Source organism: Euzebya tangerina (genome assembly GCF_003074135.1).
GTDB classification, from domain to species: Bacteria; Actinomycetota; Nitriliruptoria; order Euzebyales; family Euzebyaceae; genus Euzebya; species Euzebya tangerina.
In genome coordinates this window covers 173015-403700 of record NZ_PPDK01000002.1, presented here as the reverse complement: position 1 = coordinate 403700, position 230686 = coordinate 173015, and the positions used below count along the sequence as shown (strand labels likewise).

Sequence of the window (230686 nt, the reverse complement as noted above, 5' to 3'; positions counted from 1 at the left end):
TGAGTTCGGCGCGCCCGTCCTGGGCGACTTCGGGATCGCCAGCGTGACGAGTGGCGACGTGTCGACGATGACGGCCACCGGCAAGATAACGGGCACGGTCGCCTACTCCCCGCCCGAACTCCTGGATGGTGGTCGTCCCGATGAGTTGACGGATGTCTTCGCGCTGGCCGCGACCACGTTCGCCCTCGTCGTCGGTCACGCACCGTTCGTCCGGCCGGACGACCAGTCCTTCACCCAGGTGGTCGCCCGGATGATGCGCGACGACGCACCGAGCCTTGAGCAGTTCGGCGTTCCCGGGCCGGTGGCGACAGCCGTGGCGCGGGGACTGGCCAGGTCGCCGGAGCAGCGAACGCCCTCCGTCGTCCGCCTCGGCCAGGACCTCCAGGCCGCACGTCGCACGGTTGGTGCCGGCGACGTGCCGATGGTGCTGCCCAAGGGTTCTGACCAGGGCACCGAGCAGGAGCGGACCCTGGCGCTCCCGCCGGTGGCCATCCCGCCGGTCGTGACGTCGCCGGACCAGGCGCCCCTCACGGTGACCCCGACGACCCCGACGACGCCGGTCGTCGCCAACCCACCGCCGGTCACGCCCATGACCCCCGACCCCCGCGGACAGACGACGCCGAGCGGGTCGCCGGACCCCTACCCGTCCTACGCCTACGAGTCCGGCACGCCGGCTCCGGTGAAGCGTTCGAGGGTTCCTGGGTGGGGCACGGTCGTGGTGTCGTTGCTGCTCCTGGCGGCGCTGGCCGGCGGCGGGGTGTACCTGGCCCTCGACCGGCAGGACAACTCAGAGCTCGAACAAGCCATCGCACCCGCTGGAGGACCCGCGCCCACGGGAACCCCGTCGTCCGCGGCACAGACGTCCGCCCCGGACAGCGGGCCAACCGCGACGTCCACACCCCCGTCGACACCGACGCCGCCCGATGAACCAACCTCGCCGGCACCGACGACGCCACCCGCGACCCCGAATCCGCCACCCCCGGACCCTCCGCCGCCCGCTGGTCTACCGGTGGACATCACGGCCGACCACCCCGACGCTCCGGCGTTGGCCTCCGTGCTCGGACGCTGGGGGGCCGGCATCAACGAGGGTGCGTACGCCGACGCCTTCGACCTGTACTCGCCGGCCCTGCGCGACCGCGTGACCTTCACCCGATTCGCCGACGGCAATTCGACCAGCACGATCAGCGACGCCCGGCTGCTCCAGGTCACCGAGGATGGCCCCCGACGCCGTGTGATCATCCGCTTCCAGTCGAACCAGAGCGCCGAGCTCGGCCCGGATGGCCAGACCTGCTCCCGCTGGGAGTTGCGCTGGACGCTGATCCCGGCAGCGGGCCAGGATTGGCTGGTCGACGACGTCGACGCGAGCCAGGGCTTCCCCCAGAGCTGCTGACCTGCCTCCTCCAGTCGGTCCAGCCGCGTGAGGTCACCACGACGTCGCGCCACCGGGTAAGGCCGGCCGCCGAGCTGCCGATAAGAACCCTGTCGATCGGGAAGCCTCACGGTAACAGCCCCGCCGATGGACCCTGCCGCTGAAGCGCAGCTGACGCGCCCACCGCCAGGAGACGACCAATCGTCGGCATCCTCCGCAACGAACAACAGGTGACATGACCACTACACGCCGCTACGCCGCTCTCGCCGGCCTGCTCGCCACCATCGCCTCGCTCTCGATCGGCGAGTTGGCCGCGGGCCTGGTCCGTTCCTGGTACTCCCCCGTCCAAGCCGTCGGGGACCGCTTCATCTTCTACACGCCTCAGCCGGTCAAGCAGTTCGCCATCGACGTCTTCGGTACGGCAGACAAGCTGGCGCTGATCATGGGGACGTTGATCATCACCCTGATCTTCGGCGCAGTCCTTGGCGTCCTCGGGCGCAAGCGCATCGCCATCGCCTGGTCCGGGATCGTGGCGTTCGGCGTCGTCGGCGTGGCGGCCTCCACGGTGCAGGATGGCCTGGCCTCCAGCGTGCCGAGCGTCATCACCGTCGCCGTCGGCATCCCCGTCATCACCCTGCTGCTCCGAACGGCGCCCCGAGAGAGCACGGCTGCATCCGAGACCGAGGGAACATCGGACGCCGGTAGCTCCGGCCGCCGGTCGTTCCTGGCGCTGTCCGGTGGCCTGGTTGCGGCATCTGCGGCAGCCGTCGGCACCGGCCGGGCCTTGATCAACGCGCGGCAGGGCGCGATCGACGAGAGCCGTGATGCGATCGCCAGCCAGATCGGGTCGGGGACCGGCAGTAGCGGTGCCGACACCACCACCGAGACCGCGACGCGGCCGCTCGGCGTGGTGGATGATCCCCTGCCGCCGTTGCCGGACGACGTCAGCTTCGACATCGAGGGCCTCGAGGCGTTCCAGACCGCCGACGAGGACTTCTATCGCATCGACATCGAGCTGGCGACGCCGCAGATCGACCCGGACGAGTGGAGCCTGCGCATCCACGGCATGGTCGACAACGAACTCGAGTTCGGCTACGAGGAGCTCCTGCGCCGCGACGACCTGATCGAGGCGGACATCACCATGACGTGTGTCTCCAACGAGGTGGGCGGCTCGCTGGTGTCGAGCGGTCGATGGACCGGGGTTCCGCTGACCAACCTGCTGGAGGAGGCGGGCGTCCAGGACGGCGCCGACCAGTTGGTGGGCCGTGACGACGGTGACTTCTCCACGGGCTTCCCGGTGGACACCTTGGATGACGGCCGTCCGGCCATGCTCGCGCTGCTGTTCAACGGTGAGCCGCTGTCAGCCGCCCACGGGTTCCCCGCCCGAGTGGTCGTTCCCGGCCTGTACGGGTATGTCTCGGCCACCAAGTGGATCCGTGAGATCGAGCTGACGACCTTCGAGGCCTTCGATCAGTACTGGGTGGAGCGCGGCTGGGATCGTGAGGCGCCGATCAAGCTGCAGTCCCGGATCGACGTTCCCCGGCCGGCGCAGTCGATCCAGGCGGGGGATGTGATGGTGGCGGGTGTTGCCTGGCACCAGCCGCACGGCATCGAGGCCGTCGAGATCCGCATCGACGACGGTGAGTGGGAACCCGCCGAGCTCGCCGAGGAGCTGAACGACAACACCTGGCGGCAGTGGCGCTTCCCGTGGTCGGTGTCAGAGCCCGGCAACTACCGAGTCACGGTCCGCGCGACCAGCACGACCGGAGAGGTGCAGACGGATGAACGCCAGCCGCCCTTCCCGAACGGCGCCACCGGTCTGATGACCACCGTGGTCACCGTCCGAGCCTGAGGGCGCTACGTCTCGAAGCGCACCTGCGTGACGCCGTACTCCTCTATGGGCACACCGTCGGCGGTGATGTCGAACTTCCCGTTGCCGTTGCCGTCGATCACCGTGATCGTCGCGCAGTCGGCAGCGTCGCTCTCCAGCGTGATGCGGATCTGCCCCTCAGCATCCAACTGCAGGTTCCCCACGACGGTGTCGGGGTCGATCGCCTGGCCGTTCACCGCGGTGGCCATGACGTTGCCGGTGTCGCTCTCCCCGAAGCCGTCGGCTCCGCGGTCACGGTCGTCGTCGTCGAACCGGTCGACGTCGCTCGTCAGCACGCTGCTCGACTCGCAGGGAAAGAACACCAGGTCCAGGTCGGCGGTGATGTCCTCACCGTCGAAGCGGCCGGTGACGACGACCTCCGTCGCCGTGCCGGGCGCAACGACACGTGGCTCCGTCGGCTCCATGGTGTAGACCTGATCCGGGCCTCGGCCGGGGTCCGGCGGTGAGCCGAAGGTCACGAACGAGACGCCGAAGTCCGTGGTCGGCGCGCCCTCGTCGTCGACCGGGATGGTCTCGCTGTCCTGAGCGGGAATCAGCATCACCACGGCACAGTCGTCGTCGAACGCCGAGACCTCGACGGACAACTCACCGTCCTCAGGTTCGACCCCCTGGGTGAAGGCCACGTTGTCGACGTCGGCACCGTTGATGCCGGTGATGAGACTCGACGAGGTCTGGGTCGAGCCGTAGCCCCGGACCTCACCCTCGTCGTCCAGCGCCAACGTGGTGCCCGTGGAGGAGGTGGTCACCGATGCACACGGGAGCATGATCGCGTCGAAGCTGGTCGTGGATCCCAGCTGGCTGAAGACGATGGAGTCGACGACGAGTGTCTCGGTCTGCAGCTCCGCCGGGGTGGCCACGTACTGTCCGTCCACCGGTGTGCCACCACCGATTCTGCACTGCTCCGCCGCGACCTCGGCAACGCTGAGGATGTCGTCGGCGACGGCGTTGATCCCACCGATGGCCGTCACAACCTCGATCGTCTCGCAGCCGTCGGCGAAGTACTGCTCCGCCACAGGCGGCAGGATGCGTGGTGTGGCGGAGAGCACCAGCGGCCGTCCGAAGCGGCCGGCCAGTTGTCCCGCCGTCAGCGCGTCGGGGAAGTCATCGCCCCGGGCCAACAGCACGGTCTCCTGCTGGAAGGAGAAGTTCTCCGAGGTCCACTCCGCGACGATCGCCGCCGTCTCGACACGATCGCCGCCGCCGAGCCGGACGACGCTCAACTCCCGATCCTCCAGCTCGTCCTGAACGGACTGCGCCACGGCCACCGGGCCGCCGAGGATGACCACCTGCTCAACCGGTTGGGCGTCCAGGAAGTCACGGGTGCTATCCGTGAGCGTGTCGGTCTCGGCGTACAGCACCGGGACAGGGCCGGCGACAGCCGCCGCACTGCCGGCCAGGGCGTCGGGGAAGTTCTCGCCACTGGCCAGGATCACCGTGCGCTGGCCGTCGATGACCGGAAGGTTCGACTCCGTCAGCGCCTCCGTGGCGACGGCGGCCGCGGTCTCGTACTGGTCCTCGCCGAAGATCCGGCGCACGTCGTAGTCCTCCGCCAACTCGGTCGCGACGTCCTCGTTGATCGAGATCGGTCCCCCGACGATGGTCACCGACACCACACCGAGGTCCCGCAGCGCGTCGGCCGTTGGGCCGGGGACGCGGTCGGGCTGCAGCAGCAGCATGGCGGCATCCGTGGCACCGGCCAGGGCGCTGGCGGTGAGGGCGTCGGGGGCCTCGACGGAGGTGGCCAGAACCGCCCGGGTCGTGCCGTCCGGGAACGCCGCACGCGCGATCTCGGCGGCGGTCGCGGTCCGTTCGGGCCCTTCGAGCCGGTTGGTCGTGACGTCCTCGACTGCGGCCGCCGGCGCGGTCGCGATGAGACCAGCCAGTAGCGCGAGCGCCAGACACAGCGCCAGCCGAACGGACAGTTCACGTGCGGGGAAGATCATGCGAACACCTTAATCGTCATCGAAGTCCTGGTGCATGTGCGTCTGGCGGAGGCGGGCGTCTGAGTCCAGCCAGGGGCAGTGCCGACATCCCAGCTCGCAGCAGCTCCCCTTGTCCCAGTGGTAGACGGCCGTGAAGCAGAACAGTCCGGTCGACGGATCGAGATATCCGTCCAGCCCATCCCGCACCGCGGCCCGGTGGGCCTGCAGAGTCGCGTCCTCCTGCCCGAGGGCGGCCACCCGCTGTGGATGCGGGTCGATCAGCGCGTCGGGCAGCGGCTCGCCGCGACGTCGCAGCGCCCTCGCGTGGGTGTCGGTCATGCCGCACGAGACGGTACCTGCAGCGGCCACTCACTGAGCGGACGTGTGGGCGTCACAGCCAGGCGATGATCGGCCGCGAGGACCCGGCACAGAACCGCCATCCGGTCCGTCGGGCCGCCATCCGTCGGGCCAGCATTCGTCGGGCCGCCGGCCTCCGTCCCGCCGTCTTGCCTGCCACGGATCGCCGGGCTCTCTGCGGCGAACCGTCGTAGCGCGCGACCCAGGTGGCGGTCGGCGGCCAGGTCGATCTCCGCGCTGCCGAGAACCACACCCTCGACGGTGGCGACCAGTGCGGTCGGACCAGTCGGCAGAGCCGTCGGCGACCACAGGCGGCCGGTGTCGTCCAACCACCCCGTCGCGCGCGCGAACCGGAGCGGTATCCGCCCCCAGCCGGAGTAGCGACGGCGTATCGCAGCCAGGTCGTCCAGATCGCGCACCTGCTGTGAGGCGTCCGCGGTTGCGCCACCCTCCAGGTGACAGGTGAACACCCTCCCGTCGAGCACCGCGCCGACGTGGACCCAGGCGGCCCGCCCGACCTGCTGAACCATCACGTCTTCCGCCAGCAGCACCTCGAGCCACGGTGTGGCCGGCAGGTCTCCTTCCAGCACCGGTGCCAGGTGGTGCCGGATCGCCGATGTCGTCAGTGCCCGCCCCGACGCCAAGCTGTGGTGGACCTCCCGCTGTATCTGGCCGAGCAGCCGGGGAGGTGGCGGGTGGGAACGGTAGGTAGGCATCGCCCCATGGAACCGCATGGGCCCGGAGACTGTGCCCGGCTATCCACAGGTCGGTGACGTGTGCACCTCACCTGAGGATGCGCTGCACCTCCTCAACAGCACTGGCCAGCAGGGTCAGCAGTTGACCGTCGGCCACCACGTCGGTGTTGCCGGTGACGCTGACGGCCAGTCCCGGTCGGCTCCAGACGGCTCGGCTGGCGTCGAAGCGGGTGGAGTCGAGCAGCACGACCTCGCTGTCAGGCAGTCCGTCCGCGCCGCCCTCACCGGCCAGGTTGAAGTCGGCGGCCTCGAGCTCGGCGACGACCTCCTCCAGGCTCTGGTCGGTGGGCACGGCGCCGACCACGACCGCCCCGGCGGATGCATCGGAGACGCGCAACGCGCACGTGACGCCAGGACTGGCCGAGGGGGTGGTGATCTGGGCGGAGAGCACCTGCACGGTCCCTGGCTCGACCCCCAACACCATGCCGAGACCGTCCAGCGCCTCCTGGTCCAGGATCGGGCACGTCTCCACCGCACGTCCGAGCGGTCCCTCCGCCACGCCGGCCGCCTCCTGCTCGGCGACCAGGCCTCCCAATACCTCCACCAGCGTCTCACCGAGCACCTCGGCGTCCGGCCCGCCACTCGACGGGACCGCCTCGTCGGTGCAACCGGTCAGCAGCGCGGTGAGGAGGACGACGACGATGGCCGTCCGCCCACCGCGTGGTGCAGTGCTCAGCGGTAGCGCTCGGCCAGAGCGATCACGTTGGCGGCGTACCGCAGCCCGGCCTCCGACGGCCCGCGGCGCTGGACGTTGCCCTGCCCCTCGAAGTAGGCGGCCAAGGTGCGCTCGAGGTCCCGGTCGAAGCGGTTGTACAGGTGATCGAGGTAGGCCACCCCGGCCGCGGTGTTGTCGGAGGGGTCGCCCAGGTCGATGGGCCGATCGAGCAGAACGCGGCCGACCCACTCCCCCGTCGCGGGCATGACCTGCATGATCCCTCGGGCGCCGGCGGAGGAGACGACGGAGTTGTTCCACCCGGACTCCTGCATGGCCAGCCCGAGCGGGATGGCAGGGTCCCAGCCGTGGCGGGCCGCGGCCTCGGAGATCAACTGGCGGGCGGTGCCACTGGACGGTGCATTGGACGACGACCAACTCGAGCCCGATCCGCCCGACGACGGCGCGACTGCCGCGCCATCAAGGCTGATGGTACTGCCGCTGCGGACCAGATCAGGGTCGGTGATGCCGTTGGCGGCGGCCAGGGAACGAGTGCTGACGCCGTGCTGCGCCGCGATCTGCGAGAGCGTCTCACCGGCCTGGACCGTGTGCTGGCCACCACCCGCGACGGAGCCTCCCGTCGCACCCGGGATCGTCAGCTGCTGTCCGCTCCTGATGATGTCCTGATCGTCGATCCCGTTGGCGCTGGCCAGCGCCCGGGTCGAGACCCCGTTGCGCGCGGCGATCTCGGACAGCGTGTCGCCGGACTCGACCTCGTACGCCTGCGCCGTCGACGGGACGATGAGCAGTGCCCCCAGAGCAAGGCCGACGATCAGTCCCGCGCCGCTGCCGGAGCGCCAGACGCGCGGTGGCAGGTGGGGACGAGTGCACGCAACTGCGGTCATGACCGTGGCTCCTGAATCGGCGAAAGGTCTGTTACTGAGGTGGCTGATGTGGCTAGAGTTGCTGAAGTTGGTCAAGTTACGGTAGTGGAATCTGTCGCAGCGCGCCAGCCGCCCGTTTGATACAGGCAGCAGAGCGGCCGCGGCGCGGCATCATGGAGAGCTCGCGACGCCGATCCGGCCTCGCGGGCCAGACCTTCGACGCGAAGGGCCCGGCCCCTCCCCGCGCAGACACCTCGACGCACGCCACGTGCCCCGGGCGCTCGGCCGAACCGGCCTCCGCGACCTCCTGCGCACACTCGAAGGACTCACCTGTGACAACTCCAACATTCGCCGACCTCGGCGTCGACGCCTCGATCGCACGCACGCTTCGTCGCTCCGGCATCAACACGCCCCGACCGATCCAGGCCGATACGGTCGCCGCCGGGCTCGCCGGCCGGGACGTCTGCGGACGAGCCCCGACCGGTTCCGGCAAGACCCTGGCCTTCGCGCTGCCGCTGTCGCAGATGCAGCGCGGTGACGGACACCCCGTCGGGCTGGTGCTTGCCCCGACCCGTGAGCTCGCACTGCAGATCACCGAGGTCCTGCGACCGCTGACCCACCACAACGATCTCAGGGTCCGCACCCTGATCGGCGGCACGTCGATCACCAAGGACACATCGGCCCTGGGACGCGGCATCGACATCGTCGTCGGCTGTCCCGGCCGGTCGCTCGACCTGCTGCAGCGCGGCGATCTGGACCTGTCCCACGTCTCGCTGGCCGTGCTGGACGAGGCCGACCGGATGGCTGACATGGGCTTCATCCCGGACGTGACCCGCCTACTGGACGCAACGGCATGCAGGGCCGGTCAACTGCTGCTCTTCTCTGCGACCCTGGACGACACGACGGGCGCGTTGGAGCGGCGCTATCAGCGCGACCCGGTGCGCGTCGACGTCGACCACACGCCGGTGGCCAAGGGGACCGTGACGCACACCTGGCACGTGGTGGACCGACAGCTCCGCCGGTCCACCACCGAGAAGGTGCTGGACCGCCACAACTCCGCCATCGTCTTCACCCGGACCAAGCGCGGCGCCGATCGCCTGGCGCGCCAGTTGGGCAAAGCCGGCCACAGCGCGGCAGCCATCCACGGCGACCGGTCACAGAACCAGCGGCAGCGAGCCCTGGCGCGATTCGCCACCGGTGAGGTCAAGGTGCTGGTCGCCACCGACATCGCTGCTCGGGGCATCCACGTCGATGATGTGAACGTGGTCATCCACTACGACCTGCCGGCGACGGCGGAGGACTACACCCACCGATCGGGGCGAACCGGCCGCGCCGGGGCCGACGGCACCGTCGTCGCCGTGGTGCCGAGCGACATGGAGGACGACGCAGGCTCGCTTCGCCGGTCACTGTCCATCTCCCCGACCGTCGACGGCTCGTTCTCCCCACCAGCCACGGAGAGTGGCTCCGACCAGGGTCGCCCCAAGCAGGGTCGGCCCAAGCAGGGCGGCCCAAAGCAAAGCCGTTCGAAGCAGAGTCGTCCGAAGCACCGTCACCGCAGCAAGGGCGCCCGCTCGAAGGGGCCTCGCAAGCACCAGCGCTGACGGCGTCACGCCGGTCACGGCCCGGCCCACAACCAGAAGAACCCCCGAAGACGTCGGGGGCTCTGCCGGGGGTTGGGATCTCCTCGTTCCCTCCACGGGGGAGGCGAGCAGGTCCAGAGCGGATGACCGGATTCGAACCGGCGACCTTCTCGTTGGCAACGAGATGCTCTAGCCAGCTGAGCTACATCCGCGCAGGGGACGAAGTCTGCCTCAACGCGATCTGGCGTGCAACCGGCGCACGATGGCCGGAACGGATCAGCCGGAGGAGCCGAAGCCACCCGCTCCGCGATCTGTAGCGTCCAACTCCGCCACCTCGATCAGGCGCACCTGTGCGACCTGTTGCACGACGAGTTGGGCGATCCGGTCCCCGCGGTGGATGGTGATCGGTGTCTGCGGATCGGTGTTGAGCAGGGGCACCATGACCTCGCCCCGGTATCCGGCGTCGATGGTTCCTGGCGCGTTGGTCACCGACAGGCCCTGCCTGACGGCGAGCCCCGACCGCGGGTGCACCAGGCCGACGTAGCCGACGGGGATCGCCAGTGCCACACCGGTCGGCATCAGGACACGACCCAGCGGTCGGATCACCGCGTCCTCCCGTGCTCGCAGATCCAGGCCGGCGTCGCCGGGTCGGGCGTAGGTCGGCAGTGCCAGTTCGGGGTCCAGGCGGACGACCTGGACCGGCAGATCGCCGATGGCTTCACTCATGTGGTCCGCATGCTAGTAGCCCGTCCGTCGACTGCCGTCCGCGGACTCGCGCTCCCTGGAGGCGCCTGTCGGCGACCACCGGACCGACGCTGCACAATGCCGTGGTGAGCAGACGACGGACCGAGGGGCTGCTGGCCTTGGCGAGCGTTGCCGCGCTGCTGCTGATCGCGGTGCTCCTCCAGCAGGCCTCGACGGACGACGTGGACGTGGCGACCGGGGCGCGGCCGGCCCCGACCATCCCCGACTTCGCGCTCGCACCAGCCGTCGACCCGTTGGCGACACTGCAGCCACTGCCGGCCCCGACGTTTGAGGGAACCCCGTCGAACGCACCGCCGGTCACGGTGTCGTTCGTCGGTGACGTACACGGCGAGCCGCCGATCGCTGATGCCCTCGCGACCGGTGAGAACCCCTTCGACGCCTTCGCACCCCGCCTGAGCGACACCGACATCACGATCGCCAATCTGGAGACCCCCGTGGGGTCGGCCGGATCACCGGACGACAAGCTGTTCGTCTTCCAGGCCCCGCCGGCGCTGGCGACCACGTTGGCCGAGTCCGGTGTCGACGTGGTGAGCATGGCCAACAACCACGGTCTGGACTACGGCTACGAGGGGGCACGTGAGACCGTCCTGATCGCCGAGTCAGCGGGCCTGCAGGTCGTGGGGTACGGCGAGGACGCCGCTGAGGCCTACGCGCCGCTGGTCCTCGACATCGGCGGCCGCACGGTCGCCGTCGTCGGCCTGACCCGCGTCATGCCGCGGATCGACTGGGCTGCCTCGGAGGACGGTCCCGGTCTGGCCTCGGCGTACGACCTCGACCTCGCCATCGAGGCAGTGCGGCAGGCGGCCCGTCAGGCCGAACACGTCGTGGTGACCATCCACTGGGGTCGAGAACGGCACGTGTGCCCCGACGCGAACCAGGAGATCCTCGCGCGGGCGCTCTCAGCGGCGGGTGCCGACGTCATCGCGGGACATCACGCCCACGTGCTGCAGGGCGTGGTGAGCATCGATGGCACCGTGGTGGCCTACGGGCTGGGGAACTTCGCCTTCTACGCGCGGACGCCGGCCACCCAGCAGACCGGCGTGCTGACCGTGACATTGGGCGACCCGGACGCGGAGCGGATCCCGGTGTCCTGGTCGCCGGGCCAGATTCGCGAGGGACGCCCGACTCCCGTCGAGAGCCAGGCACCGATCCCCTCGGGTGACACCGTGACCGAGACCTCCACCGGCCCGCAGTGTGGGCCGCCCCAGGCATCCTGACCGGTCCAGGGCTGGAGGTGGTCGACCGATCTGCCAGGCCGCCAACCCGGGGAAGCTGGTTCGGTAAGGTTGCCGAATGGATGATGTCGACATGGGGATCCTGCGCACGCTGCGGGATGACGGCCGGATCACGCTGACTGAGTTGGCGGACCGTGTCCACGTCTCCCGGACCAACGTGCACGGCCGGATCACCAAGCTGCATGACCGGGGGGTCATCGGGGGCTACACCGCGCGGATCAACTCAGCCAAGGTCGGCCTGCCCGTTGCGGCGCTGGTCCTGTTCGGTGTGGACCACTCACAGCTGGACACCCTGCGGGCGCAGTTGGACTCGATGAGCAGCGTGGAGCACTGGGGGCTGACGATGGGTGCCTACGACGGCTTCATCATGGCCCGCGTGGCCTCGGTGGACGAGCTGCGCCGGCTGCTGGTCGACGAGTTGCGCACGATGCCGGGGATCACCCGCACTGAGTCGGTGCTGATGATCGAGGAGACCGGCCCGCGGCAGGCCCTGCCCGACTAGATCCGGCTGCGCTGGTCTAGATCGCCTGGTCCCGGTTCAGCGGCATGATCACGGCCGGCTCGGCTCGTTCGGGTGTGATGGCGGCGACCTCGCGGCTGACCTCCTCGCTGACCGGGTCGATGCTGATGAAGAAGACGCCCTGACCACTCATCAGCAGGTCCATGGCCTGCTGCTGGTCGTCGACGGCGATGACGTTGCCGGCGGAGTCGGAGGCCAACATCAGCTCCTCGAGAGACAGTCCTCGCTGGACCACCTCGTCGAGTGCCTTGCGGATCCGCTGCAGGCTCACACCGGCATCGCGGAGCCGCTTGATCACCTTGAGGCGGACGATGTCCTCGAAGGCGTACAGCCGCTGCGAGCCGGACCCCTCGGCATCACGGACGCTGGGCACGACCAGCCCGGTTGACGTCCAGTGGTCCAGCTGCCGGTAGGAGATCCCGACGATCTTGGCCACCGCCGGCCCGCGATAGCCCGAACGGCCGTCACTGATGCCCGGAAGCGGGATGTTGCGGGTGTACCGGTTCGCTGCCATTGTCCGTCCAGAACCGCCTTCGGAGAACTACATGTGTGTGGTCAGCTGACGGTACGGGCTGTCCTGCCCCGCCGTCAAGCCTCGGCGTCGTCGGACCCGCCTACGGGGCGAAGTCCTCGGGCGTCACGGTGTCCAGGAACTCCTTGAACTTCTCGACCTCGGTCTCGGACTCGTCGGCGTCATCGATCAGGATGCTCGCCTCGTCCAGGACGTCCTCGTCGGCGAAGACGGGGACTCCGGCACGCACGGCCACGGCGATGGCGTCGGAGGGCCGGGAGGACACCACGGTCTCCCCGGTCGGGCCGGTCATGATGATCTCGGCGTAGAAGGTCCCATCCCGCAGTTCTGTCACGACCACCCGCTCCACGGTCACGGTGAGGGCACCCAGGACGTCGATGATCAGGTCGTGGGTCATGGGGCGTGCGGTCTCCACCCCCTGAAGGGCGAAGGCGATCGACGTCGCCTCCACCGCACCGATCCAGATCGGCAGGAACCGCTCCCCCGTCGTCTCCTTGAGCAGGACGATCGGCTGGTTCTGCGGTAGTTCTACCCTGACCCCGACCAATTCCAGCTCGATCATCGTGACCTCACTCTACGGGGGCGCTGCACCAACCGCAGCCCGCCGCTCGGGCAGGCGCGCGAATGCCCGGAGGGCGTCGGCAACGGCCAGCCCGACCGTGCTCGGGCCCCCGACCTGGTTCGGGCTCCCCTGCGCCGAATCGGCAAGGTCCTGGTCAGCGAGCAACGGCAGGCGTTCGGTCTCCTCACCCTCGACGAGCAGGACGATCTCGCCGAGCGGGGTGCCCGCCGCGATGGGTGGCGTCACGTCCGGTGCCAGCCGGATCAGCGTCTCGAGTGTCGCGCCGGTCCCGACGGTGCGGGTCAGGGGCTCCGCGACCGACAGCGACACGTCCCCGGCGCCGGTGCGGTACACGCCAACCGGCTGGTCGGGCGCGGCCCCGATCGGCCGTGTGTAGTCACCGAAGCCGTGGTCGAAGAGGGCAATCGTGTCGCTGACCCGATCCTCGCTGCCGAGGACCACGGCGTAGAGCGTCCGTCCCTCACGCTCGGCGCTGGCGACCAGGGTCAGCCCGGCACGGCTGGTGAACCCGGTCTTGATCCCCGTGGTCCCCTCGTACAGGGTCAGCAGCTCGTTGCGGTTCTCCAGGACACCGAAGGGAGGCACGTCGAGCGACGCCGAGCCGGCCCACGCCGCGAACGACGGATGGGTCATGGCCTCCTGACCGAGGAGCGCCAGGTCCAGCGGTGTTGCGCGGTGGGCGGGATCGTCGGAGAGACCGGAGGCGTCGACGAAGCCGGTGTCCTCGAGTCCCAGCGAGGCGGCTCGGGCGTTCATCATCGCCACGAACCCGGTCTCGCTCCCGGCGACGTGTTCGGCGATGGCGACGGCACCGTCGTTGCCGCTCTGCAGCAGATCGGCAGCCAACAGGTCGAGCAGCGGTACGACATCGCCTTCCCGAAGTCCGAGCGTGGCGACGCCGGGGAGCTGACCGGTGGCGGCGGCGGCCGTTGAGACCGTCACCTCGGGGCCGACCTGACCGGTCTCCAGTGCCTCGAGCGCCAGCATGACCGTCATGATCTTCGTGGTCGAGGCCATCGGGAGGGCGGTCCGGGGATCGACGGCGGCCAGCAGCACGCCGTCAGCCGGGTCGAAGAGTACCGCTCCGGTGGCCGTGACGGTCGGTGGGTCCGGTCGTGGCCCCGGGATCGTGGCGGCGGCCACCTGCTCCGGGGTGAGGCCGGACTGCAGGGGAGCGTCGGTCGGCAGCGGGGGTACGGCCGCTGGTGCGTTCGGATCGACGTCGGTGGGTGTCGCAGATCCCGCGGACGGCGATGGCGTGGTGGTCGCCTCGAGCGTTGCGCCCTCCTGGGCGGCAGCCATGCTTCCTGAGCCCGTGAGCACGGCCAGCACCGTGAGCGCCACCAGGGCGGCGGCCACACGTGCGACCCGGATCGGCGACCTCGTTCGGGCCGACCTCGTGTGAGCGGGTGTCACGCGCCGCGGACGTAGCGGCGCAGCTCGCGGGACAGCAGGGATCGCTTGAGGCGTGAGGTCAGCCCGGACAGCTTCTCCAGCTGCCGCCCCGCTTGGCGGCGGGCCTCGGGGTTGCGTTGTCGGAGCAGCGGTGTGGCCAACTGCTCGAACAGCGCCACCTCTCGGTCGACGAACTGGCGGTACATGCGGAGGTGGCGTGGTTCGAGGCCGAGGGCCAACAACTCACGTGCAGCGCGGCCGGTCAGGAGGTCGTCGGCATCGAAGGGGGCGGTCTCGTCGTCGGGATCACCGACGATGGCGTACTCGCGGAGCGCCCGGACCTGGGCCGAGTCGAGCCCCGTCGCCTCGCAGTACTCGCGCAGCGTCAGCTCGACGGCCGCCGTGGGGGCATCCAGCACCGCGGCGTCGGTGCCAGCAGCGGCGCTCTCGACCGCCTTCGCCATCTGCAGGGCGACCTGCGTCGGCGTCAGCTCCTCGTCGTCCTCTGCCGTCCCGGACACCAGCGCGGGCGGCGGTGCCGGGCCAGGACCGGTTGCCAGCCCCTCCCCGGCATCCAGGCGGTCCAGCTGTTCGCGGATGACCTTGAGTGGCAAGTAGTGGTCGCGCTGGGCGGTCAGGATGAACCGGAGCCGGTCGACATCGTCCTCGGAGAAGATCCGGTATCCCGACTCGGTTCGGTCCGGGTAGATCAGCCCTTCGGACTCGAGGAATCTGATCTTCGAGATCGTGATGTCCTCGAAGTCCTCCTTGAGCTGGTTCAGGACCTCACCGATCGTGAACCCCTGCGGCCCGTCGGCTGTTCCTCGCACGCTGCTCGGTGGCATCGTCGCGCTACGCCCGGTCCGGTTGTGGTGCGTCGTCGGCGGGTGCGGGGATCACGGCCTGCAGGCGGAACTTGCCGACCTGGACGTTGTCGCCGTGGGCCAGCGCCTTCTCGTCCGACCGGGAGCCGTTGATGTAGGTCCCGTTGAGCGAGCCGGCATCCACCACGGCGAAGGTCGTCTCGGTCCGACGAAACTCGGCATGGCGACGCGAGACGGTGATGTCATCGAGGAAGATGTCCGAGTCGGGGTGACGGCCGACCGTGACCACGGCCTTGTCAAGCAGGAACCGTGCCCCGACGTTCGGCCCGCGGACGCTGATCAGCAGGGCGGTGCCGGGTGAGAGCTCCTGGCGGATCGTGCCGTCGTCGACCCGGGGGCCGGAGTCGGGCGTGAGGTCCTCGACGCTGGTCGGCAGCATGCCGGTGGTGGCGTCTGCCGATGCGCCCAGGGCAGACCCGCACTGGGCGCAGAACTTCGCGCCGTCGGGGTTCTTGTTGCCACATTGGGTGCAGTACATCTGCGGTCTCACCGAGGATCCGGAGGGTCAGTCGGGGCGGCGCCCCATGCGCGGTGTCCGGGCCAGAACCCGGCTGGAGGTGCAGCGTAGCAGCGGGGTGTGATGGCGCGCGCGAAGCCTGCCCGGGCCCAGCGCCCGTGGGTTCTCGCCCTCAGCGGGCTACGCGTCCTCCACCATCGCGGTGTAGTCGGCGGCACCCATCGTCTCCGGTTCGGCGTCGTCCGAGACCTCGAGGACCACCATCCAGCCGTCCCCGTACGGATCGGAGTTGACCAGTTCGGGGCTGGACTCGAGCGCGCTGTTGCGCTCCACGATCGTGCCGGAGACCGGCGCGAAGAGGTCACTCACGCTCTTGGTGGACTCGACCTCACCGAACGGCTGGCCGGCCTCGACCTCGGTCCCGGTCGCGGGCAGGTCCACGTAGACGACATCGCCCAGCGCCTCTTGGGCGTAGTCGGTGATGCCGACCGTGATGCGGTTGCCGTCGATGCGCAGCCACTCGTGTTCAGAGGTGTAGGCGAGGTCTTCGGGGTTCACGGGGTCTCCTGCTGGTCGGGCTGGTGCTGGTCGGGCTGGTGCTGGTCGGGCTGGCGCTGGTCGGGGCCGGTCATGCCGTGGGCGATCTTGGCATACTGGGCCCCTGCAGCGTAGTAGCTGACCAGCCCAACGGCGGTGGCGGCCCACCCGACGACGCCGAACGCGGCAGCGCCACCCCAGTCCATGCCCGCCAGGAGGAAGGCCGGGACGCCGATCAGCAGGCTGGCGGTCGCGAACTTCCCGAGGCGGGTGACGGGGATCTCCGGGTTCGTGCCGAAGACGACGAGCGCGCCGCCGAGCAACAGGACATCCCGGAACAGGATGGCCGCGATGATCCACCACGACAGGAACCCGACGGCGGCCAGGGTCAGGCCCGCGGTCGCCAGGAGTGCCCGGTCGATGAGCGGGTCGATCAGCTTGCCGAGCCGCGTGACCTGGTCGAACCGTCGGGCGACGTACCCATCGACCCAGTCGGTTGCGCCGACCACGGCCAGGGTGAGAAAGGCCATGCCGTAGGCCTGCGGACCGAGCATGAGCCACACGAAGAGCGGCAGTCCGAGCAGCCGGACGAAGGTGATGCCGTTCGCGACGGTCCAGACCTTGTCGTGGACGACGACGGGCTGGTCCTCCTGCAACCCGGCATCGAACAGTCGCACCATGGCGGCCGAGTGTAGGACGCCGGGTGTCAGCCAGGGATGCCAGCTGCGGCCCGCTGGGACCGGCGGATCGTGCTGAACGTGACGAGGAAGAGCGGGAGGAACATGATCGTGATGCCGATGACGGCGACGGTGACGCCGGCCTGGATCGGGTCGGTGCCGAAGCCGCTGAGGGACCACAGACCGAAGATCAGGCTGGGAACGCCGGCCGCGATCAGGCCGGCCGTGCCCGCTGACAGGCGGGTGTGCAGGCCCGTGGCCAGTCCTGCGGCCATCGCGCCGTAGAACAGGGACAGACCGAAACCCACGAACCCGCCGATCATGATGCCGAAGACGAGCGCGACCGCGACCGATTCGGTGGGTGATGGGGTCGGCGCCCCGAGTTGACCGAACTCGTTGACCCCGGCGCCGAAGAGTGCGCCGAGACCACCGCCGACGAGGGCACCCGTGACGGCGCCGACCACGACGCCGGCGAGCACGGCGAACCCGAAGGTGATGAAGAACATGCGCGCGCCGGACCAGTGGGCGGGCTGGACGGCAGGGTAGGCGGGAGGGCCCGGATGGCCGGCGTAGCCGGGATGGTCGGCGTAGCCGGGGTGGCCCGCCGGGCCGACGGGGCCCGCGTACGGCCCGGCTGGGGAACCTTGCTGCCCCGCGGGGAAGCTTGCGTACCCCGGTGGGGAGCCCTGATACCCGGTTGGGGAACCTTGCCGTCCCGGCGGAGAGCCTTGCTGCCATGCTGGGGAGCCCTGCTGTCCCGGTGGGGAGCCTTGCTGTCCCGGTGGGGAGCCGTGTTGTCTCGGCGGGTACCCCGGCCCCGGTCCAGGGCCCTGGCTCGGCGGGTGCGGCGGGGAGTGCTCGCCCGGCGGCCCCGCCGTCGGCGGGGTCCCCGGTGTGCGGTCTGGAGTTGGCATGGGTACGCTTTCCCGTCCCCACCGGGACGTGGCCTAGTTTGGCAAGGCGCTTGTCTGGGGGACAAGAGATCGGAGGTTCAAATCCTCTCGTCCCGACCACATCGTCGCACCTGCGACCCGACTCGGCCGCCCCCATCAGCGGGCGGCCGTCCGCGTCTCTCAGCCCGTGAGTTGGGACACCAGGTGGATCACCAGGCCGGCGGCAGCGCCGACGACCGTCCCGTTGATCCGGATGAACTGCAGGTCACGGCCGAGCAGCAGCTCCAGACGGTCGCTGGTCTCCTCGCTGTCCCAGCGGGACACGGTCTCCGAGACCAGGGCGGCCAGTTCGTCCTTGAACTGCTCCGCACCCGCCCGAGCCGCCTGGACCGCCAGCTGGTTGACCCGGTCGGCCGTGGCGTCGTCGTCCACCAGCCGCTGCCCCGCGGACACGACACCGCTGGTCAGCCGGGCACGGAGCACCGACTCCGGCTGGGCCGCCTCGGCCTGTAGCCGGCCCTTGATCTCCTCCCAGACGGCAGAGACCCACTGCCTGACCTGCTCGCTCTGCAGAAGATCCTGCTTCAGCTCCTCGGCTCGCTGGATCAAGACCGGGTCGTAACGCAGCCGGGTGACGAAGTCGTCGACCGAGGCGTGGATCTGCTCCCGGACGCCGTCGCCGTCCTCCCCCGGTGTCGCGGCGCCAGCAAGGATGTTGCGCACACCGGTGAAGAGCCGCTGGAAGATCACGTCGTCGATGGGTTCGGGGAGCCACCACGGCGCGTCGGCGACGAAGCGGTCTCGCAGCGCCGGCTCTGACTCGAGCAGGAAGGTGTCCAGCACCCCCAGCAGCTCGTCCAGCAGCTCCTCATGGTGACCACCGACGGTCAGCACCTCCAGGAACCGTCCGACCGTGGGCGCGACGTCCAGGGTGTTGAGCCGCCTGCGGACCTCGGTCTCGATCAGGCTGATGGCGTCGTCGTCCCGGGCGTTGCGGGCAACCCGGCCGAGGAACTCGGCGACGTGCCCGGCCACCGTCTCCGCGGTGTCGGGCACCACGAGGACCGCACCCAGGCGCCGGGCGATGTCCGCGCGCCGCAGCTGCTCCCCCACGACCTCCGGTGCCAGGAAGTTCTCCTGGACGAACTGACCGAGGGTCTCTCCGAACTGGTCCTTGCGGGCGGCGACGACCGCGGTGTGGGGGATCGGCAACCCGAGCGGATGCCGGAACACCGCGGTGACGGCGAACCAGTCGGCCAGGCCACCCACCATGCCGGCCTCGGCGGCCGCGATGGCGTAGCCGGCCCAACCCACGTCCTCGGTGGTGATCAGCAAGATCAGCCACGCCGCCGCGACCAGCACCAGAAGCCCGGTGGCGCGTTGCTTCATCCGCGCCAGGTCGGCACGGCGCTCGGACTCCGCGGCGGCGCTGCTGCCGACCGGGGCGGTGGTGGCGGTGGTGCTCACCGCCCGGAGCCTAACGCTCCGCCGGGCACGTCGTACCGCCGTGAAGCCGGTGTCGCACCCCGGCCCTACGGTCCCGTGTGATGAGTCGAAACCGTCCTCCCCTGCAATCGGTCCCGATGTTCGCCCCATGCCCGGCGTGCACCAAGGTCATGCGGGCCCGGGTCGACTTCACGATCACGCCCGTGATCGGACGACTTCCCTGTCCATGGTGTCGACAGCACGTGACGGTGACGGCGCCAGGCTCCGGTTAGCATCACTGCCCATGACCTTTGCCCGTGTCTGGACGATTCTGCGCTGGCCGCTGGCCATCATCGGCCTGCTGGCTGTTGTCAACTACGCACTCCCCCGATTGGGTGAGGCGGCTGGTGAGATGATCGAGTTCGACGCGAGTGGCTCGATCCTCGCGCCGGAGACGGAAGACGAGCCGGAGGAAGACGAGGACGCGCTCGACATCCCGGACGCCGAGTTGGCGCCCGAGACCCTCGAGCCTCCGACCGGTCCCGTGACCGACGGGGCGGCCACACCGGTTGCCGACTTCTTCGTCAACGACATCGTGGCAGACGTCGATCAGCCCGTGCTGGTGCTCTCCGACGACCCGGCAGACTCCGCCGTCATCGCGTTCGAGATCCCGCCCGGCGCCCCGGCGTGCATGGCCTTGATGAACCTGAATCTGACGGCGGTAGAGGTGGCATCGGCGACGGAGGTCGGGGTGTATGCCTCAACCATCGACGACCCGGTCGGTGTGGTCGACAACCAGGCGATCGACGGCGACCTGCGGGCCACGCAGACCCCGATGGCAACCGCCCTGTTCGAGACCACCGGAACGGTGACGCTGGACATCACTGCGGGCTACCAGCAGTACTTCACCCAGGGATTCGCACCCGGGCGTCCGCTCGTCCTGACGCTTGCGGCCGTCTCTCCGGTCGAGACGCAGGGCGGGGTCACCATGGCCGCCTCGGAGACCGCCGACGACAGCGTCCCACGACTGCTGTGGAACGGGACACCTGGCTGCCCGGTCGACCCCGCCGCACCGGTGGACGAGTAACCAGCCCAGCCCGGCCTCACCGCTCAGGTCGGGTCGCGGTCCTCCCAGTTGGTCCGGATCGCGGTGTCCAGCCGCAACGGGGTGCCGTCGAACCCGAACCGCTCGCGCAGCCGACGCTCCAGGTAGCGCAGGTACGCGGGCTCGAGGCGCTGGTTGGTGAACAGCTTGAACCGGGGCGGCTGGGTGTCGACCTGGGTCACGTAGCGGATCTTGACCGGTCGATGATTGCGGCCGAGCGGCGGCGGCGTGGCGGCTACCGCATCGGACAGCCACTGGTTCAGACGACCGGTCGGAACGCGGAAGTTCCACGCGTCGAGGACTCGGTCGATATCGCCGAAGAGCTTGCTGACGCTCCGTCCGGTCAGCGCCGAGATGCGGCGCGTCGGGGCGAAGTCGAGGAACTGCAGCAGCCGATCCCGTTCCTTGGCGATGGCCAGCCGTCGGTCGGTGTCAACCAAGTCCCACTTGTTCTGGACCAGCACGACAGCCCGGCCGGAGTCGATGATCTCGCGAGCCAGCCGCTGCTCCTGCTCGCCGATGCTCTGGGCGCTGTCGAGGAGCAGAAGGGCAACCGAGGCCCGCTCCAGGGTCTTGCGGGTCCTGACAGTGGAGTAGAACTCCGTCGAGTCGAGCTTGGCCGTCTTCTTGCGCAGTCCGGCGGTGTCGATGAAGCGGTATGTGCGGACCTCCCCGTCGTCGCGCTGGACGTCCAGCAGCGTGTCGATCGGGTCGCGGGTGGTACCAGGGACCTCGTCGACGATCACGCGGTCCTGGCCGACCAGCCGGTTGAACAGGCTCGACTTGCCGACGTTGGGCCGACCGATCAGCGCGATCCCGGGGACCCCGTCGTCGGTCTCCGGGGGACGGTCGAACGCCCCGCTGTCGCGCAGCCGCGTCACCACCTCATCCAGCAGGTCACCCGAGCCGTGTCCGTGGAGGGCCGACATCGTGGTCGGGTCACCCAGGCCCAGCGCGTAGAGCTCGCCGAGCACCGACGCCGTCTCGACCTCGCTGAGCGTGTCCGCCTTGTTGGCGATGAGCATCACCGGGATGCCGGAGGTGCGCAGCCACTTGGCGACGGCCTCGTCCTCGGAGGTGATGCCGACGGTGGCGTCGACCACGAACAGGACCAGGTCGGCCTCGGTCGTCGCGATCTCGGCCTGGAGGCTGACCAGTTCGTCCATCGTGGTCCGGTCCGGCGCCCAGCCGGGTGTCCACCCGCCGGTGTCGATCAGGGTGAAGTCGCGGCCGATCCACTCCGCGGCGTGGGTCGAACGGTCCCGGGTCACTCCGGGCTTCTCCTGCACGATGGCGTCCCGTCGTCCGGCGATGCGGTTGACCAGGGTGGACTTCCCCACGTTTGGCCGTCCGACGATGGCGACGCGAGCGCCGCCGGTTGTCCTGGCTTGCCACCGACTCATGGTTGCGGTTCTCCTCGCGACGTCTTCCGTGGCACGACTTCAGTGGACACGACTTCGGGTGACACGACTTCAGGTGACACGACTTCAGGTGACACGACTTCAGGTGACATGGTGCACGAAGCCTGCAGGACCGCAGCCACCTGCACCATGTCACCGAAGGGCCGCGTCACGCCCAACCACATCACCGACGAGCCGTGACGAGCTCGACGACGGCGTCGACGACCTCGTCCGGTGCCATGCGGGTGGTGTCCAGGACGATCGCGTCTGCGGCCACCTCCATCTGCGCGGCGTCCGCGCTGTCCCGTCGGGCCAGGTCGTCGGCGTGGAAGTCGACGCGGTCGGCCTCACCCGCCTGGCTGGCGCGCCGCCGAGCACGCTCTTCGACGTCGGCATCCAGCCAGACCTTGACGTCTGCCGTGGGTGCCACGCGAGTGGCCGCATCGCGGCCCTCGATCACGCCGCCGTCCCGCTCGATCCCCGCCTGTTGGGCGGCGAGCAGCTGGTCTCGGACGGACTGCACGCGGGCGACCGCGCTGACGTGGGCGGTGACGGCCTCTCCGCGGATCTCGGCCTCCACGTCCTGCCCGTCGAGCAGGGTGCGCCCGCCCATGCGGTCGATCGACACCGCTCGGACGATGTCGGAGATCGCGTCAGCTGAGGCGGTCTGGGGATCCACACCCGCTCGCATGACCGCCAGAGCGGCTGCCCGGTAGTAGGCCCCCGTGTCGATGTGGGGAACACCGAGCCGGTCGGCAAGTGCCTTGGCGGCCGTGGACTTGCCGGAACCCGCGGGCCCGTCGATGGCAACAACCGGTGGGCGGCTCACCCTGGCCCAACCTCCCCGCCCAACCCCACCAGGGCGTCCCAGAATCCGGGGAACGTCTTGGCGACACAGCCCGGCTGGTTGATCGTGACGCCGGGCAGGCGTGCGGCGACGGCGGCGAAGGCCATCGCCAACCGGTGGTCGTGGTAGGTGTCCAGGGTCGCCGGCCCTCCCGTCGTGGTGCGGCCGTCGATGACCAGGCCGTCCGGGCGCTCGGAGATCGTGGTGCCGAGCTTGGCCAACTCGGTTGCCAGGGCAGCCAGACGGTCGGTCTCGTGGCCACGGACGACCTCGACACCGGTGATCTCGGTGACCCCGGGTGCCAGTGCGGCCAAGGCGGAGACGGTGGTGACCTGGTCCGGCATGGCAGCCAGATGGATCTGCCCGCCCGGCCGCAGCGTCGCGGGCGCGTTGACGGTCACCCGATCCCCGGCGTGCTCGACCATGGCGCCGAACCGCTCGAGGACCGGTCCGATCTGGGAGTCGGGCTGGACCGAGGGGGTGACACCGGGGATGGTCACGCGACCGCCGGTCGCAGCTGCCAACCCATAGAGGTGTGCTGCCGCCGAGGCGTCGTACTCGACATCAACCGTCCGCGCCTGATAGGTCACTCCGGCTCGAACCAGCCAGGACCGCTCGTCGGGCCGCTCGACCACGGCCCCCCACCGCCGCATGGTCTCGGCCGTCAGGTCGACATAGGCGGCCGGGAAGCTGCCCTCGGCGGTGATGTGGACATCGGTGGCCGCGTAGGGGGCGGCCAGGAGGACCGCGCTCACGAACTGCGAGGACCCGCTGGCATCAACGGTGACGGCGCCGCCCTGCAACCCGCCACCGATGGTGACCGGCGGGTACGACGGCGGCCCGCCCTCGATCCTCGCACCCAGGGTGTGCAGCGCCGCGGTCAGCGCACCGAGCGGTCGAGCCCGCAGCGGCCGGTCGCCCGTCAAGGTCACCGGCGATGGGGCCAGCGCGGCCACCGCGGTGCCGAAGCGGATCGTGGTGCCGGAGAGCCGGCAGTCGATCGGCTGGGCTGGGGCCGTCGGCTGCCCGCCAACCCCGATGATGTCCCAGAATGGCGCGGCGTGGCCGTCTCCCGTCGGCGCAGCAGCCTCCGGACCGTGGTCGATCGTGGCGCCAAGAGCGGTCACGAGGTCGCGCATCGCGGCAGAGTCGTCGCTGTCCAGCGGCCCACGGAGCCGCGATGTCCCCGATGCCAGGGTGGCCATCAGCAGCAGGCGATTCGTGACGCTCTTCGAGCCTGGTGCGCGCACGACCCCCTGGAGCGGCCCGGTGGGAACGACCTCCAGCCGCTCGGGGTAGGCGTGGCTCACGGACGCCGCTCGATGACCTCGTAGCCGTGCTGCTCCAAGGCCGCATGAGCGGTGCCGGCGGCCTGCAGACCGTTGACGGCCAGGCGCATCGTCCCGCCACGACCGTCCGGTGCGTGTTCGATGCCCAGATCTTCGATGTTCACGCCGAGGTCGCTGACCGTGGTGGTGATCTCCGCGATCGCGCCGGGCCGGTCGGGGATGGGGATCCGGAGCTCGACCAGTTGACCGGAGACGCTCTCCTTGCCCGGCAAGGACCGACGAGCCTCCCGCGCATCCGTCAGCAGGCTCACCAGGCGGTCCTCATCGCCCTCGAACAGCATCATGCGGAGCTGGCCGATCCGGGCGGCGTACTCGTCGAGCACCGCCACGATGGCCTCGCGGTTGTCACGACAGATGTCGAGCCACATCGCGGGGTTGCTGGCGGCCACGCGGGTGGCGTCCCGGAATCCTCCTCCAGCGAGGAGCAGCAGCCGGGCGTCCTGTCGTCGCGCCCGCTCGGCCGCCAGGCTCATCAGGGTCGTCGCGGTGAGCTGCGGCAGATGGCTGACGATGGCGACCAGCAGGTCGTGGGCCTCGGTGTCGACGACGACGACCCGGGCGCCGATGGCCTCGATCAGGGTGTTCAGGCGTTGCATCGCCGCCGCGTCGGTGCGGGGTGTGGGGGTGAGGAGGTAGGTGGCCCCGACGAACATGGTCCCCGACGCGTGGGCCGCCCCGTGCTCGTGTGACCCGGCCATGGGGTGACCGCCGACGACGTGGACGCCGTCAGGAGCAGCACGCTCCATGGCTGCCACGACCTCAGCCTTGACGCTGCCGACGTCGGTGAGGATGGTCCCGGGTCGAAGGTGATCCGCGATCTGCTCGGCCACCGAGGGGATGTGCGAGGGCGGGACTGCCAGCACGACCACGTCCGCAGCTTCGGCGGCGGCCTCGGCGGTGTCGGCGGTGTCGGTGATGGCGCCCATGGCCTTGGCCTGGGCCAGTTGCTCGGCGTCGACGTCGAAGCCGATGACGCTGCCGACCTCCTCGACCTCCGCCAGCGCCAGACCCAGGGACGCGCCGATCAGGCCGGTCCCGATGAGTGCCACCCGGACCGTGTCGTGGCTGCTCATGAGCGGGCGGACTCGCGATCCGGTCGGCCGTCCAGGCCGACGGCGGCGTAGAGCTCGCGGACTTCCTTGCCGTTGAGTGGACGGACCTTGGACGGCTTGATGTCCCCCAGATGGATGGGACCCACCCGGGTCCGGACCAGCGCCTCGAGGTTGAGCCCGACGGCCTGCATCATGCGGCGGACTTCGCGCTTGCGCCCTTCGGTCAGCACCAGTTCGAGCAGGGAGCGGGTCTGGTCCGCGACCTTGACCTTGGCGGAACGTGCCCGGGCGATGCCGTCGTCCAGCATCACCCCACTGGTCAGCTGGTTCAGCGTGTGCTTGGGGATCGGTCCGCTGACCTGGACCATGTAGGTCTTGGGCACCTCGTACCGCGGGTGGGTAACCCGGTGTGCCAACTCGCCGTCGTTGGTGAGCAGCAGCAGTCCGGAGGTGTTCTGGTCCAGTCGCCCGATGGGGAAGACGCGTGGAGTCGGCGGCACCAGGTCGAGGACGGTGGGCCGGCCCTCGGGGTCGTCGGCGGTGGTCACGCAGCCCAGCGGCTTGTTCAGCAGCAGGTAGACCAGGTCCGTGTTGACGTGGACCCGTTCGCCGTCCACTGCGATGACGTCCGTCGACGGGTCTGCCCGGTCGCCCAAGGTGATGACATCGCCGTTGACGGTGACGCGGCCCTCGGCGATCAGCCCTTCGCTGACCCGACGGCTTCCGAGGCCAGCGGCGGCCAGGACCTTCTGGACTCGCTCACGTGCCATCGGTGGCACCGTCCCGGTCCTCGGCATCCGCCTCGATGTCGCCGTCGCCGTCGGCGCCCACGTCATCGTCAGCGTGATCGTCGAACGGGTCCTCCAGCAGTGCGGTCAGCCGCTCCCCCGGCTTGGGCGTGGGTGACGAGAGAATGCGGTCGATCTCCTCGTCCTCGGGACCGTCCAGTCCGCGGTCGACCACGGCCGAATTTCCGGCGACAGCGCCGTCGTGCTCCTCCAGGCTGATCAGCTCCTTGCGAGCGGCCTTGTACCCGCCAGGCGCGGGTTCCGGCGGGGGTGGCCCGCCGGGGCTCAGGTCCGGGAGCGCAGGTAGATCGTCCAGCGAGTCGAGGCCGAGCTTCTCCAGGAACGAGCTGGTCGTGCCGTACAGCAGCGGCTGCCCCGGCGAGTCCTCACGTCCGATCTCCTCGACCAGTCCGCGGCTCACCAGCTTTCGGACCCCGGCGTCGGCGTCGACCCCGCGGATCTCGGAGATGGCCGACCGGGTCACCGGCTGCTTGTAGGCCACGATCGCGAGGGTCTCGAGGGCTGCCTGACTGAGCCGCCCGGTCCGGCCGTGCAGCACGAACTGCTCGACGTAGCGGGCGGCCCCGGGGTCGGTGTACATCCGCCAGCCACCGCCGACCCGGCGCAGCACGAACCCTCGGCCATCATCGATGTACTCCGCGGCCAGGGCCAGCAGTCCGTCCTCGACATCGCCGGGCGGGACCTCCAGCACCTGGGCGAGGGACTCGACATCGACCGGCTCATCCACGACCAGCAGGATGGCCTCGAGCGCCTTGCGGAGTTCAGGCTCCAGCCGCAACTCGGTGCTCGAGGGATCCTCATCCGACCGCGCCAGCTCGGCGCTCGCGGCCGCTGGCGCCGCGCCAGTCTCCGATCCGCTCATGACGGCTCCGTCGTCTCGACGGGGACGGCGTCGTAGGTCTCGAGCTCGAAGGAGGGGTAGGCGCCACCGAGTGCGTCGGCCGCCTCCGGTGTCCAGGTGATCCGCAGGGATCCGAAGTTGCCCTCCTGCTCGAGGTCCACGTGCTCCAGCTTGTACAGCTCCAGGCAGGCCAGGAAGTGGACCACCACCTCGGCCACGTGTCGGCAGCCGGCGGTCAACTCGTCGAAGGAGAGTGGGCCGTCGCCGCGGCTCAGCTCGTCCAGGATCATCCCGGCCGCCTCCCGGACGGTCATCCGGACCGGCTGGATGTGCGACAGGTCGATCGCGGTGTCGGGCTGCTCGGCGAACGCGCGGGCGGCGATCAGCGCCAGGCCCGTCGGATCCACGCCGAGCACGGCATCCGGGTTCAAGCCGGCGAACTGCGGTTCCATCGACACCTCGCGCGCCACGTAGCCGCCGAATGTGTCGAGGCGCTCACGCAGATGGAAGGCCGCCTCCCGGAACGTGCGGTAGTCCAGCAGCCGCGCGTACAGCAGGTCACGAGCCTCGAGCGCCAACTCGTCGAGCTCGGGATCGTCCTCCGTCGGCAGCAGACGGGCGGCCTTGAGCTCGACGAGGGTGGCCGCGACCACCAGGAACTCCGTGGTCACGCCCAGGTCGACCGTGTCCATCTGCGCGAGCACTGCCAGGTAGTCATCAGTGATCTCGGCGATCGACACCTCGTAGATGTCGACCTTGCGCCGCGCGATCAGGTGCAACAGCAGGTCGAAGGGCCCTTCGAAGGCCGAGACGGAGACGTGGTAGGTGGCCGACATGGGACCTCCTGAGTCTATCGAGAGGACTCTCAGATGACGTGGAGGACGGTCGGCGCCGGTTCGCCGTCGTCCCCGATCTCGATCAGGTCCCCGAGGCGCGCAACCACCGCCTCGGCGTCGGCGTCGGTCCGAGCGTGCACGACGGCCAGGACCTGCCCCTGCTCAACGCTGGCCCCCTCGCCGGTCTGCAGGTCGATGCCCACCGCCGGATCGACGTCGTCGGTCGACTGGACCCGTCCGGCTCCCAACTGCATCGACAGCAGTCCCACGGCGCGGGCGGGGATGCGTGCGATCGTTCCAGTCCGTGCGGCGGTCACCCGCACCTGGACGGGAGCGGACGGCAGGACCTCGCGCGGCCGCTGGCACACGGCCGGGTCGCCGCCCTGGGCCTGGATCATCAGCTGCAGGGTCTCGAGCGCCGACCCGTCGGTCCACAGGCTGACCAGTCGGTCGTGGGCCTCACGCTCGCTGATGCCCTCCGCTTGCGAGGCGGCCAGCGACGCGAGCTTCAGACACACCTCGGCGAACCGCCCCTCGGGGGGTGCGGCGAGCGTCTCCACGACCTCCGCCACCTCCAATCCGTTGCCGATGCCGACCCCGAGCGGCGTGCTCATGTCCGAGACGATCGCCCGGGTGTTCCGCCCTGCCCCGGCCCCGATGGACACGCAGAGCTCCGCCAGCTCACGGGCCGCCGCGGCAGTCTCCATGAACGCACCGTCACCCGCCTTGACGTCGAGGACGATGGTCCCCGCACCGCTGGCCAGCTTCTTCGACATCACCGACGAGGCGATCAGTGCCATGCTGGGAACGGTCCCGGTCACATCACGGAGGGCGTACAAGGCCTTGTCCGCCGGTACCAGGTCGGCGGTCTGGGCGGCCACGACGCAGCCGACCTCCTCGGCGATCTCGGTGATCCGGTCGAGGGGGAGCTGCACCTGCATGCCCGGGATCGACTCCAGCTTGTCGAGCGTCCCACCGGTGTGGCCCAGTCCCCGGCCGCTCAGCTTCACGACCTGCAGCCCGGCGGCGGCCAGCAGCGGGGCGACCACCAACGTGGTGCCGTCCCCGACCCCTCCGGTTGAGTGCTTGTCCACCGTCGGTCCTCGCAGCTGTGCCAGATCGAGCCGGTCGCCGGAGTCGAGGAGAACCTCGGTGAGGGCCTTGGCCTCCTGCACGGAGAAGCCCTGGATGACGCCGGCCATGAGCAGGGCCGCCATCTGGCCCTCCTGCACCTGCTCGCCGTCCAGGTAGCCGGAGATGAAGGCCGCATACTCCGATTGGGACAGCTCGCCGCCGTCCCGCTTCCGCTCGATCAACGCAACGGGGTTCATCCGGCCGTGTCCTGTCGTGTCGGGGTCGTGGGGCTTGCGCCGGCGACGGTGCCCGCGGCAGCGTCAGCATCGGCCATGGTGGCACGCGGATGCGCGCGGTCGTACAGCGCCCGCAGGCGTGCGTGGCTGGTGTGGGTGTAGACCTGTGTGGTGTTGACACTCGAGTGGCCCAGCAGCTCCTGGACGACGCGGATGTCAGCGCCTCCCTCGATCAGGTGGGTGGCGAAGGAGTGTCGGAGGGTGTGCGGGCTCACCGCGTCGCCGAGCCCCGCCGCATCAGCGCGGCGTTTGACGATCTTCCAGCCACCCTGCCGAGTCAGCCGGCCACCGCGGGTGTTGCAGAACAGCGTCGGGCCGCGCGGGGCCATCTCGGGTCGGCCGTCGCCCAGCCACCGCTTCACCGCCTGCGTGGCCATCCGTCCGATCGGGACCACCCGCTCTCGGGAGCCCTTCCCGAGGCAGCGGACCGTCATGTCCACCACATCGACATCATCGACGTCGAGCGAGATCAGCTCGGTGATCCGCAGTCCGGCGGAGTAGAGCAGCTCCAGCATCGCCAGGTCGCGGAGGTCCGCCGGCTCCCCACCCTCGGCCTGGGCCAGCAGGTCGTCGACCTGAGCCTGGGTGAGGGTGTCGGGCAGGGTGCGGCCGGGCCGCGGTGCACTGAGCTCCGTGGAGGTGTCGACGTCGGTGATGCCCTCCTTCACCAGGTACCGGTGCAGTCCACGGACGGCCACGAGCGTCCGGGCGATGGAGGCCTTGGCGTACGGCTTGCCGCGTGAGGTCTGCTGTGAGCGCAGCCAGGCCACGAAACCCGTCACGTCCTCGGTATCGGCACCGACGGGCGACCCGATGCCCTCCAACTCGAGGTAGGTGCCGTAGAGCCGCAGGTCACGCCGATAGGCCGCCAGGCTGTGCTCGGACAGGCCTCGCTCGGCGGCGAGGTGGTCCAGGTAGCTCTCAGCGTGCGGGGGAAGCACTGGCGGGTCTCGATTCGTGCGACACGTCGGTGTCGTCTGAGCCTAGCCCATCTAGCTTGACATAACCCCATCCAGCTGGGTCCATGCGGCCAGCAGGCCGATGACGGTCTTGGCGTCCACGATCTCACCCTCGTGCACCATCCTGACCGCCTCATCCAGGGGAATCCGGACGACGGTCATGTCGGCCTCCTCGGCCTCCAACACGAAGTCGGCCGGCCGTTCGGTGGGCTGCAGATCGGTGGCCAGGTAGACGGTTGTCGTCTCGGTGGTCCAGCCGGCTGAGTTGGTGAACGTCAGGAGCTCCTGCACGCTGTCGGCGTGGAGCGCAACCTCCTCCACCAGTTCCCGCCGCACGGCTGCGACCCGTTCCTCGTCGGCGACATCGAGCACCCCGGCTGGGATCTCGAGGAAGTGGTCGCCGAAGGCGTGCCGGTACTGCCGCAGCATGACCACGTTGTCGTCCCCGTCGATCGGGACCACACCAACCGCGGAGAGGTGCTCGGCGATCTCGCGCAGCGCCGAACTACCGTCCGGCATCCGGACCTGGTCGCGTCGGATCGTGGTCCAGCGCGACTCGAAGACGGTTTCGGATGACTCGACCGTGAACGGTTCGTTCACGACACCGTAACGGGTGGCGGGTTGACGTTCGGCAGCCGACCCTGGCGAGCCAGCATCCGGTCCAAGGCGGCGCCGACGAAGTCCCGGAACAGCGGGTGCGGCCGATTCGGTCGCGAGAGGAACTCCGGGTGCGCCTGGGTGGCGACGAACCAGGGATGGTCGGCCAACTCGATCATCTCGACCAGCCTGTCGTTGGGTGAGAGGCCCGAGAGCACCATGCCCGCGGCCTCGAGCCGCGACCGGTACTTGTTGGCGACCTCCCAGCGGTGCCGGTGTCGCTCGTAGACGAAGTTCTGGCCGTAGGCCGCCTCCGACTTCGTCCCGGGCGTCAGCTTGCAGGGATAGATCCCCAGCCGCATGGTGCCGCCCAGATCGGTGACGTCGCGCTGCTCCTCCATCAGGGCGATGACCGGGTCGGGCGTGTCCGCGTCGAACTCCGAGGAGTGGGCCTCCGGTAGGCCGAGCACATTGCGGGCGAACTCGATCACGGCCGTCTGCAGGCCCAAGCAGATGCCCAGGTAGGGGATCTGTCGCTCCCTGGCACACCGGCCGGCGTTGATCTTGCCCTCCACACCGCGGATGCCGAACCCGCCCGGAATGAGGATGCCGTCCAGGTTGGCCAACTTCTCCTCCGCAACGGAGCGGTTCACCAACTCGTCTGACTGCACCCACTGGATGTCCACGTCGACCTGATGGTGGATGCCGGCGTGGTCCAGCGACTCGACCACGGAGAGGTAGGCGTCCGGCAGAGACACGTACTTGCCGACCAGGCCGATGCGCACGATCTCCTTGGGGTTCTCGAGCCGCGAGACCATCGCGTTCCACTCGGTCATGTCCGGCTCGACCTTGGGGTCGAGCCCCAGCCGACGGACGACGAACTGGTCCAACCCCTCCTCCTGCAGGACGGCTGGGACGGCGTAGATGGAGTGGGCGTCGTGCGCGCTGACGACGCCGTCGAGGTCGATGTCGGACAGCATCGCGATCTTGCGCTTGAGTTCCAGCGGAATGGGACGGTCCGCGCGGCAGACCAGTGCGTCCGGTTGGATCCCGATCGAGCGCAGTTCGCGGACGGAGTGCTGCGCCGGTTTTGTCTTCAGCTCCTTCGTGGGTCCGATGAAGGGCACCAGCGCGCAGTGCACGTAGCAGATGTTCTCGCGGCCGACGTCGTAGCGGATCTGGCGGATCGCCTCGAGGAACGGCAGCCCCTCGATGTCACCGACGGTCCCTCCAACCTCCGAGATGACGACGTCGACCTCGTCGGCCAGCTCGAGGATCCGCTTCTTGATCTCGTTGGTGATGTGCGGGACGACCTGGACCGTCTCCCCCATGTAATCGCCCTTGCGCTCCTTCGCGATGACGGTGGAGTAGATCTGACCGGTCGAGACACTGGCCTGGCGCGGCAGTTGAACGTCGATGAAGCGCTCGTAGTGACCCAGGTCGAGGTCGGTCTCCCCGCCGTCGTGGGTGACGAACACCTCGCCGTGCTGGAACGGGTTCATCGTCCCCGGGTCGACGTTGACGTAGGGGTCCAGCTTCTGCATGGTCACCCGCAGACCGCGCGCCGTGAGCAGACGGCCCAGCGAGGCGGCGGTGATGCCCTTGCCGAGTGAGGACGACACGCCCCCGGTGACAAGGATGTGCTTCGCCATCAGTGTTCTCCTTGGACCTGGTGAACCACCTGGATGTCCACGTGCGCGATGTGTCGTGCCGGGCCGCAAGGAAAACGTGGCCTGGGCCAACGTAGCAGGCGGGATCAGCCGGTCAAATCACCCACGGCAGCTGCCCCGGGCGTGAGTACCTGAGCGCCGGTCTCAGTGACCGCCGGCTGGACCTGAAGGGTCGCGGCCGGCAGGGCCAGAGGGTTCAACTCCTGGTCGTCCAAGGTGCCCGAGCCGACGACTCCGACCGGGGTGACGCCAGACTCGACGCGGTCACCCGGCTGCAGCGATGTGCTGGCCAGGCCGCGGAGGACGACGAACAGGTCATCGCGGCCGTCCGGGCGGATGCTGATCTGCGTGAGCTGGGTTCCGTCGGCGTCGTAGGTGATGGCTGCCTCGACCGTTCCCGCCACTGGAGCGAGCAGTTGCGTCCGTGGGGCGGCCAGGATGGTTGCCAGACCGGTCGCGGGTCGGACACCGGTCACGGGCGCTCGCACCGTGTACTCGGGGCCCTGGAAGCTCTCGGGGGCGACGAAGCCTTCGGGATTGTTGTTGCGCCCGAGTTCGCCGACCGGGGTGAGGGCCAGCGCCGACGGGGTCGGTGCCTCCCCGAAGATGACGCCTCCGGCACCAACCACGGGCAACTGGAGGGCCACGTCGTCGATCGCTGCGAAGGCCGGGGCATCGACCGCCCGCGCCGCTCCCCCGCCCCCCGGGACCAGTGCGACGGAGTCGGTCGGCTGGGCGACAGCAGCGTCACCGCGAAGCGTCGCTTCGAGCTCCGGCGACAGGCTGGCTTCGGCGACCGCGACGCTGTTCATGTCCGACGTCTGCGCGCCGACGAGGAGGCCGGCGATCCACAGCACCAGGACGAGGATGCCCACCGCTGCACCGACCAGGTACGGCGTCGGCACGCCGGCCGTCACCGCTCCCCCGGATCGGCGGCGGCGAGTCGCGCGAGGCGAGTCACCTGACTGCCGTGCACCGGAGAAAGGTGCTCGGCGCGGTCGACCGGCAGTTGTTCCGAGCCGGCCGAGCGTGCTGAAGTCGGTCGAGGTACTCAAGCGTTGGAGGGGGTCTGGTAGGACGTGGAGGAGGCCGTGAACGCAGGCAGCGTCAGCCGGTCCGCCTGGCTGATGCCGCACGGTAACAGTCGTCGACACCTCAACCGGGGTGTCCGAATCGGCCTTCTGGACAGGTCAGCGAAGGCTGGCGGCCTGATCGAGCAGTTCCTGTGCGTGGGTCAGTGCCGCGTCGGACTGCCTGTCCCCCGACAACATTCGTGAGAGTTCTGCCGCGCGCTCGTGCTCGTCGAGGCTGGTGATCGCCGTGGCCGTGGTCGCCCCCCTGGTGTGCTTGCTGATGACGTGGTGGGAATCCGCGAACGCGGCGAGTTGGGCCAGGTGGGTGACACACAGGACCTGCCGACCCTCAGCCAGCCGGGCCAGCTTGCGACCCACGGCGAGCGCCGTCTCTCCGCCGATGCCGGCGTCGACCTCGTCGAAGACCATGACCGCGGTGTCGTCGGCGTCCGCCAGCGCCACCTTGACCGCCAGCGCCACGCGACTGCGCTCACCGCCACTGGCCGCGCTCCCCAGCGGGAGTGCAGGTTGCCCGCGGTTGGCGGACAGGAGGAACTCGATGCGGTCGCAGCCGTGTGGACCAGGCTGGATGTCCGAGACCTCGATCCGGGTCCTCGCGTGTTGCATGGCGAGCTCGGACAGGTGCCCGTCGATGGCCTTGGCCAGACGATTGCCGGCCTTGCGCCTGGCGGCCCGCAGCTGCCCGCCAACCGTGTGAAGGGTCTCGGCAACTGCCCTGAGTTCCGACCGCAGCTCCTCGAGGCGTTCCTCACCGCCGTCGATCAGGCTGAGTCGCTCACGGGCCTGCGAGACGTAGGCTCGGACGTCTGTGGTTGCGGGTCCGTACTTCCGCAGCAGGCGACCGATGGCGGCGCGGCGGCCGAGGGCGGTCTGCAGGGCCTCGGGATCGGACTCGAGGTCCTCGGCGTATCCGGCCAGATCGAAGCCGAGTTCCTGCACCTCCACGCTGGCCGTCTCGAGACGTTCGAGCAGGTCCTGGAGGTGCAGGTCGTGTTCGGCGACCGGCCTGAGCGCCGCGACCGCAGTGCCGAGCAGGTCCCGTGCACCGTCGTCGGCCGTGACGGCCTCAGCCGCAACCGCTGCCCCGTCGCGAAGATCCTCCACGTACTGCAGTCGCGCGATGTCAGCATCCAGTTGATCCTCTTCGCCGGCGGCCGGGTCGACCTCGTCGATCTCGCTGACCTCGACCCGCAGCCGGTCGGCCTCACGCGCGCCGTCACGAGCGGCCACCTCTGCGTCCTCGAGGCGAGTGGCGGCGGCACGCCAGGCCGCGTACGCAGCATCGTATCGCGCGCGGATTGTGGCGATGTCGGCCCCGCCGAAGCGATCGAGCAGCTCGCGCTGGACGTCGCCATCGGCCATCCGGATGGACTCGTGCTGGGAGTGCACCTCGACGACGCCACCCAGGATCTCCGCGAGGACGGACACGGGCGCCAACTGGCTGCCGACGCGGGCCCGCGACCGCCCCGTTGGGCTGCCATCCGCACCCTTGCCGCCCACCTCGCGGGTGACGATGAGGGCGTCGTCGTCATCGGCCCACTCCGCAGCCGCATCGGGCACGGGTTCGATGCGCGCCTGCAGGAGTGCGGAATCTGCGCCTGCTCGAACCTTCTCCTTGTCGGCCCGGCCACCGAGCAGCCACTGCAGGCCGGTGACGACCATCGTCTTGCCGGCACCGGTCTCACCCGTCAGGACGTTCAGGCCGGGCGACAGCGGCAGGCTGAGCCGGTCGATGAGCCCCAGCCCCGCGATTTCGAGATCCGTCAGCATCAGGGCGACATGGTAGGGGCGTGGTGTGACACGGCCTGGTAGCGCTACCCGATCGCCCGCGCCGCGTCGACGGCCCCCTGGATGATGTCTGCCGGATCTGGCCGGTCGTCTCGGGCAACACCCCGCTGCAGGTGGAGGAAGAACTCGATGTTCCCCGCCGGGCCTGGCGCCCTTGACGGCGCGGCGCCGAGCAAGCTGAGCTCGAGTGTGTCGGCGAACTCGGTGACGTGCCGCATGGCAGAGGCCCAGGTGGAGGGGTCCCGGACGACGCCGTTCTTGCCGACCAGTTCTCGGCCCGCTTCGAACTGCGGCTTGACCATGGGCAGCATGGTGACGGGGTCCGCCGAGACCGCGGAGAGTGCGGGCAGGACCTTGGTCAGGGAGATGAAGGACAGATCAGCCACGACGAAGTCGGCGATCCGACCGTCCGGGAGGGCCTGTGGCGTCAGCGTCCGCACGTTGGTTCGCTCGAGCAGCGTGACGCGGTCGTCGGTGCGGAGCTCCCAGGCGAGTTGGCCGTAGGCGACATCCACCGCGATCACGTGGTGCGCGCCCCGGCGGAGCAGGACGTCGGTGAATCCGCCGTGCGCCGCACCGGCATCCAAGGCCGTCCGTCCTGCCGGGTCCACGGCCAGGTCCTCAAGCGCGCCCAAGAGCTTCAGCGCCCCGCGCGAGGCGTACCGCGGCGTCTGGCGCGTCAGCTTGATGGACTGGTCCGCGGTGACCTGGCTCGACGGCTTGGGGACGGCGACACCCTCCACGACGACCTCGCCCGCGTGGATCATCTGCTGAGCCGCGGTGCGGGACGGTGCCAGTTTCCGGCGGGCCAACTCGGCATCCAGCCGGACCCGTCGTGCCATGTGTCGGTGGGAGTGGGTCTCAGCTGGCGGAGGGGATTCGTCGCGCCATCTCGTCCAGCTCACCGACGAGCAGGTCCAGCGAGTCGGAGAGCAACTGGACGTGCTGGTCGAGCGGCCGCTCGTCCAGCGAGTCCAACGTCTGACGGACTTGCTCGACGGCGTCCGGGCCTGATGGAGGGGGTGGTGGTGGAATCATCGCGGTCACGAGGCATCACCTGCGGGCGGGGCTGTCTTCTTCGCAGCGGTCTTCTTGGCGGTCGTGCTCTTGGTGGTGGCCTTCTTGGTGGTCGCCTTCAAGGGCGTGCCCTTCTTAGCGGTCGACTTCTTGGCGGTCGACTTCTTGGCCGGGCTGCGCTTCGTCGCCTTGGCCGCCGTCGTGTTGGCCGCCGTCTTCTTCGCCGAAGACGACTTGGTCGACTTCTTCCCCTCCAACTTCTTCGCGGTCGACTTCTTCCCGGCCGACGTTTTGGTCGGACTGGTCTTCGTCGCCTTCGCCGCCGTCGTCTTGGCCGCCGTCTTCTTCGCCGCCGTCTTCTTCGCCGACGAGGCCGTCTTGGTCGACTTCTTCGCCGTCGACGTCTTGGCGGTGGCCTTCTTCACCGACTTCTTGGCCGTCTTCTTGGCCGTCTTCTTCGCGGTCTTCTTCGCGGTCTTCTTGGCCGGTGCCTTCTTCGTGGCGGCTGGCACGGCGGCCGCGGTCTTGGGGGCCGGTGCCTCCTCTGCCTCGTCCTCATCCCCTCGAAGTCGCTCGAGAATGCCGATGCGGCTCTCCAGAGCGTCCAGAGCGCCCTTGCGAACGACGTCGACCCCGCCGAGCGCCCGTTCGACCTCGTTGCTCACCAGATCCTGGATCGACTTGCGGTTCCGCTCGACCTGGCCGAGCAGTGCCTCGACGAGGTTCTCGCTGGCGTTGGCTGCCACCTCGCCCCGGACGACCAGCGCCTTCACAACCTCCTCGGCCTTTCGACGGGGAACCTCGGTCAGGCTGGCGGCCAGGTCCAGGTACTTCCTCCAGGCAGTTTCCACAGCAGCGTCGTCCTCCGTCGGGTCGTGACAGACGGTGCCGAGGATAGCCCTGCCGAGGCAGGATCCCGGTGAAGCCCATACCCGGCTGGACGACCGCACCATGCGATACCGTTCAGCCGTGCCCGACGAACCAGACGTGGAGCAGCCAGACGTCCCCCGGGAGCCCAGCCCCAGTCCCGCTGATGTGCACGCGACAGAGCGTGCGCTGCCATCACCAGCCCGGGTGCTCGGGCTCATCGCCGTCGTGGTCGTCGCCTACGGCACGATCCTGATGATCCAGTCGCTCCGGTCCATCCTGGTGATGCTGCTGGTCTCGCTGTTCATCTCCTTTGCGATGGAGCCGGCGGTGAAGTGGCTGGTGCAACGGGGCGCCCGCCGAGGGTTCGCCACGGCAGCGGTGTTCCTGCTCAGCATCCTGCTGCTCGTCGCGTCCTTCGGATCGGTCATCCCGCTGCTGATCGACCAGGTGGGTGAGTTGCTGCGTTCCTTGCCCCGGTCGGTCAGTGACGTGAACGATCTGCTGTCACGGATCCCGCTCATCGAGCTCCAACTGGACCCGGAGGGGGATCTGAATCAGGAGCTGCTGCGGATCGGCCGGGAGTTCGGGACCGGAGACCTGGCGTCGGTGGCGACGGGCAATGTCCTGGGGGCAGCCGGCTCCGTGGTTGGCCTCGGTGCGACTGCGATCGGCATTCTCTTCCAAGGCCTCACCGTCCTGCTGGTGTCCTTCTACATGGTCGCCGACGGCCCGAGGTTCCGAGCGACGCTGGCTCGCCCCCTCCCGCCTCAGCGTCAACGCGAGCTGCTGGCGGTGTGGGAGATCGCCGTCGCCAAGACCGGCGGGTACATCTACTCGAGGCTGCTCCTCGCGATCACCGCCGCCCTGGTCACGGCCATCTTCCTGACCGTGCTCGGGGTGCCGTACCCCCTGCCCCTCGGACTGTGGGTTGGTGTGTCCGGCGCGTTCATCCCGGTCCTCGGGACCTACCTGGGCGGCATCCTCGTCCTCCTCGTCGCTGCGGGGGACCGCCCACTCAACGCCGCGTGGGTGCTGGTGTTCCTGATCGTCTATCAGCAGCTCGAGAACTACCTGATCGCACCGAGGCTGACGGCTGTGACGATGGACGTGCACCCCGCAGTTGCCTTCGTCAGCGTCATCATCGGCGCAACGCTGCTCGGTGCCGTGGGCGCGCTGCTCGCGTTGCCCGCCACTGCGATCATCCAGGCCGTGGCGTCCACCTACATCCATCGACACCAACTGATCGACGAGCTGATCGAGGCATCGGAGTCGTTGGAAGACGCGGTCGGCCCCGATCTGCCCCCGCTCCGGGTCGACTCGATCCCCACCTAACGTCCTGAGTCATCAGCTGTCGAGTCGCGACAGCCGCTCCCCCACATCCAAGAATTCGTCGTCGATGGCCGCGACGGCCTCGAAGTACTCCTGCGCAAGGCCCACGTCGCCCTTCTGCTCGGCGACATCGCCAGCCAGGTACCACGTTCGTGCGTGCTCCACGCCGGTCTCCGGATCGAGGGGCGCCCGATCCAGCAGGACCAGCGCGCCGTCATAGTCCCCGTTGCCCGCCAGCATGCCGGCCTGGACTATCACGCCCTCGACTGCCCGGTCGTTGGGCACGGCTCGCGCCCGATCCCCTTCCAGCATCTCTCGCACCAACCCGTCGACGCGGTCATCGCGGCCCAGCGCCCGCGCGCAGTCGGCCAGGAGGTGGTTCTGGTCCGCCCGACCCGAGAGCCGCCGATAGGCCTGCAGCTCACGTTGGGCATCCTCGAACCGTCCGAGGGAGTACAGGGCGACCCCGAGGCCTTCCCGAATGGCAACACTGCGACCGGCCCGGCTCGACGCCCATGTCAGCAGCTCGACCGCCCGTTCGACGTCTCCCACCGACATTGCCTCGGTCGCCACGGCAACAGCGGTCGCGACGTCCTCGATGTCCTGCTCACGCGCCGTCCGCTTGATGTCGCGATAGACGCCTGCCGCCAGGTGGGGACGCTCTCTCGGGAGCTGGGGCTTGGCCGGATCGGCCTTCGACCGGCCTCCCCTGCGGCGAGGCGGCGGTGTCTGGCCACTCAGGCTTCGCTGGATCGGCTGATCCTCCTCGCGATTCTCCATCTCCTCCTGCTCCTCAATCATGTGCACCGTTCCGAAAAGCACAACAGCCACCTTGACAAGTCAAGGCGGCTGATTGTGGTGGTCCGCGACGTCCTACTCTCCCACGCAGTTGCCCGCGCAGTACCATCGGCGCTGGAGGGCTTAACTTCCGGGTTCGGAATGGAACCGGGTGTACCCCCTCCGCAATGACCACGGAACTCTATGAAATTTGTATGCGTTCCCGTTCCAGGGATGAACCACATAGCGAGCGCGAGCATCACAATAAGTGATCGGATTATTAGTACCGGTCAGCTGCGGACATTACTGCCCTTCCACATCCGGCCTATCAACCCAGTCGTCTACTGGGATCCTTAAAGAGAAACCTCATCTTGAAGCAGGCTTCGCGCTTAGATGCTTTCAGCGCTTATCCCTTCCGAACGTAGCCAACCGGCCATGCCCTTGGCAGGACAACCGGCACACTAGAGGTTCGTCCACCCCGGTCCTCTCGTACTAGGGGCAGCTCTTCTCAAGTTTCTTACGCGCGCAGCGGATAGGGACCGAACTGTCTCACGACGTTCTAAACCCAGCTCGCGTGCCGCTTTAATGGGCGAACAGCCCAACCCTTGGGACCTGCTTCAGCCCCAGGATGCGACGAGCCGACATCGAGGTGCCAAACCTTCCCGTCGATATGGACTCTTGGGGAAGATAAGCCTGTTATCCCCGGGGTACCTTTTAGCCGTTGAGCGCCAACTCTCCCACTTGAGGTTGGCGGATCACTAGGTCCTGCTTTCGCAACTGCTTGACCTGTCAGTCTCGCAGTAAAGCTCCTTTGTGCCCTTACACTCGAAGGCCGATTACCGACCGGCCTGAAGGAACCTTTGAGCGCCTCCGTTACTATTTAGGAGGCAACCGCCCCAGTTAAACTGCCCACCAGACGCTGTCCCTGATCCGGCTAACGGATCTAGGTTAGAAGCCCAATACTACCAGGGTGGTATTCCAAGGTCGGCTCCACGAACACTAGCGTGCCCGCTTCAAAGCCTCCCACCTATCCTGCACAGATAGCACCGAACTCCAACATCAAGTTGCAGTAAAGGTCCCGGGGTCTTTCCGTCCTGCTGCGCGAAACGAGCATCTTTACTCGTATTGCAATTTCACCGAGTCTCTAGTGGAGACAGTGCTCAAGTCGTTACGCCATTCGTGCAGGTCGGAACTTACCCGACAAGGAATTTCGCTACCTTAGGACCGTTATAGTTACGGCCGCCGTTTACTGGCGCTTAGATTCAAGGCTTCGCCGAAGCTAACCTCTCCTCGTAACGTTCCAGCACCGGGCAGGCGTCAGTACATATACGTCGCCTTGCGGCTTAGCATGCACCTATGTTTTTAGTAAACAGTCGCTTGAGCCTAGTCACTGCGGCCTACTCTCGTAGGCACCCCTTATCCCGAAGTTACGGGGCCATTTTGCCGAGTTCCTTCACTAGAGTTCTCTCGATCGCCTCGGTATTCTCTACCTGTCCACCTGAGTTGGTTTAGGGTACGGGCAGCTAGTCAACCTCGCTAGATGCTTTTCTTGGCAGCATGGTATTTCGCACTTCTCCTATCCGGATCGGCGTCGTGCTTCAGCCTTGATGCAGCCCGGATTTACCTGGTCTGCAGCCTAAACACTTACCCGGGCTCTACCATCTACCCGGTTGCGATAACCTCCTGCGTCACACCATCGCTCGAACGGTTGTAGCTGGTACAGGAATATCAACCTGTTATCCATCGACTACGCCTTTCGGCCTCGCCTTAGGTCCCGACTTACCCTGGGCGGATGAACCTTCCCCAGGAACCCTTGGACATTCGGCGGAGGAGTTCCTCCCTCCTCTTTCGTTACTCATGCCTGCATTCTCACTTGTGAACGCTCCACGGTTGGTCACCCTTCCGCTTCTCAGCAAACACAACGCTCCCCTACCCATGTACAAAGTACATGCCGTAGCTTCGGTATATGGCTTAGCCCCGTTACATTGTCGGCGCAGGACTTCTTGACCAGTGAGCTATTACGCACTCTTTCAAGGGTGGCTGCTTCTAAGCCAACCTCCTGGTTGTCTGTGACGTCCCACATCCTTTACCACTTAGCCATAATTTAGGGACCTTAGCTGACGGTCTGGGTTGTTTCCCTCTCGACTACGGAGCTTATCCCCCGCAGACTCACTGCCGCGCTTGGCGTACTGGCATTCGGAGTTTGACTGATGTTGGTAAGCTTGTAGGCCCCCGCGACCAATCAGTGCTCTACCTCCAGCACGGAACACGCGACGCTGCACCTAGATGCATTTCGGGGAGAACCAGCTATCACGGTGTTTGATTGGCCTTTCACCCCTATCCACAGCTCATCCCCCCAGTTTTCAACCTAGGTGGGTTCGGTCCTCCACGCGGTCTTACCCGCGCTTCAACCTGGCCATGGATAGATCACACCGCTTCGGGTATAGGACCAGCTACTCGACGCCCTGTTCAGACTCGCTTTCGCTTCGGCTTCCCGTCGTCCGGTTAACCTTGCAACTGATCGCTAACTCGCAGGCTCATTCTTCAAAAGGCACGCTGTCACCCCACAAGGGGGCTCCAACTGCTTGTAGGCACGCGGTTTCAGGTACTATTTCACTCCCCTCCCGGGGTACTTTTCACCTTTCCCTCACGGTACTAGTTCGCTATCGGTCGCTAGAGAGTGTTTAGCCTTATGGGGTGGTCCCCACAGATTCACACAGGATTTCACGGGTCCCGCGCTACTTGGGATGGCTGACGGGCTGCATACAAATTTCACCTACGGGCCTGTTACCCTCTATGGGAGAACTTTCCTGAACTCTTCGGTTATCTGCATGCATCGACCCTGATCAACTGACAGGTTGATCGGTCAGATCCCACTACCCCCACATGGCAACGGCTGTCACCTTGACACCATGTGAGTTTGGGCTGTACCCCGTTCGCTCGCCACTACTAGGGGCATCACTATTGTTTTCTTTTCCTCCGGTTACTGAGATGTTTCACTTCACCGGGTTCCCTTCCACTGCGCTATGTGTTCACGCAGGGATGATGAGGCATGACCCCCATCAGGTTTTCCTATTCGGCCATTCGCGGATCGAAGCTTGCTTGGCAGCTCCCCGCGACTTATCGCAGCCTGCAACGGCCTTCATCGGCTTCTAGCGCCTAGGCATCCACCGGGTGCCCTTACTAACTTATTGAGACGATGCTCGCGCTCGCTATGGAGTTCTCAATGAACGGGCGTCGGCTGATCAGTCGCTTACCGGCCCTGGGAAGGAATCCCGTGTGCCGACAGTTCGACGTCGTAGCCGAGAAGAGGCTTCCGCCACCTTCAAAGCTACACAGTGTGCCCACAATCGCTGTCGCTCTGTGCTGATCGGTCATAACCGGGTCTGCACCGAAGTGCAATCGGTCCCCCCGACCTGTCACCGAGCGACGATGACGTGAGTAGTCAGTGATCCACAGAAGCTTGACGCATCTGGCGTTCCCGACCGGTGTGGCCGAGATTCGCGCTGGCGCCGTTCGCTCCTTAGAAAGGAGGTGATCCAGCCGCACCTTCCGGTACGGCTACCTTGTTACGACTTCGTCCCAATCGCCGATCCCACCTTCGGCAGCTCCCTCTCAAAGAGTTGGGCCACTGACTTCGGGTGTTACCGACTTTCATGACGTGACGGGCGGTGTGTACAAGGCCCGGGAACGTATTCACCGCGACATTGCTGATTCGCGATTACTAGCGACTCCGCCTTCATGGAGTCGAGTTGCAGACTCCAATCCGAACTGAGACCGGCTTTGTGAGATTCGCTCACCCTCACGGGATCGCAGCCCTCTGTACCGGCCATTGTAGCATGTGTGCAGCCCAAGACATAAGGGGCATGATGATTTGACGTCGTCCCCACCTTCCTCCGGTTTGACACCGGCAGTCTCCCATGAGTCCCCGACATTACTCGCTGGCAACATAGGATAAGGGTTGCGCTCGTTGCGGGACTTAACCCAACACCTCACGGCACGAGCTGACGACAACCATGCACCACCTGTATACGACGCCGAAGCACACTGTGTTTCCACAGCTTTTCCGTATATTTCAAGCCTTGGTAAGGTTCTTCGCGTTGCTTCGAATTAAGCCACATGCTCCGCCGCTTGTGCGGGCCCCCGTCAATTCCTTTGAGTTTTAGCCTTGCGGCCGTAGTCCCCAGGCGGGGTGCTTAATGCGTTAGCTGCGGCACGGAAGAAGTGGATTATCTCCCACACCTAGCACCCATCGTTTACGGCGTGGACTACCAGGGTATCTAATCCTGTTTGCTCCCCACGCTTTCGCTCCTCAGCGTCAGAACAGGCCCAGAGATCCGCCTTCGCCACCGGTGTTCCTCCTAATATCTGCGCATTTCACCGCTACACTAGGAATTCCGATCTCCCCTACCTGCCTCAAGTCTTCCAGTATCGGATGCAGTTTCAGAGTTGAGCCCTGAGATTTCACATCCGACTTAAAAGACCGCCTACGAGCTCTTTACGCCCAATAATTCCGGACAACGCTTGACCCCTACGTATTACCGCGGCTGCTGGCACGTAGTTGGCCGGGTCTTCTTCTGGAGGTACCGTCACTTTCGCTTCTTCCCTCCTGAAAGTGGTTTACAACCCGAAGGCCTTCTTCCCACACGCGGCGTCGCTGCGTCAGGCTTTCGCCCATTGCGCAAGATTCCCTACTGCTGCCTCCCGTAGGAGTCTGGGCCGTGTCTCAGTCCCAGTGTGGCTGTTCGAGCTCTCACTCCAGCTACGCGTCGTGGCCTTGGTGAGCCGTTACCTCACCAACTAGCTGATACGCCGCGAGACCATCCCGGAGCAGCGGACTTTTCCTCCGTCTGCCATGTGGTGGGCGGAGAGTATTCGGCATTAGCCACAGTTTCCCGTGGTTATTCCGATCTCCGGGGTAGGTTTCTCACGTGTTACTCACCCGTTCGCCGGTCTCCACATATCCGAAGATATGCTTCTCCCTCGACTTGCATGTATAAGGCGCGCCGCCAGCGTTCGTCCTGAGCCAGGATCAAACTCTCCATTGGAGAACTGCGAACAGTTCCGTGGAGATGATTGACCTTGGATTGTTGGATGAACACTGACAAACAAGTGTTGTCAGTTAATCCTGAATCAAGGAATCTACAACTCATCGTGGATCCATCTGGTCACAAGGACCGCATAGACCCATGACGGGTATGCATGTTATTTCATAAAGTGCACTGACTTTTGGCACACTGTGTAGTTTTCAAGGAGCGGAGTTCGCGCTGTTCCCGAGTTCCTTCAGGGGTTGCCGGTGAGGCCACCGTTCTGTTCGGCTTTCGGTACTTCGTGCTCCGGGCGCTTTCCCGGGGTGTCCCTGCCGGTGTGGCACTGAGGCCGTGCGGCGGGTGGGACTCGCACTAGCAGAGGCGTGTGCCTCGTCGTGCGGCGAAGAAAGACTGTACGCACCCTCCCCCGGCGCTGCAACCCCAAGCGTCCAGAATCTTCGGTCCGTGGACCCCACGCCACTGCAGGTGGTCGGTGTGGGATGCCCAGAGTGTAGGCCCCGCCTCGATACAGTGGCGGCCATGAGGTCGGGCGAGACGTCATCGACACGGCCGACTCGGTGGGCCGTGGGGCTGCTCGCTGCCTGCAGTCTGGTTCTCTCGGCCTGCTCCCCCTTCGTGGAGCTCCAGCCGTTGGGGTCAGAACTCGATCTGCGCCCACCGGTGGCGACGTCGGTCATGGTCGACGCCGAGGGCAACCAACTGGCGGAGCTCCACGGCGAGCAAGACCGGGACCCAGTGGCCCTGGAGCAGATCCCGCAGGTGGTCCGGGATGCCGTGATCGCTGTGGAGGACGCGCGATTCTACGAACACGTCGGCGTCGACGCGCGGGCGATCGCCAGGGCATTGGTCGTCAACACGATCGAGCGGGAGATCCTGCAGGGCGGCTCGACCATCACGCAGCAGTTGGTGAAGAACGCGATCACCGGCGATGACCAGACCGTGGATCGCAAGCTTGCCGAGGCGAGCCTGGCCATCCAGTTGGAGGCGGACCTCACCAAGGACGAAATCCTCGAGGCGTACCTGAACACCGTCTACTTCGGCAACGGCTCGTATGGGATCGGCGCGGCGGCCCGCCGGTACTTCGGGATCGACGTCAGCCAGCTGGACCTGCACCAGGCGGCGCTGCTGGCCGGCATGCTGCGGGCGCCCGCGAACTTCGACCCGTACGACCGTCCGGCCCAGGCGCGTGGCCGGCGCGACCTCGTTCTTGATCTGATGTCGGAGCAGTCGCTCATCACCGAGGCCGAGCAGGAGGCGGCCATCAGCCAGGGGTTGGGGGTCCAGCCGCTGCCACCGGACATCGACTGGGTGCACCCCTATGCCGTCGACCACGCGCTGGAGGAGCTGCAGCGCAACCCTGTCTTCCACGTGCTCGGCGCGACCGCGTCCGAGCGGGCCGAACGGCTGTTCGGCGGTGGCCTGCGCATCCAGACGACCATCCAACCGCAGGCCCAGCTGGCGGCGCAGCAGGCGATCGACGCGATCCTCATCGCCCCGGCGTCCGACCCTCGGGCGGCGCTGGTGGCGGTCGAGCCGGCGACCGGCGCGATCACCGCGCTCGTGGGCGGCGAGGACTACACCGACCCACTGGACCCCGTGGCGCGGTTCAACCTGGCCACGGACGGGCGCCGGCAGCCAGGATCCTCGTTCAAGCCGGTCGTCCTGGCGGCGGCCCTCGAGGCGGGTTGGTCCCTGGATGACGTCATCCCTTCCCCCGCGCAGGTGTCGGTGCCGCTGGCGCCCGGGCTGCCCGACTGGAACGTGGGCAACGCCGGTGGGCAGGGCTACGGGGAGCTGACCCTCCGGACCGCGACCGCACTCTCGGTGAACACCGCGTTCGCCAACCTGATCAACGACGTGGGCGCCGAGGCGGTCGTGGACATGGCCGGGCGGTTGGGCATCACCAGTGACCTCCGCCCGCTCCAGTCGATCGCGCTCGGAGCGCAGGAGGTCAGTCCGCTCGAGATGGCGACCGTCACCGCGACGATCGCAGCGGGCGGGGTCCGACGTGACCCCGGCATCATCCAGTCCATCACGGACCGGGACGGCGTGGTCATCTGGGAGCGACCCGTCGACGACGGTGAGCAGGTCATCGATCCCGAGATCGCCCAGGCCATCACCCTGGCGATGGTCGAGGTGGTGCGGTCCGGCACCGGGGTCGGCGCTGATCTGGGCCGACCGACGGCGGGCAAGACCGGGACCTCTCAGGACAACGCCGACGCGTGGTTCACCGGCTTCACGCCGGATCTCGCCACCGCGGTGTGGATCGGCTATCCGGAGGGGCGGGTGGCCATGGTGCCGCCGCGAACCCGGGTCATCGTGCAGGGAGGTGGGTGGCCGGCCGAGGTGTTCGCTCGCTTCGGCGTGCAGGCGCTCGCCGATCAGGTCGCCACGCCCTTCGCGAACGTGGACGGGGAACTCATCACGGTCACGGTGGACCTCACGCGCGACTGCCTGCCCAACCCCTTCACGCCGCGCTCGGTCATCGGTGAGCGGGGCTACGTCGTCGGCTCCGAGCCAACCGAGGTGTGCGCAGAGCCCTCCGGGCCACCGACGGTCGACGTACCGGTGGTGGAGGGGCTGTCAGCCGATCAGGCCCGGCAGGCGCTGAACGAGGCCGGCTTCACCGTGTTCGAGAAGCCGCAGTTCGACACGTCAAGGCCGCCTGGCGTGGTCATCGCGCAGTCGCCGTCGCCCGGCGCGGACCAGGTCCTGGCCGAGACCGGCTTCAACGCCACGATCACGATCTCGAGTGCTGACCGGACCGGGACGATCGTTCCGGACCTCCTCGGCCGCTCGATCGCGGTGGCCCGGGAGACGCTCGAGGAACAGGGGTTCAACGTGTCTGTCCGTCTGGAGTGCCCCGACGGCTCGATCGACTGCGTGGGCGCTGCCCAGAGCCCCGGGGTGGTGTGGCAGCAGTCGCCGGAGGCGACCCAGCGGGTGCCCGTCTTCTCCGAGGTCACCCTCTTCGCCTACCCGGGATAGGTGCCTGAGTCCGGGTGGGTGGACCTCACCTCCCCCAGCGGGGTTAACTCCACCCGCCCCGGCCAACCACGCAGCCACGTCCGGGTGGGTGGACTTCCCCTCCCCCAGCGGGGCTAACTCCACCCGCCCCCGGCCGACCTCGCGCCCACTTCGGCCGTTCGTCGGGGGCTACGTCGCCCGAGGGGCCGCCCGTGGGTGGCGCCGGTAGTCCGAGACCCAGCGGCTCCCCGCGGCCACGAAGCGCCAGGGGACGTCCGCCGCCAGCCTCACGCCGACGCGGGGCCCGACCTCCACCGCCGTTGCACCCGGAGCGGCCGCCCCGACCACGACCCGTAGCGGCGCGTCGGGTGCCAACAGATCCGCGCCACCCGCCGTGCGACCCAGCCCGAGCCCCGCTGCCAGCCGAGCTGGACCCCGCAGGAGGTCTCGCTCTGCCACCGACGTCCCGCGCCGCACCCGAACCGCCCCCTCCCCCTCGAGAAGTCGGGCCGCCCGCAGCAGCACCGCCTCTCCCTCCCCCGGCTGCCCGGTCACGATGTTGGCGCACCAGTGCATCCCGTAGACGAAGTAGGTGTACAGGTGCGCTGCCGGTCCGAACATCACCTCGTTGCGGGGTGTGGGGCCGCCGTAGGTGTGTGCTGCGGGATCCTTCTGGTCGTACGCCTCGACCTCGACGACCTCGGCCCGCACGCCACTGGGGGCCACGAGGTGCGTGCCGATCAGGTCGCGGGCCACGAGCGGCGCGTGCCGCTCGAAGAACGACCGCGGAAGAGGCTCAACCGAGTGCGTCACGCTTGGCCTGGACAAACCCACGCAGCCGCTCGACATCGCCGGTGTTCAGCACGTCCGCCGGGGTCGCCCACCCCCGCTGGGCGGTCCACACGCCGTAGCGCATCGAGTCCAGGTCTCCGATCGAGTGGGCGTCACACGAGATCGTGAGGGTGACACCGGCCTCGACCGCGCGACGGGTCATCTCGCCGGAGAGGTCCAGCCGGCGGGGGGAGGCATTGACCTCCAGCGCCGTCCCCGTCTCACGGCACGCCTCCAGGATGGCCGCCAGGTCGACCTCGAAGCCCGGCCGCTTGCCCACCTTGCGCCCCGTGAGGTGCCCGATCGCATTGACGGCCGGTGACTGGATGGCCCGCATGATCCGTTCGGTCTGGGCGGCGCTGTCACGTTCGAGGCCGGAGTGGACGCTGGCCACGGTCCAGTCGAACTCGAGCAGGAAGTCGGGGTCGTAGTCCAGCTGCCCCTCCAGCCCGATGTTCAGCTCGGAGCCGTCCAGGATGACCATGTCGGGGTAGCTGTCCTGGAGCGATCGGATGATCTCGCGGCGCTCGCGCACCTGATCGGCGGTGATGCCGTTGATGGCCAGGTCCTCGGCGTGGTCGGTGACCGCCCAGTAGACGTAGCCCCTGGCAGCTGCGGCGGCGACCATGTCCTCCAACGTCGCCTTGCCGTCGCCGGACCAGTCCGAGTGCCCGTGCAGGTCACCGGTCATGTCCGCCAGCGTCACCACGATCGGCAACGATCCGTCCAGCGCAGCGTCGACCTCGCCGGTGTCCTCTCGCATCGTCGGTGGCACATAGCCCATGTCTATGGCGTCGTAGACGACCTGCTCGGTGCGGGAGGCGATCCGCTCACCGGCGACCGGCTTGTCGTCGTCGTCCAGCTCGCGCCTGAAGATGCCGTACTCGTTCAGCAGCAGTCCCTGACGGACGGCCCGCTCCCGAATCCGCACGTTGTGGGCCTTCGACCCGGTGAAGTACTGCAGCGCTGCGCCCCAGGCGTCAGGTTCGACGACGCGCAGGTCGGCCTGGATGCCTCGGACGGTGATGACGGAGGTCTTCTTCTCCCCGGCCGCGATGACGGTCTCGACCAGGTCGAAGCCGCGGAACGCCTCGTGGATCGGGGCCGGGTCGCCCTCGGAGGCGACCAGGATGTCGATGTCCCCGATCGTGTCGCGCATCCGACGCAGGGAGCCGGCGTAGGTGACCTCCGCGATGTCCTCCCGCTCGCGGAGGCGGTCGCAGATCTCCTCGGCCAGCGAGATCGCATCGGCGGCAGGCACCCGGTCGGTGTCCTTGGCCCCCATCCGCCGGAGGGACTCCTCGAGGTTCGCGACCGTCTTCGCGCCCAGCCCAGGCAGCCCCGCGACAGACCCGTCGGCCATCGCAGTCCGCAGGGCCTCGATGGAGTCGACGCCAAGCGTGTCGTGGAGTTGGACCGCGGTCTTCGGACCGAGGCCTGGGACACGGGTGAGCTCGACGACACCGGCCGGGACCTTCTCGCGCAGCTCCTCCAGCATGGTCATGGTGCCGGTCTCCAGATACTCCACGATCTTCTTCGCCGTGGAGTCCCCGATGCCCTTGACGTCCTTCAGCTCCGCGGCGTCCACGGACCCGAGGTCGACGGGTGCGGCCCCGATGGTGTCGGCCGCGCGCTCGTAGGCCCTGACCCGGAATCGATCGGCGCCGCTGATCTTCAGCAGGGTCGCGATCTCGCCGAACCGTCGTGCCAACTCCTCGTTCACCCAAGCCATGGATCGGCACGGTACCGCTCCGCCCCACCACGCCGCTCCATCTACGCTGCGAGCATGGACATCGGGACCTGGGTCAGGGCAGGCACGTTCGTGGGCAGGGTTGGAGCGGTGGAGGATGACGGCACCCTGGTGCTGTTCGACCCCGGCGACCGCCAACTGCTGCGGGCGACCCCGGGTGCGGTCACCGCGCTGCCGACCGGCCCGGTGGAGGTCACGGTGACCACCACCGTCGACCTCCCACACGGGCTGACGGAGACCGCGGTCAAGCGGTGGGTCGCCGCACAGCTCGATCCGGTGTTGGCAGAGCGAGCGACCGAGAGCGTGACGGAGGCCGGTCTGGCCGGCTCGATCGTCCAACTCGACCTCGACGTCGCCGTCCGCGAGGCCTCTGGTTGACCGTGGCCTGACGCGGCCAGAGCCCGTCGCAGCGCCGGGTCAGCCGTGTCCGGCGGCCGCCTGGACCTCCCGGTGAGCCCGGAGGTAGCCGGGCATGAAGGACCGCTCCAACATGGGCCAGTGCTCGACCGCCACGTCGGCGTCCAGGCCCAGTCGGTGCGGCGGGATCTCCTCGAGAGGCTTGTCCACGCACTGGGCCAGCAGCCCGTGCAGCCGCATGGCGCGCTCGTCGTCGGCCATTCGGACCTGGATCAGCGTGAACTCCAGGCGGTCCTCGCTCAGCGGCAGCCACATCACGGTTCCGCCGATGCGGTCGCGGTAGATCCGGGCTTTGCCGGTGTCGGCGGCGAGCAGACCCTCACGACGGGCCAACTCATCGAGACGGGCGAGTAGTTGCAGTCGGATGGATGCCATGGCGCGGGCAGGGTAGCAGTCGAGGGTTCGGGCTCTCCAGGCGTGACGGTCACCCCCGCATTGACCGTGACACTTCCGGCGCTCTCTCACGGAGGAGGGTCACGCTCCTAGGCGCTCCCGGAGTGCCGCGATCTGGCTGCGGACGGCCTCCGGCGCCGGCCCCTGGACCGTCGTGCGACGCCGTACAGCTCCTGCCGGATCCAGCAGGTCGGCGATCGCGGAGGGATCCAACTCGGGCAGCTCAGCGGCCAGCCGGTCGGGGGCGAGCTCGGTGATGTCGATCCCCTCGGCCTCACAGGCGGCAACCACCTCCCCCACCCGTTCATGGGCGGTTCGGAAGGGCACGCCGGCCACCACCAGCGCCTCGGCGACATCGGTGGCCAGCGCGAACCCCCCGGCTGCGGAGCCGCTGATCCGCTCGTTGTCGAAGGTCAGGGTCCGCACCATCCCCGCGACGGCCGGGAGGGCCAGCTGCAGAGTGTCGACGGCGTCGAACACCGGCTCCTTGTCCTCCTGCAGGTCACGGTTGTAGGTGAGGGGGAGGCCCTTGAGCGTGACGAGGAGCGACACCAGGTCACCGATCAGGCGGCCGGTCTTCCCGCGCACCAACTCGGCCACGTCCGGGTTGCGCTTCTGCGGCATGATCGACGACCCGGTCGAGAAGGCATCGCCGACGCGAACCCAACCGAACTCCACAGTCGCCCAGACCACGACCTCCTCGCAGAGCCGGGAGAGATGCACGCCGAGCATCGCGGCAGCGGAGAGGAACTCGATTGCGAAGTCGCGGTCCGCCACGGCGTCCATCGAGTTCTCTGCTACTCCGCGGTAGCCGAGCGCGGTGGCGTAGTTGGCCGGGTCCAGGCCCAAGGTGAGACCGGCCATCGCGCCCGAGCCGAGCGGGGAGACCGAGAGCGTCCGCTGACGGCAGTCGATCAGCCTTCCGACGTCGCGGTCGAGGGCCCAGGCGTGGGCGAGCAGGTGATGGGCCAGCGTGACCGGCTGGGCTCGTTGGAGATGGGTGTACCCGGGGGCCAGGACCTCGGTCACGGCCTCGGCCTGATCAGCCAGCGCCCCGGCGACGTCCCGGACGGCCGCCACGAGCTCCACGATGTGGTCGGCGAGGTACAGGCGCAGATCGTTTGCGATCTGGTCGTTGCGGGACCGTCCTGCCCGCAGCCGTCCGCCCGCCTCCGGGGCCAACTCGATCAGCCGCCGCTCGACGGCACCGTGGATGTCCTCATCGCCGTCCTCGAAGGTGAACGACCCTTCCGTGAACTCACCCTCGATCCGCGTCAGCGCGACGGTCAGCGACTGGTGGTCCTCGGCTGTCAGCAGGTCCAGGCGACGGAGCTCGTCCGCGTGCGCCCGCGATCCGGTCAGGTCGTACCGCCACAGCCGTGCGTCGACGTGCACGGAGCGGCCCAGATCCCACGCGGCCTGGTCGGGACCGGACGCGAATCGGGCGCCCCACAGCCGCCCCTCCCCGGTCGCCGATGACTCGTGCCCACCACTCATCGCAGAACTCCCGGCGACGCTCATCGGACGTCAGCCTGCTTCTGCGACCACACCTTCGTCGGCAGCCCCCACAGCTTGACGAAGCCCTCGGACTGGGTGTGGTCGAAGGCGTCCTCGGCGTCGTAGGTCGCGAGGTCATGGTCGTACAGGGCCAGGTCGGACCGCCGACCGGCCACCGCGGCGTGTCCCTTGAACAGCTGCATCCGCACCTCCCCGGTCACGTATCGCTGCGACACGTCGATGAAGGCGTCCAGGGCCCGCTTGAGCGGCGTGTACCACAGCCCGTTGTAGATCAGCTGGGCGTACCGTCCCTCGACGGCGCGCTTCTCCTGGGCCAACTCCTGCTCGAGGGTCAGGTCCTCCAGGTCCCGGTGTGCCGCGAGCAGCGTCAGAGCGCCGGGGCACTCGTAGATCTCCCGGCTCTTGATGCCGACCAGGCGGTCCTCGATCATGTCGATCCGGCCGATGCCGTGGACGCCGGCACGTCGGTCGACCTCGGCGATCAGGTCCACCAACGCCATCGGCTCGCCGTCGACCGAGACCGGCAGACCGCGCTCGAAGGAGAGGGTCAGCTCCTCCGGCTCGTCGGGGGTGTCGGCCAGGGCAGCTGAACGCTCGAAGACCTCCTCTGGCGGGCTGGCCCAGGGGTCCTCCAGGACCCCGCACTCCGCCGTCCGGCCCCACAGGTTCTCGTCGAAGGAGTAGGGCGAGTCCTTCTTCACCGGAATGGGGATGCCCCGCTCCTGGGCCCAGCCGATCGACTCCTCGCGGGACAGACCCCACTCTCGGATCGGCGCCTCCACGGTCAGCTCCGGAGCGATGGCCATGGCGGTCACCTCGAAGCGGACCTGATCATTGCCCTTGCCGGTGCAGCCGTGGGCGATGGCGCTCGCTCCGTACTCCTCGGCGGTGGCGACGAGGTGGCGGGTGATCAGCGGCCGCGACAGGGCGCTGACCAAGGGGTACTTGCCCATGTACATGGCGTTCGCGGCGATGGCGGGCGCCACGAAGTCGCGGGCGTACTCCTCCTGGGCGTCGACCACGACGGACTCGACGGCGCCGCAGTCCAGGGCGCGTTGCCGTACCCGGTCCATCTCCCCCGGCTGGGCCTGGCCGATGTCCGCGGCGCAGGCGATGACGTCGTACCCCTTGTTCTCCTGCAGCCATCGGATCGCGACGGAGGTGTCCAGGCCGCCGGAGTAGGCGAGGACGAGGGTCTTGCTGGCACTCACGATGGTTGCTCCTCGAGGTGGGGCTGCGATGCGACGCGCGATGACGGGATGGTCGGGGTCTTCAGTCGTGCGAGGTTGGCGGCGACGTCACGGCCGGTCGCCGGCTCCCGCGAGACGACGAGGACGGTGTCGTCCCCCTGCAGCGTCGCGAGCACGTCGGGGACCCCGGCAGCGTCGATGGCACTCGCGACGGTCGAGGCTGCTGCGGGTGGGGTCCGGAGGACGGCCAGGTTGCCGCTGGAGGAGATGTCGGTCACGAACTGTCGGAGCAGCTGGGCCAGTCCGGTGCGGTCGGGCAAGACGTACGACACGACGCCGTCCGCGCCGCGCAGCTTGCCGATCCCGAGCTGCTCGAGGTCTCGGGAGACGGTGGCCTGGGTGACATCGATGCCGCGGTCGGCGAGCAGATCGACCAGTTCGGATTGCGCGGTGACCCGAAACGTGGCGACGAGCTCGGTGAGGGCCGCGTGCCGGTCGCCACGGGACACGGTTGCTCCGGTCTCGGTGTCCATGGCGCTAGCCCCGGTCCGTCAGCAAGACACACAGCAAGGCCTTCTGCGCGTGCAGCCGGTTCTCGGCCTGGGTGAAGACGACGGACGCCTGGCTCTCCAGGACCTCGGCCGTGATCTCCTCCTCGCGGTGCGCCGGCAGGCAGTGCATGACGATGGCGTCAGGGCGGGCGGCATCAACCGCAGCGGCGTTCAGCTGGAAGGGCGCGAAGACAGCGGCGCGTTCAGCGGCCTCGTCCTCCTGCCCCATGGACGCCCACACGTCGGTGTAGAGGACATCGGCGTCGGTCAGCGCCGTCCCCACCTCCGTCGTCACGCTGACACGACCGCCGGACTCGGCGGCCAGCTCCGTCGCCTCGTCCACGATCTGACCATCGGGTTCGTACCCGGGCGGAGTCGCAACGGCCACGTGCATGCCGCTCATCGCCCCCGCCTTGAGCAGGGAGTGGGCGACGTTGTTGCCATCGCCCAGATAGGCCAGCTTCAGCCCGCGGAGCTCACCCTTGTACTCGCGGATCGTCTGCAGGTCGGCCAGTGCCTGACAGGGATGGGTGAGGTCGGAGAGGGCGTTGACGACTGGGACCGAGCCGGCTTCCGCGAGCTCCTCCAGGCGGCCGTGTCCGAAGGTCCGGAGGACGACGGCGTGGACGTACCCGGACAGGACGCGCGCGATGTCGGCCACCGACTCCCTGGCGCCGATGCCGATCTCGCCCCCGCTGAGCACGATCGGTGTCCCGCCCAGCTCAGCCACGCCGACCTCGAAGCTGACGCGCGTGCGCAGGGACGGCTTCTCGAACAGCAGGGCCACCGACCGCCCGGCCAGCGGACCGGGGCCGGTGGCGCTGAGCCGTTCGGCCTTGAGCTCGTCGGCCAGGTCGAGGAGGGCGATCAGCTCGTCCGGCTGCAGGTCGTCGACGGACAGGAAGTGGCGGATCGGCGTGTCGGTGGCAAGCAGCTGGCTCACGGCGAGATCTCCGGTGCGGGTGGTGATGACGGGGACGAGGATGTCGGGCTGGACCCGAGCACCGAGGCGCTCTGCTGGGCCAGTGGACTGGTCGTGTCCTCCAGGGCGGCGCCCAGCCGGGCCAGGGCGACGTCGACCTCCTCCGGAGAGACGTTCAGGGGTGGCGCGAGGCGGATGGCGTCGGGCGCCACGGCGTTCACGATCAGGCGATGCCGGAGGGCTGCCTGGGCGACAGCTGGGCCGATGTCAGCGGAAAGCGTGAGAGCGATCAGCAGGCCTCGGCCCCGCCACCCGGTCACGAGGTGGTTCGTGGCCGCCAGAGCCTCGATCCCGGCAGTCAGTCGAGCACTCATGGCCCGAGCGTGGGCGAGGAGATCGTCGCGCTCGATCGTGGTCATGACCGCGTTGGCGGCCGCACACACCACCGGGCCGCCGCCGAACGTGGTGGCGTGGTCGCCGGGCTGGAAGGCCTTGGCCGCCTGGCCGCGGGCCACGATGGCCCCGATGGGCAGGCCGTTGGCCAGACCCTTGGCAAGGCAGACGACGTCGGGTTCGATGTCGGTGGTCTGCCAGCCGAACCACTCCCCCAGCCGACCGATACCGGTCTGCACCTCGTCGGCGACCAGCAGCGCGTCGTGAGCGTCACACGCCTCGCGGGCCGCGGCCAGCATCTCCTCCGAGAGCGGACGCACACCTCCCTCACCCTGCACCACCTCGACCCAGACGGCACACGTGGTGTCGTCCACGGCTTCTCGGAGAGCCTCGACGTCGTCCCGCGGCACATGTCGGACCCACGTCCCCAGCGGCTCGAACGGCGCGTGCTTGTCGGGGTTGCCGGTCAGCTTGAGCGCACCCATCAGCCGGCCGTGGAACCCGCCGCTGAGCGCGACGACGCCGACCTTGTTCGGGTCGCTGTGCTTGCCGTGCCTGCGGGCCAGCTTGATGGCGGCCTCGTTGGCCTCGGCGCCGGAGTTGCAGAAGAACGTCCGGCCGTCCTCCCAGCCCAGCCGCTGGCGGAGCGTGTCGGCCAGCGTCAGAGCCGGCGTCGTGCCGAAGAGGTTGGACACGTGGGTCAGCGCCGCCGCCTGCTCGGCGACCGCCTGGGTGACCGCAGGGTGTGCATGCCCGAGGCTCGTGACGGCCAGGCCGCAGAGGAAGTCGAGGTAGGTGGTGCCGTCGTCGGCGGTCAGCCAACTGCCGGTCCCGCTGGTGAAGGCCACCGGTCGGGGGCCGTAGGTCGGCAGCAGCACCTCGTCTTCGGTGAGCGTCATCGCCTCACTCGCTGGTTGGGGTGCGCGATCGTGGACGTCCTCGGTCCCAGCCGAGGAACCGCGCGATCCTGCGGTGTATCCGGGACTCACTGCGGACCTCCGTTCGCTGTGGCTGTGACCTCCGCAGTGCCCTCGACCATGGTCCCGATGCCCTCGTCGGTGAAGATCTCGAGCAGCAGTGCGTGCTCGATCCGGCCGTCCAGCAGGTGGGCCTGCGGGACGCCGCCGTGGACGGCCGTGACGATGCTCGAGATCTTCGGGATCATCCCCGTGACCAGCTCGTCGTCGGCGAGCATCTGCTCCAGCCGTGCGACGCTGACCTCGCTGAGCAGCGTCGAGTCAGGGGTCCCGAAGTTGTCGTACAGGCCGGCGACGTTGGTCAGGTAGATCAGCTTGTCGGCCCTCAGGGCCACCGCCAGGGCTCCGGCAACGGTGTCGGCGTTGACGTTCACGAGTGTCCCCTCGGTCGTCTGACACAGCGTTGCCATGACCGGGACACGGCCGCTGTCGAGCAGCTCGTCCAGGTAGGTGGGGTCGATCCGGTCGACCTCGCCGACCAGGCCGAGGCGGTCGTCGACGGTCGTGGCCGTGACCAGTCCGGAGTCGGTGCCGGACACGCCGACCGCAGCGGCACCGGCGTCGGAGATCATGCGGACCAGCATGGGGTTCACCTGGCCCAGCAGGGCCATCTGGACCGCCTGGAGGGTCGGCGCATCGGTGACGCGCTTGCCGTCGACGAAGGCGGTCTCCAGGCCCAGACGGTCGGCCAGTGCGGAGATCTGCGGGCCGCCGCCGTGGACCACGACGACCCGCACCCCGACACTGTGGAGCAGGGCCACGTCGGCGGCGAAGGAGGGGTCCTCCCCCGGTCCGGTCACGTCGGGTGCTCCGGCCGGCTGCAAGGCGTTCCCGCCGTACTTGATGACGACGGTCCGCCCCGACCACCGGGTCATCCACGGCAACGCCTCCTGCAGGATGCGAGCCTTCTGCTGGGCCGCCTTGGCGCGGTCGGTCATCACGATCGTCACGCCGCGTCCTCGCCCGAGACCAGATTCATGTCGTGTACTCCGCGTTGATCGTGATGTACCCGTGGGTCAAGTCGCAGGTGAGGAAGCTCGACCCTGCGGTGCCCACGCCGAGGTCGATGGTGACCCGGACGTGGTCGGCCGCCATGACGGCCTCCGCCCGAGCTCGCTCGACATCCGTGGCCATCCCGTCGCGACAGACGCAGACCGCATCGCGACCCGGACCGCCAGGTGTGGCGTACCAGGCCGGGTCGGCACCCGTGCCGGCCTCCAGGTCGATCCTGATGCGCGTCGAGTCGATCGCCACGGGTGCGGCACCCACGGCCGCGATGATCCTCCCCCAATTCGGGTCCGCGCCCGCCAGCGCCGTCTTCACCAGGCTGTCGGTACCGACCTGCCGTGCGACGGCGAGCGCGTCGGTCTCGGTCGTGCCACCGGTGACCGCGATCTCGGCGGTCCGGGTCGCGCCCTCGCCGTCAGCCACCATCTGCCGGGCGAGATCGCCGAGGACGGCGGTGACGCCCGCCTGGACTCCGGCGGTGTCGACCGGCGTGGCGGCCGTTCCGGAGGCCAGCAGGATGATCGTGTCGTTGGTGGACATCACGCCGTCGACGGAGATGCGGTTGAAGGTGCTGTCGGTCGCGTCGGCCAGCAAGCCCTGGGCCTGCTCGGCGCTGAGCGGCGCATCGGTGGTGACCACGCAGAGCATCGTGGCCATGCCCGGAGCGATCATGCCCGAGCCCTTGGCCATGGCTCCGACCGTCACGCTGCCGCCCTCGCTGTCGGTGACGTGGACGGCAGCCTCCTTGGTGACCAGGTCGGTGGTCATGATCGCCTCGGCGGCGTCGAGACCTCCCTCGGGGCTGGCGGCGGCGACGACCCGGGGGATCGCGTCCAGGTAGGGCGTGGCCGGAACAGGCACGCCGATGACGCCGGTGGAGCAGACCAGGACCTGCTCGGCGGCACACCCGATCTGGGTTGCCGTCAGCTCGGCGGCCTGCCGGGCGAGATCCAGTCCGGGCTGCCCGCAGCAGACGTTCGCGGAGCCGGCGTTCAGCAGGACGGCCTGGGCCACTCCACCGGAGGAGACCAGGTTGTCGGCGGTCACCACGACCGGGGCGGCCTTGACCTGGTTGGTCGTCAGGACCGCGGCGGCGGTGCACGGCTGGTCGGCGATGACGACCGCGACGTCGGGCTTGCCGGACGCCTTGAGCCCGGCGGTGACGCCGGCGGCACGGAAGCCCCAGGGCGCGGTCACGCCGTCAGCCAGGGTGTTCAGGGCGACGGGCGTCACATGGCGCTCGGCGGGCTCGGTCAGGTTCCCCACCGGGTCGGTCAGGTTCCCCGCCGGGTCGCGGTCGCTCACGGGTACACCGCCATCGTCGGCAGCCCGTCGGTCTCGGGCAGCCCCAGCGCGACGTTGGCCGCCTGCACGGCCTGGCCTGCCGCCCCCTTCGTCAGGTTGTCGATCGCCGCAGAGACGGTGACCCGTCCCGTCCGCTCGTCGGTGACGACCCCGATGTGGCAGGTGTTGGCGCCGAGGACGTGGGTGGACTGGGGCCACCGGCCCTCCGGCAGCACCCGGACGAACGGCTCGGTGGCGTAGGCCTCCTCGAAGGCGGCACGGACCGATCCAGCCGACCCGATGAGGGACGCCGTCGACGTGACCACCATCCCCCGCACCTGCGGAACCAGGTGGGGCGTGAAGGTGACTCGTGCGTCGTGGCCGGTCAGGCCCGCCCAGTGCAACTCGATCTCAGGCGTGTGGCGGTGGGTCGGCGCCCCGTAGGCGCCGGTGTTGCCGGAGGCGTGGGAGACGTGCAGGTCTTCCCGCAGGCCGCGGCCGGCGCCGCTGGACCCGGACATCCCGACGATGGTGACGGTGTCCGGCTCGACCAGTCCGGCCAGCGGGGCCAACCCGAGCAAGGTCGCGGTCGGATAGCACCCCGGTCCGGCGATCAGCCCCGCTCCGACCAGCTCATCGCGCCGGAGCTCCGGCAGCCCGTACGTGGCAGGAGTCAACTGCGGAGCCGTGTGGTCGAGGCCGTACCACTGCTCGAAGACGGCAGCCGGCAGCCGGAAGGCGCCGGACAGGTCGACCACGACCGCGCCGCCCTCGCGCAGAGGTGCGGCCAGCTCCAGCGACACCGCGTGTGGCGTGGCGAGGAACACCAGTTGGCAGTCGGCCAGCGCCTCCGGGGTCGAGGGGGCGAGCTCACCCTCCAGACCCAGCGACGGGAAGACCTCCTGCAGGTCCTGACCGGCCGTGGAGCCCGCCGCGACGGTCTGGACCTTCAGCGTCGGATGGGTGCTCAGCAGCCGGAGCAGCTCCGCTCCGCCGTAGCCCGATCCTCCGACGATTCCGACGTTCATGGCGGACAGAGTGCCCGCTGATGTATGAGTATGCAACTTCTATGCACCAGCGCGGACGACGGACCGGCTGCCCGGGCCGCAGCCGTCCCACCACACGCGTTCTGCCCGGCTGACCCTCTACAGTCCCAAGGACCATGACGACGCGGGTCGAGATCGTGCAGTCCGCCCTCACACAGGGGTTGGCGCGGGCCACCGCCGAGGCTGATCTGCTGGAACCCGACCAGCCCGTCACAGGGTCCCTGACGGCCCAGCGGGCGCGTGACCTCCTGGCCGACATGCTCACGTCCCGGTCCCTCGACGTCGCGGCACGGCGGCTGAAGGCGGAGGGCCACTCCTACTACACCATCTCCTCGGCCGGCCACGAGATCAACGCCGTGCTCGGAGCGCTGACCAGGACCACGGACCCGGCATTCCTGCACTACCGCTCCGGCGGGTTCGTGGTCGCGCGCAGTCGACTGGCACCGGACGTCGACGCCGTCGCCGACACGGTCCGGTCATTCATCGGGGCCAAGGACGATCCCATCGCGCAGGGTCGACACAAGGTCTGGGGCTCGGCACCGCTGTGGATCCCCCCACAGACCTCGACGATCGCCTCGCACCTGCCGAAGTCGGTGGGGACCGCCGTGGCGATCGAGCGGGCACGCCGCCTCGGTCTGACGGACGGATCGACGCTTCCGGTGCCCGAGGACTCGATCGTCGTGTGCTCCTTCGGCGACGCGTCGGCCAATCACGCCTCGGCCCTGGCAGGCATCAACGCCGCCCGGTACGCCCAGCGCCGCGGCGCCCACGCGCCGGTGCTGTTCGTGTGCGAGGACAATGGTCTGGGGATCAGCGTCGACACGCCGAAGCGGTGGATCGCCGGGACCTTCGGGGAACTCCCCCACCTCCGCTATGTGCACGCGACTGGTCCAGTCGACCAGGTCTGGACGCAGGTCGAGGAGGCGGTCGAGTGGTGTCGGGAGACGCGTGCACCGGTCTTCCTGCACCTCGACACGGTGCGGCTGTGGGGTCACGCGGGCTCCGATGTGGAGCGGATGTACCGCACGCAGTCCGCCATCGAGGCCGATGAAGCACGGGACCCGATCCTCGCAGCGGGCCGCCGCCTGATCGCGGTTGGTGCGATCATGGCCGACGAGGCAACACTCCTGGCGGTGGAGGTGGACGAGCACGTCCAGCGCACCGCCGACCGGCTGGTGGGCAGCCCGGGCCTGCAGAACGCCCACGAGGTGATGGCTCCGCTCGCCCCCTTCTCACGGGCTCGCGCGGCACACGGGGCCACGACGGCGCTCTCGCCGTCCGAGCGCATCGAGGTGTGGGACGGGGACCTGCCTGAGGACGCCACCGCTCCGGCCCGCCGCACCATGGGGGCCCTGATCAACGCGACCCTGCACGACGAGCTGGCCCGACGGCCGAACGCACTCGTGTTCGGGGAGGACGTCGCGCGGAAGGGTGGGGTCTACCACGTCACGGCAGGACTCCTCGACCGCTTCGGCCACGACCGCGTCTTCGACACCCTGCTGGACGAGACCACCATCCTCGGTGTGGCCCAGGGCGCCGGGATCATGGGGTTCCTACCGATCCCGGAGATCCAGTACCTGGCCTACCTGCACAACGCCCTGGACCAGATCCGGGGTGAGGCCGCCTCGCTGTCGTTCTTCTCCAGCGGCCAGTTCACCAACCCCATGGTCATCCGGATCGCCGGGCTCGCCTACCAGAAGGGGTTCGGTGGTCACTTCCACAACGACAACGCCATCGGGGCACTGCGTGACATCCCCGGGCTCGCGATCGCCTGCCCGTCACGAGGGGACGACGCGGCCCGGATGCTGCGCGGAGCCATCTCGATGGCGGACACCGACGGGCGGGTCGTGGCGTTCCTCGAACCCATCGCGCTGTACCACGCGAAGGATCTCCACGAGGACGGCGACGAGCTGTGGCTGTGCGACTACCCACCACCGGGCAGCAAGCCGCTGCTGCCGGGCGAGGTCGGGGTCTACGCCACCGGGGGTGAGCGGCCGACGATGACCATCGCGACGTACGGCAACGGCGTCCGGATGGCGCTCCAGGCCGCCCAGTGGCTGGCCGCCGTGGACGTGCGGGCCGAGGTGGTGGACCTGCGTTGGCTGAACCCACTGCCGCTTGATGCCCTGGCCACGCGCGTCGACGCCAGTGGACGGCTGCTGGTCGTGGACGAGTGCCGGGCGACGGGTGGCGGCATCGCCGATGCGGTGATCAGTGGGCTGGCGGAGCGGACCGTGATCGCGCCCATGCGCTCGGTCCGGGCCGCCGACTCCTTCGTCCCGCTCGGCCCGGCGGCCGAGACCGTGCTGGTCGACACCGGCAAGATCATCAACGCGGCGATGGCACTTGGCGAGTCGCCGAGCGGCGCTGATCGTGGTCCGTTCATGGACCTCGACTGACCATCCCCGCTAGCCTGTCGCGCCCATGGTGCGCTTCAGCGACGGACCGACGACCGAGGTCTCGCGGGTCATTGCCGCCGAGCCGGCCGACATCTGGCCGCTCGTGACCGATGTGCTGCTCCCCGTCCAGGGCAGTCCCGAACTGCAACACGTGGAGTGGGAGGACCCGCACACGCGCATCGCTCCGGAGGCCGTGTTCATCGGCCACAACGCCCGCGGTGACGCCCGCTGGCAGACCCGCTGCGTCGTCACGCACTGCGACCCCGAGGGTGCCTACAGCTACACGGCCTGGGCGGGTGATGAGGCTGTGGCCACCTGGACGTTCGAGCTCGAGCCCACCGACCGCGGTACTCGGGTCACCCAACGGGTGCTGCTGGGACCGGGCCGATCGGGCCTGACCTGGGCCATCAAGCAGCGCCCCGACGACGAGGAGGCCATCATCGACCGTCGCCTGGCACAGCTGGCGACGTCGATGGAGCACAACCTCGACGCCATCGAGGCGCGGGCGACGAGCTAGCGTCCTGCGCCCTCGACAGCGCGGTCATCCAGCGCGCCGGTGTCCTTGAAGGCGTCGATGAGCGGGGCGAGTTCAGCGACCCGTTCGGCGTCGATGACCGGCATCGTCACGATGGCGTGGGTCACGCCGGCCCCGGCGAAGGCGGCAAAGCGGTCGATCTGCGCCTCGATCGGCGCAGCGTGGAACTGCTCGATCGTCCGCTGGACCGAACGCCGTGCCGGTGTCAGCTCGGCCAGGCGCCCCTCCAACGTCGGCTGGTCCGGTGCCGTCAGCACGGTGGCCAGGTTGGTCACCTCGATCTGGTCGGGGTCGCGATCGACGTCCCGGCAGTGCTGGTGGAGCGTTCCGACCAGACTCGCCACACGATCGGGGTCGCCGAACAGGTTGCAGGCGTCGGCGCGTTCCGCGACCAGCCGCAGGGTCGTCCGCTCCCCCGAGCCGCCGATCAGGATCGGCACCCGTTCCTGCAGTGGTCGGGGGTAGCAGATGGCTTCCTCCACCCGGAGGGTCCGCCCCTCGAACGAGGGCGAGCCCGGGCCCCACATGAGCGGCAGCAGCTCGCAGGCGTCCCGCAGCAGCTCGTAGCGCTCGGTCACTGCGGGGAGCGGCGTCCCGAGCACGTGGTGGTCGTCGGCGAACCAGCCCGTGCCCAGCCCGCAGGTCACGCGACCGTGACTCAGCACGTCCAGGGTCGCGATGATCTTGGCCAGGTGCGGCAGCCGGCGGAAGGTCACGGCGGTCACCAGGACCCCGAGTCGGAGCGTGCTGGTTGCGGCGGCCAGGTAGGCCAGGGTGGTGTAGCTCTCCAGCATGTCCTCCCAGCGCCGCCCGACCTGCGGGATCTGCAGCATGTGGTCCATCACCCAGAGTGAGGAGAAGCCCGTCTCCTCCGCCGCCCGCGCCACGGCCGCCAGTCGCTCGGCGTGGCCAGCCGGGTCGCCCTCGAAGCGCCCGATCTGCAGCCCGAAGCGCAGGCTCGCTTCCGTGTCGCCTGGGCGGATCGGCCTCGCAGCGACCTCCGTGGCGATGGCCGGCACCACCTGTGCTGCGCCACTCCTCGCGGTCGGCCGGGCGTCGGCCCTCTCGCGGGTGTCCGCGGTGCCGGCGTCAGCCTCCCGGGCGAGTGGCCCGTCGCCGGGTACCTCGATCACCCGCTCGAACCCCTCGGCCAGCAGCACCCCCTCGGTGATGGCATCGGCAGTGGTGATCTGCCCGGTCAACACGGCCGCGGGCAGGCGCACGCCTCGCTCCTTGTTGCGTGCGCGAACCGTCTTGCCCGGAGTCCTGACCAGGACGGCGACCGGCGTCATCCCCGCCTCGTCGGCCCGCTCGATCAGCCGACCTCGGGCTGTCGCGTCAAGACCCAGGGTGTCGACCACGGTCAGCAGTCCACGGCCGGTGCGGGCGCCCACGATGCGGCCGAGCAGCTCGAAGGCGTCGTCGGAGGCAGCCAGGTCGTAGCGGCTCTCCCCGACCACCGCCCGCAGGTCGTCCGACGCCACGATCTGCTCGGGCGCGAAGCTGGTCCGGGCCCAGGTGGACTTGCCACTGGAGGACGGCCCGATCAGCACCACGAGCGACCTCGTCGGGATCTGCGGCGCGCCTGTTCTCATCACCCGGCACCCTAGCCATCGGCTAGGTTCCAACCATGGGAACAGTTGTCGGAGTTGACCTCGGCGGCACCAACGTGCTGGCCGCGGCCGTGTCGAGCGACGGCGAGGCGACCGATCACATCAAGGAGACCACACCGACCGGTGGGCCCGACGAGGTGATCGAGCTGCTGGTCGAGATGGTCACCTCGATCGACGACTCACCCGCCGCAGTCGGTGTCGGCTTCCCGGGTCCAGTCTCGCAGGGCGTCGTGATCGAGGCGCCGAACCTGGCGGGCTGGACGGAGCCCGTGAAGCTGGCCAAGCGCATGGCCAAGCGGCTGAAGGCACCGGTCACGCTGGGCAACGACGCCAACGTCGGCACGCTCGGCGAGGCGCGACATGGAGCCGGCGCTGGTGCCGTCAACGCGCTCGGGTGTTGGATGGGGACCGGAATCGGTGGTGGGCTGATCATCGATGGTCGGCTGTTCGAGGGTCAGAGCGGCACCGCCGGCGAGTTGGGCCATGTTCCGGTGGAGATGACCAGTCCCCGCCGGTGCGGCTGTGGCCGTTGGGGCTGTGTCGAGGCCTACGCCGGACGGGCCTCCATGCGGGCCATGGTCGACCGTCTGATCGCCGAGGGCGGCTCGTCCGAGATGGTCGAGATCATGGAGGACAAAGGGAAAACTCGCTTTACCTCCAGCGTGTGGAAGAAGGCGCTCAAGAACGGGGACGAGGTGGCGACCGCGATCATGGACGAGGCGGTCATCGCGCTCGGGATCGCACTCGCGGGGATGATCAACACCCTCGACCTGGACACGCTGATCTTCGGTGGTGGACTGGCCGAGAAGCTGGGGCAGGACCACGTCGACCGGATCGAGGAGGTCACCCTCCCCCGTCTGATGGCGCCGGACGTGAAGCGCCGCTGGGTGGTCGCGAGCCTGGGTGATGACTCGGGCGTCGTGGGGGCTGCCGAGCTGGCCCGAGCTGCTGAGCAGGCGGTCTAGCCGTCCTCAGGCGGTGGGATCAAACGGTGGCAGCCCCATGCGTGCTCGCACCTGCGGCCGGCGCAGCGGCGGCACCGTGCCGGGCGGCTGCCGTCGGGGAGGGAGGCCAGCCAGCAGCTCGCCGGTGATGGCGGCGATGTCCGCAACCGCCTGCTCGTAGGCCGGGGTCACCGCCGCGTTCGGCGTGCGGATACCCGTCACCTTCCGCACATACTGCCGCGCTGCCGCGGCCACCTCCTCGGGTGTCGCGGCCGGCTCGAGACCTCGGAGTTCGGTGATGTTCCTGCACATGGACCGGACTGTACGGCCGCAACAGAGCGAAGACCAACGGTCGAGAACCAGCGGTAAAGTCACACTCCGTAGTTGTCGACACCGTTCGGGTGAGCGTCCCGAGTGAGCATGACCGTGCCGATGTTGCGCGCCATCGTTTGGGACGGCACCCGCAGTCGACCGAGGTCTCGCGCATCGCCAGCGCCCTGACCGGCGCCCTCAGCCAAGTGGTGGTCTTCCAGGCCGGTCGGGGCTTCGTCGTGGGCGCCTCCGATCCTGAGGGCGTCCTGCGTCCCCGGCACCTGGTCGAAGCCGAACTGGACGTCCGCCAGGGCAAGGCCCTCGTCGTGCGCACCGGCGGCATCCTGGCCGTCGCCATCCTCGATGCGGAGCGCATCCCCGCAGCCGTTCTCACCGTCCACTCCGAGGCCGGGGCGATCGACGATGACGTCTGGCTGGGACTTGGCCGGCAGCTCTCGGCTGTTCTGGTCGACCGGACCGTCCCCGATGCCAAGCACCAGGCACTGCTGAACGGCCTGCGCGACATCATCCTGCTGCTGGACGGTGACATGCAGATCAAGTGGGTCAGCGACTCCGTCACCTCGCTCCTGGGCCGAACGCCGCGGGAGGTGGTCGGCAAGTCTGCCGTCGAGTACGTGCACCCCGACGATCTCGGGGTCGCCCTCGACGCCATCAGCCGGGTCCTCAAGGGCCTGGACCTGCAGCGCGTCACCATCCGCCTGCTGGACTACACCGATCAGTGGATCCCGGTCGAGATCACCGGCACGGATCAGTCCGGCGATCCGGCGTTGCAGGGCATGGTCATGTCGCTGCGCTACGCCGACTACGAGAGCGAGGCTGGGGCCCGGGCAGATCGACTGGAACGGCGGTCACTGGCCATCCTGTCCGGCCTCCGAGACGGTCTGGTCGCCACCGACCAGTTCGGTGCGGTGACCCTGGTCAACGACATGGCACGCGCCATGTTCGACATCGACGCCGACGTCCCGCCGGGGGACCTCACCCTCACCGACTTCCCGGTGCTCGCTGCCGACGGGCGGTTGGAGGACCTCCGGGCCATCGGCAGCCGCAAACCCGGTCGCATCCGACGTCGCAGTGGCCAGGTCCGCCACGTCGTGACCAGCGTCCAACCCATCCGAGGACCGGGCGAGACCATCGACGGGCGGGTCGTGGCGTTCCACGATGTGACCTCCGAACGTCGAGCTCGAGCAGAGCTGCGGCACCAGGCCATGCACGACCAGCTCACGGGCCTGGCCAATCGACGCCGACTGCTGACGCGGCTGGACGAGTTGGAGCAGACCGAACCCCGTGTCAGCGTCGCAGCCTGCTTCATCGACGTGGACGGGTTCAAGCTGATCAACGACACCCACGGACACCGCGTCGGCGACGAGCTCATCACGGTGGCGGCCCGGCGACTGGCCGCCGAGCTCCGCTCCGCAGACCTGCTCGTCCGCCAGGGCGGCGATGAGTTCGTCGCCCTGCTCGTCGATGTCGAGGAGAGCCAGGCCGCCGTCATCGCCGAGCGAGCTCGCCAGGCGCTGGCCGAGCCCTACCGGCTTGGCGCAGAGCGCTTCGACCTCACCGCCTCCATCGGGGTGGCCACCGCACGCGGCCAGGACTGGGACGGTGAGCTGCTGCTCCAGCAGGCCGACATGGCGCTGTACGCCGCAAAGGAACGCGGACGGAACCGGGTTGCGCCGTACAACAGCAGTCTGGCCGATGCCGTCACCGCGGAGCAGGGCCAGCGCCGCACGCTCAAGAACGCGCTGGACGGCCACGACCTCGAGATGCACTTCCAGCCGGTGGTCGACATGGCCACGAATCGGACCGTGGGATTCGAGGCCTTGGCGAGGATCCGGCGGACCGGCGCGCTCGTCCAGCCCCACGAGTTCATGGCGGCGATCGTCAACACCGGGCTCATGTGGGACCTGGATCGCCGCGGGTTCGCACTGTCGTGTGCTGCCCTGAGGGAGATGACCGAGGCCGCAGGCGTGGCTCCGGGGATGGCCTGCAACTTCTCCTCGGTCTCGCTCGGCCACCCCGAATTCCTGGAGACCGTCCAGTCGATCACGACCGAGCACAGCATCGATCCGCGCCAGGTCTGCGTGGAGATAACCGAGTCCGCCGCGTTCGACGTCGGTGGCGCCTCCGTCGCCGTGCTCGATGCCCTCCGGGACCGCGGATTCCACATCGCACTGGACGACTTCGGGACCGGGTACTCCTCACTCGGACACCTGCGGGACCTCCCGATCTCGACCGTGAAGGTCGACCGGAGCTTCATCGAGCGCCTGGACACCGATCCGGGGGAGCGCGCCATCGTCGAGGCCGTCGTCAGCCTGGCCAAGACCCTGCGCCTCGGCGTCGTCGCGGAAGGGGTCGACACCGCCTCCCAGCTGGCCGAAGTGGCGGCGCTTGGCTTCGACCGCGTTCAGGGATGGCTGTTCGCTCCGGCGCTCGACCTCCCCTCCGCCATCGACCACTGGGTCGAGGAGGGACGGGCACAAGGCACCACCGCGGGGTTGGCGGCTGCCGGCACCTGCGGCTGATGTAGCGCTAGCGACGGAGTTGGCCGCCCAGCTCCTCGATTGCCGTGGCGATCCGCTCGATGGCGGCCGCCTCATCGGTGTCGGTCAGCTGGGTTCCCCGGTCCTCGAGCACCAGACTGAAGGCCAGGGACTTCTTGCCCTCGCCCAGCTGCTCCCCCTGGAAGACGTCGAACAGCTCGATGCTCGCCAAGCCCTCACCCGCTGCATCTGCCACCGCGGCGGCGACACGGTCGTGGGGCACGGACTCGTCGACGAGCGCCGCCACATCGAAGTGGAGGCCCGGAAGCGGCGAGGGGACCGTGGCCTCGGAGGTCCTGATCCCGTCTGACGTGATGACGTCCAACTGCAGCTCTGCGGCCACGGTGCGCGCTGGCACCTCGTAGGCCGCGCACACACGTGGGTGCAGCTCGCCGACCACCCCGACCCGGGTGTCACCGAACCAGACGGTGGCCGCCCGACCGGGATGGAACGGCATCTCCGTGGTGCGTTCGACCCGCAGATCAGCCGCTCCGATCGTGCGCCGCACCAACTCCACGGCACCCATCACGTCGGCGAAGTCGACCGGCCGCGCCGCCGCGTCATGCCGGCGTCGCTCGAACGCGCCACACGCGATCAGCCCGAGATGGTCTGGCTCGGCGGGCAACTGGACGTCGTCGACGCCCGCATCGAGCGAAGGATGCTCCGCACTCGGCGGGACGAAGACGTGACCGGTCTCGAACAGCGCCACATCGCTGTTCTGACGATTGACGTTGCGCCGGACGGTGGCCAGCAGACCCGGCAACAGCGTGGTGCGGAGGACGGACTCCTCCTTCGACAGCGGGTTGACCAGCTTGATGGTCTGCCGCCGCGGGTCGTCCTCGGCCAATCCCAGATCGCTCAGGTCGTCGTCGGCGATGAACGGGTACTGCAGCACCTCCGTCCAGCCGGCCCCGGCCAGACCCCGACGGATGGCCAGCGCGGCGAGGTCGGCGTCGCTGCGACGACCTGACTGCCCGGTGGAGGGCACCGTGGGCTCGATCCGGTCGTACCCGTAGAGGCGGGCGATCTCCTCGCTCAGATCCTCCTCGATCAGCAGGTCGGGACGGTACGGCGGCGGCTTGACGGTGCGCACCTCACCGTCACCGGAGACCGTGCAGCCGATCGTGGTCAGCAGCGCGCTCTGCTCGTCCGCGTCGATGTCGATGCCGAGGAGGGACCGCACGCGGCTGGTCCGCAGCTCGATCCTCGGTCGGTGATCCGGTATGGGGTGGAGGTCGTGGCCGCCGGTGACCGTGCCGCCGGCCCACAGCGTGATGAGCTCGCTGACCCGCGACGCCCCGACGGGCAGCCACTGGGCGGATACGGTCCGCTCGAACCGCTGGCGGGCTTCGGTGTGCAGACGGTGCCGACGACCGGTTCGCAGCACCTCCACGGGGTTCCACGCCGCCACCTCGACGTACAGATCCGTGGTCTCGGGGTTGATCTCGGCGACCTCCCCGCCCATGACACCGGCCAGGCCGATCGCACCGCTCTCGTCGGCGATGACGACGTCCTCGGGATCCAGCTGCCGGTCGGTGCCATCGAGTGTCCGGAGCACCTCGCCCCGGAGGGCCCGCCGGACCGTGATGTCGCCGGTCAGCAGCGCGCGGTCGTAGGCATGGACGGGGTAGCCGGTCTCGAGCATGGCGTAGTTCGTCGCGTCCACGACGTTGGAGATGGGTCGCATCCCGACCAGGTTCAGCCGCTTCTGGATCAGCGGTGGCGCCGGAGCCACGCTGATCCCCGCGATGCTGCGGCCATCCCAGCGCCGACACCGCGTCGCGTCCTCGATGGTCACGCCAACGCCCGGGTCGCCCCCGGGGTTGCCGGCCAGCTCCGGTATGGTCAGCTCGGCGCCGGTGAGCGCTGCCAGGTCTCGGGCCAGACCCCAGATCGAGGCGCCGTAGCCCCGGTCGGGCGTGAGGTCGATGTCGATGACGGCCTCATCCAGGTCCAGCCAGGTGGCGACGTCGGCGCCGATGGGGGCATCGGGACCGAGCAGCCAGATTCCAGAGTGATCATCTCCCACCCCGAGCTCGCGAGGGCTGGCGAGCATGCCATTGCTGGTGACCCCCATGAGCTTCTTCGCGCCGATCTCGATGCCACCGGGCAGCGTCGAACCGGGAAGAGCCGCCGGGACCCGGTCGCCGACGCTGAAGTTGCTGGCGCCGCAGACGATCTCCCAGCTGTGCTGACCATCGGTGGCGTGGACCAGTGACAGCTTGTCGGACTTCGGGACGGGTTCGATCGCCTCGACCTCGACGACCGTGAGGCCCTTGGCGCCGGCGGTCGGCCGGTCGACCGAGTCGACCTCCAGGCCACCGATCGTCAGCACGTCAGCCAATTCCTCGGGGGTCAGCGCCAACTCGACGTACTCGTACAGCCAGGAAACAGGTACACGCATGGTTCGACCTACAGGTTCGGCCCGGGCGGGCCCTAGAAGGAGGAGAGGAGGCGGACGTCGTTGTCCGCGAAGAGTCGGAGGTCGGGGATGCCGTAGCGGACCATGGCGGTCCGCTCGATCCCGACCCCGAACGCGAACCCCTGAACCTCCTCAGGGTCGTAGCCACCCGCGCGGAGCACGTTGGGGTGCACCATCCCCGAGCCGAGCAACTCCATCCAGCCGCCCTTCCCGCTGGCGTCGACGACCCAGGCGTCGAGCTCGGCAGAGGGCTCCGTGAAGGGGAAGTAGTGCGGCCTGAACCGGGTCTTCACCTCGTCGCCGAGCATGGCCTTGGCGAACGCGTCGAGAGTCCCGTACAGGTTCGACAGCGACAGGTCGGTGTCGACGGCCAGACCCTCGATCTGGTGGAAGACCGGGAGGTGGGTGGCGTCCGGCGTGTCCTGCCGGTACACGCGCCCGGGTATCGCCACGTACACCGGTGGCTCACGGTCGAGCATGGTCCGCACCTGCATGGGCGAGGTCTGCGTGCGCAGCAGCAGGCCGGTCGTCCCGTCCTCACGGACCGCGGCCTGGTCGGGGTCGATCGGCTCACCGTCGTGCAGGCCCGAAACGTAGATGGTGTCCTGCAGGGTCCGCGCAGGATGATCCATGACGGTGTTGAGGGCGTCGAAGTTGAACCAGTCCGACTCAACCTCGGGGCCGGTGACCACCTCGTACCCCAGCCCCACGAACACGTCGAGGATGTCCTCGAGGGTCTGCCGCAGGGGGTGCAGCGAACCGCGCTTGGGCAGCCGCGGCGGGAGGGACACGTCGATCTGCTCCGACGCCAGGATCCGCTCGTCACGGGCCAACTCGAGGGTGTCGCGCCGCGCGGCCTCCGCCTGGGCGAAGGCGCCGCTGACCCGGCCATAGGCCTGGCCGACGGTCTTGCGCTCGTCCGGCTCCAGCCCACCCAGCTGGCGCTTGACCTGTGCGATCAGACCCTTCTTGCCGAGGTAGGCGCTCTGGACCTCGTCGAGTGCCTCCAAGCTCTCGGCCGCCTCGACGGCCGCGATCGCCTGTGCCTCGAGCTCCGCGAGTTCCTCCGTCAGCGCAAAGGCCCTGCTGTCCCGGCCGTCCTGGGCGGGTGGGGCGCTTGCTGGGTTCGGAGTCACGGGGAGTCAGCTTTCGCGGTGGGTGGTGCTGGTGTTGGTGGTGGTGCTGGTCTTGGTGGTGGACGCGCGGAGGGCGTGGAAGTCGATGCCCGACAGCTCCAGGCCTCCCTGGGGGAGGGTGAAGCGGAACACCGATCCCTCATCCTCGCCGTCCTCTGCCCAGATTTCACCGCCGTGTGCCTCGACCAGGCCCTTGGTGATGTACAAACCCAGGCCGGTCCCCTGCCGCTTCTCGCCAGGCCGGCGGAAGAACTTGGTGAAGATGGCGGTCCGGAACTCCGGCTCGATGCCGGGGCCGCGGTCGGCGACGGTGACCTGCACCGTGTCCTGTCCGGTGGTCACATCGATCAGGATCTCGTCGTCGGTGTACTTGACGGCGTTCTCGACCAGGTTGGTGAGGACCTGGTCCAGCCGGTCCGGATCGGCGTACAGCTCGGGCGGGTTGTCGTGGGACACCGTGATCGTGCGGCCCTGTCCGGCGCCGGCCTGGATGCCGTTGACCACCCGGGGCACCAGGACGTCGAGTCGCACCATCTGTCGCCGCAGAGCCAGCCGCCCGGCATCGATGCGCGAGACAGCCAACAGCTCCCCCAGCAGGCGGGTGACCCGATCGGCGTCCTCGTTGACCGTGGCGAGCATCTGCCGTCGCTGGTCGTCGCTGAAGCGGTCCCACTTCGACAGCAGGGTCTTGGTGAAGCCCTTGACGCTGGTCAGCGGGGCCCGGAGCTCGTGGGAGACCGTTGACACGAGGTCTGAGCGGGCCACGTCCCGGCGTCGACGCGCGTCGGCCCGGCGCAGCACCATGAGCAGGCCGCCGGGCACCGCATCGCCGCGGAGGCGGCTGGCGGTGACCGCCACCACGTGGGTGGTCCGGTCACGGCGCAGCACGAGTTCCTGCTCGGCCATCCGGCGGATCAGCGTGGGATCGGTCCCGAGCGGATCCGTGTCCCACCAGTCCAGGTCGTCGGCCGTGCGCAGGTCGATCACCTCCCGTGCGGGCTGCCCGAGGAGATCAGTGGTCCGGAGCAGCCGCCACAACATGGGGTTGGCCCAGACGAGCACACCATCGGCGTCGACCACGGCCGCTGCATCAGGTAGCTCATCCAGCCCGGAGAACGAGCCGGCGATGATCGGCTGGGCGGAGGGCGAGGGGGCGGTGGGCACGTCCAGACTCCGGGAGGGTGGTCCAGTCAAGATGGAACGTCGAGCGGAATCGCAGGATGGGACACTAGCGGTGGCTGCGAGCGCCGTGGACGGCGTAGGCCATGACGGCGGCGGCGGCGGCCAGGTTGAGGCTCTCGGCGTGCCCCGTGTGGCCGGGTCGACGTGGCCGGGCGATCGGCAGGTGGACCGAGACCGTACACCGCGAGAGCACCGTGCTGGAGATGCCAGCGGCCTCACCACCGAAGACCAGCGCGGTCGGTCGGCTCAGATCCTGGGTTCCCAATGCGACGGAGGCGTGCACGTCGGCGGCGAGCAGCTGCAGGCCGGCTTCGGAGACGTCGTTCAGCTGCTCGGCCTCGATCCCGGTGAGCACCGGGAGGTGGAACAGCGATCCGGTGGAGGCTCGGACGGCCTTGGGGTTGAACGGATCGACCGCGCCGCGGAGGAACACCACCCCGTCGGCGCCAGCGGCATCGGCGCTGCGGATGATCGCGCCGGCGTTGCCAGGGTCGCTGACGCCGTCCAGCACGACCACGAAGGTGGCGTGGGACAGCAGATCGTCGAGGTCGGGGGCGGGGACCGGCGCGACCCCGACCAGGCCCTGGGGTGTCACGGTGTCGGCCAGAACCCGGAGAACCTCCGGCGTGACCACACGAAGGTGGACGCCACCGTCGACAGCCGCCTGCACCATCGGGGTGTGGGTGTCGACGGCTTCAGGTGTGGCGAACAACTCGGTGAGGCGGTCAAGACCCTCGCCGACGGCCTGCGGGCCCTCGACGAGGAAGGCGCCCGCGTCACGCCGACCCTTCCGACTGGCCAGCCGCGCGGCGGCGGCCACCTTGGGGTTCGCCGTTGAGGTGATCGCGGGCTCGTGGCTGATGTGTCGGCTCCCACGAGCCGGTAGCTCGAGGCTCCTGCTCATCGCGGATCCGCTACAGCGCCGCCTTCGCGGTGGCGACGAGGGCCGAGAAGGCCTTGGGGTCGTGCACGGCGAGATCGGCCAGCACCTTGCGGTCCAGCTCGACCTCGGCCTGCTTCAGCCCGTGCATGAAGCGGCTGTAGGACAGACCGTCCTGGCGGGCCGCTGCATTGATGCGGGTGATCCAGAGCCGGCGGAAGTCGCGCTTCTTCGCCCGACGGTCGCGGGTTGCGTACCGGTCGGCGTGCAGAACGGACTCGTTGGCGATGCGGTACCGGCGGCTCCGGGCGCCGCGGAAGCCCTTGGCGCGAGCCAGGACCGTCCGCCGCTGCTTCCGGGCGTGTACACCGCGCTTGACGCGTGCCATGTGGGGTCTCCTCTTCTTCTTCTACATCGTCGATGCGGCGTCGGCCGGCTACTGGCCGAGCATCCGCTTGATGTTCCGGGCTTCCTTGGCCGAGCTCAGCGCCTCGTCGCGACGCAGGCGCAGCTTGCGACGCTGGGGCTTGTGCTCAGCCAGGTGGTTGCGGTTCTGCCGACGGTGCATGACCTTGCCGGTTCGGGTCACGCGGAAGCGGTCCTTGCTGCCGGAGTGGGTCTTCTGCTTGGGCATGGTGTGGCTCCTGGGAAGCGCTGCTGATGGGAACGCCGTGGTGGGACGCGGCGGGTGGTCCGGATGGCGGCTGTTGGTGCCGTCAGACAACAGTGGCCGCTGCGGGAGGCAGCGGCCAGTCACACGTCAACGGGGCCAGAGTGCTGGCCGAGGTCGGGGCGGTGATGGACCTGATCGGGTCAGCCCGGCAGGTGGGGATGCTGCTCCCACTTCATGTGGACGCCACAGCGTACGTGGAGTTCTGGGCGCCCGCTACGCGCCGGCTAGCCGTCCCGCCCGGGGATCCAGAGCTTGTCGGTCTGCTTCTTCTCCGCGGCCGGTGGGCTGGACGGCTGCTGCAGCGGCGACGCCGGTGGGGTGGTGGACGAATCGGTGGTGCGGTCAGCGGATGCCGCGGCCGACGACGGGTCAGCCGAGCCGTCGTCCCCCTCGGATGAGGCCCCCTCCTTCGCCATCTGCTGCTCGACCTGGACCTGGGCCATCTGCAACTGGGCGACGGCGGTCTGCAGCTGGCCTTCGGCCTCACCCAGCTTGCCGGCGCCGATCTGCACAAGGGCACCCATCGAGTCGATCAGGATCCGGGCGTCTGGCCGGCCCAACTTGGCCTCGGCACCGGTGGCCAACATGCCGATGGCCTGGACGAGCAGCTCGTGCAGCGGTGCCTCACGCAGCTGGGCGTAGTACGCCTCGATCTCTTCCTGGGTGGGCTGTGCGGTTGGGTCGCTCATGGCGGTCGAGTCTAGAGGCCGACGGCGGAGGTGTAGGCCTCGACCAGCGCCGGGCCGATCAGGATGCCGACGAACGCACCCACGGACAGGAACGGTCCGAACGGCACCTTGTCCTTGCGGGATCGGTCGGTGAGCGCCAGTAGCGCCACGGAGACCAGCGAGCCCACGAGGAAGGCCCCGAAGATGCCGATGAGCACACTGCCAAGGCTGACATAGCCCAGACCCAGCCCCAGGAAGGCGGCGTACTTGACGTCCCCGAAGCCCATCCCTCCGGGCTTGATGAGCGCCAGGATCAGCAGGAAGACGAAGGCGCCGGCACCCCCCGCGACGGCGGTCAGCGCCCGACCGGGCTCACCGTTGAGGACGGCGGCGCTGACGAGCAGCACCGCCAGGGCCGGGGTCAGCGTGTAGGTGATCGCATTGGGGATGCGTCGGGTCTCGACGTCGATCACGGAGACGATGAGCAGAACCCAGACGAACAGCAGCATGCCGGGCAGGACCCAGAAGTCCGGCGGGTCGGCGCTGGCGAAGACGTAGCCCGTGAGGGCGAACAGCGCCGCGGAGGCCAGCTCGACGATCGGGTACCGGACGCTGATCGGCTCGCCGCAGTTCCGGCACCGTCCACGCAGCACCAGCCAGGACAGGACCGGTATGTTGTCGCGGGGGGTGATCGAGTTGCCACATCCCGGGCAGGCCGAGGGTGGGCTGACGACGCTCTGTCCCTCCGGCACCCGATGGATGACCACGTTGCCGAAGGACCCGAAGAGCAGCCCGAACACGCCACAGATCACCGCGGTCAGGACAGCCATGGTCGCCAATGATGCCCGGTCTCCGCCGGACGATGGGGCATCGGCGCGATAGAACTACCGTGAACATGCTCTCCCCTGCGCTGGACGCCACGATCCGAGATCGCTCGCGGGAGTTCGAGCAAGCCCGCCGGTTGCCGGACGACATCGCAGCCGCGCTGACCAGCGAGGGGGCGTTCGCGAGTTGGATCCCGCAGGTCTACGGCGGGGAGCAGGTCAGCGCCCAAGCCGGTCTGGACCACATCACGGCGGTCGCGGAGGCCGACGGGGCCGTGGGCTGGTGTGTGATGATCGCCCTGACGACGTCGCTGACGGCGTACTTCCTGCCGGATCGATACGGCAAGGAGATCTTCCACGCACGGGCGGTCACCGGCGGGTTCGCGGCGCCGGCGGGCACGGCCGTGGTGGTGGAGGGGGGTCTGCGGGTCAGCGGCCGGTGGGCCTGGGGGTCGGGCACCAGTCACTGCACGACCATCGGTGGGCGAGTGCGCCTGGTCGACCAGACCGGTGCGACCGCGCCCAGGTCGGACGGGCTCGTGGCTCCGTTCGTCTTCTTCGACCGCGAGGACGTCGAGCTTCTGGACACCTGGCACACGGCCGGCCTGGCCGGCACCGGGTCCACGGACTACCGGGTGGAGCGAGCCTTCGTCCCGGAGGGTCGTTGGGTGCAGCTCGGGACCGCCGCACCGGTGATCCAGGCGCCGCTGGCGCAGTTCCCGCTGTTCGGACTGCTGGCCCTCGGCGTGGCAGCCGTGAGCATCGGGATAACCCGTCGTGCGCTGACCGAGACGACGGCGTTGGCCGCCGACAAGCGGCCGCAGGGCTCGGGACGGACGTTGGCGGAGCGTGCCGAGACCCAGGCCACCGTGTCCCGCGCCGAGGCGACGGTTCGATCGGCAGCCGCGTTCATGGCCGACGTGACGGGGCAGGCGTGGGAGACCGCTGCCGCCGGCGATCCGCTGTCCCTCGAGCACCGCCGCGGACTTCGGCTGGCGGCCACGGATGCCACCGCCCGATGTGCCGCGGCGGTCCGGGACCTGCATCTGGTGGCTGGCGGCGTCGACGTGTACCTGACCTCCCCCATCCAGCGCTGCTTCCGCGACATCCACGTTGCCACACAACACGCAATGACGTCGGCTCGGACCTACGAGCTGGTGGGGCGGCTTGCCCTGGGGTTGGACACCGACACGAGGCAACTGTGAGGCGAGCCCGGTCCTCCTCGGCGGAGGACCTGATCAGGGGCGGGGTGGCACTGGGCGCCAGCGCGGTCGGAGCCCTGGCCCTGCGAGCCGGCGTCCGGCACCTGCATCAGGCGGCACTGCCCAGCCGCCCGCTCCCCCGACCGACGGGTGCGCATCGGGTCGGAACCCGGACGGTGGTCCTGGACGATCGACGTCGCCTGCCGGTGCAGATCTGGTATCCGGCGGAGGAGGCCGACGGCGGTCAACGACATGCGGCCGCCGCACCGCTGTTCCCCGCAGGGCGGGGGGCGGCCAAGGCCATCGCGCTCTCCTACCCGGTCCCAGCGCCGCTGCTCGGACGGCTGGCGGCGCAGCGAGGGCACGCGGTCGCGGATCTGGACTACCGGGTCGATGTCCGCGGCGTGGTCGTGCTCAGCCACGGCTGGATGGGCTTCCGGGCCATCCACGCGGACCTGGCCGAGCAGTTGGCCAGCGAGGGCTGGGTGGTCCTCGCCGCCGACCACGTCGGTGGGGCGTTGGTGTCGCAGTACCCCGGCGGTGCGGTGGTCGGGTTGGAGCCCGACCTGATGCCCTCCGCCGAGGATCCGGGCTACGGACCGGGCGTGCGGTACCTGGTGCAGCGGTTCGCTGAGGACATCACCTCCGTGATCGGGGCGATGTCGGTCGGTGCCATCGACGAGTGCGTGCCGGTCGTCGAGCAGGTCTGGGTGGTGGGGCAGTCCACGGGTGGTGGCGCCGCGATCCTGGCCGCCACGCGCGGATCGAGCATCGCCGGTGTGATCGGCCTGGACCCGTGGGTGGAGCCGGTGCCTGCGGCCGCCCGCACCGATCTGGCCGTCCCCCTCATCGCCCTCCGCAGCGGTGCGTGGATCGGCAATCGCAACGATGGCCTGCTGGAGCGCATGATGGCCGATGGCGCAGACGTCCGACTGCGCGCCATCCCCGAGGCCGGGCACACCGACCTGACCGGCCTGGGGTATCTGTTCCCGGCACTGCGGGCGACCCCGCTGCTGCGGTGCGGCCCCGAGGTGTGCCATGACAACGCACTGCTGGCCTTCGCGGACCTCGTCGGAACGCGCACCGGACACCGACGTGAGGAGACCGGCCCATGAACCGAACCCGAGACCGAGGCCTGCTGAAGCGGGTCGTGGCTGCCTTCAGCCCGTACCGCGGGCCCATCGCCATCGTCGTCGGGCTGATCCTGGTCACGGCGGCCATCGGTGTGGTGAACCCCCTGCTCGTCCGGGTGGTCTTCGACGACGCCCTCTTCGTCGATGGTGGGCCGGACTTCACGCTGCTGTGGCAGCTGGGGGCGATCATGACGGTACTGCCGTTGGTCGGAGCCGGCCTCTCGGTGTACCAGACCTACGTCACCAACACCGTCGGGCAGCGGGTGATGCAGGACCTCCGCAACAGCCTCTACGCCCACCTGCAGGGCATGCCGTTGCGGTTCTTCACCGCCACCCGGACCGGTGAGATCCAGTCCCGCCTGGCCAACGACGTCGGCGGAGTCCAGTCGGTGGTGACCGACACCGCCTCGACGCTGCTGTCCAACGCCGTCACCCTGCTCTCGGTGGTGGTGGCCATGACGGTGCTGTCGATCCCCCTGACCCTGCTCAGCCTCGGGATGCTCCCGATCTTCGTGTGGCTCTCACGCCGCGTCGGCACCGCCCGTCGCAAGGTCAGCAAGTCCACGCAGAAGGAACTGGCTGACCTCTCCGCGCGGTCGGAGGAGACGCTCTCCGTCAGCGGCATCCTGCTCTCCAAGACCTTCGGGCAGAGCGAGACGGAGATCGAGCGCTACCGGGCCTCCTCCGAACGGTTGGCGGAGCTGCAGGTGCAGCAGCAGATGATCGGCCGCTCCTTCTTCGCGCTGATCCAGGCGTTCTTCGCGATCACACCCGTGCTGGTGTACGTCGCGGCCGGGTACCTGCTCGAGGGTGACGGGACGTTCGCCGGCCGGGGATTGACCGAGGGGACGGTCGTTGCCTTCACCACGCTGCAGGCCCGGCTGTTCTTCCCGATCGCGCGCACGCTCGAGGTCTCCGTCCAGGTCCAGTCGTCCCTGGCGCTGTTCGAGCGGATCTTCGAGTACCTCGACCTCGAGCAGGACATCGTGGATGCTGATGACGCGAGCGTTCTCGATGACGTCGAGGGGAGGCTGACCTTCGACGACGTGTGGTTCCGCTACGACGGCGACACGGCGGCCGATGACGAGGACGACGGGTGGGCCTTGCGGTCGGTGGTGGCCGAGATCCAGCCGGGCCAGCTGGCGGCGCTGGTCGGGCCGTCGGGAGCCGGGAAGACCACGCTGACGTATCTGCTGCCCCGGCTGTACGACGCCACGCGGGGTGCCGTCATGATCGACGACCACGACGTCAAGGGCATCCGGCTGGACTCGCTGGCCCGCCAGATCGGCATGGTGACCCAGGAGACCCACCTGTTCCACGCCACCATCCGCGAGAACCTGGTGTACGGGCGTCCCCAGGCCACGCAGGCCGAGATCGAGGACGCCTGCCGCTCGGCGTCGATCCTCGGTCGGATCAACGAGCTGCCGGACGGCTTCGAGACGATGGTGGGCGAGCGCGGCTACCGCATGAGCGGCGGGGAGAAGCAGCGGCTGGCCATCGCCCGGGTGGTGATCGCCGACCCGCGGATCCTGGTGCTGGACGAGGCGACGAGTGCCTTGGACACCGTGAGCGAGCGGCTCGTGCAGGAGGCGCTGGAGCGGCTGATGGTGGGCCGGACGACGGTGGCGGTGGCGCACCGGCTGTCCACGATCCTGGCCGCGGACGTGATCTTCGTCGTCGACCGCGGCCGCATCATCGAGCGCGGGACCCACCAGGAGTTGCTGGCCCGTCAGGGCGCCTACGCGGTCCTGTACGCCGAGCAGTTCGGGTCCGGGACCATCGAGGCCCGCTGTGCTGATGGGGTCCGCCTGGCGTCGGGCGACGTGGAGCCCGTGGGCGGGTAGCCCCGATAGCCTTCCTGGCATGCAGCAGCTGGAGAGCCTGACCGCCGGGATGCCCCTCATCGTCGGTGGGGACCGGGTCACCACCGTCCCGCGAGAGGTGGCCGCGGCCTTCGAGCCGGGAGACGCCCTGCTGGTCACGCCCGAGGACGGCCAGGTGCTTCACGTTCCGGCCGCCGAACGGACGGCCGCCCGCACCGCCGTCGACGCCGCCGTGACCGCGTTCGACGCCATGGGCGGCGTCACCGATGACCAGATCTCGCGCTTCTTCGCGGCCTTCGCCGATGCCCTGGCCGACGACGCCACCTTCGCCCCGATCGCCGAGGCCAACGCTGCTGACGTCGAGGCGGCGGGGGCCAAGGGTCGCTCCACGACCCGCCTGGTGCTGGACGAGGCGATGCGGGAGGGGATGATCGAGGGGCTGCGGGGCTGGCAGGCCATGGACAGCGGACGAGGCGACGTCATCGCCACCGTCCCGCACGACGGCTGGCGAGTCGAGCAGGTCCGTGACCGCCTGGGTGTCGTCGCCTTCGTGTTCGAGGGCCGACCGAACGTGTTCGCCGATGCCTGTGGCGTCCTGCGCAGCGGCAACACCGTGGTCTTCCGGATCGGCTCGGACGCCCTCGGCACCGCCCGCGCCATCGTCCAGCACGCCCTGGCCCCGGCGCTGGCCCACGCCGAGCTCCCGCCCGGAGCCGCCTCTCTCGTGGACTCCCCGGGCCGTGCGGCGGGCTACGCGCTGTTCAGCGATACCCGGCTGTCGTTGGCCGTCGCCCGCGGCTCTGGCCGGGCCACCAGGACGCTGGGGGCCGTGGCTCGCCTGGCCGGCATCCCAGCCTCTCTGCACGGCACGGGTGGGGCCTGGATCGTGGCAGGGCCGAGCGCCGACGCGGACGACTTCGGCCAGGCCGTCACCCGGTCGCTCGACCGGAAGGTGTGCAACACCCTGAACACCTGCGTGATCACCGCGGATCGGGCCGACGAGCTGGTCCCGGTGTTCCTCGACGCCATCACCGCTGCCGGCGAGGCCCGCGGCGTTGCGACGAAGCTCCACGTCGAGGTCGACTCGACGGGTCACATCCCGCAGGAGTGGTTCGACCGCTCCGTCCCCATCGCCCGCGCCGGGGGTGAGGTCGTCGAACCCCAGGCCCAGCCCATCGCCTCGACGGATCTCGGGGTGGAGTGGGAGTGGGAGGACTCGCCCGAGATCACCCTCGTCGTGGTTCCGGAAACCGCTGAGGCCATCCGCCTCTTCAATGCCCAGAGCCCCCAGTTCGTGGCCAGCCTGCTGGCAACCGATCCCAGCGAGCACGAGCGGTTCTTCAACCAGATCAACGCCCCCTTCGTCGGCAACGGCCTGACTCGCTGGGTGGACGGCCAGTACGCCCTCTCCACGCCGGAGCTCGGCCTGTCCAACTGGGAGCACGGCCGCCTCTTCGGGCGTGGCGGCATCCTGTCCGGGAACTCGGTCTTCACGGTCCGCACCCGCGCCATCCAGGACCGGCCCGACATCGCGCGCTGACGCGCACGGCTCAGGCCTCGGCGCGGGCGTAGTCCCGGATCACCTCATCGATGATCAGCCGGAGCAGCTTCTCGCTGAACCCGGGATCAAGATCGGCCTCCTCCGCCATGCGCCGCAGCTTGGCGATCTGCACCCGCTCGCGGGCAGGGTCGGCCTTCGGGAGCCCAACCTCCCGCTTGTGCGCACCGACCCTCCGGGTGACCTCGAACCGGTCGGCCATCAACTGGATGAGGGTTTCGTCCAGCACGTCAATGCGCGCGCGCAACTCCGCGAGGATCGGGTCGGGCTGGGATCGGTCGCTCACTGGGCACGATCATGGCACCCCGACGTGATGCCGTCCGCGAAACCGCCAGGACCCGCCCACCGGACAACAGCGGGATGGCGGCCACATCCGAACGCACGACGCCGCCGGCTGCAGCAACCAGACCGGCCACCTCCCGCTCGCTGCGACCGCCCGCTGCCGGCTTGCGACCGACCAGCCGACGAAGCTGCCGCCGCCAGCCCGGCGTCGGCCGGGTGTAGCTGACCAGAACACCCCTCCGACTGACGCGGAGAGCCTCACGCACCGCCGCCACGAGGAGGACGTCGGAGGTGCGATGGACCAGGCGCATCATCACCGCCACGTCCACGGATGCCCCGGGAAGCGGCAACCGCTCCGCATCGGCGATGACCCGCAGACCGCTGGCGTCGCGCGCGAGCATGGCCGCCGACCGGTCGACGCTGATCCGGCGGGCACCAGCCAGCCCTGCCAGAGACGCGAACCGGCCGGTGCCGCCCGCAACGTCCACCCACGACTCCACGAGCGAGGCACCGTGCTGCCGCTCACGCCCCCACCATCGCCGACCTGGGTGCCCGCGGGATGCCCGATCCGTCGCCGGAGCCCCGACGGAACACAACACGGCCAGCGCACGGCGCAGCGCCCGTCTCTCACCGGCCGTGATGGCCCGTCCGATGGGCCCTCGAGCTTCATGGTCGTACTTCGCGGCCCGATCGGTGTGGCCGTACCGTCGACGGGTTTGCTCATCCAGATCTGCGGGGGCTCGGCCCAGACGACCCTCCGCGATGCCCCGATCAAGACGTCGGGCGTACAGCCAGCCGATGGTGTGGACGCCGACGAACCGGACCAGCGCCTGCGCTGGTGTTACGCCGACCCACTCACGACGACGTGCGGTGACGAGGTCTCGGCAGGCCCGTCGGATGTCGGCGAGGCCCGCGACCCGCTCAGCAGCCCCGCGGGGCCGCGTGGCCTGCCAGGTCCGGGCGGCCGCAGGCCAGTCAGGACCGGCAATGAAGGCACGGAGCGGACGGCCCCAGTTGGATAGCAGCAGCGTGGCGATCAGGCGCGCTCGGCAGTCGGCCACGTCGAACAGCGCTGCGGCGCTCGGCGCTCTGTCTGGATCCACGACGGTGATGCTGTCCGGGAGGTCGGCCCCTGGCGATGTGCTCTCGTCGATCAACAGTCCGGTGGCTGCCAGGGCCGGAGAGGGATGGCCGGGCCCCACCATCGCCAGCTGGGTCAGGACCCAGATCGCGACGGCGCCTGGGTCCTCCGGCTCTCGGAGCGGCCGCCACTCGCGCACCTCGATCGCCTCACGTCCGGCCGCACCGACGGGGCCCGGCGCACGAAGCCCGCCGGCCTGCACCTCGGCGTAGGCCTGCTGCTGCCGCTGGCTCGCGGCCGGATCGGGCCGACCACGCCGGTCGAGGGATTGCTTGCAGAACACCTCCTGGTCGCCCAGGCGCCCCACGGCCACGTTCGACCAGGTCCGCTGCTTGACGCTGATGATGTCGACGCGCCGTCCGTCGTCCAGGGTCAGGACCGCTCCCGGGCGCAGGACGGTGTCCCGGCCCGAGGTGCCGAGCAACAGACCACCGACGAGCACACCCTCTGCCAACAGGTCCAGCACCCGCGCTGCCAGGGCCACCGCGGTGGCAGCACCCAGGCCCAGCGGGCCGGTCAGCACCACGGCCATGCCGACATCGCGGATCCCCAGACCGGCTGGCGCGATGGGGGCCAGCCGGCCGGCCACGTTGCCGACCGCGAAGGCGCCGAGCGCTGCCCCGACGGTCGCTGCTGCGCCGGCATCAGCCGCCCCACCGGCTCGGCCCATCGCAAGGACCAGCACCACGAACCCTGCCGCCCTGACCAGGACCGCGCCCAGGTAGCGCAGCAGCTGGGCCCGCAGGAGCGGCGCGGCCGGCAACCGCGCCGATCGGCCGACCACCCGACCGACGATCCGATCCAGGCCCGACCCGACCACGTCGGGGCGCACGATCAGGACCAGAGCCAACGCCGCTGGCGCCACCCCGAGGAGCGGCACCCAGCCGGGGATGGCCCGGCCGGCCAGCGGGCCCAGCCAGGCAGGTGTGGTGACCGCCGTCAGCAGGGTCAGGACGCAAACCGACAGCAGCAGGTCGAGGACGCCGAGGCCGACGCCTGCTCTGACCGTGAGCCCCTCCCGGGTGGCCAGCGCGCCGCGAGCGGCGATGTGCCCGCCGGGCATCAAATAGCGCAAGGGCTGTGCGAGCCCGAAGATGCGCCAACTCGTGGTCCGGGTGGCGCGCGTGCCGGCCAGGCTCAGCTGGTACCAGTTCTCCGCCAGAACCAGGTTGGCGACGGCTGACGATCCAACGACCACGACCAGCACGACCGGCGACAGCCTGCCCAGGGCCGGTGCCACATCGGCCCGCTGGCTCCACCCAACCGCGGCGAGCACGCTGAGGCCGGCAAGCCCGAGGACGGTCCACCACGATGCTCGCGCCGGCAGGGTGACGGCGGGCCACCGAGCGGTTCTCATGAGGCCAGAACGCGCCAGACGGACCATTGGTTCACCCCCGATGTGGTTCGTGGGTCGGCCGGCGTCTCAGAGCCGGCGTCTCAGAGGTCGCGCAGCAGTGTGGTGGTCTCCAGGGCCGCGATCGCCGCCTCCCAGCCCTTGTTGCCGAGCTTCCCGCCCGACCGGTCGGTCGCCTGCTCCCAGGTCTCGGTGGTCAGCACCCCGAACGACATCGGAATGCCGGTCTCGAGCGCGACACGGCCGACGGCGGCGGACTCCCCGGCCACGTAGTCGAAGTGGGCTGTCTGACCCCGCACGACCAGGCCCAGGGCCACCACGGCGTCGATCTCGCCGGCTTCCGCGAGTCGCTTGGCGACCAGGGGGATCTCCCACGCCCCCGGCACCCAGTAGACGTCGATGTTCTCCTCGGCCACCCCGTGCTTGGTGAGGCAACTCGTGGCGCCGTCCACCAGTCGGGTCACCACGGTGTCGTTGAAGCGGCTTGCGATGACGGCGAATCGCAACCCGGTGCCGTCCAGACTTCCCTCATGCACTCGCATCGCTGGCGTCCTCTCCGGCTACGGCTTCCAGTCCGGTCAGAGCGTGCCCCATCCGGTCACGCTTGGTCCGCAGGTAGCGCAGGTTCTCACGGGTTGGGGCCACCTCGATCGGCACGCGCTCGACGATCTCGAGGTCATAACCCTCCAGGCCAGCACGCTTCGCCGGGTTGTTGGTGAGGAGTCGGAGGGTGGACAGGCCGAGGTCGACGAGGATCTGCGCGCCGGTCCCGTAGTCACGCGAGTCGGCCGGGAAGCCCAGCTTGAGGTTGGCGTCGATCGTGTCGTGGCCAGCGTCCTGCAGCTGGTAGGCCTCCAGCTTGTGCATGATGCCGATGCCACGGCCCTCGTGGCCGCGGATGTAGACGATGACCCCCTCCCCCTCCGCGGCGATCTGTCGCATGGCCTCTCGCAGCTGCGGACCGCAGTCGCAGCGCAGCGAGCCGAAGATGTCGCCGGTCAAGCACTCGGAGTGCATCCGGACTAGCACGTTGGGCTTGTTCTCGGGGTTCCCGTAGACCAGCGCGACCTGGTCGAAGGCGTCCATGTCGGAGCTGTACCCGATGGCCCGGAACGTGCCGAACTCCGTTGGGATGTCGGCCTCGGCCTGGCGGTGCACCAGTCGCTCTGAGCGGCGGCGCCAGGCGATCAGTTCAGCGATCGAGATCAGCTTCAGGTCATGTTCGGTGGCGAACTCGATCAGCTCGGGCAGACGAGCCATGTCCGTCTTGTCCTCGTTGACGATCTCGCACAGCACACCGGCCGGCTGCAAGCCAGCCAGACGGGCCAGGTCGATCGCCGCTTCGGTGTGTCCGGCGCGCTTGAGCACCCCGCCCTCGCGGGCTTGGAGCGGCACGATGTGGCCGGGACGGCGCAGGTCGACCGGACGCGTCGCGGGGTCGATCATCGCCTGGATGGTCTTCGCCCGATCGCCGGCGGAGATGCCGGTGGTGGTCCCGTGGCTCGCGTCGACCGTCACCAGGTACGCGGTGCGCAGCGGGTCGGTGTTGTTGTCGACCATGGGCGGCAGGTCGAGCTCCTCGGCCCGCTCCTCGGTGATCGGCACGCAGATGTAGCCCGAGGTGTGGTGGAGGAAGAAGGCGATCGTCTCGGGCGTGGCGGCCTCGGCCGCCATGATCAGATCGCCCTCGTTCTCGCGATCCTCGTCATCGACCACAACAACGATCTCACCTCGCCCGATGGCGGCGATGGCCTCCGGGATCGGCGTGAAACCTGGCTTGCTCATGCGATTGCCTTCTCCTCGGTGAGGCCACGGGTGGCGAGCTGACGCTCGACGTACTTGGCGATGATGTCGACCTCGAGATTGACCCGGTCGCCCACTCGTCGGGCGCCGTGGGTCGTCACCGCCATCGTGTGCGGGATCAGACCGACGGAGAACGTGGCCTCGTCGGCCGCCGTGACCGTCAGCGAGGTTCCGTCGATGGTGATCGATCCCTTCTCGACGACGTAGGGGACCAGCTCCGCGGGAAGCGTGTAGGTGACCGTGGTCCACTCCGGGAACTCGGTGATGTCGAGGATCTCCGAGACACCATCCACGTGGCCCTGGACCATGTGTCCGCCCAGCCGGTCGCCAGCCACCATGGCACGTTCCAAATTGACCGACGATCCCTCCTCGATGTCGCCAAGGGACGTCCGGGCCAACGTCTCCCCCATCATGTCGCAGGCGAAGCCGCCGTCCGGCAGCAGCTCGGTCACTGTGAGGCAGACGCCGTTGACGGCGATCGAGTCGCCGATCGCGGCGTCATCGGTGACGATCTCGCAGCCGATGGTCAGGACGGCACTGCCGCTGCCTGCGGTCTTGTTGACCTCGAGGGCGCGGACCACGCCCACCTCTTCGATCAAACCGGTGAACACGAGAGCTTCCTCATCGTCGGGGGTACGCCGTGAGCACGACGTCGGTGCCCCAAACGGTACTCGCCGCCACAATCATCCGAGGCGCCTGATCGAGGGTGAAACGACCCGGGACAGCCGGCAGGCCCTCACCCAGGATCACACCGCCCAGGTGGACCTCGTAGCGATCCACCAGGCCGGCCGTGATGAAGGCCGAGACGATCGTCGGGCCGCCCTCCACCAGGACGCTGCCGATGCCGAGCGCCCAGAGTTCTTGCAGCACGTCCTCCGGTCGTGTTGCGTCGCTGACCAGCGGCGCCGCTCCGTCATCGGCCTGCATCCGGAGCCGAGCCTCCTTCACCCGACCACGTCGGTCCAGCACGACCCGCAGCGGCTGGGGTCCATCCCAGGTCCGCCCCCCGCCGATGTCCCGGACGGTGAGGGAGGGGTCGTCGGCCAGGGCCGTCTCGCTGCCGACGAGGATGGCGTCCACCTCGGCTCGCAGCCGGTGACCCGCTGCCCGGGCCTGCGGTCCGGTGATCCACTTGGATCTGCCGGCGTGGTCCGCGACGTACCCGTCGAGACTGCTGGCGGTCTTGGCGATGACGAAGGGACGAGCGGTGCGCACGGTGTGGAGGAAGATCTCGTGCTGGCGTGTGGCCCGCTCGACGGCCACGTCCTGATCGACGGCCACACCGGCGTCGACCAACGTGGCGACCCCACCTGCCGCAACCGGGTTGGGGTCTGTCAGCGCGATCACCACCCGTGCGACACCGGCCGCCAGCAGCGCGTCGGTGCAGGGAGGCGTCCGGCCGATGTGGGCACACGGTTCCAGCGTGACGTAGACCGCGGCGCCGCGAGCCGCGGCGCCGGCCTGCTCGAGAGCCACGATCTCGGCGTGCGGCCCCGGCGGCGGCTGCGTCCACCCCTCGCCGACGATCTGCTCCCCCTGCGCGATCACGCAGCCGACGAATGGGTTGGGACTGGTCCGTCCGCGACCACGCTCGCCCAGGTCGAAGGCGCGATCCATCATCGCTCTGTCCAGCGCCGCGTCGCCCGCGGTTCGCTGCTCGCTCACGCGACGGCTCCCGGCTCGGCCGGTCGGCGGAGGACGGCCAGGTACATGCCGTCCCCCTGTTCGGTGTCCGGGGCCAGTTGCCTGCCGTACTCGGTCAGGCTGCCCGACGCATCAGGGTTGGGTGCGGTCTGTCCCGCCCGCTCCAGCACCGCGGTGCCGTCCTCCACGACGGCGGCGACGACCTGATCGGTCTCCGCCACGGTCCAGGTGCACACCGAGTAGACGATCCTGCCGCCCGGCTTGGTCAGGAGCACGGCCGCCCGCAGCAGCCGTTCCTGAACGGCCCGCAGCGCGGTCACGTCAGCCGGGTCCTTGCGCCAGCGCAGCTCAGGACGGCGGCGCACGACACCGAGTCCGGAGCAGGGCGCGTCGACCAACACCAGGTCCGCGCTGGCCTCCGGGAGTCCCGACGCCGCTCCATCGGCGAGGCGGGTCGTGATCGACAGGCCCAGACGAGCCGCCAGCTCCGCGGTTCGGCGCAGCCGACCGGCGTGTCGGTCGACGGCGGTCACGGCGAGCCCGGCCTGGGCCAGATGGGTGGTCTTCCCACCAGGCGCGGCACACAGGTCAACCGCCGTCGCGCCTGCTGGGATCTCGCGGGCCGCGGTCGCACCCACCACCTGCGAGGACTGGTCCTGGACGATGGCCAGCCCCTCGCTGATCACGGCGAGCCGTCCCGGCGGTACCCGCTCCCCCAGGACAACAGCCGTGTCGGTCAGGCTGCCCGCCGATGCGGCGACACCGTCCGCGGCCAGACGGGCCACCACCTCCTCGCGAGGCGCGACGGCACGCAGGATCAGGGGGGCCGTCTCGTTGCCCGCGGCCAGGACGTCGGTCGCGCGGTCGACGCCGAAGCGCTCCCTCGCGAGCTCGACCACCCACGGAGGGTGGGCGGTTGCCAGCGCCACGCCTTCGACGCTGGTCGGGTCGGGCCAGGGCAGGGTGTCGCCCCTGCGGACGACGTTGCGCAGGACACCGTTGACGAACCCCGTGGCCCGGTCGCCCACGGCGTGCCGCGCGACCTCCACCCACGTGTTGACCCCCGCATGCGCCGGCGCCGCCCCGAAGCGCAGCTCCCAGGTGCCCAACCGCAGGATGTGGAGCAGCTCCTGCTGCACCGCGTCCAGCCCGCGGGTGACCAGATGGGCCAGCATCCAGTCCAGCGTGCCCTCCCACCGCAGGGTCGAGAACACCAGGTTGGCCACGTACGCACGGTCCCGGTCGTCCAGGCCGCTGCCGGAGAGCACCCGATCCACGACCGGGGAGGCCCAGGCCTGCTGATCATCGATCTGGAGGAGCGCCGCCAACGCCGCCTGCCTGGTCGCGACCCCGTCGTCCTGCGTCATGTCCCCAGGCGCTCCGGGCGGTAGCCGTTGTTGAAGTCCGCCCCGGTCATCCGGGGCTTGCCTGCTGGCTGCACCTCGAGCAGCCGCACCAGACCCGACCCGCACGCCACCACCGGCTCGCCGGCCTCCTCCCCGACGACGGTTCCCGGTGCGACGGTCGCCTCGCCGAAGACCGGACGGACCCGATGGACCTTCAGCCGTCGCCCGTCCACGGTCGTGTGGGCGCCGGGCATGGGGTTGAAGGCTCGCACGGCCCGGTCGACCTGGACAGCTGCCTGCCCCCAGTCGATCCGAGCGTCCTCCGGCGCGATCTTCGAGGCATAGGTCGCCTGCTCGTGATCCTGTGGGACCGGCTCGAGGGAGCCGTCGACCAGGCCTCGCACGGCGTCGACGAGCGTCTCCGCACCGGCCTCGGCGAGCCGGGTGGTCAGCTCACCACTGGTCTCATCGGCTGCGATCCGGGTCTCGTGGGTCGACAGCACATCGCCGGTGTCCATGCCGGCGTCCAACCGGAAGCACGTCACACCGGTCACCGTGTCACCGGCCAGGATGCTCGCCGGAACGGGTGCGGCGCCCCGCCATGCCGGCAGCAGGGAGAAGTGGAGGTTGACGAAGCCGGCTCCGCCGCGGTCGAGCACCGCCTGGGGCAGGATCGAACCGTAGGCCACGACAGCGCAGGCATCGACGTCCCACACCTCCAGCGAATCGCGCAGGTCACCGGGCCGGTCCGGCTGCCGGACATCGAGCCCCAACTCCACAGCCGCCTGCTTGACCGGTGGTGCGGTCAGCTTGTGGCCGCGGCCCGACGGACGATCGGGGTTGGTCACGACCGCGACGACATCCATGTCGGCCGCGGCCACGAAGGCCCGCAGCGAGGGAACCGCCGGGGCCGGTGTGCCGAAGAAGACGACCCTGATCACACCACAGGATCCTCGGGCGCCACCGGTGGAGGGTTCTCGAGTTCGCCACGACGGATCCGCTTCATCGCGTCCTTCCGGTCGTGCCGCTCCAGGTGCTCGATGAACAGGATCCCGTTCAGGTGGTCGATCTCGTGGGCGATGATGCGGGCCAACAGCCCCTCCCCCTCCATCGAGATGTCCTCGCCGTGCACGTCCTGCGCATCGATGTGGACCTCGAGCGGTCGTTTGGTCGGGTAGAACAGGCCCGGGAACGACAGACAGCCCTCGTCCCCCTCCTGGATGACGTCGCTCTCGAACGTGATCGTCGGGTTGACGACGGCTCCGAAGTCCTCACCCGCCTCCCAGGTGAACAGGCGCTTGAGGATGCCGACCTGATTGGCGGCAAGGCCGGCACCGTTCTGACCGCGCATCGTCTCCAGCATGTCCTCGGCCAACGTGCGCAGACGCTCGTCGAAGCTGGTGACCTCACCGGCGCGCTGGCGCAGGACGGGGTCACCGAACAGTCGGATGGGGAGTCGGGCCACAGGTGCTCTTTCGGGTCGGGCGTCGGGTCGGGTCGGGCCTCGTCGGTCCCGGGTCGGCTCAGCTGCTCACCTGGACCGGGTCGACGTCGACCCTGATCCGGATGTCCTGCTGTGCCCACCGGGCTCGTAGGGGGTGGAGCGCCTTCAGCGTGGCACGCAGGTCGGCCGTCTTCAGCAAGGCCACTCCGGCCGGGTCGGGCCCCAGCACGGTACCCGGCACGACACCTCTGATCTCGGCTGCCTGCTGATCCGGCAGGGACACCAGGCGAATGAGCGAGCCGGCCGGAGGAAAGCCGAGGACCGCCCGACGGGGCGTCTCACCGTCCCAGAACCCGTCGCCGTCCTGGCGGACGACCGCCTGGATCGCTGGATGGTCGGGCTCCGCCGTCTGGATCCAGATGGCCCCAGCCAGCCGACTGGCGTCCAGCCACAGCCGGGCGGCGTCCTCTGCAGCCTCGACATCCGGACGGCCGATCAGCACATCAGGGTCGGCGATGACCAACAGGTCGGCCGGGTGGGGGTGCCCCCGCTCGTCGGTCAGCCAGCGCGGCCGGGCAACCACCGAACCGCGGGTCATGACGGCGATGGCCGGGGTGGACGTGGGTCCTGGCTGGTCGAAGCCCTCCATGTGGACCACCTCGGCCTGGGGATGGGTCTTCGCCAACTCGGCTGCCAGCCGCTTGGCACCTGCTCGCAGCGGAAAGGTCTCGCTCGCCCCGCAGTCGAGGCACCGCCGGGGTGGCCCGTCCCAGCCGCAACTCCCACATCCCCAGGCCGGCGGAGCAGCGTCACCGGCCCGCTCCGCGACGCCGGCGCCGCAGGTGGGACACTCGTGGCGGCTGCGGCATCGCACGCAGGCCAGTGAGGTACCGCTTCCCTTGGCTGCCGCCAGCACGATCACCCGACCAGCGTCAGCGACCACCCGGTCGATCTGGCGCGCCACTGGAGCGGTGATTCGTGAGCGGCGGGCAGTGGGTGGCAACTCACGGCGGTTGACGGCACGAACGGACGGGGCCGCCGCCCGCTCCGTCGTCCGGTCCGCCCGGATCAGCCTCAGGTGCCCACCGACGTGGTGTCGCCGGGCCTGGGCGGACAGCACCGATGAGGTCAGCACGGCAACCGCCCCACCGAGGCGCGCCCGCCCCAGCACGGCCTCACGGACGTGGTGACGCGGATTCCGCCGCTCCTTGTACGCCGGGTTGGCTTCATCAACCACCACCAGCAGCCCCGGATCTCGCAGCGGCAGGAGTGCGACGCTCCGCTCCCCCACCACAACCGAGATCTCACCCCGCCGCAAGCGGAGGAAGGCACGGTAGCGCTCTGCGTCGCCGTGCTCGCCACGGAGATCGACGCCAGCATCTCCAGCAGCGGCCACGACGTCGTCTGCGTCCCCGGGTGCCTCCGAGGGAACGACCACGACGGCCTGCCGACCGCCACGCACGCACCGGGTGACCAGGTCCGCGAGGGCCGGCCCCTCGCCGGTGATGGGCGACATCGGGGTTCGCAGATGGTGGGCGCTCCCATCCGGAGCGGTCACCGCACGGGCCAGGTCGGTTCCGCCGAGCCGCACCCAGTCGACCTCGGCGGCCGGTGCGACCTCCGGTGCAGCACCGATCTCCCCCCATCCGGCGGCTTCGGTCTCCACACGGACGACCCGGGTTGGCAGGGCGTGACGGATCACCCCGGACAGGGTCCCCGCGTAGCGATCGGCGATCCAGCGCCACACCTCGACGTCGGTGTCGTCGAACCAGACGGTGGGCCCCTCGACCCGGTCGATCGGCTTGATCCGGTCCGGGTCGGTGGCGGGTTCGTCGTGCAGGCCGATGACCCAGGCGGTCCGGGGTCGGCCGTTGAATGACACCCTGACGCGGGTTCCCACGTCGACTCGACCACCCTCGGACTCGGGGATCAGGTAGTCGAAGGGCCGGTCCAGGTGGGCCGGCCCGACATCGACGATCACGCGGGCGTAGCGACCCGCCTCATCGGTGTCCGCTGGGGTCAGCAGAAGATCCTCGTGTCCTGTCCCAGGACTAGGTCCCTGAGGCAGCGGCCAGCGCGTCCGCGCGGTCGGTGGACTCCCAGGGGAACTCCTCGCGACCGAAGTGACCGTAGGCGGCCGTGGGGGCGAATATCGGCTGGCGCAGACCCAGATCGCGGATGATCGCCGCCGGGCGCAGGTCGAAGACCTCACGGACACCGGTCAGGATCTTCTCGGGGTCCTGCTGCTCCGTTCCGAACGTCTCGAGCATGAGCGACACGGGGTGGGCCACGCCGATCGCGTAGGCCACCTGCAACTCCGCCCGCTCGGCCAGGCCCGCCGCCACGATGTTCTTCGCGACCCAGCGCGTCGCGTACGCGGCAGACCGATCGACCTTCGTCGAGTCCTTGCCGCTGAACGCGCCGCCACCGTGTCGGGCCATGCCGCCGTAGGTGTCCACGATGATCTTTCGGCCGGTCAGCCCCGCATCGGCCTGGGGGCCGCCGAGCTCGAATTTGCCTGACGGGTTGATCAGGATGTTCTCGCTGTCGAACGCAAGGTCGGCCGGCATGACCGGCAGGATCACCTTCTCCAGCAGTTCCGGCACCATCTCCGTGGCCAGGTCGACTCCCGGGTCGTGCTGCGTCGAGATGAGCACCCGGTCGATCGACACCGGCCGGTTGTCCTCGTAGGACACCGTCACCTGCGTCTTGCCATCGGGGCGCAGATAGCTGACCTCGCCGCTGTGGCGGACGGCCGCCAACTGACGGGCCATGCGGTGCGCCAGATCGATCGGCAGCGGCATCAACGAGTCGGTCTCGACCGTGGCGTAGCCGAACATCATCCCCTGGTCACCGGCACCGAGGGCGTTCATCTCGTCGTCGGTGGGGCCATCACCACGGCTCTCGAGCGCCTGATCGACGCCGCCGGCGATGTCGGGGGACTGCTCGTCGATGGCGACGACCACCCCGCAGGTGCGACCGTCGAAGCCCGCCTCGGCGGAGTCGTAGCCGATCTTCGAGACGGTCTCCCGGACGATCGTGTCGATGTTGACGAAGGCGCCGGTCCGGATCTCGCCGGCCACCACGACCAGGCCGGTGTTCACGAGGGTCTCACAGGCGACGCGCGCGTGCCAGGGATCCGGGTCGGCGTCGAGGACAGCGTCGAGGACGGCGTCGGAGATCTGATCAGCGACCTTGTCGGGGTGCCCTTCGGTCACCGACTCGGACGTGAATTGCCAGTGTCGTGTCATCTTCGTGAGTACCTGTTCTGGTTGTGCTCGGACGGGACGATCACCGTCTCGGCGTGGTGTTCCGGGCTCCCGATGCTCCCCTGGAAGCGTGTCCGCGACGTCAAACGGACCGATGGTGGCTCACGAGCGTAGCCGCGCGGCCGCCAGGTCCAACAGGACTCTGGCCACCTCCCGCTTGCCCGTCAGGGCAACCTCGTGGCGAAAGCCCTCCCGACCCAGGATCACGACGCGGTTCGTATCGGTGCCGAAGCCGGCGTCGGTGGCGCTCACATCGTTGATCGCGATCAGGTCGAGGTTCTTGCGGGCTAGCTTGTCGCGACCGTGGGCTTCGACGTCCTCGGTCTCCGCCGCGAACCCGACCAGGACGGCGTCGAGGTCGTCCCGGGTACCCAACTCGGCCAGGATGTCGGGGTTGGCGACCAACCGGACCACGGTCCCGCCCTCGCCAGCACCGAACGTGCCCTTTTTCAACTTCTGGTCGGCCACCTGGGCCGGTCTGAAGTCCGACACCGCGGCCGCCTTGACGATCACGTCGGCATCCGGCGCCGCGGAGGTGACGGCGGCGTGCATGTCGAGGGCCGACTCGACCGGTGTCAGCGTCACGCCGGCGGGGGCGTCGAGTGCGGTCGGCGCACTGACCAGCTCCACCTCCGCGCCCAACTCGGCGGCGACCGCGGCGACCGCGTATCCCATCTTGCCGGTTGAGCGATTGGACAGGTATCGGACCGGGTCCAGGCGCTCGCGGGTGCCCCCGGCGGTCACCAGGACCCGGCGACCGCTCAGCGGGTGTGGCTCGGCGATCGTGGGACGTCCCACGGCCCGGTGGACGGCGTCGAGGAGGACGTCCTCGTCCTCCAGACGTCCCGGGCCCTCGTCACCGCCGGCAAGGGCGCCGACCCCAGGCCCGGTGATGATGGTCCCCCGGCCTCGAAGGACGTCCACCGCGGCTTGGGTCGCCGGGTGAAGCCACATCTCGGTGTGCATGGCCGGCGCGACGATCGTGGGGACGGTCAGGCAGGTGAAGGTCGAGCTGACCAGGTCGTCGGCGATGCCCGCCGCGAACTTGGCGATCACGTTGGTGGTGGCCGGCGCGATGATGGCGACATCGGCCTGGCGCGCAACCTCGACGTGGACGATCCGGTGGACGTCGGTGAAGGTGTCGGCGTAGACCGGCCGGCCGGTGATGGCCGCGAACTGGTCAGGCTGGACGAACCTGGTCGCGCCGGCGGTCATGACGACCTGGACCTCGGCGCCCGCCTTGAGCAGCCCGCGGGCCAACGCGACGGCCTTGTAGCAGGCCACACCCCCGGAGACCCCGAGCAGGACGCGGACACCGGCCAGGGTCATGCGGTCTCCCAGCGGCGGATGGCCGGCAGGCGGGGCTCAGAGCTCGGTTGGCTCGCCGTCCTCGAGGATGGCGTCCTCGCCCTGGGGCAGCTCGGCGACCTCGGCCTCGGCGGCCTCAGCCTCCAACTGGGCGCGGATCTCCTCGCCACGCTGGACCACGATCTTGTCCTGCGCGATCTCTTCCATGGCGATCGACAGCGGCTTGTTGGAGTCGACCTGCTCGACCAGGGGCCGCACGTACTGTCCCATCCCGTCGCCCAGGGAGTGGTAGTAGTTGTTGATCTCCCGTGCACGCATCGCGGCGAAGTGCACCAGCGTGTACTTGGAGTCGACGCGGTCAAGAAGATCGTCAATCGTGGCCATAGCCGTCGAGTATACGAGCCAGTTCCGAGACTGCTTCGTCCAGCCGGTCGTTGGTCACCACGTGATCGAACCACGTGGCGGCGGCCATCTCCTGTCGACCGATGGACAGTCGGGCGGCAACGCTCGCGTCGTCCTCCGAACCGCGGCCGACCAGTCGCTGTTCGAGCACCTCCCACGAGGGTGGTGCCAGGAACACCAGCGTCGCGCCGAGATCCCCGACAGCGGTCTCCCGCTGCTTGATCTGCTCGGCTCCTTGGACGTCGATCTCGAGCACGACGGTTGCGCCCTCATCCACGGGTCCGGAGACCGAGGTCCAGGGGGTGCCGTAGCGGTTGCCGTTGAAGTCAGCCCACTCGACGAACTGGTCCTGATCGATCATCTGCTGGAACGCTTCGGGAGAGACGAAGTGGTAGTGGACTCCGTCCTGCTCGCCCGGTCGTGGGGGCCTGGTCGTGGCGGACACGCTGACCCGAACGTCGGGTCGCCGGCGTCGCAGCTCGGCGACCACCGTCCCTTTGCCGACCCCGCCGGGACCGCTGACGACCAGAACCCGACCCGGTGCCGGGGAGGCCGTCACCCCTGCAGATTGCGGGGGTCGAAGGCCTCCAGCAATCGGGCGCGCTGACGGTCTCCCAGGCCCCGCAGCCGACGCGACTCGGAGATGTCGAGGCGCTCCATCGTCCGACGTGCGGTCTTCTTCCCGATTCGAGGCATCGACTCGAGGACCGCGGACACCCGGGTCTTGCCGATGATCTCGTCCTCGTCGGCCTTCTTGATGACCTGCGCCAGCGTGAGTTCGCCATCCCGAAGTTGCTGCTTCACCGCCGCCCGGACCTTGCGTGCCTCGGCGGCCTTCTTCAGTGCCGCCCGACGGGCGTCGTCGCTCAACTCGGGTACTGACATATCCGTGCCTTTAGGCTGATCGAGGGTGCGTGGGCAGGCGGGAAGGGCCCGCATCCTAACCGCCGAGGTGTGGTGTTGGTCAAGGCCCAAGCGCTCGCGGATCCGGCCCGGAATCACGGGGCCTCGCAGGTCAGCGGCGCAGCGACGCGGTGATCGAGCGGGCGGCTGCCACGGGATCGGCCGCCTGCGTGATCGGCCGTCCCACGACGATGTGCGATGCCCCGCGTGCCATGGCGGCAGCCGGGGTGGCGGTGCGGGCCTGGTCGTCCGCAGCGGCGCCAGCCGGTCGGATGCCCGGGACCACGATCAGCGGCTCGGGGCCCACGGCAGCGCGAACGGCTTCGATCTCGCCAGCGGAGCAGACGATGCCTGCGGCCCCGGCCTCGACCGCGAGCGCCGCGAGCTGCGGGACCTGACGCTCAGCCGGCTGCTGTCCCACCGCCTGGATGTCGTCGGCGGCCAGGCTGGTCAGGACGGTGACGGCCAGGACGTCGACGTCGGGCGCTGACTGGGCGGCCGCCCGGACCATTGCGGCACCACCGCTGGCGTGAACCGTCACCATGGATGCCCCGAGACCGGCTGCGACACGGGCCGCGCCGGCAACCGTGTTCGGGATGTCGTGCAGCTTGAGGTCGGCGAACACGGGGGCGAGCTTGGCGACCTCGGTGATCAGTGAGGGGCCGTGTGCGACGAAGGCCTGCAATCCGACCTTGAGCAGTCCGGCTTCGGAGGCGAGCGCCTCGGCCCATCGGAGCACCTCCTCCCGGTCGTCGCTGTCCAGTGCCGGGATGAGTGGGTTGGTCACGAGCGTGGAGCGTACCGGCCTACTCGGCCCCGCCACCTGAGGCCCCGCCACCTGAGGTCTCGCCACCTGAGGTCTCGCCACCGGTGGGCTCGCCGTCCTGGGGGATCGTGGCGCTGATCATCGCCCCGCCGTCGATCCCGTCATCGATCCGCAGGGATCCGCCGTAGGAGTGGACCACGGCCTGGCAGATCGCGAGCCCGACTCCAGTCCCGTCGTAGGCGTCGCGTGAGTGCAGGCGGGTGAACGCCTCGAACACCTCGGCGCGGTGCTCCGGCTCGATCCCGATCCCGTTGTCGGCCACCGCCAGTCGCCAGGACCTGTCGTCGTGTGTAGCTGACACCCTGACGAGCAGTGGGCGATCCGGTCGGCGGAACTTGACGGCATTGCTGATCAGGTTCTGCACGAGCGGCCGGATCTGACGGGGGTCGGCGACAACACCAGCCACCTCGCCGACCTCGACGCGGCCGTCGATCTCGTCGAGCTCGGTCTGCAGCACCTCGAGCACCCGCTCGACCTCACCGGCGACGTCGACGACTTCCTCCCGCTTCACGTGCCTGACGGCTGCGAGCTCCAGCAGGTCGGTGATCAGCTCCTGCATCCGCGAGACGCCGCGCTTGATGTGGACCAGCGAGGTCTCCTCCGTCTCGGAGAGCTCGGTCGGGCCCAGGCGGTCCCGCAGGCTGGTCTCCAGGATGCCGAGGAACCCGCCGATCATGCGCAGTGGCTCCTTAAGATCGTGGGAGGCGACGTGGGCGAACCGGGTCAGGTCGGCGTTGGACTGCGTGAGGTTGGCGTTGCTCCGCTCGAGCCTGGTGTTGGCGTCAGCCAGCTCGGCCTCCGATGCGCGAAGCCCTGCGGTGGCCTCCTCAGCCATCGCGGTCGCCAGCTGCTCACGACGGCGGAGGCTGTGCAACAGCAGCGCCAGGGCGGCAGTGAGCAGGACGCCGGCGATCACTGAACCGACGGCCAGCGCGATCGGGGTGTCGAAGCCCTGGACGGCATCAACGCGGATGGCCCACTCACGGCCGAACACCTCCCGAACCAGCGTGGTCGTGTGGTCCGGGGTGCGGTCGTCGGCCAGGGTGGTCCCGACCAGGCCGCCACCGGCCGGGCCGCCACCAGCGGTGTCGGTGACGGTGACTGCCAGGTCCTGCTCGTTCTCGAAGGTCCCGACCAGCAGATCCGTGCCGCGGAAGATGATGGAGGTGAACGCGTCCGGGAGGCCCGCTTGCTCATCCCGCCAGACCGGCGCGTAGACGACGAGGCCTGCCTGGTCAGCGCTCTCCTGGACCAGGGTGATGGGCTCGGTCATGCTCGGCTCGCCCGTCCGGACAGCCCGGTCGGCTGCCTCCAGCGCGTCCGGGTTGGCCCGGATGTCGAACCCGATGGCCTCGGCGTTGGTCTCCCGCGGCTCGATGTAGCGGATCACCCAGCGGGTGTCCCCGATCGGCTCCTCGGGCCGGACGGCGAAGTTGTCCTGACCCAGCGTCCGGGTTGCGGCTTCGAAGGCCTCGACCCCGGACGGCTCCACGACGCTGACCACCGAGACGCCGCCGGCGGCCGGGAATCGCTCACCGACGCGCAACTGCGCCACGAAGGTGGAGAACTCGGCGGCGGACACCTCCTCGGACGCCAGAACGAGCCCGCGCACAGCCTCGGCCACGGCAACGCCCCGTTGGACCTCATCGATCAGCTGATCGACGGCCACCTCGGCGCTCAGGGTGAACTCGTCCTGTACCGCCGTCCGTGCCGCCTGCAGCAGCACAGAGGCCAGGGCCGCCGTGAGGACCAACCCGAGCACGACGGTGATCAGCTCCGACCTGGCCCACCTGACCGGGGACTGGTCGGTCGAACGGGCGGCCCCGTCAGGTGTCAGCAGAGACAACGCGGGTCAACCAGTAGACCACGGACTCCTGCAACAACTCCTCCAGACGAGTGAAGTCGAAGCCCTTGAGCAAGTAGGCATTGGCGTGGTTGGAGTAGGCCGCGACCACATCGTCGTCGGCATCCGACGAGGTCAACATGACCACGGGGATCCGCCGCAGGTCCGGGTCGTTCTTGAGCTCTTGGAGCACCGCGTGCCCGTCCACCCGGGGCAGATTGATATCCAGGAAGATCAGCCGCGGCCGCGGCGCGTCGGCGTACTCGCCACGTTGGTGGACGAAGTCGAGCGCTTCCCGGCCATCGCTGGCGACGTGCAGTCGACTGGCCACCGACGCCGACTTGAGTGCGCTGGTGACGACGAGGACGTCGCCCGGGTTGTCCTCGACCAGAAGCACGTTCGGCTGCGCGGCGTGGGTCACGTCGCCTACTGTACGTGTTGAGAGGCTTACAGCTTCAGACCTCCGGTCAACGCTCGGACGTGCTGGATGCCGCGCTCGGCGAGCCACTCGGGGAGTTGTTGGACGATCTCCAGCGTGGCCAGGGGGTTGGAGAACGTCGCGGTACCGATCCCGACGGCGCTGGCTCCGGCCAGCATGAACTCGACCACGTCCTCGACTGTCCGCGCGCCGCCCATGCCGATGATCGGCAGATCTGGCAGGACGGAGTGGATCTGGTGGACTGCGCGGATCGCGATCGGCTTGATGGCGGGCCCGGAGAGGCCCCCAGCTCCCGCTGCGAGCTTGGGTCGTCGGGTCTCGACGTCGATGGCCATGCCGAGCACGGTGTTGATCACGCTGACGCCGGCGGCACCCGCCTCCGCCGCCGCGTGGGCGACCCCCACGATGTCGGTGACGTCCGGGGAGAGCTTGGCGAGCACCGGCACCGTGGCCACGCGCATGATGCTCGAGAGGACCTCGTGCGTGGCACCCGGGTCGGTGGCCACGATCGTTGGCTCGCGGGCGTCGATCGGGGCGGAGATGTTGGCCTCGATGGCCACGATCCCGTCGAGACCCCGCAGCTTCTCCGCCAGCACGCGATACTCGTGGGTGGACTCACCCGTGATCGAGGCGATGATCGCCACGCCGTTGCGCACCAGCCAGGGGTAGTCCACTCGGAGCCAGTGCTCCAGGCCCGGGTTCTGCTGGCCGATCGCGTTCAGCATGCCGCTGGCGGTCTCTGCCATGCGCGGTGTCGGCAGTCCGGCTCGGGGCTCCATCGTGATCGACTTGACCGCCACGGCGCCCAGCTGGTTGACGTCGAAGAACTGGTTGATCTCCTGGCCCGAGGCGAACGTGCCGCTGGCGCTGACGATCGGGTTGGCGAGGACCAGATCGCCGATCTGCACCCGCAGGTCGACGTTCTGGGCCCGGATGGCTCCCGTGCGGGTCACGGCAGCGCATCGGGGTCGGGGGCGGCCCACTCCGGATGTTCGGGGACATCCATGACGGGCAGGGCGCCGATGGCGTCCCAGCGCACCTTGGCGCCGTTGAACACCGGCCCCTCGACGCAGCCCCGCAGGTTGTACAGCTGGCCCTTCCGCTCGACGGGCAGGACACAGGTCTGGCAGACCCCGGTGCCGCAGGCCATGGCCTCCTCCGTCGCCACCCGCACGGGGACGTTGTGGGAGGTGGCCAGCAGGCTGACCTCGCGCAGGACGTGCATCGGACCGCTGGCGTAGACCAGCCCGGTCCGTCCGCTCTCCAGCATGCGGACCATGACGTCGGTGACCTTGCCCTCCTCCCCCAGTGACCCGTCCTCGGTCGTGAAGACCGTCGTCGCCGACAGTCGCTTGGCCTCGATGGCGTTGAAGATGTCATCGGCGGTCTTCGCACCGATGATCATGTCGGCCCGGAGGCCCTTGGTCTGCAGGACGCCTGCCAGGTAGAGCAGCGTGGCGGTGCCGTAGCCCGCCCCGACGAGCAGCGAGGTGACGTGCTGCTGCGGGATCGGGAAGGGGGTGCCGAGTGGACCCACGAGGTCGACCAGGTCGTGCTTCGCCCGCGTGGTCAGCCACCGGGTCCCCTCGCCCTGTTCGGTGAAGATGATCTCGACCGTGCCGGCCCAGGGGCCGTGTCGGGACACCTGGTAGATGGAGAACGGGCGGCGCAGCACCGTGTGCTTGCCCTCCACGCCGATGGAGACGAACTGCCCGGGCTTGGCTCGATCGGCCATCTCGGGGCTGACGAAGGTCAGGGAGTGGTACCGCCCGATCTTGCGGTACTGCAGCACTTCGCACTGCTCGCGCAGCGGGCCGTGATCGCGACCTTGGAAGGCAGGACCCTGTCCCCGTGCGGTCCGGGTGGCACCGGTCCGGGTGATGAAGCTGCTCATGTGACTGCGACAGCCTAACGCGGTTTCGGACCAGCCCTCCGGCGGCGGAGGAGGCGGTGCACAGCTACATCATCCCGACGTACCGTTCAGGTAATGGCCAGTCAAAGATGTACTCACCCCGGGGATCCCACACGACCAGTCGCTCCTCCAGCAACTCGCTGTAGTGCCCCAACATCGTCGCAAGGTCTGGCCAACGTGGGTTCTCCCACGTCTCCTGCCCGTCATATCGCTGGAGGCGGACCGTGCCGTCCGGCGCCACCGCGACGGTCACAAGGCCCTGGGACAAGATCATGACACTGCCGACCGGATGGCGGGAGAGGAACGTCTCATTGACCGAGTCATTGGCCATGAAGTCGGCCGAGTAGCACTCCAATCCGAGTAAGTCGGCCGTGGTGCCGTTGTGCCACTCGAACCACCTCGCGGCATCAGGGTGGTACGGACCGACGATGCGCAGACGGTCACGTACATCATCCGGCGGCAGCGGCGGCTTCAGCCCCTGCAACACCAACGGATGATGCGCACGCAGCGCCCGTGTGAGCCGACCGATGGCCTCATCGAGATCAGACACGCTCAGAGGCTCCTAGGAGGGTTATCACAGACCGACACGCCTCCGGTCGGCGAGCCGCCGAAGCATCCCGTCCGCAGATCGGTCGTGGTGACGGTGCTCGGCAGGGGAACGACCAGGAACGGCTGGTCTTGCTGGATACCGCACGCAGTGTAGAAGCTGTTCAGATTGCTGCCTTCCCTGCGGTTCTCCACCCTATCGATGAGTTGGATGTTGGGATACAGCCCAGTGCTGTTACTACCCACGGCACCTCCCTCAGCTGTTGATGCGTGCGGAAACTCGTCACACTCAAGACCCGCTGGGGTTGCTGTCCCGGCTGGAATACAGGGCGTTTCACTGACAACGCACGGGGGCGGAATGCTTGCGGCGGCCGTTTGCCACATCTGCCACCACGCAGCCCGGTGCCCGGGCTGCCGATACCACTCTCGTGGACCCCGTGGAAACTCGCGGTGAAGCCGCTCACTTTTTCGCGCGACGATCCCACCCATCAAGTCGACTCACGCAGATCGCCAGGTGAGAGAAGTCGCTCGCCAACGCACGATCAAGCCGTCGCAGAACGCTTCACGTCGTCGCCGTACAGGAACGACAGCAGGACGAACCGCTCCCCGGCCGTGACGGGGAGCACCTCGTGCAGGAGGGAGCCGGAGAAGACGAGGGCGCCGCCGGCCGGGGGACGGTAGCGCTGGTCGCCGTACTCGGGGAAGCGCACCTCGCCACCCTCGTAGGCGTCGTTCAGGTTGAGGCTGAGCGCGAACCGCCGGTGGAGCGTGGCGGGGCTCAGGTTGTCGCGGTGGGCGCTGAAGAAGCCATCGGAGTCGGCGTGGTAGTTGCCGACCTTGAACCCCTCGAAGCGGGTGGCGCGGTAGGCGAAGGCACGCCGCACTTCCGGCATGACGGCCTTGCCGACGATCTGGGCGATGACGTTGGTGGTGCCCTGGTCCTGGATGATCAGGTCGCGTCGGCGCTTGCGCTTGGCGTTGATGACGTCGGCGCGGGTCTCCTCTTCCGTCATCTCGACGCCGGTCTCGGCGGCGCCGCCCGTTGACCACAGGTCGATGAGCCACCGGCAGCGGGCCGACGTCAGGACGTTGGGGATCAGGAGCACGGGAGCCTGCGCGGCCACGATCTGGCGGTCGGCGGTCGAGACTTTGGAGATGAGGCTGGCGACGGCCGCACGGAGGCCGGTGTCGGCGAACGTCTCCGCCGGCTGGATCGGGTCGTCGGGCACCTGCTCGGGCCGAAGTGCCCCCAGACACCGCAGAGCCGGGTCGAGCACGATCACGTCGCCTGGCTGCGCACCGTACTGGCCGGCGACCTTGCCGCCCGCGTCGACCAGGTCCAGAGTCGGCGCAGGTTCGATCGGGTCGTCATCGCCGGGACGGTCCGACAGCCGGTGGATCGACAACCGCTCGCGGCCGAAGAGCAGGATGAGCGGTTCGCCCCCTGCGGCCCCGTAGAACCGTGTCGGTCGCCCCTGGCCGACGACCGGCAGGACGAAGTCAGGGGCCCGCAGTCCGGATTCGAGCAGCGGGGCTGGCCCGGGGTGCGGCTCAGACATCAGCGACCTCCTGGTGAGAAGCGATCTTGTGGCCGATCCGAGTGTGTCAGGCCAGGTTGGTGTGGTGCTCCTGCAAGGGTGCGACGCCGCCGCCGTCCGCCTGCAGCGCCTCGATCCCCTGGATGGCGGCGAGGATGCCCGGCAGGGTCGTCACGCACGGCACGCCGTGGGAGACCGCCGCCGTGCGGATCTCGTAGCCGTCCGCGCGGGCGCCGATGCCGGTCGGCGTGTTGAGGATCAGGTCGACGCGACCGTCGTTGATCAGGTCGACGACGGACTCGCCGCCGTCGGAGTACTTGCCGATCACGGTGGTGCGGACGCCAGCACGGCTCAGCGTCTCGGCGGTCCCGACCGTCGCGATCACCTCGAACCCGAGTTCTGCCAGCCGCTTGATCGGGAAGATCATGGCCCGCTTGTCCCTGGTCGCGAGTGAGCAGAACACGGTGCCCTTGGCGGGCAGCACCATGGACCCCGTCCCCGCCTGGGACTTCGCGAAGGCGATGCCGAAGTTGTGGTCGATGCCCATGACCTCTCCCGTCGAGCGCATCTCGGGGCCGAGTCGCGTGTCGACGCCGGGGAACCGATTGAACGGCAACACGGCCTCCTTCACGGCGTTGTACGGCAGCGGGGTGCCCTCGACCGCGTCAGGCCCGAGGTCCATGTCCGCCAACATCTCGCCGGCCATGACCCGGGCCGCCACCTTGGCCAGTGGGACGCTGGTGACCTTGGAGATGAACGGGACGGTCCGGCTGGCCCTCGGGTTCGCCTCGATGACCACGATCTCGGAGTCGCGGACGGCGAACTGGATGTTGATCAGTCCCCGGGTGCCGAGGGCGGCGGCGATATCCCGCGTGTGGTCGCGCAACTGGCGTTGCTGAGCCATGCCGAGGGTGAAGGGCGGCACCACGCAGGCGGAGTCGCCGGAGTGGATCCCTGCCTCCTCGATGTGCTCCATGATCCCGCCGACGAAGACATCGGTGCCGTCGTAGACCGCGTCGACGTCGACCTCGACGGCGTTCTCGAAGAACCGGTCGACCAGGACGTCACCCTCGCCGGCGTTGGCGTCCAACCACTCGCGCATCTGATCGGCGGTGTAGACGATCTCCATGGCCCGGCCGCCGAGGACGTAGGAGGGGCGGACCAGGACCGGGAACCCGATCTGGTCGGCGATCGACAGCGCGTCGTCCACGCTGCGGGCGATGTCGCCGGGGGGTTGGGCGATCCCGAGCTGGTCCAGGATGGCGTTGAAGCGGCCCCGGTCCTCGGCCAGGTCGATCGCGGCCGGCTTGGTGCCCATGATCGGGACACCGGCCGCCTCCAGCTCGTGGGCAAGCTTGAGCGGCGTCTGGCCGCCGAACTGCACGAGCGCTCCGGCGATCCCCGGAAATTGGTCACGATCGGGGGCTGACCCACGCATATGGGGGTCAGGCCCCGATCGTGTCGAATTCGGGGTGGAGGAGACCGGCCCCGAGTAGGCCACCACGCCCTCCACGTGGGCGACCTCCAGAACGTCCTCCAGCGTCAGCGGCTCGAAGTACAGCCGGTCGGCGGTGTCATAGTCCGTCGAGACGGTCTCCGGGTTGCAGTTGACCATCACCGCCTCGTAGCCCACGTCCTGCATGCTGAAGACCGCGTGGACGCAGGCGTAGTCGAACTCGATGCCCTGCCCGATCCGGTTCGGCCCCGACCCGAGGATCATCGCCCGCTTCCGGTCCGTCGGGACGACCTCGTTCTCCTCCTCGTAGGTGGAGTAGTAGTACGGCGTCGTGGCCGCGAACTCCGCCGCACAGGTGTCGACCGTCTTGTAGACGGGCCGCAGCCCGATGGTGTGCCGCCGCTGGCGCACCTCCGCCTCCGTCGTGCCCGTAACCTGGGCGATAAGGGCGTCGGAGAACCCCATCCGCTTGGCCGCCCGCAGCATGGCGGAGGGGACGTTGGCCAGCAGCTCGCACCCGCGCAGCGCTCGGCGCAGCTCCACGATCTGCAGCATCTGATCCACGAACCACGGGTCGTACCCACTCAGCCGAGCCACCTCGCCCGGCGCCCAGCCCCGCGTCAGCGCGGCGTCGACGTCGTGGATCCGGTGGGCGGTGGGCCGGGCCACGGCGCGAGCCAGCTCGTCGTGGTCCAACGTGCTGACTCGACCGCCGGCCTCTCCCCCACGGCCGGTCAGCCCGATCGTGCCGTTCTCGAGGCTCCGCAGTGCCTTGTTCAGCGACTCCTTGAAGGTGCGCCCGATGGCCATGACCTCCCCGACGGACTTCATCTGGGTGCCCAGTTCGACGTCGGCCCCCGGGAACTTCTCGAAGGCCCACCGGGGGATCTTGGTGACCACGTAGTCGATGGACGGCTCGAAGGCGGCCAGCGTCGACCCGGTGATGTCGTTCGGGATCTCGTCCAGGGTGTAGCCCACCGCGAGCAACGCCGCGATCTTGGCGATCGGGAAGCCGGTGGCCTTCGACGCGAGGGCGGACGAACGACTGACCCGCGGGTTCATCTCGATGACGACCATGCGGCCGTCCTCGGGATTGACCGCGAACTGGACGTTGGACCCGCCGGTGGCCACGCCGACCTTGCGGAGCACGGCGAACGCGGCCTCGCGCATGACCTGGTACTCAGCGTCGGACAGGGTCTGGGAGGGCGCGACGGTGATCGAGTCGCCCGTGTGCACCCCCATCGGGTCGAGGTTCTCGATGGTGCAGATGACGACGCAGTTGTCCTTGCTGTCGCGCATCACCTCGAGCTCGTACTCCTTCCAGCCGAGCAGCGACTCGTCGATCTGGACCTCCCCGATCGGGCTTGCCTCCAGCCCCTCGGCGACCATCCGCTTGAACTGCTCGGGGTCCCGGGCGACCCCGGATCCCGCTCCACCCAGTGTGTAGGAGGCACGGACCAGCACCGGGAAGCCGAACTCCTCGGCCAGGGCACGGGCCTGCTCCATGGCCGCCGGGATCTGGGTGAGATCGTGGTCGCGGCCGATCGAGACCCGCCCGGCTCGGGCCTGCTCCAGCCCGATCTCGGTCATCGCCTGGTTGAAGGCCCGGCGGTCCTCGGCGAGGTCGATGGATTCGAGGCCCGCCCCGACCAGCTCGATGTCGTAGCGCTCGAGCGTGCCCTGCTTGGCCAGGTCCACCGCTGCGTTCAGGCCGGTCTGGCCGCCCAGCGTCGGGAGGACCACGAGCTTCTCGTCGGGGCGCTCGCGCCGCTCCTTGGCGATGACCTTCTCCACGAACCCGGGCGTGAGCGGCTCGATGTAGGTGGCGTCGGCGAACTCCGGGTCGGTCATGATCGTCGCCGGGTTGGAGTTGACCAGGACCACGCGATACCCCTCGGCGCGCAGGACCTTGCACGCTTGGGCGCCGGAGTAGTCGAACTCGCAGGCCTGGCCGATGACGATCGGGCCCGACCCGAGGATCAGGATGCTGTCGATGTCGTCGCGTCTGGGCATGGGTCTAGTTCCCTGCGGCTGTCGAGGACGGGCGGTTGGGTGAGCGATCGGCCATCAGTTGGGTGAACTGGCCGAACAGGTAGCGGGCGTCGTGGGGCCCCGGCGCCGCCTCGGGGTGGTACTGGACGCTGAAGGCCGGCAGGTCGGTCAGCGCGATGCCCTCGTTGGTCCAGTCGCTGAGGTTGACGTGGGTCTGGACCACCCGGCCCATCGGCCCGTCGGTCGGCAGGCTGTCGGCGTCGACGCTGAAGCCGTGGTTCTGCGAGGTGATCTCGATGGACTGGGCGGCGCGGACGAAGGCCTCCAGCCCGGTCAACGTCGGGTCGCTGGCCAGCAGGGTCTTCGCGTCGTTGCGGACCGGGTGGTTGGCGCCCCGGTGGCCGAACTTGAGCTTGTAGGTCTGTGCGCCAGCGGCCTTGGCCAGCAGCTGGTGGCCCAGGCAGATCCCGAACACCGGGGTCTCCGTCGGCAGGATCTCTGCGATGGCGGCGATGCCGGCGCGGACCGCAGCCGGGTCGCCGGGTCCGTTGGAGAGGAAGACACCATCAGGCTCGTGGGCCAGCACGTCCTGCGCCGACGTGGTCGCGGGAACCACCGTGACGTGACAGCCGGCCGCGTTCAGCAGCCGGGTGATGTTGCGCTTCAGCCCGAAGTCGTAGGCGACGACGCGGAATCGCTGCTCACCGACGGCAGGAGAGTCGTAGGGCTCCGGCGTCGACACCTCCGAGGCCAGCTCCGCACCTTCCATCGAGTCGGCCGCCGCGGCCCGGCGCTGCAACTCGTCGGTGTCGCCGATCTCGGTGGAGATCACACCGCGCATCGCCCCGGCCTGGCGGATGTGGCGGACCAGCCGGCGCGTGTCGATCTCGGCGATCCCGACCACGCCGGCGCTGGCCAACCGTTCGTCGAGCGAGATCTCAGCCCGGTGGCTCGAGTACACCCGCGAGGCCTCGCGGGCGATGAACCCGGCCACCTGCACGCGACCCGACTCGTCATCGGCCGGCGTGACGCCGTAGTTGCCCATGTGCGGGTACGTCATCGTGACGATCTGCCGGTGGTAGGAGGGGTCGGTCAGGACCTCCTGGTAGCCGGTCATCGCCGTGTTGAACACGACCTCCCCGGTGGTGGTCCCGACCGCGCCGAAGCTCTCGCCACGGAAGGTGGTCCCGTCCTCCAGGACCAGCGTTGCTGCTGTTGTTGTCATCGAGGGCTCCAGGTGGTCTGTAGGAGAAGATCTTTGCAGCAGCCGTGGTCAGCCGCGCGCCGCTGGCAAGGCGCGCGATGCCGCCGCATGGCGGGTCATTCAAGCGAGCGCAACGCAGTCCAGCGGTGATGCGGGGACCGCGGATGCCAAAGAGATTCGAACGACAGGCCACTAGACCACTCGGCCGTCGTTCATGGTGAAGCGGCCCCGCAGGACCGTGTGGATCACGTGTCCGCGGACCGACCGTCCGTCGAATGCGGAGTTCCTGCTCCGAGTCTCCATCGACGTCGCGTCCACCGCCCAGGTCCGGGAGGGGTCGAAGAGCACCAGGTTGGCCGGGCGACCGGCGGCGATGGCCTGACCGTGCTCGGTGATGTCGCGCGCCTTGGCCGGTCCCACGGAGAGCAGCTGGAGCAGTTCCAGGAGCGACAACGTCCCCGCTCCGCGATCGTCCGGCTCGGCCTCGGCGTCGACCAGCTCCGTCAGGCACACCGCAAGGGTCGTCTCCAAGCCGGTCGAGCCGGCCGGTGCGGTGTCCCACTCGGTGTCCTTGTCATCGGCCGGCAGCGGGGCGTGGTCCGATGCGATGGCGTCGATCGTGCCGTCCTGCAGACCGTCCCGGAGCGCGGCGATGTCATCCGGGGTCCGCAGCGGCGGCCGGACCTTGAAGCGGGTCTCGTAGTCCTCGAGGACGGACTCGTCCAGCACGAGGTGGTGGGGGGTGACGTCGGCGGTCACCCGGGCCCCGCGGGCCTTGGCTTCGGCGATCAGGCCGACTCCGCGGCGGGTCGTGACGTGGGGCACGTGGATCCGGGCTCCCACCCGTTCGGCCAGCAGGAGGTCCCGGGCGATCATGATCTCCTCGGCCTCCCGGGGAGCGCCCTGCAAGCCCAGGCGGGTCGAGAGCGGCCCCTCGTTCATCTGGGCACCACGGGTGAGGGCGGAGTCCTCGGCGTGGTTGATGACGATGGCGTCCCAGGTCTTGGCGTAGATCATGGCGCGGCGCAGCACCTGCGCCGAGAGGATCGGGTGGTCGGCGTCGTAGAAGGCCCGGACCCCCGCCGCGTGCATGGCGCCCATCTCGGCGAGCTCTGCGCCATCAAGGTTGCGGGTGATCGCCCCGACCGGGACCACCTCGCAGTGACCGGCCTCCCGGGCCAGGCGCAGGACCTGCTCGACGATGCCCGCGTGGTCCATGACGGGGTCGGTCGTCGGCAGGGCACAGACGGCGGTGTACCCCCCGGCAGCGGCGGCCCGAGTACCCGTCTCGATGGTCTCGGCGTCCTCACGGCCCGGCTCACGCAGGTGGGTCGAGAGGTCGACTAGGCCCGGCCCGCAGACCAGTCCGTCGCACTCGATCCGCAGCCCCGCGGACTCCTCACCGACCGAGCGGATCGTCTGCCCCTCGATGACCACGTTGGCCAGACGGCTGGTGCCGCTGGCCGGGTCGACGACCCGGCAGCCGGCCAGCGTGAAGGTGCGCTTGTCGCTCACCGCTGCTCCCCGCTTCGCTGTTCCCCGCCGAGCATCAGGTACAGGCACGACATCCGGACGGCGACACCGTTGGTGACCTGGTCGACGATGACAGCCTGGTCCGCGTCGGCGACGTCCGCGGAGATCTCGACACCACGGTTCATCGGCCCGGGGTGCATCACGATGCCGTGCTCCGGCAGACGACGCAGCCGTTCGATGTCCATCCCCCAGATCCTTGCGTACTCCCGCGCCGAGGGGAAGAACTGCTCGGCCATCCGCTCGTTCTGGACCCGCAGGAGGTAGCAGACGTCGAGCGCGTCGAGGACGCTGTCGAGATCGTGGCTCACCTGCACCGGCCATGACTCCACGCCGGGGGGCAGCAGGGTCGGCGGCCCGACCAGGGTGACCTCACAGCCCATCGTCGCCAGCCCCTGCACCAGGCTGCGCGCCACCCGCGAGTGCACCACGTCTCCGCAGATCGCGACCCGCAGCCCCTCCAGGTGTCCCAGCCGCTCCCGGATGGTGAAGAGGTCCAGCAACCCCTGTGTGGGATGCTGGTGGCGACCGTCGCCTGCGTTCAGCACCTTCGCGTCCACCCACTCGGTCAGCCGGCGGGGGGCACCTGCGGCGGAGTGACGGATGACGATGGCGTCCACACCCATGGCCTGCAGCGTGAGCGCGGTGTCCTTGAGCGACTCCCCCTTGGAGACCGAGGATCCCTTCGCGCTGAAGTTGATCACGTCGGCCGAGAGGCGCTTCTCCGCCACCTCGAAGGAGATCCGCGTGCGGGTCGAGTCCTCGTAGAAGAGGTTGCAGACGGTCCGTCCGCGCAGGACCGGCACCTTCTTGATGGGCCGGACGGCGAGGTCCTTGAACTCCTCCGCGGTGTCGAGGATCCGTGTGATCTGCTCGGCGCTCAGATCCTCCATGCTCAGCAGGTCCCGGATCACGGCGACTCCTCCCCCGCGGCGCCCTCGACGCCCCTGCTCACCACAACCTCGTTCAGCCCGTCGACCTCGGCCAGTCGCACCGTGACGTCATCGCCACGTGCCGTCGGCAGGTTCTTGCCGACGAAGTCCGGACGGAGCGGCAGTTCCCGGTGTCCTCGGTCGACCAACGTCACCAGCCGGATGGCAGCTGGGCGACCCTGGTCCATCACCGCGTCCATGGCGGCACGGATGGTCCGACCTGTGAAGAGCACATCATCGACCAAGATCACCGTCCGCCCATCCACCGCACCGGGGAAGCGGGTCCGGCCCAGCGGGAGCGGCCCCGTCCGGGCGTAGTCGTCGCGGTACAGGGTCACGTCCAGGACACCCTGTGGGACGGTCGAGCCCTCGATCTCGGCGATCCGGGCTGCCAGGCGCTCAGCCAGGGGCACCCCTCTGGTCTGGATGCCCATCAGCATCAGCGAGGCGGACGGATCCGCTGCGGCGGCCTCGCGTTCGACGATCTCGTGGGCCAGTCGGGTGACCGCGCGGCCGATGTCCACCTCGGACATCACTCTGCTCATGGGTGTGTGGCTCCTTCCCGGACTCACGGATCCGGCTTAAAGGGGCGTTCGGGTTCGGCGGCACACTAGCAGTCACGCAGCTGGGTCGGGGCAGTCGAACGGACAGCTGAGACGCGGCGATCCGAGCGGCTGCTGGCAGGCTGTCCAGGATGGATCGTCTTGTGTCCACTCGGCGGCTGCGTCCATGGCGCGCCGCTGTCGCCGTCGCCATCGCGGTCGGCCTGCTGGCTGCGCTCGCACCGCTGGCGCAGCCGTCCGCCCAGGGCGTGGTCGTGACGTCGCCGATGCCGCAACCTGACAGCGTCGTCGAGGCTGGCGCCGTCCGCGTCTCCGCCGACGTCGCGGGCACTGATCAGGCGCGACTGGTGGTCAACGGGCAGACGGTGGACGGGGACGTCGAGGCCGGGATCACGGTGACCTTGGAGGCCGGAGTCCACACCTTCGAGGTCACCGTCGGCGGTGACCAGGTCCGTGCCTGGCCGGTCTACGCCGCAGACATCACAGCGGTCCAACTGCCTGATGATCCCCTGGCAGTCGCGTTGGCGGCGTCGGGCGACGTCACCCGCAACCGGCCGGTGGTGCTGGTCAATCCAGACCGGCCCGAGTTGGCGCTCTCGGGTGCAACCGTCGCCCGTGGCCTGGCAGCCGCACTGCTGCCGGTCATCGACGGTGAGGTCGGCGAGGACCTGCTGGATGCCATCGGGCAGATGCGCGATGCCGGGGACGAGATCATCCTGCTCGGCGGGTTCGATGCGCTCTCCAGGGACGTGGTGGCGGCCCTCGAGGAGACGGGCTACACCGTCCGGCGCGTGGGCACCGGGTCGGCGGCCGCCGTTGCCGCTGATGCCGCAGCCGCGTTCGGAACCCAACGCGTGTTCGTCCGTGGTGGTGCCGCCCGCCCACGTCCGCTGCTGGTCGCACCAGCCGCGCCGTTGCCGGCAGCGCTGGAGGCGGCCGCGTACGCCGCGGCCAACGACACCGCCCTGCTGGTGGTGGAGGACGGCGAGGTCGAGCCCGAGACGACGGCGTTGCTGGAGTCGGGCCCACCGGTGCTGCTGGCCTCGAGCCTCTCCCCGGACGTGTCGGCCCAACTGCGCGACCGTCTGGGTGCGGACCGCGTTGCCGAGGTCGACACGCGTCGCGTGGACCGGGACGGTCTGTGGACCGTGGACGCGGAGACGGATCCGGGTCTTGCGCTGCTCGCCACCCGCTCCTCGGCCGTTGACGTGGGGCTGGTGCTGGATGCCGGTCAGGCCAGCCGGGTGGTCGCGATCGAACGTCCCACCGAAGTCGTCGCCGCCGGGTCCGGCTTCACCGCACGGGCGGCCCGTGCTGCCGCGATCGACGGCACCCGGGGTCCCGTGCTGGAGGTGTCGGTGGACGACACCAGCCGGATCGTGGTCGACAGCGACCGGCCCCTGGAACGGGCGGCCATCTCGGTCTCCCTCGACGGGATCGAGTGGCCTGGTGAGGTCCAACTGGACGAGCAGCAGTTGATCTGGGTGCCCGGCGCTCGACCGGCCGTCACCGGGTCGGATGGCTCGGCCGTGCTGCTGGCCACCGGGGTGGCCGAAGCTGACGACCATCTCCGTCACTTCTCGGTCGAGGAAGAGATCGATCTGATCACTGCCGGCGTGACCTCTGCCGAGGGGTTCCAGGTCGCGGGTGGCACCGGTCCGGTGGTCGGAACCGGCGGTGGACTGGTCCGCTACACCGTCGAGATCGAACCCGCCACCGGCCTCGACCTCGGCGCTGTGGCCGCAGAGGCCGAGTCGATCCTGTCCGAGCCGAACCGTGGCTGGACGGCACGCGGAGGCTGGACGTTCCAGCGAGTCGGTGACCCGGCGCAGGCCAACATCCGCGTGGTGGTCGCCCGGCCGTCGACCGTGGACGGGTTCTGCGGTCGCGTCGGCCTGAACACCGGCGGCAGGCTGTCCTGTTGGGATGGCCGGCGCGCGATGCTGAACCTCGACCGGTGGAACACCGGGGTGGCACCGTTCCACACGGACCTGACGGTCTACCGGCAGTACCTGGTCAACCACGAGTTCGGTCACGGCCTCGGCTTCGGCCACGTCACCTGCCCGCAGGCAGGGACGCTCGCCCCGGTAATGTCGCAGCAGTCCAAGGGGCTGCAGGGCTGCGTGGCCAACGGCTGGCCCTACCCCAACGGTCGCTAGGGTTCCGCCAGCCGTATCGGTCCGGCCGTCGTAGCGGTCCCATCGAAATCGGCACCGGGTGCGCCACACTCCCCCGGTGTCACCAGAGCGCCGACAGCGGTGGTCAGGGCTTGTGCCCTGGCTGCTGCCCTTGTGCGCGCTGCTGGTGGCCGTCACAGCCCTTCCGCCGCCAGCCGGTCCGGTGGAGGACCTGGCCTTCGCCCAGGGACCGCAGGTCCTGGACCCGCAGCCGGCCCCGGGTTCCCTGGTCTCGGCCGGCCCTGTCGTGCTGGCTGCTCGCGTCATCGATGCCGGCGAGGACGAGGTCACGTTCCTGCTCGACGACGAACCGGTGGACGGTCCCGTCGCTGACCCGGACGGCGACCTGACGGACCTGGCGGGGATCGAGGTCACGCTGCCCGCCGGGTCGCATCGCATCGGGGTCCGTGTCGGCGAGGCCGGCGTCCTGCGGCAGTGGGAGGTGGTGGCCAGCGGCCTGCAGATCGACACGATCAGCGACGACGCCGAGGCGCTGCTCGACCGCTTCGACACCGCCCCGGCCGACGGCCCATCCGTGGTGGTCAACACCGACGACCCGGAGGCCCTGGCTGCTCTGCCGGTCCTGCTCCGCCGGACCGGTGGGCAGCTGGTGCCCATGGCCGGCACGCGGCTGTCGCTGTCGAACTGGGCGGCGCTGCGCCGGACGGGCGCGCCGGTGCTGCTGGTTGGTGACGAGTCGCTCATCGGGGCCGACATCGGCCAGCAGATCACCGAGGTCGGCCTGACCTTCCGGCGACTGGCCGGCGGCTCGGGGCCGGAGGTGGCCCTGGCCGTCCAGGAGTACCTGGGCAGCTTGGACGCCCCGGCGGCTCCGGGCCTGCTGGTCGGCCCCGCCCGTCCGCTGGCCGAGGCACTGAGCGCGGCCGTGGCCGCCGCGGATCTCGGCACCGATCTGCTGCTGATCGACCGCGCCCTCTCGTTGACCGCCCGCGAGCGCCTGGACGCGACGGAGACGGCGCTGCTGGCCGATGGGCTGTCCGAGGGTCAGCAGCAGCTGATCCGGCAGGCGCTGCCCGCCGACACCGACGTCAGTCCACGTCAGGTCCAGCCGGCTCCGGCGCAGGAGGCGCTGGTCGTCTCCGACGTCACCGACCGGCCTCGCGCGGTCCTCATGGCGGCACTCTCGACACCGGACCGTCCGGTGCTGCTGGGCTCACGGGCAGCGGCCACCTGGGTCGGCTCCGCCCGACCGGACCGCGTGACCGTGATCGCGCCGCTCGACCCGGGCGGGCCCATCGACCTGCGGTCGTCAGGGCTGCCGGCGTTCGCCACCGCCACTGCGGTCGACGGTGCCGCCCGAGCCGTCGTCATCCCGCGCCCCCTGGTCGTCCCCCCGCTGCTGCCGTCGGCCCCGGCCGTCGAGCAGGGCGAGCCGACGATCGACAGCCGCCAGGTCGACGAGCTCCGCGATCAGCTGCGCCGGGTGGTCGTCGACGGCGCCGACCCACCGGAGGTGCAGGCCCTCTTGGACGCCACGGCCGAGGCCCCGAGCATCACGGTGTCCAGTCCGGCGAGCATCTCCGATGCGAGCATCCACGTGCAGGTCCTGGCCTATGAGTGGCCCGGCACCGTCACCGTGGAGGACGGCGTCGCCACCTGGACTGCCGGTGACCGACCGGCCCTGCCCGTGGCACTCGAGCGCGCCAACAACCGGACCCCGACGGCAATCCGAATCACCACCGAGGTGACTGCCGCCGGGCGCGTGGCCCATCGCACCTTCGACAGCGTCGTGGGGCTGGACCCGCTGGACGGGGTGTCCGACGAGGGGTGGATCGTCGCCGGCGGCACCGACAACCGGGTGGGGCTGACCGGCCGGCTCTACACCTACTCCGTCGAGGTGGAGCCCGAGACCGGTCTGGACATCGACGAGGTGGAGGCCGAGGTCTCCGCGATCCTGTCCGATGAGCGCAGTTGGACCGCGGACGGTGCGGTCTCCTTCCGCCGGGTCGGACCGGACCAGCGGGCGCGGATTCGCGTCGTGGTGGCCCGCCCCGCCACGGTTGACGACTTCTGCGGGCGGGTTGGCCTCTCGACGGGGGGTCGCGTGTCGTGCTGGGACGGGTACCGGGCGATGCTCAACCTGGACCGCTGGAACCTCGGTGTCCCGCCGTTCCACGCCGACCTGACGGTGTACCGGCAGTACCTGGTGAATCACGAGGTCGGCCATGGCCTGGGACACGGCCACGAGTTCTGCACCCAGCCCGGGGCGTTGGCACCGGTGATGATGCAGCAGACGGGTGGGATCGGGGCCTGCCAGGCCAACGGCTGGCCGTTCCCATCGGCTGGCTGAACACCCCAGGATTCGACACGATCGGGGGATGCCCCACGCAGGTGTGGGTCAGGCCCCGATCGTGCACACGTGGGTCAGGGCGCGATCCGGTCGCTCAGGGTGTCGAGGACGGCCGGGTCCTCGATGGTCGAGGGAGTGGTGTACGGCTCCCCCTCCGCGATCGCCTTGGCCGTCCTCCGCAGCACCTTGCCCGACCGGGTCTTCGGCAGCCCACCAACGACCACCGCCTGCTTGAACGCCGCCACCGGGCCGATCTCGTCCCGGACGCGCTGGACCAGCTCCGCCTGGATCTGCTCCTCGCTGATCTCCACCCCGGCCTTGAGGACCACCAACCCCATCGGCACCTCCCCCTTCATCGGGTCGGCGACCCCGATGACGGCGCACTCGGCGACGTCAGGATGCCCGGCCAGCACCTCCTCCATCGCCCCGGTGGAGAGACGGTGCCCGGCGACGTTGATGATGTCGTCGATCCGACTCATGATCGAGAGGTAGCCGTCGGCGTCGATCATGCCGGCGTCGCCCGTCAGGTAGTAGCCGGGGTAGCGGGACATGTAGGAGGAGACGTACCGCTCCTCGTCGTTCCACAGCGTCGGGAAGGCGCCTGGGGGCAACGGCAGCTTGACCACGACACTGCCGATCTCGCCAGGCTCTGCGTGCTCACCGGCCTGATCGAGGATCTGCACGTCCCACCCGGGCATCGGCACCGTGGCCGACCCTGGCTTGACCGGCAACTGCTCGATGCCCATCGGGTTGGCGGAGATCGGATATCCCGTCTCGGTCTGCCACCAGTGGTCGATGACGGGCACGCCGAGGATCTCACCTGACCACTCCAGGGTGTCGGGGTCGCACCGCTCGCCGGCCAGGAACAGCGTCCGGAATGGCCCGAGGTCCCTGCCCTGCAACGCAACCGCATCGGCATCGACCCGCTTGATCGCCCGGAACGCCGTGGGTGCGGTGAACAGCACGGCCACGCCGTGGTCGGCGATCACGCGCCAGAAGGCGCCGGCGTCGGGTGTCCCGACCGGCTTGCCCTCGAACATGACGCTGGTGCAGCCGTGGATCAGCGGTCCGTAGCAGATGTAGGAGTGCCCGACCACCCAGCCGACGTCCGAGGCCGCCCAGTACACCTCGCCGGGTTGCACGCCGTAGACGTTCGCCATGGACCAGGCCAGCGCCACCGCATGGCCACCGTTGTCGCGCACCACCCCCTTCGGAGTTCCCGTCGTCCCCGACGTGTAGAGGATGTACAGCGGATCGGTCGCGGCAACCGTCACGCACTCGACGGGCTCGGCGGCCGCGACCTCGTCGTAGTCGACGTCGCGCTCCCCCATCGCCGCGGTGGCCTGCGGTCGTTGCTTGACGACGACGACCGCGGGTCGGTCTGCTTCCTCCACCATCTCGATGGCGGTGTCGACGAGGGGCTTGTAGGCAACGATCCGGCTGGGCTCGAGGCCACACGAGGCGGCGATGATGGCAGAGGGCTTGGCATCGGCGATCCGGGTGGCGAGCTCCTTCGCGGCGAACCCGCCGAAGACCACGGAGTGGATCGCCCCGAGTCTCGCGCAGGCGAGCATGGCGATGACCGCCTCCGGGATCATCGGCATGTAGATGATGACCCGGTCGCCTTGCTGGACACCCCGCTCGCGCAGACCGCCGGCCAGCCGGCTGACCCGGTCCAGCAGGTCGGCGTAGGTCAGGGTGGTGACCTCACCGGTGTAGGCGCTGTCGTGCACGATGGCCGGCTGGTCTGCCCGCCCATCCCGCACATGCCGATCCACGGCGTTGAAGCAGGTGTTCAGGCGGCCGTCGGGGAACCAGCGGTAGAACGGCGGACGGCTGTCATCGAGTGCGGTCTGCGGAGCGGTGTCCCAGTCGATCGCCGTGGCCTGCTCGAGCCAGAAGCCCGCCGGGTCGGCGGCGGCGTGGTCGTAGACTGCGCGGTAGGTGTCGGCCATGGCCGGATGCTAACCGGCGGTCGGAACGGGATGTGGGCCTCAGCTCAACCAAGCCCACTCGCTCAGCACCTGGACCGCAAGCTGGTCCGCGAAGACGTCGGCGTCGGCCTGGGGCACGGCCAACGCCACGACCACGCGGCGGCCGTCGCGATCGGCGATGACGGTCTGGACGACGAACGGCTCGCCGTCGGCATCCAACGTGGTGTAGGTCCACGCCGGATGGCCGGCGAGCGGGACGGCCGTGGCGGCCTGGAGCAAGCTCCGCCCGTCCCCGTAACCCGGCAGCCGCTCGGCCAGGCTGTCCTCCGACACGATCTCCTCCAGCGGCTGATCGACCGGGCGCACATCGAGGACCACGCTCCAGCGAACCGGCGCCGACTCGGTCGGTGAGAACACCAGCGGCAGAAGCGTGTCGCGGCCCTCGTCCCGGGCCACACCGTCAGGCAGGCCGAACCTGAAGGCGTCGCCTCGGTCATCGGCGTAGGTCACGGCCATCCGAACCGTCTGCTCGTTGGTGGCGATCCTGACCTGCTCTGCGCTTCGGGTCGAGGCTCCCACGGCCGCGAGCAGGGCAGCAACAACCGCAACCCCGGCGATGCCGAGGAGGATCAGTCGTCCACGGTTGCTGGTCAGCGGGCGCTGCGACATGCCTCAATCATGGCTCGCTCCGCGCACGTGGCCCACGACCCGCCGACCGGGGCCCACGACGGAATGGGCCGGCCCAGGCCGCAATTGGGCCTCGTGGCCGCGCAGATTGGGCCCCCAGACCTACGCACGGCCATGCCCAACCGGTGACGCTGGGACGGTGACCAGTCGCCTGCTGCTGCTCCGTCGGGAGGACGGCCAGACCACCATGGAGTGGCTTGGCGTGGGGGCGGTGATCGTTGCCGTCCTGACCCTGCTTGCGACGAGCGGCGGTGACCTCGCGACGTTCCTGACCAGCACGGTCCAGGAGCAGGTGTGCGACGTCACCGGTGGCGGCTGCTCGGTGGGCGAGGATGGCATCGTTCTGGACGCCGACGGGAACCCGGTGTCGGGGGACGACGGTGGGGGCCGCGGCATCCTCGGAACCATCGCGGACGGGGCCCGCACGGTGGGCGGTGGTCTCCTCAGCGGGGGCGGCGCCTTCATCAACGGGTTGGTGCTCGGTGATTACGGCGGCGGCGAGGACAGCATCATCCTCGAGGGGATCCGCATCACGGGTCAGACCGTGTCGAGCATCATCGTGGTCGGCGACATCAGGGACGGTGTCCGGGCCGTTCAGACCGGTGACGAGGTGTCGCTCGGGCTGATCCTGGTCGGGTTGATCCCGGTCTACGGGGATGGCGCACGAGCTGCTGGGTTGATCGGGGAGTCCGCCGTCGACGCCACACGAGCGGTGGACGATGTCGCTGACATCGCAGCCGATGCCGGTCGGTCCGGCGATGACGTGATCCGAGTCGCTGACGACGTCGCCGACGCCTGCTCCTTTCCCGGGTCGACGCCCGTCAGGATGGCCGACGGGACCGCGTTGCCGATCGCCCGGATCGCCATCGGTGACCTGGTGTGGTCCGAGGATCCGCTCACCGGCCAGGCCGGCCCCCGACGGGTCACCCACGTGTTCCGCCACCTGGATGACGCGGTGGCGCTCGACATCGAGGGGCACGAACTGGTGACGACTCCCGACCATCCCTTCTGGGATGCCGTCGATCGTCGCTGGACCCCGGCGGCTGACCTCGGCGGCGACGCGCGCCTGCTGGGCGCGCTGGGCGAGTGGGTGCCGACAGCCGGCGTCACCGGACCAGCCGGTCGGATGCCGATGTACAACCTCGAAGTCGCTGACCTCCACACCTACCGGGTCGTCGCCGGTCCGACTGATGTGCTGGTTCACAACGACTGCCTGCTGGCGCTCAGGAACTGGCAGAGTCGCCGCTTCACCCTGGGCAGTGAGACCTTCCTGCTGGGCAAGTCCGACATGGACCACATCCTGAAGCGGCACCATCCGGAGTACTGGGATGGGTCGACGCGGCCCACGCAGACCTTCTTCGACCCGGCCATGTCCATCCAGGACGTCGAGAACGCCATCGCCGAGGTCGTGCGGCAGAACCGGGACGAGCTGATCGAGATCGGGGATGGCTTCGGCCAGGTCCGTGGGGTCGTCGACGGCGTCGAGTACGTGCTCGGGGTGGGCAACGGTCACATCGGCCAGTTCTATCCTCCCTAGGGCATGTCTCCGGTCACCATCTCCGTGCTCCTCCTCCGCGACGACGACAGCACCGTTCCGTTGGAGCAGTCGGTGCCTCCGGCCGGGACGTGGAGCCACGTCCGCGGTGTCGTCGAGCTGCTCATCGACGGGCAGCCGGTGATGGATCGCGCCTGGTGGGACGATCTGGACTGGCTGTGGCCGTTCTTCGTCACCGCGGTCGACAAGCTGCTCACCACCGGCGAGGGTGAGATCCTGTACCCGTCACAGCCGATCCAGCTGCGCCTGGGGAGGATCGGCGGGGACCGCGTGCTGGTGAGCACGGTCGCCGGAGAGGACACGCGACGAGCAACCTGCCGACGGGAGGACCTGGTTGCGGAGGTGCAGCGGGCCGGCGAGGTGTACTGGTCCTGGGTCATGGAGCACTACGGGCCGCTCAAGCCGGGCGAGCAGCGGCTGCTCGAGACACTCCGATCGTGGTCGGACTGAGCTGACTCTGTCTGCGCTGACTTGGCCTACTCGTTCGGCCTACTCGTTCCGTCTACTGGTGCAGCAGTGACCGGCCGAGGGCCAGCTCAGCGTCGCGGGCCGAACGCAGCCAGGCGTCATCCCCCATGGCGCGACGGAGGGCCAGATGGGGGTCGGCTTCCCAGGTGATGCCGATCCCACCGTGCACCTGCATGCCCCGCTCCGCGGCGAAGATGGCGGCGTTGCCGGCCTTGCCGACCGCCCCGTCGACGGCTGCGGCCGCGTCGGCCTCACCACTGCCGACGGCCCAGCAGGCGTACAGCACCAGTGACCAGGCCAGCTCGACCTGGGTCCAGGCCTCGGCCAGCTGATGGGCGACGGCCTGGAAGATCGCGATCGGCTTGCCGAACTGCTGCCGGTCCATCGCGTACGCGGCGGCGCGCTCCACGGCGCCGAGACCGGTGCCGACCTGCGAGGCGGCCAGGATGGCCTGTGCGCGTCGTCGGGCCTCACCCGCACCCTGCTCGGCTTGTGCGATGACCGGCCCCAGCTCGATCTCGGCGACCGGCCGGCTCGGGTCCATGGCCCGCCGAGGGGTGATCTGCCCGACGGCGTGCAGCGACACGTCGTCATCGTCGAGGAGCACGGCCACCTCCGCCGGGGTCCCGCCGAACAGGGCGTCCCTGACGAACGTGGGGTCCTCATCCACCACGACCCAGCGGGCATCCGCGCGCATCCCGTCCGTGATGTCCAGTCCAGCGGCTGCAGCGGCGTGCAGGGCCATCTGGTGGGTCAGCCACGGCGTGGGGCAGACGGTCCGGCCGAGCTCACGAGCCACCAGGGCCAGGTCGACCAGCGATCCGCCGGCGCCGCCGGCGGCCTCCTCGACCCCGAGGCCGGTGAACCCCTCGTACAGCGATCTGGTCGGCTGCGCGGGGAGGTCGCCGCCGTCCAGCAGCGTGCGTGCGGCGACCAACCCGTCCGCCGCCAGTCCCCTAGCGGCATCGGCGATGGCGAGTTGTTCTTCAGTGAGTACTGCGTCCATCGGGTACTCCTATCGCGACTTGGGAAGGCCAAGAACCCGCTCGGCGATGATCGATCGCTGCACCTCGTCGGTGCCTCCTTCGACGGAGTTGCCGCGGGCCCGGAGGAACCCTGAGATCCAGCCGGCATCGCGCCGCCCGTCCTCGGTGACCCCGGCGTCTCCGCCGCTGCGGACCGCCAGCCGGGTGACGGCCTGCATCGTCTGTGCCCAGGCCAGCTTCACCGCGGACCCATCCCCGCCGGGCGTCTCGCCCTGCATCAGCGCAGACATCTGCCTCGTCGTGGTCAGCGACAGGGACCGGACGTCAGCGGCCAGGCGACCGACCTCCCGCGCGATATCGGGCTCGTCGGCCAGTCCCGCGTCGATCACGCGCGACGTCAGCTCCTCCAGGGCCGCCTCGGCTTCTGCGGAGAGGACGAACGCCAAGGACCCTCGTTCGAAGCCGAGCGTCGTCAGGGCGACCTTCCAACCCCCGCCCTGCTGCCCCAGCAGTCGGTCCTGCGGGACGTGAACGTCGGAGAGGAACATCTCGTTGAAGTCGGCGTCGCCGTTGATCATGACCAGTGGCCGGATGTCGATCTGGTCGGTGTCGGCCAGGAGGTAGCTGATCCCCTCATGTTTGGACCCGGTCTCGGCCTGTGGGGTGGTCCGGGCCAGCAGCATGCAGCGGTTGGCGGCGTGGGCGAACGAGGTCCAGACCTTCTGGCCGTTGACCACCCAGCCGTCACCGGTCTCCTCGGCGCGGGTCGACAGCCCGGCCAGGTCACTGCCGGCACCGGGCTCGCTGAAGCCCTGACACCAGATGTCGTCGCCGTTCAGGATGCGCGGCAGGTAGAAGGCCTTCTGCTCCTCGGTGCCGTGGACCAGGATCGTCGGGCCAGCCAGGATCACCCCGAGGCCATTGATGCCGAAGGGTGCGTGCCGCCGGGCCGACTCGGCATTCAGGATCGCCTCATAGGCGATGGGCATGCCCTTCCCGCCGTACTGCTCCGGCCAGGTCAGGCCGAGGTAGCCGCCGTCGGCCAGCTGCTCCTGCCACCACCGGGCGTTATCGGTCTTGGCATCGTGATCGGCGGGATGTTCGTGGGGGATGTGAGCCAGTCGGTCTTCGATCCAGCCCGCCACCTCCTTGCGGAAGCTGGCCTCCTCGGCCGTGTCGCGAAAGTCCACTGGTGCCTCATCTCGTCGGGGATGGCCGCCATGACGGCCCGGTGACTCGAGTCAGTTTAGTGGCCCGTCAGCGCGCATCCCAAGCCAGCAACACAAACACCCGGGGCCTCTTGGCGGCTCCGGGTGTGTGGTGTGGGCCAGCAGGTGTGGCCCGGGTCACTGACTCTAGCGCGGTTGGTCAGGCGACGTCGGCTGCTCCGACGCCCGCCATGTCGCGGCGCAGGCTCTCCAGCGCGCGGCCCTCGATCTTTCGGACCGACTCGCGGGAGATGTCGAGCTCCTTGCCCAGCGCATCCAGCGTGAGCGGGTCGCGACCGTCGAGGCCGAAGCGACGGGTCAGCACGTAGGCCGACCGGTCGTCCAGGTGGCTGACCGCACTGCGCAGCTCGCCACGGACCTCGTTGTCGGCAACCTCGTCGGTGAACGAGTCCGGCTCGGTGGCCACGAAGTCACCCAACTCGCTCGAGTCGGAGTCATCGCCCACCTGCCGGTCCAGCGACGCCACGGAGCGCATGTGCTCCAGCGCATCCTCGACCTTCGCGGGCGTCAGACGCGTGGCCTCGGCCAGCTCCTCGATCGTGGGCTCCTCGCCGTTCTCGGCCTCGAGACGCGACCGGGCAGCGCGGATCTTCACGACCGCGTCGTGCATGGCCACGGGCAGGCGAATCGTCCGCTCGTTGGCGGCGATGCCACGCTGGATGGCCTGACGGATCCACCACGTTGCGTAGGTGGAGAACTTGAAGCCCTTGCGCCACTCGAACTTCTCGACGGCGCGGATGAGGCCCAGGTTTCCTTCTTGGATGAGCTCGTCCAGCCCCAGCTTGGTGCGGTTGGAGAACTTGGCAGCGATGTTGACCACCAACCGGAGGTTGGCGGAGACGAAGTGGTTGAACGCGTCCTGTCCCTCGCGAACCTGACGCTCGAGCCGACGCTTGTCGTTCTTCTTGAAGTCGCCGGACTCGAGGATCTCAGCTGCCTCGTTGCCGGCCTCGATGGCCTTGGCAAGGCGAACTTCGTCCTGCGCCGTGAGGAGGTTCACGGTGCCGAGTTCGTTGAAGTAGAGGTCCAGGAGGTCCTCAGGAACGGTTCTGCTCAAGGGGGGATCAGACTCCCTAGGTCGAAATGCAGGTCGTAGTGCGATGAATCCTGGGGGTGCTAGGATTCGTACGTGCGTGTACAACGCATGATCGGATGTAATGCTTCCCGGTTTACGGGTTTCAACACTCCCTTTAGGCCAAGTCGGGGCTGTCCACAGCTGGGGCGGACGACGGCGAAGCCGACGGCTAGGAAGCGGAGCTGGCTAGTGTGCCCCAAGTGCTTGCCAAAAGCAAGCACGAGGGTCAGGCCGGTAGCTGACCACGCGACACAGGCGCGCCGCGGCGTGAACTCCGGCTACCCGCCCCACTCCTCCAGGATGGTGTCCCGTCGTGCCTGCGCCGCCGCGACACGAGGATCACCGGGGTGTGCGGCGGCGATGAAGCACTCGACGCTGTCGAGGTCATGTCGCGCCGCCGGACGCTGGACCCAGCGCCACAGCTGCTCCACTCCCCCCGAACGGCACGCGCGACGGATCGCCTGGTCGATCTCCCGACGCTTGACCTCGATGGCGGGCACCTCGGAGTCGGCCAGCAGTGGGTGGTGGTACAGCCGAATGGCTTCGTCGACGTCGCCGCGCCGCAGAGCCCCCTCGATCCCGGCCAGGTCGGACCTGACGTCGGGTGCCAGCCGGTACGGGAGGTTGGAGACCAGCGACCCGGTCAGCGCCCGGATGCGGGACATCAGGGCCCGGGTCGAGACCCGCTTGCCCTGGTCGCCGTAGAGGAGCAGGGTCAACTCATCCCCACTGAGCCCACCCGGGTACAACGCCAACAGCGTCAGAGCCTCGGCGTGGCGCAGGCTGAGCTGGACCGGCGGGCCCGACGTCAGGTGCACCTGCGGTTGATGCCGGGTCATCACCTCCAGGTACGCGCCCGCCACCTGGGGGGCCGGCAGAGCCGCCAGCTCACGTTCGACCAGCGCAGCCGCGACCTGGACCAGCGCCAGGCTGTGCGGGTGGGCCGTCCGCTGGGGCCCGCTGAGATCGATGACCCCGAGCAGCTCGCCGTTGTGGGGTGAGTGGACCGGCGCGGCTGAGCACCACCACGGATGCTGCTCGGACAGGAAGTGTTCGGCGGAGAAGATCTGCACCGCTGCCTCGGTCGCCAGCGCCGTGCCGATGGCGTTGGTTCCGACGCTCTCCTCCGTCCACAACATCCCCGGCCGGAACTGGATCTCCTCTGAGGCGTCCAGGACCGATCCGTGCCCCTCGGTCCACAGCAGGTAGCCGTCGGCATCGGAGACCACGAGGATGTGCTCGGCATCCTCGGCGATGCTGCCCAGGCACCGTCGCAGCACGGGCAGCGCGCGGTGCAGTGGTGAGGCCGCTCGGGCAGCCGCCAAGGCCTCGGGCGTCAGACGTCGCTCCGGACTAAGGTCGTGCGGGTTGAGTCCCGACGCGGCCATTCGGCGCCACGACTCGGCGACGGCCGGCCGGACCCGCGGCGGCTCGTCTCCGGTCGACGCCAGACCACCAGGTGCCCCGGCGAAGACCCGCTCCCACTCGCGCCGCAAGGTGAGCGCGTGGGACTTCAGGTCCGTTGAGGCGTCGACGGCCAGGTTGGTGGTGGACATGAGGCGGCTCCTCCTCCGGCTCAAGCCTCGCCCGGAACGTCGGGGGAATCAAGGCCTGTGTAACGCCGACGCAACCCCCCGGTGCCTAGCGTCTGATGGGAGCCGACGAGCCGCACGAAGGAGCCAGGATGAGCGACACCCTTGCAGCAGAAGAGCTGGGCGAGGCCGAGCGCGACCCGACCGGCTTCCTCCAGGCCTGGTTGGATCGGCTGGACGCACATCTGACCGCCGGGGAGTATCGCGCCGCGTCCGAGTTGTTCGGCCCCGACACGTACTGGCGCGACATGGTGAGCTTCACCTGGAACATCGTGACGATGGAGGGGAAACAGCAGATCGTGGAGATGTTGGAGGCGTGTGCCGCCGACGTCGAGCCGTCCAACTGGCAGGTGGAGGGTGAGGCGACGCACACCGACGGGATCACCGAGGCGTTCATCACCTTCGAGACCAAGGTGGGCCGCGGCTGGGGGTATGTCCGGCTCAACGGGGAGACCTGCTGGACCCTGCTGACCACGCTGCAAGCGCTGACGGGCCACGAGGAGAAGACCGGTCGCGACCGCGAGAAGGGCGTCGAGCACGGCACGGTTGCGGGGCGTGAGACCTGGAAGGAGGGACTCGAGCGCGAGCGGGAGGAGCTCGGCTACGAGCGTGACCCCTATGCCGTGATCATCGGAGGTGGCCAGGGTGGGATCGCCCTCGGGGCACGTCTCCGTCGTCTCGGCGTGCCGACGATCATCCTGGAGAAGAACGACCGGCCCGGTGATTCGTGGCGCAAGCGCTACAAGTCACTCCACCTGCACGACCCGGTCTGGTACGACCACCTGCCCTACCTGCCCTTCCCGGACGACTGGCCGGTGTTCGCTGCCAAGGACAAGATCGGGGACTGGCTCGAGTCCTACACCAGGATCATGGAGCTGAACTACTGGACCAACTCGCTGGTGACCAGCGCCAGCTTCGACGAGGCTGCCGGGACCTGGACGGTGGAGGTCGAGCGCGATGGCGAGCCGGTCACGATCACCACGACACATCTGATCTTCGCCACCGGGATGTCCGCCGTGCCGAACATCCCGAACTTCGACGGGGCGGATCGGTTCCAGGGCGAGCAGCAGCACAGCTCGAAGCACCCGGGTCCGGAGCGCTACGAGGGCAAGAGAGTCGCGGTGGTCGGCTCGAACAACTCGGCGCACGACATCGCCGCAGCCTTGTGGGAGCACGGCGCCGACGTGACGATGATCCAGCGCTCGACCACCCACATCGCCCGGTCGGAGACGCTGATGGAGTTGGCGCTCGGCGACCTGTACTCCGAACGAGCGGTCGAGGCCGGCGTCACCACCGACCGGGCCGACATGCTGTTCGCCTCCATTCCCTACCGCATCCTGCCGGAGCTGCAGGTGCCGATCTATGAGGAGATGGCCAAGCGCGACGCCGACTTCTACAGGCGGTTGGAGGACGCCGGCTTCATGCTGGACTTCGGCGAGGACGGCTCGGGCCTGTTCGTGAAGTACCTGCGGCGCGGGTCCGGCTACTACATCGACGTCGGGGCGTCGGAGCTGATCGCCGACGGTCGCGTGAAGCTGGCAACCGGGCAGGTCGACCACCTGACCGAGACCGCCGTGGTGCTCGAGGACGGCACCGAGATCGAGGCCGACCTCGTGGTGTACGCCACCGGCTACTCCTCCATGAACGGCTGGGTGGGCCAGATCGTGTCCCAGGAGATGGCTGATCGGGTCGGCAAGGTCTGGGGCATGGGCTCGGACACCAGGAAGGATCCGGGGCCGTGGGAGGGTGAGCTCCGCAACATGTGGAAGCCCACCCAGCAGCCGCAGCTGTGGTTCCACGGTGGCAACCTGCATCAGTCCCGGCACTACTCGTTGTTCCTGTCCCTGCAGATCAAGGCACGGATGGAGGGGATCGACACCCCCGTGTACCGCTTGGCGGAGGTGCACCACACCTCCTGAAGCCCGCGCTCCCGGCCAGCCAGAGACCGCTCCGCCCACGGCAGCGCTGCCGCGAGCAGCACGCCGGGTGGCCCAGCCCAGCGTGATCCACACTGCGGGCATGACCACATCCCTCGGCGTCGACACGGCGCTCAACCATCAGTTGGCCGACCAGCGGATCCTGTGGTTGGACGACGAGTTGGACCAGCAGCGGGGCAATCGGATCTGCGCCCAGCTGCTGTTGCTCTCGGCCACCGACCACCAGGCCGACATCACCCTGTGGATCAACTCTCCGGGCGGGTCGGTCCCGGCCATGTTGGCCATCCGCGACGTGATGCGGCTGATCCCCAACGACGTGGCCACCCTGGCCATGGGCATGGCCGCGAGCGCCGGGCAGTTCCTGCTGTCCGCCGGTACCCCGGGCAAGCGGTTCGCGCTGCCCCACGCCTGGATCCTGCTGCACCAGGGCTCGGCCGGGATCGGTGGCGTCGCCCAGGATGTGGCGATTCAGGCCGAACACCTGCGCCACACCCGCGACGTCGTGGTCGACCTGATCGCCGCCGACACCGGACAGCCAGCGGAGCAGGTGGAGGCTGACTCGCGACGTGACCGCTGGTTCACGGCCGAGGAGGCGGTGGCGTACGGCTTCGTCGACCGCGTGTTGGCCGATTCGGAGGACGTCCGAGCCGCCTCGGTCACGGCGCGGCCGGTGGGGTTGGTGCGGCGATGACCACGATGTCCATGAGCACCTACACGATCCCCAACGTCACCCAGCGCACCCCGACGGGTGAGCGGTCCATGGACCTGTACAGCCGGCTGCTGGCCGAGCGGATCGTCTACCTGTCCACCCCGATCGACCACGGCGTCGCGAACAGCCTGATCGGTCAGCTGATCCACCTCGAGTCCGAGCACGCGACGCGGCCGATCGACTTCTACATCAGCTCACCTGGTGGGTCGATCGGGGCAACCCTCGGCGTGTACGACGCGATGACCTACATCGCCCCGCCGGTCCACACGGTCTGCGTCGGTGAGGCCGGGGCCACGGCAGCCCTGCTGCTGGCGGCCGGACAGCCGGGTGCCCGCCGGATGATGCCGAACGCCCGGGTGACGCTGCACCAGCCGGGCACCCAGGGCCGGCGTGCGGCCATCCCGGACCTGATCGTCGAGGCGGAGGAGTTGGCGCGCGTCCGGTCGGTGCTGGAGGAGATCCTCGCGCAGCACACCGGCCGGGACGTCGCTCAGGTGCGCGAGGACACCGAGCGTGACCTGGTGCTGGGGGCAGAGGAGGCGGTGGAGTACGGCCTGGTCGACGCGGTACTGCAGTCGCGGAAGCGCAGCGTGGACGACGCGAACACGTGAGCCAGACGAGCGGTGGCTCGACGCCGCCCGGACGGCGAAACCCCGCTTACGCCGCCTGACACCGTGGCTCGTCCCACCACCGGTTCGGCAACGCCACCTCAGGACCGGCGGGGAGCGGACTGACCATCCCGTCCTGGTCGGCCCGGTCGACGTCCGGCACCGGGACCAGGTGCCGTCGGTGGTCCTGTAGTTCCAGACCTCGCCGTCGCCCGATCTCGACGAGGAGGTCGTCGAGCGTCATCCCGAGGGCATCAGCGACGGCGGAGAGGATCTCGGAGGAGGGATCCTTCACGCCCCGCTCGATCTCGGAGAGGTACTGGGGCGACACGCCAGCGCGGCGGGCGATGTCGATCAGACGGTCGCCGGCCTGCTGCCGTCGCTGTCGCAGGACCTGGCCGGCCAACTCGCGGAGGAGCGGCGGCTTCTCATGCGACTCCTGGGCGTCGTCGTCGGCACGGTCCGGGGCGGGGGGCACAGCAGCCAGGTCGCTCATGACGCTGACGCTAGCCGGTGACGGGTCGGGCTGTCGACAACGCTGCTGTGAGCAGAAGCAGCGGTCAGCTGCCCGTGCCGGTGAGCGTGGCCCGGAGGCCGGCGGCGCGGCTCCGGACGCTCTCCTCGACGCACTCCGGCCGTGCCTCTGCCCCGGACAGCGCGAACACGAGGTCGGCGCTGACCCCTGGGTCATCCTCCTCGAGCGCCACGTAGGTCGTCCCCCGCTCGATGGCGGTCTCGACGACCTCCACGACCTCGTCACAGTCCATGTCGTCGGAGATGGAGCGGATCTCCTCCTCCCCCGACCCACAACCAGCGAGCAGCAGGACAGCCAGGATCACGCAGACCAGACGTCGCACGAACTCCTCAGACGATCGGCGGCGGGTCGGGGAAGCCGGACAGGTCCTGCGGCAGCCCGTACCAGGTCGAGTGGTGGCGGCGAAGGCCGATGTGATCGTAGAACGGATCGACGTCAGGGGCGGCGGATACGACCAAGAGGGTTCCCTCGCAGGCGTCCCGGGTCGCCTCGACCATGTCCCGCGCGATCCCCTGATCCTGGTACGCCTCCACGACCGCGAGGTCGCAGAGGAACGTCACGAACCCACCGTCGCTGATCGAGCGGGCGACCCCGACCAACGTGCCGTCCTCGGTCCGGGCCTCGACCACCGGAGAGCTGGCGGCCAACACCACACCGACACGGTTCGTGTCGGCGTAGGGGCGGCGGTCGGCCAGACCTGACCCCTCCATCACGGTGAGGTACTCCCCCACGTCCAGCCCATCAGCGACTCTCACCGCGACGTCGGCCATGTCAGTGCGCTCCTCCCAGGTCGTCTAGTAGGTGTTGCCTGCCACGTACTCCTTCAGCGACTCGGCTTCCAACTCGAGGGCACCGATCCGGTTCTTCACGACGTCACCGATGCTGACGATCCCCACGAGCATCCCGCCCTTGATGACGGGGACGTGCCGGATGCGGTGATTGGTCATGGTCTGCATCAGGCTCTCGACCGAGGCGTCCGGTCCGGTGGTGTGGACGTCCTTGGTCATCGTCTCGGCCACGGACACCGAGGCGGTCGCGACGCCCTCGTCCCGCGCGAATCGCCGGACGATGTCACGCTCACTCAGGATCCCGTCAACCGAGTCGCCGTCCCGACTGACCACCACGGCACCGATGTTGTGTTCGGCGAGCAGGGCTGCGGCCTTGCCCAAGGTGGCAGCCGGCGTGATGGTCACGACGCCGTCCCCCTTGGTGTTCATGATCGACTGGACGGTCTGTGCCATGAGCTCCTCCTCGTCGGGGTTGGTCTGCCCCGATCAAACCACTCCACGGCCCGTTTGTCGCCCCACAGACGCCAAAACGGCCAACGAGGCCCGTCCGTAGGGGCGGGCCTCGTTGTCGAGCCTGATGATCGCTTCCCCACAACCACCGGACCCGGTGGAGTCAGTATGCCGTGTCGATGGCGCGCTGACCCGCTCGATCAGAAATCAATCCCGTTCGTGCAGGCCAGAGGGGCTACAACGCGCCGAGGGCGGCGTCGTAGTCGGGCTCCTGCCCGACCTCGGGGACCAGTTCGGTGTAGGCGACGTTGCCGTCGGGGTTGATGACGACCACCGCACGCGCAGCCAGACCGGCGAAGCCGCCATCGGTCATCTGCACCCCGTAGTCGGTCAGGAACTCGGGGTTGCGGAAGGCGGAACCCATCTGCACACCCTCGATGCCCTCGGCACCGCAGAAGCGGGCCTGGGCGAACGGGAGGTCGGCCGACGCACAGACAACGGTGGTGTTCTCCAGGTCTGCGGCCCGCTCGTTGAAGGTGCGGACGCTCTGGGCGCACACCCCGGTGTCGACGCTGGGAAAGATGTTCAGCAGGACGTTCTGGCCGGCCAGGTCATCGAGGGTGAGTGGGGTCATGTCGCTCTTGGTGAGCGTGAATCCAGGGGCGGGTTGCCCCTGCGCCGGAAGGTCGCCGTTGGTGTGGACGGGGTTGCCCCCGAGGGTGATGTCTGCCATGTGAGGGGTCAGCTCCAGAGTCGGATGGGTTGTGCCGCCGGCAGACTAGTCGTCGGACGTCGGCTGGTCCGGGGTCATCATGTCGCGTGGGTCCAGGCCCTGCTCCAGGCACCATGCCTCGTAGCGGCTGGGCGCGATCTCGGAGGGCTTGATCTCGCTGCGGCCGCCCCAGAAGACGTTGGTGTAGCTCACCGGGATGCCGACGGACTCCAGGTGGTCATCGATGGCCGCCTTGTGCGCCAGCACGAGGTCCTTGTTGGTGCCGTGGCTCACCCCCATGATGTTGACGTCAGCGAACTCCGGGCCGCCCTCGCGCCAGTACGCGTGGGTCATGCAGTGGAACCGGCCGACCTCCTTCCCAGCGCGAATCTCCTCCCCCGCCGGGACCCGCCAGTGGAACAGCGCGTTGTAGCGCGTCACCTGCTGGCCGTCGCTGTGCTTCTTGACGTGCTCGAGGAAGGTGGAGAACCGGCCGATGACACGCTGCTCGTTCAGCCCGGCCGCGATGGCGGCGAAGTCCTCGATCGTCTCCCCGGCCTCAGCGGCTCGCGGCACCCAGATGTCGGGCCGCAACTCCTCGGGCTCGAACTCCCGCTTCAGCGCGATGAGAACCCGCCACTGCCGCTCGTCCAGGTCGACGATCTTGGTGTCCAGCACCCGGCCCGGCTCCGGGGTCTTGTCCCCCGGCTCGACGTCCCGCCGACGCACGTGCCCGACCCCGAGGGCGAACAGCCGCTTGGCGGGCAGCAGCCGATAGGCCGTGGCGCCGGTCAGGGTCATCAGGTACCGGCAGTGGGCATCCATGTCGTAGGGCCGCGGCACCTTCAGGGTCGTCCACAGCTTGTACTCGCTCCCCCGCGTCTCCCGGTCCGTGCTGCGCAGCACCACGTGCCCGCTGAACGGATCCTCGGCGAACATCGTCTCGAAGGCACCCTTCAGCTTCTCCGACGGGACCTTCCACGCCACCAGTGCCCCCGGCGCAAGGCTCGTGGCCAGCAGCGTCTGGCGGACCCGGCGGATGGTGCCGGCCCGCAGCATGGCACCGATCCGCTCGATCACCGTGTCGAGCTCGACACCGCTCTCCGCGGCGATCCGCTCCAGGGGGTACCGGTCGAACCCGTGGATGAGATCCTCGGAGAACCGCAGGATCTGCGCATTGACGGGGTCGTCGAAGGATGTCGGAATGGTTCCGGTCGGCATGGCGCCCACAGTAGGTGGGGTCAGAGCAGCCGATCGGTCAGCGTGTTGCCGAAGGTGCGGTCGGGGTCCAGCCGGTCCCGCAGTGCCCGCATCGGCTCGATCGCCGGGTATCGGTCCGCCACGGTCGCCAGATCCAGGTGGCTGAGCTTGCCCCAGTGCGGGCGCGGCTCGAAGGGCTCCAGGGCCCGCTCGACCACACTGGTGGCGTGGGTGACGGCAGGGTCGTCGTCGTTCCACGTGAAGTGCAGGCACAGGGTCTCACGGCCGTACATCGGGCTCAGCCACAACTCGTCGGCGGCCGCGACCCGGACCTCGGAGATGATCAGAGCGTCTCGCAGCTGTGGGCCGACGTGCCGCAGCGCACGCGCCGCCGCCGGCCCAGCCGCCAGATCGATCATGTACTCGGACTGGCGCTCCGCACCACTGGCTGGGTTGTGAGCGGCGCGGAAGTGCGGCAGCCGCTGATGCCACGGCCCGGGTGTCCCCCGTTGGGCCGTCACGTGTGGCGGGGCGACCGCCCCGACCGCATCCAGGTCGGTGGTGGCCGCGGTGCCGCCCATGTCGAGCAGCAGGTCCAGGCCGCGGCCGGGCAGCGCGTCTTTATCGTCGAGGCGCCCGACGTCCTCCCCCGGCACCTCGTCCTTGACCCAGACCTGCTCCACCACGTCCTGCCGCCAGGTGGTGAACAGGCTGACGCTGTCCCCGCAGCACATGACGTCCTCGAGGCGTTCCGTCAGTGCTTCCAGTGGCACGTCCTGGACCACCCGTTGGGCCACACGGTAGGTCGGGCGGACGTCCAAGGTCAGTGCGGTCACAACGCCCAGGCACCCCAGCGCCACGACGACGCCGGCACCATCGGTGTCGGTCCGATCGACCTCGACGACATCGCCGCTGCCCAGGACCAGTTCCACCGCGGCGACCTGCGTTGCCAGGTTTCCGCGCCGGAGCCCAGACCCGTGTGTTGCGGTGGCGACGGCACCGGCGACCGAGATGTGCAGCACGGACGCCAGGTTCTCCAGGGCCAAGCCGGCTCCGTGCAGCGCCCCGGCCACGTCGGCGTAGGTCCAGCCGGCCGGGACCCGTGCACGCCGACGGGTGCTGTCGACCTCGACGGCGCCACCCATCCGATCCAGACGCACCAGCACGCCGGCGGTGTCGGCGGCGCGACTGAACGAGTGCATCTGGCCAGCCGCACGAACGCGTCGAGCATCCGACACCAGCCGCCGGAGGGCCGCCATCGACTCGGGCTGCTCAACGGCGACGGCGGAGAACTGGTGGTTGCCGGCCCAGTTCGGAATCATCTGCCGCATCCTGCCGCACCCGCTCGCGACAAGTTCGGACGACCTGCATCCAGATAGGCAGTTCTTAGCGAAACGCACGGTGAAGAGCCAACACCGATACTGGAGGAACCCGTGTCAGTCCCACGACTGTTCGCAGCCATTCTGGTGGCCGTACTCACCGCCGCCCTCGCCATCCCAGCCATCGCCCAGGAGGACGAGACCTCGCAGGTGAGCGTCGTCCACGGCATCCCCGACGCGACCGTCGACGTCTACGTCAACGGCGACCTGACGCTCGAGGACTTCGAGCCGGGGACCGTCACCGACGAGCTGACCCTGCCCGCCGACGACTACGACCTCGCCGTCTTCGCGGCAGGCGCGGACCCCGAGAGCGATGATCCGGTCGTATCGGCTGACGATGTGGCCGTCCCCGGTGGCATCAACGCCTCGATCGTCGCCAACCTGGACGCCGACGGCGCGCCCGCCCTCAACGTGTTCGTCAACGACATGAGCACCATTGACCACCTGCAGGCCCGTGTCGCCGTCCGCCACGTCGCGGCCGCCCCGGCCGTGGACGTCTTCGTCGACGGCGCCGCAACGTTCGAGGACCTGACCAACCCGAACGAGGCCACCGCCGAGGTTCCCGAGGGTACCTACGAGATCGCCGTCGCCGTCGCCGACAGCCCGGTGTCCGAGGCCGTCATCGGACCGGTGGACCTGGACTTCCCCGGGGACACGCTGAGCGTCGTCTACGCGATCGGCTCGGCGGCTGACGGCACGCTGGACGCGCTGGTGCAGACCGTTGCGCTTGGTACCGATGGCCCGACGGACCCCCCGACGGGGGCTCGCGAGACGAGCCGACTGGCCGGTGACAGCCGGATCGACACCGCCATCGCCATCAGCCAACGCCAGTTCGCCGACGGCTCCGACGTGGTGTACCTGGCCCGTCAGGACGCCTTCGCCGATGCCCTCGCCGGTGGCGTGCTGACCGACGGCCCGATCCTGCTGGTTCCCAACTGCGGCCAGCTCCCCGCCCAGGTCGGCGAGGAGATCAACCGGCTGGAGGCTGGTGACGTCATCGCGCTGGGTGGCACCCTTGCGATCTGTGACTCGATCCTCGAGCAAGCAGCCGAGGCCTAGGAGCCGGTCGGGAGCCAACCCCATGGCCCTCGTCAGCCTGCCGTCCGCCCCCCGCAGTCCCGCTGCGGGGGGTGGGCCAGTCGTGAACGTCGCCGCCCTTGCGGGTGCGAGCGACCAGACCGTGCAACTGGCCTTCGCGGGCAGCGACGCCGATGCGGCGCTCCGAGAGGCCTACAGCCGGTGGGCACCACTGGTGTACACCCTGGCGATCCGCAGTCTCGGCAACGCCGAGGATGCTGCCGATGTGGTGCAGACGACGTTCGTCTCGGCGTGGCGATCCCGTGGCTCCTACGACCCGTCACGGCCTTTGGTGTCGTGGCTGACCACCATCGCGAAGCGCCGGATCGTTGACCTGCACCGCACTCGCAGCCGGCACCCGGTTCCGAGCGACGCCGTGACCGACGGACGAGAGGACGTGGTCCGGACCGCCACGTCCACGGGTGCCGCCGGGGTGATCGACCAACCCAGTGACCGTCGCGGGTCCGAACACGACATGGAGCTGCTGGCCGACCGGCTGCTGCTGGCCGACGCACTCGACGCGCTCCCCGACCCTCGGCGAGAGATCGTGATGATGTCCTTCCTCGATGACCTGACCCACGCCGAGATCGCCGAGCGGACGGGCCTGCCGCTGGGCACGGTCAAGTCCCATGCACGGCGCGGTCTCGCGTGGCTGCGTGAGCGTCTGGAGTCGTCATGACCGAACACACTGGTCGCACGGTGGACGACCGGATCCGCCGAGCCCTCGACGCTCTGGATGATGAGGACGTGCAGTTGCAGACCCCACCCGCCGGGCTCTGGGATGCCATCGAAGCGGACATCGTGGCGGACACGGCTGCCGGCGAGGGCGCGGCGGGCGCGGCATCGTCGGCGCCCGCCCCGGAGTCGATGCGCGTGGTATCACCCTCTCGCCGCCGAAAGACCGCCACCGCGGTTCTTGGCGTTGCTGCTGCGGCGGTCGTGCTGGGCGTTGCACTGGTCTCCAGCGGCACACTCCCAGGACAGGCTCCGCTCACCCAGGTGGCCGGGGCCACGGACAAGCCGTCCGCAGCCGAACCCGTAGCTGTTGCCCAGCTGGCTCCATTGGAGTCGGGTGTCGAAGGGACGACCGCCGAGCTGCTCGACGCCTCCACCATGGTGCTGCAGCCGGACCTCGTCATGCAGGCGGGCAGCTACTACGAGGTGTGGCTGCTGGACGAGGCGGCGCAGTCGTTGGTCTCGCTCGGTCCCCTCCGCGAGGATGGCCGCTACACGATCCCCGACGGTGTGACGATCGACGAGTTCCCGGTGGTGGACGTCTCGATCGAGCTCCCGGACGGCAATCCGGCCCACTCCGGACGCAGCGTGCTGCGGGGGACGCTGACCTGACCCGTCTGGCCCTCACCCGTCCCGCCCTCACCCCCCGACCCTGGCGCCACCTACCATGATCGGGTGAAACCCGACGACCGACCCGACACTCTCGAGACCGCCGCTGCGGTGTTGTCCTTCGACGAGTTGGGTCTCAATCCCACGATCCTGGGCGTGCTGGACGACCTCGGCTACGAGGAGCCCACGCCGATCCAGCAGGCCGCCATCCCGCTGGCCCTGACGGGTTCCGACGTGCTCGGGCAGGCGGCAACCGGGACCGGCAAGACCGCGGCGTTCGCGCTGCCGCTGGTGCACCGGCTGACGACCGTCCAGGAGCGCTCTGACGCTCCGAGCAGCCTGGTCCTGGTGCCCACGCGAGAGCTGGCCATGCAGGTCTCCGAGGCCATCCACACCTACGGGCAGGCGGCCGACACCCGAGTCCTGCCGGTCTATGGCGGCCAGCCGATCGGCCGCCAGCTCCGTCGCCTGGCCCGAGGTGTCGACGTCGTCGTCGCCACGCCCGGGCGGGCCATCGACCACCTCTCCCGCGGGTCCTTGAGGTTGGACGAGCTGCAGACGGTGGTGCTCGACGAGGCGGACGAGATGCTGGACATGGGCTTTGCGGAGGAGCTCGAGGCCATCCTGTCGGGCGTGCCGGAGTCAGTTCAGACGATGCTGTTCAGCGCCACGATGCCGGCGCGGATCACCACCCTCGCCGGGGCGCATCTGACCGATCCCGTCCGGGTCACCATCGAGCAGGACGGCCCCACCGCCGGCAACACCCCGCAGATCCGCGAGGTGGTCTACGTCGTGAGCAGGCATCACAAGCTCCAGGCCCTGGCGAGAGTCCTCGACGTCGAAGAGCCCGAGGCGGCCATCGTGTTCTGCCGCACCCGCAAGGACGTCGACGAGCTGACCCACACCATGAACGGCCGCGGCTACCGAGCCGAGGCGCTGCACGGCGGGATGACCCAGGAGCAACGGGACCGGGTGATGGGCCACCTCCGGAGTGGAGCCACCGAGTTGTTGATCGCCACGGATGTCGCAGCCCGCGGTCTGGACATCGACGCCTTGACCCATGTCATCAACCACTCCGTGCCGTCGGCTCCGGAGTCCTACGTCCACCGCATCGGCCGGGTCGGTCGCGCTGGCCGGGAGGGGGTCGCCGTCACGCTGGTCGCCCCCCGCGAACATCGCGCTCTGCGCACCATCGAGCGGCACACCGGGCGCACGATGCAGATCGAGCCGGTGCCGACCGTCGCCGACCTCCGGGCCAAGCGGCTGGAGATGATCCGGGCGTCGCTACGCGAGGCGATGCTCATCGGTGAGGACCTCGACTCCTTCCGCCCCGTCGTCGAGTCACTGGGTGAGGAGTTCGACACCGTGCAGATGGCCCTGGCGGCCATCAAGCTGCTGCACGACGAGACCGCCGGCGAGGGCGACGATCGAGAGGTGCCCACCGCCACGCTCGACCGGGCCCGCGGAGCAGCGACGAAGGGACCCTCCAAGCAATCGGGCAGAACGCCGCGGAAGCCCAACTCGCGGCTCTATGGCACAGCTGATGGCGGCCCTGGAGGCGACACGACGAGCATCTGGATCAGCCTCGGCCGGGACTCGGGCGTCCGCCCGAAGGACCTGGTGGGGGCCATCGCCGGCGAGACCAGCTTGCAGGGCCGCGACGTCGGGTCGATCCAGATCAACGCCCGCTTCTCCCTCGTGGAGGTGCCGACGCGAGCGGCCCAGGAGGTCATCACCGCCCTCAACCGCACTCGCCTGCGGGGAAACCGCGGCAAGGCTCGCCTGGACCGGGTCGGCTGACCCATGGGTGTGGTCGTGCTGCTGCGGCATGGGCAGGCATCCTTCGGGTCCGAGGACTACGACGACCTCTCGCCGCTGGGGCGGGAGCAGTCGGCCATGGCCGGAGCGGCGCTGCTGTCTCGCCAGCTCCGTGATCCCGTGGTGACCAGTGGCACCCTGCGTCGACAGGTGGACACGGCAGCCATCGCCGCCGACGCGCTGGGCCGGCGGGTCGATGGGCCACCTGATCCGCGCTGGAATGAGTACACCAACGTCGGGACGGCATGGCAGGACGGCAACCACGCTGGTGATGCCCCCACGGACGTCGCCGCCTTCCAGGCACTGCTCGACGCGGAGTTGACCCGATGGGTCGCCGCGGACGAACCTGACGGGTGGCGTGCCTTCCAGGACGGCGCCGTGGCGGCACTCCGGGACCTGGCCGAACAGCTCGGTCGTGGACGGGATGCGGTCGTGGCCACCTCCGGCGGTGTGATCGCCGCGGTGCTCGGCCATCTGCTCGGGCTGGGACCGGACGGGGTCGTCGCCCTCAACCGGGTCACGGTCAACGCCTCGCTCACCACGATCGTCCTGGGGTCCCGGGGCATCAGCCTGCTGTCGTTCAACGACCACGCCCACTTCACCGGAGCGGCGGCCGCCAAGCGGACGTACCGGTGATGCGATGCAGCGGAGGTCCAGCCGACAGTGGCCGCAGGTACCTCCCCCTGTTGTGCCCCTGGAAAGAGCGATGAGGTACCTGCGGCCACCGATGTCGTTGTGACGAGGATGGTACGAATTCGCCGAACGTGTCACATAGGCCCAGGGGCCCAAATGTGAGGCCAGTGGGGGGCCCAAATCGCTTGGGCCCCCACCCAACCGCATGGATCCGTGGCACGCGGGGAATGCAACACACATGACCAGTACTGCCGCATCCTCCCCACCGTCGTCCAACCACGGCAACCCCGACAGCATGAGCCAGGCGACGCTCGAGGCCGCCCTCGATGCGCTGCCGATCGGGCTGAGCCCGGCGCAGTCAGCCGCTGCCGCTGCGCGCGTGACCGGTGTGGCGATCCGGCAGCCCAAGGCCGTCGTGGAGCACACCGCGCGGCTGTGGTGGAAGCAGGTCAAGACCGTCGTCGGGATGTCCGAGACGGCCCCGGACCGCGGCGACCGGCGGTTCACCGACGAGTGGTTCTCCGACAACCCGGTCTACAAGCGGCTGGCCCAGTCCTACTTGAACTGGAATCGACAGGTCTACGCGCTGCTGGATGACCTTGAACTGGACGAGAAGTCCCGTGAGCGGGCCCGCTTCGTGCTGGGTCTCATCACCGAGACGGTGGCCCCGACCAACACGCTGCTCGGCAATCCGGCAGCACTGAAGAAGTTCGTCAAGACCCGAGGGGCGAGCCTCCGGCACGGATTGCGCCACATGGCCTACGACGTCCGCAACAACGGCGGCATGCCCTCGATGGTCGACACCCGCCCGTTCGCGCTGGGTGACACGGTCGCCGCGACCACCGGCGGCGTCGTGTTCCGCAATGACGTCCTGGAGTTGATCCAGTACACGCCGCAGACCGAGACCGTGCGCGAACGGCCCGTGGTCTTCGTCCCGCCGCAGATCAACAAGTACTACATCCTGGACCTGGCGCCGGAGCGGAGCCTGGTCGAGCACGCCGTCAGGGCCGGCCAGCAGGTGTTCATGGTCTCGTGGCGCAATCCCGACCGGGAGATGCGCGACTGGGACATGGACACCTACCTCTCGGCGCTGCTCGAGGCCTTCGCCGCCGTGACCGACATCACCGGGTCGGAGGATCTCAACATGGTCGGGGTCTGTGCCGGAGGCATCACCGCCGCGGCGTTGCTCGGACACCTTGCGGCCATCGACACGCCGCTGATCAAGTCGGCGACCTTCCTGGTGACCGTGCTGGACTGGTCGGTCGTCTCCACGGTCGGGACCTTCATCTCCCGGCCGGTGGTGGCGGCGGCGATCCAGAAGTCGCAGCGCGACGGCGTGCTGTCCGGGCAGGACCTGGCACGACTGTTCGCGTGGATGCGTCCCAATGACCTGGTGTGGAACTACTGGGTCAACAACTACCTGCTGGGCAACAACCCCTCCGCCTTCGATGTGCTGTCGTGGAACGTCGACTCGACCAATCTGCCGGCCGGCTTGCACGCCGACTTCATGCACATGGCGGCGGACAACGCGATGACCATCCCGGGCGCGGTGGAGGCGCTGGGAACGCCAGTCGATCTGGGCGACGTCAAGGTCGACAACTACGTCGTCGGCGCGATCAACGACCACATCACGCCGTGGCAGGGCTGCTACCAGACCACGCAGCTGCTGGGCGGCCGCTCGACCTTCGTGCTGTCCAACGCCGGTCACATCGTCGCGATGGTCAATCCGCCGGGGTCGAAGAAGTCCTCGTTCCACGTGAACACCAAGATCAAGGACCAGACCCCCGAGCAGTGGAAGGCCGGGGCGACCGTGCAGGACGGCACCTGGTGGGACCACTGGATCACGTGGCTCGAGACCCGCTCGGGTGAGGACGTTGCCGCACCGAGTGAGCTGGGCAACGATGGGCACCCGATGATCCTCCCTGCACCCGGCACCTACGTACGCGCATGACGGGTGGCGACTCACCCATCGACGTCGGTGCGGAGGGCCAGCAGACGCTGCGACCCGCCGGTGGGACACTCCTGGAGGACCGACCTGCGCTGCTCAAGCGGTCAGGCGTGCTGAACGTCGGACGGCAGCGGGTGCGCATGTCGTTGGTCAACGAGGGCGCCGGTCGGCCGCTGCTGCTCATCAACGGGATCGGCGCCACGGGGGACCTCTTCGACGACTTCCGGGTGCACATCACCGACCGGGAGACGATCGCGTTCGATGTCCCCGGGGTCGGTGGGTCGCCAGCCCCGACCTGGCCGTGGCGGATTCGCTGGTACGCCAGAGTCGTGGCGGAGATGATCAACGAGCTGGGCCACAGCTCGGTGGACGTGCTTGGTCTGTCGTGGGGCGGTGCGCTGGCGCAGGAGCTGGCACGCCGGCACCCCGATCGGGTCCGGCGGCTGGTGCTGGTGGCCACGACGCCGGGAGTGATCTCGCTGCCGGGCCGGCCGTCGGCGCTCGCCGTTCTCATGACGCCATGGCGCTACTACTCCCCCGCCTACCTGCAGGCGGTGGCCCCGACGTTGTACGGGGGCCAGGTGCGGGACCACCCCGAGATGATGAACCGGCACAGCCAGGTCAGGTCGACCCGACCACCGAGCGTGAGCGGGTACGTGTGTCAGCTGAGTGCACTGCGCCGTTGGACGTCACTGCCGTGGCTGCGCACCCTCCCCATGCGGACGTTGGTGTTGGCCGGGGACGACGACCCGATCATCCCCCTCCGCAACGCCAAGATGATGGCGAGCCGGATCCCGCAGGCGCGGCTGTACGTGGTCAAGGGTGGGGGGCACCTCTTCCTGTTCACGCAGGCCGCGGCCATGGCGGACCGGGTCACCGACTTCCTGGACGCCTGAGGCGGCATCGGTCACGGTCAGCGCGTCGTGGAGCCGGAGCGGTGGTGCTGCATCAGGTACATCGTGAGCGCCAGGACGGCGGGGTGGTCGGACAGCAGCGTGGCAGAGGTATCCAGGTGGACGTGCCGGCTGCGCACCTCGGTGGTCAGCAGCGGATTCGCCGCCGGACCGATGGTCCACTTCAGGTTGAGCGTGGGCTCTCGGCGGAGCGCCCACGTCGTCGCTCCGGTCGAGCCGTGGGCGTCCTCGCCGGAGCCAACCTCGACCTCGCCGTGCCAGCTCAGCGTGCTGACGTGGAGGGCAGCAACGGGCGGCCCGGACTGACCACCTGGCGGGGAACCTGACCTCCGGGCGGGGAACCTCACCTCCCCGCGGGGAACCTCACCCTCGTCTGACCCGGTCGGATCGGGGTCCTGGGCGCGGCGAGCCGTCAGGGAACGCCGGATGGTGCCGGTCCCCTCGACCACCAGCGTGACGCCGCCGATGGTCGCGCGGGCTGTGGAGATGTCCGGCAGATACGACCAGTAGCGGCCCAGCCGTTCGCCCGAGGTGGAAACCAGCTCATGGTCGGTCGGACCTGTCCGACGCCACACCGCGCGGTGCCGCTCGTCGGGCATCGCTAGTTCGAGGTGGCGCGGTGGTGGGTCTGAACCAGGGCCAGGCCCAAGACGAGCAGGACCGGGGCCCGCATCGGCACGTCGGGCAGGAAGAAGATCTCCGTCGACCGGCCCTTGCGCTGCGCGCTGACGATCTGTGTTGGGCCTGCGTTGAACGTGAAGCGGGAGGTCAGGCCCAGCTTGCGGCGGACGTCCAGTCGCCCAAAGCCGGGTCCGATCACCGTTCCCGTCCACAGGGTGCTGCCGACGTCGAGCCGGGCCAGGTCGTAGCCCTCCGTGGTCGTCGCGGTGATCGTGCGCGAGGTGCCGACCCCACGTTGGCTGATCAGGAACGGCTGTCCCTGAACCTCCGCCTTGCCGTCTCGCAGGGTCTTGCCGGTCCGCTGGAAGGTGCCGTGCTGCTGACCGGAGGGGTCGAGGAGGACGTGCCGGCCCATGATCTGGGCCTTCCACATCGCCTGGATGGGAACCGACTGCTGCATGGCAGCGTGTTCTACCGCATCAGGCGTCCGGGCTGTGGTCCGGGGGCCACACCAGGGGGAACAGCGGGTGGTCCATGGGCGCCCCGTCGGGCAAATCTTGCTCCAGACCCGGGAAGGGAGGTGAGGTCGTCCAGCGCCGCGGCGCGTGGGTGACGTCATCACCCAAGAAGCGCAGGCTGAGGGTGCGCCGCGGGTGGGTCATGGTGTTCCCGGCCGCGCCGTGGACGGTCAGCATGTGGAAGGCGACCGCATCGCCGGGCTCCAGGGCCCATCCGAGAATCGGGTCGGTCTCGCGATCGACGGTCGGCACGGGCGCCAGCGAGCCTTCGGGGAACCACTTGGCCTGCTTGTCGTAGAACGTGGTCGGCAGGTACCAGGTGCCGTCGTGTGAGCCCGCGAGGAACTCGAGGGTGGTTTCGCGATCGACCGGGTCGATGGGGATCCACACGCTGACGTTCTGCCTCCCGTCGACGTTGTAGAAGGGCTGGTCCTGGTGGAAGGGGGTGGGCTGGCTGGCTCCGGGCTCCTTGTTCAGGACGTGGTCGTGGTACAGCCGTGCGGTGTCGGATCGCATCAGCGCGGCGACGTCGCGGGCGAGGCCACAGGTTCGGACGGTCTCGAGCAGCTCGGGGAACCGCTGCCAGTTGCAGAAGTCCTCGACGAACGCCGGCTTGCCCGGCTCGCTGGCCGTGATGGCGCGGGGGCTGGGTTCGATCAGCATGGTCTCGGTCACCTGGGTGATGACGGCCAGTGCGGCGTCGTCGAACACGCGGCGGAGGACCACCGCGCCGTCGGACTGGTACTGGTCGATCTGCTCCTGCGACACGGTCATGGCCCCAGGGTGCACGAAACCAGCTCCCGCACGCTCGGGAACCTCACCGCACCGTGGGGAACCTCACCGCACCGTGGGGAACCTCACCGCACGGTGGGGAACCTCACCCCGCGCTGGGGAACCCTGCATCGAGGACAGCTACGGTCGCGGCGTGGACCGCGAGATCAGCCAGACCATCGAGCGCCTGACCGGCAGTCGTGTCGCGTCGGCGAACCCCCTGTCAGGAGGCGATGTCGCCGCCGCCTACCGCGTCGACCTTGCCGACGGCAGCCGCGTCTTCGCCAAGACCAAGGCGGGGGCCGACCCCTCATTCTTCGCCACCGAGGCTGCGGGTCTGCGCTGGCTGGGTGAGCCGTCGGTCATCCCGGTCCCGCAGGTGATCGGGGTCGGCGACGACGTCCCGCTCCTCGCCCTCGAGTGGATCGAGCCCGGGTCCCCGACCCCCACGACCGAGGCCGACTTCGGCCGGGCCCTGGCGGCGCTGCACCAGGCGGGGCCGTCCTCATTCGGACGGGCGGACAACGCCACGACGGGGTCTCTCGAGCTGCCCAACACCCAACACGCCACCTGGGCGCAGGCACTGGCCGACAACCGACTCCGCCCGCTGGCGCGGATCGGACTGGAGCGGGGAGCCTATGGCCAGGACGAGGCCGACGACCTCGAGCGGGTCGCCGACCGCTTGCCGGACCTCGTGCCGGAGGAGCCGCCAGCCCGGCTGCACGGCGACCTATGGGCCGGCAACCGCATGATCGGAGCCGGCGGCCGGAGTTGGCTGATCGACCCGGCTGCCCACGGCGGCCATCGGGAGTTCGACCTGGCGATGATGGACCTGTTCGGCGGCTTCGGGCCCGCGTGCTACGCCGCCTACGACGATGCGTTCCCGCTGGCCGACGGCTGGCGCGACCGGATCCCGCTGCACCAATTGGCCCCCCTGGCGGTCCACGCGATCAAGTTCGGCGGTGGGTATCGGCCAGCGCTGCGGCGGGCGCTCGAGGCGACACTGACGACAGGATGACGTGACCGACATGGACCTGACGCACCACGCGAAGACCTTCGACCGCGCGGCCGCCACCTACGACCGGGTGGACGTCGAGTTCTTCGCGACGTTCGGACGGATGCTGGTCGATGCGGTCGCACTGCGGCCAGGTGAGAGGGTGCTGGACATCGGTACCGGTCGAGGTGCAGTGCTCGACCCGGCGTCATCGGCAGTCGGCCCGACCGGTCTCGCCGTGGGTGTTGACCTGGCGCCGACGATGGTGGCGCTGACCGCCGCTGACCTCGCGGATCGGGAGCAGGTGCTCGTCCGGCAGGAAGACGCCACCTCGCTGCCGACCTCGCTCGGCACGTTCGACGCGGTGCTGTCCAGCCTGGTGTTGTTCTTCAGCGACGACCCGGCCGGGACGCTGCAGCACTGGGCGAGCTTCGTCCGCCCCGGCGGCCGCCTGGGGCTGGTGACCTTCGTAGAGGACCCGGATGACTCGATCTTCGAGGAGCTGCTGACCCCGTTCCTGCCCGACGACGCTCAGCAGGAGCCAGCGGTCGACCGTTCGTCGTTCGACCTGGTCCGTGACGCCGGGTGGCTCGACGGCGCCGTCCGGGACGCTGGTCTGACCGTCATCAGCGCGACCGAGCACCGACATCTCACCCGCTTCGCCGACATCGAGCAGTGGTGGGAGTGGGTGTGGTCCCACGGCATGCGCGCCGCGCTCGAGCTCGTGCCGGCCCGCGATCACGATGCACTCCGGGAGGCGGCCGGCCGGGTGCTGCAGGACCGGCGACTGCCGGATGGCGACCTCGGGCTGGGCGTTCGGATCCGGATCACCGTGGCCAACCGGGCGAGCTGAGCCAGCACGCCGCGTGGCCGGCTCAGCGGCCGAACAGCCGCGACCACCACGACGCTGGCTGGCCCTGCCCAGCACAGGTGCAGCGGTCAGGGGGATTGACCCGGCTCATGACCTCGTCCACGTGCTGGCCACAGCCGGTCCACGTCGTCTTGCCGCACTCACGACATCTGGCTGGCTGACACATCACGGGAACCCATCACTCGACCAAGGCCAGCATGACACGTCATCCTTCGGACCAATCGATCTGGTCGAACAGCTGCCACAGGCGCCGCTGCCGGGCAGGACTGTCGCTCGCGACCCAGTGGATGCGCCCACGGAGATGCGCCTCGAACGCGGGGTGACCCTCGCGATTCGCGGCGACTGGTCCGTTGATGCTCGCGTCGTGCAGCACTGCCCGAAGACGGTCGTAGTCCCGACGCGGCGCGTTGTCGACGGCGTTGACCACCCGGCCAGCCAGGCGCTGCTGTCGGCCGGCCGTGGCTGCCCGCGTCTTTGCCCGGTTCACGTCGAAGCCCTCCGCGCGCGCGATCTCCTCGACCGTCACGACCAGTCGCCGCCGTGCTCGACGGCTCAGCCCGCCAGCGCTCGAGAAGGCCAGGTCGTCGGCGTACCTCGTGTAGCGCAAGTCCATAGCCGTGGCCAACCCGGACAATCGACGGTCGAGGGAGAACGCGGCGAGGTTGGCGAGTGCCGGCGACGTCGGCGCGCCCTGCGGGAGGTGAGGGAACCGGAGGGCACGGGGCGCATCCGGATGCCCTCGGAGGATGTCAGCGGGGACCGCATTGGTCATCAGTCCCGTGAGGGTGTGCGCTACCGAGTCGGCATACCCCGCCACCCTGAAGATGCCGAACACCCGCCCCGCCGCCACAGATGTGAAGAAGTTGCGGAGGTCCAGCGAGACCACCACCCGTCGCCCGACATGCGGGCCCACGTAGGTGTGGACGGAGCGTCCCGGCACGAAGCCGTGCGTGGCCGGGTGAACTGGGATGTTGTGGAGCACCCTGCGCAGGACCCAGCGCTGCACCCGACGCAAGGTCTGCTTCGGCGCCTCGACCAGCCGCTGCCCGCTGCCCGACTTGGCCACCCACCGGTAGCGGTAGTGCCGCAGACGCTCGTCGGTCACCGACTGCTCCAGCGATGCGACGTCGGCGAACCAGGACAGCTGGGTCGGGAGGAGGCCGAGCGCAGCAGCCACGTCACCCACCGTGTCCAGGTGGACAACGGGCCACCGCGGCTCGCTCATCGCAGAACTCACGAGCGCGGTCCCCGTGTGCGGTCCCGCGATCGGGTGGTCCAGGAGCGGCAGGATGGCCGGGGCGGCGTGCTCGGCGACCAGCACTCGCATCGCACGGAGTTCGGACCGCGGTGGTGCCACGAAGGTGTCGGCTACGAGGTCTGCGGCTCGGTGCAACCACACGTAGGGTTCGGTCCCTCCGAAGTCGATCTCCCTCCGCACGGTGAGCAGTCCGAGGTCGTGGTGCGCCCGGGCGGCCATTGCGGTCGGTTCCCAGGAGCCGTCGAGGAATGCGGCCACGATGATGCGCACGGCACGCTGGAATGCCGTCCGCCTCCCTGCTCCCCCCGGGGTCACCTACGGCACCGGGGCTCCGGGCCGATCGGGCGACGCGGCGACGTGTCCCGACCAGCTTCGTGGTGTGTGCAGACTCGCACGCAACGCGTGCAGCACCTGCATGCGATGGAGCGTCAGATGACGCGTGTGTCCTCGGGGGTTCCCCGAAGGTGGTGACCAGACCCGCGAGGGGCCGGCAACCGATCTCGGTCCGCGTCGCCGCATCCCCACAGACCCTACTCGTGGATGGCCCGCCGTAGGCGACGTCGGATCGCCGGCACCGTCGCCGAAACCCGCGAGGCCATCACATGCCGGCGGCGTGGCGACCAGGTCCGGGTGCCGTCCGTGACCGAGCGGACACGCCCGACCAGCCACGTCGTCGGCACCGGCTGGTCGGGCCGGAAGGACGCGTCCCCCTGGAAGACGTGAAGGCCATCGCGGCACCGCACGTAGCGATGCACCACCAACTTGCCCTCCGCCGTGCAGTAGGCCCAGACCTCCCCCCGTCGTGGCGCCCGATCGACCGCCTCGAGCAGCACGCGCACACCCGCCTGCCAGCGACGCCCCATCGACGCGCCGTCGGTCGCAATCCACGTCGCCTCCCGGTCGAGCCGGTGCCGGAAGAGACGAGCTCTCACGTCGGGTGCCACCATGTGCCTGGACCGTACCCGCCGCCGCTGGGTCCGCGGGACGACCTGCCCACTCGCTGGACCAACGACCTGAGCCAGCTCAGCTCATTAGCATGCCTGCAGTGACACACGCGGCGTGGACGGTGGACCTGGCGGACCTGCCGGTCAGGATCAGCGCCGCTGATGCGGATCTCCATCGCTGCGCGTCGTGGCACTTCGGTGCCCTGCCACGCTCCTCGGCAGAACGCGTCCTGCAAGTCGAACTCGTCCGTCGACCACCGGCTGTGCCCGGTCGACCACCCGACCACGTGGACGGTCCTGTTCAGCTCTGGCGTGACACCGGGCGGCTTCACCTGGCCCACGTCAGCGGCGGTCGGGCAACCGCAGATGATCACGTCGTCCTCGTCGGGGGGAACCCGCCCGACGACCAGCTCTGGAAGATGGTCCGGCAGTTGCTGTTCAGCTCACTGTCCTGGGTCCTGGGGCGCCGCGATCGACTGGCTCTGCATGCCGCCATGGCATCTCGCGCGGACCAGACCGTGCTGCTGCTCGGGCCGACGGGAACCGGGAAGTCCACCATCGCCGTGGCCCTGTGCGCAGCCGGGTGGTCCCTCCACGCAGACGACCTGATCATCGTCGAGCGGCCGGACAGCGGACCGGCCACCGCCGTCGGGATGCCCAAGCGGATGGCCATCGCCTCGGACCTGGCCAGCATGGCTGGCGACACCCTTCCGGTGACGGGGCCGCTGCCCGGGGATCATCGTGGTCGGCTGATGGTCGCGGGCGACGTCTTCGCCACCGGGCGGCGAGCGGTCACCGGTCTGATCGTCGCCGCCCACGATGAGGGCGACGGCCGCATGGAGCCCCTCCCGCACCACCATCGCCTGTCCGTCCTGACCTCGTCATATCTGGACGCCCACGACCCGGACTCGCTCCGTCGCGGGTTGCCACACCTCGCGGGCCTGGCCAGGCTGCCCGGCTGGCGTCTGGGACTGGCAGCCGATCCGGCCCGGCGCCTGACGAGGGCCAGCGCCGCCATCGAGTCGGCCCTTGAGAGCCGCGCGGGCCAGCAGGCGGGTCAGTAGGTGCCGAGGATGCCGTAGCGCTTGGCGCTGCGGACCGCCGCCGCGAAGAGGCCGATGGCGAGCGGAACGGTGATGATCGCGAAGCCGAGCAGGATCAGCACCTCGTCAGCCGCCGCTCCGACTCCGCCGTCGGTGAGCACGGCGTCACGCAGGCCTCGGACGCCGTAGAAGGCCGGTGTGGCCCGCCCGATCAGCTGCATCCAGCCCGGGAAGAGCTCGAGCGGAATCACCGCACCGCTGAGCAGCAGCGTCAGCTGGTAGAACCCACGCGAGATGGGATCACCTCGCTTCGACAGCAGCGTCACGGCGCCCGCGACGACGCCGACCGCGACAAAGTTTAGGATCATGAGGACCAGGACGGGGAGAGCGCCGACGACCGCGCCCGGCGAGAGACCGGTGCCGACCAGTCCGACCCCGATGCCGATCAGCCCGACGACCTGGATCGTCGTCAGGCCGAGCGGCACGATGAACCCACCGGCCAGGAGCGTGGGCAGCCGCGTCGGTCCGGCCAGCAGCACCTCCAGCGTGCCGGCGGTCTGCTCTTGAGCGATCCGCTGGGTGAACGCGCTGACGCCGAGGGCCGCGTAGGAGGTCAGCGCCAACCCCACCACGACGTAGTCGAAGTAGGTGCCGTCGTACTCGGCAAGCGGCCCGCCGGTGCCGACCAGCCGGGCGATGTAGAACGCGAGGAACGCCCCGATGAACGGCGAGACGAGGAGCGAGGCGAGACGGAAGCGATAGCTGAGCTCGGTCTCGGTGTCGCGCCGTGCGATGGCCAGCAGTCTGCTGCCCAATCCACTGCGTCGGCCACGCGCTGTCACGGGTCCAGCTCCGCTCCGAGCAGCCGGGTCAGGACCTCGGTCGGCGGTGAGCCATCCGCCGCCAGGTCAGCCACGGCCGCAGCGAGGAGCGCCGCTCCCTGGTCGAGCACGACCACCCGATCACAGACCGCCTCGACCTCGGTCAGCCGATGGGTCGAGAGGACCACGGCGCGGCCCGACTCGCGGAGGTGTCGAACCCGACGCAGCAGATCGCTGCTGGCGGCTGGGTCAAGGGACCGCGTCGGCTCGTCCAGGATGACGAGTTCCGGGTCGGCGATGAGCGTCCGGGCCAGTCCCAGCCGTACTCGCATGCCGGAGGAGTACCCGAAGACCCGTCGGTCCCGATCAGCCAGGCCGAACTCCTCCATGAGCAGCTCTGACCGGCGCCGGGCCTCGGCAGCGCTCAGCCCGGCCATGACCCCGAAGAACCGGAGGTTCTGGCGGCCCGTGAGGCGCCAGTAGAGGGCACGATCGTCCGCCAGCAGCAGTCCGGTGATGCGTCGCACGTCCGCCGGGTCGGTCGCAACGTCACGGCCATCCACGGTCACCCGACCGGACGTCGGCGTCAGCAATCCGGCACACATTCGCAACAGGGTCGATTTGCCGGCGCCGTTGGGCCCGACGAGACCGAGGATCTCGCCACGCCCGACGGAGAAGGTGATGTCCCGAACGGCCTGGATGGGCTCGGACGACGCCGTCCGGACCAGGAGGCCCGCCAGTCCGGTGGGTGGCTCGTAGGTCTTGGAGACGCCGTCAGCCGTCAGCATCAGCAGGAACAATCAGACCAGCTGACCGCATCTGCGCGAGGAAGCTGTCGACGTCGCTCTCCAGGGTGGTGACGGGCACGTCAGGGAATTGACGGCGCAGCACCTCCACCAACTGGGCGGCGGTGTGCGGGGTGACCAGCTGGGCGAACAGCAGTGCTCCGACCGGGTTGAGCGTCGACATCGTGGTGGCCTCGGCGTCCAGCACGACCGTCCGATCCCCGGACGGTTCCGCGGTCACGCCGGGAGCACGCACCACGGCCACGTTCTCTCCTCCTCCGCCGCGACGCGACGACCATCTCTGCTGCGGGTGACGAGCTGGACAGCCGCCCTGAGCCCGCCTCCTCGTACTCTACAGGGATGCAGCGGCAGGAGGAGCAGCCGTCGTCTCGCGAGGGTCGGGACCTGCTCGTGCTGTTGCTCCGGACTGCGACGCCAGGTGGGGTGATCAGGCGGGCCTGGTCGAACGCCGCACCGGCCGCACGTGAGCACGCGATCGCCACGGCGACGGAGCACCGGGTGCTGGGTGTTCTCGGCGCGCGGGCGACCGCCGCCGAGTTAAAGCTGCCGCCGGATCTGGCGACAACGATCGAGCGGGTGCGACGCCACAGCGTCGGTCGGCACCTGCTGGCTCGCCGAACGGTGTCGGTCCTCCGGCAGGTCCTGCCGGTGCGACACGCCGTGTTCAAGGGCCCCATCCTGTCCGAGCTGCACCACCGCGATGCCGGGTCCCGGGTGTACAGCGATCTGGATGTGCTGGTCGACCGACACTCGTTCGGCCGAGCGGTCGAGTGCCTGACCGATGCCGGGTTCGCGCCACTCGCCACCAATTGGGACGGGTTCCGCGAGTACGGCGTCGCCGAGGTTCCCTTCGGCCACCGCGGCGGGCTGCTCGACGTGGACCTGCACTTCCACACCGTCGGGCTGGCGCGCGATCGCACGAGCCTGCGGATCGACAGCGGGCGTCTGTTGGATCGGTCCATGGAGACCACCGTGGGCGAGGATCCGGTCCGGACCTTCGACCCGATCGACACCTTGCTGCACCTCTGCGTCAATGCCGGCTTGGAGGGGGCGCGGGGTCTTCGAGCCCTGCTCGACATCGATGCGGTGATGCAGGGCTCCGCCCCCGATGTGGCAGCAGTGGTGAGACGGGCCGAGGCGACCGGGGTGGCGACGCTGGCGGCCTCCGTCCTGCAGCGCTGCGCGATGGTGCTCGGGACCGAGGGTGCGGCCATGCTGGCGGACCACCTGCCGACGCCGCCGGGGTGGCTGGCGGCGAACCAACTGGCCGACGGTGCCCGACGACGTGGTGCCCGACGAGGTCTTCTCCCCGGGTGGCTGCTGGCCGCTGGCCGGCCACAGCTGACCCAGACAGCGCGAGCGCTGCTGCGGACCGCCCGGGCGGAGTTGGTCCGCCTCCGAGGACGCCCCGGCCTGACCCAGCCGGGCGGTGCGCTGGACTGGAAGACCGGGGATGCCTCGGCAGCATCGGTGGCCGCCTATCTGACCTGGGTTGCCGGCCCGCGTGGGATGGCGGTCGAGGAGGTGGCCACGAGCGGGGCATGCCACGACCTGCTGGGCCATCTGCAGCCCCGGGCCACGCCCTTGCTGTCCGCGGCTGCAAACCCGATGACAGCGAGAGCGCGGATCCGCCGCCGGCTGGTCCGGGACGACGACGGAGCCGTCCTGGCGGTGGTCGTCACCCAGCGGGTCGCCGTCGGCGTGATGCCGGCCTTCGTCGTCCTGATCGACCCACGAGCAGCGGAGCAGCTCGGCGGGCTGCTGGACCGCGGCGGTGCGACCACGATCGCGGGGTTCGAGCAGGATCTCGAGCCGCTCCGCGACGTCGGCCGCCGCTGGCTCCATGAAGACCGTTCGAAGGCGGCAGCGCTACCCGCCGGGTTCTCCTGGGAGGCGCCGTCCGTGCCGACCCGGGTCGCGACCGTCTCAGACGTCGATGCCCTCATGGCGCTGCGGCGCAAGAGCACCCCCGGCCGCCTTCCCTCGAGCCGGCGGCTCCAACCGGTGATGACGGCAATCGTGGAGGATCGTGCGCTGATCTTGGACGACGAGCACGGCGGCCCGATCGGGTACATCGCCCGACAGGGACACACCGCTGAGTGGGACCTGTGGGGTCACCTGGAGATCCTGCCGTCCCACCGCGGCCAGGGTCACTCGTGGCGGCTGCTGGCCGCGGCGGCCCAGACCACGCGGGATCGCGGTGTTGGCGGCATGGTACTCGTAGCCTCCACCAACCCCATGCCGCTCCCGGACGACACCCCGCTGTCCGAGTCGTGGATCGTCGCGACACCGACCCCGCCTCGCCGGTTCAAGGGTGAACCTCGTCTTCGACGGCTGCTGCAGCGCACCCGAGAGGCAGGACCCCGGGTGCCGCACTATCGCACGTCAGGACCGGACGACCACCTGATCACGACCCGGAGGACCCAGCGGTCACTCCGGGAGACGGCCGACTAGCAGGCGTCGACTAGGAGTGATGGCCCCCGCCGCCGTTGCCGCACCAGTCAGGGAACACCTTGCAGAGGTCGAGCAGGCCGACCACGTCCTCGGTGTGCTCGATCATCGGTGCTTCGTACGTCACGTGGTGCTCCCCTGGGGTTCAAGTGGTTTGACTGCTTCCAGCCAGCATCGGGCTTTCGTGCACCGGATTCAAGCGTCCACGATGTCCAGTTGACGATCTGTTGACGGTCCTCCAGCTGGCACGACGGTCACAACCACCGAGCATGACCGACGCCCCGCCAGGATGGCGGGGCGTCGAGTGAGGTCCGGGCTTGCGGGCGGCTTCCCCTCCGCACGCACGCCCGGAGATCGGGCACTGATTCGGGGCTAACTGCAGCCGCTGGTCGTCCCGCAGCCGGGGCAGACGTGGCACGAGCCGGCACGCTGCATCTTCTCGCCACAAGCCAGGCACAGCGGCGCGTCGCCGTAGATGTCGTTGATCTGGTGGGCCTCGTCATCGACCGGCAGGACGGTCTGACCGGTGGCGTCCGCAACCGCCTCGGCCGTGGGCTCGGGCGCGGGTGCACCGTAGGACCCAGCGTCCAGTTCGGCTGTCCGCTCCTCCGTGGTGTAGATCCCCATCTCCTGCCGCTGGTCGGCGGGCAGGTACTCGATGGCGAGCTTGCGGAAGATGTAGTCGGTCAGCGACGTCGCGAACCGGATGTCCGGGTCATCGGTCATGCCAGCCGGCTCGTACCGCGTGTTGATGAACTTGGACACGTAGGCCTCGAGCGGCACGCCGTACTGCAGACCGAGGCTCACGCTGATCGCCAGCGCATCCATGATCCCGGACAACGTCGAGCCCTGCTTGCCCAGCTTGACGAAGATCTCGCCGAGCCCGTCACCGGGGTACTCACCCGCGGTGACGTACCCGTCGGCATCGGCCACCTGGAAGCTGATCGTCTGGGACGGACGCTGCTTGGGCAGACGCCGCCGGACGATCCCCGCCTCCGCCGTGGTCGCCGCGGGTGCGGCTGCCTCAGCGGTGTCGTCCGCCTCACGGTCGGACTTCTTGTCGATCGACAGGGGCTGGGCGACCTTGCAGTTGTCGCGGTAGATGGCGATGGCCTTCAGGCCCAGACGCCAGCCCTCGATGTACATCTCCTCGACGTCGGCCACCGTTGCGCTCTCGGGCAGGTTGACGGTCTTGGAGATCGCACCCGACAGGAACGGCTGCGCTGCGGCCATCATCTTGATGTGCCCCATCGCGGCGATGGACCGCTCACCCATGGCGCAGTCGAACACGCTGACATGCTCGGGCCGCAGAGCCGGCGCACCCTCGACCGTGGCGTGGTCATCGATGTAGGCCACGATCGCCTCGACCTGCTCGGGCTGGTAGCCCAGGTTGGCCAGCGCGTGCGGGACGGTCTGGTTGACGATCTTCATCGTCCCACCGCCGACCAACTTCTTCATCTTGACCAGACCGAGGTCCGGCTCGATGCCGGTGGTGTCGCAGTCCATCATCAGACCGATGGTTCCGGTGGGTGCGAGCACCGTCGCCTGGCTGTTGCGGACCCCGAAGTCCTCGGCGATCGCAACCGCGTCGTCCCACGAGCCCTGCGCAGCCTGCAGGATGTTGGCCGGTGCTTTGACCGGGTCGATCGTGCCGACTGCGGCACGGTGCTTGCGCAGCACCCGCTTCATGCCGTCGGCGTCGTCGTGGTAGCCCTCGAACGGCCCGGTGACCTTGGCGATCTCCGCGGAGGTCCGGTACGCGTGCCCGGTCATCAGCGCCGTGATCGCACCAGCCCAGGCGCGACCCTCGTCGGAGTCGTAGGCCAGACCGAGGCTCATCAGCAGCCCGCCGAGGTTGGCGTACCCCATGCCGAGCTGGCGGTACTTAATGGCGTTGGCGCCGATGTTCTCCGTCGGGTAGGAGGAGTTGCCGACGATGATCTCCTGGGCGGTGAACACGACCTCGACAGCGCGCTGGAACGCTTCGACGTCGAACACGCCGCCGCTCTCGAACTTGCGCAGGTTCAGCGACGCGAGGTTGCAGGCGGAGTTGTCCAGGTGCATGTACTCACTGCACGGGTTCGAGCCGTTGATCCGGCCGGCGTTCGGCGTGGTGTGCCAGTCGTTGATCGTGGTGTCGTACTGGATGCCCGGGTCGGCACAGGCCCACGCGGCCTCGGAGATCTGGTTCATCAGGTCGCGCGCCCGGAGGGTCTTGACGTCCGATCCGTCGGTGACGGCCTTGAGCGTGAACTCGGCATCGTCGACGACCGCCTGCATGAACTCGTCGTTCACCCGAACGGAGTTGTTGGCGTTCTGGTACTGCACGCTGGCGGCATCACGGCCATCCAGGGACATGTCGAACCCAGCAGCCTGCAGTGCGCGGGACTTGTCCTCCTCACGCTGCTTGCACCAGATGAACTCCTCGATGTCGGGGTGATCGACGTTGAGGATCACCATCTTGGCGGCACGACGGGTCTTCCCACCGGACTTGATCGTCCCGGCCGAGGCGTCCGCCCCGCGCATGAACGACACCGGCCCGCTGGCCTCCCCACCACCGCGGAGCGTCTCCGCGGAGGAGCGGATGCCCGACAGGTTCACCCCGGAGCCCGAGCCGCCCTTGAAGATCGTCCCCTCCTCCACGTACCAGTTGAGGATCGAGCTCATCTTGTCCTCGACCGAGAGGATGAAGCAGGCGGAGCACTGGGGCTTGTCCTCGACGCCGCAGTTGAACCACACCGGTGAGTTGAACGCAGCCTTCTGGTTGACCAGCAGGTGCTTCAGCTCGACGTTGAACACCTCGGCGGACTGGTCGTCGGCGAAGTAGCCGTCCTTCAGACCCCAGCGGGTGATCGTGTTGGCGACCCGGTCGAGCATCTGCTTGACCGACGACTCGCGCTCCGGGGTGCCCAGCGGTCCACGGAAGTACTTCTGGCTGACGATGTTGGTGGCGATCATCGACCACTGCGTCGGGAACTCGACCCCACGCTGCTCGAACGCGACATCGCCGGTCTTCCAGTCGCTGATGACCGCGTCACGCAGCTCCCACTGGACCTCGTCGTAGGGGTGGACGCCCTCGGCGGTGAAGTAGCGGTCGAACTTCAGACCAGCCTTCTCCCCGTCGATGACCGTGCGGAGTGCCTGTCCTGTCTCTCCTCGTGCGATGACCATGTGGTGCGATTCCTCCAGCGACTTCGTGACCGTTGTGTACAACGCGTTCCGACCGCGTGTGCTTCCGTGATGGACTCCCCCGGCGCGACGTTCTGGCTGTGGGAGTTACGTGTCTGTAATTACGCGGCTTGAGTACCTTGCGCGAAGTTGTCCGCCACGTCAAGGGGGCAACCCCAACATCAAGGGCGTGCACCAGAGCCAAACCACAAGATGTAGTGGTCAACCCCAGCGTAGACGTGCACACTTCCCGCACCATCCGCAGTGACGTCCTGTGCGGCAAGTTGTGGAGTGGACACGCCAGACGTGACGATGGGCACAACATGTTGTGCCCGGCGTGAATCCACACTGTGGACAACCTGTGGACAGGTGTGGATCTGCCGGCTGTGTTGTGGACAGGCCCGTGGACGACATCGCCCGGACGAGAGGAAAAAGAAAAAGGATGCGATGCCCCTACTGCGCGGCCGACCGCGACAAGGTCGTCGACTCGCGACCGGCCGATGACGGCCGCAGCATCCGTCGGCGACGCGAGTGCACGGCGTGCCAGCAGCGCTTCTCCACCTATGAGCGAGTCGATCACGCGCCACTGGCGGTGAGGAAGCGCTCGGGCTCCATCCAGCCCTTCGACCCTGACCGGCTGCACAGCGGCATGAGCAAGGCGACGGCCAACCTGGACATCGAGCCCGAGGACGTCCGGTACGCCGCCGCCCGTGTGGAGGCCCACCTGCGGGCCATGGGGAGCACCGAGATCGGCACCGACGTCATCGGCGGACACGTCCTGGAGGCGCTGCGTTCCCTGCATCCCGTCGCCTACATGCGGTTCGCCAGCGTCCACAAGGTCTTCACCTCAGCCGACGACTTCGCGCGCGAACTGCGGCGCATGGACGAGGAGACCAACGCCGAGTGAGCTGCGTCACAGGTCCTGTGGCAGCACCAGGAGGGAGCCGGGAACCAACTGCCCGGCGCGCACGCCGTTGAGCTCCGCCACGACCGCGGCGTACTCCATCGTGGCCATTCCCGGTGGTGCGTGTGTCGTGGCCAGGTCCCACAGCGTGTGCGTCGGCTGGACGACGACGTGGATGGGCGCCGGCGGAACGGCGTCGGCCTGCGAGGGTTGCGCACCCAGGCCCATCATGACGATGGCCGCGATCAGGCCGGCAATCACCAGTCCGGCAATCCGGTCCCAGCGGACGCGGTATCGGACTCGGGCGGCAGCGGCGGTCGAGACAGCGGGGGAAGGAACGCTGATGGCTGACATGACTCATCTCCTGATGCGCTCGGTTTGGGGCCGTATGCTTGACTTCTAGACCGAACACGTGTTCTCTTGATAGCCACGGTAAGCGAACATCTGTTCGATGTCAACACCTGGTATCGAGGTCACACCGGTCACCCTCCAGACGGTAGGGAGGGGGTGTGACATCCCGATTGGAGAGCCCCATGGCCAAGCCCCTCAGCCTGCGGCAGCAGCGCATCCTGTACATGATCCAGTCCACCGTCGCCGAGCGCGGCTACCCGCCCAGCGTCCGGGAGATCGGCGACGCCGTCGGGCTCCGCTCCCCCTCCAGCGTCCACTCCCAGATGAAGACGCTGGAGGACCTCGGCTACATCCGCCGAGACCCCTCCCGGCCGCGTGCCATCGAAGTCCTGGCCGAGTTCGACGAGGACGCCCCTGACACCTCGCCCACGCGCACGGTCCCCGTCGTCGGTGAGATCGCGGCCGGTGGGCCGATCCTGGCCGACCAGCAGATCGATGAGCACCTGGTCCTGCCCGAGTCCTTCGTCGGCAGCGGGACGATCTTCGCCCTCACCGTCCGTGGTGAGTCGATGATCGACGCTGGGGTCATGCCCGGCGACACGGTGGTCGTCCGGCAGCAGCCGACGGTCGAGCAGGGTGAGATGTGCGCCGCCCTGATCGAGGACGAGGCGACGGTGAAGTTCTTCCGGCGGACGAAGGCGGGCGAGGTGTGGCTGGACCCGGCGAACGAGAGCTACGACCCGATCCCGGTCCCGCCCGACGCGCAGGGGGCGATCATGGGCAAGGTGGTGGCGGTCCTGCGCAAGCTCTAGTGGGCGGGCCTACGCCTCCTCGTCAGCCCACGGGTCGACGTCGGCGAAGCGCAGCAGGTCCTGGGCGTTGCGGCGCGTGATCGAGACCGAGACCCAGGTCCCCTCCTGCCGGTCCTCCCGCTTCAGGACCTCGCCACCCTCGTACGCCCCCGCAACGACGTCGGCGCTGGCGTAGGGCACCAGCCCCTCGACGATGCGGCGGCGAGGCGGCACCCGGTCGGCGACCAGGTCGATCAACTCGTCCACACCCTCACCGGTCGCTGCCGACACCACGATCACGCCGCCCGGCATTGCGCGGCTCTCCACGGCCGAGGCGAGGTCGTGCAGGTCGTCCGGGTCGGCCAGGTCGGCCTTGTTCAGCACGATCAGCCGCAGCAGCTCACCGGCCCCGATCTCGGCCAGGACGTCATCGACCGCCATCACGTGCGCCTGCGCCTCCGGGTGGGCGGCGTCGACGACGTGGAGGAGCAGGTCGGCCTGGAGGGTGTCCTCGAGCGTGGACTTGAACGACTCGACCAGCGCAGTCGGCAGCTTGCGCACGAAGCCAACCGTGTCGGTCAGGACCACCTGCCGGGAGTCCGGGAGCTCCAGCTGCCGAGCCGTCGTGTCCAAGGTGGCGAACAGCTGGTCAGCGACCAGCACGCCCGCGTCGGTCATGGCGTTCATCAGCGTGGACTTGCCGGCGTTGGTGTAGCCGACGAGCGCAACCGTCGGCACCTGGTTCTGACGCCGCCACTTCGACTTGGTCTGGCGCACCTTGGCGAAGTCCTTCAGGTCGCGCCGCAGCTTCGTGATCCGGCGGTTCAGCTTGCGACGGTCGACCTCGAGCTGGCTCTCCCCCGGACCACGGCTGCCGATGCCGCCGGCCTGACGGGACAAAGCCGCACCCCAGCCGCGGAGGCGCGGCAGCAGGTAGGTGAGCTGGGCCAACTCCACCTGGGCGGTGCCCTCGGAGGAGGACGCGTGCTGGGCGAAGATGTCCAGGATAACGATGGTCCGGTCGAGGACCTTGACGCCGAGCTTCTCCTCCAGGTTGCGTTGCTGCGCGGGTGAGAGGTCGTCGTCGAAGACAGCCGCGTCGGCGTCCAGGGCCTGCACCAGATCCTTGAGCTCACTGACCTTCCCGCGCCCGATGAAGGTGGCGACGTCAGGGGCATGACGCCGCTGGACGATTCGTCCGACCGTGGCGCCACCGGCTGTCTCGAGCAGCTGCTCCATCTCGTCCATGGAGGCCTCGACCTCGTGGCTGGAGGTGCCGGGCAGCGCCAAGGCGACGAGCACCGCGTTGTCGACCGGTCGGAAGATGTCGACGCCCTCCTGCGGGGCGCCCTCCTCGATGCGCTCGGCCTCACTGCGGCGGCGTTGGGCGCGCGTGAGCACCAACGAGGCATCCTCATCGAGGTCGCTCGCTCCGTCCGGTCCGTGGTGCTCGTTCACGACGTCGACATGGCCGACGCACGCTCCGGATGGTTGGCTGCGCCCGCCCGGCCACCCTCGCCGCGGGTGACCTGGTCGAGCCACTGCCCGTCCACCGTGCCACTCCCGACCTCGACGGCGGGACCGGTGACGTAGAGGGTGGCAGCGGTCCACTCGACGGTCAGCACGCCGCCGCGGAGATGCACGTCGACCGTGCGGTCGGAGAGGCCGGTCAGCGCAGCGGCAACCCCCATGGCCGAGGCGCCGGTCCCGCTCGCCAGCGTCTCACCGACGCCACGTTCGACGATACGGCCGCAGATCCCACCACCCGCGCGTGGGGCGATGAACTCGACGTTCACACCCTCAGGAAACGCCGGGTGGGCCTGCAGCCCGGGACCGACTGCCTCCACGGGAGCGTCGTCGACATCGTCGGTGACGACGACGGCGTGGGGGTTGCCCATCGAGAGGGTGGTGACCGTGACGGGACCGGTGTCGAGGGTGATGATCCGACGCAGGTCCTCGATCACGGGCGGGCCCATGTCAACCCGGCAGGTGTGGACGAGGCCATCCGGCCCGAGGGTGCACTCGACCTGCTTGACGCCGGCACGGGTGTCGATCCGGACCATGTCGGTCCGGGTGCCCTTGCTGCGGTCGGCGTCCCGATCCGACTGGGCCTGATGGACCCGTCGGTCGGCGACGTACTTGGCGACGGTGCGAACCCCATTTCCGCACATCTCCGCCAGAGAGCCATCGGCGTTGCGGTAGTCCATGAACACCTCGGCGTCCACGCCCTCGCGGGGAGCGCCGAGGCGGATCACCCCATCGCCCCCGAGCCCGAACCGCCGATCGCACAGCGCGGCGGTCAGTGCGGCATCTAGCGTGACCTGATCCTGGAGATCGGGGATGAGGACGAAGTCGTTTCCGGCGCCGTGCACCTTGACGAACGGCAGGCCTGCTGTGGGGAGGGTCACGGTGGAGGAGTCCTATCGCTTGAGCGCCGTGATCACGTTGTGGGGCCTCTCGGAGGGGTCGAGCCACTGTACTCGTGGGTCTGCTGCGAACCATCGTCGCTGCCGGCGTGCGAACTGGCGGGTGCGGATGGCGATGCGCTCGGCCACCGGGGCAAGGGGCAGCTGCTCATCGGTGGCCAACCACGCCATGAGCTCGGCGTAGCCGATGGCCTGGGCAGCCGTGCTCGAGAGGTCGCGACCGATCAGGCTGCGACACTCCTCGACCCAACCCCGGTCCAGCATTCGCTGTGTGCGGGCGGCGATGCGGTCGCGCAACTGGTCCGGGCCGACTGCAGTGCCGAGGACGGTCAGGTCGCGATAGATCGAGGTGTGATCGTCCCACGCCGTCCGGTATGAGGAGAAGGGCCGACCGGTCAACTCGATGACCTCGAGCGCCCGGATGATGCGCCGACTGTTGGAGGGGTCCATCCGGTCTGCGGCAGCCGGGTCGATGGCCTGCAGTCGGGCATGCCCGCCGAGGACGTCGGCCTCCACCTCGACCTGAATTCGCGCTCGCGTGTCGGGATCGGTGGGCGGGAACTCCAGAGGGTCGACGACAGCACGGAAGTACAGCCCCGAGCCGCCGACGAGCAGGACCGGCCGTTCCTGCTCGCGGAGGTCGGCGATGACGGCACGCGCCCGCTGCTGGAACCACTGGACGGTGCACTCCTCCTCCACCCCGAGCAGATCGATCATGTGGTGGTCGACCGCAGCCTGCTCCTCGCGCGTGGGTTTGGCGGTGCCGACGTCCATCCCCCGGTAGACCGTGAAGGCATCGATCGCGACGATGGCTGCCCCGGTGGCCCGGGCAGCCTGCATCGCGAGTTGCGACTTGCCGGAGCCGGTGGGCCCGATGAGTGCGGTCAGAACCATGGCGGGGAGCGCGGCGGGACCGTCAGCGTCCGACGGCGACCACGTAGCCGACACCCAGCGGGGCCCCGCTCCAGCGCACGACGGTGCCCATCGAGGCCGTGCCGGTTGGGGTGCAGAGCGTCGCTCCCAGGACGCGCAGCGCGCCGACTGCGCGGGCGTGGCTCGCGGCTGCTTGCTCGGGATCCAGGGTGAGGAGCCGCTCAGGACGGCCCCCGTCGAGCGCGGCCACCACGTGCTCGTCCAGTGTGGTGTCGGCGCCGGGCCGAGGCGGCTTGGGACCGTGACCGGCGGAGAGATCGCCGGCGACCATGACCGACAGCTGACCGGCCGTCCGGAGGCTGCCGATGACCCGACCCAGCCGCGCTGCGACCGGCCAGGGGACGTCGCTGGCGACGCTGAGGAGCACGGTCACCGCGTCGGGAGCGGCTGTCGCCGCGTGGGCGGCCAGGACCTGGGCATCGACCCAACCGACATCGTTCACCTCGGCTGACTGGCTGGTCAGCTCACCGGGGCCCAACTCACTGCGTACGGCGGTCGTCAGATCCCGGATGACCCCGTCATCGGGAACTCCGCCCTGCTGCGTGCCCCGTCCTGGTGAGGTGTCCCCGGTTCGGGTGACCCTGGTGATGAGGCCGTACGCGCGGCGAAGCCGGCCCTCCTCCTCATCGAGGCCAGCCGGCATCCTGAGTCGGGTTCCTGACCCGGCCGGTCCCCCGGCCACGACCAGGACGTGCGTCTGGCCGGCCAACTCAGCCACCGCCCGCGCGATCTGCCCCCGGAGTGTCTCGATCTCGGGGTGCGTGCGTCCGGGGTGGCCGGGGAGGGCCAATGGCGTTGACGGCACCACGACGACCGGGCCGATCATGGCGTCTTGTGCGCGGCTCAGCCCGCGACGGGCTGGACAACCGGGGTGGGCACGGCCGGGCCGGCCGGCTGGTCGGTGACCCGTCCCAGCAGGTAGTGATCCGCCGCCCGTGTGATCTCCACCGCGTGCATCGTTGCCGGCACGGTCACCGAGGTCGCGTCGACGTGGACCAGGCGGTTCTGGCGGGTCCGACCGCTGATGCGCGACGGGTCGGTCTTGGACGGCCCCTCGAAGAGCACCTCCTGGACGGTGCCCGCCTGCCGCTGGTGCGACTGCGCGCTCAGGCGGTTGGTCACCGTCGAGAGGCGCATGAACCGCTCATCCATGGTCGTGGTGTCGATGTGCCCGTCCAGGTCGACGGCGCTGGTTCCCGGACGCTTGGAGTACTTGAACGTGAAGGCCGAGTCGAACGCCGCCTGCTCCGTGACGGTCAGGGTGCCCTCGAAGTCGTCCTCGGTCTCCCCCGGGAAGCCGACGATGATGTCGGTGGAGATGGCCAGGCCGGGGATGGTCTCGCGGGCCTCGACGACGAGGTCGAGGAAGCGGCGTGACCGATAGCTGCGCTGCATCAGCTTGAGGATCCGGTCGCTCCCGGACTGCAGCGGCAGGTGGAGCTGCTCGCAGACGTTGGGGATGTCACGCATCGCCTCGAAGACGTCGGTCGTGAAGTCCTTCGGGTGGGGCGAGGTGAAGCGCACGCGCTGGAGCCCGTCGATCTCCCCCAGCAGGTGCAGCAACTCGGCGAACAGCGTGCGGTTGCGGCGCTGGCCCTCAACGCTGGGCACCAGCCCGTCGCGGACCAGGTCGCGGCCGTAGCTGTTGACGTTCTGGCCGAGGAGGGTGACCTCAATGACGCCGTCGGCCACGAGCGCACGGACCTCGGCCACGATGTCGCCCATCTTGCGGGACTTCTCAGGACCGCGAAGGGCGGGGACGATGCAGAAGGCGCAGGTGTTGTCACAGCCGATGGAGATGGAGACCCAGGCGTGATGGGGGACGTCCCGTCGCGCCGGCAGGGCGGAGGGGAACATCTCGGTGTGCTCGAGGATCTCGATCACCGGGAGGGACGCCGAGTCGGCCTGCGCCAGCAGTTGCGGCAGACGACCCATGTTGTGCGTGCCGTAGACGACGTCGACGTAAGGGGCCTTGGCGGCCAGGACGTCCTGGTCCTTCTGGGCCAAGCAGCCCCCGACGACGATGGTCTTGGACGGGTCGGCCAGCTTCAGCGGCTTCAGTTGGCTGAGCTGGCCGTACAGCTTGTTATCGGCGTTCTCGCGGATGGCGCAGGTGTTGAACAGCACCAGCCCGGCCGAGTCGGCATCGGCGGCCTTGCGGTACCCCATCATCTCGAGGACCCCGGCGGCCCGCTCGGAGTCGTGTTCGTTCATCTGGCACCCGAAGGTCTTGATGAAGTAGGTGCGCTGGGACATGGACTAGACGGTAGGTGGCCTCAGGCGTTGCCGCTCCGACGGGCGGGGGTGAGGGAGGCGTCTGGGACACCCTCCTCGTTCTCGCGGAGATCGATCCGCTCCATGCTGCCGCCGCGACCGGCGGCGAAGAACAACGCAGCCAGCCCGCCGAAGACGCCGGCGCTCATCCGGTCGTAGACCGCGACGCCGGCAAACCCGAGCAGGAGCGCGGCGTAGCCGACGTAGGCGCGCCACGAGGAACGGCGGATGAACATGGCGGCAGCCAGCGCCAGCGCAGGCAGTCCGATGAGCATCCAGACCTGGAAGACAGTCACGTTCGGGAGTCCTTCTCGAGCGGGTGAGGCGTTGTCGCAGGATACGCCCTGCACAGCCGGGGCCCAACACCAGTGGGTGGACTGCCCACCTCTGAGGAGCGAGAAGTGCACCCACCACGACCGAGCAGCGCCACGACCACACCCCTGACCGCTTGGCCCCACCCCGGGCCGCGACGCTCTGGGCCGGTTGGAGCGCTTCAGTCCCAGTCGCGGTCCATGGCGGTCACCCGCCGGGCGACCTGGTGAGCGATGTCGCTGGCGAAACCCCGTCTCACCAGGTAGCCCACCAGCCGGTTCGCCACCTTGGCCGGCTCGAGGGTGGCCGGCATGCCCTGCGCCCGCTTCCGGGCGAGCTCGGTGGCCTGCGCGGTCTCATCCACCTCGTCGAGCAGCGCGAGGGCCTGGTCGATCACCGCGTCGTCGAGCTTGCGCTTGCGCAGCTCTCGCTCGAGGCGGCGACGACCGTACCCGCGGTTCACCCCCCGATCGTTCACCCAGGCCTGCGCGAATGCGTGGTCGTCCAGGACCTTCATGGCAATAGCCCGCCGGACGACCGCATCGGCGACCTCGGCGGGGTGGTCACGCCCGATGAGCTTGTCCCGAGCCTCTGCGGTGGTCAGCGGCCGACGGGATGCTGATCGGATGAGGAAGGACAGCGCCTTCGAGCCGCCCTCAGGCAGATCGGACTGCTGCTCCTCGCCCTCTTGGCCCTCCCGGGCCTGCTCCGCGGTCCCGGCCCCCGCGACCAGCGCGCGGAGCTCGTCCAAGTCGACGTCGCCCATCGGCATCCAGCGGCGCCGGCCGACCTACTCCTCGTCCTGCGCGGCGAGCGCGTCGTCGCCGGTGACATCCGTCTGGACCATGCCGAGCAGCTCGGTGGTCTTCTTGTAGATCTCGTCGGCGACGTCGGCGTGCTCGCGGAGGAAGCTGCGGGCGTTCTCCCGTCCCTGCCCCAGCTGCTCGCCGTCGTAGGTGTACCAGGCACCGGCCTTCCGGATCAGCCCGTGCTCGACGCCCATGTCCAGCAGCGACCCCTCCTTGGAGATGCCCTCCCCGAACATGATGTCGAACTCGGCCTTGCGGAAGGGCGGAGCGAGCTTGTTCTTCACGACCTTCACGCGCACGCGGTTGCCGACGAACTCCTGCCCGTCCTTGAGCGATTCGATCCGGCGGATGTCCATCCGCACGGAGGAGTAGAACTTCAGCGCCCGACCACCCGGGGTGGTCTCAGGTGAACCGAACATAACCCCGATCTTCTCGCGCAGCTGGTTGATGAAGATGCAGCAGGTGCGGGACTTGCTGAGGTGCCCCGCCAGCTTCCGGAGCGCCTGGCTCATCAGACGAGCCTGAAGACCGACGTGGGTGTCGCCCATCTCCCCCTCGATCTCGGCACGGGGCGTGAGCGCAGCAACCGAGTCGACGACCAACAGGTCGATGGCGCCCGACCGCACGAGGGTGTCGGTGATCTCGAGCGCCTGCTCACCGGTGTCCGGCTGGGAGACCAACAGGGCATCCACGTCCACGCCGAGCGCCGCCGCGTAGACCGGGTCCAAGGCGTGCTCGGCGTCCACGAAGGCGGCGATGCCACCCTGCTTCTGTGCCTCGGCGATGGCGTGGAGCGCGACGGTCGTCTTCCCCGAGCTCTCCGGACCGTATATCTCGCACACGCGGCCGCGCGGGAAGCCGCCGATCCCCAGGGCCACGTCCAGGCCGATCGCGCCGGTGGGGATGGTGGCGACCTTCTGGGTCACGCCCTCTCCCATGCGCATGATCGCGCCCTTGCCGAACTGCTTCTCGATGGCCCCGAGTGCGACGTCGAGCGCCTTCTCACGATCTGATGCTGCCATTGCCGGTGTCTCCTGGTGTGTGGCTGGTGTGTGGGTCTGGTCTAGCCGGATGAACGCGTGTGAGGGACAGTACGAGCGGGGTGTGACATCAGGCCCTCGGCGGAGCGTCCGCCTGTGGACGAGCGTCGGTCGTCAACAGCCTATCGAACAATTGTTCGAATGGCGAGCAACCGATGTCGTACCGTCGATGGGTTCACCAGGTCCGACCGGGGAGGGTGTGCCCGTTCAGCAGGTCGACCGTGAAGTTGGTGTTGGTGGCCAGCGCCGCCTCGGCGTCACGACGCAGCGCGTGTGCCACGCGCAGGCACTCGGTGTGGGCCGTGCTGCCACGAAGTCCTGTGGGGATTCGCTCCGTGAGCGGCAAGACCTCCCGCACCACCTTCCAGGCCAGTGTCCGGAGACCTCGGACGTGGGACCACCGCTCCCGATCGCTGAGCTGCTCGCTGCGCATCGCGTTCGAGGTGTCCTGCATCGCGGCCTGGAGTGCGCGCCGGCACCAGCGGAGCTGCTCCTCCAGCGCGCTGAGCTGCCCATCGGAGCCAACCGGCAACCGCTCCGGTCGAGACGGTGCGGTGAGGGTTCCCAGTGCCATCAATGATCGCCTTCCAGAAGTGTAGTCACATCACTGTAGTTCGTCGTGGCACATGACGATACTGGTCCCCTGTGACATCTCCTCGACCTCCGGGCGTCAGCCGGTGCGTCAGCCGGCGGTCAACCGCCGCACGAATCGGTGCAGCGCGTTCAGTGCAACCGCCACCCCGAACTCCTGGACATCGGTGCGCCCCCGACCCGGGACGGTGATCGCCTTGGCCCGGGCGAGGCCATCCGGCCCGGCCGTCCCGATCCAGATGGTCCCAACCGGCTGGCCGCCCTGCGGGTCAGGACCGGCGACACCGACGATCGACAACCCGAGGTCGGCACCGAGACGATCGGCCGCGGCCGCGGCGAGGGACCGAGCGGTCCACTCCGACACCGGCCCCTCCCGCTCCACGCGCGCACCGTCCAGCCCGGCCAGGGACACCTTCGTCGCCGTGGCGTAGGTGATCAGCCCGCCCCGGAACCAATTCGAGGCACCGGGGACGGTGACCAGACGGGTCCCAACTCCCCCGCCGGTCATCGACTCGGCCACGGCGACCGTCATCTCGGCCGCGACCAGCCGTCGACCGATGTCGAACTCCACGCCCTCGTCGTCGAAGCCGATGGCGGCCTCCCCGAGCAGGCCAGCCGCCCGATCCGCCAGCGGGACCACCATGGCCGAGGCTGCCTCACGGGTCCCGGCCGTGGCCGTGAGCTTGACCCGGGTCTCCCCCCGCGAGGCCAGGAAGGCCAGCGTCACCTGGCCGTCCCGCTCGATCTCCTCCGCCAGGTCGGCCAGCGTGGCGGCGACCGTCGCCTCTCCGATGCCGCTGGTCCGCACGATGCGGGTGACGGTGACGGCCGCGTCGGCCCGCCTGACCAGGTCCGGGATGACGTCCTGATCCATCATCTCCTTCATCTCACGAGGCACGCCGGGCATGCAGAAGACCACCGCCTCCCCGACCTCCATCCCCACACCGGGCGCGGTGCCGACACGGGTCAGCCACCAGGCACCCTCCGGCAGCTCAGCCTGCTGCAGGTTGTTGGCGGTCATCTCGTAGCCACGCGAGGCGAAGTAGGCGGCGATCTCGTCGGCCATCGCCTCATCGAGGTGCGACGACACACCCCCGACCTGGGCCAGGGCCACCTTCGTCAGGTCGTCCTGGGTCGGGCCCAGCCCGCCGGTGGTCAGCACCACGTCCGCTGACGCAACCGCCGAACTGATCACCTCGCGCATGTCGTCGATCCCGTCGCTGACCGAGGTGTGCCGGACGACCTCGATCCCGATCTCGGCGAGCCGTCGGGAGATCCAGGCGGAGTTGGTGTCGGTGTTGTCGCCGAGCAGCAACTCGTTGCCGATGGCGATGATGTGGGCTCTCACAGGGGACGGCTTTCGGCTGGTTGATCGGCAGGGTGGTCGGCTGGACGTGGCGTCACGCCGTGGCGGAGGGCAGGTTGGCCTGCAGCCGACGGACGCGGCGGAAGTACTCGGCGCCGCTGACGATGGTCGCCAGCACGGCGATGGCGAGCGAGGTCTGCCGGGCGATCGCAGGCACGTCGGGATACAGGTACAGCGTCACGGCGACGACCTGCGTGACCGTCTTGACCTTCCCCCAGATCGAGGCGGCCACCACCACGCCGTGATTGCGGAGGAGCTGCGTGCGCTGGACCGTCACCGCCACCTCGCGCAGGACGATGACCACGACCGCCCACCAGGGCAGCTCGCGGAAGAAGGCCAGGATCGCCAGTGACCCGATGATGAGCAGCTTGTCGGCCAGAGGGTCGGCCAGCTTCCCCCAGTCGGTGACGCCGACGAGCCGGCGGGCCAGCCAGCCGTCGATCGAGTCGGTGAGGGCGGCGAAGACGAAGATCCCGAAGGCCCACCAGCGGGCCGACGATGTCGTGCCGGGATCGTCGGCAGCGCTGACGAAGAGCAGGTAGCCGATGACGGGGACCAGCAGCACCCGCAGGAACGTGAACGCGTTCGCGAGGTTGAAGGGTGAGGGTTGGTCCGCCACGACGCCGTAGTGTGCCCGCCAGTCCGGCCGCGCGGCGGCCCGATGCCTGACGCCACTGAATACCCGTCGCTCTGACGGGGGGAACCTTCGGCAATCCGGGTGGCCCCGTGCACCGAACCCAGTGGTGCACCCGCGCGACCAGCGCGCTGCCTGCCGGGAGTCGACAGGAACGGAGCTCGCCCCTCGTGGTCACGTCCAAACACGCCTGGACCCTGCATGCCATCCACGGGCCGGCAGCCTCGAGAGCTGAGGAAACCGCCGACGCTGCACGCGCGGATCAATCGGCACCGGATCCACCGGCTCGGCCGCGCCCGGCCGGAAAACCGGTCATGTCCTCCTCCAAGGACCTGCGGCAGGCTGTGGCAGCCCACGGCGCAGAGCTGTACCGGCTGGCGTATCGTCAGCTGAGCGATGTGGGAGTGGCCGAGGAGGTGGTGCAGGAGACCTTCCTCCGCGCCTGGAGGGCCAGAGACCGCTTCGACCCGAACCTCGCCTCGCTGCGGACCTGGCTCTTCTCCATCGCTCGCAACGTCATCATCGACACCCTCCGCCGACGCTCCGTGCGCGACCAGATCGTGGACCTGACCGACCGGGCCGAATCCATCGAGGACCACGCCGATTCGGTGCTCCGGTCCTTCCAGGTCGAGGAGGCCCTGGCTCGACTGTCTCCCGCCCACCGGGAGGCACTGGTCGAGGTCTACTACCGGGACCGACCCGCGAAGGCAGTTGCCGACGAACTCAGCCTGCCGGTCGGTACGGTTCGTAGTCGGGTCTTCTACGGGCTGCGCGCCCTGCGCCTCGCGCTCGAGGAGATGGGGTGGCGGGAGTGAACGACGTGCCACCCCCCTCGGAGGAGCCGCCGTTCCTGTCCCAGGACGTCCGCGAGGTGGTCGATCTGCTCGGCCTGTACGCCTTGGGCAAGCTCGACCCTGCCGATGAAGCCCGCGTCCGACTTGCCGTCGAGAACTCCGAACTCGTCGAGATCCTGCTCCGCCAGACCGAAGAGGCTGCCGCCGCGCTTCCGCTCGCCGATCCCGCGATGATCGGCCAGGAGCCGCCTCAACCCCCGGCTGGTGCGGAGGAGCGGGTGATGGCGACCATCCGCCGATACGAGCGCCGCCAAGGCTGGCGGAGGCTTGCGGCGACCGCCGCTGCAGCCGCGGCGATCGTGGTGGTGTTCGGCGCTGGCCGGCTGAGCGCACCCGCTCCGGCCGAGCCGCCCCTGGAAGCCATCTCCTTCACGGTCATCGAGGACATCGAGGTGGTCGAGGCGGATCTGATCAACCACACCTGGGGGACCGAGCTCGTGATGACCGTCACCGACGTCGCCCCCGGTGGCGTGTACCAGGTCGCGTTCCTCGACCAGGACGGGCAGCCGGTCGAGGCCGGCTCGTTCCTCGGCGCCGAGGAGCCGGTGATCTGCCGGATGAACGCCGCCATCCTCCGCGAGGCCGTCACGGGCCTGGTGGTTCAGGGTCCCGACGGCGCGACCGTGCTCCGCAGCGAGCTGAGCTGAGCGAACCCCGGGAGGGCTCGCACCAGGGCGACCACGCACGACGGCCCACCGGTTGCCGGTGGGCCGTCGGCTTGCGTCGGTCGCTCAGTCAGCGGCCGGCGCTACGGGGAGCTGGTCGGGAAGCTCTCCCGCACTCCGTCCTGCACCGCTTCAGACAGCGCATCGACCCCACCGAAGATGGTGACCGTCCCGATGCTCGGCGTCGCCTCGAAGTAGGCGGCGACCGACGCGCTGAGCGCCTCGCTGCCCGACAGGAGCAGCGGGCCACCCTGGGCCGAGACGACAACGCCGCCGGCAAGGGCGTCCGGGAAGGCACCCTCCGTGGCGATGCCCGCGACGGGTGGCGCCTCGAAGAACGTCGTGGCGACCTCGACTGCGGTGTCCACCCGGTTCGCTCCCTGGACCGGAGTGGCACCCGGGACGGCCGCCACGGCCGGACCACCGATCGCGAACAGCGTGTCGTTGCTCGTGTCGGTGTCGCTGTCCGAGCCGGGGTCGATCGTGGCGAGGTACGCCTCGGTCTCGGGCGGCAGCACGTCGCCCGAGGTCAGCAGCACCGCACCGTCGTTCGCGGCTGCGGCGGCACCTGAGGACACCGCGTCGGCGAACCCCTCACCGTCGGCCAGCAGGTTGAGGTCAGGCTCGTCCAGGCCGTCGGAGGCGATGATGACCGCGGTGTCGAACCGGTTGAGTCCGCCGTAGCGCACCACGTCGGTGCCCAGGGCCGTGACGTCGGCCTCCACCTGCTCGCTCAGCGCGTCGGTGCCGCCGAGCAGGTAGACGGTGCCGTCGGAGTCCAACACCCGCTGGATCTCGGTCTCGGTCGCCGAGTCCAGGCTGTCCTGACCGGACAGGAGCAGCGGGCCGTTCTCCTGGACCGCCAGCGGCGTCCCGGCGAGGGCGTCCGCGAACACGTCGGCCCTCGTGAGCACGACCGCACTGGCCTCGCCGTCGTCGAAGCTGGCCTGCGAGGCTGCGATCGCGGTCGCGATCCGATCCTCGCCCTGGACCCGGTCCACGACGATGGCCTGATCGAAGCAGCTGCCGTCGTCATCGGCATTGCCGCCGAGATCGGTCTCGACCAGCTCGTTGCAGGTGAGGCCGGTCGCCGGCGCCTGCGAGGTCAGGACGGTGTCGGTGGCCGTGTCGTTGCCACCGGCGTCGAACAGCGCGTTGCCGTCGCCGTCCGTGGCGTCGTTGGCCGAGGCGCGCACGCCGTCGAGGGTCAACTGGCCGCCCTCCTCGATGTAGAGGGCGCCACCGGCCGCACCGGTGTTGCCGGTGAGTGTGGTGCCGGTCACGACCATGGTCCCGCTGGTCCAGAACCCGCCGCCCTCGACGGCCGTGTTGCCGTCGGCGCTCCCACCGGTGACCGTGACGGTGCCGCCGCCGTCGTGGATGGCGCCGCCGTTGCCCGGCGCGGCCGCTTCGGCCACATCGTTGCCGGAGAAGTCGGTGTCGGAGATGTCCATCACCGAGCCGGCGTTCTCGATGGCCCCACCGGCACGGGCGGCGACGTTGGCGTCGAAGCTCGAGTCCTCGATGCTCATGACGGAGTCGCCCTCCTGGCCCTCATTGTTGAGGTTGAGGACGGCACCACCGGAGCCGGCTGCACCGGTCGCCAGATTGGCGTCGAAGGTCGAGTTCACGACGGTCATCGTGCCGGCGCCCTGGTTGAAGAGTGCGCCACCGCCGTTGTCCGCCTCGTCACCCGTTCCGACGTTGCCGGTGAAGATGACCGCGTCCACGGCGAAGGTTCCCGCGGCGTTCCAGAACGCACCGCCCTCGATCGCCGTGTTGTCATCGGCGCTGCCGCCGAAGACCGAGACGGTGCCTCCGCCGCTGTGGATGGCGCCCCCGTTGCCCGGGTTCGCGCCCACGGCGACGTCGTTGCTGTCGAAGGTGGAGTTCGAGACGTCGAGGATCGAACCGGCCGCCACCTCGATCGCGCCACCAGCGCGGTTTGCGCTGTTGCCGTCGAATGTGGAGCCCTCGACGGTCACCGTCGAGCCGTCGTCGACGACGATGATGGCGCCACCGGAGGCCGCGCCCTCGGTCGCGGTGTTGCCCGTGAAGTTGGAGCCCTCCACGGCCACCGTGCCGGCGCCCTGGTTGAAGATCGCGCCGCCGCCCATGTCGGCCGCGGTCCCGGCGGTGGTGTTGCCGTCGAAGGTGACCGCCTCCACCACGAAATCGCCCGTGCTGTTCCAGAAGGCGCCCCCCTCGGTCGCGGTGTTGCCCGCTGCGGTGCCGCCGGTCACGCTGACCGTGCCGTTGCCGCTGTGGATCGCACCGCCGTTGCCGGGGTTCGCTCCCGCAGCGACATCGTTCGCGGTGAAGTCGGAGTCGATGATCGTGGCGCTGGTGCCAGCAGCGACCTCGATCGCACCACCCGCGCGGTTGGCTGCGTTGTCGTCGAAGCTCGAGTCGGTGACCGTGATCGACGTTCCGTCGTCGACCAGGATGATCGCGCCACCGGAGGCGGCGCCGTTGGTTGCGGTGTTCGAGTCGAAGCTCGAGTCAGTCACCGAGATCGTGCCGCCGGCCTGGTTGAAGATCGCACCGCCGCCCATGTCAGCCTCGGTCCCGGTTGTGGTGTTCTGCGTGAACGTCACGCCATCGACGTCCATCGTGCCGGCTGCCAGCCAGAGGCCAGCGCCCTCCACGGCGGTGTTGTCCTGCACGGTGCCGCCCGTGATCGTGGTGGACCCACCGGCTGCGTGGACGGCCCCGCCGTTGCCGGCCGCCGGGACGCCGGTCGCGACGTTGTCGCTGAAGTCCGTGTCGGTCACGGTGACCGTGCCGCCGGTGTTCTCGATGCCGCCACCGGCCAGCGGCGCGGTGTTCCCGATGAGGGTCGAGGCGGAGATGTCCAGTGTGGAGTCGGCGTCCGCTCGGATGGCACCGCCGCGATCGTCAGGTGCAACACCTGCCGCGCCACCGGTGATGGTGAGGTCGGTGATGACCGCATCGCCGGCGATCAGGTCGACGGCACGGTCGCCGATGACCGTCGCGTCGATGGTCGAGCCGTTGCCCGTCAGGGTGATCTCGCTGGTGATGTCGAGGTCGCCGGTCCCAGCGATCTCCTCGCCGCTGCCGATGATCGTGAGCGCGTAGGTCTCATCCTCGCCCAGCGTGACCGTGTCTGCGCCAGGCAGGGCGTTGGCTTCCTGGATGGCCGCGCGCAGCGAACAGTTGTCCATGGCGTCGGCGCAGTCACCGTCGCCTGGACTGGCGTCCACCGTGTCCAGTGCGGTGTCGACGTCGAAGGTGGCGGCGGCGGCGGGGGTGGCGAGCCACACCAGCGCCATCAGGGCGACGCCGAGCGTGGTGATCACCAGCCCGGGCCTGTGGATCGGCAGTGTTCGGGACATGCGGAGAGCTCCTGTGGTTGGCTGCGACACCCGGCCGAGCTCGGTCGGGTCGTACAGGGGTGTACGCAGCAGCCCCCCGCGACGTTCAATCGCCGACCGAGGTCCTGGGGACCGCTGGTCAGGCCGGGCGAGCCAGGAGGTCCACCCCGTCCGTGCTGGTCACCACGACCGGCGCGAGACGTCCGACGGGGGTGCCAAGACCCTCGACCCGGATCTCGCCGTCGGTCTCCGGCGCCTCCCGGTAGCTGCGTCCGATCGCCGTCTCGGCCTCGTGGTCCTCCACCAGCACCTCGAGGCGCCGCCCGACGAACGCCTCGGCCTTCTCGAGCGCCACCGCCTCGATGATCTGGGTGATCTCCTCGGCCCGTGCCCGCGCCTCGTCATGGGGCACCTGGTCCGGCATGGTCGCCGCCGGGGTGCCGTCCTCCGCGGAGTAGGTGAAGACCCCCGACCAGTCGAGGCCCGCGGCGTCGACGAACGACGCCAGGGTGTCGACGTCCTCGTCGGTCTCGCCCGGGAAGCCGGTGATGAACGAGGAGCGGAAGACTGCGCCCGGATCGCGCTGCCGGATGCCCTCGATCAGCCTCAGGAACCGCTCGGGACTCCCCGACCGGGCCATCCGGTCGAGCACCGGAGCCGAGGCGTGCTGGAGCGACAGGTCGTAGTAGGGCACGACCGTGTCGCTGGCCGCCATGGACTCGAGCAGCAGTGGCGTGATCTCGGCGGGCTGGAGGTACATGAGCCGAACCATCTCGAGGCCCTCGACGCGGTCGAACATCTCGATCAGGTCAGCCTGACCGCGCCGGCCGCCCGGCAGATCCTTGTGGTAGGAGGTGGTGTTCTCGCTGACGCACACCAGCTCGCGCACGCCCTGCTCCACCAGCCAGCGGACCTCCGCCTCGAGCTCGGTCACCGTCCGCGAGCCGAACCGACCACGGAACGACGGGATCGAGCAGAACGTGCAGACCCGGTCGCAGCCACCCGCGATCTTGAGGTACGCCCAGGGGCCCTTCGGCACGGTTCGGAGCGGGAACGAGGCGGTGGGTGGTGCGTCGGGGCCGGATGGTCCGGTGCCGAACAGCGGCAATCCACGCCTGCTGGCTGGAGCCTCATCGGACGCAACGGCGTCCCCGTTCGGGTCGCGGACCCCGAGGGCCGACCCGACGATCTGGGGCAACTCGCGATACCGGTCGAACCCAACGACGGCGGCGGCTTCGGGGACGGCGTCGGCCAACTCCTGCCCGTACCGCTCGGCCATGCAGCCCACCACGACGACGGGCTTGGTGGTGTCGGTTGCACCGAGCACCACGTCCACGGACTCCTCGCGGGCGGGTGCGATGAAGGTGCAGGTGTTGACGACCAGCAGGTCGGCGTCGTCGGGCTCGGTGACCATGTCGTACCCGTCGGCCGTCAGCAGGCCACCGACGTTGTCGCTGTCGACGTCGTTGCGCCCACAGCCGAGGGTGATGATCGCGACCTTGCCCTTGCCGTCACTGGGCCGGATCTGCCCCGCGTCCACCTGACTCACGCTGCCCTGCTCATGCGGTGAGGCTCACGACGAGACCGCCTCGGCCGAGCACTCCGTGGCCCCGATCACACAGGTGATCTGCACCGGGGCACCGAGGAACTGCGCCGGAGCCGGCAGCATCAGCCCGTTGACCAGCACCTCGACCGACCCGTAGTCCCCGACCACGAAGGACACCCGGTCGCCGCTCGGTGCGAGCTCCACCGACTCGGCCGCCGCCAACTCCCGATCCACCACCGGCTGACCTTGCAGGACGTTCACGCGGACGGGTGTGGTGGCATCGATCTGCACCGCCAGGGTCTCGAAGACCACGGCGTCGGGCGCCGGCGCCGGCGCGGCGGAGGGCTCGGAGGGCACCGTGGCCGCGTCGCCGGCCGCCGCGTCCTCGGTCTCCGCGACCTCCTGGGTCGCTGCCGGGACCGGGCCGGGCGCGTCCTCGTCGAGCTCGGCGGCGTCATCGCCACCGCCACGGAAGAGCAGGAACAGCACGGCCATCACCAACACGATGGCGACGCCGGCCACCGCCGGCTGGTTCAGCAGCTGGGCGATGCCGGGCGGTCGGGCGGGCAGCACCTCGTCGATCGTGGCCCCCGGGATCGCGGTGACCTCGGCGGGCTTCTCGTGATTGTCCCGGAACTCCTGGACCAGCGCCTCGGCGTCGAGCCCCAGGTACTTGCCGTACAGCCGGATGAACCCGCGCGCGTAGACATCGCCGCCCAGGACGTCGAAGTCCTCGGTCTCGAGGGCCGCCAGGTAGGACTCCCGCACCCGTGTCTCGGCAGCAGCATCGGCCAGCGTGCGTCCTTGCCGCCGCCGCTCGCTGCTGAGGGTCTCGCCTATCCCGGCCATGTCGTGCCCGAGGGTAGCGGCGACCGAGGACAGCCCGACCCCACCACCCTGGTCAGACGACGGACGCGCGCGTCCCGGCGTCACAGGTCCTGGCCCGAGGGACGCGCTCAGAAGACCGACAGCCCGGTCCGGTCGATCAGGGCCTCCAGTGCTGCTCGTCCCTGAACCGAGTTCCCGGTCTGGTCCAGGCGAGGCGACCACGCGCAGGCCGAGAGGTGATGCGGGACGATTCCCACGACGCCCCCTCCGACGCCCGACTTGCAGGGGATGCCGACGCGGAAGGCGAACTCGCCGGCGGCGTCGTAGGTACCACAGGTCAACATCAGCGCATTGACCCGGCGGGCCTTCTCGGCGGAGAGCACCCGGGCGCCCGACCGCGGATCGACGCCGTCGTTGGCCAGGTAGCCCAGCGACCGGGCCAGCTGGGCCGGCGTCATGGCGATGGAGCACTGGGCGAAGTAGATGTCGAGCACGGCTTGCGGGTCGCCGTGGATGTTGCCGAAGCCCGTCATCAGGTTGGCCAGCGACCGGTTGCGGAAGCCGGTCTCCGCTTCGGACAGGGCGACCTCCCCGTCGACGGTCACCGGCTCGCCGCAGAGCTCGGACACCAACTGCACGAGTTCGGAGAGTGGATCGTCGAGGCACGTCCGCAGGATGTCGGCCAGCACGATCGCGCCGGCGTTGATGAAGGGATTGCGAGGTTTGCCGTTCTCGTACTCGAGTTGGACCAGCGAGTTGAACGGGTCGCCGGAGGGTTCACGCCCCATCCGCTCCCAGATGTCACCGGCGAACCGCTGCATCGCCAGCGTCAGGGTGAACACCTTGCTGATCGACTGGATGCTGAAGGTGGTGTCGGCATCCCCGACCGCGGCCGGCGGCCCGTCCAGCGGTGCGACGGCCAGGGCGAAGTGGGCCGGGTCGACCCGGGCGAGCGCCGGGATGTAGGTCGCGACGGCGCCCTGGTCAGCCAGTCCGGCCACATCCTGGGCGACCTGCTCGACCACGACATCCAGGTCGGCTCCGGTCGGGCCACGTGAAGCGGTCACATTCGTCCCCATTCAAGCACCAGTTGGATCGTGCAGCGGGCCGGAGCATACGGTGGGCGCGCAACTGCAGCCCGACGACCCAACGAGGCGATGACGTGTCCCGACCCGGCCCCCTGAACGGCCTGCGTGTGATCGAGATCCAGGGGATCGGTCCCGGACCCTTCGCGGCGATGGTCCTGGCGGACCTGGGCGCCGAGGTCATCCGCGTCGACCGGACATCGGCCGGCGGGCTGAGCATCGGCGAGGGACCGCAGGGCCACGACGTGATGAGCCGCAGCCGTCAATCGGTGGCCATCAACCTGAAGGACCCGAAGGGCGTCGAGGTGCTGCTGGCCCTGGTCCGGACCGCCGACGTGCTGATCGAGGGCTTCAGGCCGGGGGTGGCCGAGCGCCTCGGCATCGGACCCGACCCGTGCGCGGCGGTCAACCCGGGACTGGTCTACGGGCGCATGACCGGGTGGGGGCAGACCGGCCCGTGGGCGACGATGGCCGGCCACGACCTGGACTACATCGCGTTGGCCGGCGCGTTGCAGCCCATGGGTGAGGAGGGCAAGCCGCCCCCCGTGCCTCTCAACCTGATCGGCGACTTCGGTGGGGGTGGCATGCTGCTGGTCGTCGGCGTGCTGGCCGCGCTCGTCGAGCGGCAGGGCAGCGGTCAGGGCCAGGTGGTCGACGCCGCCATGGTCGACGGGTCAGCGCTGCTGATGAACATGTTCCACGGCATGCGGTCGATGGGGTCGTGGGACGAGACACGTCGTGCCGCGAACCTGCTGGATGGTGGCGCGCCCTTCTACCGCAACTACGTCTGCGCTGATGGCGGCTACGTCGCCGTGGGCGCGCTGGAGCCGCAGTTCTACGCCGAACTGCTCTCGTTGCTGGATCTGGACCCCGCGGAGTGGCCGCAGTTCGACCGGACGCGGTGGCCTGATCTTGCGCGTGCGCTGGCCGAGCGGTTCGCCGCTGCGCCCCGACGCCACTGGGAGGAGGTCTTCGAGGGAACCGACGCCTGCGTCGCCCCAGCTCTGACCATGGCGGAGGCTGCCACCCACCCGCACCTGGCCGATCGCGAGACGTTCATCGAGGTCGACGGCGTGTCCCAGGCTGCCCCCGCACCTCGGTTCTCCCGAACCCCCTCCGGCCGTCCGTCGGCCCCTCCCGGTCGGGGTGCTGACACCGAAGCGGTTCTCGCCCGGATAGGATTCGACCTCGATGAGATACGGGCCTTGGCTCGTGCTGGGGCGATCGCAACGGAGGCGAACTGAGCGGGTGAGTGATGACATAGGTGCCTCCTCGACCGAGACCGGGGTCGAGGACCTGGCTGCGATCCGCAGCCGTGTGATCAACGTCGTGGGGCACGAGCTGCGCACGCCCGTCACCGTCATCCACGGGTTGGCGGAGCAACTCGCCCGCGCCACGGAGCTGGACGCCGTGACCGAGGAGATCGCTCCGGCTCTGCTCCGCAACACGCGGCGGTTGACTCGGCTGCTCGACGATCTGCTGGTCGCCTCCGGGATCAGCACGGCCGTGCCGACGGAGGATCCGGCACCGGTTGATCTTGCGGCGTTGATCGCCGAGCGCTGGTCAGGCATGTCGGACCGGTCACTCGCGCTCGGTGGGGACGTCCAGACGATGAACCTGCTGCCACAGTCGGTGGTGCTGGCCCTCGACGCCGTCCTGCACAATGCCGCGCAGTACGGTACCGACACGGCCGTGCAGGTGGCCAGCACCGACCGGGGTGCGCGGGTCACGATTGCCTCGACCGGCGGGAGGATCACCGATGACGAGTTGCGACTTGCCACGCAGCCCTTCTTCCGCGGCGAGTACGCGGTGACGACCCGTCCCGGGCTTGGTCTGGGACTGGCGGTGGCCGATCAGGTGCTGCGGCACATCGGTGGTCGGCTCGAACTCTCGCGTGACGGACAGGACACCCTGGTCACGGACGTGTGGGTGGTCGGCACCTGATGAGCGAGCCCATCCGCGTGGTCATCGCCGATGACGAACCCGACATGCGTCTGCTGCTGCGGATGCAGTTGGGGGGTCGGCCGGACTTCACCGTCGTGGGCGAGGCGGCCGACGGCGACGAGGCGGTAACCGAAGCCGTCGAAGGCGCCGCCGACGTGGTCGTCATGGACCTGTTGATGCCCGGGACCAGCGGGTTCGAGGGCATCGCCATGCTGACGGGTGACCATCCGGACATCGCGGTCGTCGCCTACACCGCCGTCGCCGGTGAGTACGTGCGCGAGGAGATGTCGCGTCTCGGCATCGATCTGGTCCTGAAGAGCGGCGACATCGAGCCGTTGGCCCAGGCGCTGCTCGGTGCGGTCGGTACGTCGGATCGGGCACTGCCCGTCGACTGAGGTCGGGCGCCCCCCGTGGCCAAGGGCGTGCCACCTGACCGGGCCGCCATCCCGTGCCAGCATGGCCTCATGCTTCGCGTCTCGCTGGCAGGCCGCCGCCCCGACCGTGGTCGGCGTGTCCTGCTGCGTCTGGGCGGTCTGGCGGCGTTGACCCTGGCGGTGATGCTGGCGCTGGCGCCCCCGGCGCTGGCGCACGCCTCGCTGGAGGGCGGGTCGGTCACCGATGGGCAGGTCCTCGACGTGGCCCCGGAGGAGCTGTTCCTCGAGTTCAACGAGCCGGTGGAGGCAACCACCTCCGGTCTGCGGGTCTTCGCAACTGGCGGGGAGCGCGTCGATCAGGGCGGGACGTTCCAGACGGCGGACGCCCCGGATCTCGTTCGTGTCGAGCTGGATCGTGATCTGGCGAACGGCACCTACGCCGTCACCTACCGCGTGACGTCGGCCGACGGCCACCCGATCGACGGCGCCATGATCTTCAGCGTCGGTCAGGAGGCCAGCGGGGCCGAGGATCTGCTCGAGCAGGTCTTCGGTGGCGACAGCGAACAGGCCTATGCCATCGCCGCCATGATCACCCGGTGGGTCGGGTACGTCGCGGTGCTGGTCGTGGCCGGGGTCCTGGCGGCGGCCTGGTGGCTCTCCGGGACTGCCCGCGACGCGCTGGTCGCCCTGACCTCGTGGCTCAGGCGCGGGGCGATCGCCGTGGTCGTCACCGCGGTGCTGACGGTGGTGTGGCAGACCATCCTGGTCGGCGGGGATGGCTTGGGATCCCTGGCCGACACCGCCTCGCTGTCAGCCACGCTGACCAGCTTCGTCGGCTGGTCGGCGGCCGCCCGGGCCGTCGGCGGGGCGCTGGTGTGGATGGCCTTGCGTCGCTGGACCGATGAGGGCGCCGTCGGCGTCAGTGGCCTGGCTGCCGTCGGAGCAGGTGTTGCCCTCGGCTCGTTCCTGTTCGAGGGGCACACGCTGACCACCGAACCGGCCGCCGTGGTGTGGTCGGCCGCAGCGATCCACCTGGCCACGACCGCCCTGTGGACCGGCGGACTGGTGCTGCTCTTCGTGGTGCTCCGCATCCGTCGTCGTGCGGACGACCCCGTCGGTGCCGGCCGGACCATCGCGCGGTTCTCTGCCCTGTTCACCGTCTCCGTCGTCGCCGTGCTCGGCGCGGGGGCGGCGCTGTCCTGGGTCGAGGTCCGCGCGGCCCGGGCGTTGTTCTCCACCTCCTACGGACTGGTGCTGGTCGCCAAGGTCGCGTTGGTCGGAGTCCTGGTTGCCATCGGGGCATACAACAACCGGCGGCTGGTGCCCGTACTGACCGCCAGACGGGCCCGGCAACGGGCCGGCAAGCAGCCGGTCATCGCGGGTGGATCGGACGAGGTGGCCGACAAGGCGACCGAGCGGGACCGGGCGTGGGCACACCTCGGCATGACCGTCTTCACCGAGCTCGGGGCCATCGTCGCGGTGCTGGCCCTGACCGGCGCGCTGGTGGCGCTCCAACCCGCAGCGGAAGCTGCCGGTGTCACCGGGGCCTACTCCGAGACGGTCGAGTTCGACGGCATCGGTCAGATGACGTTCACCGTCGACCCCAACGTGGCCGGGCAGAACGAGATCCACATCTACCTGCTGGGTGAGACCGGTCGGCCGGTCGACGTGGCCGAGTCGGTGACCCTGTTGCTCTCCCATCCCGAGCTGGACATCGGGCCGATCGAGCGGGAGCCGACGATCGCCGGCCCCGGCCACTACCTCCTGGCCGGACCGGAACTCAACCAGCCGGGGGTGTGGGAGATCACGACGGAGGTGGCGCTCACACGGTTCGACATCGTCTCCGAGACCATCTCGGTCACGGTCAACGAGTAGGACCGCCGTCCCGGCCACTCGCCCGGGCCGCGGCCAGCACGTCGTCGATCGGCGTCGTCATCGGGTCCGGCAAGTTCTGGACGTAGTCGTAGCCAAACCGGCCCTTGATGCACAGGTGGCCGCTGGTGACCTCGTGGTCCTGGGGTGAGGTGACCTTGACGATCCGGTTGTCCTGCACGTGCAGTTCGAGGTTGCAGCCCACCCCGCAGAACGAGCAGACCGTCCGCGTCACCTCCTGCACGTCCTCGTCCCACAGCCCTTCCTCACGCAACTGATGTTCGGAGGAGAACATGATCGCTCCGGTGGGGCAGACGGCGATGCAGTTGCCGCAGAACACACAGGCGGAGTCGCCGAGTGCCACGTCGTACTCCGTCGACACGCCGGCCTCGAAGCCCCGACCGGCAACCGTGATGGCGAAGGTGTTCTGTGCCTGCTCGCCGCACGCGTCGACGCACTTGTAGCAGGTGATGCAGCGGCTGTAGTCCCGCATGTACAGCGCGTTGTCGATCTTCGCCGGCTGCTCGACGGTCCGGGCCGCCTCGCCGTAGCGGTCGGGGTCGGCCTCATAGCGCTGCGTCCAGTCGATGATCTCCGACGAGGCGTAGGACATGTCCACCGACGACCCGAGCAGCTCCAGGACCATGCGCCGGCTGTGGCGGACGCGCTCGGAGTTGGTCTGGACGACCATGCCGTCCTCGACCTTCCTGGCACACGACGGCACCAAGGTCCGGGATCCCTCCACCTCGACGACACAGACCCGGCAGGCGGCAGCCGGCTCGAGCACGTCGGAGTAGCACAACGTCGGTGTGTCGATCTGCTGGCGGTGGCAGGCGTCGAGCAGCGTCGTCCCGGCAGGCACGTCGACCTGCTGGCCGTCGATGGTGAGGCTGACCGGAGGCGGCTCAGGCGGTGCGGGCGGACGTCGGGGGATGACCGGATGCGTGCTCACGCCGGGACCTCGCTCTTGCCCAGCAGTCCGAGATCGAGCGCCGAGCGGATCGCGGTGCCAGCGGTGTGGCCCAGTCCGCAGATCGATGCGTCCTTCATCACCAGGTCCAACTCCTCGATCAGTCGTCGTTCGCGCGTCCCGGCCCCGTTCGCCCGTGGGCCGGCGGCGAGGAAGCGACCGAGCGCCTCCTCGACCCGAACCGTTCCCACGCGACAGGGGACGCACTGACCGCATGACTCGTCGCGGAAGAACCGGGCTATCCGGGTGGTGGCATCACCCAGGTCGGCGCTCGGCCCGAAGACCATGACCACACCGGATCCCAGGCCCAGCCCGGCCGACCTGGCGTCCTCGAACGTCAGCGGCAGGTCCAGGTCCCCCGGCCCGACGAAGGCCCCGGCGGCCCCGCCCAGGAGAACGGCGCTGACCTGGGCCGGCTCCCCACCCGCCAGGCTGATCAGATCGCGCAGGATCATGCCCGACTCCACCTCGTACACCCCGGGTGTGTCGACGGCACCGGAGAGGCAGAACAGCCGCGTGCCGGTCGAGTCGTCGGTGCCGATCCGGGCGAACGCGGCGCCGCCCTCCTCCAGAATCGGCAGGACGTTCACCAACGTCTCGACGTTGTTGACCACGGTCGGGCGACCGAACAAGCCCACATCGGTGGGGAACGGTGGCTTGCTGCGCGGCTCGCCCCGATATCCCTCGATGGAGTTCATCAGGGCCGTCTCCTCGCCACAGATGTAGGCACCCTGGCCGCGGCGGAGGTCGATGTCGAAGCTGAACCCCTCGCCCAGCACGTCCTCGCCCAGCATGCCGGCGGTGCGGGCCGCCTGCATGGCGCCGCGGAGCCGGGCGGTGGCGATGGGGTACTCGCCACGGATGTAGATGTACCCCTGCTCGGCACCGACGGCGAAGCCGGCGATGGTCATGGCCTCGATCAGCGCGAAGGGGTCCCCCTCCATGATCGTGCGGTCCTTGAACGTGCCGGGTTCGGACTCGTCGGCGTTGCAGATCAGGTAGCGCGGCCCCTCGGCGTGCGCGGCGACAGCGGACCACTTCACGTGTGCCGGGAAGGCGGCGCCACCGCGGCCGCGCAGGCCGGATGCCTTGACCTCCTCGATCACCCGATCAGGGCCGAGTTCGACGGCGCGGCGGAGGGCGGCGTACCCACCGGCGTCGCGGTAGGCATCCAGGTCGGTCGGGTCGACCACCCCGACGCGGCGGAGGAGGCGCATGCCCTCGACCTGTGGCGGGAGGACGTCGGGCGCACCGCCCGGCGAGGAGCCGGTCAGCACGGCCACCGCCTCGTCAGTTCCGGTCTCCACCAGGACCGCGTCGTCGGTGCCGGCCAGCTGGGCGTAGCAGGCGGGTGCCCGGTCGCACTGGCCGATGCAGGGTGAGCGGTGCCAGGTCGCTGACTCTCCGTCGGACGTCTGCACCACGGCACCCTCCGGCCCGAAGTGCTCCTCGACCCCCGCGATCAGCTCGGTGCCGCCGAAGCCGCGACAGCCGACGTCATCGCAGACGTGCAGAACCCGGGGCGGCTGCTCGGTGACGCTGAGGAGCTCGTAGAAGGTGGCCACGCCGTAGGCCTCTGCCGGAGGTACCCCGAGCTGCCGACAGATGTGCATCAGCGCACCCTCGCTGATCCACCCGATGGCGGACTGCACGGCGTCGAACGCCGGCAGCAGCTCGTCCCGCCGCTCCCTGCTTCGCCCGGTCCGGGCAACGCGGAGATCCTGCTCGGAGCGCTGCTCGGCACCGGTCCAGACGGAGTCGGGCGCACCCAGCAGTCCGTCGATCACGGCGCGCTCTGCGGCGGTGGGCTCGGCGTCGGAGAAGGTCAGATCCATCGGACGCCCTCCGTTGGGCAGAGGCTGGTCACCCGGCGTGCTCCACCCGGACCGCCGTGGCCTTGAACTCGGCCGTGCCGCTCTGAGGGTCCCACGCCTCGATCGTCAGCTGGTTGACATCGGTCGAGTCGGGATAGTGCATGGCCATGAAGACCAGGCCCTCGCGAAGGCCTGGCGCGACGTTGACCATCGCCTCGATCGAGCCACGCCGGCTGGTGACGGTGGCCAGGTCGCCGGTCGCAAGACCCAGACGCTCGGCGTCCTCCGGTGAGAGGTCGACCATCGCCCCGGTCCGCCCGGACTCGCGAAGCGGAGAGGCGTAGCCGGCGGTCTGCACCCCGGTGTTGTAGCTGTCCAGATGCCGCCCGGTCGTCATGCGCAGCGGGAACTCGCTCGTCAGCTCATCGACCGGCGGCGCGAACTCGACGGGGGTGAACGGCGCCCGCGCACCTTGGATCGGGTCCTCCCACAGCCGGGCGTGGAGGAACAGCTCGCCGGGATGGTCCTCGTCGTAGCAGGGCCACTGCAGGCCACCCTCGGCCTCCAGTCGGCGGTAGCTCATGCCGGCGTGCATCGGCGAGAGGCTGCGCAGCTCGTCCCACACCTCCTCGGCACTCGGCCGGCCCCAGTCGTGACCGAAGGCCCGGGCGAGGTCGGCGATGATGTCGCGGTCGGCCCGCGCCTCCCCCGGTGGTTCGAGAGCCTTGCGGGTCAGCTGGACCCGCCGTTCGCTGGAGGTGACCGTGCCGCTGGACTCGCACCAGTCGGCCGCCGCGGGGAGCACGACGTCGGCCATCTCAGCCGTCTTGGTCAGCATGATGTCCTGGACCAGCAGGAAGTCGACGGCGTCGAGGAGCTCCCGGGTGTGGCCGGCGTCGGCCTCGGCCTGCGCGGGGTTCTCGCCGATGACGTACAGGCCCTTGATCGCTCCGGATTCGATGTCCTCGAACATCTGACTGAGGTGCCGGCCGGGCGTGGCGGGGATCTCCGTCCCCCACTCGGCCTCGAACTTGCCGCGTCGCTCGTCGTCGGCGAGGTCGGCGAAGCCGGGCAGCTTGTTGGGCAAGGCACCCATGTCGCCGCCGCCCTGCACGTTGTTCTGCCCGCGGACGGGAACCAGGCCGGAGCCGTACCGGCCGACGTGGCCGGTCAGGAGCGCCAGGTTGATCAGCGCGAAGACGTTGTCGGTGGCGTTGTGGTGCTCGGTGATGCCGAGGGTCCAGCACAGCTGCGCACGCCCCGCGGTGGCGTAGTCGTGGGCCAGGGCCTGGATGGTCCCGGCGGGCACGCCCGTGATCCGGCTGGCGTGCTCCAAGGTGTAGGGCTTGACCGATGCCGCGTAGGCCTCGTAGCCGCTGGTGGCCCGACCGATGAACTCGGGGTCGGCAAGACCGGCCTGGATGATCTCACGGCCGACGGCGTTGGCGAGCGCGATGTCGGTGCCGACGTCCAGGCCCAGCCAGACCTCGGCCCACTGGGCGGACTCGCTGCGACGGGGGTCGACGCAGTACAGCTTGGCCCCGTTGTGGACACCCTTGAGGACGTGGTGGAAGAAGATCGGGTGCGCGTTCCGGGCGTTTGAGCCCCACAGGATGATGAGGTCGGCGTGCTCCGCCTCCTCATAGGAACTGGTGCCGCCTCCGGCACCGAACGCTGTCGCCAGACCGACGACGCTAGGCGCGTGTCAAGTTCGGTTGCAGCTGTCGATGTTGTTCGACCCGAGCACGACCCGGGCGAACTTCTGGGCCATGAAGTTGGTCTCGTTGGTGGCCTTCGAGCACGAGAACATGCCGAGCGCCCGACCACCGTGGGTGTCTCGGATCGCCCCGAGCCCGGTGGCCGCTGTGGCGAGCGCGTCCTCCCATGAGGCCGGTTCGAGGACGCCATCCCGGCGGATCAGTGGCGTGGTCAGGCGGGTCTTGTTGCGCATCGTGGACACCTCGGCGGTGAGTTCGTGAGGGACCCGTTCGGGTCCCGGTTCCAGTCTACGGGATTATGCCGCCTAGCGGACCGCCGTCCCGTAGCACAGCACCTCGGTGCCGAGCGCGGCGACCGTCGAGGTCTCGAAGCGGACGTTGATGACCGTCCGGGCGCCGATGCGGTCGGCCTGCTCGACCATCCGCTGCCGGGCCTCACGGCGGCCCCGGTCCATGACCGTGCGGAAGCTGGTCACCTCACCTCCGACGAGGTTGCGCAGCTGTGCAGCGAACTGCTTGAAGTAGTCGCTGGCGATCACGACCTCACCCATCACCATCGTGCCGGCGGAGGCGTCGAGGCCGAGAGGCAAGGACCGCAAGTCGGTGACGAGCACGTGGGCCATGGCCTGTTCTCGTTGGGCGAGCTCGGCCAGGTGACGCCTCTCGCGCCAGCTGCCGACGAGGAAGCCGATCCCGACGAGGAGCGCGAGGATCAGGATCGAGAGGACGAACTCCATCAGGCGGAGGCGTTCCAGCCCTGGGGGTGGGCTTGCTGCGGTGTGCTCCCGAACTGCCCCTGCGCGTCGGCCTGCTGCGGGGCGCCCCCGGTCGGTTGCACCGTCACCGCGGTCCCGTAGGCGTACAGCTCGGCGGCCCCGCCGGCGACCTGTGAGGTGGTGAAGCGCACGTTGACGATGGCATTGGCCCCCAGCTGCTGGGCCTGCGCGACCATGCGGCTGACGGCTTCGTCCCGAGCTTCGGTCATCAGCTCGGTGTAGGCCGTGAGCTCACCACCCACGAGGTTCTTCAGCCCGGCGCCGATGTCCCGGCCGATGTTCTTCGCGCGGATCGTGTTCCCCTGGACCAACCCACGGAGTGCCACGATCTGCTGACCAGGAATGGTCTCGGTGTTCACCAGGATCATGCGGGCAGGATACTGGAGCCTAGGCTGCACCCAGATCAGCTGGAACCACGATGCGATCGGAACCACGATGAAGCCCTGTGTCTCGGTGTTGTTCGAGGGATACATCCGACCGGGCAGGGGCGGGAACCACGTGGGAGGGACCGTGTCGTTGATCGTCTCTGGCGACCACGTCGTCGTCGTCGATCCCGGCCTGTGCCCGGGGCCGGATTCGATCCTCGGCCCACTCGCGGACGCCGGCTACGCCCCCGCTGACGTCACCGATGTCGTCCTCAGCCACCATCACCCCGACCACACCCGCTGGATGGGCCTGTTCGGACACGCCACGGTCCACGACCACTGGGCGACCTACGCCGGGGACCTGTGGACCGCTCGTCCCGCCGAGGGTGCCGAGGTCTGTCCCGGTGTCACGCTGCTCCACACCCCTGGCCACACGATGGAGGACATCTCGACCGTCGTGGACACCGAGGAGGGGGTCGTCGTGTTCTCCCACCTGTGGTGGACAGCCGAGTCGGAGTCGGATCCGCGAGCCGTCGACCTCGATCTGCTCCACGAGCACCGAGCCCGGGTGGTGGACATCGCCGACCGCATCGTCCCCGGCCACGGGCCGGCCTTCGCGGTGACCGCGGAGGTGCCGCGCTGATGGGACGCTTCGATGCCGTGATCGCCCACGGTCGAGACGATCTCGACCTGACCGATCCAGCTGTCCAGCCTGCCGTCCGGGGGTTGGCCGAGGAGCTGCTGACGCTGGTCGAGGACGAGGATCCGACCGCGGCGACCGATCTCCTCCGGACGCTGGGCCGCTCCACCGAGGTGCCGATCGACGTGCGGATCGCCACCAAGCTGGCCGAGTCCCGACGTCGGCTGCGTGCGGTGGGCGAGATCGAGGTCGCGGTCCAGTTCGCCATGTGGGGTGAACACCGCCGCTTGCGACCGCGCGACCAGGGCAACCCCCTGGGTGAGGACGCCCTGGGCGTGAAGCTGGATCAGCTGGACTGGCTGCTCGACGGCTCGACCGTGCGGTGGCGGTTGGTCGCGATCGACGACGGCTGTCCCGACGGCAGCGCCGACGTGGCTGAGGAGATGGCTGCCGGCCACCGCATGGGCGACCGTGTGCAGGTCCTGCGGCTGGCCGACGTGGTGCCGGCCACGGACGGCCCGCTTTCGGGTCTGGCCGACGTCGACGACTCGCGCAAGGGCGGGGCGATGGTGTACGGCGCCTCGGTCGCCGTGGACGGTGGAGCCGACGCCGTGGTCCTGACCGACGCCGACGTGTCGGTGGACCTGGGACAGCTGGGTCTGCTGCTGGGACCGTTCGCCGACGGCGCCGGTGTGGTCATCGGCGACCGCAAGCAGCCCGACTCGGTGCTGCGCAAGGCCGAGGCCCGCTGGGGGCCGGGCATCGTCGTCCTGCGCCACATGCAGCGGATGGTCGGGCGGGCGCTGTTCTCCCGGGGCATCGCCGACACCCAGGCGGCGTTCAAGCTCTACGGCGCCGCCGCGCTGAGCGAGGTGCTGGCAGCACCGTCGACCTTCGGGTTCTCGTTCGACTCCGACTGGCTGTACGCCGCCATCGGTGGCGGACACGAGGTCGCGACGACCCCCTTCGCCTTCGTCGACTCCTTCGAGGAGTCTGCCTCGATCACCCAGGGGCCGATGACCACCTGGGAGAGCCTGCTCGTCGGCCTGACCCAGTCGGCACGGGCCCGCGGGGCCGACCACGACGCCGGGATGGCCGCGCTGGTGGACGAGTTCGGCCGTGCGGCGGTGCTCGAGCAGGTGATCACGCGCGTGCCGGAGGCGCTGGCGGACGTCGAGCCGACCAATCTCGGCGACCCGGCCGTGATGTCGCCGGCTGAGCTGGGTGCGTGGCTGCGCGCTGTGACCTCGTAGGGTCGGTGTCCACCACGACCGACGACGCCCTGACCGAAGGAGCCGTGCCATGCCAGTGACGATGACCAAGGACGAGTTGGCGGCAGCCAGCGACGTCGACCTCGGCACCTCGGAGTGGATCCGAGTCGACCAGGCCATGATCGAGCTGTTCGCCGACGCAACCCGGGATCACCAGTGGATCCACGTCGACCACGACAAGGCAGCCCAGGGTCCCTTCGGCCAGACGATCGCCCATGGCTTCCTGACCGTCTCGCTGCTCCCCGAGATGCTCGGCCAGATGCTCTCGGTCGAGGGCAGCGTGATGGGCGTGAACTACGGGATGGACCGGCTGCGCCTGACCTCCCCGGTTCCATCCGGTGCCCGGATCAGAGCCCGCGGGACGATCCTGTCGACGGAGCCGAAGGGTGAGGGGATCCTGGTCAGGACGGAGATGACCGTCGAGATCGAGGGACAGGAGAAGCCCGCGATGATCGGGGTGTTCCTGACGTTGCGCTACTAGGCGGCCGGTCCGTCCGCCGCGCCGGAGGCCGTGCGGCGGACCGCAGCCAGTTGCAGGGGGACAGCCTGAAGACCCGCGAAGGCCAGGACGAACACGACCAGGGCGACTCGTGAGAGCGCCAACTGGCGCCCCAGGTCCGCGGTCGCCTGATCGACCAGGCTCGTTCCCTGCTGGATGGTCTCGTCGTAGGTGCCGAGCAGCTCGCCGGTCTGGGTGAGGGTTGCGTCGAACGAGGCCAGCTCGGCGGCCAGGCGCCCGACCCCGTCACCGACGTCCGTCAGCGACCCCGCGGTCTGTTCGATCAGGTCGGCCTGCTCCTCCAGGCGTTCGGGGAGACCGTCGATCGACGCCTCCAGCTCCCCCAGACCGGCGGCGAAGGACTGCTCGGGATCGTAGCTGAGCCCGATCGGGAGATCGCTGAGGGCGCCGAGGGTGGTGTCGACCGTGCCGGCCACCTCGACCAGGCCCGGTAGCGAGTCCTCCACGGCTCGGATGGAGGAGGCCACATCGGTCCGGACGACCTCCCCGAGGTCGGTCATCAGGCGTTCTCCGTCATCGAAGGCGCCATCAAGATCGGCTGCGGTCGCCTCCAGCGTCACCAGCGAGGCCGCAAGCGCGGCCACGGTGTCCTGCGCCACACCAGCGGAGGCATCGAGGGACTCCAGGGTGTCGCTGGTCAGCTCCAACGACGCCTGCAGGGCGTCGCCGGTCCGGGAGAGCAGCAGCCAACCGGCCACGCCGCCGAGCAGCGCAGCGACCAGGCCCAGCACCGCAACAGCCCGGAAGAGCGTGGCGACAGCAGCATGTGGGAGTGGAAAGACGGCCATGGGTTACTGCGCACCCTAACCGGATATGACCACGGCGATGCCGAGCCAGCAGTCCGCCGACGGCGCACCCGCGGTCACCGTCGAAGCCAGCGGGGTCTCTCGATCCTTCGGGGACGTTGCCGTCATCCACGACCTCGACCTCTCCGTCGCACCGGGAACGATCCACGGTCTGATCGGCCCGAGCGGCAGCGGGAAGACGACCACCGTCCGGATGCTGACCGGATACCTGCAGCCTGACGCCGGCACCGTGCGGATCTTCGGCAGCGACGTCGACGCCCACGACACCGCAACCCGGCAGCGCATCGGCTACATGCCGCAACTCGGTGTGCTGTACCCCGAGCTGTCGGTCCGAGAGAACCTGCTCTTCGTCGCCTCCCTGTACGGCGTCCGGAACGCCTCGACGCGGATCGAGGAGGTGCTGCGCCACCTCGACCTGGCCGGCACCGAGTCGCAGGCGCTCGGCTCCACGTCCGGCGGCATGCAGCGGCGCGTCGCCCTGGCGGGTGCGCTCCTGCACGAGCCGGACCTGCTCTTCCTGGACGAGCCGACCAGCGGCCTGGATCCCCGTCTGCGCCGGCAGGTGTGGTCGCACTTCCAGGCCCTGCGTGATGACGGGCGCACACTCGTCGTCACCACCCAGATCGTTTCTGAGGCAACGATGTGCGACACGGTCGGACTGATCGTCGAGGGTCGCCTGGTGGCCGTCGGGACACCTGCCGAGTTGCGTCGGCGCGCCGAGGGCGGAGACGTCGTGGACGTCCAGACGTCCAGCCGCATCCCACCACAGGCCATCGGCGCGCTCCAGCAGAACGACGTGGTGCGAAAGGTGTCGCGCAATGGCGAGAATGCGCTCCGGCTGGTCGTCGCCGACGCCGAGATCGACTTGCCGGCCCTCGATTCGGTGATGGCCGACGCCGGACTGGACCGGCCGCTGGCCGAGCGGTACGTCCGTCCCTTCGAGGATGTCTTCGTCACGCTGCTGGAGCAGGACGATGCGTGACCTGCTCCAGCGCCTCTACGGCGTCGTTCGCAAGGAAATCGTCCAACTCCTCCGCCAGCCGGGGCTGCTGACGATCCTGGTCATCGGACCCCTGGCGATCCTGCTGCTCTTCGGTGCCGGCGTCCGGCCCGTGGACCCGGCCGTCAGCGTGGCCTTCGTGGTGCCCGAGGACAACCCTGACCTGCAGGGCCTGGTCGAGGAGTTCGCCGAGGCGCAGGAGGGTCGACTGCTGGTGCACGACATCGGCAGCAACGAGGCAGCCGCCGAGTCGGCGCTTCGACGGGACGAGGTGCAGGTGATCATCTCCGTTCCGGACGTACGCCTCGATGACCTCACCTCCAGCGAGGAACAGCCCGTGCTGCGGGTTCGGCACAGCTTCCTCGATCCACTGGAGGCGCAGGCCATCAGCCTGCTGACCGACGGCGCCGTGTCCGACATCAACGACCGGATCGTCGAGGCGGCGATCGCCGAGGTGCAGGGTGTCGCCGAAGCGCTGCTGGAGGAGTCAGCACAGCAGGAGGAGGCGGCCGCTGCCGCTGCGGAGGGAGGACTCGACGAGCGCGAGCAGGCGCAGGTCGAGGCCGGGATCGAGGAGGCCCAGGAGTTGTTCGATCGCGACCCCGCCCTGCTCGCGGCCCCGCTGGACGGCGAGGCCGAGGCCGCCGGCGGGGCGATCACGACGTCGGAGTTCTACGCCCCTGCGGTAGTGGCGCTGATCCTGCAGCACCTGACGATCACCTTCGTCGCCCTCTCGATCAGCCGTGAGCGAAGCCAGGGCACGGTCGAGTTGCTCGCCGTCTCGCCCCTCCGTCCCGCCGAGCGGTTGGCTGGCAAGGTCCTGGCCTACCTCCTCATCGGACTCGTGCTCGGTGCGGTTCTGCTGGCCGCCGTGGTGTTGGTGTTGGGAGCGCCGATGCGCTCCGGTGTGCTCCCGGTGGCGGGTGTCCTCGGCCTGGCCCTGGTGGCGAGCATCGGCGTCGGCTTCGTGCTCTCGGCGATCAGCCGAACCACGACGCAGGTCGTCCAGGGCGCCATGCTGATCCTGCTGCTCAGCGTGTTCTTCGGCGGACTGCTGCTCTCACCCGAGCGGCTCTTCGCCTGGGCTCGACCGGTGGGCTGGCTGCTGCCCATGTACCACGCGATCCCCGGGCTCCGTGACTCGATGCTGCGTGGTGTGCCGATCGCAACCACGCCGTTGCTCGCCCTGGCGGCCATCGCCGTGGTCACGTTGGCCGGCGGTGGGATCTGGAGCGCGAGGCGCCGCGAGCCGACGGGGTAGGCGGGCTCAGCGGCTGCCCTGCAGCCGGATCGTCAGCGCGATGAGTCGGGGCGGCCCGTCACCGCCAGGCCCACACCCAACCCGATCATGGCAAGACCGCTGGCGCCGCCCAGCCGGGCGAGACGGCGGGGTGAGCGCAGCAGCCACGCTCGTGCCGAGCCGCCAGCCAGCGCCCAGACGCCGTCACAGACCAGGGCGATGACAGCGAAGAGGCCACCCAACACCGCCATCTGCGTGCCCGCCGGCCCGATGCCGGGGTCCACGTACTGCGGGAGGATCGCCGCGAAGAACACCAGTGCCTTCGGGTTCGACACGCCGACGATGAAGCCCTCTGCCAAGAGTGAACGTCGAGTTCTCCCCATCTCCGTCACGTCCACGACGCGGGCGGCCTCGTGACGGTTCCTGATCGCCTGGATCCCCAACCACCCGAGGTAGGCGGCACCGATCAGCTTCATCGCCGTGAACAGTGTCGCCGAGCGCTCGAGCATCGGGCCGAGCCCCGCGGCGACGAGGAGGATGAGGACCGAGACGCCGATCGTGTTGCCGACGACCGAGAGCAGGCCGGAGCGGCGGCCGAGAGCGACTGATCGGCTGAGGACGAAGATGACCGAGGGGCCCGGGACGATGATCAGGAGCAAGCTGAGCAAGCCGAAGCTCGCCAGAGACGAGAGTGGTGGCATCGGCGCCATGCTAGTCGTGGTTCTGCTCCGAGCGTGGCCCAGGTGACAGCTTCAGCTGTCCGGGACCGCTCCTCGATCGACTACTCCATCGATGAGAGCAGCCCGGCTGCGCTGGGCTCGTTGGTCAGATAGGTCACCTCGTCGAGCGTGGCGCCACCGACGATGCGACTGGTGATCGTGGCTATCGTCTCGGCGCGGAGCCAGCCGCCTCGACCTTCCGGTCGGTCCCGTGTGAGGACGGGCGTCATCGCCACCAGGGTGGTGACGCGAGGCGGTCCGTCTTGCTGTGCGAGTACCCGGCCCAGCATGAGCTGGGCGGCGGCGGAGATCGAGACGGCTCCAGATCCAGGCACCGGGTCCACCCCGCCACCGCCGTTGATGAGGGTGTAGGTGGCGTCTGCTGTGTTCTCGAGCAGCGGCAGGAACGTGTTCGCGGTGTGGAAGTGGGCGCCGAGTCCCATGGCCAGGACACGATCCCACTCCTCCGGGTCCAGATGACCGATGTCCGGTCCGGACCACCACGAGCCGAGTGAGGCGATGACGTCGGTCGGGCTGAGCCCTTGGCTGGTGATCGACTCGCGAACGGCCCCTGCGCTGGCTGGGTCGCTCAGGTCCCCCTCCATGACGTGGGCGTTGGATGGGAGCAGCTCCCGGGCCTTCTCCGGCCGACGGCTGGGGACCACGACCGTCGCGCCGTCGTCGAGCAGCTGGCGGACGATGGGCTCACCCACCTGACCGGTTCCGCCGGCCACGAGCACGGTTCTGGTGTCAAGATCACTCATGCCTCAGGTTTTCCCGACTGCGGACCGACGCACTCCCGGCGGGTGCGATCGCCACCAGCAGCTGGATGATGCCGGCGGTGACGACGACGATGGTCATGATGGCTCCGGGAACGTGTTCGTCGGGCTGCGGAAAGAGCCAGGCGTAGGTGAGCAGGCCAACCGACAAGGCCAGTTCCAGACCGGCGTGCGTGCGCAGTGCCGTTCGTGCCCGGCCGCGGGCCAGACTGCTGGCGCGGAGAAGGATCGTGGCCGTCAGGAGGACCAGCCAGACGTGGACGGTCCGCGGGAAGGCGTAGGCACCGAACTGGACGATGAAGCTGACCGTCCACAGGATCAGCACCAGACCGACCGGGACCGAGCAGACGTAGGCGATGGCTCGCAGGGCCGCTCCGAGGCGTCGGGATCTCATGGGTCTGGAGTGTGGGGCCGCTCCGTCGACGTCAGTCTGGTGTTCGGTGCGGGTTGGCGGCGCTCTTCCCGGAGGTTCGGTGCACGTCGTCGTCTCTGGCGGCTCCTTGGAGTCGCCTGACGACGTGCGGCGTCCTAGTCTGGGCATCGATCGGACCAGGGGATCACATGGCGACCAGTCGGCACAGGCTTCTCGTGGCGAGGCTGCTGGTGGCGGTGGTGGTCCTGGGCTCGGCGTGCGGCGGCAGTCGGTTGATGCGAGGGGACTGTCTCACCGCGTGGAACGAGTCGTCGGGACCGACACAGATTGCGGGCCTTCTTGGCGGCCCGACCGAACGGGCATGGCTGTCCTACAGCAATAAGTACGAGAACAACATGCGGGTGTCCTCCTGCACCTTGTTCGCGATCGGCCCCGACGGTGCCGCCAGCGGATACCTGACTGAGCACGACGTCGCTGTCGAGGCTGCTGCATCGCCGCCGACCGATGGCGCCCGAGCTCCCGGCCGAGCCGTGTTCGTAACTGGTGCGGGTCACGTCGTGGAGCCTGAGGACTGACCACATCCTGCTCGATCACACGATGGTCAGCGGCCGACCTTGAGCTCGGCGACCAACTCCCGCGCCTTGCGCCTGCGGGTCTCCGGCCGCTTGGCCCGCGTGACGCCGTACGCCAGGGTCCGCCGTCGTCCCGGGGTGAGTGACTCCCAGGCGTGCTCGGCGACCGGGTCGGCGGCCAGCGCCTCTTCCAGCTCGGGTGCGAGCTCGACGTAGTCGGGGTCGGGGTCGGTCTGGAGTGTGAGCTCGATGGTGTCGCCGACGTCCAGACCCAGCTCGGCCAGCCATCCCTCGCCGAACTTGAGACGGCGGGAGCCATCCGGGTGGTCCCACACCACACGGCTGAAGGTGCGGCCGACCAGCTCGCCGACCAGCCGGTCACCCTCCACCGCGGCGAAGGTCTCGGGCAGCACGATGAAGTGCTTCATGTAGCCGTCGCGCTCATGGGTGTCGAACTCGATGGTGACCGGGAAGGTGACGCTGTCGCGCATCCCCTCGTACGATGCCACATGGCGCCGGGCGCTTCGGCACCATGGGACCCATCAGAGCGACCGGCGTGGTGCTGCTGCACGGCTCGAGTGGTGTGCCCCACCACGGCCGCGCAGCGCTCCTGCGACGACACGGGCTCCTCGTGCGGGCGCCACGGTGGTTCGGCGGACCGGGACAGCCGTCCATCCCCCGTCGTGTTCGATTGGAGAGCGTCGTCGCCGAGGTGAAGATCCTGCTCCGCTCCTGCGATCGGGTTGTGCTCATCGGCACGTCGTTCGGGGCGGAACTCGCGTTGCTGACGGCTGCTGTCGAGCCGCGGGTGGCCGGCGCTGCCCTTCGCGGAAGCCATCCGTGCGCGGCGGGGGGATCTCCCGACCACGGTCATCGGGCACCCGGACGCCGGTCACCGCGCCGTTCTGCCGGGAGAGGCCAAGCCGGCCGGCGGCCAGCGGATGGCCCGCGGCGGGACGCCCGAGGCTGATGCGGAACTCGGAGCCGTCGCGTGGCCGCACATCCTCAGAGTGCTGCGTCCAGATCGTTCCGAGTAGCTCCCGCGTGTGACCCGGAGGCGCGGATCTGCTGCGGACTGAGCCTGACCCCGACCGTCAGGTGACGCGGAACGAGGACGCTGGTGACGTCGACCGGAAGACGGGCGTCGGTCGTGAGCACGCCGACAGGCCCGTCAGCGCGAGGTTGGCTGACGGGCAGAACCGTCGGTCAGGGCCGCTCGGATGCACCATCTGAGCGATCGCGTGAGCGGACTCAGAATGGCAACTGATCGGCCATCTTGGGGTTCGGTTCTCGATGGGTGGCAACTGACCCGGTTGCAGGACTACCGCGCGCCTGTCCAGAATCCCGAGGAGCAGCGGCGCGGGTGGGCGGTGGCGGCCGGAGTCGCGGCTGGCTGGTGAACTGCCAGCGTCCGTGCCGGACCGTCAGGACTCCGTCCGTGAGGGTGAGTCGCCAGTTGTGCTGATGGACTGTGCGATGGTGCGGTCGGCAGAGAGCTACCAGGTTGCCCGGTGTGGTCGGGCCGCCGTCGGCGCGGTGGACGACGTGGTGCAGATCGCTGTGGGCGGAAGGCGCGCCACAGCCCGGGAAGCGACACCCCTGATCGCGGGCGATGACCGCCCGGCGAAGGGACGTCGTGATGGGATTGTGCGCGTCCCCGATGGCGAGCAGCTGTGGCCCGTCGGTAAGCATTGGCACGTGGTCGGCATCGCAGGTCAGCATCCGGACAGCGGCCGAAGAGAGCGGTCGTCGACCTCCGGCCAGGTTCCACAGGAGGCGCGATGCGGCCCGCGTACAACCTGGGTCGTTCTCTGATTGGGTGATCGTGGTCAGGTCGGTGACGACCGTCACCGAGGGTCGTGCCGGACCGCCATCAGCGCCTGCCAGGTAGGCGGCGGAGATGCGGCGGAGCCCCTCCATGCGCTGTGCGCCTCGCGCGGTGTGCCGGAGCCACGCGGCAGGGATCGGCTTGCCATCGACGTCGACCGGCTGCTCGTCATCGGCTACGGGTCGGTCGGCGGCAGCGTCCAGTGCGGCAGTGAGCGTGGCGATCTGGTCGTCATCGCCGTGACCGTGGAAGTCGGTCCCGCCGGTGAGGCGCGGCTGGAAGTGGATGTAGGACCGGTCCGCCGTGGCCTGTTCGCGCTCGGCAGTGCGGCGGTCGTCGAGTCGGCAAGCCATGTCCTCGGCGAGCTCACAGATGCGGTCCGGCTCCGCCCGGTCATTCTGGTCGATGGCGCCTGACAGTTGGTGGTCGAGGGTGGCTCGGTCGGCGATGCAGAGGCGTCGGGCGGGGCCGACGATGCGACGCAGCTGGGACCAGGAGATGCGCCCGTCGTCGAACGCGGCCCACGTCAATGGCATCGCCTGGAGCGTCTCGATGCAGCGGCGGAGGTAGGCGACGTCCCAGCCGGTCTGGTGGGCCGCCAGCCCGACCAGCCGGGCGGCGGGCAGCCCTGCCGTCGGTGGGGCGTCAGCCAGTGCCCGCAGGACGGTGGCCATGCTGCGGTCGACCTGGACCAGGGCATCGATGGCGGTGCGGCAAGGGTCCGGCGCCTGCGCCCTCCCCTTACTCCCACCACCGATGGTGGTGTCGGTGCCCACAGCCGTGACCTTCATACCTGCAGTCTAGGGAGGGGGTGTGACATGAGGGCCCCTTGAAATGCCACCATGTCTAGCTTTTTCGAAGACGTGTTTGGTGACTGGTTTCCACCAGGCGCCCCTCGTCGCGAGCCCGCCCGGTCAGGCCACCAGGTCGTGGAGAGCTACCGGGATCTGCCGCGGCCGCTGGACCACCCGGTCGGCCCCGAGGGCCATCAATTCCTCCGGCGATCCGCTCCCCCACGTCACACCGATGGTTCGGGTCCCGCACGAGTGGCCCGCCTCGATGTCGTACCGGGTGTCCCCGATCATGACGGTGTCCGCCCGGTCGCCGTCGGCCCGGCCGACGAGGTGCAGGGCGCGCTCGAGCCCGACCTGCTTCGGCTCGGTCAGCGCCGACAACTCGGGGCCGACCACCTCCTCGAACTCGTCCAACAGCTCGACGTGCTCGAGGAGCGGGACCGCCACAACCCGAGGCTTGGAGGTGACGACGACCAGCCGGATGCCGGCACTCCGCAGCGACTGCAGTGCGGCCGGGATGCCCTCGACGACCGTCGTCCACTGCCGCGCCAGCCCACCGTAGACGGCCCGATAGCCCTGGACGGCCTCCTCGGCCCGACCTGGGCTCTCACCCTGTTGACTCAGGAGTTCACGGTAGGTCGCTAACAGCGGGGGGCCGACGTACTGCACCAACGAGTCAACCGGCTGGGGGGCGAGCCCGACGGACTCCAGACCTGCGTTGATGGCGAACGGGATCGCACGGGAGGAGTCGACCAGGCAGCCGTCGAGGTCCAAGAAGGCGGCGTGCACGGTCGAACGGTAGCGCGCCATCAGTCAGGGTCGGCTCCCCTGGTGAGCGATCTCATATCAAGGGCATGGGAGACTGACACGTCCCTGCGAGCGATTCTCCTCCACATGGTCCACGAGCACGCGCGGCACGACGGCCACGCCGACCTGCTGCGCGAGGCCATCGACGGCTGCGTCGGCAGCTCGCAAGCGAGAGACGGCCGGCGCGGCAGCCTCAGGCTCGACGACGCAAGAGCTGGCGAAGCTCCTTCAACCGAGCTCGGGCGTAGCTGGGTTCGACGAGCCACCCGTTCGCAACCTCCCAGGCCAGCATGACACGCAACGCCCGGGTCAGTTCCTCGCCCTCCAGCAACGGGTCTTGTACCCCTGCACGGTCGAGGAGCGGCACGTCCACACGGCTCTCATCCCAGTCGAGGAGCACGACCGACCCATCGGGCTGGAGGCGAGTGTTCGACGGGCTGGGGTCCCCGTGGATCACAGACGTCGGCAGGCCGTCGGCCTCTCCGAACACGGCCTCCACCAGCGATGCAACGTCAGGTGGCATCCGGTCGAGGTCGGCGTCGACGCTCCGTCTCGCCCACGTCAGCTCCCGAACCGTCACGCAGCCCGGCCGTTGCGGGTGGTCTGCCCATTCGCTGTGGAGCGCCCGGAGCCCGGCCGCGACTGCACCTCGCTCATCGGCTGTCCTCGGTTGATGACCCTCGACCCACTCGGTCACAACGACCTGACCGACTCGGCGAGCACCGTCGGCGGTCGGCACGATCTGCGGTGGCCGGAAGACGGCCATGTCCAGGCGGGCCTGGAGGTCCAACTCCCAGTCCAGCGACGCCGCCGACCGTCGAGCGTGGCGGACAGCTACACGGTTGCCGTCGATCCGCCCGCGCCACACCTGGCTCCGGGTGCCGCCGTCGACCTGGCGTTCGAGGACCAGGTCTGGCCACGACTCGAGGATCTCTGACCTCAGCCGACCGCACCCTCGGTCCACAGCCGGTCGACCTCCTCCGCAACCGCCTCGACGTCCCCCGGTTCGCCCGCCAGTGGAATCACCACGGCCGGCCCAACCCGCACCCCGCCGGCGGGCAACGTCGCCGGAGGCACCTCGACGATCGACACCTCCACCCGCTCGGTCCCCCGGCACGCCTCCACGATGCCGACCGCGGCAAAGCCCGACCGGGTGGCCGCGAGCGGTCCCGTGCAGGCCATCCACTCCTCCGGCAGGGGCACCGCCACGCCGAACGCCGACCCCGCCTCGACGCCGGTCGTCCGCAGCAGGCTGACCCGCTGCGCTGGGGCCAACTCGGCGAACTGCGCCGCGTAGAAGCCGAACGGCTGGGCCACCAGCCGGCTGGGCCGGCCATCGAGGACCACCGAACCATCGACCCGCTCACCGGTGGCCTGGCCAGCGAAGGCCTGACCGCTGGCCAGTGGCACCTCGACGTACTCCGGCAGGTCGGGCGCGCCGGGGACGAGGCCACCATCAGGGGCATCGAACTGCCGCAGGACGCGGACCAACGCGCCCTCCGCACCCTGAGCCTCCCACGCCACCACCCCCTCCCCCAGCCCCAGCGTGATGTGGCAGGCGACCAACGGCAGGTCACGACGCACCAACGGCAACGACGTGGCGACATCGTCCAAGGCCACGTCCTCGATCTCGTCCGCCGTCCCGAGCACGTCCAGCGCCCACGGGCCCAGGTCCGACACCTCACAGCGAGGCAGTTGGTTCAGCTCGGCGAGGAAGGTGTTCGGCCCCTGCTCGACCCGTTCCGACGGCTGGGGTCCGGGGGACGGCGACTCGCTGGGCGCTGCCTCGGTCTCCGAGGGCTGGCCCAGCATCGAGTCCGGCGATCGACTGTCCTCGACGTAGGTGTAGGAGCCGAACGCCGCCAACCCGATGAGGACGACCCCGGTGACGACCCGGATCGCCCCCTGCCGGGTCCGGTCCCTCAGACGCTGGTTGACTGCTGCTCCTCCAACTGCTCCACGGTCATCAGCACCGTTCGGGCCTTCGGTCCCTCAGAGGGGCCGACGATCCCCATCTCCTCCAGCTCGTCCATCAGGCGGCCGGCACGCGCGAACCCGACCTTGAGCTTGCGCTGCAGCATCGAGGTCGACCCGAGCCCGGAGCGGACCACCAGTTCCATGGCCGCCTTGGTCAGGTCCTCGTCGGTGGCGTCGTCCCCGGTGACGTCGGCCATCACGGCCTCCTGACCGGTCTTCACGACGTTCTCGGCGTACGTCACCTCGGCCTGGGCCTTGCAGTGCTCGACGACCTTCTCGATCTCGGTCTCGTCGACGTAGCAGCCCTGCAGCCGGTGTGGCTTGGAGGCGTTGGCCGGCATGTAGAGCATGTCGCCCATGCCGATCAGCTTCTCGGCGCCATGCTGGTCCAGGATCGTCTTGGAGTCGTGCCCGGTGGCCATCGACAGCGCGATGCGGGAGGGGACGTTGGCCTTGATCAGCCCGGTGACGACGTTCACGGACGGCCGCTGGGTGGCGATGATGAGGTGGATGCCGACGGCGCGGGCCATCTGGGCGATGCGGACGATCGCTCCCTCGATGTCACGCGGCGCGACCATCATCAGGTCGGAGAGCTCATCGATCACGCAGAGGATGTAGGGCATCAGCTCCTCGGCTGGCCCCTCGTCCTCGCCCAGCCGGTCGGCCACGACCTCCTCGGCATCTTGCTCGAGGACCGGGATGTCCCGCAGCTCGTCGCTGGCGACGGCCTCGTTGAACCGGTCGATGTTGCGGAAGCCGTACTTGGCCAGCAGGTCATAGCGGCGTTCCATCTCCGCGACCACCCAGTCGAGGGCGTCCTTGGCCCGCTTGGGGTCGGTCACGACCCGGGTGAGCAGGTGGGGGATGTCCTCGTAGGTCGTCATCTCAACCCGCTTGGGGTCGATCAGGATCATCCGGACTTGGTCCGGGGTGTTGCGCATGATGATGGAGGTGACGATGCCGTTCATGACCACGGACTTCCCCGACCCGGTGGCGCCGGCGATCAGGAGGTGGGGCATCTTGGCGAGGTTGATCGTCAACGGGCGCCCGGAGATGTCCAGCCCGATACCGGCCGTCAGGGGGTGGGTCTGCGCGGCGGCCTCAGGCGAGCGGAGGATGTCGCCCAAGGTGATGTGGTCGCGCTCCACGTTCGGGACCTCGATGCCGATGGCGACCTTGCCGGGGATCGGGGCCACGATGCGGATCTCAGGTGTGGCCAGCGCGTAGGAGATGTCCTTCTCGAGCTTGGTGATCGCGTTGACCTTCACGCCAGTGCCGAGCTCGAGCTCGAAGCGCGTGACTGTCGGGCCGCGGCGGACCGCGACAACCCGGGCGTCGACGCCGAACTCGGCGAGCATCGTCTCGAGCGCCTGGGTCATCCGCTCCATGTTCACGGTGTTGCCACCGGCTGCCTTGCCGGTGCGGAGCAGGTCGAGCGAGGGCAGTTGGTAGTCGGCGTGGTCGGGGTTGAGGACCAGCTGGCGTGCCTGGCCGGAGGCCGGCGAGCGGTAGCTGCCGATCATCTCGGGGCCGTCAGCCTCCTCGCCACCGTCGAGCTCGGCTCGCTCGGCGGCATCGGCGGCCGCCCGGTCCCCCGCGTCGGTGGAGGGCGCGTTCTCGCCGACCACATCGTCCGAGGGCGGCGTCGCCTCCTCGAGCACCACCGTCTCTGAGCGGGCCGGGTCGACCAGCGTATCGCCCGCGGTGTCGGAGGAGTCGGCGCCGAAGTCCTCGACGAAGTCCTGGGCGGGCGGCTCGTCGACGTCATCCAACACCGGCTCGTCGGCCCCACCGAACCAGCGGTCGAAGGGGCCCGCGGTGGTCTGCCCGGGATGGCCGACGAAGAAGCTCTTGACCGCGTGCGCCGCGACGGGGACCGGGGTGTTGGTGAGGATGAGCAGCCCGATGGTGAGCAGCCCCATCAGGATCACGAACGCCCCGGGCACAGCGGCCACCGTGCTGAGGGGGACACTCAGCAGCATCCCGACGACCCCACCCGCGGCGTGCATCGCCTCCCGGGTGGAGTCCCCGTCGGGGGCGCCGGCGGCCAGGTGCCACAGCCCGATCACGCTGACGAGGAAGACAGCCGAGCCGGCCACAAGACGTGGATTGCCGGGCCGGGCATCGCGGAGCAGGAGCACTGCCCCAGCAGCGACGACCAGTGGCACAGCCAGGCCGAAGACACCGAAGGTGCCGCGGAACACATTGGTGAGCAGCTCACCGACCGGACCGGCCGCTTCGATCCACAGGCCGAGTCCGGACAGGATGGCCACGACCATCAGCCCGACACCCCACATCTCGCGGATCCGCTCGGCCGGCATCGGCTCGGGCGGCGGCTTCGTGCTGGCGCGCGTGGCGGTGGACCGCTTGGATGCCGACCCGGCGCGCGAGGCAGGCTTCTTGTTGGTCTTCTGCTTGGTCTTGGAGGAGGCCACGCGGCTCACACCTCCATCAGGACGGGCACGACGACGGGCTTGCGGCCCAACTGCTCACGCCAGAACCGGCTGAGGGACTCATAGACCTTCCGGCGAACCACGTCCTCCGAGCTGGAGCCCAGGCCTCGCACGTCCTCGCCGAGCGCCTTGGCGGCCTGCTCCAGCAGATGCGCGTCATTGGCCTCATAGATCAGGCCCTGCTGCATGATCTGAGGCTCGCCGTCCAGCCGGTACTTCGAGTCGAGCTTCAGCACGGCGATGCACACCCCCTCCGAGGAGAGCCGTGACCGGTCGCGGAGCACGGCGTTGCCGACATCGCCCACGCCGAGCCCGTCGACGAACACCCGGCCGCTGGTGAAGGATTCCCCGCGCTCCAGCCGGCCACCCTTGAGGATCACCCGGTCCCCGTCGCTGCAGACGATCACCTGGTCGGGCGCCGTTCCGGTGGCCACAGCCAGCTGGGCGTGCGCCACCAGGTGGCGGTACTCCCCGTGGACCGGGACCACGGCCTTGGGACGGATGATGTTGTGGAAGAACTTCAGCTCCTCCGCAGCGGCATGGCCGGAGACGTGGACGCCCTCCTCACGACGGTGGACCACTCGGGCGCCCTGCCGCACCAACCCGTTGATCGCCTTGGAGATCGCGTCCTCGTTGCCCGGGATCTGGGAGGAGGCCATCACCACCGTGTCCCCCTCCACCAGCGTGACGTGTCGATGCTGCCCGGCGGCCATCAGGGACAGCGCGGCGTACGGCTCGCCCTGTGATCCGGTGCAGATGATCAGGACCCGCCGCGGGTCGTACTCGGCCGTCTCGTGGATCTCGATGATGTCATCGTCGTCGTAGCGCAGGTAGCCGAGGTCCCGTGCGATCGGCATGTTGCGCACCATCGAGCGGCCGACGAAGCAGACCTTGCGGCCGAGCGTCGTGGCAGCGTCGATGGCTTGCTGGACCCGGTGCACGTGGCTGGCGAACGTCGTCATGACGATGCGGCCCTCGGCCTGTTCGAACTGATGCCGTAGCGTCGTGCCGACCGTTCGTTCGCTCTTGACGTGACCAGGGACGTCGGCGTTCGTCGAGTCGCACAGCAGCAAGTCGACACCGTTGTCGCCGAGTTGCGCCAGGTGAGGCAGGTCGGTCACCCGGCCATCGATGGGCGTCTGGTCCAGGCGGAAGTCACCGGAGTGCAGGATGGTCCCGTGCGGCGTGTGGACCGCAACCGCCATGCAGTCGGGGATCGAGTGGGTGACCTGGACGAACTCGAGCTCGAAGTCGCCGACGGTGACCCGCTCGCCGGGCTCCACCTCGACCAGGTTCACGTCGGTGTCGGGGTGTTCGGTCAGCTTGGCCTCGAGCAGCCCGAGGGTCAGCTTGGCGGAGTAGACGGTGATGCCGGGGAAGTCGCGCAGGAAGAAGGGCAGTGCGCCGATGTGGTCCTCGTGCCCGTGGGTGAGCACGACGGCCTGGATGTCGGGGGCGCGCTCCCGGAGGTCGTACCAGTCCGGCAGGATCAGGTCGATGCCGTGGTGCTCGGCGTCAGGAAACGTGACGCCGACGTCGACGATGACAGCCTTGCCGTCGGTCTCGATGGCGGCCATGTTGGCGCCGATCTGCCCGAGTCCTCCGTAGAAGGAGATGGTCGCGGCGTCGGATTGGATGGTCATGAGTCCTCGATGGTGGGGTGCAGTCCGACGGCCGTCATGGCGTCGGCGACTTGGGCGGCGGTGTCATCGCCGATGGGGATGAGTGGGAGGCGCAGCGGCCCGCCAGGTAGACCGAGCCAGCCCAGCGCGGCCTTGAGCGGCGCCGGACTGGGTTCGATGAACAGGGCGTCGAACACGGGGAGCAGGCGGTGGTGGAGCGATCGTGCGGCCGCCGGGTCGGTGGGGAAGAGGCGGATCATCTCGGCGAGATCGTCGCCGACCAGGTGTGCGGCAACACTGACCAGTCCCGATCCGCCGACCGCCAGCAGCGGCAGGCAGTTCTTGTCGTCCCCCGAGAGGATCTGGAAGCCCTCCGGAGCCCGGGAGGCGAGCCACGAGGCCTTGGCCATGTCGCCGACCGCATCCTTCACCGCGAGGATGTTGTCGACCTCGGTCGCCAGGTCGAGCAGCGTCTGTGGTGTGACCTCCACCGCCGTACGGGACGGGATGTTGTAGAGCATCACCGGCTTGTCCGTGGCCCCGGCTGCCGCGGCGAAGTGGGCGTGCAGCCCGCCCTGGTTTGGTCGGTTGTAGTACGGCGCGACCAGCATGATGCCGTCCACACCGGTGTCGCTGACCCGCTCGGTCATGGCCACCGTGGCGGCCGTGTCGTTCTTGCCGGTGCCCGCGAGGACCATGGCCCGGGAGCCCACGGCCTCGACGACCGCACGACACAGGTCGAGCGTCTCGGAGGTGGACAGCGTCGGTGACTCGCCGGTCGTCCCCGCCACGACCAGACCGCCGCTTCCGTGATCCACGAGGTGTGCTGCCAGGGCTTGCGCACCGGGCAGGTCAAGACCGCCGCTGGCGTCGAAGGGTGTCGCCATGGCCGTCATGAGGGCAGGGAAGGTCATCAGGTGTTACTCCTGAGTAGGGATTGTACTGGCGTGGGCAGTGTGCCCATAGGGATTGATGTGGCCAGAGAGGCTCGTGAGGCTCGACGCCCCGCGCTCACGGCTCAACAGGGGTTACGGCTCCCTCCGGCTGCCGCTCCCCGTCCGCCCCACGGTCCGGATGAGGCCCGTCCGAGCTGGGGGCATCCCGCGGTGCCAAGCGGAAGCCCACCAGGATGATCGAGCCGCCCTCTCCCCTCGCGGTGTACGTCATCTCCGCCCCCATCGCGTCGACCAGTTCGCGGACCAGGGGCAGGCCAACCCGCCGCGTGCCCGCCCGGACCGCTCGCACGTCGCTGGACTCGAAAAGCTTGCGCGCCACCTTGGGCGGGATCCCGGGACCGTCGTCGGTCACGATCAGGACCCCTTGGCCACCCGTCTGGCGGCCCTCGATCCACACCCGGGTGCCCGGCGGGGTGTGATCGACGACGTTCTCCAGCAGGTTGTAGGCCACGCGACGGGCCATCCTCCGGTCCCCGGACACGCGGATGGGTGGGACATCGACCTCGACGACGTACGCCGCCAGACGCGGGCCGAGGTCGGCCAGGCAGTCCTCGATGACGCGGGAGAGCAAGACCGGCTCGGGCTTGGCATCCCGCGCCTCGTCGAGCTGCCCCACGTCGATCAGCTGCTCGACCTCCCCCTCCAGCTCCGCGGAGCGCATCCGCAGCTGCGAGGCCAACTGTCGTCGGGTCTCGTCGTTCAGCGGGCCGTCATCGTCCAGCTGGGCCGCCACCTCCTCGACCGCCTTCAGCGGCTCACGAACGTCGACCGAGGCCTGGCGGACGAACGAGCGACGACGGCGGGTGCGCTGCCGGACTGCCTCGGCCTCCACGTCGGCGGCTGCGATGTGCAGGTGCAGTCGGCTGGCATAGGTGCCGCTGAGGTAGCCGACGCTGATCAGCACCGACGTCATGATCAGCAGCACCACCAGGCGGTCGCCCATGTCCGGCCGGAAGAGGATGGTCGGCTCGAGTCCCATCTCCTCACTCAGCAGCTGCAGCCAGGCGAGGGCGACGGCCAGGGCCGTCGAGGCCCCGGCGGCGAAGGGCCCCAGGATGATCCCGGCGGAGACGATCGGGATGACGTACAGCGCCGCCGTGCCCGAGCCGGTCCCGCCGACGAAGGCGCTCGCGCCGCCGAGGACGATGGTGTCGGCGAGGAGCGAGAGCGCCACGGCGCTGCGCGGGAACTGCCGTGAGCGGATGAAGTACATCAGGGTGACGACGACCAGGACCGGGACGCCGATCACGAGTGGCCAGGCGTCCTGCCCGTAGATCCGCGCGAGGATGATGACCGCGATGATGTAGGCGGCGCTCCCGACTGCGCGGACGATGCCGAACCGCCGCAACAGCGGCTCGTCGGGCAGGTAGACGCGCCGCGCGTCGCTGGTGGTGCTCACAGCGTGGATGCTACGCGCCGAGGTCGGCCAGGTTGAACACGCCGGTCGTCCGGATCGTCTGGGTGTCGCGGTAGTTGATCGAGCCCGCCCGCGTCGGCGCCTGCTGGACGTTGGCTGCGGTGGCCCACAGGACCGTCTTGAGTTGGAACGGCCGGAGGTCGGTGTGCTTGGACTTGATCCGCGCAGCGATGCCGGCGATGTGGGGCGCGGCGTAGGAGTTGCCGGTCCCGCTTATCCGCTCGCCGCCCCGCCACGCGACGTCCACGTTGACGCCGTGGGCCAGGAACTCCGTGGGCGGCTCGGGGTTGTAGTGGAAGCGCTCGGGGTTGTCGGACAGGTTCGAGGCCACGCTGGTGACGCTGGCGATGAGGGAGGGCCACGACGGACGGTTCACGTTGCTGGCCGCCGTCACGATGAGCGAGCCCGAGAAGTACGCGCGGTCGCACACCTCGTAGAAGGGAAGGGCCCAGTCCTCCCGAGTTGTGCCGAGGGAGAGGTTGATGATGTCGAACCCCTGCTCGACGCACCAGGCCAGGCCACGCAGGAATACCGCCGCCTTCCCCGACAGACCCGAGCCGAGCACCTTCACGCTGGTGATTCGCGCAGCCGGAGCCAAGGAGTGGATGATCCCCGCGCAGGCCGTGCCGTGACCGAAGTCGTCGCGGTGCGGGCCGTGGCTGAGGGTGACGTCACCGTCCTGGTCGAGGCGCAGGGCGACGCCGCGTTCGACGTCGATGCACTCACCGAGGTCAGGATGATCGGCGTCGATGCCGGAGTCGACGACAGCCACCCGGACCCCCTCGCCCGTGGCGCCGCCCCAGGCCCACTCCGGCGTCAGGTCTCCCAGCTTCGGCACCGACGCCAGCGCCACGGCGCGAGACTCCTTGGCCCAGGCGGGGATCGTCTCGGGTCCGCTCACCTGACCAGGGCCTCCAGGATGGCGGCGACCGTGGCGTAGCGGGCCGGGTCGGTGGAGGCGAGACGACGGAGTTCCGCGGCGAGCTCGGCCGGCTCGGGCACGTCTCGGGTGCCGCCCAGTCGCTCGTCGGTGAGCGCAGCGGCAGCGATCGCGGCGTGGCTGGTGGCCCGCTCGGTGTCGTCGACGCTGAAGGCGCCACTGCGGGCGTCGAGCAGCTCGATCACGCCGAGCGTTCGGGCGGTGCCCTGGATGGCCACGGCCAAGACCGACGTGGGATTGTGTCCGATCAGCGAGGCGGTGCCCTCACCCAGACGTGGATCGGCGGAGTCGGCGGACAGGACCAGCGACTGGCCCGACGCGGCGACGTACCCGGCCACCCCCTCCCCCGCGGAGATGGGCTCGCCCAGGATGTCGGCTGGGACGGCGCCAGCCGTGGCCACGACGCGCATCAGGCGGTCCTCGGTCGAGAGCAGCAGGCCAGACGTGGCTCCGGTTGCCTCGGTCGCGGCGGTCAGGATGGCGGACAGGATCGGGTCAGCGGTCGGGCGACTCATGGTGAGCGACAGTCTGACAGGTGCCTCTCGGTTTGACGTTTGACCGGTCAGGGCGTGCGGTTCAGGGCGTGCGCCGGTCGAAGTGGCGCTCGAGGGAGTGCCAGACGCTCGGGTAGTCGTCCTGCAGCGCCGGGATCGAGCCGGCGTAGGCGGTCGGGATCAGCGGGTAGCGGGTCTCGAACATGAACGACATCGTGTCCGCCAGCTTCTGCGGCTCGAGGTCGGAGGTCGTGGCCTTGATCCACGCGTCGTGGTCCGGGCCGTGGGGGAAGTAGCTGTTGTGCAAGCTCATGCCGCCGGGCTCGAAGCCCTCCTCCTTGGCGTCGTACACCCCGTACAGGATGCCCATGAACTCGCTCATGATGTTCTTGTGGTACCAGGGCGGACGGAAGGTGTGCTCGCCGACCAGCCAGCGGTCCCCGAAGATGACGACGTCGATGTTGGCGATGCCCTCATCCGGTGAGGGGGAGGTCAGGACGGTGAAGATCGACGGGTCGGGGTGGTCGAAGCTGATCGACCCCATCGTGGTGAACAGCCGCAGATCGTAGACCCAGGGGACGTGGTTGCCATGCCACGCCACGACGTCGAGTGGCGAGTGGTCGGTCTCGACCACGAACAGCTTTCCGTCGAACTTGACGAACAGCTGCCCCGACCGGTCGTGGTCCTCAAAGGCAGCGACCGGCGAGCGGAAGTCTCGCGGGTTGGCCAGACCGTTGGCGCCGATCGGGCCGCGCTCGGGGAGCTCCAGCAGGCGCCCGTAGTTCTCACAGACGTAGCCGCGCGCGGTCTCCTCCAGCAGGTCGACGGCGAAGACCATCCCCCGGGGAACCAGGAGGATCTCGCCGGGCCGGGCGTGAAGCACGCCACACTCGGTGCGAACCCGCAGGCCACCATCCTGGGGCACGATCAGCAGCTCACCGTCGGCGTTGTAGACGTAGGAGTCCGTCATCGACCGCGTCGCCATGTAGATGTGTGCGGCCATCCCGGTCTGGGTGTGGGCGTCACCGTTCGTGGCGATGGTGTGGAGCCCGGTGAGGAAGGTCGTGGGGTGATCGGGGAACGGGGGCGGGTTCCACCGGAGCTGCCCGATGGGCGGGTCCTGCTCGCGGCAGGGTGCGCTGCGGATCTGGTCCTGGTCCGCCGGCTCGAACCGCCATGCGTGGCGGACGGAAGGCCGGATCCGGTACATCCACGTGCGTCGGTTGCGGTCGTTCGGGACGGTGAAGGCGGTGCCGGACAGCTGCTCGGTGTACAGGCCGAGCGGGGGCTTCTGCGGGTTGTTCTGCCCTCGCGGGAGCGCACCGGGGACGGCCTCTGAGGAGAACTCGTTGCCGAAGCCCGTCTGGTACTCGGGCTCCTGAGGCGACTCAGCTGATGGCGTGTCGGCGTTGTCCACAGGGTGAGCAAGATACCTCTCGCGGGGGGCGGAAGTCTTGGCACCGTGCTGGCATGACCACAGATCTCCAGACAGACCAGCCCCCGATCGGAACCGAGTGCACGCGGGAGGAGGTGTTGGCGATCGCCGGCTCACGGACTCGGCGTGCTGCGGTGTTGCGTGCAGCTGGCGGTGGACCGATCGTCGGTCTGGCACTGACGCTGGCGCGCAATCCACGAGCGCCGCAGGTGATGGTCGTCGGTTCGGGTGAGCGACCGGCACGGGAGGCGCGGGAGATCGTGGAGGCGGCCGCGCCGATCCCGGTGTGGGTCCGGGCGGGGTCGTCTGGGACGTGGCGGTACTGCGGGCCGTTCGTGCCAACTCGCTTCGACACCACGGCACGCGGCCGGGCGTCGGCTGCGGCCGTCTCGGACGAGGCGGTGGGTGTGGTGCGACTCACGCCTGCGGAGGCCTGACCGCTCATGACAGCGGGGAGGGCTGCGCGCTCGGCGGGGAGGGCTGGTACCAGCCTCACTGCGCGGCGCGTTTGGCGTCCAGTGCTTGCTCGGCGGCCAGCCGCTCCAGCTCCCCCGTCGAGTGGTCGACGTAGGACATCGCAGCCGCGATCTCGGGGTGGACCGCCCGGATCAACTGGTGCATGCGCTGGCACACCCGCCGATACGCAGGATGGCCCTGCGGCGTGGTGCGCAACTCGAGCATCTGCATCGCCGCTCGGGCGTTCAGTTGCATCGTGTAGCGCATCCGCCAGCCGAACCCGACGGCGTACTGGGCGACGTGGGGGCCGTGGGCCTCCGCCAGCACCTCGTGGAGTTCGGCTTGGCGTCTCATGATCGCGTCGTACTGCGTCGTGAGTCCGGCGTCGGCCACCTCCGGCGGCATCTCATATCCGTGCGCGGGCGTGAGCAACTGCCACTCGATCGTGAGCATCCGGTGTCGCTGCAGGTCCCGGAAGCCGCCGTAGTCCGACAGGATCTCGAAGCGGTACCAGGGCCGCTCGAAGGCCCTGCCGGGCCGGTGGCGACGGTTGGTCCGCTTCCCCACGTACTCGGAGAGGATCTGCTGCTGCTGCTCGGCGGTCATGTCGTCGACGGCCGTGCGGACCTGGGCCTCCGGCGCGGCGGTGTGTGGTGCGAGGATGCCGGTGACGAGGTCGATCATGGCGTCCGGCGGGCCGAAGGCGGTCAGTGTGACCTCCTCGTCAGCCCCCTGCTCGTCCGGTCGCCCATGAGGCGGGTGGAGATCCAGAGCCGACGCAGCCTCAGCAGCGCTGTGCCGCGCAGCGCGCAGGTACTGCGTCCATGCCACCCCGCGGTCCGGCAGGTCGACCCGCTTGAGGAAGCTCGGGATGACCGTGCGGAGCTCGGTCAACATCGCCTGCGCCGCATCCCGAACCTCGGCCAGCTCGTGACCGGCCATGCGCAGCAGCATGTTCTCGTACGCCTGCCCCGAGGCGAAGATGCCGACGTTGGATGTCGTCGCCGCAGGCAGGAGACCACGGATCGAGTCCAGGGCCTTGGCTCGGATGGTGTTGCGGTAGGCGACGTCGGAGGTCCGAGCGTCTTGGGGATAAGTCGCCCGGGCCCAGGCCTGCATGGGCTCGATCAGCTCGGCGTAGGCGCCGAACATCCGATCGAGGTCGGCGATGTAGCGGTCGGCGTGGGGCCCGGCCATGACCTCGGCTGGTCGGTGGTAGCGGTAGCGCCCGCCCGGCTTGTCGTCGTACGGGATGTAGCGCGTGGACTGCTCCAGGTAGGCCGCCAGTCGCCCCCACTCGAGTTGCTTGGTCAGCAGGTTGGAGGCCTGCTCGACGGCGAGGTGCGCGCCGCCCAGCTGGGCCACCGAGTCGTCCCCGTACTGCAGGAAAACCCGGTCGTACAGGGCGGCGGCCTTCGAGCCCTCGTCCGCCACGGTCAACGACCCGTCGGCGTCGGTGGCGCCCCCTCCCAGGGTGTCGGCGAACTCGTCCAGCAGCAGGCGGCGAAGCGACTTCGGCGAGCGGGAGTACCGGGCGTACATCGCGCCCTTGACCACCTCCGGCAGGTTGGCCAGCGCGAACACGTTCCCGTCCAGGTTGGACACGTGGGGCGCCAGCAACGCCTGCTCCTCAGGGGTCAGGGAGTGCTCGGGGTGCATGGGGCCGGATGGTATCGACGGCGAGGATGTCGGCGAGGTGCCCGGAGCCGGATTGCCTCCGAACTCGGCGCTGGCGAGATCGGCTGGAGGCAGAACGGCTCATCCAGGGCGTGGAAGGCGGAGGACGATCAGGATCGCCGGTCTAGTCGAACAGGATGTGCTCGAGACCAACCGTCAGGCCGGGACGGGTCCCAACCGCCTTGACCGCAAGAAGAACGCCCGGCATGAACGAGGACCGATCCAGGGAGTCGTGCGTCAGCGTCAGGGTCTCGCCCGTCCCGCCGAACATGACCTGCTGGTGGGCGACCAGCCCGGGGAGCCGGACCGAGTGCACGGGGATCTTTTTCTCCAGGAGCCCCCGTGCCGGGTTGTCGTCCGGACCGACGGGCGCTGGCGTCCCGCCCGCCGCAGCCGTCCCCGGGGGAGCTGACCGCTGCGCCTCTGCAATCAGCTTGGCGGTCCGCAGCGCCGTGCCGGATGGCGCGTCGGCCTTCCGGTCGTGGTGCAGCTCGATGATCTCGACGTTCGGCAGGTGCACGGCCGCCTCCTCGGCGAAGCGCATCAAGAGGACCGCACCGACTGCGAAGTTGGGGGCCACCAGGGCGTTGGCAGGCCCCGTGGCCTGGTCGATCTCCGCCAGGTCCTCGTCGGTCAGCCCGGTCGTCCCGACCACGGCGTGCACACCCGCTCGGAGCAACCACAGCACGTTGGCCTTCACGCTGTCCGGGTGGGTGAAGTCGACGCAGACGTCGGCGCCGGCATCCAGCAGCTTCTCCCGGCTGTCGTCAGCGTCGAGTGCGGCGACCAGCTCGACGTCCGGATCACCGTCGATGGCGGCACAGGTCGTCTGCCCCATCCGGCCGAGGGCTCCGAGAACGGCGACGCGCAACATGGGCAACACCCTACGGGTTCGCCGAGCCCCTCTTCACCTGCCGTCCCCGGACGACCGCAGCGTCACGCCCGAAGGTTCTCCGTCGGGAGCGGAATACGTGTTGCGGTTGGGGCCAGCGAGGGTGCCGGAGTCACACCACGTCGGAGAGGTCGCCCGCCTCGAGCGGGCCGACCACGGCCAACGCCTTCGGGCCACCGAGCAGGATCTCTGCCACCTCGGCGACGTCGTCCGCCGAGACGGTGTCGATCGCCTCCATGATCTCGTCAAGGCTCAGCAACGGCGTCCCCGTCGTCAGCGCCCGTCCGATGCGGGTCATGCGGCTCGAGGTGTCCTCCAGGGCCATGATGGTCGCCCCCGTCAGGTAGCCCTTGGACCGCCGACGCTCGTCCTCGCTCAGGTTGTCGCGGACCACCGCAGACAACTCCTCACGGACGACGTCGACCACCTCTCCGGCACGCTTCGGTGCGGTGCCCACGTACACGCCGAACGTCCCGACGTCGGCGTAGGTGGCCGGGTAGGAGTACACGCTGTACGCCATGCCGCGCTTCTCGCGGACTTCCTGGAAGAGCCGACTGGCCATGCCACCGCCGAGCGCCTGGTTCAGCACGGTCTGGGCCCACCGCAGCCGATGGCCACGAGGCAGTCCCATCCCACCCAGGACCAGGTGGGCCTGCTCGGTCGGCCGCGGCCGCACGCGCAGCGCAGACGCCGGTCGGGTGATCTCCTCCCCTGCCACACCCTCCGCCTGGCTTCCAGGCTCGTAGGCACCCATCGCCTCGGTGACCAACGCGACCAACTCGTCGTGATCGACGTTGCCGGCGCAGGCGACCGTGATCACGTCGGTGGTGTAGCGGGATTGCCACCAACCAGCCACCTGATCGCGGGTCATCGCGGTCATGGACTCGTTGGTCCCCAGCACCTCGCGCCCCAAGGGGTGATCGCCGAAGACGGCGTGCGCGAACTCGGAGTGCACCAGGTCACTGGGGTCGTCCAGGTGCATGCGGATCTCCTCGAGGACCACGTCTCGCTCGTTCTCCACCTCCTCCGGCAGCACCAGCGAGGCGGTCAACATGTCACCCAGGACGTCCACAGCTGCTGGCAGATCTCGGTCAAGACAGCGGGCGTAGTAGGCGGTGTACTCCTTGGAGGTGAAGGCGTTCATGTCGCCGCCGACCTGGTCGAGGACCTGGGCGATCTCCAGCGGCGTCCGTGACCGGGTGCCCTTGAACAGCAGGTGCTCGAGGAAGTGGGTGGCGCCCTCCAGTGGCGATACCTCGTCCCGCGACCCGACCCCGATCCAGAATCCGACGCTGACGCTCCGAACCCCCGGAAGGTGCTCGCTGGCCACGCGGATGCCGTTTGGCAGCGTGGTCAGACGGATGCCGTCGGGTAGCGGCATCGCGCTGGACTCGAGAGACGTGCTCACGGGGCTCCTGGACGGAGACGGTTCAATCGACATCGTTCGTTCACACCCTCACCCGCGGCTCGGCGGTCTGAGAACAGTCCAGGCGGTGAGGCATCGATGCCCCACCGCCTGGTCGTGACTGATGTTCGCTAGCCGCGACGGCGACGGCGAGTACGCCCCTCGCCACCGTCGGAGTCGCCTCCGCGGGAACGCGAGCGGCTGCGGCCGCCGCGACCCTCACGGGAGCGGGATCGACGAGCGCCGGATCCGCCCTCGGAGGCTTCGGGGCTCGACGCCGGCGTTGGTGCCGGCTCAGCAGGGGTCTCCTCGACTTCGACCTCGACCTCGACCTCCGGCTCGTCGTCGGTGTCGTCGGCGGCCGCACCACCACGGTCCTCGTCGGCCGGGGGATCGATCAGCACGAGGGAGAACTTGTTGCCGTTCTTCACCTCGTTGACCTCGACCCACAGCTTCTCGCCCACGGACACGGCCTCGTCCGCGTGCGCCAGCCGCTTGTTGCCCCCCAGCTTGGAGATGTGGAGCAGGCCGTCCGAGCCCGGGCTCAAGGAGACGAAGGCACCGAAGTCGACGGTCTTGACGACCGTGCCGTAGTACCGCTCGCCCTCTTGTGGCACGACCGGGTTGGCGATCTGCCGGACGCGCTGGAGTGCCATGTCGGCTGCCGCCCCGGTCATGGCGTAGATCCGGACGACTCCGCGACCGGCCTCGTCCTCCACGTCGATCTGGGCACCAGTCTCCTCGGTGATCTCGCGGATGATCTTCCCCTTCGGGCCGATCACCTCGCCGATCTTGTCGCCGGGGATGTACTCGACGTGGGCCCGCGGCGCGTGCTCGTTCATCTCGGCACGCGGCTCTGCGATGCAGGCGGTGATGACGTCCAGGATCTCCAAGCGGGCGTCCTTGGCCTGCGTCAGCGCGTCAGCGAGGACTTGGGCCGGGATGCCGGACAGCTTGGTGTCGAGCTGCAGGGCGGTCACGAACTCGCCGGTTCCGGCGACCTTGAAGTCCATGTCGCCGAAGGCGTCCTCGGCTCCCTGGATGTCGGTCAGGGTGGTGTACTTGCCGTCCTCGGAGATGAGGCCCATCGCGATGCCGGCCACGGGGGCGGCGATCGGCACACCGGCGTCCATCAGGGACAGGGTGGAGGCGCAGACCGAGGCCATCGACGTCGAGCCGTTGGAGGAGACGACCTCACTGACCAGCCGGAGGGCGTAGGCGAACTCGTCGGCACCCGGGACGACGGGCAGCAGCGCCCGCTCGGCCAGGGCGCCGTGGCCGATCTCGCGGCGCTTGGGGCCGCGCATGAAGCCGGTCTCGCCGACGCTGAACGGCGGGAAGTTGTAGTGGTGGATGTACCGCTTCTCGGTACTCGGGTCGATGGTGTCCAGCCGCTGGGCGTCGCGGAGCATCCCGAGCGTCAGGACGTTCAGGACCTGGGTCTCACCACGGGTGAAGATCCCGGAGCCGTGGGCGCGGGGCAGCACCCCGACCTCGGCGGACAGCGCCCGGATGTCACGGGGCCCACGGCCATCGATGCGGACGTTGTCATTGACGACCCGCCGACGGATCAGGCTCTTCTCGAGCGAGCGGAAGGCGTTCTTGGACTGCTTCTCGAGCTCCTCGTCACTGACGTCGACGTCGCCGGCGTTGGCGAAGACGTAGTCGATGGCCGCGTCACGGATCTCGCTCATGGCATCGCTGCGGCCGGCCTTGTCCAGACGATCGTCGACCAGGACCTTGCCCATGTCCTTGGCCGCGGACTTCTCCACGGCGTCGTAGACCCGGCTGTCGTAGGGCGCGAAGGTCGGGTACTCGCGAACCGCGCGGTCGCCCGCCTTGTCGGCCAACTCGTTCTGCAGGTCGCAGAGCTGCTTCAGGTAGCCCTTCGCCTCCTCCAGCGCGGCCCCGAGGACCTCCTCGGTCGGCTTGACGGCACCCATCTCGATCTTGGTGACGGCGTTCTCAGTGGCCTCAGCCTCGACCATGAGGATGTCGACCTCGCCGGAGGTCGGGTTCAGGCGGCCGGCGACGACGAGGTCGAAGACGCCCTCGGACTCCATCCACTCGAAGGTCGGGAACACCGTCCAGTTGCCCTTGATGTCCATCCCCATGCGGACACCGGCGACGGGGCCGTCGAAGGGGATGCCGGCCAGGACGGTGGCCGCCGAGGCACCGTTGATGGCGAGGACGTCCGGCGGGTTGGACTGGTCGGCGGACAGGGTGGTGATGAGGACCTGCACCTCGTTGCGCAGGCCGTCGGCGAAGGTCGGTCGCAGTGGTCGGTCGACCAGACGACAGGTGAGGATGGCGTTCTCCGAGGGGCGACCCTCACGCTTGAAGAACGACCCGGGGATGCGCCCGGCGGCGTACATCTTCTCCTCGAAGTCGACGGTCAGCGGGAAGAAGTCCAGATGGTCCTTCGGCCGGCCGCTCGCGGTGGAGGTGACCAACAGGATGGTCTCCCCCAGGTGACAGACGACGGAGCCGCCTGCCTGCCCGGCCAACTTGCCGGACTCCATGGTGATGTCGACGCCGCCGATCTTGGCGGACGCCTCGAATGTTCCGAGCTTGGTCATGAGCTCGCGTTCCTTTCATCCGCACGGTTGTGCGGTGGTTGTGGGACGCGATCGATGCGCAGGTGCTTGAGTGAACCCCGTGGGTCCCGGTTCCCAGTGACCACGCTCCACCGCCTCCAGACTGGGCTGGCCGACGTTGGCTCGTCACCACTGACAACCGGACGTGCGCCCGATCGCTGTTGTTTCTAGCTAGGTGTATGCAGTTGTTTCAAAGAACGAACGCCGAACCTCGGGGAGGTCCGGCGTCGGGGATGGTCTAGCGGCGAAGGCCCAGGCGACCGATCAGGTCACGGTAGCGCTCGATGTCCTTGCGCTGGAGGTATCCCAGCAGGTTGCGGCGTTGACCGACCAGCATCAGCAATCCGCGACGGGAGTGGTGATCCTTGGCGTGGGTCTTCAGGTGTTCGGTGAGGTGGTTGATGCGTGCGGTGAGCAGCGCGACCTGGACCTCGGGTGAGCCGGTGTCGCCCTCATGTGTGGCGTACTCGGCGAGAATGGCTTCTTTGTTCGGAATCGGCGCCTTGGCCATGTATCTGCGTGCTCCTCGTCTGGTCGTCTCCCATCGGGCGGGTCGCACATCCTGCGACCGGGGTACCTGGTCGGCGCCGGAGCGGCATCCGTCCTGGTCCTCCTGGGCTCACCCGCATGGGCACGATGTCATTCGGCCGCGACCTGCGACCGACCTCGGAGTATGCCGCGCCCCCCGACCGATGACAACCGGCCGGGGGACGGGGGATGAGCGCTGGTGGGTGTCGGCTACTGTCGCACGGCGGGGCCGCCGGTGACTGCGTACCCCTCCGGCGGGGTCAGTTCGGCGACCGTGCCGTCCCCGGTGTTGAGGACCCTGATGGCCTCGTCACCGACCCGCCAGCCGATCAGGGTACCGGAGCCGTCGGACTCGATGCGCTGCCCTGCGGCAGCGTCGCCGGCGTCGTCCACGAGCACCTCTAATTCGCCGGACCCGGCGTCGACAGCCACGAGCGCGACCGCGTCAGCGACGTCGGCCAGCACGACCACGGTCTCGCCGTCGGGCAGCCAGTACGGCGGAGAGTTCACGTCGAGCCCTTCCACCTCGACGGTGTCGCCCTCGGGGTAGGTTGCGATGCGCAGGACGCCGGTGTTAGCGATCTCGTCAGTCAGGGCGATCGCGCCATCGCCGTTCGGGTTGAGGGCGGCCCCGATGATGGCCGCGCCACTGCGGCGCTGGATCTGGGCGTCGAAGGCGCCGGCCTGTCGGGCGTCGACGCGGAGACCGCCGTCGGAGGTCTCGGCGAGGAGGCCCTCGTTGACGTTCGCGTTCGCCGCGTGCGGCTCGTAGGCCTGGAACGACACCGGGCTCGCGCCCCGGAAGCCGGAGCCGAAGCCGCTCCTGACCCCGCCGGCGGTTCGGAACACACCGCCGGCCCCGAGGGACGGGATGAAGACCGCCGACTGGGCGCCGTCACCGCCGAAGGCGTCGAGGAAGGTCTCCCGTCCCCCCGCGTCGCTGTCGTCGCCGGGATCGGCGCCGAGGGTGCCGTCGGCCTGCACGTCGAAGGCGTATCGCACGGTGCGCTCGCCGGTCGGCAGGAGGCCGTACAACCGGGTGCTGTCGCCGGTCCAGTCGAGGAGGGGGCAGCCGTCGGGTCGGCAGGTCGCCCGCAGCCCGGAGTCCGAACCGTCGAAGGCGGCACCCCAGACAAGAGACGAGTCGCCGTCGCTGACGGCGAAGGTGAAGGTCCCCGCCGGCGTCGGGAGTGCCACGGCAGGTGCGAAGCCGAGCTCCACGCGGGCGGCGTCACACACGACCGCGGCAACCGCGCAGGTGATGGCCTCCGGCCCCTCCTCCAGGTACCCCTCGGTGGCCGGCGGGAGCGAGTCGATGTTGCCCAGCACGATCGGGGTGCCCAGGACGAAGGCGCGGGCAGCCGCGGCAAATCCCGCCGCCCACGCGTCGTCGGAGAACCCATCCACCACGATCACCTCGTCGGTGGCGGCAGCGGTGTCGAAGCCGAGCTCTGCTGCGATCGCGATCGCTGTCGCAGCGCGGTCCGGACCCTCAAGTCTCCGGACCGCGATGCTCAGGTCGGCGACCTGCTGCTCGACCTCGGCCGATACCGCCGCCGTCCCACCCACGATCACGACCTCGGTGATTCCCGAGGACGTGAGGTAGTCACGAGTGGACCCGGTCAGCACCTCGGTCTGGGTGAGCAGGACCGGCCAGCCCCGAATCGCAGCCAGGGCACCAGCACCCAGGGTGTCGGCGAACGCCGACGTCGGGTTGCCCTCCACACCACCCGACCGCGCAAGTACCGCGGTGGTGGCGTCGGGCTGGAGGGTCGAGGCCGTGGACACCGCAGTCTCTGTCCGCGACACACCGGAGACGCGGCTGACGGTGAGGCCGAGATCGGAGAGCTCGTCGGCCACCGCCTCGGACACCGCCACCTCACCACCGAAGATCACCGCCGCCGAAGCCCCGAGCCGTTCGATCTCGTCGCGCACCTCGGCGGGGATGGGCCCGTCAGTGGGAACCAGCAGCAGCGGCCCGTCGCTCTGTGCCAGGCCGGACGACAGCGAGTCTGCGAAGACATCCGAGCGGCCGATCAGAACGGTGTCGACCGAGCCCTCGGCGAAGGTCGCTCGGGACAACTCGACGGCGACATCGATGTTGGGAGTCGCGGACTCGCCCAAGCCGACGGCGGCCGTGTCCTCTCCGAACGGCGAGTCCTCCTGCCCGACTGCTGTGGTGCCCGGCAAAGCCAGCACAGCAATCAGACAGCTCACGAGCAAAACGCGTACGCGCACCATGACTGCTCCTCAATCTCTCGTGGAAATGACTGCTTCCTGCTGAGATCGGACCGTACAGGGCGCCTCTAACCAACCACTAACAGCCCGCGGGTGATGGATCGGGAGATTCTGCGAAGGTTGGCGGCCGGGCTGCCGATACTCCAGGTACCGCCATGCATTCCGCCCGTCACGCCGCCCTCGGATCACTTCTCGTGGTCAGCCTCGCGCTGACCGCGTGCAGCGCCGACACCGGTGGCGTGGGCGAGCCGATGGCCCAACAGGTCACCGGTTCGGTCGATGCGGGCGCAGCGGCACGTGGCGCCGCGCTCGACCGGTACCCGACAGGTCCAGCCGCTGCCGTGCAGGAGTTGGTGATCCCGGACCTGGTCGGCATGTCAGCGCAGCGCGCTGCCCGTGCGGCCGCCGAGGCCGGCTTCGAGGTCAGGGTCATCCCCTTCGATCCGGAGTCGCCGATCACGGGCCAGTCCCCCGCCTACGGCCAGCCGGCCCCGCTCGATGGGGTGATCGAGATCCGCCAGGGTCTCCCGCCGACCGAGGAGCCCGATGCCGCGGCACAGGCCACAGTTGCCTCCGCCGACAGCGTGTCCAATCAGTCCGGGACCCCGGACCAGGGGGACACGATCTCCGAGGGGGCCGGCGCTACCTCGTCGGATGACACCTCGGGTGCGCAAGCGGTCGTCGAGGCACCCGCCGCCTCGTCGGTGCAGACCACCTCCGCGGTCTCCCCGGCCTACGTGCTGCCACCCCACACCGAGGGACGACTGCGGACCAATCCCCGATTTCTCCCGGCCCTGCCGCTGGGAACCCAGCTGACCGGGCAGGCGAGTTGGTACGGGCCGGGCTTCCACGGCAACACCACGGCCTGTGGAGGGGTGTACGACCAGAACGGCCCGACGATCGCAGCTCGGGAGCTGCGGTGCGGGACCATCGTGCGGATCACCGGCCCCTCCGGCGCAACGGTTGAGGCGACGGTGACCGACTGGGGCCCGGCTGAGTGGACCGGTCGGCGCTTCGACCTCTCCGCCGCCGTGTTCAACGCGATCGCGCCGCTCGGGGCGGGGGTCATCCCGGTCACGGTCGTGACCGCGAACGTTCCCGGCTGATCTCAGACCGGGTCAGGTTCCCCACCACGAGGCCAGGTTCCCCACGACGAGGCCAGGTTCCCCACGACGAGGCCAGGTTCCCCACCACGAGGCCAGGTTCCCCACCACGAGGCCAGGTTCCCCGCCACGAGGTTAGGTTCCCCACCACGAGACCAGGTTCCCCACCACGAGACCAGGTTCCCCACGACGAGACCAGGTTCCCCGCGACGAGGCCAGGTTCCCCACGACGAGGCCAGGTTCCCCACCAAGAACTCAGGCCAGCAGCTCCCGAGCCCGCGCCACGTCCAGCGTCATCTGTGCGACGAGGTCGTCCACGGCGTCGAACTTCACCTGGCCCCGCAGCCGGTGGGTGAAGGCGAGGGCCGCGTCCACGCCGTACAACTCCCCTGACCAGTCCAGCAAGTTGGCCTCGATCCGCACCGCGGTGATCCCCGCGAAGGTCGGGTTCGTCCCCACCGAGATCGCACACGGATGCCAGGTCCGATGGTCCGGCCCCGACTCCGGCAGCCGGAACCGTCCGGCGTACACCCCGTCCGCCGGCACCGCCGCCCGCTCATCGACGTGCAGGTTCGCGGTCGGGAAGCCGAGGAGCCGGCCGCGCTGATCGCCCCGCGCAATGATGCCCTCCATCACGTACGGGCGGCCGAGCCAGCGAGCGGCCTGCTCGACGTCACCCCGCTCGAGGGCCGCGCGGATCTGGGTCGAGGAGACGATGGTGTCGTCGAGCTCGAGCAGCGTGACCCCCTCGGAGGTGAAGTCCAGGAGCGGTCCGATGTCGGCCAGCGTCGTCACGTCACCGGCCGCCCGATGGCCGAAGCGGAAGTTCGCGCCGACGACCACATGTCGGGCCTGCAGGGGCCCGCCGAGCACGTGGGTGATGAAGTCCCCCGGCTCCCGGTGCCGGAGCTCGTCGTCGAACGGCAGGGCGACGACCAGGTCCACCTCGAGAGCCGCCAGAGCTCGCAACCGCTGATCCAACGTCATCAACAGAGGCGGCCGGGCGCCCGGGTTGACCACCTCGAGGGGGTGGCGATCGAAGGTCACCACAACGCAGCGGATGCCCTGCTGGTCAGCCGCCCGCACGGCCCGGGTGATGAGCGACTGGTGCCCGCGGTGCACCCCGTCGAAGAAGCCGATGACGACCACGGACTCGGCCGGCTTCACCGCATCCAGCCCGACCGCGATCTCAGCCACCGGTTCTGCTCCGAACCCTCATCAGTTGAACACCACGTCGGGCTTCGCCTGTCTCCCGTCATCGGTCATCACCGCGATGAGCTCGCCACCACGGGTCAGCACCGACACCGTTCCGGGGGTGCCGCTGGAGGGCAGCCGCCGACCGTTGCGGACCAGGGCGGCATCCTCGTCCGACACCAGCCTTGAGGGGTAGTCGGCCATCGCCTCCGCCGGCGACATGACAGCCTCGGCGAATCGTTCCTCGTCGGCCAGCGCCTGCAGGACCTCCAGCGACCGTCCTTCCTCCACGGAGAACCGACCCGAACCCAGTCGCCGCAGACCCGTCAGGTGCGCTCCGACCTCGAGGGCCTCTCCGACGTCCGCGGCAAGCGTGCGGACATAGGTCCCGGCCGAGCAGGTCACGAGGAACGACGCGGTTGCCTCCGGCCCCGGTGCGAAGTCGGCCAGGACGATGTCGTGGATGGTGACCGGTCGGGGCTCGCGCTCGACCTCCTCACCCCGACGTGCCTTCACGTGGAGCCGCTCCCCGTCGACCCGGACGGCGGACACCATCGGCGGGATCTGCTCGATGTCACCGACGAAGGACTTCAGCACCTCACAGAGCTCGGCCTCGGTGACCGCAGAGGCGTCGGTGCGGCTGGTCTCCTCGCCCTCGTTGTCGAGCGTGGTCGTGGTCCGGCCCAGCCGCATCCTCGCGTCATAGGTCTTCTGCGAGGCCTGCAGGTAGGGAACCAGTCGGGTCGCTCTGCCGATGCAGACGACGAGCACGCCGGTCGCGTCCGGGTCCAGGGTGCCGGCGTGTCCGACCTTCGGGCCCTTCCGACGCCCCCGGCGGCCGGGCTTCGACCCGACGATCCGTCTGATCGCGGCCACGACATCGTGTGAGGTCATCCCGACCTCCTTGTCGATGACGACGACCCCCTCGACATCCGCTCCGACAGGCGCGTGGTCGACGTCAGCCCGAGTGGCCGTCCGGTCGGCGCTCATCATCCGGCCACCTCCAGTTGCTCCTCGGGGAGCAGCGACCGGACGGCCGCCACCACCTCGGAGGCCGTGCCCCGGCCGGTGAAGCCAGCCGCACGGCGGTGGCCGCCCCCACCCATGGCGCGGGCGATCTGGGCGACGTCGGTCCCTCCACGTGAGCGGAGGGAGCTGCGCCACACCAGGGGCTGTGTCTCGCGCAGGAAACACGTGACGTCGATGTCGCCGACGCTGCGGAGCAGGTCGATCAGGCCGTCGGGCTCATCGGAAGACGTCCTGGTCTGCGCCAGGTCGTCCAGGGTCACGTAGCTGGACACCATCGTGTCGGTGACCGTGGCCCGCCGGGTGACCCGGGACACGAGGGTCAGGTACCCCCGGGAGGCGGAGGCGTACACCGCCTCGCCCACGGCGGCGTGGTCCGCGCCGGCCTCGAGCAGTCCGGCGGCAACCCGGTGGTCGGCGGGGCCGGTCGAGGAGAAGCCGAACCGACCGGTGTCGGTCAGCAGTGCCAGGTAGATCGCGTTCGCGAGTGGTGGGGTGAGGGGGACATCGAGGTGCCTGAGGACCTCGAGCACCAGCACCCCGGTACACGATGCATGTTCGTCGACCACGCGGATGTCACCGAAGGGTTCGCCGACCGCGTGGTGGTCGATGACGACGACGTCGGTTGCCTGAGCGGCCAGGTGGGACAACGTCCCCAACCGGCTGGCGGCTGCCGTGTCGCAGGAGACGAGCACCTCGGGCGGCTCCGTGATCATCCCCGCGGCGACCAGGCCGTCGGTCGGCAGCACGGCCGCGAGGGCGTCACTCAGCGGTGCGGGTTCCTGCCCCTCGTGACGTGCGCCCCAGGTGGCGACAGCCGGCACACCGATGGTGCGGAGCCCCTCGGTCAGTGCCAGCACCGACCCGAGCGCATCCCCGTCGGGGTTGATGTGCCCGACCACGGTGACGCTGCCGGCACGCCGAAGTCGCTGGGCAGCCCGTCGGGCTGCGGCGTCCACTGCCGTCGATCGTGCGTTGGAGTTGGGCGACATCGAGGCGGATCAGGTGCTGCTGTCCGGTGTCAGGGTGTCGCCCTCGTCGGCGTCGGCGTCCAGGCCCGCCAAGATCTGTTCGACCCTGCGGCCGCGCTCGGCGACGTCGTCCAGCTCGAAGGAGAGTTCCGGGATGTGTCGCACGGTCAGTGCGCGGCCGAGGTCCCGTCGCAGCAGTCCGGTCGCGGACGCCAGACCGGCGGCGGTCGACCTGCGCTGCTCCTCGGTGTCGGGCAGGACGGTGTAGTAGATCGTGGCTCGCTCGTTGTCCCCGGACATCCGCACGTCGGTCACGGTCACGAACCCGACTCGCGGGTCCTTGAGGGTGGGGATCTGCGAACTGATGATCTCCTTGACCCGCTCGCCGAGTCGTCGACCTCGTTCGGGCGCACTCATGCGGCACCTCCGGTGACGGTGATGTCGTCCTCGACATCGACGTCCAACTCCACGGTGAAGTCGCTGAGGAGCCCGGCGTCGACGCCCACACGGGGGTCACGGGTGCCGCCACGGGCCATGCTGAACCCGGTCTCCTCGGTGGCCACCACCTCGATGTGCAGATCGAGCACCTCGACCTCGACCGTTCGGGCGACGATGCGTTCGACGTCGGAGACCACGGACCGACCGGTGGTCTCGTCCGAGCAGGCGATCGCCACCCCCAGCGTGGTGCGCTGCCAGAGGTCCTGGTGGTCGACTTCGGCCACGCTCACGTGAAGATCCTGGCGGAGGCGCGACTGCAGTCGTCGGATGACACCACGCTTGTCCTTGAGGCTGCGCGAGGCAGGGATGTGAAGGTCGAGTTCGACGAGGACGGCAAGCACAGCCCAAGCGTAGTTGACCACCGTGCGATCCTCACTTGGCGGGCCGGCGCCACCTGCCCGTGCCGGCGGACCCCTCGATCTGCGTGATGACTCGTCAACGTGATGACGTCCGTCCGCCGGCTACTCCTTGAGGGGGAGCCCGTCCTCGGCCGTGATGGGATGGCCCGGGCCGGCGTCGAGGAGTTCCGCAACGTGCGTATCGGGTTCGAGACCGGTTCCCGACTCGAGCGCACCTGCTGCCAGCTTCTGGGTTGCGGCAGGCGTCGTGACCAGCAGGAACACACCGGCGAGGATCAGCTTCGCGGCCCCTCCCCCGCCGATCACCAGGGCGCTGCCGAACAGGACCGGCACGGTCCCGAGCGTGGTGATCGAGCCGGCGACGTGCATGCGGGCATAGGTGTCGGCGAAGCGGTGCAGCCCGATGGAACCGATCAGGCTGACGACCACCCCGAGGCCGACGAGTGTCCAGCCGATGGCATCGATGATCATGACCGGGGTCCTCGACTCTCGAGCCAGATCGCCGCGGTCACGGTGCCCAGGACGCCGAGGAGGGCGACGATGAGGGGGATGTCCTCGAAGTTGGCGTTGCCGGTTGCGGCGGCGTTGATCGCGATGAGGGAGATGAGCCCCCAGAGGGTCACATCGAGCCCGACGACACGATCGGCCAGCCGTCCGGGCCGGAGGACCCGGATGACCGCGAGGACGATGCTGAGGGCAACCACGCCGTAGGCCACGGCCACCATCACTCCGCACCCTCCACCATGGTCGGGTCCGCCACGCGGACGGCCGCGACAGCTGCGCCTTCCAGGCGATGCACCGCGTCTCGCACCGCCTGCGCCGTCGGCATGGACAGCGCGTGGACCGTGAGCAGTGCAGAGCCGTCGTCGCGTCGATCGATGCCCATGGTCATCGTGCCAGGTGTGAGGGTCACCATCAGTCCCACCAGCACGTCAACACCCGGCTTCGCGCGACGCAACTCCACCTCGAGGATGCCCTTCGGGTGGATCGTGCCGATGCCGAGCACCTTGCCGATGACCGAGATGTTCGACAGCAGGACCTCCCAGGTGAGGCGGCCCACCGTCCGAATGGTTCCGCTGGCGCTGATCTGGTACGTCCGACGTCGAAACGGCGACTGCAACACCAGGGCGACGAGCACGCCGGAGATGACGATGCCCGGCGTGATGCGGTCCCACAGCGCGATGTAGAACAGCGCCACGAGCGCGGTGCGCGTCCAACTGCCGATCACGACGGGAGCACCTCACCGATGTAGACACCCGGGTCGAGGAGGTCGGTCGCGGCCTGCTGGCTGTAGGTCAGCAGCGGACCAGCGACCAGCGCCACCACGATGGAGGCGGCGGCCAACCCCGCAACGGCGACGGTCCCTCGTCCGGTGTCCTCAGACACCGCGGGGGCTGGGTCCGGCACGTCACCCCAGAACGCACCCGACCAGATCTTGGCCATCGAGAGCACCGTCAGGAGGGACGTGACGAGGCTGACACCCAGGAGCACCCAGGCTCCTGCCTCGATGCTCGCCGCGACCAGCGCCAACTTCGCCACGAAGCCGGAGAACGGTGGGATGCCGGCCAGGGACAACGCCGGGAGGGCGAACAGGATCGCCAGCACGGGGGCGGTCGCGCGCATCCCGCCGATCTCGGACAGCTTCCCGGAGCCGCCGTCACGCTCGATCATCCCAGCCACCATGAACAGCGTGGTCTTCACCAGGATGTGATGCAGCAGGTAGAAGACCGCGCCGGCCAGCGCAGCCTCCGTCAGCACCGCGAGACCGAAGAGCATGTACCCCACCTGTGAGGTGATGTGGAAGCTGAGGATCCGTCGGACCTCCGTCTGGCCGTAGGCCGCCAGAACGCCGCCGAGCATCGTGGCGCCGGCGATGAAGGCCAGCACCCACGCCTGGGAGTCGCCGGTCAGGCCGAACAGGGTGTGGGTCCGGAACAGCGCGTAGACGCCGAGCTTGGTCAGCAGCCCGGCGAACACCGAGGCGATGGCCGGGTGGGCCTCCCGGTAGGGTCCGGGCAGCCAGCCGAACAGCGGGAAGGCCGCCGCCTTCGTCGCGAAGGTCACGAGCAGCAGCAGACCGATGCCGGTCCGCAGCGGCTCGCCGAGCGTCGGCCACACGGTGGCGATGGCGGCCATGTTGAGCGAGCCGGTCACGGCGTACACCGCTGCGATCGCGATCAGGAACAGTGCGCTCACCAGCACGTTGGTGACGATGTAGAGCAACCCGCTGCGCCCAGCCGGAAGTGGACCGGCGGCCGTCAGCAGCGTGTAGCTGGCCATGAGCGCAACTTCGAACCCGACGAAGAGCGTGAAGAGGTCGCCGCTGGCGAAGGCCAAGGTCAGGCCGCCGCCGAGCGCGACGTGCGCGGCGTGGAAGTTCGGCCAGTTCGACTCCATCCGGTCGGTGCGGATGCCGAACACGTGTGTTGCGAGGACCACCGTTGCGCTGACCAGCATGACCCCGGCGGCCAGGCGGTCAGCCACCAGCGTGATGCCCACCGGAGCCGGCCAGCCGCCGATCTCGGCGATCACCGTGCCGGTCGTGGCCACGTGCCAGAAGAGGATCCCCGCCAGGACGAACGCCGACGCGCTGAACGTGACGCCGGCTATCTGGCGCGCGGACGCACGCCGGGCGACCAACAGGCACAGGCCCAACCCAGCCAACGGAGAGGCGACGGCGAATCCGAGGACGGCCGCAGCTGCGCTGTCGGTCATCGGCGCGCGACCACGGCGAGGAGCAGCACGGTCACACCGAACGAGATGACGATGGCCGTGAGGGAGAGCGCCTGCGGCACGGGGTCGGCGACGGCGGCCGCGGCCTCGTCGGTCACCAGGGGCTCGCGTCCCGACGGTCGTGACCCGACCAGCATCATGATTGCGGAGTGTCCCAGCAACACGGTGCCGAGCACGATCCGCTTGGGGTCGGCGTCGAGGACCAGCCAGATCCCGATGCCGAAGACGACGGCGATGGTGAGGACGACCAGCAGACTCATCGCAGCGCCGCCCGGATCCGGTCCATCACCGCATCGGCCAGGCCGACCACGACCATCGCGACCCCGATGTCGAACAGCAGGATGCTCGACAGCTTGAACGAGCCGATCGGGCCGAGATCGAAGGTGTGCTTCAGTGCCTCCAGCAGCGCCTTTCCGACGACGAGCGGCGCGATCCCCATGACGGCGGCCAGCAGCAACCCCCCGCCGATGAGCGCCTCGGGCTTGGTCATCCGGGTCTGGTACTCCGGGTCGGCGACGGCCAGCAGTGCGATGGCACCGGCGATGAGCAGCCCCGCGATGAAGCCGCCCCCCGGCTCGTCGTGTCCGACCATCAGCAGGTGGATGGCGAAGGCCACAACCAGCGGGAGGATCGGCCCGAAGGAGATCCACAGCCCGGTGTTCGGTCCGGTCTGCCAGGTCTTCCTCATGATTCCTCCGATGGGTCGACGTCGCGACGGCGACCACCGAGTCGAGCAGCGTACAGCTGCTGGTCCGATCGGCTCACGGCCTGGACGATGTCGGGGCCGGCGACGGCGAACAGCCGGATGACGCCGATCGTGGCAATGGTCAACACGGCCACCTCCGCCATCGTGTCGAGGGCCCGGATGTCGGTCAGGATGACGTTGACGATGTTGCGGCCCTCGCCTTCGGGGAGGGCACGGGCGACGATCTCGTCCTGGAGCGTGGTGACACGCCCGACGCTGGTGGTTGCGATCGCCACGGCACCGACGAAGACCGCCGAGCCGATCGCCACCACCGCCCGGACCACGGTCGGCAGGGTCGACCGCGGCGCCCCGTCGACATCGGTCGAGAGGCGGCTGAGAACCAGCAGGAATGCCAGGACGATGATCATCTCGACCAACATCTGCGTGAGCGCGAGGTCCGGCGCCCCACGCGCGAGGAACCACCCCGACAGGCTGAAGCCGACGACCCCGAGGGACAGCACTGCCGCAAACCGCATCCGGATCACCGCGGTGCCGACGGCGCCGATCATCACACCGGCCAGGGCAAACGACTCGACCCAGCCGGTGGTGGTTGGGACGTCGGCCGTGGCGGTGGTCTGGATCAGGAAGGGCACGGTCAGCCCGACAGCCACGGCCATCGTGATCGTGAGGATCCGGGCGAGCCGCTCGATTCCGCTCCGGGTGATCGCCGTCGAGCCGAGCGTGGCCGGCAGGTCGATCAGCCGGTCATAGGGATGTGGCCCCTCACGGAGGTCACCGGTCCAGGCTGGACCGATGCGGTCGAGCACCACACCGCCGGCGATGGCGACCAGCGACAGCAGCAGCGGCAATCCAAGGCCCGGAACGAGCTTGAGGCCCTCCTCCGACACGCCGGCGACGGCCTCCCCGCCGAGCCGTGAGAGGTCATCGAACAGCGGCGCAGCAAGCCCGAGCGCGAGGGCGGTGAACGCAAGCGTTGCCGGCGCCCACAGGAGCGCACCCGACATCGAGGCAATCGTCGGGGTCTCTGCGCTGCCGTCAGATCGGTACAACGTGACGGTGACCCGTGTGGCGTAGGCCATGGTGAGAACCGACCCGAGCACCAGGACCGTGGTCAGGATCGGGTGGCCATCGACGCCGGCGACCAGCCCGCCCTCCTTGGCGACGAAGCCGGCGGTGGGCGGGACGCCAGCCAGGGAGAACAGGCCGATGCCGACACAGGCGGCCACGATCGGCTTGGTCCGGCCGACGCCGACCAGGAACGACATGTCCCGGGTGCCGGAGACCTTCTCGATGCTGCCGGTCATCAGGAACAGCGATGCCTTGGCCGCCGCGTGGGCGATGATCAGGGCGGTCCCCGCAAGCGCAGCCTTGGGGCTGCCGATCTGGAACACCACGATGATCAGACCCAGCTGGCTGATCGTGGAGTAGGCCAGCAGCCGCTTGAGATCGGTCGAGCGAAGCGCGACCCAGCCGCCGTAGAGCACGCTGGCCGTGGCCAGGGTGCTGACCGGGATCTGCCACACCGCCTCGTCGGCGTAGACCGGAGCGAACCGGGCGACGAGGTACACGCCGGCCTTGACCATCGTTGCGGAGTGCAGGTAGGCACTGACCGGCGCGGGTGCCGCCATGGCGCCAGGCAGCCACGAGTGGAACGGGAACTGCGCGGACTTCGTGGCGATCCCGAGGATCACCAGCACGATGCCGGCCTGGGCCAGCCCGTCGTCGGGGGCAGTCGTCAGGATCTCGGACAGCCGCAGGCTGCCCGCGGACTGGGCGAGCATCAGCAGGCCGGTCAGCAGGCCGAGCCCGCCGGCTCCGGTGATGGCGAAGGCGCGCCGGGCGGCCGTTCGCGCGTCGGCGGCCGTGTCCTTGACGGCGATGAGGAGGAACGACAGGACCGACGTGGCCTCCCAGAAGACGAAGAGCGTCACCACGTCGTCGGCCAGGACCAGTCCTGCCATGGCCACGGCGAATGCGCTCAGCAGCCGGAGCAGCCGACCTCGGGTCTGCCCGGAGGCGTAGGCGGCCGCGTGGAGCAGCACCGCGATGCCCACCCCGACGATGAGGGCCAGCATGATGGCTGCCAGCCCGTCAAGCCGTCCGGCGATGGACACGTCGAGGCCTGGCAGCCACTCCCACGACCACTCCAGCGGGTCGGCGTTCACGGCAGTCCTGACGGCAGACGTCGCAGGCACGGGGAAGGCATGAGGGAACTATGCCACGCGTTCCTGGTCACCCCCGCCGAGCGCTGCCGCGACTGGCCGTGGCCTCACTCGTCCCTACGCGGTGCCTCGGAGGCCCACGGTGGCGGTGACCCGAACCGATCCTGGACGTTCGGGCTTGCCGATGAAGTAGCCCTGGATGTGATCGGTTCCGAACTCGATGGCCCGCGCCATGGTCGTGGAGTCCTCGACCCCCTCGACCGTGACCGACAGCCCCAGTGCGTGGGCCAACTCGATGCTGGTTCGGACGATGACCTCATCGCTCTCACTGCGGGTGAGGTTGGCCAGGAAGGCCTGATCGATCTTGAGCGAGTGGATCGGCATCTTCTGGATGTACAGCAGCGAGCTGTACCCGGTGCCGTAGTCGTCCAGCGAGAGGTGGACGCCGATGTCCCGAAGCGCGTGCAGCGTCGGCAGAACGCGGTCGGGTCTGGCGATGACCGCGGTCTCGGTGATCTCGAGGGTCAGCAGTGCCGGCGGGCAGTCGTGCCTGCGAAGGGACTCACCGACCCAGACGGGCAGCCGGTTCTCGGAGATGTCGTGCCCGGACACGTTCACGTGGACGCCGATGTCAAGACCCTCGGAGCGCCACTCGACCACCTGTGCCACCGCCTGGTCGAGCACCAGCCGCATGAGCTGGGCAGTCAGGCCGAGCGACTCGCAGAGGCCCACGAACTCGACCGGTGAGACGTGACCGAACTTGACGTCGTCCCAGCGGGCCAGGGCCTCGACGGCCGTGACACGACCCGCCTCGACACCGTAGATCGGTTGGTAGACCAGGGAGATGTCGCCGACGCGCAGGGCCCGACGAAGACGAGTCGAGAGCTCTGAGCGCCGCAGGGACACCTGACTGTGACCATCGCGCCACACCATCACGGAGCCACCATCGCCGTCTGCCTGCCCTCGAGCCTCCTCAGCCCGCCGCAGCAGGGTCTCGACGACGTCGCCGCTGGTGATCGGCGCCTCCTCGTCATCGACGGCGACGCCGATGCGTGGGGCCAGGCGGACGTCGAGCCGATCCAGTGAAACCGGCTCCAGCAGGGTGTCTCGCAGCCGCTCGGCCAGGGCGGTCACGATGTCGGTGTTGCACGGCACGTGGAGGGAGATCGCCATGTCGTAGACGCCGACGCGCGTGACGACGTCTCCTGTCCTGAGGGTGCGACGCGCCCGTTCGACGGCGACCTGGAGCAGCCGATCTGCCTCGTCGGGTGTAAGCGACACCCCTCGATCGTGGAGCGGGTGGACGCTCATCCTGATCATGGCGGCAGGGGCTGCGGACGGTGGCCCGCCGGGGACTGCACGGGTGGCCGCCAGCACCATCGCGGCGGGGCTCGCCACGGCACCCGACCACGCGGTCGGGCCGTCGGCTCGTGCTGCTGCATCCCGTCGGCGCAGATCCAACGCGACCCCGACGCCTGCGACCCCCAGCACCAGCGTCGCCACTCCCGCGATCCGGTCGCCTCCGGAAGAGCCGGCGATGGCGTCGACCCCGACCACGGCGACGAGCGCCGAGATGAGCATCAGCGCGCGCAGGTGCAGCAGAGGAGACGTCACCGAGAAGGGATCGGCGTGACCACGGGCCGACCTGAGGGAATGTCTGCAACGCCCTAGGACCTGTCGCTGCGGAACGGAACGTCGGACCGCAGCGTCCGGCGTGAGCCCGGAG

Annotated in this window: 211 protein-coding genes, 2 tRNA genes, 3 rRNA genes and 1 pseudogene (1 of these 217 only partly in view); 54 read left to right on the top strand and 163 right to left on the bottom strand. The window is 69.3% G+C overall.

Annotated features, from left to right (window positions below):
* Positions 1–1390 carry the 3' portion of a serine/threonine-protein kinase gene (locus C1746_RS17635; RefSeq protein ID WP_116716068.1) on the top strand. 434 nt of this gene lie to the left of the window's left edge, so only the last 1390 of its 1824 coding nucleotides appear in the window; the start codon falls outside the window, past its left edge; it ends in the stop codon at positions 1388–1390.
* A 214-nt stretch (positions 1391–1604) separates the two neighbouring features.
* A complete protein-coding gene (locus tag C1746_RS17630; RefSeq protein WP_116716067.1) occupies positions 1605–3221 on the top strand; it encodes a molybdopterin-dependent oxidoreductase in 1617 nt (538 codons plus the stop codon).
* Between the two features lie 5 nt (positions 3222–3226).
* On the opposite strand, the gene C1746_RS17625 is transcribed toward C1746_RS17630, so the two are convergent.
* From C1746_RS17625 to C1746_RS17605, 5 genes are all read right to left on the bottom strand, one after another.
* Entirely contained in the window at positions 3227–5203 is a 1977-nt protein-coding gene (locus tag C1746_RS17625; protein WP_116716066.1) for a cell wall-binding repeat-containing protein, read from the bottom strand.
* 9 nt (positions 5204–5212) lie between these two features.
* Positions 5213–5521, bottom strand: coding sequence for a C1orf53 family protein (locus C1746_RS17620; protein ID WP_116716065.1), 309 nt, complete (start codon positions 5519–5521; stop codon positions 5213–5215).
* A complete protein-coding gene (locus C1746_RS17615; RefSeq protein WP_162867898.1) occupies positions 5518–6255 on the bottom strand; it encodes a hypothetical protein in 738 nt (245 codons plus the stop codon). The genes C1746_RS17620 and C1746_RS17615 overlap by 4 nt, the downstream gene beginning before the upstream one ends.
* A 67-nt stretch (positions 6256–6322) precedes the next feature.
* Complete coding sequence (locus C1746_RS17610) at positions 6323–6856, bottom strand: hypothetical protein (RefSeq protein WP_116716063.1); 534 nt, start codon at positions 6854–6856, stop codon at positions 6323–6325.
* 110 nt (positions 6857–6966) lie between these two features.
* Positions 6967–7851 (bottom strand): lytic transglycosylase, encoded by an 885-nt coding sequence (locus tag C1746_RS17605; RefSeq protein WP_116716062.1) that lies wholly within the window; start codon positions 7849–7851, stop codon positions 6967–6969.
* A gap of 311 nt (positions 7852–8162) precedes the next feature.
* Here C1746_RS17605 and C1746_RS17600 point away from each other — a divergent pair, with 311 nt between their 5' ends.
* Positions 8163–9431: a DEAD/DEAH box helicase gene (locus C1746_RS17600; protein WP_162867897.1), complete on the top strand. Its 1269-nt coding sequence runs from the start codon at positions 8163–8165 to the stop codon at positions 9429–9431.
* A 117-nt stretch (positions 9432–9548) separates the two neighbouring features.
* Here C1746_RS17600 and C1746_RS17595 read toward each other — a convergent pair.
* Together C1746_RS17595 and dut are read right to left on the bottom strand one after the other, a co-directional pair.
* Positions 9549–9622 (bottom strand) — tRNA-Gly (locus tag C1746_RS17595).
* A gap of 64 nt (positions 9623–9686) precedes the next feature.
* Complete coding sequence (dut, locus tag C1746_RS17590) at positions 9687–10136, bottom strand: dUTP diphosphatase (RefSeq protein ID WP_116716222.1); 450 nt, start codon at positions 10134–10136, stop codon at positions 9687–9689.
* A gap of 104 nt (positions 10137–10240) precedes the next feature.
* Between dut and C1746_RS17585 the strand changes: the two genes are divergently transcribed.
* A complete protein-coding gene (locus C1746_RS17585) occupies positions 10241–11392 on the top strand; it encodes a CapA family protein (protein ID WP_162867896.1) in 1152 nt (383 codons plus the stop codon).
* A 76-nt stretch (positions 11393–11468) separates the two neighbouring features.
* The gene (locus tag C1746_RS17580) at positions 11469–11912 is read left to right on the top strand and encodes an Lrp/AsnC family transcriptional regulator (RefSeq protein WP_116716059.1); all 444 of its coding nucleotides are present in this window, start codon (positions 11469–11471) and stop codon (positions 11910–11912) included.
* Positions 11913–11928: 16 nt separating this feature from the next.
* On the opposite strand, the gene C1746_RS17575 is transcribed toward C1746_RS17580, so the two are convergent.
* The 8 genes from C1746_RS17575 to C1746_RS22180 form a co-directional block, all read right to left on the bottom strand.
* Positions 11929–12444 (bottom strand): MerR family transcriptional regulator, encoded by a 516-nt coding sequence (locus C1746_RS17575; protein WP_116716058.1) that lies wholly within the window; start codon positions 12442–12444, stop codon positions 11929–11931.
* A 100-nt stretch (positions 12445–12544) separates the two neighbouring features.
* Positions 12545–13024 (bottom strand): bifunctional nuclease family protein, encoded by a 480-nt coding sequence (locus tag C1746_RS17570; protein ID WP_116716057.1) that lies wholly within the window; start codon positions 13022–13024, stop codon positions 12545–12547.
* 12 nt (positions 13025–13036) lie between these two features.
* Positions 13037–14404: a D-alanyl-D-alanine carboxypeptidase family protein gene (locus C1746_RS17565; protein ID WP_116716056.1), complete on the bottom strand. Its 1368-nt coding sequence runs from the start codon at positions 14402–14404 to the stop codon at positions 13037–13039.
* A 53-nt stretch (positions 14405–14457) separates the two neighbouring features.
* Positions 14458–15285: a transcriptional regulator FtsR gene (ftsR, locus tag C1746_RS23025; protein WP_116716055.1), complete on the bottom strand. Its 828-nt coding sequence runs from the start codon at positions 15283–15285 to the stop codon at positions 14458–14460.
* A gap of 7 nt (positions 15286–15292) precedes the next feature.
* Entirely contained in the window at positions 15293–15814 is a 522-nt protein-coding gene (locus tag C1746_RS23020; RefSeq protein WP_205711967.1) for an FHA domain-containing protein, read from the bottom strand.
* A gap of 147 nt (positions 15815–15961) precedes the next feature.
* Entirely contained in the window at positions 15962–16339 is a 378-nt protein-coding gene (gene gcvH, locus C1746_RS17550; protein ID WP_116716053.1) for a glycine cleavage system protein GcvH, read from the bottom strand.
* Positions 16336–16998: a CDP-alcohol phosphatidyltransferase family protein gene (locus C1746_RS22185; RefSeq protein ID WP_162867895.1), complete on the bottom strand. Its 663-nt coding sequence runs from the start codon at positions 16996–16998 to the stop codon at positions 16336–16338. Before C1746_RS22185 ends, gcvH begins: the two co-directional genes overlap by 4 nt.
* A 26-nt stretch (positions 16999–17024) precedes the next feature.
* Entirely contained in the window at positions 17025–17501 is a 477-nt protein-coding gene (locus C1746_RS22180) for a hypothetical protein (protein ID WP_162867894.1), read from the bottom strand.
* Positions 17502–17931: 430 nt separating this feature from the next.
* Between C1746_RS22180 and C1746_RS17540 the strand changes: the two genes are divergently transcribed.
* A tRNA-Pro gene (locus tag C1746_RS17540) sits at positions 17932–18008 on the top strand.
* Between the two features lie 60 nt (positions 18009–18068).
* Here C1746_RS17540 and C1746_RS17535 read toward each other — a convergent pair.
* Entirely contained in the window at positions 18069–19355 is a 1287-nt protein-coding gene (locus C1746_RS17535) for a DUF445 domain-containing protein (protein WP_162867893.1), read from the bottom strand.
* A 262-nt stretch (positions 19356–19617) separates the two neighbouring features.
* On the opposite strand from C1746_RS17535, the gene C1746_RS17530 reads away from it, so the two are divergent.
* Entirely contained in the window at positions 19618–20400 is a 783-nt protein-coding gene (locus C1746_RS17530) for a hypothetical protein (protein ID WP_116716050.1), read from the top strand.
* 23 nt (positions 20401–20423) lie between these two features.
* Here the strand turns inward: C1746_RS17530 and der are convergent, their stop codons facing one another.
* The 16 genes from der to C1746_RS22175 form a co-directional block, all read right to left on the bottom strand.
* On the bottom strand, positions 20424–21821 hold the full coding sequence (gene der, locus C1746_RS17525) for a ribosome biogenesis GTPase Der (RefSeq protein ID WP_116716049.1): 1398 nt from the start codon (positions 21819–21821) through the stop codon (positions 20424–20426).
* A 181-nt stretch (positions 21822–22002) separates the two neighbouring features.
* On the bottom strand, positions 22003–22647 hold the full coding sequence (gene cmk / locus C1746_RS17520; RefSeq protein ID WP_116716048.1) for a (d)CMP kinase: 645 nt from the start codon (positions 22645–22647) through the stop codon (positions 22003–22005).
* Entirely contained in the window at positions 22644–23975 is a 1332-nt protein-coding gene (gene aroA, locus C1746_RS17515) for a 3-phosphoshikimate 1-carboxyvinyltransferase (RefSeq protein ID WP_116716047.1), read from the bottom strand. The genes cmk and aroA overlap by 4 nt, the downstream gene beginning before the upstream one ends.
* Complete coding sequence (locus C1746_RS17510; RefSeq protein ID WP_116716046.1) at positions 23972–25087, bottom strand: prephenate dehydrogenase; 1116 nt, start codon at positions 25085–25087, stop codon at positions 23972–23974. Before C1746_RS17510 ends, aroA begins: the two co-directional genes overlap by 4 nt.
* Positions 25084–25836: a pseudouridine synthase gene (locus C1746_RS17505; RefSeq protein WP_205711966.1), complete on the bottom strand. Its 753-nt coding sequence runs from the start codon at positions 25834–25836 to the stop codon at positions 25084–25086. The genes C1746_RS17510 and C1746_RS17505 overlap by 4 nt, the downstream gene beginning before the upstream one ends.
* The gene (scpB, locus tag C1746_RS17500) at positions 25826–26737 is read right to left on the bottom strand and encodes an SMC-Scp complex subunit ScpB (RefSeq protein ID WP_116716044.1); all 912 of its coding nucleotides are present in this window, start codon (positions 26735–26737) and stop codon (positions 25826–25828) included. The genes C1746_RS17505 and scpB overlap by 11 nt, the downstream gene beginning before the upstream one ends.
* Positions 26734–27552 carry a segregation and condensation protein A gene (locus tag C1746_RS17495; RefSeq protein WP_116716043.1) on the bottom strand — a complete coding sequence of 273 codons (819 nt, stop codon included), beginning with the start codon at positions 27550–27552 and terminating at the stop codon, positions 26734–26736. The genes scpB and C1746_RS17495 overlap by 4 nt, the downstream gene beginning before the upstream one ends.
* 29 nt (positions 27553–27581) lie before the next feature.
* Complete coding sequence (locus tag C1746_RS17490) at positions 27582–28883, bottom strand: thymidine phosphorylase (protein ID WP_116716042.1); 1302 nt, start codon at positions 28881–28883, stop codon at positions 27582–27584.
* Entirely contained in the window at positions 28880–29863 is a 984-nt protein-coding gene (gene xerD, locus C1746_RS17485; RefSeq protein ID WP_116716041.1) for a site-specific tyrosine recombinase XerD, read from the bottom strand. Before xerD ends, C1746_RS17490 begins: the two co-directional genes overlap by 4 nt.
* Before the next feature lie 51 nt (positions 29864–29914).
* Complete coding sequence (locus tag C1746_RS17480; protein WP_116716040.1) at positions 29915–30481, bottom strand: NUDIX domain-containing protein; 567 nt, start codon at positions 30479–30481, stop codon at positions 29915–29917.
* The gene (locus C1746_RS17475) at positions 30478–32130 is read right to left on the bottom strand and encodes a CTP synthase (protein WP_116716039.1); all 1653 of its coding nucleotides are present in this window, start codon (positions 32128–32130) and stop codon (positions 30478–30480) included. The genes C1746_RS17480 and C1746_RS17475 overlap by 4 nt, the downstream gene beginning before the upstream one ends.
* Positions 32131–32234: 104 nt before the next feature.
* A complete protein-coding gene (locus C1746_RS17470) occupies positions 32235–33065 on the bottom strand; it encodes a hypothetical protein (RefSeq protein ID WP_116716038.1) in 831 nt (276 codons plus the stop codon).
* Positions 33066–33338: 273 nt separating this feature from the next.
* Complete coding sequence (gene recN / locus C1746_RS17465) at positions 33339–35012, bottom strand: DNA repair protein RecN (RefSeq protein WP_116716037.1); 1674 nt, start codon at positions 35010–35012, stop codon at positions 33339–33341.
* A 44-nt stretch (positions 35013–35056) separates the two neighbouring features.
* Positions 35057–35872 (bottom strand): TlyA family RNA methyltransferase, encoded by an 816-nt coding sequence (locus C1746_RS17460; RefSeq protein WP_116716036.1) that lies wholly within the window; start codon positions 35870–35872, stop codon positions 35057–35059.
* A 19-nt stretch (positions 35873–35891) separates the two neighbouring features.
* Positions 35892–36077 (bottom strand): hypothetical protein, encoded by a 186-nt coding sequence (locus tag C1746_RS17455; RefSeq protein WP_116716035.1) that lies wholly within the window; start codon positions 36075–36077, stop codon positions 35892–35894.
* Positions 36074–36898, bottom strand: coding sequence for a phasin family protein (locus tag C1746_RS22175; RefSeq protein ID WP_162867892.1), 825 nt, complete (start codon positions 36896–36898; stop codon positions 36074–36076). The genes C1746_RS17455 and C1746_RS22175 overlap by 4 nt, the downstream gene beginning before the upstream one ends.
* Before the next feature lie 118 nt (positions 36899–37016).
* Between C1746_RS22175 and C1746_RS17445 the strand changes: the two genes are divergently transcribed.
* Entirely contained in the window at positions 37017–38249 is a 1233-nt protein-coding gene (locus tag C1746_RS17445) for an AI-2E family transporter (protein ID WP_162867891.1), read from the top strand.
* 12 nt (positions 38250–38261) lie between these two features.
* Here C1746_RS17445 and C1746_RS17440 read toward each other — a convergent pair whose 3' ends face one another.
* From C1746_RS17440 to C1746_RS17425, 4 genes are all read right to left on the bottom strand, one after another.
* Positions 38262–39077, bottom strand: coding sequence for a tetratricopeptide repeat protein (locus C1746_RS17440; RefSeq protein ID WP_162867890.1), 816 nt, complete (start codon positions 39075–39077; stop codon positions 38262–38264).
* 29 nt (positions 39078–39106) lie between these two features.
* Positions 39107–39223 (bottom strand): 5S ribosomal RNA (gene rrf / locus C1746_RS17435).
* 60 nt (positions 39224–39283) lie between these two features.
* Positions 39284–42217 (bottom strand): 23S ribosomal RNA (locus C1746_RS17430).
* 333 nt (positions 42218–42550) lie between these two features.
* A 16S ribosomal RNA gene (locus tag C1746_RS17425) occupies positions 42551–44071 on the bottom strand.
* The 16S, 23S and 5S rRNA genes sit together here, the layout of an rRNA operon.
* Positions 44072–44593: 522 nt before the next feature.
* Here C1746_RS17425 and C1746_RS17420 point away from each other — a divergent pair.
* Complete coding sequence (locus tag C1746_RS17420) at positions 44594–47062, top strand: transglycosylase domain-containing protein (RefSeq protein WP_116716032.1); 2469 nt, start codon at positions 44594–44596, stop codon at positions 47060–47062.
* 168 nt (positions 47063–47230) lie between these two features.
* Here the strand turns inward: C1746_RS17420 and C1746_RS17415 are convergent, their stop codons facing one another.
* Both C1746_RS17415 and polX read right to left on the bottom strand, forming a co-directional pair.
* On the bottom strand, positions 47231–47854 hold the full coding sequence (locus C1746_RS17415; RefSeq protein WP_205711965.1) for a DNA-3-methyladenine glycosylase: 624 nt from the start codon (positions 47852–47854) through the stop codon (positions 47231–47233).
* Positions 47838–49604, bottom strand: coding sequence for a DNA polymerase/3'-5' exonuclease PolX (gene polX / locus C1746_RS17410; protein ID WP_116716031.1), 1767 nt, complete (start codon positions 49602–49604; stop codon positions 47838–47840). Before polX ends, C1746_RS17415 begins: the two co-directional genes overlap by 17 nt.
* 54 nt (positions 49605–49658) lie before the next feature.
* On the opposite strand from polX, the gene C1746_RS17405 reads away from it, so the two are divergent.
* On the top strand, positions 49659–50000 hold the full coding sequence (locus tag C1746_RS17405; RefSeq protein ID WP_116716030.1) for a hypothetical protein: 342 nt from the start codon (positions 49659–49661) through the stop codon (positions 49998–50000).
* A gap of 39 nt (positions 50001–50039) precedes the next feature.
* On the opposite strand, the gene C1746_RS17400 is transcribed toward C1746_RS17405, so the two are convergent.
* The 9 genes from C1746_RS17400 to argC all read right to left on the bottom strand — a co-directional run bounded on the left by C1746_RS17400 (position 50040) and on the right by argC (position 59303).
* Entirely contained in the window at positions 50040–50414 is a 375-nt protein-coding gene (locus C1746_RS17400) for a hypothetical protein (RefSeq protein ID WP_116716029.1), read from the bottom strand.
* 99 nt (positions 50415–50513) lie between these two features.
* Positions 50514–51929 (bottom strand): argininosuccinate lyase, encoded by a 1416-nt coding sequence (argH, locus tag C1746_RS17395; RefSeq protein WP_116716028.1) that lies wholly within the window; start codon positions 51927–51929, stop codon positions 50514–50516.
* Between the two features lie 20 nt (positions 51930–51949).
* Positions 51950–53161 (bottom strand): argininosuccinate synthase, encoded by a 1212-nt coding sequence (locus C1746_RS17390; RefSeq protein ID WP_116716027.1) that lies wholly within the window; start codon positions 53159–53161, stop codon positions 51950–51952.
* Positions 53158–53673, bottom strand: coding sequence for an arginine repressor (locus C1746_RS17385; RefSeq protein ID WP_116716026.1), 516 nt, complete (start codon positions 53671–53673; stop codon positions 53158–53160). The genes C1746_RS17390 and C1746_RS17385 overlap by 4 nt, the downstream gene beginning before the upstream one ends.
* Positions 53674–53677: 4 nt before the next feature.
* A complete protein-coding gene (gene argF / locus C1746_RS17380; protein WP_240599042.1) occupies positions 53678–54634 on the bottom strand; it encodes an ornithine carbamoyltransferase in 957 nt (318 codons plus the stop codon).
* Positions 54631–55905, bottom strand: coding sequence for an acetylornithine transaminase (locus tag C1746_RS17375; RefSeq protein ID WP_116716025.1), 1275 nt, complete (start codon positions 55903–55905; stop codon positions 54631–54633). The genes argF and C1746_RS17375 overlap by 4 nt, the downstream gene beginning before the upstream one ends.
* Before the next feature lie 86 nt (positions 55906–55991).
* Positions 55992–56933, bottom strand: a complete 942-nt coding sequence (argB, locus tag C1746_RS17370) for an acetylglutamate kinase (RefSeq protein WP_205711964.1) — start codon at positions 56931–56933, stop codon at positions 55992–55994.
* Between the two features lie 25 nt (positions 56934–56958).
* Positions 56959–58296, bottom strand: coding sequence for a bifunctional glutamate N-acetyltransferase/amino-acid acetyltransferase ArgJ (argJ, locus tag C1746_RS17365; protein WP_205711963.1), 1338 nt, complete (start codon positions 58294–58296; stop codon positions 56959–56961).
* Entirely contained in the window at positions 58293–59303 is a 1011-nt protein-coding gene (gene argC / locus C1746_RS17360) for an N-acetyl-gamma-glutamyl-phosphate reductase (RefSeq protein WP_116716024.1), read from the bottom strand. Before argC ends, argJ begins: the two co-directional genes overlap by 4 nt.
* A 134-nt stretch (positions 59304–59437) precedes the next feature.
* Here argC and C1746_RS17355 point away from each other — a divergent pair, with 134 nt between their 5' ends.
* On the top strand, positions 59438–61720 hold the full coding sequence (locus tag C1746_RS17355; RefSeq protein WP_116716023.1) for a thiamine pyrophosphate-dependent enzyme: 2283 nt from the start codon (positions 59438–59440) through the stop codon (positions 61718–61720).
* Between the two features lie 25 nt (positions 61721–61745).
* Entirely contained in the window at positions 61746–62237 is a 492-nt protein-coding gene (locus C1746_RS17350; RefSeq protein ID WP_116716022.1) for an SRPBCC family protein, read from the top strand.
* Here the strand turns inward: C1746_RS17350 and C1746_RS17345 are convergent.
* Positions 62234–63850 carry a TIGR03560 family F420-dependent LLM class oxidoreductase gene (locus tag C1746_RS17345; RefSeq protein ID WP_116716021.1) on the bottom strand — a complete coding sequence of 539 codons (1617 nt, stop codon included), beginning with the start codon at positions 63848–63850 and terminating at the stop codon, positions 62234–62236. The two genes, C1746_RS17350 and C1746_RS17345, sit on opposite strands and share 4 nt — an antisense overlap.
* Before the next feature lie 35 nt (positions 63851–63885).
* On the opposite strand from C1746_RS17345, the gene C1746_RS17340 reads away from it, so the two are divergent.
* Complete coding sequence (locus C1746_RS17340; RefSeq protein WP_116716020.1) at positions 63886–64833, top strand: ROK family protein; 948 nt, start codon at positions 63886–63888, stop codon at positions 64831–64833.
* A 6-nt stretch (positions 64834–64839) separates the two neighbouring features.
* Here the strand turns inward: C1746_RS17340 and C1746_RS17335 are convergent, their stop codons facing one another.
* Positions 64840–65124 (bottom strand): DUF2277 domain-containing protein, encoded by a 285-nt coding sequence (locus tag C1746_RS17335; RefSeq protein WP_116716019.1) that lies wholly within the window; start codon positions 65122–65124, stop codon positions 64840–64842.
* Between the two features lie 89 nt (positions 65125–65213).
* Between C1746_RS17335 and C1746_RS17330 the strand changes: the two genes are divergently transcribed.
* Complete coding sequence (locus tag C1746_RS17330; protein WP_116716018.1) at positions 65214–67667, top strand: putative bifunctional diguanylate cyclase/phosphodiesterase; 2454 nt, start codon at positions 65214–65216, stop codon at positions 67665–67667.
* 7 nt (positions 67668–67674) lie between these two features.
* Here the strand turns inward: C1746_RS17330 and pheT are convergent, their stop codons facing one another.
* The 8 genes from pheT to C1746_RS17290 all read right to left on the bottom strand — a co-directional run bounded on the left by pheT (position 67675) and on the right by C1746_RS17290 (position 75476).
* Positions 67675–70089, bottom strand: a complete 2415-nt coding sequence (gene pheT, locus C1746_RS17325) for a phenylalanine--tRNA ligase subunit beta (RefSeq protein WP_116716017.1) — start codon at positions 70087–70089, stop codon at positions 67675–67677.
* Between the two features lie 32 nt (positions 70090–70121).
* Positions 70122–71243, bottom strand: coding sequence for a phenylalanine--tRNA ligase subunit alpha (gene pheS / locus C1746_RS17320; RefSeq protein ID WP_240599040.1), 1122 nt, complete (start codon positions 71241–71243; stop codon positions 70122–70124).
* A 6-nt stretch (positions 71244–71249) separates the two neighbouring features.
* Complete coding sequence (locus C1746_RS17315) at positions 71250–72407, bottom strand: sensor histidine kinase (RefSeq protein WP_116716016.1); 1158 nt, start codon at positions 72405–72407, stop codon at positions 71250–71252.
* Positions 72408–72471: 64 nt separating this feature from the next.
* Positions 72472–73329, bottom strand: coding sequence for a TrmH family RNA methyltransferase (locus C1746_RS17310; RefSeq protein WP_116716015.1), 858 nt, complete (start codon positions 73327–73329; stop codon positions 72472–72474).
* Positions 73330–73339: 10 nt separating this feature from the next.
* A complete protein-coding gene (gene rplT / locus C1746_RS17305; protein ID WP_116716014.1) occupies positions 73340–73693 on the bottom strand; it encodes a 50S ribosomal protein L20 in 354 nt (117 codons plus the stop codon).
* A gap of 48 nt (positions 73694–73741) precedes the next feature.
* Complete coding sequence (gene rpmI, locus C1746_RS17300) at positions 73742–73939, bottom strand: 50S ribosomal protein L35 (RefSeq protein ID WP_116716013.1); 198 nt, start codon at positions 73937–73939, stop codon at positions 73742–73744.
* Between the two features lie 263 nt (positions 73940–74202).
* Positions 74203–74667, bottom strand: coding sequence for a hypothetical protein (locus tag C1746_RS17295; RefSeq protein WP_116716012.1), 465 nt, complete (start codon positions 74665–74667; stop codon positions 74203–74205).
* 11 nt (positions 74668–74678) lie between these two features.
* Entirely contained in the window at positions 74679–75476 is a 798-nt protein-coding gene (locus tag C1746_RS17290; protein ID WP_116716216.1) for a prepilin peptidase, read from the bottom strand.
* A gap of 65 nt (positions 75477–75541) precedes the next feature.
* Here C1746_RS17290 and C1746_RS17285 point away from each other — a divergent pair, with 65 nt between their 5' ends.
* The 4 genes from C1746_RS17285 to C1746_RS17270 are packed head-to-tail and all read left to right on the top strand — an operon-like array spanning position 75542 to position 81168.
* Positions 75542–76675 carry an acyl-CoA dehydrogenase family protein gene (locus C1746_RS17285; RefSeq protein WP_162867889.1) on the top strand — a complete coding sequence of 378 codons (1134 nt, stop codon included), beginning with the start codon at positions 75542–75544 and terminating at the stop codon, positions 76673–76675.
* The gene (locus tag C1746_RS17280) at positions 76672–77787 is read left to right on the top strand and encodes an alpha/beta hydrolase (RefSeq protein ID WP_162867888.1); all 1116 of its coding nucleotides are present in this window, start codon (positions 76672–76674) and stop codon (positions 77785–77787) included. The genes C1746_RS17285 and C1746_RS17280 overlap by 4 nt, the downstream gene beginning before the upstream one ends.
* Positions 77784–79649, top strand: coding sequence for an ABC transporter ATP-binding protein (locus tag C1746_RS17275; protein ID WP_116716009.1), 1866 nt, complete (start codon positions 77784–77786; stop codon positions 79647–79649). Before C1746_RS17280 ends, C1746_RS17275 begins: the two co-directional genes overlap by 4 nt.
* A 19-nt stretch (positions 79650–79668) precedes the next feature.
* The gene (locus tag C1746_RS17270) at positions 79669–81168 is read left to right on the top strand and encodes an aldehyde dehydrogenase family protein (protein ID WP_116716008.1); all 1500 of its coding nucleotides are present in this window, start codon (positions 79669–79671) and stop codon (positions 81166–81168) included.
* A 10-nt stretch (positions 81169–81178) separates the two neighbouring features.
* Here C1746_RS17270 and C1746_RS17265 read toward each other — a convergent pair whose 3' ends face one another.
* The 28 genes from C1746_RS17265 to pyrR form a co-directional block, all read right to left on the bottom strand.
* On the bottom strand, positions 81179–81472 hold the full coding sequence (locus C1746_RS17265; protein WP_205711962.1) for a chorismate mutase: 294 nt from the start codon (positions 81470–81472) through the stop codon (positions 81179–81181).
* On the bottom strand, positions 81417–83966 hold the full coding sequence (locus C1746_RS17260) for a class I SAM-dependent methyltransferase (RefSeq protein ID WP_116716007.1): 2550 nt from the start codon (positions 83964–83966) through the stop codon (positions 81417–81419). The genes C1746_RS17265 and C1746_RS17260 overlap by 56 nt, the downstream gene beginning before the upstream one ends.
* 80 nt (positions 83967–84046) lie before the next feature.
* Complete coding sequence (gene ribH, locus C1746_RS17255; RefSeq protein ID WP_116716006.1) at positions 84047–84505, bottom strand: 6,7-dimethyl-8-ribityllumazine synthase; 459 nt, start codon at positions 84503–84505, stop codon at positions 84047–84049.
* A complete protein-coding gene (locus C1746_RS17250) occupies positions 84492–85748 on the bottom strand; it encodes a bifunctional 3,4-dihydroxy-2-butanone-4-phosphate synthase/GTP cyclohydrolase II (protein ID WP_116716005.1) in 1257 nt (418 codons plus the stop codon). The genes ribH and C1746_RS17250 overlap by 14 nt, the downstream gene beginning before the upstream one ends.
* Positions 85745–86377, bottom strand: coding sequence for a riboflavin synthase (locus tag C1746_RS17245; protein ID WP_116716004.1), 633 nt, complete (start codon positions 86375–86377; stop codon positions 85745–85747). Before C1746_RS17245 ends, C1746_RS17250 begins: the two co-directional genes overlap by 4 nt.
* Positions 86378–86387: 10 nt before the next feature.
* A complete protein-coding gene (ribD, locus tag C1746_RS17240) occupies positions 86388–87431 on the bottom strand; it encodes a bifunctional diaminohydroxyphosphoribosylaminopyrimidine deaminase/5-amino-6-(5-phosphoribosylamino)uracil reductase RibD (protein ID WP_205711961.1) in 1044 nt (347 codons plus the stop codon).
* Positions 87428–88777, bottom strand: a complete 1350-nt coding sequence (gene rsmB / locus C1746_RS17235; RefSeq protein ID WP_116716003.1) for a 16S rRNA (cytosine(967)-C(5))-methyltransferase RsmB — start codon at positions 88775–88777, stop codon at positions 87428–87430. The genes ribD and rsmB overlap by 4 nt, the downstream gene beginning before the upstream one ends.
* The gene (gene fmt / locus C1746_RS17230; protein ID WP_116716002.1) at positions 88774–89697 is read right to left on the bottom strand and encodes a methionyl-tRNA formyltransferase; all 924 of its coding nucleotides are present in this window, start codon (positions 89695–89697) and stop codon (positions 88774–88776) included. Before fmt ends, rsmB begins: the two co-directional genes overlap by 4 nt.
* Positions 89694–90221, bottom strand: a complete 528-nt coding sequence (gene def / locus C1746_RS17225) for a peptide deformylase (protein ID WP_116716001.1) — start codon at positions 90219–90221, stop codon at positions 89694–89696. The genes fmt and def overlap by 4 nt, the downstream gene beginning before the upstream one ends.
* Positions 90222–90279: 58 nt before the next feature.
* Positions 90280–92181, bottom strand: a complete 1902-nt coding sequence (locus C1746_RS17220; RefSeq protein WP_116716000.1) for a primosomal protein N' family DNA-binding protein — start codon at positions 92179–92181, stop codon at positions 90280–90282.
* Positions 92182–92251: 70 nt separating this feature from the next.
* On the bottom strand, positions 92252–93451 hold the full coding sequence (gene metK / locus C1746_RS17215; protein ID WP_116715999.1) for a methionine adenosyltransferase: 1200 nt from the start codon (positions 93449–93451) through the stop codon (positions 92252–92254).
* Positions 93452–93571: 120 nt separating this feature from the next.
* Positions 93572–94798, bottom strand: coding sequence for a bifunctional phosphopantothenoylcysteine decarboxylase/phosphopantothenate--cysteine ligase CoaBC (coaBC, locus tag C1746_RS17210; RefSeq protein WP_116715998.1), 1227 nt, complete (start codon positions 94796–94798; stop codon positions 93572–93574).
* A gap of 36 nt (positions 94799–94834) precedes the next feature.
* Positions 94835–95161: a DNA-directed RNA polymerase subunit omega gene (gene rpoZ, locus C1746_RS17205; RefSeq protein WP_116715997.1), complete on the bottom strand. Its 327-nt coding sequence runs from the start codon at positions 95159–95161 to the stop codon at positions 94835–94837.
* Positions 95148–95738 (bottom strand): guanylate kinase, encoded by a 591-nt coding sequence (gene gmk, locus C1746_RS17200; protein ID WP_116715996.1) that lies wholly within the window; start codon positions 95736–95738, stop codon positions 95148–95150. Before gmk ends, rpoZ begins: the two co-directional genes overlap by 14 nt.
* Positions 95735–96064, bottom strand: coding sequence for an integration host factor, actinobacterial type (gene mihF, locus C1746_RS17195; RefSeq protein ID WP_116715995.1), 330 nt, complete (start codon positions 96062–96064; stop codon positions 95735–95737). Before mihF ends, gmk begins: the two co-directional genes overlap by 4 nt.
* Positions 96065–96194: 130 nt before the next feature.
* Positions 96195–96869: an orotidine-5'-phosphate decarboxylase gene (pyrF, locus tag C1746_RS17190; protein WP_116715994.1), complete on the bottom strand. Its 675-nt coding sequence runs from the start codon at positions 96867–96869 to the stop codon at positions 96195–96197.
* A gap of 19 nt (positions 96870–96888) precedes the next feature.
* Positions 96889–98754, bottom strand: a complete 1866-nt coding sequence (locus C1746_RS17185) for a CHASE domain-containing protein (RefSeq protein WP_116715993.1) — start codon at positions 98752–98754, stop codon at positions 96889–96891.
* Positions 98735–99172, bottom strand: coding sequence for a response regulator (locus tag C1746_RS17180; protein WP_116715992.1), 438 nt, complete (start codon positions 99170–99172; stop codon positions 98735–98737). The genes C1746_RS17185 and C1746_RS17180 overlap by 20 nt, the downstream gene beginning before the upstream one ends.
* A gap of 26 nt (positions 99173–99198) precedes the next feature.
* Positions 99199–100143, bottom strand: coding sequence for a dihydroorotate dehydrogenase (locus C1746_RS17175; RefSeq protein WP_205711960.1), 945 nt, complete (start codon positions 100141–100143; stop codon positions 99199–99201).
* A complete protein-coding gene (locus C1746_RS17170; RefSeq protein ID WP_116715991.1) occupies positions 100140–101084 on the bottom strand; it encodes a dihydroorotate dehydrogenase electron transfer subunit in 945 nt (314 codons plus the stop codon). The genes C1746_RS17175 and C1746_RS17170 overlap by 4 nt, the downstream gene beginning before the upstream one ends.
* A 64-nt stretch (positions 101085–101148) precedes the next feature.
* Complete coding sequence (locus C1746_RS17165; protein ID WP_116715990.1) at positions 101149–101652, bottom strand: hypothetical protein; 504 nt, start codon at positions 101650–101652, stop codon at positions 101149–101151.
* Positions 101653–101654: 2 nt separating this feature from the next.
* Positions 101655–102032: a NucA/NucB deoxyribonuclease domain-containing protein gene (locus C1746_RS23235; protein WP_162867887.1), complete on the bottom strand. Its 378-nt coding sequence runs from the start codon at positions 102030–102032 to the stop codon at positions 101655–101657.
* Positions 102033–102190: 158 nt separating this feature from the next.
* Positions 102191–103207 carry a 2OG-Fe(II) oxygenase family protein gene (locus C1746_RS17155; RefSeq protein WP_116715988.1) on the bottom strand — a complete coding sequence of 339 codons (1017 nt, stop codon included), beginning with the start codon at positions 103205–103207 and terminating at the stop codon, positions 102191–102193.
* A gap of 46 nt (positions 103208–103253) precedes the next feature.
* Complete coding sequence (gene carB, locus C1746_RS17150; RefSeq protein WP_116715987.1) at positions 103254–106655, bottom strand: carbamoyl-phosphate synthase large subunit; 3402 nt, start codon at positions 106653–106655, stop codon at positions 103254–103256.
* 4 nt (positions 106656–106659) lie between these two features.
* Positions 106660–107859, bottom strand: coding sequence for a glutamine-hydrolyzing carbamoyl-phosphate synthase small subunit (carA, locus tag C1746_RS17145; RefSeq protein ID WP_116715986.1), 1200 nt, complete (start codon positions 107857–107859; stop codon positions 106660–106662).
* A gap of 171 nt (positions 107860–108030) precedes the next feature.
* Positions 108031–109329, bottom strand: coding sequence for a dihydroorotase (locus C1746_RS17140; RefSeq protein WP_116716212.1), 1299 nt, complete (start codon positions 109327–109329; stop codon positions 108031–108033).
* A gap of 20 nt (positions 109330–109349) precedes the next feature.
* Positions 109350–110279, bottom strand: a complete 930-nt coding sequence (locus C1746_RS17135; protein ID WP_116716211.1) for an aspartate carbamoyltransferase catalytic subunit — start codon at positions 110277–110279, stop codon at positions 109350–109352.
* Positions 110279–110845: a bifunctional pyr operon transcriptional regulator/uracil phosphoribosyltransferase PyrR gene (pyrR, locus tag C1746_RS17130; protein ID WP_116715985.1), complete on the bottom strand. Its 567-nt coding sequence runs from the start codon at positions 110843–110845 to the stop codon at positions 110279–110281. Before pyrR ends, C1746_RS17135 begins: the two co-directional genes overlap by 1 nt.
* Positions 110846–110994: 149 nt before the next feature.
* On the opposite strand from pyrR, the gene C1746_RS17125 reads away from it, so the two are divergent.
* Together C1746_RS17125 and C1746_RS17120 are read left to right on the top strand one after the other, a co-directional pair.
* Entirely contained in the window at positions 110995–113022 is a 2028-nt protein-coding gene (locus C1746_RS17125) for a DUF3152 domain-containing protein (RefSeq protein WP_116715984.1), read from the top strand.
* A gap of 76 nt (positions 113023–113098) precedes the next feature.
* On the top strand, positions 113099–115351 hold the full coding sequence (locus C1746_RS17120) for a DUF3152 domain-containing protein (protein ID WP_162867886.1): 2253 nt from the start codon (positions 113099–113101) through the stop codon (positions 115349–115351).
* Between the two features lie 74 nt (positions 115352–115425).
* Here the strand turns inward: C1746_RS17120 and C1746_RS17115 are convergent, their stop codons facing one another.
* The gene (locus tag C1746_RS17115) at positions 115426–117306 is read right to left on the bottom strand and encodes a propionyl-CoA synthetase (protein ID WP_116715982.1); all 1881 of its coding nucleotides are present in this window, start codon (positions 117304–117306) and stop codon (positions 115426–115428) included.
* 39 nt (positions 117307–117345) lie between these two features.
* Positions 117346–117954, bottom strand: a complete 609-nt coding sequence (locus C1746_RS17110; protein ID WP_162867885.1) for a hypothetical protein — start codon at positions 117952–117954, stop codon at positions 117346–117348.
* A 157-nt stretch (positions 117955–118111) separates the two neighbouring features.
* On the opposite strand from C1746_RS17110, the gene C1746_RS17105 reads away from it, so the two are divergent.
* Both C1746_RS17105 and C1746_RS17100 read left to right on the top strand, forming a co-directional pair.
* Entirely contained in the window at positions 118112–119509 is a 1398-nt protein-coding gene (locus tag C1746_RS17105; RefSeq protein ID WP_162867884.1) for a polymorphic toxin-type HINT domain-containing protein, read from the top strand.
* A 3-nt stretch (positions 119510–119512) separates the two neighbouring features.
* A complete protein-coding gene (locus tag C1746_RS17100) occupies positions 119513–119977 on the top strand; it encodes a hypothetical protein (RefSeq protein ID WP_116715979.1) in 465 nt (154 codons plus the stop codon).
* A 52-nt stretch (positions 119978–120029) separates the two neighbouring features.
* Here C1746_RS17100 and C1746_RS17095 read toward each other — a convergent pair whose 3' ends face one another.
* The 4 genes from C1746_RS17095 to C1746_RS17080 form a co-directional block, all read right to left on the bottom strand.
* Entirely contained in the window at positions 120030–121001 is a 972-nt protein-coding gene (locus C1746_RS17095; RefSeq protein WP_116715978.1) for an acyl-CoA dehydrogenase family protein, read from the bottom strand.
* Positions 121002–121010: 9 nt separating this feature from the next.
* Complete coding sequence (locus tag C1746_RS17090; protein WP_116715977.1) at positions 121011–122171, bottom strand: acyl-CoA dehydrogenase family protein; 1161 nt, start codon at positions 122169–122171, stop codon at positions 121011–121013.
* A 178-nt stretch (positions 122172–122349) separates the two neighbouring features.
* A complete protein-coding gene (locus C1746_RS17085; protein ID WP_162867883.1) occupies positions 122350–123267 on the bottom strand; it encodes a sigma-70 family RNA polymerase sigma factor in 918 nt (305 codons plus the stop codon).
* A gap of 296 nt (positions 123268–123563) precedes the next feature.
* Positions 123564–124841: a GAF domain-containing protein gene (locus C1746_RS17080; protein ID WP_116715975.1), complete on the bottom strand. Its 1278-nt coding sequence runs from the start codon at positions 124839–124841 to the stop codon at positions 123564–123566.
* Positions 124842–124969: 128 nt separating this feature from the next.
* Between C1746_RS17080 and C1746_RS17075 the strand changes: the two genes are divergently transcribed.
* The 3 genes from C1746_RS17075 (at position 124970) to C1746_RS17065 (ending at position 128134) form a co-directional block, all read left to right on the top strand.
* Positions 124970–126796 carry a flavin-containing monooxygenase gene (locus C1746_RS17075; RefSeq protein WP_116715974.1) on the top strand — a complete coding sequence of 609 codons (1827 nt, stop codon included), beginning with the start codon at positions 124970–124972 and terminating at the stop codon, positions 126794–126796.
* Between the two features lie 100 nt (positions 126797–126896).
* A complete protein-coding gene (locus tag C1746_RS17070) occupies positions 126897–127505 on the top strand; it encodes a ClpP family protease (RefSeq protein WP_116715973.1) in 609 nt (202 codons plus the stop codon).
* Positions 127502–128134, top strand: coding sequence for a ClpP family protease (locus C1746_RS17065; RefSeq protein ID WP_205711959.1), 633 nt, complete (start codon positions 127502–127504; stop codon positions 128132–128134). The genes C1746_RS17070 and C1746_RS17065 overlap by 4 nt, the downstream gene beginning before the upstream one ends.
* A gap of 46 nt (positions 128135–128180) precedes the next feature.
* Here C1746_RS17065 and C1746_RS17060 read toward each other — a convergent pair whose 3' ends face one another.
* The 7 genes from C1746_RS17060 to C1746_RS17030 form a co-directional block, all read right to left on the bottom strand.
* Positions 128181–128627, bottom strand: a complete 447-nt coding sequence (locus tag C1746_RS17060) for a helix-turn-helix domain-containing protein (RefSeq protein WP_116715972.1) — start codon at positions 128625–128627, stop codon at positions 128181–128183.
* 64 nt (positions 128628–128691) lie between these two features.
* Positions 128692–128988 (bottom strand): hypothetical protein, encoded by a 297-nt coding sequence (locus C1746_RS17055; RefSeq protein WP_116715971.1) that lies wholly within the window; start codon positions 128986–128988, stop codon positions 128692–128694.
* 7 nt (positions 128989–128995) lie between these two features.
* Complete coding sequence (locus tag C1746_RS17050; RefSeq protein ID WP_116715970.1) at positions 128996–129436, bottom strand: GNAT family N-acetyltransferase; 441 nt, start codon at positions 129434–129436, stop codon at positions 128996–128998.
* 24 nt (positions 129437–129460) lie between these two features.
* Positions 129461–129907: a CBS domain-containing protein gene (locus C1746_RS17045; RefSeq protein ID WP_205711958.1), complete on the bottom strand. Its 447-nt coding sequence runs from the start codon at positions 129905–129907 to the stop codon at positions 129461–129463.
* 232 nt (positions 129908–130139) lie between these two features.
* On the bottom strand, positions 130140–130637 hold the full coding sequence (gene tpx, locus C1746_RS17040; protein WP_116715969.1) for a thiol peroxidase: 498 nt from the start codon (positions 130635–130637) through the stop codon (positions 130140–130142).
* Between the two features lie 45 nt (positions 130638–130682).
* Positions 130683–131837: an Lrp/AsnC family transcriptional regulator gene (locus C1746_RS17035; protein ID WP_116715968.1), complete on the bottom strand. Its 1155-nt coding sequence runs from the start codon at positions 131835–131837 to the stop codon at positions 130683–130685.
* A 20-nt stretch (positions 131838–131857) separates the two neighbouring features.
* Positions 131858–133138, bottom strand: a complete 1281-nt coding sequence (locus C1746_RS17030) for an FAD-binding protein (RefSeq protein WP_205711957.1) — start codon at positions 133136–133138, stop codon at positions 131858–131860.
* Between the two features lie 111 nt (positions 133139–133249).
* Between C1746_RS17030 and C1746_RS17025 the strand changes: the two genes are divergently transcribed.
* The 7 genes from C1746_RS17025 (at position 133250) to C1746_RS16995 (ending at position 140911) form a co-directional block, all read left to right on the top strand.
* On the top strand, positions 133250–134254 hold the full coding sequence (locus C1746_RS17025) for a DUF4397 domain-containing protein (RefSeq protein ID WP_116715966.1): 1005 nt from the start codon (positions 133250–133252) through the stop codon (positions 134252–134254).
* A gap of 22 nt (positions 134255–134276) precedes the next feature.
* Entirely contained in the window at positions 134277–134951 is a 675-nt protein-coding gene (locus tag C1746_RS17020; RefSeq protein WP_116715965.1) for an RNA polymerase sigma factor, read from the top strand.
* The gene (locus C1746_RS17015) at positions 134948–135619 is read left to right on the top strand and encodes an anti-sigma factor (RefSeq protein WP_116715964.1); all 672 of its coding nucleotides are present in this window, start codon (positions 134948–134950) and stop codon (positions 135617–135619) included. The genes C1746_RS17020 and C1746_RS17015 overlap by 4 nt, the downstream gene beginning before the upstream one ends.
* 63 nt (positions 135620–135682) lie before the next feature.
* Positions 135683–137416 (top strand): DEAD/DEAH box helicase, encoded by a 1734-nt coding sequence (locus C1746_RS17010; RefSeq protein ID WP_116715963.1) that lies wholly within the window; start codon positions 135683–135685, stop codon positions 137414–137416.
* 3 nt (positions 137417–137419) lie between these two features.
* Positions 137420–138070, top strand: a complete 651-nt coding sequence (locus C1746_RS17005; RefSeq protein WP_116715962.1) for a histidine phosphatase family protein — start codon at positions 137420–137422, stop codon at positions 138068–138070.
* 235 nt (positions 138071–138305) lie between these two features.
* On the top strand, positions 138306–140018 hold the full coding sequence (locus tag C1746_RS17000; protein ID WP_162867882.1) for an alpha/beta fold hydrolase: 1713 nt from the start codon (positions 138306–138308) through the stop codon (positions 140016–140018).
* Positions 140015–140911 carry an alpha/beta fold hydrolase gene (locus C1746_RS16995; protein ID WP_116715960.1) on the top strand — a complete coding sequence of 299 codons (897 nt, stop codon included), beginning with the start codon at positions 140015–140017 and terminating at the stop codon, positions 140909–140911. The genes C1746_RS17000 and C1746_RS16995 overlap by 4 nt, the downstream gene beginning before the upstream one ends.
* A 17-nt stretch (positions 140912–140928) precedes the next feature.
* Here the strand turns inward: C1746_RS16995 and C1746_RS16990 are convergent, their stop codons facing one another.
* Genes C1746_RS16990 through C1746_RS16980 form a run of 3 tightly spaced genes read right to left on the bottom strand, consistent with a single transcriptional unit; the run spans position 140929 to position 142842 of the window.
* Positions 140929–141528: a hypothetical protein gene (locus tag C1746_RS16990; protein ID WP_116715959.1), complete on the bottom strand. Its 600-nt coding sequence runs from the start codon at positions 141526–141528 to the stop codon at positions 140929–140931.
* 2 nt (positions 141529–141530) lie between these two features.
* A complete protein-coding gene (locus C1746_RS16985; RefSeq protein WP_116715958.1) occupies positions 141531–142010 on the bottom strand; it encodes a hypothetical protein in 480 nt (159 codons plus the stop codon).
* A 19-nt stretch (positions 142011–142029) separates the two neighbouring features.
* Positions 142030–142842 (bottom strand): phytanoyl-CoA dioxygenase family protein, encoded by an 813-nt coding sequence (locus C1746_RS16980; protein ID WP_116715957.1) that lies wholly within the window; start codon positions 142840–142842, stop codon positions 142030–142032.
* 151 nt (positions 142843–142993) lie between these two features.
* Between C1746_RS16980 and C1746_RS16975 the strand changes: the two genes are divergently transcribed.
* Entirely contained in the window at positions 142994–143857 is an 864-nt protein-coding gene (locus tag C1746_RS16975) for a fructosamine kinase family protein (RefSeq protein ID WP_205711956.1), read from the top strand.
* Positions 143858–143867: 10 nt separating this feature from the next.
* Entirely contained in the window at positions 143868–144686 is an 819-nt protein-coding gene (locus C1746_RS16970; RefSeq protein WP_240599051.1) for a class I SAM-dependent methyltransferase, read from the top strand.
* Between the two features lie 223 nt (positions 144687–144909).
* Here C1746_RS16970 and C1746_RS16965 read toward each other — a convergent pair whose 3' ends face one another.
* A complete protein-coding gene (locus tag C1746_RS16965) occupies positions 144910–146232 on the bottom strand; it encodes a reverse transcriptase family protein (protein ID WP_116715954.1) in 1323 nt (440 codons plus the stop codon).
* 260 nt (positions 146233–146492) lie between these two features.
* A complete protein-coding gene (locus C1746_RS16960; RefSeq protein WP_116715953.1) occupies positions 146493–146909 on the bottom strand; it encodes a S24/S26 family peptidase in 417 nt (138 codons plus the stop codon).
* A gap of 98 nt (positions 146910–147007) precedes the next feature.
* Here C1746_RS16960 and C1746_RS16955 point away from each other — a divergent pair, with 98 nt between their 5' ends.
* Positions 147008–147970, top strand: coding sequence for a hypothetical protein (locus tag C1746_RS16955; RefSeq protein ID WP_116715952.1), 963 nt, complete (start codon positions 147008–147010; stop codon positions 147968–147970).
* Here the strand turns inward: C1746_RS16955 and C1746_RS16950 are convergent.
* Genes C1746_RS16950 through C1746_RS16940 form a run of 3 tightly spaced genes read right to left on the bottom strand, consistent with a single transcriptional unit; the run spans position 147964 to position 149814 of the window.
* The gene (locus C1746_RS16950) at positions 147964–148791 is read right to left on the bottom strand and encodes an ABC transporter permease (RefSeq protein ID WP_116715951.1); all 828 of its coding nucleotides are present in this window, start codon (positions 148789–148791) and stop codon (positions 147964–147966) included. The two genes, C1746_RS16955 and C1746_RS16950, sit on opposite strands and share 7 nt — an antisense overlap.
* Entirely contained in the window at positions 148788–149558 is a 771-nt protein-coding gene (locus C1746_RS16945; protein ID WP_116715950.1) for an ABC transporter ATP-binding protein, read from the bottom strand. The genes C1746_RS16950 and C1746_RS16945 overlap by 4 nt, the downstream gene beginning before the upstream one ends.
* Positions 149545–149814: a PqqD family protein gene (locus tag C1746_RS16940; protein WP_162867880.1), complete on the bottom strand. Its 270-nt coding sequence runs from the start codon at positions 149812–149814 to the stop codon at positions 149545–149547. Before C1746_RS16940 ends, C1746_RS16945 begins: the two co-directional genes overlap by 14 nt.
* 101 nt (positions 149815–149915) lie before the next feature.
* On the opposite strand from C1746_RS16940, the gene C1746_RS16935 reads away from it, so the two are divergent.
* Positions 149916–152030, top strand: coding sequence for a nucleotidyltransferase family protein (locus C1746_RS16935; protein WP_116715948.1), 2115 nt, complete (start codon positions 149916–149918; stop codon positions 152028–152030).
* A gap of 369 nt (positions 152031–152399) precedes the next feature.
* On the opposite strand, the gene C1746_RS16930 is transcribed toward C1746_RS16935, so the two are convergent.
* Positions 152400–155198: a vitamin B12-dependent ribonucleotide reductase gene (locus C1746_RS16930; RefSeq protein WP_116715947.1), complete on the bottom strand. Its 2799-nt coding sequence runs from the start codon at positions 155196–155198 to the stop codon at positions 152400–152402.
* A gap of 439 nt (positions 155199–155637) precedes the next feature.
* Between C1746_RS16930 and nrdR the strand changes: the two genes are divergently transcribed.
* Positions 155638–156102: a transcriptional regulator NrdR gene (gene nrdR, locus C1746_RS16925; protein WP_116715946.1), complete on the top strand. Its 465-nt coding sequence runs from the start codon at positions 155638–155640 to the stop codon at positions 156100–156102.
* A gap of 6 nt (positions 156103–156108) precedes the next feature.
* On the opposite strand, the gene C1746_RS16920 is transcribed toward nrdR, so the two are convergent.
* A complete protein-coding gene (locus C1746_RS16920; protein ID WP_116715945.1) occupies positions 156109–156453 on the bottom strand; it encodes a hypothetical protein in 345 nt (114 codons plus the stop codon).
* A gap of 179 nt (positions 156454–156632) precedes the next feature.
* Here C1746_RS16920 and lexA point away from each other — a divergent pair, with 179 nt between their 5' ends.
* Positions 156633–157262 (top strand): transcriptional repressor LexA, encoded by a 630-nt coding sequence (gene lexA, locus C1746_RS16915; protein WP_116715944.1) that lies wholly within the window; start codon positions 156633–156635, stop codon positions 157260–157262.
* A 9-nt stretch (positions 157263–157271) separates the two neighbouring features.
* Here lexA and hflX read toward each other — a convergent pair whose 3' ends face one another.
* From hflX to pgsA, 11 genes are all read right to left on the bottom strand, one after another.
* Positions 157272–158699, bottom strand: a complete 1428-nt coding sequence (hflX, locus tag C1746_RS16910) for a GTPase HflX (protein WP_162867879.1) — start codon at positions 158697–158699, stop codon at positions 157272–157274.
* Positions 158696–159649, bottom strand: a complete 954-nt coding sequence (gene dapF, locus C1746_RS16905; RefSeq protein WP_116715942.1) for a diaminopimelate epimerase — start codon at positions 159647–159649, stop codon at positions 158696–158698. Before dapF ends, hflX begins: the two co-directional genes overlap by 4 nt.
* Positions 159650–159661: 12 nt before the next feature.
* A complete protein-coding gene (gene miaA, locus C1746_RS16900) occupies positions 159662–160561 on the bottom strand; it encodes a tRNA (adenosine(37)-N6)-dimethylallyltransferase MiaA (RefSeq protein ID WP_116715941.1) in 900 nt (299 codons plus the stop codon).
* 22 nt (positions 160562–160583) lie between these two features.
* On the bottom strand, positions 160584–161426 hold the full coding sequence (locus C1746_RS16895) for a class III extradiol ring-cleavage dioxygenase family protein (RefSeq protein ID WP_116715940.1): 843 nt from the start codon (positions 161424–161426) through the stop codon (positions 160584–160586).
* Between the two features lie 17 nt (positions 161427–161443).
* Positions 161444–162856, bottom strand: coding sequence for a tRNA (N6-isopentenyl adenosine(37)-C2)-methylthiotransferase MiaB (gene miaB, locus C1746_RS16890; protein WP_116715939.1), 1413 nt, complete (start codon positions 162854–162856; stop codon positions 161444–161446).
* Positions 162857–162876: 20 nt separating this feature from the next.
* On the bottom strand, positions 162877–163170 hold the full coding sequence (locus C1746_RS16885) for a hypothetical protein (protein WP_116715938.1): 294 nt from the start codon (positions 163168–163170) through the stop codon (positions 162877–162879).
* Between the two features lie 197 nt (positions 163171–163367).
* Entirely contained in the window at positions 163368–163952 is a 585-nt protein-coding gene (locus C1746_RS16880; RefSeq protein WP_116715937.1) for a regulatory protein RecX, read from the bottom strand.
* Positions 163953–163976: 24 nt separating this feature from the next.
* Positions 163977–165017 (bottom strand): recombinase RecA, encoded by a 1041-nt coding sequence (gene recA, locus C1746_RS16875; RefSeq protein WP_116715936.1) that lies wholly within the window; start codon positions 165015–165017, stop codon positions 163977–163979.
* Positions 165018–165210: 193 nt separating this feature from the next.
* Entirely contained in the window at positions 165211–165609 is a 399-nt protein-coding gene (locus C1746_RS16870; protein WP_116715935.1) for a hypothetical protein, read from the bottom strand.
* Between the two features lie 108 nt (positions 165610–165717).
* Complete coding sequence (locus C1746_RS16865; protein ID WP_162867878.1) at positions 165718–166974, bottom strand: CinA family nicotinamide mononucleotide deamidase-related protein; 1257 nt, start codon at positions 166972–166974, stop codon at positions 165718–165720.
* 52 nt (positions 166975–167026) lie between these two features.
* Positions 167027–167611, bottom strand: coding sequence for a CDP-diacylglycerol--glycerol-3-phosphate 3-phosphatidyltransferase (pgsA, locus tag C1746_RS16860; protein ID WP_116715933.1), 585 nt, complete (start codon positions 167609–167611; stop codon positions 167027–167029).
* A gap of 329 nt (positions 167612–167940) precedes the next feature.
* Between pgsA and C1746_RS16855 the strand changes: the two genes are divergently transcribed.
* Complete coding sequence (locus C1746_RS16855) at positions 167941–168441, top strand: sigma-70 family RNA polymerase sigma factor (protein ID WP_116715932.1); 501 nt, start codon at positions 167941–167943, stop codon at positions 168439–168441.
* Positions 168442–168446: 5 nt separating this feature from the next.
* Positions 168447–169127, top strand: a complete 681-nt coding sequence (locus tag C1746_RS16850; RefSeq protein ID WP_162867877.1) for a hypothetical protein — start codon at positions 168447–168449, stop codon at positions 169125–169127.
* A 101-nt stretch (positions 169128–169228) separates the two neighbouring features.
* On the opposite strand, the gene C1746_RS16845 is transcribed toward C1746_RS16850, so the two are convergent.
* From C1746_RS16845 to C1746_RS16830, 4 genes are all read right to left on the bottom strand, one after another.
* Positions 169229–172501: a cell wall-binding repeat-containing protein gene (locus tag C1746_RS16845; protein ID WP_116715930.1), complete on the bottom strand. Its 3273-nt coding sequence runs from the start codon at positions 172499–172501 to the stop codon at positions 169229–169231.
* Positions 172502–172619: 118 nt separating this feature from the next.
* A complete protein-coding gene (gene rimO, locus C1746_RS16840; RefSeq protein WP_205711955.1) occupies positions 172620–174029 on the bottom strand; it encodes a 30S ribosomal protein S12 methylthiotransferase RimO in 1410 nt (469 codons plus the stop codon).
* A gap of 24 nt (positions 174030–174053) precedes the next feature.
* The gene (locus tag C1746_RS16835) at positions 174054–174875 is read right to left on the bottom strand and encodes a helix-turn-helix domain-containing protein (RefSeq protein ID WP_116715929.1); all 822 of its coding nucleotides are present in this window, start codon (positions 174873–174875) and stop codon (positions 174054–174056) included.
* A gap of 107 nt (positions 174876–174982) precedes the next feature.
* Positions 174983–175933: a glutaminase gene (locus C1746_RS16830; RefSeq protein ID WP_116715928.1), complete on the bottom strand. Its 951-nt coding sequence runs from the start codon at positions 175931–175933 to the stop codon at positions 174983–174985.
* A gap of 83 nt (positions 175934–176016) precedes the next feature.
* On the opposite strand from C1746_RS16830, the gene C1746_RS16825 reads away from it, so the two are divergent.
* From C1746_RS16825 to C1746_RS16810, 4 genes are all read left to right on the top strand, one after another.
* A complete protein-coding gene (locus C1746_RS16825) occupies positions 176017–177183 on the top strand; it encodes a CaiB/BaiF CoA transferase family protein (RefSeq protein ID WP_116715927.1) in 1167 nt (388 codons plus the stop codon).
* 4 nt (positions 177184–177187) lie between these two features.
* Positions 177188–177883 (top strand): sensor histidine kinase, encoded by a 696-nt coding sequence (locus C1746_RS16820; RefSeq protein WP_162867876.1) that lies wholly within the window; start codon positions 177188–177190, stop codon positions 177881–177883.
* Complete coding sequence (locus C1746_RS16815; RefSeq protein ID WP_116716207.1) at positions 177883–178278, top strand: response regulator; 396 nt, start codon at positions 177883–177885, stop codon at positions 178276–178278. The genes C1746_RS16820 and C1746_RS16815 overlap by 1 nt, the downstream gene beginning before the upstream one ends.
* 69 nt (positions 178279–178347) lie before the next feature.
* On the top strand, positions 178348–180132 hold the full coding sequence (locus C1746_RS16810; protein WP_162867875.1) for a copper resistance CopC/CopD family protein: 1785 nt from the start codon (positions 178348–178350) through the stop codon (positions 180130–180132).
* On the opposite strand, the gene C1746_RS16805 is transcribed toward C1746_RS16810, so the two are convergent.
* From C1746_RS16805 to C1746_RS16785, 5 genes are all read right to left on the bottom strand, one after another.
* Positions 180122–181081 carry a 2Fe-2S iron-sulfur cluster-binding protein gene (locus C1746_RS16805; RefSeq protein WP_205711953.1) on the bottom strand — a complete coding sequence of 320 codons (960 nt, stop codon included), beginning with the start codon at positions 181079–181081 and terminating at the stop codon, positions 180122–180124. The two genes, C1746_RS16810 and C1746_RS16805, sit on opposite strands and share 11 nt — an antisense overlap.
* A complete protein-coding gene (locus tag C1746_RS16800) occupies positions 181078–182934 on the bottom strand; it encodes an NAD(P)H-dependent oxidoreductase subunit E (protein WP_116715924.1) in 1857 nt (618 codons plus the stop codon). Before C1746_RS16800 ends, C1746_RS16805 begins: the two co-directional genes overlap by 4 nt.
* A gap of 28 nt (positions 182935–182962) precedes the next feature.
* A complete protein-coding gene (locus C1746_RS16795) occupies positions 182963–184864 on the bottom strand; it encodes a molybdopterin oxidoreductase family protein (protein ID WP_116716205.1) in 1902 nt (633 codons plus the stop codon).
* Between the two features lie 72 nt (positions 184865–184936).
* The gene (locus C1746_RS16790; protein WP_116715923.1) at positions 184937–185368 is read right to left on the bottom strand and encodes a YbjQ family protein; all 432 of its coding nucleotides are present in this window, start codon (positions 185366–185368) and stop codon (positions 184937–184939) included.
* Positions 185368–185775 (bottom strand): YbjQ family protein, encoded by a 408-nt coding sequence (locus tag C1746_RS16785; RefSeq protein ID WP_116715922.1) that lies wholly within the window; start codon positions 185773–185775, stop codon positions 185368–185370. The genes C1746_RS16790 and C1746_RS16785 overlap by 1 nt, the downstream gene beginning before the upstream one ends.
* Positions 185776–185917: 142 nt before the next feature.
* On the opposite strand from C1746_RS16785, the gene C1746_RS16780 reads away from it, so the two are divergent.
* From C1746_RS16780 to C1746_RS16770, 3 genes are read left to right on the top strand one after another with little or no spacing between them, the layout of a single operon-like run.
* Positions 185918–186415, top strand: a complete 498-nt coding sequence (locus tag C1746_RS16780; RefSeq protein ID WP_205711950.1) for an MBL fold metallo-hydrolase — start codon at positions 185918–185920, stop codon at positions 186413–186415.
* Positions 186415–187665, top strand: a complete 1251-nt coding sequence (locus tag C1746_RS16775) for a glycosyltransferase family protein (protein WP_116715921.1) — start codon at positions 186415–186417, stop codon at positions 187663–187665. Before C1746_RS16780 ends, C1746_RS16775 begins: the two co-directional genes overlap by 1 nt.
* 49 nt (positions 187666–187714) lie before the next feature.
* Positions 187715–188164, top strand: coding sequence for a MaoC family dehydratase (locus C1746_RS16770; protein WP_116715920.1), 450 nt, complete (start codon positions 187715–187717; stop codon positions 188162–188164).
* Here the strand turns inward: C1746_RS16770 and C1746_RS16765 are convergent.
* Positions 188161–188991, bottom strand: coding sequence for a hypothetical protein (locus C1746_RS16765; RefSeq protein ID WP_116715919.1), 831 nt, complete (start codon positions 188989–188991; stop codon positions 188161–188163). The genes C1746_RS16770 and C1746_RS16765 overlap by 4 nt on opposite strands.
* Positions 188992–189016: 25 nt before the next feature.
* Here C1746_RS16765 and C1746_RS16760 point away from each other — a divergent pair, with 25 nt between their 5' ends.
* Positions 189017–189991: an ABC transporter ATP-binding protein gene (locus C1746_RS16760; RefSeq protein WP_116715918.1), complete on the top strand. Its 975-nt coding sequence runs from the start codon at positions 189017–189019 to the stop codon at positions 189989–189991.
* Positions 189984–191270 carry an ABC transporter permease gene (locus C1746_RS16755; RefSeq protein ID WP_162867874.1) on the top strand — a complete coding sequence of 429 codons (1287 nt, stop codon included), beginning with the start codon at positions 189984–189986 and terminating at the stop codon, positions 191268–191270. Before C1746_RS16760 ends, C1746_RS16755 begins: the two co-directional genes overlap by 8 nt.
* Before the next feature lie 32 nt (positions 191271–191302).
* Here the strand turns inward: C1746_RS16755 and C1746_RS16750 are convergent, their stop codons facing one another.
* The 3 genes from C1746_RS16750 to C1746_RS16740 form a co-directional block, all read right to left on the bottom strand.
* Positions 191303–191950: a LysE family translocator gene (locus C1746_RS16750; RefSeq protein ID WP_116716203.1), complete on the bottom strand. Its 648-nt coding sequence runs from the start codon at positions 191948–191950 to the stop codon at positions 191303–191305.
* Positions 191951–192030: 80 nt separating this feature from the next.
* Entirely contained in the window at positions 192031–192732 is a 702-nt protein-coding gene (locus C1746_RS16745; RefSeq protein WP_116715916.1) for an SDR family NAD(P)-dependent oxidoreductase, read from the bottom strand.
* Complete coding sequence (locus C1746_RS16740) at positions 192725–193141, bottom strand: hypothetical protein (protein ID WP_116715915.1); 417 nt, start codon at positions 193139–193141, stop codon at positions 192725–192727. The genes C1746_RS16745 and C1746_RS16740 overlap by 8 nt, the downstream gene beginning before the upstream one ends.
* Before the next feature lie 167 nt (positions 193142–193308).
* Between C1746_RS16740 and C1746_RS16735 the strand changes: the two genes are divergently transcribed.
* Positions 193309–193695, top strand: a complete 387-nt coding sequence (locus C1746_RS16735; protein ID WP_116715914.1) for a hypothetical protein — start codon at positions 193309–193311, stop codon at positions 193693–193695.
* A gap of 26 nt (positions 193696–193721) precedes the next feature.
* On the opposite strand, the gene C1746_RS16730 is transcribed toward C1746_RS16735, so the two are convergent.
* The 3 genes from C1746_RS16730 to C1746_RS22575 form a co-directional block, all read right to left on the bottom strand.
* Positions 193722–194183, bottom strand: a complete 462-nt coding sequence (locus C1746_RS16730) for a YdeI/OmpD-associated family protein (protein WP_162867873.1) — start codon at positions 194181–194183, stop codon at positions 193722–193724.
* Between the two features lie 760 nt (positions 194184–194943).
* A complete protein-coding gene (locus C1746_RS16725; protein WP_116715912.1) occupies positions 194944–196311 on the bottom strand; it encodes an HNH endonuclease signature motif containing protein in 1368 nt (455 codons plus the stop codon).
* A gap of 123 nt (positions 196312–196434) precedes the next feature.
* Complete coding sequence (locus tag C1746_RS22575; RefSeq protein ID WP_162867872.1) at positions 196435–197103, bottom strand: HAD family hydrolase; 669 nt, start codon at positions 197101–197103, stop codon at positions 196435–196437.
* A 57-nt stretch (positions 197104–197160) separates the two neighbouring features.
* On the opposite strand from C1746_RS22575, the pseudogene C1746_RS23230 reads away from it, so the two are divergent.
* A pseudogene (locus tag C1746_RS23230) lies at positions 197161–197280 on the top strand (mycothiol transferase); the annotation flags it as partial.
* Between the two features lie 34 nt (positions 197281–197314).
* On the opposite strand, the gene C1746_RS23075 reads toward C1746_RS23230, so the two are convergent.
* Entirely contained in the window at positions 197315–197701 is a 387-nt protein-coding gene (locus C1746_RS23075) for a phosphotransferase (protein ID WP_331334096.1), read from the bottom strand.
* Positions 197702–197794: 93 nt separating this feature from the next.
* Between C1746_RS23075 and C1746_RS23070 the strand changes: the two genes are divergently transcribed.
* Positions 197795–198058 carry a hypothetical protein gene (locus C1746_RS23070; RefSeq protein WP_331334095.1) on the top strand — a complete coding sequence of 88 codons (264 nt, stop codon included), beginning with the start codon at positions 197795–197797 and terminating at the stop codon, positions 198056–198058.
* 2 nt (positions 198059–198060) lie between these two features.
* Here C1746_RS23070 and C1746_RS22170 read toward each other — a convergent pair whose 3' ends face one another.
* From C1746_RS22170 to hmgA, 8 genes are all read right to left on the bottom strand, one after another.
* Positions 198061–198987, bottom strand: coding sequence for a hypothetical protein (locus C1746_RS22170; protein ID WP_162867870.1), 927 nt, complete (start codon positions 198985–198987; stop codon positions 198061–198063).
* Between the two features lie 56 nt (positions 198988–199043).
* Complete coding sequence (locus C1746_RS16705; protein WP_116715908.1) at positions 199044–201542, bottom strand: FtsK/SpoIIIE family DNA translocase; 2499 nt, start codon at positions 201540–201542, stop codon at positions 199044–199046.
* The gene (locus C1746_RS16700) at positions 201539–203194 is read right to left on the bottom strand and encodes a ribonuclease J (protein ID WP_116715907.1); all 1656 of its coding nucleotides are present in this window, start codon (positions 203192–203194) and stop codon (positions 201539–201541) included. Before C1746_RS16700 ends, C1746_RS16705 begins: the two co-directional genes overlap by 4 nt.
* On the bottom strand, positions 203191–204087 hold the full coding sequence (gene dapA / locus C1746_RS16695; RefSeq protein ID WP_205711948.1) for a 4-hydroxy-tetrahydrodipicolinate synthase: 897 nt from the start codon (positions 204085–204087) through the stop codon (positions 203191–203193). Before dapA ends, C1746_RS16700 begins: the two co-directional genes overlap by 4 nt.
* A 97-nt stretch (positions 204088–204184) precedes the next feature.
* The gene (locus C1746_RS16690; RefSeq protein ID WP_116715905.1) at positions 204185–205528 is read right to left on the bottom strand and encodes a sensor histidine kinase; all 1344 of its coding nucleotides are present in this window, start codon (positions 205526–205528) and stop codon (positions 204185–204187) included.
* 10 nt (positions 205529–205538) lie between these two features.
* Entirely contained in the window at positions 205539–206447 is a 909-nt protein-coding gene (locus tag C1746_RS16685; RefSeq protein ID WP_116715904.1) for a S8 family serine peptidase, read from the bottom strand.
* On the bottom strand, positions 206444–207001 hold the full coding sequence (locus tag C1746_RS16680; RefSeq protein WP_116715903.1) for a GAF domain-containing protein: 558 nt from the start codon (positions 206999–207001) through the stop codon (positions 206444–206446). Before C1746_RS16680 ends, C1746_RS16685 begins: the two co-directional genes overlap by 4 nt.
* A gap of 61 nt (positions 207002–207062) precedes the next feature.
* Positions 207063–208397 (bottom strand): homogentisate 1,2-dioxygenase, encoded by a 1335-nt coding sequence (hmgA, locus tag C1746_RS16675; protein ID WP_116715902.1) that lies wholly within the window; start codon positions 208395–208397, stop codon positions 207063–207065.
* A 53-nt stretch (positions 208398–208450) separates the two neighbouring features.
* On the opposite strand from hmgA, the gene C1746_RS16670 reads away from it, so the two are divergent.
* Positions 208451–208852, top strand: a complete 402-nt coding sequence (locus tag C1746_RS16670) for a hypothetical protein (RefSeq protein WP_116715901.1) — start codon at positions 208451–208453, stop codon at positions 208850–208852.
* Between the two features lie 55 nt (positions 208853–208907).
* Here C1746_RS16670 and C1746_RS16665 read toward each other — a convergent pair whose 3' ends face one another.
* The 6 genes from C1746_RS16665 to C1746_RS16640 all read right to left on the bottom strand — a co-directional run bounded on the left by C1746_RS16665 (position 208908) and on the right by C1746_RS16640 (position 218211).
* Positions 208908–210530, bottom strand: a complete 1623-nt coding sequence (locus tag C1746_RS16665) for an FAD-dependent thymidylate synthase (protein WP_116715900.1) — start codon at positions 210528–210530, stop codon at positions 208908–208910.
* A 142-nt stretch (positions 210531–210672) separates the two neighbouring features.
* Positions 210673–211422 (bottom strand): 4-hydroxy-tetrahydrodipicolinate reductase, encoded by a 750-nt coding sequence (gene dapB / locus C1746_RS16660; protein ID WP_116715899.1) that lies wholly within the window; start codon positions 211420–211422, stop codon positions 210673–210675.
* A gap of 130 nt (positions 211423–211552) precedes the next feature.
* On the bottom strand, positions 211553–212848 hold the full coding sequence (locus C1746_RS16655) for a M16 family metallopeptidase (protein ID WP_205711947.1): 1296 nt from the start codon (positions 212846–212848) through the stop codon (positions 211553–211555).
* A gap of 128 nt (positions 212849–212976) precedes the next feature.
* Entirely contained in the window at positions 212977–215424 is a 2448-nt protein-coding gene (locus tag C1746_RS16650) for a polyribonucleotide nucleotidyltransferase (protein WP_116715897.1), read from the bottom strand.
* 256 nt (positions 215425–215680) lie between these two features.
* Positions 215681–215953 (bottom strand): 30S ribosomal protein S15, encoded by a 273-nt coding sequence (rpsO, locus tag C1746_RS16645; protein ID WP_116715896.1) that lies wholly within the window; start codon positions 215951–215953, stop codon positions 215681–215683.
* 227 nt (positions 215954–216180) lie between these two features.
* Positions 216181–218211, bottom strand: coding sequence for a cell wall-binding repeat-containing protein (locus C1746_RS16640; protein ID WP_116715895.1), 2031 nt, complete (start codon positions 218209–218211; stop codon positions 216181–216183).
* A 152-nt stretch (positions 218212–218363) separates the two neighbouring features.
* Here C1746_RS16640 and C1746_RS16635 point away from each other — a divergent pair, with 152 nt between their 5' ends.
* The gene (locus C1746_RS16635) at positions 218364–219314 is read left to right on the top strand and encodes a septal ring lytic transglycosylase RlpA family protein (RefSeq protein ID WP_116715894.1); all 951 of its coding nucleotides are present in this window, start codon (positions 218364–218366) and stop codon (positions 219312–219314) included.
* A 252-nt stretch (positions 219315–219566) separates the two neighbouring features.
* Here C1746_RS16635 and C1746_RS16630 read toward each other — a convergent pair whose 3' ends face one another.
* The 13 genes from C1746_RS16630 to C1746_RS16570 form a co-directional block, all read right to left on the bottom strand.
* On the bottom strand, positions 219567–220508 hold the full coding sequence (locus tag C1746_RS16630; RefSeq protein WP_116715893.1) for a bifunctional riboflavin kinase/FAD synthetase: 942 nt from the start codon (positions 220506–220508) through the stop codon (positions 219567–219569).
* Positions 220509–220529: 21 nt separating this feature from the next.
* Positions 220530–221498 carry a tRNA pseudouridine(55) synthase TruB gene (gene truB, locus C1746_RS16625; protein WP_205711946.1) on the bottom strand — a complete coding sequence of 323 codons (969 nt, stop codon included), beginning with the start codon at positions 221496–221498 and terminating at the stop codon, positions 220530–220532.
* The gene (locus C1746_RS16620) at positions 221495–222490 is read right to left on the bottom strand and encodes a DHH family phosphoesterase (RefSeq protein ID WP_162867869.1); all 996 of its coding nucleotides are present in this window, start codon (positions 222488–222490) and stop codon (positions 221495–221497) included. Before C1746_RS16620 ends, truB begins: the two co-directional genes overlap by 4 nt.
* Positions 222491–222532: 42 nt before the next feature.
* Positions 222533–222919 carry a 30S ribosome-binding factor RbfA gene (gene rbfA / locus C1746_RS16615; protein WP_116715890.1) on the bottom strand — a complete coding sequence of 129 codons (387 nt, stop codon included), beginning with the start codon at positions 222917–222919 and terminating at the stop codon, positions 222533–222535.
* On the bottom strand, positions 222916–223341 hold the full coding sequence (locus C1746_RS16610; protein WP_162867868.1) for a DUF503 domain-containing protein: 426 nt from the start codon (positions 223339–223341) through the stop codon (positions 222916–222918). The genes rbfA and C1746_RS16610 overlap by 4 nt, the downstream gene beginning before the upstream one ends.
* Before the next feature lie 120 nt (positions 223342–223461).
* The gene (gene mnhG / locus C1746_RS16605; RefSeq protein WP_116715888.1) at positions 223462–223830 is read right to left on the bottom strand and encodes a monovalent cation/H(+) antiporter subunit G; all 369 of its coding nucleotides are present in this window, start codon (positions 223828–223830) and stop codon (positions 223462–223464) included.
* Entirely contained in the window at positions 223827–224084 is a 258-nt protein-coding gene (locus C1746_RS16600) for a monovalent cation/H+ antiporter complex subunit F (protein ID WP_116715887.1), read from the bottom strand. The genes mnhG and C1746_RS16600 overlap by 4 nt, the downstream gene beginning before the upstream one ends.
* Complete coding sequence (locus C1746_RS16595; RefSeq protein ID WP_116715886.1) at positions 224084–224587, bottom strand: Na+/H+ antiporter subunit E; 504 nt, start codon at positions 224585–224587, stop codon at positions 224084–224086. The genes C1746_RS16600 and C1746_RS16595 overlap by 1 nt, the downstream gene beginning before the upstream one ends.
* Positions 224584–226074: a proton-conducting transporter transmembrane domain-containing protein gene (locus tag C1746_RS16590; RefSeq protein WP_116715885.1), complete on the bottom strand. Its 1491-nt coding sequence runs from the start codon at positions 226072–226074 to the stop codon at positions 224584–224586. The genes C1746_RS16595 and C1746_RS16590 overlap by 4 nt, the downstream gene beginning before the upstream one ends.
* Positions 226071–226352, bottom strand: a complete 282-nt coding sequence (locus C1746_RS16585; protein ID WP_116715884.1) for a sodium:proton antiporter — start codon at positions 226350–226352, stop codon at positions 226071–226073. Before C1746_RS16585 ends, C1746_RS16590 begins: the two co-directional genes overlap by 4 nt.
* Positions 226349–226780, bottom strand: coding sequence for an MnhB domain-containing protein (locus C1746_RS16580; RefSeq protein WP_116715883.1), 432 nt, complete (start codon positions 226778–226780; stop codon positions 226349–226351). The genes C1746_RS16585 and C1746_RS16580 overlap by 4 nt, the downstream gene beginning before the upstream one ends.
* Positions 226777–228963, bottom strand: coding sequence for a hydrogen gas-evolving membrane-bound hydrogenase subunit E (mbhE, locus tag C1746_RS16575; RefSeq protein WP_162867867.1), 2187 nt, complete (start codon positions 228961–228963; stop codon positions 226777–226779). Before mbhE ends, C1746_RS16580 begins: the two co-directional genes overlap by 4 nt.
* Before the next feature lie 114 nt (positions 228964–229077).
* On the bottom strand, positions 229078–230574 hold the full coding sequence (locus C1746_RS16570) for a putative bifunctional diguanylate cyclase/phosphodiesterase (protein ID WP_116715881.1): 1497 nt from the start codon (positions 230572–230574) through the stop codon (positions 229078–229080).
* Between the last annotated feature and the right edge of the window lie 112 nt (positions 230575–230686).

Excerpts from the sequence above, each read along its gene's own strand:
- C1746_RS22180 (WP_162867894.1), bottom strand. The coding sequence starts at position 17,501 with ATGTTCTTCATCACCTTCGGGTTCGCCGTGCTCGCCGGCGTCGTGGTC.
- C1746_RS16945 (WP_116715950.1), bottom strand. The coding sequence starts at position 149,558 with ATGCTGACGGCTGACGGCGTCTCCAAGACCTACGAGCCACCCACCGGA.
- C1746_RS16735 (WP_116715914.1), top strand. The coding sequence starts at position 193,309 with ATGGCGACCAGTCGGCACAGGCTTCTCGTGGCGAGGCTGCTGGTGGCG.
- C1746_RS16590 (WP_116715885.1), bottom strand. The coding sequence starts at position 226,074 with ATGACCGACAGCGCAGCTGCGGCCGTCCTCGGATTCGCCGTCGCCTCT.
- argC (WP_116716024.1), bottom strand. The coding sequence starts at position 59,303 with ATGAACGTCGGAATCGTCGGAGGATCGGGCTACGGCGGAGCGGAGCTG.
- C1746_RS17340 (WP_116716020.1), top strand. The coding sequence starts at position 63,886 with ATGGGAACAGTTGTCGGAGTTGACCTCGGCGGCACCAACGTGCTGGCC.
- C1746_RS17460 (WP_116716036.1), bottom strand. The coding sequence starts at position 35,872 with ATGGCACGACGGGTCCGGCTGGATGCCGAGTTGGCCCGCCGGAAACTG.
- C1746_RS17270 (WP_116716008.1), top strand. The coding sequence starts at position 79,669 with ATGCAGCAGCTGGAGAGCCTGACCGCCGGGATGCCCCTCATCGTCGGT.
- C1746_RS17510 (WP_116716046.1), bottom strand. The coding sequence starts at position 25,087 with ATGAGCAGCCACGACACGGTCCGGGTGGCACTCATCGGGACCGGCCTG.
- C1746_RS16760 (WP_116715918.1), top strand. The coding sequence starts at position 189,017 with ATGACCACGGCGATGCCGAGCCAGCAGTCCGCCGACGGCGCACCCGCG.
- nrdR (WP_116715946.1), top strand. The coding sequence starts at position 155,638 with ATGCGATGCCCCTACTGCGCGGCCGACCGCGACAAGGTCGTCGACTCG.
- C1746_RS17060 (WP_116715972.1), bottom strand. The coding sequence starts at position 128,627 with ATGAGCGACCTGGCTGCTGTGCCCCCCGCCCCGGACCGTGCCGACGAC.
- dapB (WP_116715899.1), bottom strand. The coding sequence starts at position 211,422 with ATGTTGCGCGTCGCCGTTCTCGGAGCCCTCGGCCGGATGGGGCAGACG.
- C1746_RS17110 (WP_162867885.1), bottom strand. The coding sequence starts at position 117,954 with ATGTCGCAGCGCCCGCTGACCAGCAACCGTGGACGACTGATCCTCCTC.
- C1746_RS17580 (WP_116716059.1), top strand. The coding sequence starts at position 11,469 with ATGGATGATGTCGACATGGGGATCCTGCGCACGCTGCGGGATGACGGC.
- C1746_RS16730 (WP_162867873.1), bottom strand. The coding sequence starts at position 194,183 with ATGCGCGACAGCGTCACCTTCCCGGTCACCATCGAGTTCGACACCCAT.
- mnhG (WP_116715888.1), bottom strand. The coding sequence starts at position 223,830 with ATGATCATCGATGCCATCGGCTGGACACTCGTCGGCCTCGGGGTGGTC.
- C1746_RS17050 (WP_116715970.1), bottom strand. The coding sequence starts at position 129,436 with ATGGCCGACGTCGCGGTGAGAGTCGCTGATGGGCTGGACGTGGGGGAG.
- C1746_RS17290 (WP_116716216.1), bottom strand. The coding sequence starts at position 75,476 with ATGGCTGTCCTGACCGCGGTGATCTGTGGCGTGTTCGGGCTGCTCTTC.
- C1746_RS17030 (WP_205711957.1), bottom strand. The coding sequence starts at position 133,138 with ATGATTCCGAACTGGGCCGGCAACCACCAGTTCTCCGCCGTCGCCGTT.
- C1746_RS17420 (WP_116716032.1), top strand. The coding sequence starts at position 44,594 with ATGAGGTCGGGCGAGACGTCATCGACACGGCCGACTCGGTGGGCCGTG.
- C1746_RS17310 (WP_116716015.1), bottom strand. The coding sequence starts at position 73,329 with ATGAGCAGGAGCCTCGAGCTACCGGCTCGTGGGAGCCGACACATCAGC.
- coaBC (WP_116715998.1), bottom strand. The coding sequence starts at position 94,798 with ATGACCCTGGCCGGTGTCCGCGTCCTGCTCGGGGTCTCCGGGGGTGTG.
- C1746_RS16815 (WP_116716207.1), top strand. The coding sequence starts at position 177,883 with ATGAGCGAGCCCATCCGCGTGGTCATCGCCGATGACGAACCCGACATG.
- C1746_RS16935 (WP_116715948.1), top strand. The coding sequence starts at position 149,916 with ATGCAGCGGCAGGAGGAGCAGCCGTCGTCTCGCGAGGGTCGGGACCTG.
- C1746_RS16960 (WP_116715953.1), bottom strand. The coding sequence starts at position 146,909 with ATGGTGGCACCCGACGTGAGAGCTCGTCTCTTCCGGCACCGGCTCGAC.
- C1746_RS17505 (WP_205711966.1), bottom strand. The coding sequence starts at position 25,836 with ATGGCACGTGAGCGAGTCCAGAAGGTCCTGGCCGCCGCTGGCCTCGGA.
- C1746_RS16845 (WP_116715930.1), bottom strand. The coding sequence starts at position 172,501 with ATGTCCCGAACACTGCCGATCCACAGGCCCGGGCTGGTGATCACCACG.
- C1746_RS16980 (WP_116715957.1), bottom strand. The coding sequence starts at position 142,842 with ATGACCGTGTCGCAGGAGCAGATCGACCAGTACCAGTCCGACGGCGCG.
- C1746_RS17080 (WP_116715975.1), bottom strand. The coding sequence starts at position 124,841 with ATGTCCACCACCAACCTGGCCGTCGACGCCTCAACGGACCTGAAGTCC.
- C1746_RS16835 (WP_116715929.1), bottom strand. The coding sequence starts at position 174,875 with ATGGCCGGGATAGGCGAGACCCTCAGCAGCGAGCGGCGGCGGCAAGGA.
- rbfA (WP_116715890.1), bottom strand. The coding sequence starts at position 222,919 with ATGAGTGCGCCCGAACGAGGTCGACGACTCGGCGAGCGGGTCAAGGAG.
- C1746_RS16700 (WP_116715907.1), bottom strand. The coding sequence starts at position 203,194 with ATGACCATCCAATCCGACGCCGCGACCATCTCCTTCTACGGAGGACTC.
- C1746_RS17355 (WP_116716023.1), top strand. The coding sequence starts at position 59,438 with ATGACGACGCGGGTCGAGATCGTGCAGTCCGCCCTCACACAGGGGTTG.
- C1746_RS16995 (WP_116715960.1), top strand. The coding sequence starts at position 140,015 with ATGACGGGTGGCGACTCACCCATCGACGTCGGTGCGGAGGGCCAGCAG.
- C1746_RS17045 (WP_205711958.1), bottom strand. The coding sequence starts at position 129,907 with ATGGCACAGACCGTCCAGTCGATCATGAACACCAAGGGGGACGGCGTC.
- C1746_RS16755 (WP_162867874.1), top strand. The coding sequence starts at position 189,984 with ATGCGTGACCTGCTCCAGCGCCTCTACGGCGTCGTTCGCAAGGAAATC.
- C1746_RS17000 (WP_162867882.1), top strand. The coding sequence starts at position 138,306 with ATGACCAGTACTGCCGCATCCTCCCCACCGTCGTCCAACCACGGCAAC.
- rpsO (WP_116715896.1), bottom strand. The coding sequence starts at position 215,953 with ATGGCCAAGGCGCCGATTCCGAACAAAGAAGCCATTCTCGCCGAGTAC.
- rsmB (WP_116716003.1), bottom strand. The coding sequence starts at position 88,777 with ATGACGCAGGACGACGGGGTCGCGACCAGGCAGGCGGCGTTGGCGGCG.
- C1746_RS16785 (WP_116715922.1), bottom strand. The coding sequence starts at position 185,775 with ATGATCCTGGTGAACACCGAGACCATTCCTGGTCAGCAGATCGTGGCA.
- C1746_RS16640 (WP_116715895.1), bottom strand. The coding sequence starts at position 218,211 with ATGGTGCGCGTACGCGTTTTGCTCGTGAGCTGTCTGATTGCTGTGCTG.
- recN (WP_116716037.1), bottom strand. The coding sequence starts at position 35,012 with ATGCTGACGGATCTCGAAATCGCGGGGCTGGGGCTCATCGACCGGCTC.
- C1746_RS16585 (WP_116715884.1), bottom strand. The coding sequence starts at position 226,352 with ATGAGTCTGCTGGTCGTCCTCACCATCGCCGTCGTCTTCGGCATCGGG.
- C1746_RS17475 (WP_116716039.1), bottom strand. The coding sequence starts at position 32,130 with ATGGCGAAGCACATCCTTGTCACCGGGGGCGTGTCGTCCTCACTCGGC.
- dapA (WP_205711948.1), bottom strand. The coding sequence starts at position 204,087 with ATGACCTTCCCTGCCCTCATGACGGCCATGGCGACACCCTTCGACGCC.
- C1746_RS16680 (WP_116715903.1), bottom strand. The coding sequence starts at position 207,001 with ATGAGTCGCCCGACCGCTGACCCGATCCTGTCCGCCATCCTGACCGCC.
- der (WP_116716049.1), bottom strand. The coding sequence starts at position 21,821 with ATGAGTCGGTGGCAAGCCAGGACAACCGGCGGCGCTCGCGTCGCCATC.
- C1746_RS16880 (WP_116715937.1), bottom strand. The coding sequence starts at position 163,952 with ATGGGCGACGTCGACTTGGACGAGCTCCGCGCGCTGGTCGCGGGGGCC.
- C1746_RS16765 (WP_116715919.1), bottom strand. The coding sequence starts at position 188,991 with ATGGCCGTCTTTCCACTCCCACATGCTGCTGTCGCCACGCTCTTCCGG.
- scpB (WP_116716044.1), bottom strand. The coding sequence starts at position 26,737 with ATGAGCGGATCGGAGACTGGCGCGGCGCCAGCGGCCGCGAGCGCCGAG.
- C1746_RS16580 (WP_116715883.1), bottom strand. The coding sequence starts at position 226,780 with ATGAGGAAGACCTGGCAGACCGGACCGAACACCGGGCTGTGGATCTCC.
- C1746_RS17065 (WP_205711959.1), top strand. The coding sequence starts at position 127,502 with ATGACCACGATGTCCATGAGCACCTACACGATCCCCAACGTCACCCAG.
- C1746_RS16750 (WP_116716203.1), bottom strand. The coding sequence starts at position 191,950 with ATGCCACCACTCTCGTCTCTGGCGAGCTTCGGCTTGCTCAGCTTGCTC.
- C1746_RS17020 (WP_116715965.1), top strand. The coding sequence starts at position 134,277 with ATGGCCCTCGTCAGCCTGCCGTCCGCCCCCCGCAGTCCCGCTGCGGGG.
- C1746_RS16650 (WP_116715897.1), bottom strand. The coding sequence starts at position 215,424 with ATGACCAAGCTCGGAACATTCGAGGCGTCCGCCAAGATCGGCGGCGTC.
- polX (WP_116716031.1), bottom strand. The coding sequence starts at position 49,604 with ATGGCTTGGGTGAACGAGGAGTTGGCACGACGGTTCGGCGAGATCGCG.
- metK (WP_116715999.1), bottom strand. The coding sequence starts at position 93,451 with ATGACACGACACTGGCAATTCACGTCCGAGTCGGTGACCGAAGGGCAC.
- C1746_RS17115 (WP_116715982.1), bottom strand. The coding sequence starts at position 117,306 with ATGGCCGACACCTACCGCGCAGTCTACGACCACGCCGCCGCCGACCCG.
- C1746_RS16770 (WP_116715920.1), top strand. The coding sequence starts at position 187,715 with ATGCCAGTGACGATGACCAAGGACGAGTTGGCGGCAGCCAGCGACGTC.
- C1746_RS17615 (WP_162867898.1), bottom strand. The coding sequence starts at position 6,255 with ATGCCTACCTACCGTTCCCACCCGCCACCTCCCCGGCTGCTCGGCCAG.
- C1746_RS17490 (WP_116716042.1), bottom strand. The coding sequence starts at position 28,883 with ATGAACCCCGTTGCGTTGATCGAGCGGAAGCGGGACGGCGGCGAGCTG.
- C1746_RS17385 (WP_116716026.1), bottom strand. The coding sequence starts at position 53,673 with ATGGACACCGAGACCGGAGCAACCGTGTCCCGTGGCGACCGGCACGCG.
- C1746_RS16870 (WP_116715935.1), bottom strand. The coding sequence starts at position 165,609 with ATGGCACTGGGAACCCTCACCGCACCGTCTCGACCGGAGCGGTTGCCG.
- C1746_RS17575 (WP_116716058.1), bottom strand. The coding sequence starts at position 12,444 with ATGGCAGCGAACCGGTACACCCGCAACATCCCGCTTCCGGGCATCAGT.
- C1746_RS16895 (WP_116715940.1), bottom strand. The coding sequence starts at position 161,426 with ATGATCGGCCCGGTCGTCGTGGTGCCGTCAACGCCATTGGCCCTCCCC.
- C1746_RS16930 (WP_116715947.1), bottom strand. The coding sequence starts at position 155,198 with ATGGTCATCGCACGAGGAGAGACAGGACAGGCACTCCGCACGGTCATC.
- C1746_RS17125 (WP_116715984.1), top strand. The coding sequence starts at position 110,995 with ATGGATCGTCTTGTGTCCACTCGGCGGCTGCGTCCATGGCGCGCCGCT.
- C1746_RS16670 (WP_116715901.1), top strand. The coding sequence starts at position 208,451 with ATGACCACAGATCTCCAGACAGACCAGCCCCCGATCGGAACCGAGTGC.
- C1746_RS17625 (WP_116716066.1), bottom strand. The coding sequence starts at position 5,203 with ATGATCTTCCCCGCACGTGAACTGTCCGTTCGGCTGGCGCTGTGTCTG.
- miaB (WP_116715939.1), bottom strand. The coding sequence starts at position 162,856 with ATGTCCCAGCGCACCTACTTCATCAAGACCTTCGGGTGCCAGATGAAC.
- C1746_RS16855 (WP_116715932.1), top strand. The coding sequence starts at position 167,941 with ATGTCCTCCTCCAAGGACCTGCGGCAGGCTGTGGCAGCCCACGGCGCA.
- C1746_RS17570 (WP_116716057.1), bottom strand. The coding sequence starts at position 13,024 with ATGATCGAGCTGGAATTGGTCGGGGTCAGGGTAGAACTACCGCAGAAC.
- C1746_RS17295 (WP_116716012.1), bottom strand. The coding sequence starts at position 74,667 with ATGAGCGACCCAACCGCACAGCCCACCCAGGAAGAGATCGAGGCGTAC.
- C1746_RS16775 (WP_116715921.1), top strand. The coding sequence starts at position 186,415 with ATGGGACGCTTCGATGCCGTGATCGCCCACGGTCGAGACGATCTCGAC.
- C1746_RS17170 (WP_116715991.1), bottom strand. The coding sequence starts at position 101,084 with ATGAGCAGCTTCATCACCCGGACCGGTGCCACCCGGACCGCACGGGGA.
- C1746_RS23235 (WP_162867887.1), bottom strand. The coding sequence starts at position 102,032 with ATGTGGCAAACGGCCGCCGCAAGCATTCCGCCCCCGTGCGTTGTCAGT.
- C1746_RS17070 (WP_116715973.1), top strand. The coding sequence starts at position 126,897 with ATGACCACATCCCTCGGCGTCGACACGGCGCTCAACCATCAGTTGGCC.
- C1746_RS16790 (WP_116715923.1), bottom strand. The coding sequence starts at position 185,368 with ATGGAGTTCGTCCTCTCGATCCTGATCCTCGCGCTCCTCGTCGGGATC.
- miaA (WP_116715941.1), bottom strand. The coding sequence starts at position 160,561 with ATGGTTCTGACCGCACTCATCGGGCCCACCGGCTCCGGCAAGTCGCAA.
- C1746_RS17275 (WP_116716009.1), top strand. The coding sequence starts at position 77,784 with ATGAACCGAACCCGAGACCGAGGCCTGCTGAAGCGGGTCGTGGCTGCC.
- C1746_RS17605 (WP_116716062.1), bottom strand. The coding sequence starts at position 7,851 with ATGACCGCAGTTGCGTGCACTCGTCCCCACCTGCCACCGCGCGTCTGG.
- C1746_RS17335 (WP_116716019.1), bottom strand. The coding sequence starts at position 65,124 with ATGTGCAGGAACATCACCGAACTCCGAGGTCTCGAGCCGGCCGCGACA.
- truB (WP_205711946.1), bottom strand. The coding sequence starts at position 221,498 with ATGATGAGCGCCGACCGGACGGCCACTCGGGCTGACGTCGACCACGCG.
- tpx (WP_116715969.1), bottom strand. The coding sequence starts at position 130,637 with ATGGCAGACATCACCCTCGGGGGCAACCCCGTCCACACCAACGGCGAC.
- C1746_RS16600 (WP_116715887.1), bottom strand. The coding sequence starts at position 224,084 with ATGGTGGCCGTGGCCTACGGCGTGGTTGCCCTCAGCATCGTCCTCGCG.
- carB (WP_116715987.1), bottom strand. The coding sequence starts at position 106,655 with ATGCCCAGACGCGACGACATCGACAGCATCCTGATCCTCGGGTCGGGC.
- C1746_RS16635 (WP_116715894.1), top strand. The coding sequence starts at position 218,364 with ATGCATTCCGCCCGTCACGCCGCCCTCGGATCACTTCTCGTGGTCAGC.
- carA (WP_116715986.1), bottom strand. The coding sequence starts at position 107,859 with ATGACAACAACAGCAGCAACGCTGGTCCTGGAGGACGGGACCACCTTC.
- rpmI (WP_116716013.1), bottom strand. The coding sequence starts at position 73,939 with ATGCCCAAGCAGAAGACCCACTCCGGCAGCAAGGACCGCTTCCGCGTG.
- C1746_RS17530 (WP_116716050.1), top strand. The coding sequence starts at position 19,618 with ATGACCTTTGCCCGTGTCTGGACGATTCTGCGCTGGCCGCTGGCCATC.
- recA (WP_116715936.1), bottom strand. The coding sequence starts at position 165,017 with ATGGCAGCATCAGATCGTGAGAAGGCGCTCGACGTCGCACTCGGGGCC.
- rpoZ (WP_116715997.1), bottom strand. The coding sequence starts at position 95,161 with ATGGCCACGATTGACGATCTTCTTGACCGCGTCGACTCCAAGTACACG.
- ribH (WP_116716006.1), bottom strand. The coding sequence starts at position 84,505 with ATGCGAGTGCATGAGGGAAGTCTGGACGGCACCGGGTTGCGATTCGCC.
- C1746_RS17035 (WP_116715968.1), bottom strand. The coding sequence starts at position 131,837 with ATGCCGACCGGAACCATTCCGACATCCTTCGACGACCCCGTCAATGCG.
- C1746_RS22185 (WP_162867895.1), bottom strand. The coding sequence starts at position 16,998 with ATGGTGCGACTGTTCGATGCCGGGTTGCAGGAGGACCAGCCCGTCGTC.
- C1746_RS17350 (WP_116716022.1), top strand. The coding sequence starts at position 61,746 with ATGGTGCGCTTCAGCGACGGACCGACGACCGAGGTCTCGCGGGTCATT.
- C1746_RS16745 (WP_116715916.1), bottom strand. The coding sequence starts at position 192,732 with ATGAGTGATCTTGACACCAGAACCGTGCTCGTGGCCGGCGGAACCGGT.
- C1746_RS16970 (WP_240599051.1), top strand. The coding sequence starts at position 143,868 with ATGGACCTGACGCACCACGCGAAGACCTTCGACCGCGCGGCCGCCACC.
- ftsR (WP_116716055.1), bottom strand. The coding sequence starts at position 15,285 with ATGCCACCGAGCAGCGTGCGAGGAACAGCCGACGGGCCGCAGGGGTTC.
- mihF (WP_116715995.1), bottom strand. The coding sequence starts at position 96,064 with ATGTCAGTACCCGAGTTGAGCGACGACGCCCGTCGGGCGGCACTGAAG.
- C1746_RS17285 (WP_162867889.1), top strand. The coding sequence starts at position 75,542 with ATGCTCTCCCCTGCGCTGGACGCCACGATCCGAGATCGCTCGCGGGAG.
- C1746_RS16725 (WP_116715912.1), bottom strand. The coding sequence starts at position 196,311 with ATGAAGGTCACGGCTGTGGGCACCGACACCACCATCGGTGGTGGGAGT.
- C1746_RS17250 (WP_116716005.1), bottom strand. The coding sequence starts at position 85,748 with ATGAGCAAGCCAGGTTTCACGCCGATCCCGGAGGCCATCGCCGCCATC.
- C1746_RS17375 (WP_116716025.1), bottom strand. The coding sequence starts at position 55,905 with ATGACGCTCACCGAAGACGAGGTGCTGCTGCCGACCTACGGCCCCCGA.
- pyrR (WP_116715985.1), bottom strand. The coding sequence starts at position 110,845 with ATGAGCAGAGTGATGTCCGAGGTGGACATCGGCCGCGCGGTCACCCGA.
- lexA (WP_116715944.1), top strand. The coding sequence starts at position 156,633 with ATGGCCAAGCCCCTCAGCCTGCGGCAGCAGCGCATCCTGTACATGATC.
- pheT (WP_116716017.1), bottom strand. The coding sequence starts at position 70,089 with ATGCGTGTACCTGTTTCCTGGCTGTACGAGTACGTCGAGTTGGCGCTG.
- C1746_RS17015 (WP_116715964.1), top strand. The coding sequence starts at position 134,948 with ATGACCGAACACACTGGTCGCACGGTGGACGACCGGATCCGCCGAGCC.
- argH (WP_116716028.1), bottom strand. The coding sequence starts at position 51,929 with ATGAGTGGTGGGCACGAGTCATCGGCGACCGGGGAGGGGCGGCTGTGG.
- C1746_RS17095 (WP_116715978.1), bottom strand. The coding sequence starts at position 121,001 with ATGGACGCAGTACTCACTGAAGAACAACTCGCCATCGCCGATGCCGCT.
- C1746_RS17630 (WP_116716067.1), top strand. The coding sequence starts at position 1,605 with ATGACCACTACACGCCGCTACGCCGCTCTCGCCGGCCTGCTCGCCACC.
- C1746_RS17345 (WP_116716021.1), bottom strand. The coding sequence starts at position 63,850 with ATGAGAACAGGCGCGCCGCAGATCCCGACGAGGTCGCTCGTGGTGCTG.
- C1746_RS16665 (WP_116715900.1), bottom strand. The coding sequence starts at position 210,530 with ATGCACCCCGAGCACTCCCTGACCCCTGAGGAGCAGGCGTTGCTGGCG.
- C1746_RS17155 (WP_116715988.1), bottom strand. The coding sequence starts at position 103,207 with ATGTCTGAGCCGCACCCCGGGCCAGCCCCGCTGCTCGAATCCGGACTG.
- C1746_RS16920 (WP_116715945.1), bottom strand. The coding sequence starts at position 156,453 with ATGTCAGCCATCAGCGTTCCTTCCCCCGCTGTCTCGACCGCCGCTGCC.
- C1746_RS16800 (WP_116715924.1), bottom strand. The coding sequence starts at position 182,934 with ATGGATCTGACCTTCTCCGACGCCGAGCCCACCGCCGCAGAGCGCGCC.
- C1746_RS16810 (WP_162867875.1), top strand. The coding sequence starts at position 178,348 with ATGCTTCGCGTCTCGCTGGCAGGCCGCCGCCCCGACCGTGGTCGGCGT.
- C1746_RS16985 (WP_116715958.1), bottom strand. The coding sequence starts at position 142,010 with ATGCAGCAGTCGGTTCCCATCCAGGCGATGTGGAAGGCCCAGATCATG.
- rplT (WP_116716014.1), bottom strand. The coding sequence starts at position 73,693 with ATGGCACGCGTCAAGCGCGGTGTACACGCCCGGAAGCAGCGGCGGACG.
- C1746_RS23070 (WP_331334095.1), top strand. The coding sequence starts at position 197,795 with ATGACCCTCGACCCACTCGGTCACAACGACCTGACCGACTCGGCGAGC.
- C1746_RS17005 (WP_116715962.1), top strand. The coding sequence starts at position 137,420 with ATGGGTGTGGTCGTGCTGCTGCGGCATGGGCAGGCATCCTTCGGGTCC.
- C1746_RS17260 (WP_116716007.1), bottom strand. The coding sequence starts at position 83,966 with ATGAGAACCGCTCGGTGGCCCGCCGTCACCCTGCCGGCGCGAGCATCG.
- C1746_RS17405 (WP_116716030.1), top strand. The coding sequence starts at position 49,659 with ATGGACATCGGGACCTGGGTCAGGGCAGGCACGTTCGTGGGCAGGGTT.
- C1746_RS17075 (WP_116715974.1), top strand. The coding sequence starts at position 124,970 with ATGAGCGACACCCTTGCAGCAGAAGAGCTGGGCGAGGCCGAGCGCGAC.
- dut (WP_116716222.1), bottom strand. The coding sequence starts at position 10,136 with ATGAGTGAAGCCATCGGCGATCTGCCGGTCCAGGTCGTCCGCCTGGAC.
- C1746_RS17400 (WP_116716029.1), bottom strand. The coding sequence starts at position 50,414 with ATGGCATCCATCCGACTGCAACTACTCGCCCGTCTCGATGAGTTGGCC.
- C1746_RS16830 (WP_116715928.1), bottom strand. The coding sequence starts at position 175,933 with ATGGGGACGAATGTGACCGCTTCACGTGGCCCGACCGGAGCCGACCTG.
- C1746_RS17620 (WP_116716065.1), bottom strand. The coding sequence starts at position 5,521 with ATGACCGACACCCACGCGAGGGCGCTGCGACGTCGCGGCGAGCCGCTG.
- C1746_RS17495 (WP_116716043.1), bottom strand. The coding sequence starts at position 27,552 with ATGTCGGCCACCTACCACGTCTCCGTCTCGGCCTTCGAAGGGCCCTTC.
- C1746_RS16990 (WP_116715959.1), bottom strand. The coding sequence starts at position 141,528 with ATGCCCGACGAGCGGCACCGCGCGGTGTGGCGTCGGACAGGTCCGACC.
- C1746_RS16740 (WP_116715915.1), bottom strand. The coding sequence starts at position 193,141 with ATGAGATCCCGACGCCTCGGAGCGGCCCTGCGAGCCATCGCCTACGTC.
- C1746_RS17100 (WP_116715979.1), top strand. The coding sequence starts at position 119,513 with ATGTCTCCGGTCACCATCTCCGTGCTCCTCCTCCGCGACGACGACAGC.